The 181,324-nt window shown below is 72.2% G+C and carries 153 protein-coding genes, 1 pseudogene and 1 riboswitch; of the genes and pseudogenes, 51 read left to right on the forward strand and 103 right to left on the reverse strand.

Annotated features, from left to right (window positions below; translation table 11 throughout):
* Positions 1-445: 445 nt before the first annotated feature.
* Complete coding sequence (locus ACFV88_RS10245) at positions 446-1,801, forward strand: helix-turn-helix domain-containing protein (protein ID WP_385488687.1); 1,356 nt, start codon at positions 446-448, stop codon at positions 1,799-1,801.
* Positions 1,802-1,872: 71 nt separating this feature from the next.
* On the opposite strand, the gene ACFV88_RS10250 is transcribed toward ACFV88_RS10245, so the two are convergent.
* The 5 genes from ACFV88_RS10250 to ACFV88_RS10270 form a co-directional block, all read right to left on the reverse strand.
* Complete coding sequence (locus ACFV88_RS10250; protein ID WP_385488202.1) at positions 1,873-3,264, reverse strand: cytochrome P450; 1,392 nt, start codon at positions 3,262-3,264, stop codon at positions 1,873-1,875.
* A 70-nt stretch (positions 3,265-3,334) separates the two neighbouring features.
* Positions 3,335-3,925: an ATP/GTP-binding protein gene (locus tag ACFV88_RS10255; protein ID WP_385488205.1), complete on the reverse strand. Its 591-nt coding sequence runs from the start codon at positions 3,923-3,925 to the stop codon at positions 3,335-3,337.
* Positions 3,900-4,274, reverse strand: coding sequence for a DUF742 domain-containing protein (locus ACFV88_RS10260; protein WP_385488208.1), 375 nt, complete (start codon positions 4,272-4,274; stop codon positions 3,900-3,902). Before ACFV88_RS10260 ends, ACFV88_RS10255 begins: the two co-directional genes overlap by 26 nt.
* The gene (locus tag ACFV88_RS10265; RefSeq protein ID WP_385488211.1) at positions 4,271-4,675 is read right to left on the reverse strand and encodes a roadblock/LC7 domain-containing protein; all 405 of its coding nucleotides are present in this window, start codon (positions 4,673-4,675) and stop codon (positions 4,271-4,273) included. Before ACFV88_RS10265 ends, ACFV88_RS10260 begins: the two co-directional genes overlap by 4 nt.
* On the reverse strand, positions 4,672-5,916 hold the full coding sequence (locus ACFV88_RS10270; RefSeq protein ID WP_385488214.1) for an ATP-binding protein: 1,245 nt from the start codon (positions 5,914-5,916) through the stop codon (positions 4,672-4,674). The genes ACFV88_RS10265 and ACFV88_RS10270 overlap by 4 nt, the downstream gene beginning before the upstream one ends.
* Positions 5,917-7,122: 1,206 nt before the next feature.
* Here ACFV88_RS10270 and ACFV88_RS10275 point away from each other — a divergent pair.
* From ACFV88_RS10275 to ACFV88_RS10295, 5 genes are all read left to right on the forward strand, one after another.
* On the forward strand, positions 7,123-7,416 hold the full coding sequence (locus ACFV88_RS10275; protein ID WP_385488217.1) for a hypothetical protein: 294 nt from the start codon (positions 7,123-7,125) through the stop codon (positions 7,414-7,416).
* Positions 7,416-9,092, forward strand: coding sequence for a heavy metal translocating P-type ATPase (locus ACFV88_RS10280; protein WP_385488219.1), 1,677 nt, complete (start codon positions 7,416-7,418; stop codon positions 9,090-9,092). The genes ACFV88_RS10275 and ACFV88_RS10280 overlap by 1 nt, the downstream gene beginning before the upstream one ends.
* Positions 9,093-9,506: 414 nt before the next feature.
* Positions 9,507-10,142: a metal ABC transporter ATP-binding protein gene (locus tag ACFV88_RS10285; RefSeq protein WP_385488222.1), complete on the forward strand. Its 636-nt coding sequence runs from the start codon at positions 9,507-9,509 to the stop codon at positions 10,140-10,142.
* Positions 10,139-11,101: a metal ABC transporter permease gene (locus ACFV88_RS10290; RefSeq protein ID WP_385488225.1), complete on the forward strand. Its 963-nt coding sequence runs from the start codon at positions 10,139-10,141 to the stop codon at positions 11,099-11,101. The genes ACFV88_RS10285 and ACFV88_RS10290 overlap by 4 nt, the downstream gene beginning before the upstream one ends.
* Positions 11,098-11,874 carry an ABC transporter substrate-binding protein gene (locus ACFV88_RS10295; RefSeq protein WP_385488689.1) on the forward strand — a complete coding sequence of 259 codons (777 nt, stop codon included), beginning with the start codon at positions 11,098-11,100 and terminating at the stop codon, positions 11,872-11,874. Before ACFV88_RS10290 ends, ACFV88_RS10295 begins: the two co-directional genes overlap by 4 nt.
* Positions 11,875-11,950: 76 nt before the next feature.
* Here ACFV88_RS10295 and ACFV88_RS10300 read toward each other — a convergent pair whose 3' ends face one another.
* Together ACFV88_RS10300 and ACFV88_RS10305 are read right to left on the reverse strand one after the other, a co-directional pair.
* Complete coding sequence (locus ACFV88_RS10300; RefSeq protein ID WP_385488227.1) at positions 11,951-13,651, reverse strand: class I adenylate-forming enzyme family protein; 1,701 nt, start codon at positions 13,649-13,651, stop codon at positions 11,951-11,953.
* Complete coding sequence (locus ACFV88_RS10305; RefSeq protein ID WP_385488230.1) at positions 13,648-15,423, reverse strand: CoA transferase; 1,776 nt, start codon at positions 15,421-15,423, stop codon at positions 13,648-13,650. The genes ACFV88_RS10300 and ACFV88_RS10305 overlap by 4 nt, the downstream gene beginning before the upstream one ends.
* A gap of 194 nt (positions 15,424-15,617) precedes the next feature.
* On the opposite strand from ACFV88_RS10305, the gene ACFV88_RS10310 reads away from it, so the two are divergent.
* The 3 genes from ACFV88_RS10310 (at position 15,618) to ACFV88_RS10320 (ending at position 18,775) form a co-directional block, all read left to right on the forward strand.
* Entirely contained in the window at positions 15,618-16,850 is a 1,233-nt protein-coding gene (locus ACFV88_RS10310) for an acyl-CoA dehydrogenase family protein (protein WP_385488233.1), read from the forward strand.
* Between the two features lie 115 nt (positions 16,851-16,965).
* Positions 16,966-17,535 (forward strand): TetR/AcrR family transcriptional regulator, encoded by a 570-nt coding sequence (locus tag ACFV88_RS10315; protein WP_385488236.1) that lies wholly within the window; start codon positions 16,966-16,968, stop codon positions 17,533-17,535.
* Between the two features lie 58 nt (positions 17,536-17,593).
* Positions 17,594-18,775: an SGNH/GDSL hydrolase family protein gene (locus ACFV88_RS10320; protein ID WP_385488239.1), complete on the forward strand. Its 1,182-nt coding sequence runs from the start codon at positions 17,594-17,596 to the stop codon at positions 18,773-18,775.
* Positions 18,776-19,196: 421 nt separating this feature from the next.
* Here ACFV88_RS10320 and ACFV88_RS10325 read toward each other — a convergent pair whose 3' ends face one another.
* Together ACFV88_RS10325 and ACFV88_RS10330 are read right to left on the reverse strand one after the other, a co-directional pair.
* On the reverse strand, positions 19,197-19,994 hold the full coding sequence (locus ACFV88_RS10325; RefSeq protein WP_385488242.1) for an alpha/beta fold hydrolase: 798 nt from the start codon (positions 19,992-19,994) through the stop codon (positions 19,197-19,199).
* Between the two features lie 42 nt (positions 19,995-20,036).
* Positions 20,037-20,531 carry a hypothetical protein gene (locus ACFV88_RS10330; RefSeq protein WP_385488245.1) on the reverse strand — a complete coding sequence of 165 codons (495 nt, stop codon included), beginning with the start codon at positions 20,529-20,531 and terminating at the stop codon, positions 20,037-20,039.
* 68 nt (positions 20,532-20,599) lie between these two features.
* On the opposite strand from ACFV88_RS10330, the gene ACFV88_RS10335 reads away from it, so the two are divergent.
* On the forward strand, positions 20,600-21,217 hold the full coding sequence (locus ACFV88_RS10335) for a TetR/AcrR family transcriptional regulator (RefSeq protein WP_385488248.1): 618 nt from the start codon (positions 20,600-20,602) through the stop codon (positions 21,215-21,217).
* Positions 21,218-21,250: 33 nt separating this feature from the next.
* On the opposite strand, the gene ACFV88_RS10340 is transcribed toward ACFV88_RS10335, so the two are convergent.
* From ACFV88_RS10340 to ACFV88_RS10350, 3 genes are all read right to left on the reverse strand, one after another.
* The gene (locus ACFV88_RS10340; RefSeq protein ID WP_385488251.1) at positions 21,251-22,702 is read right to left on the reverse strand and encodes an amidase; all 1,452 of its coding nucleotides are present in this window, start codon (positions 22,700-22,702) and stop codon (positions 21,251-21,253) included.
* Positions 22,703-22,863: 161 nt separating this feature from the next.
* On the reverse strand, positions 22,864-23,937 hold the full coding sequence (locus ACFV88_RS10345; RefSeq protein ID WP_385488254.1) for a sugar ABC transporter permease: 1,074 nt from the start codon (positions 23,935-23,937) through the stop codon (positions 22,864-22,866).
* On the reverse strand, positions 23,934-25,154 hold the full coding sequence (locus ACFV88_RS10350; RefSeq protein ID WP_385488256.1) for an MFS transporter: 1,221 nt from the start codon (positions 25,152-25,154) through the stop codon (positions 23,934-23,936). Before ACFV88_RS10350 ends, ACFV88_RS10345 begins: the two co-directional genes overlap by 4 nt.
* A 304-nt stretch (positions 25,155-25,458) precedes the next feature.
* On the opposite strand from ACFV88_RS10350, the gene ACFV88_RS10355 reads away from it, so the two are divergent.
* From ACFV88_RS10355 to ACFV88_RS10365, 3 genes are read left to right on the forward strand one after another with little or no spacing between them, the layout of a single operon-like run.
* Entirely contained in the window at positions 25,459-25,848 is a 390-nt protein-coding gene (locus ACFV88_RS10355; protein ID WP_385488259.1) for a hypothetical protein, read from the forward strand.
* On the forward strand, positions 25,845-26,984 hold the full coding sequence (locus ACFV88_RS10360) for a polyprenyl synthetase family protein (RefSeq protein WP_385488262.1): 1,140 nt from the start codon (positions 25,845-25,847) through the stop codon (positions 26,982-26,984). The genes ACFV88_RS10355 and ACFV88_RS10360 overlap by 4 nt, the downstream gene beginning before the upstream one ends.
* 52 nt (positions 26,985-27,036) lie before the next feature.
* A complete protein-coding gene (locus tag ACFV88_RS10365) occupies positions 27,037-28,257 on the forward strand; it encodes an oxygenase MpaB family protein (RefSeq protein ID WP_385488265.1) in 1,221 nt (406 codons plus the stop codon).
* A 22-nt stretch (positions 28,258-28,279) separates the two neighbouring features.
* Here the strand turns inward: ACFV88_RS10365 and ACFV88_RS10370 are convergent, their stop codons facing one another.
* The 4 genes from ACFV88_RS10370 to ACFV88_RS10385 are packed head-to-tail and all read right to left on the reverse strand — an operon-like array spanning position 28,280 to position 36,526.
* Positions 28,280-29,518: a TIGR02679 family protein gene (locus ACFV88_RS10370; protein ID WP_385488268.1), complete on the reverse strand. Its 1,239-nt coding sequence runs from the start codon at positions 29,516-29,518 to the stop codon at positions 28,280-28,282.
* Positions 29,509-33,651: a TIGR02680 family protein gene (locus ACFV88_RS10375; protein ID WP_385488271.1), complete on the reverse strand. Its 4,143-nt coding sequence runs from the start codon at positions 33,649-33,651 to the stop codon at positions 29,509-29,511. The genes ACFV88_RS10370 and ACFV88_RS10375 overlap by 10 nt, the downstream gene beginning before the upstream one ends.
* The gene (locus tag ACFV88_RS10380; protein ID WP_385488274.1) at positions 33,648-34,883 is read right to left on the reverse strand and encodes a TIGR02678 family protein; all 1,236 of its coding nucleotides are present in this window, start codon (positions 34,881-34,883) and stop codon (positions 33,648-33,650) included. Before ACFV88_RS10380 ends, ACFV88_RS10375 begins: the two co-directional genes overlap by 4 nt.
* Positions 34,880-36,526 (reverse strand): TIGR02677 family protein, encoded by a 1,647-nt coding sequence (locus ACFV88_RS10385; RefSeq protein ID WP_385488276.1) that lies wholly within the window; start codon positions 36,524-36,526, stop codon positions 34,880-34,882. The genes ACFV88_RS10380 and ACFV88_RS10385 overlap by 4 nt, the downstream gene beginning before the upstream one ends.
* Before the next feature lie 138 nt (positions 36,527-36,664).
* On the opposite strand from ACFV88_RS10385, the gene ACFV88_RS10390 reads away from it, so the two are divergent.
* A complete protein-coding gene (locus tag ACFV88_RS10390; RefSeq protein WP_385488279.1) occupies positions 36,665-37,261 on the forward strand; it encodes a TetR/AcrR family transcriptional regulator in 597 nt (198 codons plus the stop codon).
* 127 nt (positions 37,262-37,388) lie between these two features.
* The gene (locus ACFV88_RS10395; protein ID WP_385488282.1) at positions 37,389-38,582 is read left to right on the forward strand and encodes an MFS transporter; all 1,194 of its coding nucleotides are present in this window, start codon (positions 37,389-37,391) and stop codon (positions 38,580-38,582) included.
* A 48-nt stretch (positions 38,583-38,630) separates the two neighbouring features.
* Here ACFV88_RS10395 and ACFV88_RS10400 read toward each other — a convergent pair whose 3' ends face one another.
* Positions 38,631-39,488: an NAD(P)H-binding protein gene (locus ACFV88_RS10400; protein WP_385488285.1), complete on the reverse strand. Its 858-nt coding sequence runs from the start codon at positions 39,486-39,488 to the stop codon at positions 38,631-38,633.
* Between the two features lie 109 nt (positions 39,489-39,597).
* On the opposite strand from ACFV88_RS10400, the gene ACFV88_RS10405 reads away from it, so the two are divergent.
* Together ACFV88_RS10405 and ACFV88_RS10410 are read left to right on the forward strand one after the other, a co-directional pair.
* On the forward strand, positions 39,598-40,377 hold the full coding sequence (locus ACFV88_RS10405) for a TetR/AcrR family transcriptional regulator C-terminal domain-containing protein (RefSeq protein ID WP_385488288.1): 780 nt from the start codon (positions 39,598-39,600) through the stop codon (positions 40,375-40,377).
* Positions 40,378-40,590: 213 nt separating this feature from the next.
* Positions 40,591-41,763 carry an RCC1 domain-containing protein gene (locus ACFV88_RS10410; protein ID WP_385488291.1) on the forward strand — a complete coding sequence of 391 codons (1,173 nt, stop codon included), beginning with the start codon at positions 40,591-40,593 and terminating at the stop codon, positions 41,761-41,763.
* 63 nt (positions 41,764-41,826) lie between these two features.
* Here the strand turns inward: ACFV88_RS10410 and ACFV88_RS10415 are convergent, their stop codons facing one another.
* The 23 genes and pseudogenes from ACFV88_RS10415 to ACFV88_RS10525 form a co-directional block, all read right to left on the reverse strand.
* Complete coding sequence (locus ACFV88_RS10415) at positions 41,827-42,462, reverse strand: DUF3710 domain-containing protein (RefSeq protein ID WP_385488294.1); 636 nt, start codon at positions 42,460-42,462, stop codon at positions 41,827-41,829.
* Positions 42,463-42,575: 113 nt separating this feature from the next.
* A complete protein-coding gene (locus ACFV88_RS10420; RefSeq protein ID WP_385488297.1) occupies positions 42,576-43,106 on the reverse strand; it encodes a hypothetical protein in 531 nt (176 codons plus the stop codon).
* Between the two features lie 19 nt (positions 43,107-43,125).
* Positions 43,126-44,058 carry an alpha/beta hydrolase gene (locus tag ACFV88_RS10425; RefSeq protein WP_385488300.1) on the reverse strand — a complete coding sequence of 311 codons (933 nt, stop codon included), beginning with the start codon at positions 44,056-44,058 and terminating at the stop codon, positions 43,126-43,128.
* A 139-nt stretch (positions 44,059-44,197) separates the two neighbouring features.
* The gene (locus ACFV88_RS10430) at positions 44,198-44,941 is read right to left on the reverse strand and encodes a 2-hydroxychromene-2-carboxylate isomerase (RefSeq protein WP_385488302.1); all 744 of its coding nucleotides are present in this window, start codon (positions 44,939-44,941) and stop codon (positions 44,198-44,200) included.
* The gene (fabG, locus tag ACFV88_RS10435; protein ID WP_385488305.1) at positions 44,938-45,678 is read right to left on the reverse strand and encodes a 3-oxoacyl-[acyl-carrier-protein] reductase; all 741 of its coding nucleotides are present in this window, start codon (positions 45,676-45,678) and stop codon (positions 44,938-44,940) included. Before fabG ends, ACFV88_RS10430 begins: the two co-directional genes overlap by 4 nt.
* A gap of 8 nt (positions 45,679-45,686) precedes the next feature.
* Positions 45,687-46,634 carry a 3-hydroxyacyl-ACP dehydratase FabZ family protein gene (locus ACFV88_RS10440; RefSeq protein ID WP_385488308.1) on the reverse strand — a complete coding sequence of 316 codons (948 nt, stop codon included), beginning with the start codon at positions 46,632-46,634 and terminating at the stop codon, positions 45,687-45,689.
* Positions 46,634-46,891 carry an acyl carrier protein gene (locus tag ACFV88_RS10445; protein WP_385488310.1) on the reverse strand — a complete coding sequence of 86 codons (258 nt, stop codon included), beginning with the start codon at positions 46,889-46,891 and terminating at the stop codon, positions 46,634-46,636. The genes ACFV88_RS10440 and ACFV88_RS10445 overlap by 1 nt, the downstream gene beginning before the upstream one ends.
* Before the next feature lie 87 nt (positions 46,892-46,978).
* Complete coding sequence (locus ACFV88_RS10450) at positions 46,979-47,917, reverse strand: ACP S-malonyltransferase (RefSeq protein WP_385488313.1); 939 nt, start codon at positions 47,915-47,917, stop codon at positions 46,979-46,981.
* Positions 47,914-49,026 carry a beta-ketoacyl synthase N-terminal-like domain-containing protein gene (locus tag ACFV88_RS10455; protein ID WP_385488316.1) on the reverse strand — a complete coding sequence of 371 codons (1,113 nt, stop codon included), beginning with the start codon at positions 49,024-49,026 and terminating at the stop codon, positions 47,914-47,916. The genes ACFV88_RS10450 and ACFV88_RS10455 overlap by 4 nt, the downstream gene beginning before the upstream one ends.
* Positions 49,027-49,058: 32 nt before the next feature.
* Positions 49,059-49,460: a hypothetical protein gene (locus ACFV88_RS10460; protein WP_385488319.1), complete on the reverse strand. Its 402-nt coding sequence runs from the start codon at positions 49,458-49,460 to the stop codon at positions 49,059-49,061.
* A 1-nt stretch (position 49,461) separates the two neighbouring features.
* Positions 49,462-49,869: a hypothetical protein gene (locus ACFV88_RS10465; protein ID WP_385488321.1), complete on the reverse strand. Its 408-nt coding sequence runs from the start codon at positions 49,867-49,869 to the stop codon at positions 49,462-49,464.
* On the reverse strand, positions 49,869-50,195 hold the full coding sequence (locus tag ACFV88_RS10470) for a hypothetical protein (RefSeq protein ID WP_385488324.1): 327 nt from the start codon (positions 50,193-50,195) through the stop codon (positions 49,869-49,871). Before ACFV88_RS10470 ends, ACFV88_RS10465 begins: the two co-directional genes overlap by 1 nt.
* Positions 50,188-51,192, reverse strand: a complete 1,005-nt coding sequence (locus tag ACFV88_RS10475) for an alpha/beta hydrolase (protein WP_385488327.1) — start codon at positions 51,190-51,192, stop codon at positions 50,188-50,190. Before ACFV88_RS10475 ends, ACFV88_RS10470 begins: the two co-directional genes overlap by 8 nt.
* Complete coding sequence (locus ACFV88_RS10480; protein ID WP_385488330.1) at positions 51,192-51,986, reverse strand: SDR family oxidoreductase; 795 nt, start codon at positions 51,984-51,986, stop codon at positions 51,192-51,194. Before ACFV88_RS10480 ends, ACFV88_RS10475 begins: the two co-directional genes overlap by 1 nt.
* A gap of 38 nt (positions 51,987-52,024) precedes the next feature.
* Positions 52,025-53,110 carry a beta-ketoacyl synthase N-terminal-like domain-containing protein gene (locus ACFV88_RS10485; RefSeq protein WP_385488333.1) on the reverse strand — a complete coding sequence of 362 codons (1,086 nt, stop codon included), beginning with the start codon at positions 53,108-53,110 and terminating at the stop codon, positions 52,025-52,027.
* Complete coding sequence (locus tag ACFV88_RS10490; RefSeq protein ID WP_385488336.1) at positions 53,107-54,312, reverse strand: beta-ketoacyl-[acyl-carrier-protein] synthase family protein; 1,206 nt, start codon at positions 54,310-54,312, stop codon at positions 53,107-53,109. The genes ACFV88_RS10485 and ACFV88_RS10490 overlap by 4 nt, the downstream gene beginning before the upstream one ends.
* Positions 54,313-54,357: 45 nt before the next feature.
* Positions 54,358-55,413, reverse strand: a complete 1,056-nt coding sequence (locus ACFV88_RS10495; protein ID WP_385488692.1) for a hypothetical protein — start codon at positions 55,411-55,413, stop codon at positions 54,358-54,360.
* 87 nt (positions 55,414-55,500) lie between these two features.
* Positions 55,501-56,340: pseudogene (locus ACFV88_RS10500) on the reverse strand (alpha/beta fold hydrolase); the annotation flags it as partial.
* On the reverse strand, positions 56,337-57,314 hold the full coding sequence (locus tag ACFV88_RS10505; protein ID WP_385488338.1) for a beta-ketoacyl synthase N-terminal-like domain-containing protein: 978 nt from the start codon (positions 57,312-57,314) through the stop codon (positions 56,337-56,339). The pseudogene ACFV88_RS10500 and the gene ACFV88_RS10505, both read right to left, overlap by 4 nt.
* A complete protein-coding gene (locus ACFV88_RS10510) occupies positions 57,311-58,468 on the reverse strand; it encodes a beta-ketoacyl synthase N-terminal-like domain-containing protein (protein WP_385488340.1) in 1,158 nt (385 codons plus the stop codon). The genes ACFV88_RS10505 and ACFV88_RS10510 overlap by 4 nt, the downstream gene beginning before the upstream one ends.
* Positions 58,469-58,502: 34 nt before the next feature.
* Positions 58,503-59,729 carry a beta-ketoacyl-[acyl-carrier-protein] synthase family protein gene (locus tag ACFV88_RS10515; RefSeq protein WP_385488343.1) on the reverse strand — a complete coding sequence of 409 codons (1,227 nt, stop codon included), beginning with the start codon at positions 59,727-59,729 and terminating at the stop codon, positions 58,503-58,505.
* Positions 59,730-59,748: 19 nt separating this feature from the next.
* Complete coding sequence (locus tag ACFV88_RS10520; protein WP_385488345.1) at positions 59,749-60,000, reverse strand: acyl carrier protein; 252 nt, start codon at positions 59,998-60,000, stop codon at positions 59,749-59,751.
* Positions 60,001-60,393: 393 nt separating this feature from the next.
* Positions 60,394-62,073 (reverse strand): MFS transporter, encoded by a 1,680-nt coding sequence (locus ACFV88_RS10525; RefSeq protein ID WP_385488348.1) that lies wholly within the window; start codon positions 62,071-62,073, stop codon positions 60,394-60,396.
* A 743-nt stretch (positions 62,074-62,816) separates the two neighbouring features.
* On the opposite strand from ACFV88_RS10525, the gene ACFV88_RS10530 reads away from it, so the two are divergent.
* A complete protein-coding gene (locus ACFV88_RS10530; protein ID WP_385488351.1) occupies positions 62,817-63,491 on the forward strand; it encodes a hypothetical protein in 675 nt (224 codons plus the stop codon).
* A gap of 135 nt (positions 63,492-63,626) precedes the next feature.
* Here ACFV88_RS10530 and ACFV88_RS10535 read toward each other — a convergent pair whose 3' ends face one another.
* The 3 genes from ACFV88_RS10535 to ACFV88_RS10545 form a co-directional block, all read right to left on the reverse strand.
* A complete protein-coding gene (locus ACFV88_RS10535) occupies positions 63,627-64,901 on the reverse strand; it encodes an NAD(P)/FAD-dependent oxidoreductase (RefSeq protein WP_385488354.1) in 1,275 nt (424 codons plus the stop codon).
* Complete coding sequence (locus tag ACFV88_RS10540; protein WP_385488357.1) at positions 64,901-65,224, reverse strand: 2Fe-2S iron-sulfur cluster-binding protein; 324 nt, start codon at positions 65,222-65,224, stop codon at positions 64,901-64,903. The genes ACFV88_RS10535 and ACFV88_RS10540 overlap by 1 nt, the downstream gene beginning before the upstream one ends.
* 215 nt (positions 65,225-65,439) lie before the next feature.
* The gene (locus ACFV88_RS10545; protein ID WP_385488359.1) at positions 65,440-66,381 is read right to left on the reverse strand and encodes a LysR family transcriptional regulator; all 942 of its coding nucleotides are present in this window, start codon (positions 66,379-66,381) and stop codon (positions 65,440-65,442) included.
* A 234-nt stretch (positions 66,382-66,615) separates the two neighbouring features.
* Between ACFV88_RS10545 and ACFV88_RS10550 the strand changes: the two genes are divergently transcribed.
* The 4 genes from ACFV88_RS10550 to cydC all read left to right on the forward strand — a co-directional run bounded on the left by ACFV88_RS10550 (position 66,616) and on the right by cydC (position 72,387).
* The gene (locus ACFV88_RS10550) at positions 66,616-67,902 is read left to right on the forward strand and encodes a cytochrome ubiquinol oxidase subunit I (RefSeq protein ID WP_385488362.1); all 1,287 of its coding nucleotides are present in this window, start codon (positions 66,616-66,618) and stop codon (positions 67,900-67,902) included.
* Between the two features lie 62 nt (positions 67,903-67,964).
* A complete protein-coding gene (gene cydB / locus ACFV88_RS10555) occupies positions 67,965-68,990 on the forward strand; it encodes a cytochrome d ubiquinol oxidase subunit II (protein ID WP_385488365.1) in 1,026 nt (341 codons plus the stop codon).
* 29 nt (positions 68,991-69,019) lie between these two features.
* Positions 69,020-70,711 (forward strand): thiol reductant ABC exporter subunit CydD, encoded by a 1,692-nt coding sequence (gene cydD / locus ACFV88_RS10560; protein WP_385488368.1) that lies wholly within the window; start codon positions 69,020-69,022, stop codon positions 70,709-70,711.
* The gene (gene cydC, locus ACFV88_RS10565; RefSeq protein ID WP_385488371.1) at positions 70,708-72,387 is read left to right on the forward strand and encodes a thiol reductant ABC exporter subunit CydC; all 1,680 of its coding nucleotides are present in this window, start codon (positions 70,708-70,710) and stop codon (positions 72,385-72,387) included. Before cydD ends, cydC begins: the two co-directional genes overlap by 4 nt.
* 16 nt (positions 72,388-72,403) lie before the next feature.
* On the opposite strand, the gene ACFV88_RS10570 is transcribed toward cydC, so the two are convergent.
* The 6 genes from ACFV88_RS10570 to aztB all read right to left on the reverse strand — a co-directional run bounded on the left by ACFV88_RS10570 (position 72,404) and on the right by aztB (position 78,904).
* Positions 72,404-72,976: a GNAT family N-acetyltransferase gene (locus tag ACFV88_RS10570; protein WP_385488374.1), complete on the reverse strand. Its 573-nt coding sequence runs from the start codon at positions 72,974-72,976 to the stop codon at positions 72,404-72,406.
* A gap of 133 nt (positions 72,977-73,109) precedes the next feature.
* Positions 73,110-73,985 carry a hypothetical protein gene (locus tag ACFV88_RS10575; RefSeq protein ID WP_385488377.1) on the reverse strand — a complete coding sequence of 292 codons (876 nt, stop codon included), beginning with the start codon at positions 73,983-73,985 and terminating at the stop codon, positions 73,110-73,112.
* A gap of 424 nt (positions 73,986-74,409) precedes the next feature.
* A complete protein-coding gene (gene aztD / locus ACFV88_RS10580) occupies positions 74,410-75,648 on the reverse strand; it encodes a zinc metallochaperone AztD (protein ID WP_385488380.1) in 1,239 nt (412 codons plus the stop codon).
* A 100-nt stretch (positions 75,649-75,748) separates the two neighbouring features.
* Complete coding sequence (aztC, locus tag ACFV88_RS10585; protein WP_385488384.1) at positions 75,749-76,708, reverse strand: zinc ABC transporter substrate-binding protein AztC; 960 nt, start codon at positions 76,706-76,708, stop codon at positions 75,749-75,751.
* On the reverse strand, positions 76,705-77,973 hold the full coding sequence (locus ACFV88_RS10590; RefSeq protein ID WP_385488694.1) for a hypothetical protein: 1,269 nt from the start codon (positions 77,971-77,973) through the stop codon (positions 76,705-76,707). Before ACFV88_RS10590 ends, aztC begins: the two co-directional genes overlap by 4 nt.
* Before the next feature lie 22 nt (positions 77,974-77,995).
* On the reverse strand, positions 77,996-78,904 hold the full coding sequence (aztB, locus tag ACFV88_RS10595; protein WP_385488387.1) for a zinc ABC transporter permease AztB: 909 nt from the start codon (positions 78,902-78,904) through the stop codon (positions 77,996-77,998).
* A 48-nt stretch (positions 78,905-78,952) separates the two neighbouring features.
* Here aztB and aztA point away from each other — a divergent pair, with 48 nt between their 5' ends.
* From aztA to ACFV88_RS10610, 3 genes are all read left to right on the forward strand, one after another.
* Positions 78,953-79,639, forward strand: a complete 687-nt coding sequence (gene aztA, locus ACFV88_RS10600) for a zinc ABC transporter ATP-binding protein AztA (protein WP_385488390.1) — start codon at positions 78,953-78,955, stop codon at positions 79,637-79,639.
* Between the two features lie 127 nt (positions 79,640-79,766).
* Positions 79,767-80,960: a serine hydrolase domain-containing protein gene (locus ACFV88_RS10605; protein ID WP_385488393.1), complete on the forward strand. Its 1,194-nt coding sequence runs from the start codon at positions 79,767-79,769 to the stop codon at positions 80,958-80,960.
* Between the two features lie 126 nt (positions 80,961-81,086).
* Complete coding sequence (locus ACFV88_RS10610) at positions 81,087-82,181, forward strand: DNA alkylation repair protein (protein WP_385488396.1); 1,095 nt, start codon at positions 81,087-81,089, stop codon at positions 82,179-82,181.
* Positions 82,182-82,257: 76 nt separating this feature from the next.
* On the opposite strand, the gene ACFV88_RS10615 is transcribed toward ACFV88_RS10610, so the two are convergent.
* Entirely contained in the window at positions 82,258-82,707 is a 450-nt protein-coding gene (locus ACFV88_RS10615; protein WP_385488398.1) for an ATP-binding protein, read from the reverse strand.
* A 198-nt stretch (positions 82,708-82,905) separates the two neighbouring features.
* Here ACFV88_RS10615 and ACFV88_RS10620 point away from each other — a divergent pair, with 198 nt between their 5' ends.
* The 3 genes from ACFV88_RS10620 (at position 82,906) to ACFV88_RS10630 (ending at position 84,347) form a co-directional block, all read left to right on the forward strand.
* Positions 82,906-83,118: a hypothetical protein gene (locus ACFV88_RS10620; protein WP_385488401.1), complete on the forward strand. Its 213-nt coding sequence runs from the start codon at positions 82,906-82,908 to the stop codon at positions 83,116-83,118.
* 138 nt (positions 83,119-83,256) lie between these two features.
* A complete protein-coding gene (locus tag ACFV88_RS10625) occupies positions 83,257-84,135 on the forward strand; it encodes a helix-turn-helix transcriptional regulator (RefSeq protein WP_385488697.1) in 879 nt (292 codons plus the stop codon).
* Positions 84,132-84,347 carry a DUF397 domain-containing protein gene (locus ACFV88_RS10630; RefSeq protein WP_385488404.1) on the forward strand — a complete coding sequence of 72 codons (216 nt, stop codon included), beginning with the start codon at positions 84,132-84,134 and terminating at the stop codon, positions 84,345-84,347. The genes ACFV88_RS10625 and ACFV88_RS10630 overlap by 4 nt, the downstream gene beginning before the upstream one ends.
* Before the next feature lie 59 nt (positions 84,348-84,406).
* Here the strand turns inward: ACFV88_RS10630 and ACFV88_RS10635 are convergent, their stop codons facing one another.
* The 5 genes from ACFV88_RS10635 to ACFV88_RS10655 all read right to left on the reverse strand — a co-directional run bounded on the left by ACFV88_RS10635 (position 84,407) and on the right by ACFV88_RS10655 (position 92,493).
* On the reverse strand, positions 84,407-84,547 hold the full coding sequence (locus tag ACFV88_RS10635) for a hypothetical protein (RefSeq protein ID WP_385488407.1): 141 nt from the start codon (positions 84,545-84,547) through the stop codon (positions 84,407-84,409).
* 123 nt (positions 84,548-84,670) lie between these two features.
* Entirely contained in the window at positions 84,671-86,938 is a 2,268-nt protein-coding gene (locus ACFV88_RS10640; protein WP_385488410.1) for a DUF2786 domain-containing protein, read from the reverse strand.
* Positions 86,939-87,142: 204 nt separating this feature from the next.
* Positions 87,143-89,719 (reverse strand): serine/threonine-protein kinase, encoded by a 2,577-nt coding sequence (locus tag ACFV88_RS10645; RefSeq protein ID WP_385488412.1) that lies wholly within the window; start codon positions 89,717-89,719, stop codon positions 87,143-87,145.
* A gap of 225 nt (positions 89,720-89,944) precedes the next feature.
* A complete protein-coding gene (locus tag ACFV88_RS10650; RefSeq protein WP_385488415.1) occupies positions 89,945-91,753 on the reverse strand; it encodes a hypothetical protein in 1,809 nt (602 codons plus the stop codon).
* The gene (locus tag ACFV88_RS10655; protein ID WP_385488418.1) at positions 91,750-92,493 is read right to left on the reverse strand and encodes a hypothetical protein; all 744 of its coding nucleotides are present in this window, start codon (positions 92,491-92,493) and stop codon (positions 91,750-91,752) included. The genes ACFV88_RS10650 and ACFV88_RS10655 overlap by 4 nt, the downstream gene beginning before the upstream one ends.
* Positions 92,494-93,127: 634 nt before the next feature.
* Between ACFV88_RS10655 and ACFV88_RS10660 the strand changes: the two genes are divergently transcribed.
* On the forward strand, positions 93,128-94,438 hold the full coding sequence (locus tag ACFV88_RS10660; protein WP_385488421.1) for a cation:proton antiporter: 1,311 nt from the start codon (positions 93,128-93,130) through the stop codon (positions 94,436-94,438).
* Between the two features lie 226 nt (positions 94,439-94,664).
* Here the strand turns inward: ACFV88_RS10660 and ACFV88_RS10665 are convergent, their stop codons facing one another.
* Positions 94,665-95,600, reverse strand: coding sequence for an AraC family transcriptional regulator (locus ACFV88_RS10665; RefSeq protein ID WP_385488424.1), 936 nt, complete (start codon positions 95,598-95,600; stop codon positions 94,665-94,667).
* A gap of 198 nt (positions 95,601-95,798) precedes the next feature.
* On the opposite strand from ACFV88_RS10665, the gene ACFV88_RS10670 reads away from it, so the two are divergent.
* Positions 95,799-97,226, forward strand: a complete 1,428-nt coding sequence (locus ACFV88_RS10670; RefSeq protein WP_385488427.1) for an MFS transporter — start codon at positions 95,799-95,801, stop codon at positions 97,224-97,226.
* A gap of 92 nt (positions 97,227-97,318) precedes the next feature.
* Positions 97,319-98,236, forward strand: a complete 918-nt coding sequence (locus ACFV88_RS10675; protein WP_385488430.1) for an SDR family oxidoreductase — start codon at positions 97,319-97,321, stop codon at positions 98,234-98,236.
* Positions 98,237-98,299: 63 nt separating this feature from the next.
* Here the strand turns inward: ACFV88_RS10675 and ACFV88_RS10680 are convergent, their stop codons facing one another.
* The gene (locus tag ACFV88_RS10680; protein ID WP_385488434.1) at positions 98,300-99,901 is read right to left on the reverse strand and encodes a cellulose binding domain-containing protein; all 1,602 of its coding nucleotides are present in this window, start codon (positions 99,899-99,901) and stop codon (positions 98,300-98,302) included.
* A 363-nt stretch (positions 99,902-100,264) separates the two neighbouring features.
* Here ACFV88_RS10680 and ACFV88_RS10685 point away from each other — a divergent pair, with 363 nt between their 5' ends.
* Positions 100,265-101,503, forward strand: a complete 1,239-nt coding sequence (locus ACFV88_RS10685; protein WP_385488437.1) for a cytochrome P450 — start codon at positions 100,265-100,267, stop codon at positions 101,501-101,503.
* A gap of 368 nt (positions 101,504-101,871) precedes the next feature.
* Here ACFV88_RS10685 and ACFV88_RS10690 read toward each other — a convergent pair whose 3' ends face one another.
* From ACFV88_RS10690 to ACFV88_RS10710, 5 genes are read right to left on the reverse strand one after another with little or no spacing between them, the layout of a single operon-like run.
* A complete protein-coding gene (locus ACFV88_RS10690; RefSeq protein ID WP_385488439.1) occupies positions 101,872-103,428 on the reverse strand; it encodes a prenyltransferase/squalene oxidase repeat-containing protein in 1,557 nt (518 codons plus the stop codon).
* Positions 103,425-104,855 carry a cytochrome P450 gene (locus tag ACFV88_RS10695; protein WP_385488441.1) on the reverse strand — a complete coding sequence of 477 codons (1,431 nt, stop codon included), beginning with the start codon at positions 104,853-104,855 and terminating at the stop codon, positions 103,425-103,427. The genes ACFV88_RS10690 and ACFV88_RS10695 overlap by 4 nt, the downstream gene beginning before the upstream one ends.
* Before the next feature lie 43 nt (positions 104,856-104,898).
* A complete protein-coding gene (locus ACFV88_RS10700; RefSeq protein WP_385488444.1) occupies positions 104,899-105,798 on the reverse strand; it encodes a hypothetical protein in 900 nt (299 codons plus the stop codon).
* On the reverse strand, positions 105,791-107,086 hold the full coding sequence (locus tag ACFV88_RS10705) for a condensation protein (protein WP_385488446.1): 1,296 nt from the start codon (positions 107,084-107,086) through the stop codon (positions 105,791-105,793). The genes ACFV88_RS10700 and ACFV88_RS10705 overlap by 8 nt, the downstream gene beginning before the upstream one ends.
* Positions 107,083-108,093, reverse strand: a complete 1,011-nt coding sequence (locus ACFV88_RS10710; protein WP_385488449.1) for a polyprenyl synthetase family protein — start codon at positions 108,091-108,093, stop codon at positions 107,083-107,085. Before ACFV88_RS10710 ends, ACFV88_RS10705 begins: the two co-directional genes overlap by 4 nt.
* A gap of 491 nt (positions 108,094-108,584) precedes the next feature.
* Here ACFV88_RS10710 and ACFV88_RS10715 point away from each other — a divergent pair, with 491 nt between their 5' ends.
* Both ACFV88_RS10715 and ACFV88_RS10720 read left to right on the forward strand, forming a co-directional pair.
* The gene (locus tag ACFV88_RS10715) at positions 108,585-109,907 is read left to right on the forward strand and encodes a hypothetical protein (RefSeq protein ID WP_385488451.1); all 1,323 of its coding nucleotides are present in this window, start codon (positions 108,585-108,587) and stop codon (positions 109,905-109,907) included.
* A 316-nt stretch (positions 109,908-110,223) separates the two neighbouring features.
* Positions 110,224-111,597, forward strand: a complete 1,374-nt coding sequence (locus ACFV88_RS10720) for a hypothetical protein (protein WP_385488454.1) — start codon at positions 110,224-110,226, stop codon at positions 111,595-111,597.
* 6 nt (positions 111,598-111,603) lie between these two features.
* On the opposite strand, the gene ACFV88_RS10725 is transcribed toward ACFV88_RS10720, so the two are convergent.
* Both ACFV88_RS10725 and ACFV88_RS10730 read right to left on the reverse strand, forming a co-directional pair.
* A complete protein-coding gene (locus ACFV88_RS10725; protein WP_385488456.1) occupies positions 111,604-112,932 on the reverse strand; it encodes a class I SAM-dependent RNA methyltransferase in 1,329 nt (442 codons plus the stop codon).
* Positions 112,933-113,047: 115 nt separating this feature from the next.
* On the reverse strand, positions 113,048-115,096 hold the full coding sequence (locus ACFV88_RS10730) for an APC family permease (protein WP_385488458.1): 2,049 nt from the start codon (positions 115,094-115,096) through the stop codon (positions 113,048-113,050).
* A 424-nt stretch (positions 115,097-115,520) separates the two neighbouring features.
* Between ACFV88_RS10730 and ACFV88_RS10735 the strand changes: the two genes are divergently transcribed.
* Together ACFV88_RS10735 and ACFV88_RS10740 are read left to right on the forward strand one after the other, a co-directional pair.
* Positions 115,521-116,192 (forward strand): potassium channel family protein, encoded by a 672-nt coding sequence (locus ACFV88_RS10735; RefSeq protein ID WP_385488460.1) that lies wholly within the window; start codon positions 115,521-115,523, stop codon positions 116,190-116,192.
* Complete coding sequence (locus ACFV88_RS10740; RefSeq protein WP_385488462.1) at positions 116,192-116,869, forward strand: potassium channel family protein; 678 nt, start codon at positions 116,192-116,194, stop codon at positions 116,867-116,869. The genes ACFV88_RS10735 and ACFV88_RS10740 overlap by 1 nt, the downstream gene beginning before the upstream one ends.
* A gap of 108 nt (positions 116,870-116,977) precedes the next feature.
* Here the strand turns inward: ACFV88_RS10740 and ACFV88_RS10745 are convergent, their stop codons facing one another.
* The 8 genes from ACFV88_RS10745 to ACFV88_RS10780 form a co-directional block, all read right to left on the reverse strand.
* The gene (locus ACFV88_RS10745; protein WP_385488464.1) at positions 116,978-117,769 is read right to left on the reverse strand and encodes a DUF3159 domain-containing protein; all 792 of its coding nucleotides are present in this window, start codon (positions 117,767-117,769) and stop codon (positions 116,978-116,980) included.
* A gap of 3 nt (positions 117,770-117,772) precedes the next feature.
* Positions 117,773-118,177 (reverse strand): OB-fold nucleic acid binding domain-containing protein, encoded by a 405-nt coding sequence (locus tag ACFV88_RS10750; RefSeq protein ID WP_385488467.1) that lies wholly within the window; start codon positions 118,175-118,177, stop codon positions 117,773-117,775.
* Between the two features lie 101 nt (positions 118,178-118,278).
* The gene (locus ACFV88_RS10755; RefSeq protein WP_385488469.1) at positions 118,279-118,962 is read right to left on the reverse strand and encodes a response regulator; all 684 of its coding nucleotides are present in this window, start codon (positions 118,960-118,962) and stop codon (positions 118,279-118,281) included.
* Between the two features lie 85 nt (positions 118,963-119,047).
* On the reverse strand, positions 119,048-121,594 hold the full coding sequence (locus tag ACFV88_RS10760) for an ATP-binding protein (protein ID WP_385488471.1): 2,547 nt from the start codon (positions 121,592-121,594) through the stop codon (positions 119,048-119,050).
* Between the two features lie 227 nt (positions 121,595-121,821).
* Complete coding sequence (locus ACFV88_RS10765; protein WP_385488699.1) at positions 121,822-122,493, reverse strand: ABC transporter ATP-binding protein; 672 nt, start codon at positions 122,491-122,493, stop codon at positions 121,822-121,824.
* 234 nt (positions 122,494-122,727) lie between these two features.
* Positions 122,728-123,501 carry a DUF3710 domain-containing protein gene (locus ACFV88_RS10770; RefSeq protein WP_385488474.1) on the reverse strand — a complete coding sequence of 258 codons (774 nt, stop codon included), beginning with the start codon at positions 123,499-123,501 and terminating at the stop codon, positions 122,728-122,730.
* Between the two features lies 1 nt (position 123,502).
* Positions 123,503-124,006, reverse strand: a complete 504-nt coding sequence (gene dut, locus ACFV88_RS10775) for a dUTP diphosphatase (protein WP_385488701.1) — start codon at positions 124,004-124,006, stop codon at positions 123,503-123,505.
* A 53-nt stretch (positions 124,007-124,059) separates the two neighbouring features.
* Positions 124,060-124,644: a PaaI family thioesterase gene (locus tag ACFV88_RS10780; protein WP_385488476.1), complete on the reverse strand. Its 585-nt coding sequence runs from the start codon at positions 124,642-124,644 to the stop codon at positions 124,060-124,062.
* A gap of 89 nt (positions 124,645-124,733) precedes the next feature.
* On the opposite strand from ACFV88_RS10780, the gene ACFV88_RS10785 reads away from it, so the two are divergent.
* Positions 124,734-125,192: a DUF3093 domain-containing protein gene (locus ACFV88_RS10785; protein WP_385488479.1), complete on the forward strand. Its 459-nt coding sequence runs from the start codon at positions 124,734-124,736 to the stop codon at positions 125,190-125,192.
* Between the two features lie 69 nt (positions 125,193-125,261).
* On the opposite strand, the gene ACFV88_RS10790 is transcribed toward ACFV88_RS10785, so the two are convergent.
* The 4 genes from ACFV88_RS10790 to ACFV88_RS10805 form a co-directional block, all read right to left on the reverse strand.
* Entirely contained in the window at positions 125,262-126,269 is a 1,008-nt protein-coding gene (locus tag ACFV88_RS10790; protein WP_385488481.1) for a hypothetical protein, read from the reverse strand.
* A 13-nt stretch (positions 126,270-126,282) separates the two neighbouring features.
* The gene (locus ACFV88_RS10795; protein ID WP_351243711.1) at positions 126,283-126,579 is read right to left on the reverse strand and encodes a DUF4193 domain-containing protein; all 297 of its coding nucleotides are present in this window, start codon (positions 126,577-126,579) and stop codon (positions 126,283-126,285) included.
* A gap of 396 nt (positions 126,580-126,975) precedes the next feature.
* Positions 126,976-128,223, reverse strand: a complete 1,248-nt coding sequence (locus tag ACFV88_RS10800) for a sensor histidine kinase (RefSeq protein ID WP_385488483.1) — start codon at positions 128,221-128,223, stop codon at positions 126,976-126,978.
* 5 nt (positions 128,224-128,228) lie between these two features.
* Positions 128,229-128,882, reverse strand: coding sequence for a response regulator transcription factor (locus tag ACFV88_RS10805; RefSeq protein ID WP_385488486.1), 654 nt, complete (start codon positions 128,880-128,882; stop codon positions 128,229-128,231).
* Positions 128,883-129,322: 440 nt separating this feature from the next.
* On the opposite strand from ACFV88_RS10805, the gene ACFV88_RS10810 reads away from it, so the two are divergent.
* Positions 129,323-129,502, forward strand: coding sequence for a hypothetical protein (locus ACFV88_RS10810; protein WP_385488488.1), 180 nt, complete (start codon positions 129,323-129,325; stop codon positions 129,500-129,502).
* A 259-nt stretch (positions 129,503-129,761) separates the two neighbouring features.
* Here the strand turns inward: ACFV88_RS10810 and ACFV88_RS10815 are convergent, their stop codons facing one another.
* Both ACFV88_RS10815 and ACFV88_RS10820 read right to left on the reverse strand, forming a co-directional pair.
* Positions 129,762-130,589, reverse strand: coding sequence for an inositol monophosphatase family protein (locus ACFV88_RS10815; RefSeq protein ID WP_385488490.1), 828 nt, complete (start codon positions 130,587-130,589; stop codon positions 129,762-129,764).
* A complete protein-coding gene (locus tag ACFV88_RS10820) occupies positions 130,586-131,776 on the reverse strand; it encodes a ferrochelatase (RefSeq protein ID WP_385488492.1) in 1,191 nt (396 codons plus the stop codon). Before ACFV88_RS10820 ends, ACFV88_RS10815 begins: the two co-directional genes overlap by 4 nt.
* A 201-nt stretch (positions 131,777-131,977) precedes the next feature.
* On the opposite strand from ACFV88_RS10820, the gene ACFV88_RS10825 reads away from it, so the two are divergent.
* Both ACFV88_RS10825 and ACFV88_RS10830 read left to right on the forward strand, forming a co-directional pair.
* Entirely contained in the window at positions 131,978-133,213 is a 1,236-nt protein-coding gene (locus tag ACFV88_RS10825) for an MFS transporter (protein ID WP_385488495.1), read from the forward strand.
* On the forward strand, positions 133,182-134,492 hold the full coding sequence (locus tag ACFV88_RS10830; protein WP_385488497.1) for a D-arabinono-1,4-lactone oxidase: 1,311 nt from the start codon (positions 133,182-133,184) through the stop codon (positions 134,490-134,492). Before ACFV88_RS10825 ends, ACFV88_RS10830 begins: the two co-directional genes overlap by 32 nt.
* A gap of 52 nt (positions 134,493-134,544) precedes the next feature.
* On the opposite strand, the gene ACFV88_RS10835 is transcribed toward ACFV88_RS10830, so the two are convergent.
* Positions 134,545-135,636 (reverse strand): hypothetical protein, encoded by a 1,092-nt coding sequence (locus tag ACFV88_RS10835; protein ID WP_385488499.1) that lies wholly within the window; start codon positions 135,634-135,636, stop codon positions 134,545-134,547.
* A gap of 453 nt (positions 135,637-136,089) precedes the next feature.
* On the opposite strand from ACFV88_RS10835, the gene sepH reads away from it, so the two are divergent.
* A complete protein-coding gene (gene sepH, locus ACFV88_RS10840) occupies positions 136,090-137,172 on the forward strand; it encodes a septation protein SepH (protein WP_385488501.1) in 1,083 nt (360 codons plus the stop codon).
* Positions 137,173-137,376: 204 nt separating this feature from the next.
* Here the strand turns inward: sepH and ACFV88_RS10845 are convergent, their stop codons facing one another.
* Positions 137,377-138,204 carry a sulfurtransferase gene (locus ACFV88_RS10845; RefSeq protein WP_385488503.1) on the reverse strand — a complete coding sequence of 276 codons (828 nt, stop codon included), beginning with the start codon at positions 138,202-138,204 and terminating at the stop codon, positions 137,377-137,379.
* Positions 138,205-138,406: 202 nt separating this feature from the next.
* Here ACFV88_RS10845 and ACFV88_RS10850 point away from each other — a divergent pair, with 202 nt between their 5' ends.
* Complete coding sequence (locus ACFV88_RS10850; RefSeq protein WP_385488505.1) at positions 138,407-139,228, forward strand: VOC family protein; 822 nt, start codon at positions 138,407-138,409, stop codon at positions 139,226-139,228.
* 57 nt (positions 139,229-139,285) lie between these two features.
* Here ACFV88_RS10850 and ACFV88_RS10855 read toward each other — a convergent pair whose 3' ends face one another.
* From ACFV88_RS10855 to ACFV88_RS10870, 4 genes are all read right to left on the reverse strand, one after another.
* Positions 139,286-139,936 (reverse strand): thymidine kinase, encoded by a 651-nt coding sequence (locus ACFV88_RS10855; RefSeq protein ID WP_385488506.1) that lies wholly within the window; start codon positions 139,934-139,936, stop codon positions 139,286-139,288.
* A gap of 88 nt (positions 139,937-140,024) precedes the next feature.
* Positions 140,025-141,212 (reverse strand): alkaline phosphatase family protein, encoded by a 1,188-nt coding sequence (locus ACFV88_RS10860; RefSeq protein WP_385488509.1) that lies wholly within the window; start codon positions 141,210-141,212, stop codon positions 140,025-140,027.
* Positions 141,212-141,799, reverse strand: coding sequence for a DUF5998 family protein (locus tag ACFV88_RS10865; RefSeq protein WP_385488510.1), 588 nt, complete (start codon positions 141,797-141,799; stop codon positions 141,212-141,214). The genes ACFV88_RS10860 and ACFV88_RS10865 overlap by 1 nt, the downstream gene beginning before the upstream one ends.
* 149 nt (positions 141,800-141,948) lie before the next feature.
* Positions 141,949-144,843, reverse strand: a complete 2,895-nt coding sequence (locus tag ACFV88_RS10870) for a GNAT family N-acetyltransferase (RefSeq protein WP_385488513.1) — start codon at positions 144,841-144,843, stop codon at positions 141,949-141,951.
* A 290-nt stretch (positions 144,844-145,133) separates the two neighbouring features.
* Here ACFV88_RS10870 and ACFV88_RS10875 point away from each other — a divergent pair, with 290 nt between their 5' ends.
* The gene (locus tag ACFV88_RS10875) at positions 145,134-145,415 is read left to right on the forward strand and encodes an HPr family phosphocarrier protein (RefSeq protein WP_385488514.1); all 282 of its coding nucleotides are present in this window, start codon (positions 145,134-145,136) and stop codon (positions 145,413-145,415) included.
* A gap of 193 nt (positions 145,416-145,608) precedes the next feature.
* Here the strand turns inward: ACFV88_RS10875 and ACFV88_RS10880 are convergent, their stop codons facing one another.
* The 4 genes from ACFV88_RS10880 to ACFV88_RS10895 form a co-directional block, all read right to left on the reverse strand.
* Positions 145,609-146,304: a GntR family transcriptional regulator gene (locus tag ACFV88_RS10880; protein WP_385488517.1), complete on the reverse strand. Its 696-nt coding sequence runs from the start codon at positions 146,302-146,304 to the stop codon at positions 145,609-145,611.
* 241 nt (positions 146,305-146,545) lie between these two features.
* Positions 146,546-147,337, reverse strand: a complete 792-nt coding sequence (locus ACFV88_RS10885) for a M23 family metallopeptidase (protein WP_385488518.1) — start codon at positions 147,335-147,337, stop codon at positions 146,546-146,548.
* 13 nt (positions 147,338-147,350) lie between these two features.
* Positions 147,351-147,512: riboswitch (cyclic di-AMP (ydaO/yuaA leader) on the reverse strand.
* Between the two features lie 246 nt (positions 147,513-147,758).
* Positions 147,759-149,126 carry a M16 family metallopeptidase gene (locus ACFV88_RS10890; RefSeq protein WP_385488704.1) on the reverse strand — a complete coding sequence of 456 codons (1,368 nt, stop codon included), beginning with the start codon at positions 149,124-149,126 and terminating at the stop codon, positions 147,759-147,761.
* Positions 149,127-149,149: 23 nt separating this feature from the next.
* A complete protein-coding gene (locus tag ACFV88_RS10895) occupies positions 149,150-150,523 on the reverse strand; it encodes a M16 family metallopeptidase (RefSeq protein WP_385488521.1) in 1,374 nt (457 codons plus the stop codon).
* 248 nt (positions 150,524-150,771) lie between these two features.
* Here ACFV88_RS10895 and ACFV88_RS10900 point away from each other — a divergent pair, with 248 nt between their 5' ends.
* Positions 150,772-153,225 carry a DNA topoisomerase (ATP-hydrolyzing) subunit A gene (locus ACFV88_RS10900; RefSeq protein ID WP_385488522.1) on the forward strand — a complete coding sequence of 818 codons (2,454 nt, stop codon included), beginning with the start codon at positions 150,772-150,774 and terminating at the stop codon, positions 153,223-153,225.
* A 24-nt stretch (positions 153,226-153,249) separates the two neighbouring features.
* On the opposite strand, the gene ACFV88_RS10905 is transcribed toward ACFV88_RS10900, so the two are convergent.
* Positions 153,250-154,377, reverse strand: coding sequence for a CobW family GTP-binding protein (locus tag ACFV88_RS10905; RefSeq protein WP_385488525.1), 1,128 nt, complete (start codon positions 154,375-154,377; stop codon positions 153,250-153,252).
* 249 nt (positions 154,378-154,626) lie between these two features.
* Here ACFV88_RS10905 and ACFV88_RS10910 point away from each other — a divergent pair, with 249 nt between their 5' ends.
* The 3 genes from ACFV88_RS10910 to ACFV88_RS10920 all read left to right on the forward strand — a co-directional run bounded on the left by ACFV88_RS10910 (position 154,627) and on the right by ACFV88_RS10920 (position 157,973).
* Positions 154,627-155,562 carry a sucrase ferredoxin gene (locus tag ACFV88_RS10910; protein ID WP_385488526.1) on the forward strand — a complete coding sequence of 312 codons (936 nt, stop codon included), beginning with the start codon at positions 154,627-154,629 and terminating at the stop codon, positions 155,560-155,562.
* A 96-nt stretch (positions 155,563-155,658) separates the two neighbouring features.
* The gene (locus ACFV88_RS10915; RefSeq protein ID WP_385488529.1) at positions 155,659-157,299 is read left to right on the forward strand and encodes an ATP-binding protein; all 1,641 of its coding nucleotides are present in this window, start codon (positions 155,659-155,661) and stop codon (positions 157,297-157,299) included.
* Positions 157,296-157,973, forward strand: coding sequence for a response regulator (locus ACFV88_RS10920; protein ID WP_385488530.1), 678 nt, complete (start codon positions 157,296-157,298; stop codon positions 157,971-157,973). The genes ACFV88_RS10915 and ACFV88_RS10920 overlap by 4 nt, the downstream gene beginning before the upstream one ends.
* An 86-nt stretch (positions 157,974-158,059) precedes the next feature.
* Here the strand turns inward: ACFV88_RS10920 and ACFV88_RS10925 are convergent, their stop codons facing one another.
* A complete protein-coding gene (locus ACFV88_RS10925; protein ID WP_385488533.1) occupies positions 158,060-158,314 on the reverse strand; it encodes a hypothetical protein in 255 nt (84 codons plus the stop codon).
* 426 nt (positions 158,315-158,740) lie between these two features.
* Here ACFV88_RS10925 and ACFV88_RS10930 point away from each other — a divergent pair, with 426 nt between their 5' ends.
* On the forward strand, positions 158,741-159,448 hold the full coding sequence (locus ACFV88_RS10930) for a response regulator (RefSeq protein ID WP_385488536.1): 708 nt from the start codon (positions 158,741-158,743) through the stop codon (positions 159,446-159,448).
* A gap of 107 nt (positions 159,449-159,555) precedes the next feature.
* Here ACFV88_RS10930 and ACFV88_RS10935 read toward each other — a convergent pair whose 3' ends face one another.
* Positions 159,556-161,679: a type IIA DNA topoisomerase subunit B gene (locus tag ACFV88_RS10935; RefSeq protein ID WP_385488538.1), complete on the reverse strand. Its 2,124-nt coding sequence runs from the start codon at positions 161,677-161,679 to the stop codon at positions 159,556-159,558.
* A 448-nt stretch (positions 161,680-162,127) separates the two neighbouring features.
* Here ACFV88_RS10935 and ACFV88_RS10940 point away from each other — a divergent pair, with 448 nt between their 5' ends.
* The gene (locus tag ACFV88_RS10940; protein WP_385488540.1) at positions 162,128-162,358 is read left to right on the forward strand and encodes a hypothetical protein; all 231 of its coding nucleotides are present in this window, start codon (positions 162,128-162,130) and stop codon (positions 162,356-162,358) included.
* A 251-nt stretch (positions 162,359-162,609) separates the two neighbouring features.
* On the opposite strand, the gene ACFV88_RS10945 is transcribed toward ACFV88_RS10940, so the two are convergent.
* From ACFV88_RS10945 to ACFV88_RS10970, 6 genes are all read right to left on the reverse strand, one after another.
* Entirely contained in the window at positions 162,610-163,458 is an 849-nt protein-coding gene (locus ACFV88_RS10945) for a serine protease (RefSeq protein WP_385488541.1), read from the reverse strand.
* Between the two features lie 170 nt (positions 163,459-163,628).
* Positions 163,629-165,185 carry an RNA polymerase sigma factor gene (locus ACFV88_RS10950; RefSeq protein WP_385488543.1) on the reverse strand — a complete coding sequence of 519 codons (1,557 nt, stop codon included), beginning with the start codon at positions 165,183-165,185 and terminating at the stop codon, positions 163,629-163,631.
* A gap of 722 nt (positions 165,186-165,907) precedes the next feature.
* The gene (locus ACFV88_RS10955) at positions 165,908-166,792 is read right to left on the reverse strand and encodes a FadR/GntR family transcriptional regulator (RefSeq protein WP_385488544.1); all 885 of its coding nucleotides are present in this window, start codon (positions 166,790-166,792) and stop codon (positions 165,908-165,910) included.
* Between the two features lie 162 nt (positions 166,793-166,954).
* Entirely contained in the window at positions 166,955-168,928 is a 1,974-nt protein-coding gene (locus ACFV88_RS10960; RefSeq protein WP_385488547.1) for an ATP-binding cassette domain-containing protein, read from the reverse strand.
* Between the two features lie 191 nt (positions 168,929-169,119).
* A complete protein-coding gene (locus tag ACFV88_RS10965) occupies positions 169,120-169,881 on the reverse strand; it encodes an NUDIX domain-containing protein (RefSeq protein ID WP_385488548.1) in 762 nt (253 codons plus the stop codon).
* A gap of 191 nt (positions 169,882-170,072) precedes the next feature.
* The gene (locus ACFV88_RS10970) at positions 170,073-171,707 is read right to left on the reverse strand and encodes a DUF4192 domain-containing protein (RefSeq protein ID WP_385488550.1); all 1,635 of its coding nucleotides are present in this window, start codon (positions 171,705-171,707) and stop codon (positions 170,073-170,075) included.
* 133 nt (positions 171,708-171,840) lie between these two features.
* Here ACFV88_RS10970 and ACFV88_RS10975 point away from each other — a divergent pair, with 133 nt between their 5' ends.
* Positions 171,841-174,021, forward strand: a complete 2,181-nt coding sequence (locus tag ACFV88_RS10975; protein WP_385488552.1) for a DEAD/DEAH box helicase — start codon at positions 171,841-171,843, stop codon at positions 174,019-174,021.
* A 317-nt stretch (positions 174,022-174,338) separates the two neighbouring features.
* Positions 174,339-174,983 carry a hypothetical protein gene (locus tag ACFV88_RS10980; RefSeq protein WP_385488554.1) on the forward strand — a complete coding sequence of 215 codons (645 nt, stop codon included), beginning with the start codon at positions 174,339-174,341 and terminating at the stop codon, positions 174,981-174,983.
* Between the two features lie 264 nt (positions 174,984-175,247).
* Here ACFV88_RS10980 and ACFV88_RS10985 read toward each other — a convergent pair whose 3' ends face one another.
* From ACFV88_RS10985 to ACFV88_RS11010, 6 genes are all read right to left on the reverse strand, one after another.
* Positions 175,248-175,901: a hypothetical protein gene (locus ACFV88_RS10985; RefSeq protein ID WP_385488556.1), complete on the reverse strand. Its 654-nt coding sequence runs from the start codon at positions 175,899-175,901 to the stop codon at positions 175,248-175,250.
* 68 nt (positions 175,902-175,969) lie between these two features.
* A complete protein-coding gene (locus ACFV88_RS10990; protein WP_385488558.1) occupies positions 175,970-176,671 on the reverse strand; it encodes a ribonuclease HII in 702 nt (233 codons plus the stop codon).
* A 105-nt stretch (positions 176,672-176,776) separates the two neighbouring features.
* Positions 176,777-178,390: a DUF4153 domain-containing protein gene (locus tag ACFV88_RS10995; protein WP_385488559.1), complete on the reverse strand. Its 1,614-nt coding sequence runs from the start codon at positions 178,388-178,390 to the stop codon at positions 176,777-176,779.
* A 405-nt stretch (positions 178,391-178,795) separates the two neighbouring features.
* Positions 178,796-179,722 carry an ADP-ribosylglycohydrolase family protein gene (locus tag ACFV88_RS11000; RefSeq protein ID WP_385488561.1) on the reverse strand — a complete coding sequence of 309 codons (927 nt, stop codon included), beginning with the start codon at positions 179,720-179,722 and terminating at the stop codon, positions 178,796-178,798.
* A 12-nt stretch (positions 179,723-179,734) separates the two neighbouring features.
* Positions 179,735-180,394, reverse strand: coding sequence for a histidine phosphatase family protein (locus ACFV88_RS11005; RefSeq protein WP_385488562.1), 660 nt, complete (start codon positions 180,392-180,394; stop codon positions 179,735-179,737).
* Positions 180,395-180,503: 109 nt separating this feature from the next.
* Positions 180,504-181,109, reverse strand: coding sequence for a YdbC family protein (locus tag ACFV88_RS11010; RefSeq protein WP_385488564.1), 606 nt, complete (start codon positions 181,107-181,109; stop codon positions 180,504-180,506).
* Between the last annotated feature and the right edge of the window lie 215 nt (positions 181,110-181,324).

The raw sequence follows: 181,324 nt of genomic DNA on the forward strand, positions 1-181,324 counted from the left end.
TCTCCGGGGGCGGGTGCGGGTGGGGCGGGGGGGGGGGGGGGGGGGGGGGGGGCGGGGGGGCGCCCCGGGGTGGGGGCCCCCCCCCACCCGCTCCGGACCAGGTGGGGCCGGGGCGGAGCCGGGTCGGGCGATGAGTGCGGCACCCGCAGGGGTCCAGGAGCCGCAAGGGTGGTTAAGTGCTTTGTTAACCGCCCTTGACTCGCGGATTAACTTAGAATTGCCGGGCGCCCGGCGCAAGATCTCCGGGGCGGCGAAATTCAGGGGCGACCCGGGGCGGCGGTGCCGGACCGGACGATCAGCGCGGCGGAGGGGGTCCCCGGTGACGGAGCGGCAGAGCAGTGGACGGCCCCGGCTCACCCGGGCCGGGCGGGACTCCGGGGTCACCGGGCCGGTCGACTCCCCCGGTGCGCCGGATGTCGAACCGGACGGCTCCTCGGCGCGGGCCATCGGCCGGCGGGTCCACCGGCTGCGGGCGGACCGCGGTCTGACCCAACGCCAGTTGGCGGAGCCGGCGTACACCGCGGCGTACGTCTCCACCCTGGAGGCCGGGCGGGTCCGTCCTTCCGAGAAGGCGTTGCGACACCTCGCGGCGCGGCTCGGCACCAGCTACGAGGAGTTGGCCACCGGGCGGCCCGCCCACCTCGCCACCGGACTGCGACTGCGGCTCACGGAGGCACAGCGCGTCCTCGCCACCGAGGACCCCTCCGATGCGAGCGCGCTCTACACCGCGCTCGCCGAGGAGGCCGCACGGCACGGCTGTGAGCCCGAGCGGGCCAACGCACTGGTGGGTCTCGGTCAGTGCGCTCTGGAGACCGGTGAACTCGACGCCGCACGCCAGCACTTCGAGGCGGCCGAGCGGCTGCTCGGCGCGCTCGGTGAGCCCCTGACCAAGCGGGTACCGGCCGTTCGGGGTCGCGCCATCGCCCATCTCCTGGCCGGGGAACTGCGCTACGCCTGCTACTTGTTGGAGAACGCCCTCGACGAACTCAACGCCTCCGGGCTGCACGACCCCGATGCGCTGGTGCTGCTGTACACCGCGGCCATCGGCCCGTACATGGACCTCGGCGCCCATGCACGGGCCGCGCAGGCGGCTGAGTTGGCGCTCGCCCTCGCGCCCCGGGTGTCCGATCCGGCCCTGATCGCCCGGATGCACCGGGGAGTGGCCCGTACCCTGATCGCCGAAGGCCGCTCGGACGAGGCGGACGCGTCCCTCGCCAAGGCCGCCGCGTACTACCAGCAGCTCCAGATCCAGGGTGAACTCGCACTGTGCCACTGGATGCGCGGATACGTGCACGCCCAGCGCGCGGACACGGACGCCCCGGACGAGGGCGACGCCGGTGACCTCGCACGGGCCGAGGCCGAACTGCGCACCGCACGGGACATGTTGGCGGCCCGGCGCGCCCGGCTGTACACCCACCAGGTGGGCGTGGAGTTGGCGGGGGTGCTGCACCGACGCGGCAAGGACGACGAAGCCGAGGCGTTGCTGCGGGAGTTGCTCGGCGGGCTCAGCCCCGGGCGGGGCTCGGTCCACGCGGCCGGTGCGCACCGGTTGCTCGGGCTCATGGCGCAGCGGCGGGGCGACACCGAGGCCGCCGAGGAGCACTACGTACGGGCACTGGCGCTGTTGGAGCACGCGGGTGCGGCGGGTGATCTCGCGGACCTGTGCCGGCTCCTCGGGGACCTGCTGCGGCGGTCCGGACGGACGGAGGCGGCGCTCGACGCGTACCGGACCGGGCTCGGGCACCGTTCCGCCCCCGGCACCACGACCCTCGGACCACCGCCGGCGACACCACCGATGTAGGTCCTCCCCTTCGGGAGCAGGCGGGTCGCCGGGCGGGCCGTTGCGCGTCGTTCTCGGCTCGGCCCTCGGCGCTACATCCGGAACACGTCGAGGAAGGAGCTCCACCACCCCTTCTGCTTGCGGGTGCCCTCCTCCTGGTGCGGGGTGTGGGTCGCGGGTGCCCCCGGGGGAGCGGGGGCGACGGGGGCCGCAGGCTGTGCCTGCGGGACGCGGCGGGCTGGGGCGGGGCTGAAGAGCACGGGCAGGGACGCCATGGCCCGGTGGAAGGGCCCCGGCCGCCACTCCAGCTTCTCCTCGGGGATGGCCAACGCCAGGTCGGGAAGGGCGTTGAGGAGCCGCTCGATCGCGGTGAGCGCGATGATCCGGGCCGGTGACTTCGCCGGGCAGGAGTGCGGTCCGGCACCCCAGGCCAAGTGAGCGCCCTTGCTGAGGGTGAGCCGCGCGTCCGTCAACGAGGGGTCGGTGTTGGCGGCGGCGAAGCTGATGACCACCGGGTCGTTGGCGGTGAGGGTGATGTCACCGAGGGCGATGTCCTGCACCGGGAAGTGCGTCGCGTAGTTGGCGATGGGCGAGTTGTTCCACAGGACGTGGTCGAGGGCGTCCTCGACCAGGAGTCCGGCGCCCCGGCCGCTCGTGGAGCGGGCCTCGGGGGACAGCAGCAGGAGCAACGCGTTCGCGATGAGGTTGCGCTCCGGCTCGACACCGCCGCCGATCAGGGTGACGAGTTGGTCCTTCAGTTCCTCGTCGGTCAGGCCCGCCGGGTGCTGGACCAACCACGAGGTGATGTCCTCACCGGGCTGACGGCGCTTGAGGGCCACCAACTCCAGCAGGCAGGCGGTCATGTCCTCGTTGGCGCGGACGGCGTCCTGTCCGTCGAAGAGGTCCGCCAGGTCCCGCATCAGCCGGTCGCCGAGGTCACCGGGGCAGCCGAACAACTGGTTGAACAGCAGCAGGGGCAAGACTTTGGCGTAGTCGTTCAGGAGGTCCGCGGTCCCGCGTTCACTGAACCGGTCGATGAGGTAGTCGGCTATCCGCTCCACGTCCCGGCCTAGCCGGGTGAGGTTCAGTTTGGCGAGGCTGTCGGTGACGGCCTTGCGCAGCCTCAGGTGCTCGGAGCCGTCCGAGAAGAGGCAGTTGGGGCGGTAGTACATCATCGGCAGGACGGGGCTGTCCATCGGGACGCGCCCCTCGTTCAGCGCCCGCCAGCGACGGGAGTCGCGGACGAACAGGGCCGGGTTCTGGAGCACGCGCAGGGCGGCCTCGTGCTGGATGACCAGGGTGGCTTCCACTCCGGGGGCCAACTCGACCGGTGCCACGGGTCCCTGGGTCCGCATGTGGTCATAGAACCGCGCGGGGTCGGCGGCGAAGTCCGCGCCGTACAGCGGGGTCGGCTGCTGCGGCTGCTGGTGCATAGGGCACCCGGGGGGAGGTGAGAGCGGGGTGGACCCCGTCTGTGCATCCATGCGTTGGTCCTCGGGGTGATCCCGGGGCCGCGGGGGCCCCGGGAGGTGGATGACTGAAGTGCGTGGGGGGTCAGTTCGCTCGCGCGAGCAGGTGTTGGACGAGCGTGATCAGTGCCTGGGCCGACGACTTCTGGTCCCGCGCGTCGCAGAAGACGACCGGCGTGTGCGGCAGCAGATCGAGCGCTTCGCGCAGCTCCTCCTCGGCATGCCGGTTGTCCTGCTCGAAGCTGTTGACCGCGATGGCGTATTCGAGGCCGTACTTCTCGATCAGGTCGATGACCGGAAACGACTCGTGCAACCGCGACGGGTCGACCAGGAGCAGCGCACCCAGCGCGCCCCGGGCCATGTCCTCCCACAGCTGCATGAAGCGTTGCTGACCGGGCGTACCGAAGAGGTACAGCACCAGTTCCTCGCTCAGGGTGAGCCGCCCGAAGTCCAGGGCGACGGTGGTGGTCTCCTTGCCGGTGACCCCCCGCAGGTCGTCGACGTGCGCCGACGCCTGCGTCATCTTCTCCTCGGTGCGCAGCGGGGTGATCTCCGACAACGTGCCGATGAACGTCGTCTTGCCCACGGCGAAGTGGCCGACGACGAGGATCTTCGCGGCCGTGACGACCGCTTCCGGCACGTAGACGCTCTCAGCCGAACCGGCGTTGAAGTCCATGCAACACCTCTTCGAGGATCTTCCGGTCGACGAGCTTGGCGGCGGGTGGCGCCGCCCGGCGGAGCAGGTGGCCCTGGTCCGCGAGGTCGGTCAACAGCAGCCGGACCACCCCGACGGGCAGCCCGAGGCGGCCGGCGACCTCGGCGACCGACAGGTAGCCGCCGGTGCACAGGCTCCAGATGGCGCTCACCTCAGGGCTGGGCCGCGTGGGTGGCGTCCGGTCCTGGGCGATGGTCACCAGGGTGACCAGGGACAGCTCGTCCGCATCGGGCAGGTCGCGCCCGCCCGTGATCACGTACGAACGGATGAACCCGCTGGTGACCGACTGTTCCTCGCCGGGCGCGGTCATATGTCGCTGCCGGCGTTCTGGCGCGGCGGCGAGGTCATCGCCTTGCCGAGCGCTCCGACCTGCTGCTGCATCCGGAACGACATGGCCTCCATGTCCACGTCCGCCGAGGTCGCGGCGGCGAGGTAGGCGCCGCTGCCCGCGGCGATCAGGAAGATCCAGCCGTCCTCGTACTCCAGCAGGGTCTGGCGCCAACGGCCGGTGGTCCCGGTACCAATGAACGGCGCGACGGCCCGGCTCAACGACTGCATCGAGCTCATTGCGGCGGCGACGGTCTCCGCGTCGTCCCGTCCGATCGCGCTGGAGTGTTCCAGCAGGAGGCCGTCGGCCGAGACGAGGATCGCGTGTCGTGCCCCGCGCACCTGGAGCACGTCATTGAGCACCCACGACAGATCGGGGTTCACTGGTGGTCAGGTCCTTCCGTGGTGGTCGTCGTGTCGCGTCCGGACTGCGTACCGCGCTGGAACGCACCCAGCAGGGAGGCCGTCTCCTCCTGGCTCCTGGGCACCTCGGCGGTCTCCGTGGGCTCCGGTACCACCGCGACGGAACGCTGGCGGCGGCGCTTGGGCAGACCACCGGCGGTGGTGCCGCGCACCGTGGGCACCGCTTCGGAGCCGGGTAGCGCGGCGAAGAGCGGGGTGGGCTGCGCGGACCGGCCCTCGGTGCCGGCCCGGCGCTGCCGGATGACGGGAACGCTGTCCCTCAGACCGTGGTCGGCGTCCACCGCGGGGGACGGCACGTCGCTGGTGAGGAGTTCGTCGGGGAGAAGGATCACCGCGCGGACACCTCCGTAGGGGGACACCGAGTCGACGGAGACCTTGAACCCGTAGCGGGAGGCGAGCATGCCGGAGACCGCGAACCCGAACTGGGGCGGGTTGCCGAGGCCGGAGATGTGGATGGGCTCCCGGGGGGAGAGGAGGGCGGACGCCCGGTCCTTCTCCTCCTGCCCCATGCCGAGGCCGGCGTCGTCGACGATGAGGCACACGCCCTTGGGCACCGCTTGGATGTTGATCTCGACGGGGGCGCCCGGGGCGGAGTAGTTGGTGGCGTTGGCGAGCAGTTCGGCGAGGACGACGGCCACCGGCTCGACGACCTTGCTGACCAGGGAGAAGTTCGCCTGGGCGTGGATCTGCACTCGGTCGAACTGGCGTATTCGCCCCTGCGCGCTGCGGGCCACGTCGTAGACGGAAGCGACCGTCTCGCGGCGTCCCAGCCAGCCTCCGCAGAGCACGGCGATGCCCTGGGCGCGGCGCCCGAACTGGCTGTTGGTGTGGTCGATCGCCATCAGGTCGGCGAGCATCCCGGGGTCGTCGCCGTACTTCTTCTGAACCTTGTCGATGACGATCTGCTGTTCGTCGGCGAGCCCCTGGAGGGTGCGCATCGCCGCCTTCAGTACCGCCTTGGTCTCCTCCTCCGCGTCCTTGCGGACCTCCGCGAGTTCGCTGATGTGCTGGTTGCGCAGGCCGCTGTGCGCCGCGCCGAGTTCGTTGCGCTGCTGGAGCAACGCCTCGTTCTCGGCAACGAGGTTCGCGTTGCGTCTGCGCAGACCGATGTTGGTTTGCCGTGCGCGTACCACCCCGCCGAAGGCGGCCAGTACCACGGCGACCAGGACCCAGAAGAACGGGTCCTGCACAAATGACGTCATGAGACTCTCTTCGAGTGGCATCCCGGGGGAAGCGGTCGCTGTCTCCTCCGCCCGGGGCACCCCCGCAGCCCATGGGGCCGCGGGCCGTGCCGTCCAGGCCGGAGAACGTTCCTCCGGGACGGGGCCCGTTCGGCTGACTTTCCCCCTGGCGCTCCAACGCGCCGTCAGCCCACTATGAAGATCACACACTGTACCAGCGGGGCACATCCCACACGCAAGTGTCCGCGGCCCCTGCAAGGCACACCCCGCACCGGGACAGTCGCGGCATTACCGGGCACTCCCCCACCTATTCATGTATATGGCATGCAGTCCGGTCCGGGGGGTGCGGGGAGGTGGACCACCCACCCCCGGGGGGCCACCCCGGAACCCGGTGACAGCAGGGCCGAACGGACCGTCAGGGAGCCCACCTCGCCTTTTCCCATGAGGACATGACACAGCGCCAGCGCGACGGGCGTGCGAACCAGTCGTGTCGACACGGTGTCGATTCCGGGAGTTCGGCGACACGTCCACCACTGGATGAACACCGTGCGAAGGGATCGTGACGGCCCCTCGCGCACACCGGCCCGTTCCGGCCACCCCGGGCCCGCTCCGTTCGCCCCCGCACACCCGCGCGGACGGGCGGGCACCCCGACCGCCGCATCCGGACGCGAGCCGACCGGAACGGAGCGGACGATTCCACCGCCCCGTCAGCTCCGCGGCCGGAAGGAGTTCCGGACGTGGACGCACGCCCCTCGGGGCAGGCCAGCGGGCATCGAAGCCGACCACCCGCGAAGGAACGGAACCGGAGCCCCGGAGTCCCCCGCCACCCCGCCACTCCCCGTCCGGACACTCCGGCACCACTCTGGTACAGACCAATCGCTTCGGGATTGCTCGCGCCAAGTCGACCTGAAAGGGACGGAGTTTCCGAGCGCCCTGCGGGCACCATCACCGGGCGCGCAGAGGGCGACGGGGACCCGCGCCCCATCTCCAGGTGGTCGCAGCGACGGGCCCGCGGGTTCCCGGGCCGGCCGGCGACAATCGTCACGCCCGGGAAAGGGCGACGCCGGGCGGCATCCGGTCCCCGGCCGTGCCAGCATGTGCGGGCGGTCCGTGCGCACGGCGCACCGGCCCCGCTCCCCTCTCCCCCGCACGCCCCTTTCTCACCCCCCACATGTCCCTGTCACCGCACCGTGCTGACCCGTGTGCGGTCCCGTCCCTGGAGTGGCGATGGCCGACCCCCGTTCCTCGGAGGGCCCCCGCAGTTGGGTGCCCCCCCGGAAGCTCCTCGCGTTCCTGATGCTGCTCGGCGCGGTGTTCACCGCCTCGTACGCCGTCGGATCCGTGGTGGGCCCCGTCGCTCCCTGGGTCCACTCCGACGACTCCGGCACGCACGGGGAAGAGCCGGCCGGCTCCGGCGGGGTCGAAACCGGTCCGGGCGGCGGTGACCCCTACGGCGAGGAGCCCACCCCGACCGGAGGCGGCTCCGACCCGTACGGCGACCCCCACTCCGGCGGGCACTGATGGCGACGGGTACCACCGCCCCGGCGCCGGGCACCACCGTCCTGATCGTCGGCGGCATGACCTGCGCCGCGTGCGTGGGCCGGGTGGAGAAGCGCCTCGCGAAGCTGGACGGGGTCAGCGCCACGGTGAACCTGGCCACCGGGCGGGCGCGGATCTCCCATCCCCCGGAGGTCACGCCCGCCGATCTGATGGCCGCCGTCGCACGCCTGGGGTACACCGCCGAGTTGCCCCGCGACCGGTCCGGCCCGGCCGGCTCGGGTCGGCCGGACCCGGCGGAGGTCGAGCAGCAACGGCTGTTGGTCACGGTGTGGTTGTCGGTGCCGGTCCTGCTCATGACGATGCTGCCCGTCCTCCAGTTCCGGAACTGGCAGTGGCTGTGCTTCGTGCTCGCCGCACCCGTGGCCGTCTGGGGAGCCGCGCCGTTCCACCTGGCCGCGGTGCGCGCGCCGCGACGGTCGGTGGCCGCGTTGGACGCCCTGGTGTCGCTGGCCGTGGTCGCCTCCTTCGGCTGGTCGGCGTACGCACTGTTCCTGGGCGGTGCCGGACGGCCGGACACCCGGGTGCCGTTCGCCCTCGCACCCCCCGAGGACGGGCGCACCGCGGCGCTGTACCTCGCGGTGACCGTGGGGGTGCCGCTGGCCGCACTGTCCGGACGGCTCCTGGAGGAGCGGGCCCGGGGCGGCGCCGCCCAGCCGCCCCGCGGGGACGCAGCGGACTCCGTACCGCGGCTGGCGGAACGGGTGGCCCGGGCCTTGGTGCCCGTGGTGCTGGCGCTGGCGACGGGCACGCTGGGCTTCTGGCTCGGGAGCGGAGCGGACGCCGAGGAGGCGATCGCCGCGGCGGTGGCGGTGTTGGCGGTGGGCTGCCCGTCCGCGCTGGCCCTGGCGGGGCCGGTGGCGCTGTTGGCGGCGACCGACCGGGCGGCGCGCCTGGAGGTCGTGTTGCGGGACCCGGTCGACCTGGAGTCACTGCGGGACGTGGACACGGTCGTCCTGGACGGGAGCGGGGTGCTCGTCGACGAGCCGGCCCCGGCCGCGGGGGGCGCCGGGACGTCGGTGCGGACGGGGAGCTTCCGGGCGGTCGACCGGTTGCGGCGCCTCGGCATGGAGCCGGTGCTGGTCACCGGGGAGGACGCGGAGGTGGCGCGCAGGACGGCCGCGGACCTCGGCGTCACGACGGTGCACTCCGGGTGTTCCGCCGCGGACAGGGCCGAACTGGTGCGAGGGCTCCGGTCCGAGGGGCGTCGGGTCGCCTTCGTCGGTGACCCGAGGCGGGACGCGGACGCGCTGCGGGCCGCGGACCTGGGCATCGCCCTGGGCGACACCGGGACCTCGAACGGGGCTCCGAACGGGACCTCGAACGGAGCTTCGCCCAGGGCTTCCACCAGGGCGGACGGCCCGGCCCACGTCACGCTGCCCGGCGGCGGGATCGAGACGGTGCCGGACGCGGTGCGGCTCGTGCGGGACGCGCACGCCGCGATCCAGACCAATCTGGTCTGGGCGTTCGGTCATACGGTCGTCACGGTGCCGGCGGCGGCGTTGGGGCTGCTCCATCCGGTGGTCGCCACGGCTGCGATGGCGGTCAGCACGCTGCTGGTGGTGGGCAACGGAATGCGGCTGCGGGCCGCTTCCCCCCTGTCGCACGGCACCCGGAGCCGGCGCCCGCTGACTCGCTGACCCACTGACCGGGCCCGGCCTGGCGCCGCGGTCCCGTTCCGCCCCGCCCGCCTCGGAATCGTCCGACGCAGGGCGCTCGTCGGTGTGCGCGGACGGCCGGGGTCTGGTGCACCGCGGCGCCGAAGGGCACGTCAAGGGGCCCGTTGACGAGGTCGCTCTCGGATCGAGGGTGATCACATTCCGTAGTGCTCCCCCGGGCGCGACGAGCATCCGGAGGTCGTGTTCAGGCCCCGGCGCACCCTCCGGACGGCCGGGCGGGGGCGACCGTGACCGGACGGCGCACGGGCCGTTGGACGATCACCGAAGACATTTTTCGCCGGTTGGCGGGAACTTCCCTCCCCGGCGATCCGACTACTGCGGGTGAGTGTGGCGAAGTCCTCCCCACCCCGGGTGGGGAACGTGAAAGGGCAGAGGATGGGCGGACTTGATGTGCGCATGCAAAAAGTGACATGCCGTCACGGCCGCGTCGAGGCGGTGACGGGCGTCGATCTGGAGATCGCGGCAGGTGAACGCGTGGCACTGACCGGCACCAACGGTTCGGGGAAGACGACCCTGTTGCGGGCCGTCCTCGGCCTGCACCGCCAGGTGAGCGGAACGGTCCTGGTCGGCGGGCGGAGCACCCAGAGCGCGGCCGACTGGAGTTGGCGTCGACGCACCTGCGCCTGGATTCCGCAGAAGCCCGCCGCCGGCCGCTTCCCCCTGCTCGGCGAGGAACTCCTCGCCAGCAGCGAAGCCCCCGACGACGCCGCGGACGGCGCCCGACGGCTCGGTGTCGGCGCACTCGTCGGGCGCCCCCTGCACACCCTGTCGGGCGGCCAGTTGCAGCGGATGTACCTGGCCCGGGCCATCGGATGCGTGGCCGCCGGTGCCCAGGTGCTGCTGGCCGACGAACCCACCGCCGCCCTCGACTTCGACGGCCAGGAAGAGGCCGCGGACGTCCTCACCTCGCTGCCCGTGACGCTGGTCGTGGTGACCCACGACCGGACCCTGGCCGCGCGCTGCGACCGGGTGTTGGAGATGGCGGCCGGACAGCTGCGGGAGGTCCGGTGAACCTCGCCGCCGACGTGGGCGCCCTGCTCCAACTGGTCCCCGTGCAACGGGCCGGGTTCGCGCTGCTGTTGGCGTCCGTCGGGCTGCCGGTGATCGGTGTGATCATCGTGGGCCTCGACATCATGCCAGTGCGGTTCGCGATGATGCACGTCGCACTGCTCGGCATCGCCGTCGGGCTGATGACCGGACTCGACCCCATGGTGTGCGCCCTGGTGGCCTGCGCCCTGTCGGGTGCGGCGGTGACCCCGCTGGCCCGCACGCCGAGCGGACTGTCCGGTGCGATGGGCCTGTTGATGAGCCTGGCGATCGCGGCGGCCCTGCTGCTGCTCGCCGTCTCCGGTGTCAACGCCTCGGGCGCCTTCAGTCTGCTCTGGGGTTCCATCCTGTCCGTGGGCACGATCGACCTGGTCGTCCTCGGCTCGCTCGCCGTGGTGGTGCCCGCACTGTTCTGGTGGCGCCGCAGGGACCTGGCGCTACTGCTCCACGACCGTGAACTCGCCCAGTGCTCGGGGGTTGCGGTGGGGTCCCTGACCCTGGTCCTGCTGGTCCTGGTGGCGGTGTCGGTCGCCGGCGCGATCACCCTCACCGGCGCCCTGCTGGTCGACGCCCTCACCCTGCTGCCCGCACTCGCCGCGCACCGGCTGGGCAAGTCCCTGAAGTCGATCGTGCTGTGGGCGATGGCGATCGGCGTCACCGTCAACGTGACGGGGTTCCTCCTGGCCCTCTGGCTGGACTGGCCTCCCGGCCCGGTCCTCGTCCTGACCGCGGGGGCCGTCGTCCTCGCCGTCCAACTCCTACCCGAACGGAGCAGCCGCTCATGGCGCTCACCCGAGTCCGTATCCCCGCAGGCCCCGCAGGCCCCGACGCCCTCGCAGCCCGAGACGTCGGTTCTGCCGCTGCCGGGCGCCCCGAACGCGTCGGCGGTTCCGTCCGTTCCGGCAGGGCCTTCCGCGTCCTGAGCCCCCTCCTCGCACTCAGCGCCGTCCTCGCCCTGGTCACCGGCTGCGGCGAGGACTCCGAGACTGACGGGAGCGGTGGAGGCGGTGGGGGCGGCGCGAAGGTGGTGGCGACCACCACCTGGGAGGGTGCCTTCGCCAAGGCGGCCGGCGCCGAAGACGTCAAGGTGCTGGTGCCCCATTCGGTGGGCCACGCGCCCGACTACGACCCCAAGCCCTCGGACCTGACGACGGTCGCATCGGCGGACTTCGTGCTGTACGCGGCCTTCGAACCGTATGCGGAGAAGATCAAGGAGGCCGCGGGGTCCAAGGCCAAGCTCATCGAGGTGGGGCTCGACAACGACGCGGCCAAGGTGCGGGCCGAGGTCGAGCGGTTGGCCGGGCTGTTCGGTACCGAGAGCGCGGGCGCCACCTGGAACGAGGAGTTCGACACCGAGTACGCGCGGCTCGGCAAGGACCTCAAGGCCGGTTGGCCGGGCGGGAAGCGGCCGACCGTGGTCAGCCAGGTGTTCACCACCTGGGCGGCGAAGATGGCCGGCGCCGACACGGTCGGCACGTACGGGCCCGAGGCGGTCTCCCCGAAGCAGCTCGCCGACCTGTCGGCGAAGAAGCCCGATCTGGTGCTCGGCAACGCCCACATGTCCAGCGGTGAGGTGCTGCCCGGCTCGGGTGCGCGTCAGGTGGACATCGCCAACTACCCGGACGGGGACCTCGACCTGTTGAAGGTGTACCGGGACGCGGCGGCCGACTGGAAGAAGGCCGTGGACGCCTCCTGAGCCGCAACGGCCGCACCCGGCCGCGCGCGTCTGCGCGGCCGGGTGCGGCGGAGTGGAAGGCGGCGAGCCGTCCGGGTCAGCCGGCGCGGACCAGGGGCGAGCTCGAACGGACCGCCGAGGCGCCGATGCTGGCGCGCTCGCGCAAGGTCGCCCGGTCGGGTTTGCCTGCCGGGGTCAGCGGCAGCTCCTCGACGACGAGCAGCCGCTCGGGGAACTTGCGCTTGTCGACGTTCAACCGGGCCAGGTGGTCGGTGAGGGAGTCGAGGGTGGGGTGCTGGCCCGGGCGGGGCACCACGCACACCGCGAGGCGCTCGCCCATCAGCGGATCGGGCACGCCCACGCACACCACGTCGCGCACCTGCGGGTGGGAGTGCAGTTCGCGTTCGACCTCGGCAGGGCTGATGTTGGCGCCGCCCCGGATGACGACGTCCTTCAGCCGTCCGACGACGTGCAGCACGCCCTGTTCGTCCAGGAAGCCGAGGTCACCGGTGCGCACCCAGCCGTCGGCGGTGCGGTAGCGGGCGTTCAGCTCCGGTGACCCCACGTAGCACAGCGGGGTCATCGGCCCACGGGCGACGATCTCCCCGGTCGAGCCGTCGGGCAGCGGCTCGTGGGTGTCGGGGTCCGTGACGTGGATGTCGGCGACCCGGGGGTCGGGGCGCCCGGCGACCACGCCGGAGGCGTTGGTGGGCGGGGTGCGCTGCGCCAGACCGGTGTGGCAGTTGACGCCGTCCGCGGAGCCGTAGAGGTTGACGACCGCGCAGCCGAACGCCTCGGCCGCCGCGGCGGCGGTCGGCTCGTCGAGCGGGGCGCCGCCGAGGATGAGCGCCGTCGGCGCGGGCAGCGGCTCGCCGTCCGTCGCGTCGGCGCCGGCCGTCTCGCCCTCCAGGCGGTCGAGCATCATCCGGACGATGGTGGGGACGCCGAGCACGTGCGTCGGCCGGTGCTCCCGGATCGCCGCGAGGGCGGCTTCGGGGGTGAAGTGGTCCATCAGCACCAGGGTGCCGCCGTGGCGGGCCAGGGTGACGGCGGTGCCGTTGGAGCCGAAGGCGGAGGCCAGTGGCACCAGGAACAGGCAACGCGGCGGGGTGTCACCGGGGATGAGCGAGGCGAGGAAGTTGCCGCGCCCGCCCGCGAGGGCGTTGGCCGAGTAGGCGATCATCTTGGGCTCGGCCTCGGAACCGGACGAGACCAGGATGCGGGCCGCGCTGTCGGGGTCGGGCCGGTACGGGACGAATCCGGTGGCGTCGAACCGGGTCAGCTGCGACAGGGGGATCGTCCCCTCGGGGGCGGTGCCCGTTCCCGCGGCGATGACGTGGCGCAGGGCGGGGAGTTCGGCGGCGAGGGCGTGCAGGTCCGCGGCGTGCTGGGCGCCCCGGTGCTCGGTGGCCGCGATGACGGCCACGGCCTGCGCGCGCCGCAACAGGGACTCCGCCTCACGGCTGCCACGGCCCACCGGGAAGGGCAGGGCCACCGCGCCGAGGGCGGCGAGCGCCAGGTCGGCGATGACCGCGGTGCGGTGGTTGGGCAGCTGGACGCCGACCACGTCGCCCGGGCCTATGCCCAGGTCTCTGAGGCCGGCGGCCAGACATCGCACCTTGCGGTCGAGTGCGGTGTAACAGAACTTTCCCTTGCCGTCGATGACGGCGGTGCGGTGCGGGTCGGCGATCATCCGGGCCCGGAAGAGGCTGTACAGATCGAGGTCGGGTGTCGTCCCGTCGGTCGCCCAGGACCGGCGGAGTTCGGCGGGCAGCAGATCGTGCATTTCGATGCTCATGCGAAGCTCCAGGGTTCGGGAACGGTGGGGGCGCCGTGCGCGTCTCGGCCGATCGAGCCGGGGAAGCGGGGGTCGTCGCGCAGGTCGGCGAGGTCAGTGGTGACCCGCGCGGCGGTCAGACCCTGCGCGCGCAGCCGGTTCAGGGCGTCGTCCGTGGTGAGCCCGGTCAGGTCGTGCCCGGCCGCGGCGGCTGCGCTGTCGTCGCTCGGGGCGACCCAGCCGTCCGCGGTGGGCAGGGGGCGGCGGAAGCCCTCCGGCTGCCGGGGGTCGCCGCCTTCGGCCGCCCGGCGCAGGGCGGGGGCGGTCAGGGTGTCGGCCGCACCGAGGAGGGAGGAGTCCACGCGCACGCCCCGACCGGTGCGCTCGCGCATCAGCAGGCCGGCGAGGACCGCTTCGGTGCCCTGGAGGCCGCCGAGCACGTCGAGCAGGGTCATCAGGCTGGGAGCTGGAGCCTCGCCCTCGGGACGTACCGCCTCGCCGACCCCGGTCCGGGCCTGGACCATGAAGTCGGTGCCCATCGGCGGGTCGTCGACACGGTCCGCCCACCCACCGGTGTACGCGTACACGAGCGCGGGGTTGGCCCGGCTCAGGTCGTCTGAGTCCAGGCCGAGTTGGGCCGCCTTGCCGGGGGCCCAGTTGTGCAGGAAGACGTCCGCCCGGGACGCCAGGTCCCGCAGCCGCAGCCGGTCGGCCGGGTCCTTGATGTCGATCTCGACGGCCTGCTTGCCCCGGTTGAGGGCGAGCCAGCGGGCGGAGATCCCGGAGCAAGCCGGGGGCATGCCGCGCAGCGGGTCGCCGCCCGGGGGTTCGATCCGGATGACCTCGGCGCCCAGGAGGCCCAACAGGTGTGCGGTGAGCGGGGCTTGTATCCTGCGGCCCGCCTCCAGCACGGTGATCCCGGCCAACGGTCGCTCGGGAGTGGGGCTCCCGGTGTCACGGGGGCCGCCCGCCGCGAGCGGGGTGAGCTTCCACGGGTCGGCTCCGTCGTGTTCCGCGGCCCGTTCCTTGAGCGTGCGCAGCCGACAGACGTCCGCTCCGGCGAGGGCGGCGGCCCTGCGTATCCCGTCGAAGCCGTGGGCCCGGGTGGTGGCGTGCAGGGCCTGCGGGAAGGGCGCGCAGGCGGTGGCGTAGCGGAACTGGAAGGGCCGCCAGCCCGCACGGATCGCGTCACCGGGGGCTTCGAGCGCCCGCCAGAAGGCGGCCCAGGCACCGGGGTCCAGGGTTTCCAGCTCGAAGAGGACACCGTCTTCGGAGGTGAACGGCGGTCCGCCCGGGGAGAGTTCGGTGGCTTCCTCCTCCTCCACGTCGGCTGCTGCGAGGTACTGGGAGACGGTGAGCAGGCCGGCCCGGTCGGCGCAGGTGGTGACCCGGTCGGCCGTGCCGCCCCGGACCTGGCCGAGCATCGTGGCGAGGAGCCCTTGGACGGTGAGGACGCCGGTCACCGTGGCCAGCCAGTCGACGGCCAGTCCGCGCGGGGTCCCATCGCGACGGCCGTGCACGGCCATCACTCCGGTGGCCGCCTGGACGGTGGCCTCGTCGACGAGTCCGCTGTCGGGCGCGGCCCACAGCGCGCGGGCGAGGACCGGGGCGAAGCCGTCACCCGACAGCACCACCCGGCCGCTCGCCGTGTCCCACGGCCCGGAGGGGTCGGCGTGGGCGCCGAGGCGACGCAGGTGGTCGGCGACGACGTCCATGATCTGCGGCGGCCCCGAGGTGTCGAAGCGGAGCGCGTCGAGTGGCTTGCCCACCCTCGTGGTGACGCGTGAGGCCATGTCTCTCCTCTCCGGGCGCGGCGACGGCCGTGCCCGAGGTCGTGTCGATCGCGGGGAACTCGGCGGGGCTCGCGCCCGACCCGTTCCACGGAGAGACAGTCGGACAGACGTTCCCCAAGGTTCCCGGCAGGTAGAGGAAAGACATGGCGAGTCAAGACCGTACAAGCGTCAATTACCCGCATTCCCCCCGTGATGTGACCCACGTGCGGGAGGAGATCGACCGGTTCGTCCGCATGCAGGTGATCCCCCAGGAACCCGTACTGGACACGGGCGGGCCCGCCGCCACGGCCGCGTTGGCGCAATTGCGCCAGGCGGCCCGGGAGTCGGGACTGTGGGCGTTGCCCCTGCCGGAGGAACTCGGCGGCGGCGGGCTGGCGTTCGGCCGGTACGCGCAGTGGGCGGAGGCGGAGGGTGCCAGCGACCACGGCCCGGCCGCTCTGGGCTCCGCCACCCTGCTGGACGTGCGCATGCTGACCCGACACGGGGCACCCGCCCTCCGGGACCGCTATCTGAAACGACTGGTGGCCGGGGAACTGCGCAGTGCGTACGCGATGACGGAGCCGGAGGTCCCGGGAACCGACCCGTTCGGCACCGGTACGCGTGCGGAGCAGCAGGGGGACGGGAGTTGGCGGGTCACCGGCCGCAAGTGGTTCGTCACCGGGGTCCAGCACGCGGACCTGGTCACCGTCCTCGCCCGCACCGACGGGGCACCGGGCGACCGCGACGGCCTCTCCCTGCTCCTGGTGCCCACCACCGCCCCGGGTTTCCGGAAGGTCCGGGAGCTGACCGTGCTCGGCGCGGCGGGGCAGGGGGAGATCGCCCTCGACGGGGTCACCGTGCCCGCCGACCATGTGATCGGGGCGCCGGGGCAGGCCCTCGCCATTGCGGGGGAACGGCTCCAACTCGGGCGCACCCTGCGATGTTTGAGGTGGCTGGGCCAAGCTCAGCGAGCCTTCGACCTGATGTGCGAGCGGGCCGTCACCCGGACCGGGTCACGGGGTCCGCATGCCGGGCACCAACTCGTCCAGCAGCACGTGTTCGACGCACTGCTCGCCCTGCGCACGACCCGTCCCCTGGTACACGAGGCGGTGGCGCTGATCGACGCCGGGCGGGACGCCCGCACCGAGGTCGGACTCGCCAAGGTGGCGGCGGCCCGGATGCTCCAGCAGGTGACGGACGCCGCCATCCAGGTGCACGGCGCCGCGGGGCTGGGGCCGGACAGTGCGCTGCCCGCACTGCTGCGCACCGGGCGGGCCGCCCGCATCCTGGACGGCCCGGACGAACTGCACATCACCTCGGTGGCCCGTCGCGTACTGCGCGACTACGCGCCCGCAACGGCCGCCGTCGAGGCCGGGGCCGCAGCCGGGGCCAGGGCCGAGACGAGGGCCGAGACCGCGGGCACCGTCGGAGTCGCGGAAGCCGTCTGAGACAAGGCCACTCGACAGGCCGTCCGCTGGCTTGACCCGCCTCTTGGCGATAGGCTCATTTGCCTACACCTTTTAGGCAAATGCATAACAGTAATCGCCAAATGGGAGGACGGTAATGGTTCGAGCAGGGGTCACCCTGGAACGACTGACGCGCGCGGGGGCGGAACTGGCCGACGAGGTCGGCTTCGACCAGGTGACGGTCTCCGCGCTCGCCCGCCAGTTCGACGTCAAGGTGGCGAGTCTGTACTCACACCTGAAGAACTCCCAGGACCTCAAGACCCGGATCGCCCTGTTCGCACTCGAAGAACTCGCCGACCGGGTCGCCGCCGCCCTGGCCGGCCGGGCCGGCAAGGACGCGCTCGCCGCGTTCGCGGACGCCTACCGCGGCTACGCCGCGGAGCACCCCGGCCGTTACGCCGCCGCCCGTCTCAGGCTCGACCCCGAGACGGCGGCGGCCAGTGCCGGTGTGCGGCACGCGCAGATGACACGGGCGATCCTGCGGGGCTACGACCTGGCGGAAGAGGACGAGACCCACGCGGTACGGATGCTGGGCAGCGTCTTCCACGGCTACATCAGCCTGGAGGCCAGTGGCAGCTTCAGCCACACCGACGTCGACCCGCAGCAGTCCTGGACCTGGATCGTGGACTCCCTCGACACCCTGCTGCGCGGCCGGGCCGCGTGCTGAGCCGCCGCTGCTCCCCGCCCCTCACCCGACCCTGCGATCGAACGGGCTGACCGAGTCAATGGACCACGAGCACGACCTGATCACCACCCCCGTCACCGCGGACCTGCTGCGCGGCGCCCTCGACGTGGAGCGCACGGTGCACGGACTGTTGCCGCACCGACTGCCCGCTGCGGCCCGCCGGCAGATCCCCGACGAACAACTGGCCGTCGCCGAGGCCCAACCGTCCGGCGTGCGGCTGGTGTTCCGCACCCGGGCCACCACCGTCGAGCTGGACGCCCTCCCCACCAAACGCGCCTACCGCGGGCTCCCGACGCCCGCGGACGGCGTGTACGACCTCCTGGTCGACGGTCGCCCCGCGGGTCGGGCCACGGTGCCCGGTGGCCGGGTCCGCACGGTCGACCCGGCCACCGGGTCCGTCGAACTGGCCGAGGGGCCACCCGGCACCGCCCGGTTCGTCGGACTGACCCCGGGCACCAAGGACATCGAGGTCTGGCTCCCCCACAACGAGGTCACCGAGCTGATCGCGCTGCGCACCGACGCCCCCGTCGAACCGGCCCCGGCCGGTGGGCGCCGGGTGTGGCTGCACCACGGCAGCTCCATCAGCCACGGATCGAGCGCCACCCGTCCGACCGCCATCTGGCCGGCCCTGGCCGCCGCCCGGGGCGGCGTGGAACTCGTCAACCTGGGTTTCAGCGGCAGTGCGCTGCTCGACCCCTTCACCGCCCGCGCGATGCGGGACGCGCCCGCGGACCTGATCAGCGTCAAGATCGGCATCAACCTCGTCAACACGGACGCGATGCGCCTGCGCGCCTTCACTCCGGCCGTCCACGGCTTCCTGGACACCCTGCGCGAAGGGCACCCGACCACGCCCCTGTTGGTCGTCTCCGCCGTCCTGTGCCCGATCCACGAGGACACGCCCGGGCCGCTGGTGTACGACTTCGGGGCCGACGGCGCGGTGCGGTTCCGGGCTTCGGGTGACCCGGCCGAACGCGCTGCGGGGCGGTTGACGCTCGGTGTCATCCGTGAGGTGCTTGCTCGGGTCGTCGCGGAGCGGGGTGCTGAGGATCCTCACCTGTACTACCTCGACGGTCGGGACCTCTACGGTGAGGCGGACCACGTCGAGTTGCCGTTGCCCGACCGGCTGCATCCGGATGCGGCGGGGCACGAGCGCATTGCCGCGAACTTTGCGCGGCTCGTCTTCGGTTCCGGCGGCGCGTTCGCTCTTCCTGCGGGTCCGTAGCGGGTTGCCCGCGGTGTCCCTGCGGGTGCGCTGTGGTTGCTCGCGCAGTTCCCCGCGCCCCTGTCGGTGCGTCCTGGGCGAGCGTGCGCTGCTCCTGTGCGGGTGCGTCGTGGTTGCTCGCGCGGTTCCCCGCGCCCCCTGGGTACGCCCGGGTGGGCGGGCGGCGTCTTGTGGGGGTACGCCCTGGCGGGCGGGCGGATGTGCGACGGCGAGGCGTGCCCCCTCAGGGGCGCGGGGAACTGCGCGAGACCACAGCGCACCCGCACAGGAGCAGCGCACGCCGACTGGGGCGCACCGACAGGGGCGCGGGGAACTGCGCGACAGCGGGACGCACCTGTGCGTGGCAGCGCACCCGGGCGCAAGCGCACCGTAGGGGCGCGGGGAACTGCGCGGGCAACCGACGCGCACCCGCACGGAGTGATCATTCGCGGTCGCGCAGGAACGTGGGGATCTGCTCGCGGGTCGGGTGGTCCGGCAGGGGCGCCGGCTCGTCCTGGAGGAACGCAGTGATGACAGCGGCGGCCCGGTCGTTGTTGTCGTCCAGGCCGTTCCAGATGCGGTGCCCGACTCGGGGCATGTACTGAGTGCGCTGGACGGCGGGAGCCTCGGCGAGGACCGCGGTCGCCCACTGACGGACCTGGGAGGAGCACTCGGCGATCATCAGCATCGCCGGGACCCGGGAGCGCCGCAGCCCCGGGGCGACCGACGGCGAGTCCCTGATCGTCTGCTGGACGCGGAGGCTGGCCGCGGGGCTGAAGGAGAAGTTCCGTGCGGTGTCCTCGGCGGGGATGCGGTGCGCGTCGCGTGCGCAGTAGGCGGACGCGGTGTCGCTGCCGAGGTCCGCGGCGGTGAAGGCGTTGTCACCTTCGGCCTGTCCGATCAGCCCGGTGTCGGGGGTGAGGAGACCGAGTCGCATGAAGCCGAACGCCACGGCGTAGCGGGGAACGCGTGTCGATCGCGGTCCGGAGACAGCGGGCGCCAGGTCACGTGCGGAGGTACGGCCCTTGTGCCCGTTGATGCGCGCGGTGGGACCGTCCATGGGACCGGGCTCGGCGATGATCGCCCGGTGCAGGCGTGCGGCCACCCGCGGGTCGGCCAGGGCCCGGGTGAGCACGGCCCCGCCCGCGGAGAATCCGAGGACGTCCACCTTGCCCTCGTCCAGCCGGTCGGCGAAGGCGGCGAGGTCGCGGACGGACCGGGAGATCGTGTACTGCCCCATGGGGAGCAACTCGCTTCGTCCGCCGCCGGCCTGCTCGTAGGCCTAGACGTCGTAGCCCTGGCGCGCCAGGAGTTGGAGGAACCGGTGGTCGATGACCGAGATGCCGCGGACCGGTCCGCCGCCCACGTACACCAGCGGGACGGGCTGCCGGGCGCCGGCGTTCGCGGGCGGGTAGTGGTACACCGCCACCCGGCTGCCGGTGGCCAGGTCCCAGTGCTGTGTGGTGACGAAGGGCAGGGCGGGCGGGTACCGCCGGGTCGTCGACACGGTCGGGACGCAGACGGATGCCGTCAACGCCGCAGCGACCAGCACCGGCAGGAACGGCACCAGCCGCGCCGGCCAAGCGCGGTGCCACCCCCGCCACACGGCGAGGGCGGACCCCGATCCGAGGGTCGTCAGCCATGCGGCGAGCCCCGAGCCCGCTCCGTCCGTGAGGGCGATCAGCGCGAGGAAGACGACGACGAGCGCCGTGACGGCGACCAGGGCCAGCAGTAAGCGTCCGGCGAAGCGGACCGGACGCATGGCGGACGTGGGCATGGTGAACCTCCGACAGTTTCAGAACGCCGTTTCAAAACGACGTTACCAAAGACGGTAGGCTGCTGGTCATGGGGAGGCCCAGAACGAACGACGAGGCTGTCGGGGAGCGACTCGTGGCGTGCGCGACCGAGTTGCTCGCCACCCGTCCGCGGGAATCGGTGACGGTCCGCGCCGTGGCCGCTGCTGCGGAGGCGTCGACGACGGCGGTGTACTCGTTGTTCGGCGGCAAGGACGGACTGATCGGCGCGGTGCGCGACCGGGCCGTCGCCGGCCTGTTCCAGGACCTGGCGACGGTGCGCCCCTCCGCGGACCCCCTCGCCGACCTCTACGCACTGGCCGTCGCCTACCGTCGTTGGGGGCGCGGGAACAGCCACCTGTACACGGTGCTGTTCGGCGGCGTGCAGTCCTTCGACCCGTCGGGAGCGGTCGGTGCCGCGGACCCGATCCGTCCGCTCCTCACGGCGATCGACCGCGCCGTGACCGCCTCCGTCCTCGCCGGCGAAACGACGTCGATCGCGGTGTCGATCTGGGGGACCCTGCACGGGCTCGTGACCCTCGAACTGGCCGGGGCCCTCGACGCCGTCACGGCCGAGACCGCCTTCCGCTCGACGGTTCACGCCACGTTGCGCGGGTGGACGACCCCGGAGGTGTTCCGCGCCCTCCGCCGAGCCGAGCCCGCTCCCTGACCGGACCAGGTCCCTGGAGGACGGGTGGAGGCCCTACTGGGGTGGCTGGAAGCCGCCCATCCGCTGTTCCAGCAGTTCGGCCAGCCGCAGCGGGGTGCGGTCCTCGAACATCGGACCGATGAGCTGCACCCCCACCGGCAGGCCCTCGGGGGACCGGCCCGCGGGCACGGCGGTGGCGGGCAGGCCGGGCATGGTGGCCACACCGGCCCAGGCGAGCTGGTCGAAGTACGGGTGCTCCACACCGTCGATGTCGATCCGGCGTTCCCTCGGATCGGGGTCGTGGTCGTGCGGGAACGCGGGCGTGGGCGTGACGGGACACACCACGGCGTCGAACTCGGCGAAGAACTGCCGCCAGCCGTGGCGGTGGAGCTCGCGACGGTAGTTCGCCTCGATCCAGTCGCGATGGCTGAAGACCATGGCGCGCAGCCGCGTCGCGTCGAGACTCCGGTCGTCCGCATCCAGTCCGGCGGCGCGGGTCTGCAACTGCTCGTACGCTTCGACGGGAAAGCGGGCGACGGAGCTGGAGAACAGCAACTGCGTGTAGATCAACGCGGCTTCGGTCAGATCGGGCAACAGCGCACTGTGCCGTTCGACGCGGGCGCCGCCGTCGGCGAGCGCGTCGGCCACCCGGTTCACACCCGCCCGCACCGCGGACCCCGTCGGAAGCAGCGGATGTTCGTCGAGGACCAGGACCCGGTAGTCGCGGAGCCGTTCGTGGCGCGCGGGCGGCAGCGTCACGTCGTACGCCACACCGAACGTCAACGGGTCCGGTCCCGCCATGACGTCGAGCAGGAGCATGAGGTCGCGGGCACTGCGCGCCATCGGACCGACGACGACCAGGTCGGGTTCGGTCGGCAAGGGCGGTGCCGGCGGCACGGTCATGCCACGGGTCGCCGCCAGTCCGAGTGTCGGCTTGTGCCCGAAGACGCCGCAGAAATGCGCGGGGGTGCGCAGCGAACCGGCGAGGTCGGAACCGATGGACAGCGCACCGAATCCGGATGCCAGGGCCGCCGCTGATCCGCCGGAGGATCCGCCCGACGTGCGTTCGTGATCCCAGGGATTGTTGGTGGTGCCGTGGATCTCGTTGAAGCTCTGGATGTCTTGCAGCCCGAAGGGCACATTGGTCTTGCCGAGCACCACCGCGCCTGCGGCCTTGAGCCTCGACACCTGTACCGCGTCCTCGGCCGGCCGGTAGTTCCGGTGCAACGGCATGCCCCAACTCGTGGGCAGTCCGGCGATGTTGTAAGCCTCCTTGACCGTCACCGGAATGCCGAGCAGCGGCCGGTCCTCACCGCGGGCGCGCGCCTGGTCAGCAGCGCGGGCGGCGGCTCGTGCGCGGTCGAAGTCCGGCACGCAGATCGCATTGATCGCCCCGTCCTCCCGCTCGATACGGGCGATCGTCTCCTCGGTCAGTTCCGCCGACGTCACTTCACCGGCGCGCAGGGCAGCGGCAAGCCTTTCGGCCGTCTGAAATCTCCAGTCCATGAAAGGGACCGTATAGACCCATCGAGCAGGCCATAAAACACCATTCCACGCAACGGGAGAGGGGCCCCGAAAGCGCACGATGAGTGCACCGAATGGGCGCGGGGAACGGCGCGGGCAACCACCGCGCACCCGCACCGCACCCCGGACCGCGAACGGGACGTTCAGACCTCGTCGAGGTCGACCAGCCCACACCGCCCCGCGAGCCCGAGCGCCAAGAAGAAGTCGCCCCAGACGAGTTCGTGCCGCACCGCCGTACCGCGCTCCGCGTCATAACACCCGTCGAGCAGCATGCCCACGGGACGCTCCCCGCCCGCCCCGCTCAGGTGATCCGCGACCAGCCGGTCCAGGATGGCCGCGGCACGCTCCCCGTGCCGCTCGGCCTCCTGCCCCGGCACCCGGGCCAACTTGAGCAGCGCGACCGCGGTGATCGCAGCGGCGGAAGTGTCGCGCGGTCCGTCGGGCAGGGCGTCGTCGGCCGGCGGCACGAGCGGCCCGCCGTCGTCGGTCAGGAGTCGGCGCAGCGCGCCGGCCAGCCCGTCCGGACGCCAGTCGGCCTCCCCGGGACGGCCCAGGGCGTCGGCGACCGCCAGCAGGAGCCAGGCGCGGCCCCGGCTCCACCCGGGCGGTGGATCGGCGCAGGGCTCCCACCCCGCCCCGGTGTGCCGCCAGGCGGGCCGCAGCGGTGCACCGGGGTCGCCCCCGTGGTCCCCCACGCAGAGGTCCAGGTGCCGGTGCAGGTGCGCGGCGGCCGCCGCCCCGCCCCCGGGCCCCGCAGCCGCCAGCAGTTGTACCGTACCGGGCACGCCGTCCGCCCGGGCCTGCTCCCGGTCGCCGCCCAGGGCCGCCCCCCAGGGCACGATGCCGAGCCGCGGGTCCACCGCGGCGAGGCATGCTTCGGCGGCGCGCCCGCGCAGCGCCGCCGCTTCCGCGTCGCCCGCGGCGAGCGCGGTTCCGTACCAGAGGATGAGCCCTCGCGTCACGGTGTCGGCCGACGCCCAAGGGGCCAGTCGACGGGTGACGGCCGACGCCGCGACACGGTCGTCCTCGGCTCCGGTCCAACGGGACCGTAGCCACAGGAGACCGGCCCAGAAACCTCCGGTCCACGATCCGCGGCCGGTGGTCGTCCACCGCCCGGTGTCCGGATCGGCGAACAGGGGGAAGCGCTCCCCGACTTCCTTCCGGGTGGCCAGGACCCGGTCCAGCACCTGGGCGAGGGCCTGCTCCGGGGCGCTCACGAGGAGGTCCCGGTGGCGATCCGCCCGTCACGCAGCGCCCAGGCGTACGCCACGCCGGCGGCGACCGTGAACTCGGCGGCCACCAGCAGCCACCCCGCTCCGTAGTGGCCGGCCTCCGCGAGCGGCCCGAACAGCGGGGGGCCGACCGCGAAGCCCGCGAAGAAGCCCGCGGCGACCAGCGCGGAGTCCTGCCCGGCGCGTCCCGGAGCGGCGCGCTGCATCACGAGCACCATGGACACCGCGTTGCCGGAGACCGCGAACACTCCGACGGCCACGGCCGCCACCCACGCCAGGGGCATCGCGTGCACCGAGGCCGCCAGGAGCAGCGCCGCGCCGACGGACCCGAGGGCGAGCCCGCCCGGCAGCCAGTGCGCGCGGTCCGGGCGGGCGGCCTTGGACCAGCCGATGCGGCCCGCGATGCCGGCGACCCCGAGGACCGCGACCAGCGCCCCGGCGGCCGTCGGCCCCAGGTCGAGCCGCTCGTCCCCGAACAGGGTCACATAGGTGTTGACCGAGGCGATGCCGCCGCCGAGGAAGAGCGAGAACACCGCGAGCCATGCGACGTGTCCGCGCGGGAGGAACCGGGCGGGTCCGGCCGACGTGGTCGGCGGCGGGGGGTCGGGCGGCAGGACGCGCGCCGCCCAGCCTGCGACGAGCACGGCCAGGCCGGCCGCCGCCCACACCGCGCCGCGCCAGCCCACCGAGGCGGCCAGCGCGGCGAGCGGCAACCCGGCGGCGAAGGCGCCCAGTTGGACGCCCGACTGCTTCAGTCCGGTGGTGGCGCCCCGTCGGGCGGGCGGCACCACCGCGAGGATGGCCTTGTTCGTCGCCGGGTTGGCCAGCGCCTGTGGCAGTCCGCCCAGGGCGACCGCCGCGAGCAGGAGCCCCGCGCCGGGGGCGGACGCGATCAGGGCGAGGGCGAGGGCGGTGATCAGGGGGAGCACCACCAACGCCCGGCGCGGGCCGATGCGGTCCACCACCCGGCCGCCGACCGGAGACAGCACGGCGGCCGTCCCGAAGCCGATCGTCGTGGTGAGGCCCAGCACCGTCGCCGAGACGCCCAGGTCGTCCATGAGGCGCGGGCCGAGGACGCCGAGCAGGAACAGTTGCAGCATGGACAGTGCCATGGCCACGGTCAGCAGGGCGGTCAGTGCCCTGCCCCCACCGCGCTCGTCCGTCCCGCCGTCCTGCGCCCGTTGCGCGCTGAGCGCCCCCATGTCCGCCTGCCTCCCCGAGGTCGACCCCGTAGCCGAATGGCCCATCGAGCAGTAGTCGTGCGCACGGGCGTCCGAGTTCCCGCAGCTCGTTGTGGTGTGCACCACGCAGGAGGGGGCGCCGAGGGTACGGCTCGGGTCGCGTGGTAGCAGAGATTCCTTGCCGTGTACGGGAGTTGCAGGGTTCCGCAGCAGATCGGATGACTTCCGGCTTAGCGGCAGGGCCCGCGGGAAGTTCGTCCCCGAACAGCCCCTGGGAGGCCCGGTGAGAACGGGCGACGGGGCCAAAGGCACGGGTGGGGAGACCATGGCACAGGAACACGGGAGCGGGCCGGGTGGCGCTGAGCGGCGCTCCGACGAGGCGGTCCTGCTGGTGGCGGGAGCGGTGGACCTGGTGCTGGAAAGCGCCGAGGACGCGTTGCGTCGGGTCCGCGCCCTGCTGGGCAGGTCCGATCTGGGCGAGCTGACGGCCGATGTGCGGCGGGACCTCCTCGCGCGGGGCCGCAACAGCGGACTGGACCCGGTGCGCACCGCGTCCGCCCCGGCACATCTGGAGCTCCTGGCGCTCCGGGCCCGGCAACGCACCGGCCCGGACGGCGCGGGTGGAGGCGACACCGGCCCGGACGGCGCCGGTGCGGCGGAGGAGCCCGCGCCGACGGGCGCCGGGTTCCGCGCACCCGGGCATCCGAGCCGGTGACGGTCACCGCGACCGGGCGGGCCACCGGTGCGGGGCAACCCGTCCCGGACGCCCCGCCCGTGCCCCTGAGCGCGCTCAAGGCCAGGGTCGACCACGAGTTGGAGACGTTCGCCCGGCGCGAGACGGCCCTCCTGGAGGCGGTGGACCCGGAGTTGAAACCGTTCGGGGAACAGCTCCGGGCGATCGTCGGCCACGGCAAACGGTTACGGGCGGCGTTCTGCTACTGGGGTTGGCGGGCGGCGGGGCGTGCGGACGGGGACGACGTCGTGCGGGCCGCGGCGGGCGTGGAACTGGTGCACGCGGCGGCCGTCGTCCACGACGACCTCATCGACCGCAGCGCCCTGCGCCACCGGGTGCCCACCGCGCACCGGGCCCTGGCCCCGCCACGGAACCACCTCACGCGCGGCACCGGACGGGGCGCCACCGGGCGGGCCCTGGCCCTGCTCGCCGGCGATCTGCTGATCTCCTGGTCGGGCCAGCTGTTCACCGATTGCGGGCTGCCGAGCGCCTATCTCAACCGGGCCCGGCCCCTGTGGGCGACGCTCGCCCGGGAGTTGGTCGCCGGGGAGTGCCTGGAGGTCCTGCGCAGTGGCCCGGGCCCCGCCGCCCCGGCCGATCCGGACGGCTCGCTGAAGATCGTCCGGTACAAGACCGCCAAGTACACCGTCGAGCACCCGCTGCACATCGGCGCCCTGCTCGGCGGTGCGCCCCCCGCGCTGCGGGAGGTGTTCAGCGCCTACGGTGTCCCGCTCGGTGAGGCGTTCCAGTTGCGGGACGACCTCCTGGGCGTGTTCGGCACGCCCGACAGCACGGGCAAGTCCAATCTGGACGACCTCAGCGGCGCCAAACCGACGGTCCTGCTGGCGCTGATGCGACGGGCGGCGACGGACGCCGAACAGCGGCAGATCCAAGCCCTGTTGTCGCGGCGCGAGGAGACCGGGCCCGAGGATCTCGACCGGTTCCGGGCGATCGCGGAACGCACCGGGGCCCGCCACGGGGTCGAGGCGCTGATCACCGCGCGGGCGGCGGCGGCCACGGACGCCCTGGCGGCCGGCGAACGGGCGGGACTGCTGCCCGCGCACGCCGCCGAGGCCCTGCACCACCTGGCCCGCCACTGTCTGACCCGCGCGTCCTGACCACGGCGCCCCTCCCGTGCACCACCCTTCCGTTCCCGAGAGGAAGCACCCCATGAACCCCAACGCTGCCGACGCACCGGCCGGGTCGGCCGCTCCCCCGTACACCGAGAGCTCGCTCGACGCCCTGCGGCAGGTCGGCGACGAGCTGGCGGACGCCACGGTCGCGGAACTCTTCGCCCGTGGGGAGACGGGCAGGTTCAACACGTTGATGCGCTGGTTCTCCACCGCGGGGCAGGACCTGCCCCCGGGGCTGCCCGACGTGGCCCGGGAGTACCTGGAGGCGACGGCGATGCCGCCGTCCTGGGTGGACTGGGGCGAGATGGAGAAGGCGCGGTTGTTCTTCATCGACAACAACGTGCACGTCTCGACCGCGCTGTCCTTCGCGTCGATGCCCGCCTGTTACGTCGTCCCGCACATCGCGAAGCTGCTCAGCGCGACCCATTCCCTGGAGTACCCCTCACGGAGGATGGCGGAGACCGGACAGTTCACGGTCTATCTGATGCAGCCCGGCGCCTTCGAAGCCGGGAGCAGGTTCATCCCGGCCGCCCAGAAGGTCCGGCTGCTGCACGCCTCGATCCGCCACCACCTGGAGCGGGAGAACCTCTGGGACGTCGAACGCCTGGGCACGCCGATCTGTCAGGAGGACATGATCGGCGGTCAGATGATGTTCTCCATCCAGGTGCTCGACGCCCTGCACCGGCTGGGCATCCACCTCTCCAACGAGGGTGCCGACGCCTACTTCTACGCCTGGCGGGTGGTCGGCGCCATGCTCGGCATCGACCTCGCCCACATGCCCGAGAACCTGGAGCAGGCCCGGCACTTCTCCGACCTCTACATGAGCCGCCACATGGGCCCCTCGCCGGAGGGCGCCCGACTGACCCGTCAACTCATCGACCTGTACGAGGAGGTCGTGCCGGGAACCGTCTTCGACCCGGTGGTGCCCGCCATGGTCCGCTACCTCGTCGGGGACACCTGCGCCGACTGGCTGGAGGTGCCCCGTTCGCCGCTGTGGGATTCCGCGATCCGTACCGCTCCCGCGCTGCTCGGGGTCCTGGAGGCCCTGGAGGACCGGTCCCCCCTCGCCGCCTGGGCGTTGGACCGACTGGGCCACCACACCAGTGTGTTCGAACTCAGCTCGCTGACGCGGGGTCGGGTGATGCAGTACGCCATCCCGGAGCGGCTCAAGGGCGAGTACGGCGTCACCTCCGCCCGGTCCCGGCTGGACCGCTGGGCCCCTCCCCCGCTCACCCCCGACCCGAGCGCCCGGCGGTGACCCGACCGCGTCGACTGCGGGCTCAGACCAGGTCGGACAACAGGTCCTCCAGTACCGTCTCCTCCTCCACCCGGACGCCCGACTCGGCCAGCGCAGCAGGTAGTTCGGGGTCCCAGGGGGCATCGGCTGGCGTGCCGGTGAGCGGTGGCCGTTCGGGGCGGGCGAGCACCGCGGCCCGGTAGTCGGCGGCGGTGTAGCGCCAGGGCCGCCACGGAACGCGTCGCCTCAGGACGGAGGCGATGCGCAGGCCGCCCCAGTCGAAGTCACCGTGGTACAGGAGGGTCGTCCCCCCGTCGACGAGGTGACCCAGCAGGGTCAGGGCCGCCGCGGACGGCTGCCCCTGGAGGCAGACCAGGGGTGCGGCGGCCGGGCCGTGGGCGTCGGCCGCGGCGGCGAGCACGGCCGGGTTCTCGCAGACCCGGACGACCGCGGTGCGTCCGGCGGGCGGGTGGCGGACGAGCTGGCGCAGGGTGAGTACGGCGGGCTCGCCCTGGTCGGCCTGCCAGTCGAGGCCGGGGGTGCCCCGGAGGTTGAGGGTGAGGACGGTCGAGGACAGCGCGTCGCGCAGCAGTCCGGCCGATGCCCAGGCCTCCCGCCGCCACTCGGCGCCGGTGCCGTCCTCGAACCCGGTGAGCGCCCGGACGCCGGAGAGGGTGAGGGTGGCCAGCGGGGTGCCGTCGTCCAGTGCGTGGGCGCTGCCGAAGGTCCGGGCCGCGAAGGCGGCCAGGGGCAGCGGTGGATCGGCGGGGAGGTGAAGCAGGGCGGCGACGGTCCGTTCCAGGAGGGTGCAGGCCGCGTCGGGCGTGCCCGCGAGACGGCGCACCAGGCCGTCGCCCCGGACCCGGGCGGCCCATGCGGCGCAGCCGGGGACCTCCGCCGCGAGCTGGTCGAGCGGGGCGTACGCCTCCTGCCAGGCCCGTTCCTCGGCGGCCCGGGCGGCTTCCCGGGGGACGACCGGCCCGGTGAGCAGGGTGACGGCGGCGGCCAGGCCGTCCGGGCTGGTGCCGGAGCGGCGCAGCAGGGCGTCCACCGCTTCCAGGCGGATCGACACCGAGTGTCCGGTGCCGGGGGTGCGGCCCAGCAGCCGTTCGGCGGCCTCGCGCTGTTCGGGGGTGGGGGTGCTCAGGGAGACGGCGCCGGTGAGCGGTTGGCCGCGTTCGAGGCGGCGGCGCGCCCGGGTGACGAACCAGGCGAGACCGGGGTCGCCGAGCAGTCGGCGCAGGCGCGGTGCGTCGCCGGCGGGTCCGGGGGTCACGTCCACAGGGGCTCCGGTCCTTCGGGTGACCCTGCCGGTTGCGCCGTGCGTTGCTCGGGCAGGGTGATCGGCGTCCGTGCGGGTTCGACGCCGGGTTGGACCCGGTGGCCGTCCCACTCCCAGCGGGTGACGAGGACCGCGGCCACCTCGTCGATCCGCGACAGTTGGGCGATGGCGATGCCGGGCACCTGCGGGTAGCAGGCCCATTCCCGTTCGCTGGTCATGACCACATCGAGGTCGAAGGCGTGCAGCAGTCCGAGGCACTTGGCGCGGGAGTCGTCGTCCACCCCGGCGAAGGCCTCGTCCAGGGTGACCAGGCGCGGGGCGTACGGGCTGCCCGCGGTCGCGTAGTGCGAGGAGGCCGCGGCGAACAGGGGGACGGAGACGGCGAGGACCCGTTCGCCGCCCGAGGCGGGGCCGGTCGCGGTGACCCACCGGCCGTGTTGGTGGCGTTCCACGGCGAACTCGTGCCAGGACCGGTAGTCGAGTGCCGCGGAGAGGTGTTCGAGCCAGCTGCCCGAGGCGTCCTCGGTGTGTTGGCGGGCGATCTGCGCCTGGAGGAACTCCCCCACCGCCACCCGGTCCTCGGTGCTCCAGGCGTCGGCCGACTGGCGCAGGCGTCGGCCGGCCTCGGCCAGACCGGCGGGGGCCGTGCGCGACGCCCGCCAGACCAGCCGCAGTCGCATGCCGGTGGAGGTGGGGCGCTCCTCCAACTCGGCATTCATGTCGCGCACTTGGCGTTCCGCGGCGCCGATCAGCTCCTGGAGGGTGCCGGCCACTTCGGTGATCAGGTGGGTTTCCAGGACCTCGCGTTCCCGCGCCGAGAGGATGCGGGTGAGTTCGGCGACCTCCAGGGCCAGCGCCCCGGCCAGTTCCGGAACGGCCCGCTCGCGTCCCTGGTAGACGATGTCGACCACCATGCCGTCCTCGACCATCCGGGCGGACGCCGAGTGGCCGTGCCGGGACAGGGTGTCCTGGAGGCTCTTGAGCTCCCTGCTCAGATGGCCCTGGACGCGTTCCCAGGCCGCGTCCGAATCGTCGGTCGCGGACAGTCCGGCTTCGACGGCCCGGGCGAACGCGACGGCGGGGGTGGCGGCCCAGGGTCCGGCGTCGGCTGCGGGCACGGGGAGGTCCGGCAGGGCGACCGCGATCAGCCCGGTGCCGGTGAACCGCTGGAGTGCGGCGATCGCCACGGTGCGGGCTTCGGTCGCCGCGGTGAGCCCTTCGTCCAGCTTCTCGATGTGGCCCTCCGCCCGGCTGGCTGCCCGGTCCGCCTCCGTGTGCTCCGTCCTCGCACGGCGCTGTTCCGCCACGCAGGCGGTACGGGCCGCGTCGTTCTCGGCCAGTTGTCGTTGCAGGTCGGCGACGGCGGCGCCCACCGTGGCCCGGAGGGTGGTGTGCCGTTCGTCCGCCGCAGCGGCGTCCCGGGCCGCGTCGTGCGCCCGGGCCGTGAGGTGGTCGACCCGCTCCTGTGCCCGGTCGCGTTCCCCGCGTTCCTCTCCCACCTGGGCGGCGACCTCGTCGCGGGCCCGCAGCGCCGGCCACAGGGCGGCCAGCACCTCGGCCAGCGCGCCCAGCGCCCTGCGCAGGGCGGCCCGGCCCGTCGGGTCGGCGGGCAGTCCGAGGTCGGCCGCGGTGCTGGTGAGTTCGGCGGCCGACACCTCGGCGAGTTCCGTCGTCCGGTGCAGGGCCGTTCCGCGTTCCGTGTGCCGCAGACGGGCCCGGCGCGCCAACTCGGCGGCGGCGGCCACGGCGGCGTGGGCCCGGGTGAGCGCGTGTTCGTCGGGTACGTCGGCCAGCTCGTCGTCCAGGGTGCGGCGGCGGGCCCTCAGTGCGGTCAGTTCGGCCTCGACGGCTTCCGATTCCGCTCGCAGGAAGGCGAGTTCGGTGTGCAGCACGTCGAGGCGGGCCCGTCGGGCCGCCTCCCGGGCGCCCGCGCCGATGTACTCGGCCGCCGTCTTGGCCCACCGACCGGTCAGGGCTCCCACCCGGAAGCGTCCGTCGACGGCGGCCCAGGTGCTGCCGCCGCTCTGCGGTCCGGCGCCGATGGTGGACAGCAGCAGGGTCACCGTGCCCTCGCCGACCGTGGCGGCCCGCGCGTCCGCCGGGTCGACGGCCACCCGCAGCAGTGCGGCGAGGGAGCCCCCGGGCAGGGGGCCGGTCGTCGGGGCGAGCAGGACGTCGTGGCCGTCGGCGGCCAGTAGGGAACCGTCCGGCAGGACCCAGGCGTCCAGCAGTCCGGACGCCTCCAACGCGGCTTCCAGGCCGGCGCGTTCCGGCTGGCCGAGCCCGTCGTGGAAGTCCACCAGCCGCCACAGGGGTGCACCCGGCATCCGGTCGCGGAGGCCGGGCGTCCTGGTGGTGGGCGCGCCGGGTGCCCGGGGTCCGCCCGCCTCCAGGGCGGCCACCTCCCGCTGCACCCGGTCCGCAGCGTCCCCGAGTTCGGTGCGGCGGCGTTCGGTGCGGGCGGTGCGGGCGGCGAGTTCGGCCGAGGCCCCGGTGTGGGCCCGGGCGGCCCCGGCGCGTACGGGGTAGGGCCCGTCCAGCCGGCGCACCCACTCCTGGAGGTCGTCCAGCACTCCGGGCAGATCGGGCAGGGCCAGTTCGGTCCAGCGGTGGGCCCGTTCCCTGACCTCGTCCAGCAGGGCCCGGCCCGCCGTCTCGACGCCCTGCTCCGCCTCCTGCTGCGTCTCGGCGGCGTGGTCGAGGTCGGCGGCGGCCTCGTCCAGCCGGACGGCGTCGCGACGACGGTCCTCGGCGGCCTCGTCGGCGACCTTCGCAAGGGCGTCGAGGTGGTCCACGGCCCGGTGTCGTCGTTCCCGGGCGGCGTCCGCGGCCCGGCGCAGCTCCGGCACCGGGAGCCGGTCGTCGGCGGGCAGTTCGGTCCTGGCCGCCGACGCCGTGTCACGGGCCTGGCGGAAGGTGTCCTCGGCGAGCCGGGCCGCACGGTCGAGTCGTTGCTCGGCGGCGCCGAGCCGCCCGACGGCCCTGGTGTGGTGGGCGACGGCCTGCTGTCGGTCCTCCAGGGCACGGCTGCGGGCTTGTGCGGTGCTGCGTACGGTGAGCGCCGCCCGGTCGAGTTCCTTGGCGCTGCGCATCTCGGGGCCTTCGCGCAGCGCTGCGTCCTGCGCCGACAGACGGGTGTGGGTGTCCTCCAGGTCGGTGATGCGGGTTTCGGCCGCGGCTCTGGCCTCCTCCGCCTGGGCGCGGCGGGTCTGGGCGTCGGCGAGGTCGCGTTGCAGGTGCTCGTAGCGGGAGTGTTCGGCGCGCGGCAGGCGGGCCCGGCGGCGGGCGGCGATCCGGGCGTACCGCCGGTAGTGCTCCAGGAACGCGGCGGCGGCCCGCTCGGCGGAGGTGGCGGCCGTCAGTTCGTCCTTCTCCTCGTCCAGGGAGCGGAACGCCTCGGCCACGTCGGCGATGACGGCCTGGTCCATGGGGGGCAGCGCCTCGGTGAGGGCCCGCGACAGCGCCTTCTCGTTGGGGCGCTTGGAGAGTTGGGGTTGGCGCAGTTGGATCAGGAGGTCGACCAGGGCCGCGTAGCGCTGGGGTCCCAGGCCGAAGAGCGTTTCGTCCACCGCCCGGCGGTAGGTCCTGGCCTGGTCGTACACCATGCCGTGGTCGGCCACCGCCTCGGCCAGCCGGTCCCGGGACAGGGCGGTGCCGGTGGCGTCGAGCAGGCTCAGGGTGCCCTCGCCGGGTCCGGCGCCGCGGTGGTCGACGCGCTGGCTGGTGAGGGCGTACCAGTGCCGGGCGATGCCGCGCCCGCTGACGGCCTTGAGCCCGCACAGAAGGGTGCGGAAGTGGTGTTCGCCGGTGGTCTCGTCGCGTCTGCCGAACTCGATCCAGGTGTAGCCGAGGCGCTCGGAGTGCGGGTGCTCCCCGCCGAGCAGCAGGTTCCACTCCATCCGTTTGCCGGGGTCGCCGTCGGGCTCGACCCGCCGGGGGCTGAGGTCGCCGTCGAGCAGGAACGGCAGGGTGAGGGCGAGCACCTTGGACTTGCCGGTGCCGTTGTTCCCGCGCAGCAGCAGGCGGCCGGCGCGGAAGTGGAACTCCTCGACGTCGTAGTGGAAGAGGTCGACGAGTCCGATGCGCAGGGGTTGCCAGCGCGTCCGGTCCGGGGTGGGCAGGGCGGTGGTCACGGCCGGCGGGCCTTTCGCTGGGCCGGCGGGCGGGGGCTGCCGGGTTCGAGTACGACGGGTGCCCCGACCGCGTAGCGGGCCAGGGCGGGACGCGGTTCCACCCCGCGGTCGGTGGAGGTGACCAGCCCGAGTGCGGTGAGGCGGGTGACGGCGTGGGCGACGAGTTCGTTCTCGGTGCCCGGTTCGCGGGCCGACTTCGCCCAGAACCCGCCGTGTTCGGCCGCCAGTTCGCGCACCCGGCGGGCGAGTTCCGCGTGGGTGACGGGGCCGGCGGCGCGGGAGAGGTGTTCGGCGAGGAGCAGGGTCACATGGCCGTGGGTGCCCTGTTCCGGCATCCGGAGGTCGGTGAGGTCGTCCTCGGGGTCGACCATGGCGATGCCCTCGGCGCGGATCTCGGGGACCAGGCCGGTGAGTTCGGTGATGCGGGTGGTGAGGAACCCGCGCTGCCGGGTGAGGTAGCCGAGCTCGGCGTCGGTCAGCTCGTCGTAGTAGAGGACGGGGTCGTCCAGGAGCCGGCGGGTGAGTGTGTGGCGCATCGCCCGGAACCGTAGTTCGTCGCTGTCGAGGAAGGTCTCCGCGGCGAGTTCGTCGATCCGTTCGTCGAGGGTGTCGGCCTGCACGGTGGAGGGGCCGCGGTGGCCGGCGAGCAGTCCGGCGAGCACCCGCCGCTCGACGTCGTACAGCACGTCTCCCGCTCCGCTGACGTAGGCGTCCTCGTCGCCGGAGACCCGGCGCAGGACGCCCAGGTGCAGCAGGAGGCGGACGACGGCTGCGAGGTCGAGCCGTTCGTCGCGGCGGTCGAGGGTGAACTCGATTCCGTGGGAGGCGAGTTCCGGGTCGGCGGCATCAAGGACGACTTGGTCGGCGAGGCGGCCGAGGGCGATCTGCGACTCGCCCCGTTCCAGGGCGGCGAGGGCGAGGCACAGCAGGACGTAACGTCGCCGGGTGAAGGGGGCGCCGGTGCGGGTGGCCTCGCGCGCCGGGTGGGTGGCGTCACTGCGGACCCCGGGTATCTTGCGCAGCCGGGCGGCCTGGGCGTCGACCTGGAGGGGCCAGCCGGTGTTGCGGTCGAACCACTGCCTGAGTTCGGCGGCGTGCCGGCGGACCAGCCGGAACTCGTCGGCGTACCGGCCGTCGGCGAGGAGGAGGGGCTGTTTCAGCAGGGCACGGGCGGCCCTGCGCAGTTCGGCGGCGCGCTGCCCGTCGAGCACTTCCGCGAGCGGCGTGGTCACCGTTCCTCCCTTCCCTCGTCCGTGTCACCGGGCGATTCCGGGGCGCCCGGGAGCAGCGGGCCTCCCGGGCCGGCGGTGCGGTCGGTGATCTCGATGCGGTGGTCGGGCCCCCGGAAGACGCCGCCCGGGGTGCGCACCTCGGCGGTGCCGCCGTCGTCGAGGAGGCTGAGGCGGATCTGTAGGGAACCGTCGTTGCTGGTGGCGACGGTGTGTCGGAGGCCGGGTCGCCAGGTGGCCAGGGCGTCGCCGAGGAGGCGCAGGAAGAGCCCGAAGGTCGCGGGGTCGAGCTCGCCGAGTTCGGACAGTCGGCCGGCGCCCCGGGCGACGAGCCGGGCCCGGGCCGCGGCCGTCTCGGCGGTCTGTCGGGCCGCGACCTCGGCCAGGTGGCGGCGCTGCTCCCGGCGGTCCTCCACCTTGCGGGGCTTGCCGCGCCGTTCGTAGCTGCCGGTGCGGCGCAGCTGCGGGCTGATCCGCAGGGGCTCGGCCGCCGCCCAGCCGGTGGCGGCGGGTACCGGTCGGTCGGCGCGGGCGGCGAGGGTGTCGGCGTCGACGGTGAGGTGGCGGGCGGGGTAGAGGCCGAAGGCGGTGCGCCAGAGCCGGTGCCGGGAGGCGTCGTCGGGGGCCTCGGCGAACCAGCGGGCCAGGGTCCGGAAGTCGGCCGAGCGGTCGGAGCGACCGGCCCGGCGCTCCCCGAGCACGCGGACCACGGCGAGCAGTTGGGGTACCGCGCCCAGCGCCCGGCCGCGCAGCAGCCGGGCCTGCGCCTCCCGGCCGTCGCGGGTGATGAACCAGGACCCGAGTCCGTTCCAGCGCGCGGCCCAACGGTCGTACGCCTCCCGGGTCGCGCGTTCCGTCTCGGCGCCTTCGCCGGGGGCGGCGCCTTCGCCGGGGGCGGCGTCGAGGGCTTCCCGGACCGCGGCGGCCCGCAGCAGCTCGTCGATCCGGCCGTCCCGCTCCAGTTCCTGGATGAGTTGGGCGATCCGGCCGCCGAGGGTGATCAGGTCCTGGATGAAGCGCTCCAGGTACTGGATGAGCCGGTCCTTGTAGGCGAGGAACGCCTCCTCCGTCACGTCGTGCAGGTCGATGGTGCGTTGCAGCGACCCCATGAACGCGCGGGCGTTGTCGGCGAGCGCGCCGAACCGGCTGGCCAGGGCGTCGAGCGCGAGGTGCACCCGGGCCGGGTCGGGCGGTTCGTCCGAGGCGAGCACCAGCAGGGCCCGGAGTTGGGTGACGATGTCGTGCAGGGCGACCGCCTGGAGCGCGCCGCGCCGGCCCAGCGCCTCGTCGTAGCCGGTCAGCGCCTCTTCGGCGGCCTCGCCCGCCCGGGTGAGCTGGTAGATGAACCGCTTCCGGTAGAAGTCCTCGACGGCGGTGACGCGTCCGGTGTCGGCGTCCGCGCGGAGGTTCCCCCAACCGACGAGGCTGTCCAGTGCTTTGACGACGGCGTCCGGATCGGCGGGCCGTTCGTCGACCGGCAGGGCGGCGTGCACGTCCTCCGGCCTCAGGTGCACCGCGTAGCGCTGCTTGGCCTCGACGAACACCCGCATCACCTGACGGTAGAGCACGGTGTTCTGCACGGTCAGGTGGGCGAAGGGGCTGTAGCCGTTCGGACGGGGTCCGGTGCCGGCGGTACTCACGGTCATTGCCGATCATTCTGTCTCATCGCGCGGCAGTCGTGGCGGAAACCGGTCAGCCCGCCCCTGCGACGGGCCGCGGGAGTGACGGGAGCCGTATCGGACCAAGTATTGTTCCGGGCGTTCCAAAACAGTAGAGTCACCGACGTGGGCAGACCGCGGACATTCGACGAGGGCCGGGCCGTGGAGGCCGCGTGCCGGGTCTTCTGGCTCAAGGGGTACGAGGGGGCGACGACGGAGGACCTGTGTCAGGCCACCGGACTCGGGCGCAGCAGCGTGTACAACACCTTCACCTCCAAGTCGCACCTGTTCCGCCGCTGCCTCAGCCACTACATGGACACCACCGGCGCCCGCCAGGTCAGCATCATGGAGAACGCCGGCCCGGACGGACTCGGCCGGGTCCAGGCACTCCTGGAGGCCATCGTCGAGGCCGAGTTGGAGAGTCGACGCGAGGGGTACGGGTCCGGCTGCTTCACCGTGAACACCATCACCGCGCTGGCGTACGACGACCCCGAGACGGCCACGATCCTGGACAAGGACAAGGAACGGCGACTCCTCGCCCTGCGGTCCGTCATCCAGGGCGGGCAGCGGGACGGCTCCATCACCTCGCCCGAGGACCCCCACGCCCTCGCCTGGTACGTGGCGTCCACCATCTACGGCATGCGGGTCGCGGCCCAGTCCGGCGCGCCGGAGGACATCCTGCGGCGGATCGTCGCCACCGGAGTGGTCGCCCTGGCCCCCTGACCCCCACCACCACCCACACCACCCGCACCACCCACTTCCTCGTCCACACCACCCCCGGACACACCGGGGGTCACTTTTCGGGTTTGTTTTGTTCTGCGCGTTACAAAAAAATGAGACGGAGAGTTCCGTGCCCGTTCCCGTGTACCTCATGGCCCTAGGCATCTTCGCCATGGTCACCAGCGAGTTCCTCGTCGGTGGACTCATGCCGCAGATCGCCGAGGACCTCGATGTCACCATCCCCCAAGTCGGCTACCTCATCACCGCGTTCGCCCTGGCCATGACGATCGGCGGGCCCCTGGCGACCATGGCCCTGCTGAAGCTGCGTCCGAAGACGGCGCTGCTCACCCTGTTCGCCGTGTTCCTCGCGGGCAACGCGCTCGCCGGCCTGTCGACCTCGTACGGGGTGATGGTGGTGGCCCGGGTGATCACCGGCGCGGCCTCCTCCGCCTTCTTCGGCGTCTCCCTGTCGGTGGTCGCGCAGATCACCAAGCCGGAGATGCGCGGACGGGCCACCGGAGTGGCCATGCAGGGGCTCATGGTGGGCACCCTGCTCGGCCTGCCGATCTCCATCCTGGTCGGCGAACAGTGGGGCTGGCGCGCCGGGTTCGGCGCGGTCGGCGTGATCGCCGTCATCGCCGCGATCGCCACGGCGGTGGCCGTCCCCGCGCTCGACCACTCCGCGGACACCGTCGACTTCGCCGAGGAGGTCAGGGTGTTCCGGTCGGCGAAGCTGTGGTTGGCCCTGGCCACGTCCATGCTCATCATCGGGGCGACCTTCGCGGCGTTCTCCTACTTCACCCCGATCCTCACCGAAGTCACCGGTTTCTCCCGCAGCATGATCCCGCTGCTGCTGCTCGCCTACGGCGCGGCCACGGTGATCGGCAATGTCGTGGTGGCCCGGCTGGCCGATGCGCACGCCGTGCGGGTACTGGTCACCGGACTCGCCCTCAACCTGGTCTTCCTGGTGGTCTTCGCCCTGGTGGTGGAGCTCAAGACGCCCACGGTGCTGGCCATGTTGGGCGTGGGCTTCGTCGGCGTGACCATGAACCCCGCCATGATCAGCCGGGTGCAGCACATCGCCAACGCCCGGCCGCTGCTCAACACCGTCCACTCCTCGTGCATCACCCTCGGCGTGGTCATCGGCTCCTGGGTCGGCGGTCTCGGGATCAACGCCTTCGGGCTCACCGCGCCCCTGTGGGTCGGTGCGGTCCTCGCCGTACTGGCCCTCGTCACCCTCCTGCCCGAGCTGCGGCAGCTGCGGAGCCCGCGCCCGGTGCAGGTGCTCGCCGTCGCGCCCGCCGCGGAGCGCGAACGGGTCTGACGGCCGGCCCCGTCGACCTCCACAGGTCGGCGGGGCCCGCAGGAAGGCTCAACTGAACGCCGGGGCGTGGTCGTCGACCCACTGACGGAACGTGCGGGCCGGTCGGCCGGTGACCTCCTGGACGGTGTTCCACACGGGCTGGTCCAGCGCGGCCATCGCGGCGTAGGCGGTGAACATGCCGTCGATGTCGGGGTCCGACCACCCCTCGGCGCGCATCCGCTCCCGGAGCACGTCCAGCGGAACCTCCTCGAACCGGACCGGGCGCCCGAGCACCTCGCCGATCACCCGCACCTGCTCCACCTGGCTGATCGGGGCGGGGCCGCTGAGCATCAGCCGCCGGCCTGCGTACCCGTCGCCGGCGAGGGCGCGCACCGCGACGGCGGCGATGTCCCGCTCGTGGATGAGCGTCCTGCTGGACCCCCCGAACGCCTCGCGCACCACGCCCTCCCGGACCTGGTCGCCCCACTCCAGGATCGACGTGGCGAAGCTGGTGCACCTAAGGAAGGTCCAGCGGGCGCCGGACCCCTCGATCAGCCGCTCCAGGCCGGCGTGGAAGTCGTTGATCGGGTCGGCCTGCTCGTCGCGGTCGTCGTCGATGCCCGCGGAGGACAGGTACACGATCCGTCGATCGCCCTCGGCGAGCGCGTCCACCACCGCGGGCGCGGCGGCGAGCGGCAGGGACGGCCAGACCAGGAAGACCGACCGGACGCCGTCCAGGGCGGGCCGCAGGGTCTCGGGCGAGGTCAGGTCGCCCCGGAACACCTCGACCGGTTCCGGGAGTCGAGCCGTCTCCGGCGTGCGCACCAGGGCCCGGACGGCACGTCCCTCGTCCAGGAGCCCCCGGACGACCTGCCGTCCGACGTTCCCGGTCGCCCCGATCACCAGTATGACGTCCTGCCGTGTCACGACACTGCCCTCCCACTCGTCCGAGCGTACAACGTACGCTTGCGTACACCATACCCATGCGTACGATGTCCTCACCAGGCGCACGGGGAACGAGGAGACGGAAGTGGTCATGTCCGGGAGCACATCGAACACCGGGGCGTCCGACGCGTCCGACGTCCTGTGGCTGCGACCGCAGCGCGCCCGGCGGCAGCCTCAAGTGGCCCTCTCCCAGGACGAGATCGCCCGGGTCGCGCTGGCGATCGCGGACGCCGAGGGCACCGATGCGCTGACCATGCGGCGCATCGCACAGGACCTGGGCTGCGGCACGATGTCGCTGTACCGCCACGTCCGCACCAAGGACGAGGTGTTCGACCTGATCGTGGACACGGCGCTGGGCGAGGTGGAGCAGCCGGCCGCGCCCTCCGGCGACTGGCTGGCGGACCTACGGCAGCTGGCGGTGGCCAAGCGCACGGTCCTGCTCGCCCACCCCTGGCTGGCACGACTCGTCGCGGGACGGCCCCTGGTGGGTCCCCGTGCGCTCGCCTCCACCGAGTTCGCCCTGCGGGTGGTGGCGGACCTGGGACTCTCCATGGACGACCGGGTGCGGGTGATCAACACCCTGCACTCCTTCGTCAACGGGTTCGTCCAGACCGAGTGGGAGGAGCGCACCTGGCGCCGCCCCGCGGACGAAGCGACCGAGGGGAGTGACGCGATCGACGGGAGCGGCGACCCGGCGGCCGACTGGCGGGCGCGCACCCTGCCGTACCTGCGTCACGTCCTCGACAGCGGCAGGTACCCGTACTTCAGCGCCATGGTGGACGAGGCGACCTCGCACCCCGACCCCGAAGCGGACTTCGCCTGGCAGCTCCAGCGGGTGCTGGACGGCCTGGCCACGGTCGTGAACGGCTGACCCGGCCCGCAGCGGACAGCGAGAGGGCCAGCGGTGCGGCCTCACCGCGCGCCGTCAGCTTCGGGGACGACACGCTCGTCGTTCCGGTGAATCCGACCCCTCGGACGGCGCTCCGACGCGTCGCAGGTGCCCGATGACGGTATCTGTGCACGGGTGGGTGACAGGGGAGGTCCGGATGGCCCCCTGCGCCACGCCATTCAGGTGAGGAACGACATGAACGCACACCCCCACGGCCGGGGACGCGGCGCCCGCGCGCTGTCGACACTGTTGGCGCTCCTCGCGGTCCTCGCCGCCTGGGCCCTGCTGCCCACGGCGACCGCCACCGCCCAGGAGGGCCGCGTCAAGGGCTGGGGCGCCAATGACAACTACCAGCTCGGCGGCACGGTCACCGGCGCCAAGTACAAGCCGGTGACCGTGCCCGGAGTGACCGGGGGCGACGTCGACAGCCTCGCCGCCGGCTACTTCCACAGCCTCGCCCTGCTCTCCAACGGCACCGTGGAGAGCTGGGGCCGCAACGCGGAGGGGCAGCTCGGCATCGGCAGCACCGCCGCCCAGGACCAGGCGTCCACCGTCACCGGGCTGCGCGGCGTGGTCGCCGTCGCCGCGGGTTACCAGCACAGCCTGGCGCTGCTCGCCGACGGCACGGTGCGCTCCTGGGGCCGCAACACGGAGGGCCAGCTCGGGGACAACAGCACGACCCAGCGCAACACTCCGGTGACCGTCTCCGGGCTCACCAACGTCGAGGCGATCGCCGCAGGCGCCTTCCACAGCCTGGCCGTCCTCTCCGACGGCACGGTCAAGACCTGGGGCTACAACAGCAACGGCCAGATCGGCGACAGCACCGTCACCAACCGCCTCACCCCGGTCACCGTGCCGGGCCTGTCCGGCGTCCGCAGCGTCGCGGGCGGTCACTACCACAGCCTGGCCCGGCTCGCGGACGGCACCGTCTGGTCCTGGGGCCGCGGTTCCGAGGGCCAGCTCGGCGACAACACCAGCACCCAGCGCACCGCCCCCGTGAAGGTCGACGGCATCACCACCGCCCGGGAGATCAGTGCGGGCGTCTACCACAGCGTCGCCCGGCTCTCCGACGGGACCGTGAAGACCTGGGGTTACAACGTCCAGGGCCAGCAGGGCGACGGCACCACCACCAACCGCCCCGCCCCCATCACCCTCGACGGCGCCGCCAACGTCCGTGCGATCTCGGCCGGTGGCTACCACACCCTGCTGCTCGATCGGGACGGCAAGGTCAGCGCCGTCGGCTACAACAACAACGGACAGATCGGTGACGGCACCACCACCAACCGGACCGCCCTGGTCACCCCGGTGAACAGCCTCAGCAGCATCTCGCTGATCGCCGGTGGCGGCGAGTTCAGCCTGGCCGGCTGACACCCGCACCACCGGGGGCCGGTGCGCACCGGTGCGGTGCGCACCGGCCCCCTCCGTGCGCACTCATGTCCGTCGTCGCCGCAGGTGGAGCCGGGGGCGTCTGGTCCTGGGTCGCCGGACCTGCCCCTGCGGGTCGGGGTCTTCGATGAGTTCCCCCGTGTCCTCGGGCAGGTACAGGGGGATCGTCTCCTCGGGCTGCATCGGATACCCGGGGGGCACCACCACGGTCCGACGGAAGGTCTCCGCCAGCGGGCCGGCCAGCCGCCCCGGACGCCGGGCGATCAAGCCGGAGAAGACCCCGCGCAGCATCCAGCCCGGGCCGTCCACCCCGACGAAGCGGACCTCCTGCCCGTACCGGGTGCCGTCGGGCTCTTCCTGGTCCACCCGCGCCCGCACTTCCGGCCCGAAGGTCCCCGGAACCACGACCGCAGTACCGCCGTCCGCGACGACGCCTCGCACGAGCCCGGCGCGGAACCCCTCCCAAGCACCGTCCTCCGCCGCGGCGAACGCCTGGAGCTGAACGGCGCTGCCCCCCAGGACGACGGTCGCGGCGACGATCACCCCCTCCGCGACCTCGACGCGCAACTCCCCCTCCTCCGGCATCGGGACGAGCAACCCGCCGAGGTCGACCAGCTCCTCGGCGGGGTCGGGGCCGGGCAGTTCGGAGATGTTCCAGGGGCCTGCGGGGCGGTGCGTCATGCGATCACTCCCGTGGGGCGGGCGACCGTTCGCCCGCGTCCGCCCGGCCGATGCGGGCGGCCGCGGTCCGTACGAGGAGTGTCCCGCCGGGCAGGACGTGACGTCCAGCCCGGTCAGCGCCCTTCGGCCAGATTGCGCAGCACGTGGAGCTGGCGTTGCATCATCAGGAGGTCGCCCCAGGCCATCAGGGGCCTGCGCAGCCGGCGCAGCACGCCGTCGTCGTCGCCCACCACGAGTTTGGCCACCAGTCGGCTCACCCCGGGGGACTCCTCGGTGACCTGGTAGGTCAGGGCGAAGCCCCCGAACAGTTTGAGTGCGCGCTCCTTGTCGAGCAGCACGGTGAGGTGTCGGTCCGGCTCGTAGTCGACCAGCCGGAAGATCGTCATGACGCGCTGGCCGACCTCCAGCCGTTCCGCGCCGGGGGTGAGCCGGCGCGGGCTGCGCCGCCCCAGGTTGTCCAGCAGGTCGTAGCTGTAGGGGGCGACCTTGAGTTGGCACAGCCAGCGGAAGACGGCTCCGGGCTCGGCCCGGACGGTCACCGCGCGGACCCAGTGCTCCCGGGGCCTGGCCAACAGGGTGTCGCAGGGGTAGGGCGCACGGACCTCGGCCTCGCGCGCGCCCCACACCTGGGGCATTCCGCTCATGCGCATCATGCGCACCACGTCACTTCAGGGCGCGCTGGAGGAACTCCAGCACCGCGTCGACGTACTGTTCCCGTGCTTCCTTCAGCCCGAGGAGGTGTCCGACCCCGGGCAGGATGTGCGCCTCGGCGTGCGAGTAGCGGCTGGCCAGCGCGTCCACCGAGGAGGCCGGCAGGATGCGGTCCTCCTCGCCGGCGATGAACAGCAGCGGGGTGGTGGTGTACCGCCCCTCGGCCGGCGGGGGCCACTGGGAGCGGAGCATGGCCTTGCCCGCGCGGCACAGGGTGCCCTCCAGTGCGTAACGGGCGGGCTTGGCGCGCAGCGGGGCGGGCACCGGAAGGACTCCGGCGTCGAGGAAGTTCGCGAAGAGCGGGCCGAGTTCCTCACCGGGGCCGCTGTCGCAGATCACCGCATTGACCTCGGTGTCGGCGTCCCGGAGCGCGTAGAACATCGGGAAGGTGGAGAAGGAGAAGCCGTACACGGCCACCTTCGCCGTCCGGTGCACCTCGCGGGACCGCAGCAGTTTCACGATCGCCAGCACATCCGTGGTGAAGCGGTCGCTGAGGCCGGTGACCGAACGGTCCTGGCTGCTGCTGCCGTGGTTGCGGTGGTCGAAGAGGCACACCGTGTACCCCGCGTCGTGCAGGAACTTGGCGTGGCCGAGGGTGGCCGACTTGCTCAGCCCCATGCCGTGCCCGATCACCACGACGCGTTCGGGGTCGCCGGGACAGAGCCAGGCGTGGACGTGTTTGCCGCCGCCGACCGGGACGCGCAGCACCTCCGGTTCGGGGAGCCCCACGTCCACCGGGCGCTTGTGGTGTCTGCGGCGCGGCGGGTGGAAGAGCGCATAGGCCAGCGCCAGTCCGCCCAGGGGCGCCAGCGGTAACGCGAGCACCGACAGGGCATGGGTCAACGGTGAGAAGCGGGTCGTGCTCTCACCTACGGCTCGTGGCATGTCTCTCTCCTTCACCCACGTGAACGTTCCTCGCTGCTACGCGGGGAGTCCGACGTCCGGACGGCGCCCTCCGGTGCCGGGTGCGCGACCCGATCGGCCCGGGCGCCCCCTCATCGGGGGGCGCGCGGCGCAGGGGCGGTCACCCGCAGCCGCCGGCGTGCCCCTGGTCCCCGCCCTGGCCCGTGGTCGGCGGCTCGTCCCCGCGCGGCCCAACGTCCTGTGATGTGGGCGCCGTTGCGGTGCGCCCGCGGACCGACGCGGCGAACGCCTCCAGTCGGTCCACCCCCCAGAACTTGTCGAAGCCGTGGACGAGGAACGGAACGCCGAAGACGCCGTCCCGGTCGACGTCGAGGAGGGCTGCCGCTCCCCTGCGCCGCATCTCGGGATCGTCGACCGCTTCGACCAGCGGTTCCTCGGCCACCCCCAACTCCTTTGCCATTGCAGAGATCGTAGCCGAGTCACAGATGTCCCGGCCTTCGATCCACCGCTTGCGGTAGGCGAGTTGGACGAAGTCCGGTCCCCGCCCGGCGTCCACGGCCGCCAGGTACGCGAGGTGCGGGACCTCCCAGCGGGGGTCGCGGTCCACCGGCCAGGTCGACTCCAGACCGCGTTCCCGCACCAGTCGACGTACGTCCTGGAGGATGTAGAGGTGCTTGGCGCGGGACATGGCCACGTAGGGGAAGTCGCCGCCGGCGTCCGTCAGCAGCTTCCGCGACCGTTCGTCCGGCTCCCAGAACGGGCGCCACTCCACCAGTGCCGCCACGTCCGGATGGTGCCGCATCAGGTCGTGGTGGGCGAGCCAGGAGTACGGGCTGCGCAGCGAGAAGTAGAACCGCGGCGGCTTCGTCCCGCGGCGCGCCCGGCCGTCCGCGGCGCCGCTCACAGGACGATGCCGCCGTCGATCTGGAACACCGAGCCGGTCACGTAGGTGGCCCGGGTGAGGTACGAGATCAGCTCGGCGACCTCCTCGGGCCGTCCCAGGCGCCGCAGCGGGATCTGTCCCACGGCCTGTTCGCGCACCTTGTCGGTGAGGCCCGCGGTCATGTCGGTCTCGATGAAGCCGGGGGCGACCACGTTGGCACGGATGCCGTAGGGGCCGACCTCCTTGGCGACGGCCTTGGTGAAGCCGATGATGCCGGCCTTGGACGCGGAGTAGTTGCTCTGCGTCGGGTTGCCGTGGACGCCGGCGACCGAGGACACGTTGACGATGCACCCCGATTTGCGCTTCATCATCTCGAAGATCGCATAACGGCACACGTAGTAGGTCCCGTTGAGGTTGACGTCGATGACGCGGTTCCAGTCGTCGTCCTTCATCATCAGCAGCGGGTTGTCCCGGACGATGCCGGCGGAGGTGACCAGCACGTCCAGTGCGCCGAACTCCTCCTGGGCGGTGGTGACCAGCGACTTGGCCGAGGCGGCGTCGGAGACGTCGGCCTGGAGGGCCAGCACCCGCACCCCGCGTTCGGTGATCTCCTTCTCCAACTGCCGGGCGGCGTCGGCGTTCGCGGTGTAGCAGAACGCCACGTCGTAGCCGTCGTCGGCGAGCCGCAGCGCGGTCGCCCGGCCCAGGCCGCGCGAGCCGCCGGTGATCAGTGCGGTGCGGGACGAGCTGTCGGACATGTGATCCCCTAGCTGCTCTCTTCGGTGCGCGCGGGCGCGTGTGCGGTCAGTTCGGAGGCCGGGCGCATCGCCATGACGACCCGGCCGATCTCCGCCACCACCTCGCCGTCCACCAGGCATTCGCCCTCGAAGACGACGGTGTCGGACAGGGCGCGGGACAGCCGCACGTGGTGCTCCATCACCTGGCCGGGCCGTACCCGTCCGGTGAACCGGATGTCGGAGATGCTGCCGAAGAGCATCACCTGGCCGCTGAGCACGTCCGGGTTGGGGCGTTCGGCGGCGATGAGGATGCCGGCCGACTGGCACCAGGACTCGACCAGCAGGACGTGCGGATAGGCGTGCTCGTCCTCGGTGGCCTGCGGGGGCAGGTCCTGGTACCAGGGTTCGTTGCAGGTCACCGCCTTGTGCGCGATGAGGTGTTCGCCGGGTACCCGTCGCAGCACCCGGTCGACCAGGAGCATCGGGTAGCGGTGCGGGAGCACCTGCTTGATGGCGGCGGCCCCCATCGCGGTGGCCTCGTCCGGTCGGGTCGGCACCTGGGCGCGGCCCGCGGCGGTCGGGGCCACGGTGCCGGGGGCGGCCTCGTAGCGCAGTCTGACCTGGGCGGCGGTGCCGCGCTGCGAGGCGGCGACCGCCTTGCAGCGCCAGGCGTCGCCGACCCTGGACCAGGTCAGCTCGATGGTCAGGGTGTCCCCGGGGAAGACCGGCGAGAGGAAGCGGGTGCTCTCCACCGCGGCCAGCTCCCAGGCTCCCCGGGCGGCGCCCTCCCGGTCCGGCAGCGTGTCCAGCGCGCTGCGGTGGACGTGCTCGACGATGCAGACGCCGGGGAAGATCGGGAACCCGGGGTAGTGACCGGCGAAGACCCGCTCCTCGGCCGCCACCGTGACGACGGTGGCGGTCTGCGAGGAGTCGAGCGGCTTCGGGGTGGCGATGACGGGGGTGCAGGCGGCGGGCATCAGCTGACCCCGAGCTTCCCGCCGAGCAGGTCGTACGCCTTCTTCAGGGTGGTGACCTCCTTGAGCTCGTCCTCGCCGAGCTTGACGTCGTACTTCTTCTCCAGCACGACCATGACCTCCAGCGCCATCAGCGAGTCGACGCCGAGCGTCTCCACGAAGTGGGCGTCGTCGGTCAGCTCCTCCTCCTCGACGTCGAGGATGTCGGCGACGGTCTGCCGCAGGTCTTCGAGGTCCAGTACCCGGGTGTTCTCGGACATCGTCGTGTCTCCTTCTGTGTCCACTGCTTCGGCTCGTGCTACTTCGGCTATGCGGTCCGGTCCGTCCGGTCGAGGGGGCGGACCGGTCTAATGGAGCGGTGTGGTGGGGGTGTTGACGGTGATGACGGTCGCGTCGGACAGCGTGCGGCGGACCATTCCCGTCAGTGCGCGCCCGGGCCCCAGCTCCAGGAAGCGCACGCAGCCCACCGTGTCGTGGAGCGTGCGCACCCCGCGCTCCCACAGGACGGGGCTGGTGAGTTGGCGCACCTCCAGTTCCGGCCAATCCACGTCCCCGCCCCGGTAGGCCCGGGCGTCGACGTTGGCGACGACCGGTTCGTGCGACGCGGCGAACGGCACCGCCAGCAGGGCCCGCGCCAGTTCCTCGCCCGCCGAGGCCATCAACGGGGTGTGGAAGGCCCCGCCCACGGCGACCCGTAGGACCTTCGCGTCGTAGTCACCGGCGCGGGACTCCACGTGGTCGATGCCCTCGTGGCTGCCGGAGACCACGACCTGCCCGGGGGCGTTCAGGTTCGCCACCCACACCCGGTGTCCGGCCGTCCGGGCCGCCTCCACCATCGTGTGGGCGGTCTCGGCGTCGGCCCGCACCAGGACGGCCATCGTGCCCGGGTCACGCTGCGCGGCCTGCCGCATGGCCCGGCCCCGGACGGCGACCAGCCGGGCGGCGTCCGGCAGGGTCAGCGCACCCGCCGCGTACAGGGCCACGTACTCGCCCAGGCTGTGCCCGGCGTACGCGACGACCCCTGACGCCCCCTCCGGGTCCTCCCGGCTGCGCACGTGGTGCAGCACGATCACGGAGAGGGAGAAGACCGCCAACTGCGCCAGATCGGTCTCGCGCAGGGTCGCGTCATCGGCCTTGAGCAGCAGTTCCTCGACGTCGGTCCCGGTGTGCGCGGAGATCTCCTCGGTGAGGCGCCACGCCTCGACGTCCCGCCACGGCTCTCCCATGGCTGCGCGTTGGGCGCCCTGCCCGGGGAACAGCAGCGCCGTCGGCGGTGCCCCGCTCACCGCTCCTCCCCGCCCAGCAGCCGGAAGACCCCGGCGGCGACCACGCCGTCCCGTTCGACCGAGGTGACCAGTGCGGTGCGACCCGCCGACGAGCCGTCCCGTTCGGCCTCGGCGAGCACGGTGGTGATCTGGAAGGCGGCCGAGGCCGCGTAGGTGTCGCCGATCAGCTCGGCGCAGGGCAGGGTACGGGGCTGGCCGTCTCCCAACACCTCGTGCAGGGCAGCCCGTTCGGCCTCGCCTTCGGGACCGGGCACCTGAGAGGTGGCCACCGCCCACAGTTCGTCGGGGCCGAGGCCGCCGCGCTCACCGAGGGCCCGCAGGCACCCTGCCAACACCGACTGGATCTCCTCGGGCCCGGTGGCGAACCCGAACTCCAGGCCCTCGACGGTCGCCAGTCCGCTGCGGCCGTGTTCCCGGGCCGTCTCCGCGGTCTCCATCAGCCACACCGCGGCGCCCTCGCCGAGCGGCGTCCCGCCCGTGACACCGCCACGGCTGTGCCAGTCCAGCCACGCCCGCGCGGTGGAGTACTCCTCCACCGCGCCGCACAGCACGGTGGAGGCCCGCTCGGCCCGCTGGAGCCGCAGCGCGTACTGGAGGGCGAGCAGCCCGGTGGCCCGACCGCCGGCGATGGTGGTGTTGGGTCCCTTCAATCCGTGCCAGATCGCGGACTGTCCGGCCGCGCAGTTCATCACGGTGTTGGGGAAGCGCGCCGGGTCCACGAAGAACGGCTTCTCCCCCACCAGGGAGTCACGGGTGAAGTCCATGATGCTCTGGGCGCTGCCCGTGCTGGTGCCCAGGGCCAGTCCGGTGTCCGGTCCGACGCCGGGCAACCGGTCCTCTCCGCCGACCAGTTGGCCGAGCGCGGTCACCGCGAGACCGGTGACCCGGTCCATCGAGCGGGTGCCCTTGCGGCCCAGCGTCTCCCGGATGTCGAAGTCCGGGACCAGGCACGCCGAGGGCTGCGGCACCGACCAGCGGTCGGTGTCGACCGCCGCTTCGGTGGCCCGGGCCCCGTGCAGTCCGGCGCGGAACCCGGTGGCGTCCCGTCCCCACGGCGAGACGGCGGCCCACGCGGAGATCAACGGTCCCCGTTCGGCAAGGGTGGTCATGGGCGGTGCTCCTTCGGTCGTGGTGGGCGGCGTCACATGAACCACACCCGGTGGTACGAGGACCAGCTGCGGGCCAGTTCGCCGGGGCCGGCGAGGCGGGCGCCCGGCAGCAGCCGGTCCGCCGCGCCCGGGCCCAGCCTCTCCAGGTCCGTCCGCTCGACCCAGACCGCCGTGCCCTCCTCCAGCAGGGTGCGCACCGAACGGCGCGGGTCGGGCAGGGTGTCCAGCTCGCGGCTGCCCAACTGCACCGAGGGTGTGTGCTCGGGGGCGGTGAGCGCGTACGTCACGGCGTCGCCGCGGAGCGCCAGGTGCAGCCCGCCGACCTGGCGGTTGAGCTCCCGGATGAAGTAGAGGACGTCGGCGAACTGGGTCTCCACCGAGCCGCGGTAGGCGCGGTCGATCATGACCAGGGCGGGGTGGGCGGCGGTCTCCACCTCAGCACACCCCCAGGGACAAGGTCTTGTCGGCGGCCACGGCGTGCTCCCAGAAGGTGAACGGGGGACGTCTGCGCACCTCGGGGATCTGCTCGGCCGCGCCCCGCTCGTCGGAACAGAAGCGGCAGACGTACCAGCGCAGTCGGTCCGGGTGCTCGGCGAGCAGTCCGCGGGCCAGGGTGGGCGTCGAGGGGTAGTCCCCGGCCCAGTCCACGACGTTGCGCGGTTTGCTGTCGCCGAGGCTGAGGCGGGTGAGGCCGGTGGCGTCCCCGCAGGTCCAGATCTGTACGGTGGCGCCGCGGCCGAGCAGGGCGTGCGTCATCCGGAACGCGGTGGTCACCAACTCCGTGCGGTGCGGGCCGCCGAACAGGGCGAGCAGCACATCGCTGCGGGCGATCCTCGGGGCCATCAGTGCCACACCACCCGGGTGCCGTGGTCAAGCAGCAGGGCGGCGACCTCGTCCATCTCCACCAGTCGCGCGCCGGGCAGCAGGTGGTCGGGGGCGAGGGCGCGCTGGTGGAAGGCGTACGCGTCGACCAGCAGTTCCCCGCCGCTGCCGGTGAAGTCGGCGACCTCGTCACAGGCTCCGGGGAGCGCGGCGAAGACGGCGTTGTCCACCAGCAGCAGTGCGGTGCTCTCGCCGGCGCGGACCAGGTGCGCGGCATCGCCCACGAACCGGGTGGCGCCGGGCCCGTAGGCGGGGCCCTCGCTCTCGATCAGGAGGTGTTCAGGCACGGTGGGCCTCCGTGGTGGGGCGGGGGGTCGGCTGCTGGTCCGGGCCGGCGAAGGACTCGGCCAGGAAGGTCAGCACCTGCGACTCGTACTCCCGTCGGTCGAAGCGGATGGCGTTCATGTGCATCGCGGTGGGCGCCACCCACAGGTGCGCCCCGGGCAGCGAGCGGGCGACGCGGCGCACCTGGTCCTCGGTGACCAGCGGGTCCGCGGCGCCGGCGACGAACATCAGCCGGGTGGGCACGCCGGTGAGGTCGGGGGGCCAGCGGCGCAGCGCCAGCATCCGCAGCGCGACCAGCCGGAACGTGTGCCGGTAGCAGGCGAACGCGGGTCCGCCCCGCACCCAGGCGGGCAGGCTGCCGCGGCGCAGCGAGGCGAAGTTGGCCAGCCCCGCGCCGATGTCGTACAGCGGTCCGCTGTCCGCGACCACCGCGCACACCGGGGGCGCGCCGGGGGTGGTGAGCACCCGGAGGGAGGGCCAGGCCGAGAAGGAGAAGCCGAGCAGGGCGAGCTTGCCGCGGCCCAGTTCGGGATCGGCGGCCACCTGGCGCAGCACGTCCCGCAGGTCGCTGGTGTAGCGCCGGGCCATCCGGCCCAGTCGGCGGTCGCCGGTGCTCTCGCCGTGGTTGCGCATGTCGTAGGCGACGACGTGGTAGCCGGCCCCGTGGAGGAGGGCGATGTGGCTGAGGGTGCTGGACTTGGACCGTTCCACGCCGTGGCAGACCACCACCGTGTGCGGGCCGGTGCCGGGCACCACCCAGGCTTCCAGGGTGACCCCGTCCATCCGGGTGGTCACCTGCATCCGGCGCATCGGCAGCTTCTTGTGCTCCGGGGTGCGCCCCACCTTGCTGTTCTCGGGGTGGTAGAGCCGGTGGGCGTGGCGGGCTCCGAGCCCGACCGCCCGCAGCAGTCGCCAGGGCAGCGCCAGCGTCCGGCGGGCGGCCCCGAGCGGGCCGCCGCTCCGGCGGCGGCCGGTCTCCTTCGTCTCGGTGTTCTCCATCAGGCGGTCAGGACTTCCCCGCCGTCGACCCCGATGACGTTGCCGGTGATCCACGAGGTTTCGGCGCGGGAGAGCAGGGCCACCGCGTCCCCGACGTCTTCGGGTCGGGTGAGGCGGCCGTGCGGGTTGGTGCGGGTGGCCCGCTCGACGAGTTCCGCGCTCTCCGGGATGCGCTCCAGCGAGGGGGTGACGGTCACCCCGGCCCGCAGGGCGTTGACGGCGACCCCGCTGGGTGCCAACTCGACGGCGAGTTGCCGGACGTGGGCTTCCAGGGCGCACTTGGCGGCGGACACGGCACCGTAGTTGGAGGTCACCTTGGCGTTGCCGGCGCTGGTCATGGCGTAGACCTTGGAGCCGTGGCGCAGCAGCCCGGCCGCGTGGAGGTCCTGGGTCCAGTACACGAGGGAGTGGGCCATCACGTCGAGGGTCATGTTCATCTGCCGTTCGGACAGGCCGGGTTGCCCGTCCTTGGCGATGAAGGGGACCAGGGTGCCGAAGGCCAGCGAGTGGACCAGGATGCGGATGCCCCGGTCTCCGGTCAGCTCCCGGAAGAGGGGGACCAGTTCGGCTCGGGTGGCGGCGCGGGCCGCGTTGGCGTTGTGGAAGTGCACCTGGACGCCCAGGGACCGCAGTTCCTCGGCGGCCGTCGCGGCCTTCTCCTGGCCGCTGGCGGTGTCGAAGTGCACGCCGAGCACGTTCACGCCCTCGTGGGCCAGTTGCCGTGCCACGGCGAGCCCCATGCCGCTGGAGACTCCGAGCACCAGCGCCCAGGATCCTTCGAGCGGTGTTGCCATTGCCCTACTCCTCAAGTGTCGTGGTGCCGGGTCGGGGGTCACGCGGCCGAGCCGGCGGGGGCCGGTTCGGCCCGCGCGGCCCGGTCCGGGGCGGTGCCCTCGTCGTGCGCCGTACGGTCGTCGTGGGCGCGCTCGTCGTGCGTACGGTCTTCGTGCGTGCGGTCGTCGTGGGCCGGGAGGACCCAGCAGACGGCGACGTTGCCCTGGGCGGAGGCGGTGACGACGGCCCCGGGGCGGTCCGGGTGCCGGTCCACCGTGCCGACGGCCTGGAGCAGCGGTTCCAGGGCGCCGGAGCCCGCGGGCACGCGTCGGACGTCCGGGCCGAGGACCTGGTGCACCGCCGTGGCGACCGTCGATCCGTCCAGGACCGCGGTCATGTCCCCGGCCTGCGTCGCAGCGGCCCCGGCGGGGCGGTCGGCGAGCAGCCGGGCCACCCGGGCGCGGGCCTCGTCCGCGGACGCGTCCGGCGGTACGTAGCAGGAGCGCACGGCCAGGTGTCCCAGGGCGGTGCCGCCCCGGGCGCGGAGCAGGTCCGTCCGTTCCAGCACCAGGGCGACCGCGCCGACCTCCGACCGGGCGGCGCCCGGGTCGCGCGGGTCCAGGGCCTCTTCGGTGGCGCCGGCCAGCAGCCAGGAGGCCCGGCCGAGCCGCAGCGAGCGCAGCCCGGTCTGGAGCGCCTCCAACCCGGCGATGCGCGGGGTGGTGAGGGTGAGGTTGAAGCCCTGGAGCCGGTGCTCCATGGCCATCCGGCTGCCGAACAGGTTGATCGAGAAGTACGGGGCGGTGGCCGGACTGAGATCCGAGGCGCCGGCCGTGATGACCGTCTCGTCCATCGCGGTGTGCAGGGCCTCGGCGGCGCTGTTCGTGCCGACCGCCGCGCCGCGGTCCTCCGTCGGCACCGTCGGCCCGCCGGCCGCCGCGAGCGCGCGGTTGGCCGCGGCGAGGTAGTACTGCGCCGCCGGGGGGAGGTACTTGTAGCCCCGGCGCCCCAGTTCGGTCCGGTAGTCGAACCAGTCGCCCGGCGCGTCGGGGCGGGGGGCACCGGCGGCGGACGCGTCGCCGCCGCGCGGGGTCACCACCCCGATGCCGGTCACGGCCACGTCGGTGGCGTCGAAGCCGGTCATGCGGCCACCTCCTGGAGGACGAGGGAGACGTTGTTGCCGCCGAAGGCGTAGGCGTTGACCAGTACCGATCCGCCCTTCAGCGGGCTGGTGCGCTCCGGGAGGAGCACTCCGCACTCGGGGTCGGGGTTCACCCGGGCGACGTTCGGGGGAACTTCGCGGTGGTGCACGATGAGGGCCGCCGACAGCGCGGCGAGCGCCCCCGCGGCACCGCCGGTGTGGCCGATCAACGACTTGAGGCTGTACAGCGGGCGCTCGTCCACCAGGGGGCCGAGCAGGCCCGCCAGGGCACGGCTCTCCACCGTGTCGTTGATCAGGGTGCCGGTGCCGTGCGGCACCACGCAGCCGAGGTCCTGCACCCCGATCCCGGCTTCCGCGACCGCGCGCCGCATGGCCCGGGTGATCTGCGTGCCCTCCGGCTCGATGGCCGTGGTGTGGTGCGCGTCGCAGCTCCACCCCGCGCCGGCCAGCCGGGCGTACACCCGCTCCGGCGAGCGGCGGCGGGCGTGCGCGGCGGATTCCAGCACCAGCGCGGCGGCGCCCTCGCCGAACACGGTTCCGGCCCGGTCGGCGTCGAAGGGGCGGCAGCGCAGCGGATCGACGGCGCCCAGCCGGTTGAAGCAGCCGAGGGCGACCCGGGAGTACGCTTCGGCGCCGCCGGCCACCACCACGTCGGCCTCGCCGGAGCGGATCAGGTCCGCGGCCAGGGACACCGCGAAGCCGCTGGCCGCGCAGGCGTTGCTGACGCTGGTGTTGGGCCCTTCGGCGCCGACGAGCCGACCCACGGCGGAGGCCACCGAGAAGGTCGGGCTCCAGGCATCGCGCTCCGGGCGGGACCCCACCCGCCACTCCTCGTGGAGACCGGCGTCGCCCATGCCCGTGCCGATGACCACGGCCACCCGCCGGGGGTCGGCGTCGACGGTGTCCGAGCCGTCGCCGGACAACCCGGCGTCGGCCAGGGCCTGTCGGGTGACGTCCAGGGCGTAGCGCGAACCGTCGCCCAACGGCTGGCCGTCCAGCGTCTCGCTGCCGGTGGGCACGCTGTCCGTGGGCACGGAGTACATCAGCGGGACGGCCATGCGGGCGGCCGGGTCCGTCGTCGGTCGCGGCGCGCTGGTGGCCTTCGCCATGCCGTCCCGGAAGGCGTCGACGCCCCTGCCCAGGCAGCTGAGGACACCGAGTCCGGTGATGAGTACGTCGTCCATTCGTCTCTCCGAGGAGTGCGTGGGGTGCGGACGTCCGGTCGGACCTCAGCCGGCCGCGGCGGGGGCGGCCTCGCCCTTCAGGGCCCGGACGACGTGGTCGTCGAAGTTGACCAGCGACCAGTCGCGTCGGTTCTCGATCACCGCGTAGCCGTGGGTGATCCGTCCGGTCGCGGTCTGTACGAGGACGCCGTCACGGACGACGTAGCAGTCCATCCGGGAGGTGTAGGTGAGGTCCTTGAACACGTCCTCCACCGTGTAGACGGTGTAGAGGTCCTCTTCCATCAGCGCCTCTTCGAGGATCTGGATGCGGGAGTGCGGCACGACCGGGATCCAGCGGCGGTCGTCCAGCAGGGTGCGGATGGAGATGCCCCGGTCGGCGAGGAAGAGGTCCACGACCTCTTCCATCTGCCGCAGGTAGCCGGACATCTGGAGGCGCTCCGTGAAGTGGCAGTAGGGGTAGGGGATGCGCCACTTCCAGCCGAAGGCGTTGGTGTCGCCGATGAGTTCGGCCAGCACCGGGTCGGTGGGCCCGTGGGTCCCGCGGCCCTCGCCGAGCGCGGTGGTGTCGGCGCTCTCCACGGCGACCCCGTGGGCGGTGGTCTCGGCGGTGGTGCCCGCGAGGTGGGCGCCGAGCCGCTGCACCACGTACGGCGCGAGTTCGGTGGGCGGCTGCTCCGCGCTCTGGAGGTAGCCGTCGGGGCGCAGCGAGACCCGGACCTTGGAGGCGACGGCCTTGACCGGGGCGCCGTCCCGCTCGATGGTGAGCGTCACCCGGAAGCCGAGGGTGTCGGCGCCGTCCTTGGTGTCGGGGGTGACCTTCGCTTCGGCGGTGTCGTCGAGGTGGAAGGCGTGCAGGATGCGGGTGTCCAGGTCGACGATGTCGAGTCCCAGTCCGAACTCCTCGTACAGCGAGCGGGAGGACAGCCCGGCGCTGCGGAAGTGGTCCAGGACGGCCTCTTCCACGAGGTAGTTGACGTGCTTGAAGCCGATCCAGGTGCAGATGTTGGAGCCCTCGTATCGGGGCCGTACGGTCACCGTGGTGGTGGTGTTCAGCAGTGCCTTCGCGCCGGTGGCCACCGTGGCGTCGAGTGTCTCGGTCATCAGGGGGTGCTCCAGGGCTTGGACGGGGCCCGGCTGGTTGCGGGCCGTGAGGTGGTGGACGAGTCCGTTGGTGAGGGACGCGAAGGTCTCGGGCTGCTCGACCATGGAGAAGTGGCCGGCGCCCGCCAGGACGTGCAGGGCGGCGTCGGGGAGACGTCCGGCCAGGGCGTGTGCGTCGCTCGTCCGGGCCGCGAAGTCCTCGCTGCCGCTGATCAGCAGGAACGGCAGGCGCATCGCCGGGGTCCTCAGGTCCGGTGTGGACAGGTAGGTGTCGAAGAACCGCATCCACCCGTGGCAGCCGACCCGGTCCCGGACCTTGACGGCCATCCGTTGTTGCACGTCGGCGGGGAGTCGACCGCCGGACCTGATCCGGACGCCGTCTTCGAGGATGTCCTCGAAGGAGTTGAGGTAGTAGGAGAGGGCGTCCCAGTCGAAGTCGGCTGCCGCCGCGCGGTAGAACGGTGCGGCGAGCGCGACCCCGCGCAGCGCGCCGTACCCGCTCGGGACGTGTCCGCTCGGGACGTGCATCCGCGGGTCGGTGCCGGGTTCGGGGCGCGCCGACGGGTCGACGGGGTCCGGCGCGCCGGAGGTCTCGGAGTCGAGCCAGCTCAGCACCGCGCCGGCGCCGAAGGAGTGGGCGACGAGGACGGTGGGGCCGCCGGGCACCGCGGCGACGGCCTCCCGGACCCACTGGGCGGGCGGGGTGCGCCACCAGTCGGGCGTGCCGGAGCCGCGCCAGGGCAGTTCCGCCGTCCACACCTCGCAGGCCGGGTCGAGCAGGGGGACCAGTCGGGCCCAGGTGTCGGAGCTGGCGGCCAGCCCGTGCAGCAGCAGGACGCGCGGTCCGTCGCCGCCGGTCCCCGCCCGGGCCCGGGTGACCAGGACGGGGGTGTCGTGCTGGGCGGCGAGTCCCCGGGCACCGCTCATCGGCCCCGCTCCCCCGTTCGGCGCAGCAGCAGTCCGGCGACCGCGTCGGCGTCGTCGTCACCGTTGGTGAGCAGGACGGCGGCGGGGCCGTCCCCGGTGAGCAGACCGACCGCCGCGGCGCACTGGGCGACGCCCAACGCGCCGGAGGCGTGGCCCAGTACGGCGTCCAGCGCGTGGCGGGGCATGCCGTCGGTACCGGGGACGGCCCGGTCGCCGTCGAAGCCCTCGGAGGTGAACCACGCTCCGGGTGTCGGTCCGGGGGCCGCCAGCAGCGCGGCGACGCAGGCGTCCACCGATCCCCGGCGGGTCTGGTCGCCCAGCTCGGCGACGAGGGGCACCGCGCGTCGCTCCGCCGCGGTGACGCCCTCCAGCACCAGGGCCACCGCACCGTCCAGTGCGGTCGCGGCGGGGTGCCCGGTGAGCGCCTCGGTGACCTCGTTGTGGGTCTCGACCCCGATGACCAGCGCGCGTTCGGCGCGTCCGGAGCGGATCAGTCGGGCGGCCCAACGGACGGTGTCCAGGCCGCTGGTGGCGCCGTTGCACACCATCAGGTTGGGGCCGCGCAATGCGAACCGGATGGCGACCGAGGAGGCCACCACATTGCTGGAGGCGTTGGGCAGGCCCATCGGGCTGATGCTCTCGACCGATTCGGTGGCGATGGCCGAGGCCGTGCGGCAGACGGTGTCGAGGTTGCCCAGGTTGGAGCTGGCGACCACGGCCGTGCTGGCGCCGAGCTCGCACCGTTCGCCGTCGGCGGGGATCAGCCACGCGTCCCGTAGCGCGTCGCGGGCGGCCACCAGGGCGAGTTGGGTGGCCCGGTCCTTGTAGCGCAAGCCCTTGCGGCCGATGCGGTCGGCGGGCACGACGGGCTCGCCGGCCGGGTCGCCGCTGGAGGCCCGCAGCAGGTCGGCGGGGTCGTCGACGCCGGGCAGGGCGAGCCCGACCCCGGTGATGCCCACGCGGAAGTCGCTCATGTCGCGGTCCTGCCCTTCTGGGTCCGCTCGACGACGGCCACCGTGTTGACTCCGCCGAAGCCGAAGGCGTCGACCTGAGCCAGCGTCAGTTCGGGTGCCTGGTGGTCCCGTTCTCGGACGAACCGGAACCTGCCGGCCTCCGCGACCGGCTCGTCCAGGCCGAGGGTCGCCGGCACGCGTCCGGTGGCCATCGCCCGCAGCGCCACGATCAGGCTGAGCAGCCCGGACCCGCCGGAGGTGTGCCCGGTCATGGACTTCAGTGCGGTCATCAGCGGGCGGGTGACGTCCTCGCCGAAGACCGTGGCGACCGCCGCGGCCTCCGCCTCGTCGTTCAGCAGGGTGCCGGTGCCGTGCAGCATCACCAGGTCGATGTCCGCGGGCTTCACGCCCGCCCGGTCGTGGGCCTCCCGGACCGCCTCGGTGATGCCGGCCGGGTCGGGGGCGGTGACGTGGTGCGCGTCGCAGTTCATGCTGACCGACCTCAGTCGGCCGAGGGACCCGGTCGCGGGGCCGTCCTCCCGGCGGAGCACCACGGCGACCGCGCCCTCGCCCATCAGCACGCCCTTGCGCGCCCGGTCGAAGGGCTGCACGCGCTGCGGCGGCTCCATGTGGACCCGGTCCAACAGGCCGTACATGCTCTCGGTCAGCGTGTCGACGCCGGCCACCACCACCGTGTCGCTCTCGCCCGCCTCGATCAGGTCCGCGCCCAGGGCGAGGGCGTGGAGCGAGGCGGAGCAGGCGTTGGAGAAGGTGTGGCTCTGCACCGCGCCGAACCGCTCGCGCAGCGCGGTCCCGAAGTGCAGTCGGTCCACGCCGAAGGCGGCGCCGTCGCGCCAGGCCAGCTCCGCGGAGCGCAGTTCGCGCAGTCCGGTGCCGACGAGCACCGGCACGTCACCGAGGTCCCCGCCGAGGCCAGCCTGCGAGGTGGCCTCGGCGACCGCCGAGAGCAGCCAGTCGGTGGCCCGGTAGGGCCGGTCCCGGCGGCCCGGGGGCCGGTCGTCGATCTCGTACGCGTGCCGGGTCCGGTACCGGGCGGCGTCGAAGCCGCGCAGTTCGGCCAGTCCGCTCCGTCCCGCGCACAGGGAATCGAAGACCTCGTCCACGTCACCGCCGATGCTGGCCTTCGCACCGGCGCCGGTCACCAACACGCTCATCTCGCCCCTCCCGGGCACGTCAGGCCGACCCGCATCACTTGCCCTCGTACCTGCCGTAGATCACGACGGAGTTGTTGCCGCCGAAGGCGAGTCCGTTGTTCTGCACCACCCGCAGGTCGGCTTCGACCGCCTGGTTGGGTACGCAGTCCACGGCGCACTCCGGGTCCGTCTCGACGTGGTTGATGGTCGGCGGGATGAACCCCTCGGTGAGGGAGAGGGCGCAGGCGATGGAGGCCAGCGCGCTGGCGGCGCCCATGCTGTGCCCGATCATCGACTTGATGGAGACCGTGCGCGGCGGCTGCTGCCCGAAGACCTGACGGATCGCGGCGGCCTCGGTCACGTCGTTGGCCCGGGTGCCGGTGCCGTGGGCGGAGATGAAGTCGACCTCGGACGGCTTCACCCCGGCGTCGTCCAGGGCGAGCTGCATGCACCGGGCGACGCTGTCCTGGTTGGGCGCCACCGGGTGGTGGGCGTCGCAGTTCAGGCCGTAGCCGAGCACCTCGGCGTAGATCCGCGCCCCGCGTGCCAGGGCGGACTCCAGGCTCTCCATCAGCAGGACGCCGGCGCCCTCACCGGTGAGGATGCCCTTGCGGTTCAGGTCGAACGGCTGGCAGCGCTCGGGCGCGATGGTTCCCAGCCGGTAGAACCCGGTGAACGTCTTGCGGCACAGCGAGTCCGCTCCGCCGCACAGCGCGTACGTGACGTCTCCGCTGCGGATCGCGTCGTAGCCGTAGCCGATCGCGTAGTTGCCGGCGGCGCACGCGGTCGGCAGGGTGACGGCCTCCACCCGGGAGAGCCCCAACTCCTGGGCCACGGCGCCGGACAGCCGACCGGCCGGTACCCGACGGGCCACCGTGGCGTCCATCGCCTCGGGCCCCCGCCTGACCTCGGACTCGACGAGCTGGTCGAGGTCGCGGGACTCCCCGTCGGTGGTGCCGATCGACGTCAGACAGCGGTGCCGCCGCAGTTCGTCCTCGTCCAGCCCCGCGTCGGCGACGGCCATCCGGGCGGCCGAGGTCGAGAACTGGCTCGCCCGACCGAGGCTCTCGGGATCGAGCCGACGTATCCACCGACTGGAGTCGAAGTCCTCGATCTCACAGCCGATGGAGTACGCGAACCCGGTCGTGTCGAAGGCCGTGATGGGTCGCGCCGCACTACGTCCGGCACGCAGGCCGGTCAGGAACTCCTGAGTTCCGATACCGATACTCGACACCGTTCCGAGCCCGGTGATGACGACCCTGCGGGCCGATTCCTGGAGCATGGTCTCCCCGATTCTCCGACTACCAGCCGGCGGCTTCGGAAACGACCTCGTAGACGCCGTTGAGGTTCACCATGCGACCCAGCTCGGACTGGTCGATGACGATGTTGAAGGACTTCTCCAAAGACGCGAGGATCTCGATCGCGCGCAGCGAGTCCGCGTCGTGGTCCTCTTTGAAGAGGCTTTCCTGGGTCACCTCTTCCGGTTCCAGTTCGAGAATGTCGCAGACAATGTCGCGGATCTTCGCCTGACGCTCGTCCACCACAGTGCTCATAGGTCTCCTACCTCCGCTTCTGGAATTCCTTTCCAGCGCGCTCCACGTTAGGACCGGGCGGGAATCCCATCAAGACGGATGGCCTCTAACTGCCGCGCCCGGTTCACGGGTGGCCGTGAGCCGCGCAATCACCGCAGAAGTTGCCAGCCTGCGACGCAACTACCAGTGCTCCAGGCCGTTTGGTGCCACGGGTCGCCGGGGCGTGAAGCAGTCCGTGGTGACGGTCCTTCAGTACTGCGCCGGCGTGCGCCCAGAGCGCTCGGGAGACGCACACGGAACACACGTACGCCCCCGCCGCGGGGCGGGGGCGCAGGTGCTGCGGTGGCGGGCCGGTCGGGGTCCGCGTCAGGCGTGCGGGGTCGGGCGGGCGGTGCTTGGCCGTGGGTCAGCGGTTCAACGGGGGGTCTGCGCGTCCGTGGGCGGCGCGGGCTTCGGGACCGTGCCGGGGCGGCCGTCGACAGCCCGGGCGTGGGCGTCGGGGTGGTCGCCGTCGTCGGGGGGTTCGCTGCCGCTGCCGGCCGCGGGGGTCCGGGAGAGGTCACCGGCGAAGGTGAACAGGATGATCAGCGCACCCGCCACCGCCATGGCGCCGCCGATCACGGTGGTGACGTGCATGGAGTGCAGGAAGCTGTCGTTCGCGGCCTGGACCAGGTGGGGCAGGCCCGCCTGCTCGGCCATGTACCGGGCGCCTTCGGGGGAGTTCTCCGCCTGCTCCACCACCCGGGGCGGCAGCCCGGCGAGGTCCGGCCCGATCCGGTCCCGGTAGACGCTGACGAGCACGGTCCCCAGGACCGCCACCCCCAGCACGCCGCCGATCTGGCGCATCGAGTTGTTGACCGCCGACCCGACCCCGGTGCGGTCCGCGGGGAGCGCCGCGATGATCACTTCGGTGGTGGGCGCGACGCTGGCGCCCAGCCCGAGCCCCTGGACCACCAGCAGCAGCCAGAACCAGGGCAACGGGGTGTCGGTGTCGAAGAAGACGTAACCGAAGAAGGTGGCCGCGGCGATCAGCATGCCCCCGGCCACCACCAGGCGGGCCCCCCAGCGTTTGACCAGGACCGCCGAGACGGGGGCGCCCAGGAGGACGCCGAGCGCCACCGGAGCGAGGGTCATGCCCGCCTCGAACGGGGTCTGACCTCGCGGTCCCTGGAGGTAGAAGGTCGCGTAGTACTGGGAGCCGGTCAGCCCGAAGAAGGTGAGCATGACCGCGACGCTCGCCCCGGTGAACCTCCGGTTGCGGAACAGCCGGATGTCGAAGCTCGGGTACGGGATGCGCAGCTCCACGAGCACGAAGACGACCAGGAGCAGCAGGCCCAGCGCGATCAGGCCGAGGACGTCCCAGGCCAGCCACTCGTTGCGGTGGCCGCCCTCGATGACGCCGTAGACGACGGCCAGCACGCCCAGCGTCGACAGCAGCACGCCCACCGGGTCGAAGCGCTGCCGGGTGAGGGAGCGCGCGACGGGCAGCAGCAGGTACCCGCCGATCACCGAGACGAGCACCAGGGGCACGTTGATCAGGAAGACGGACCCCCACCAGAAGTGCTCCAGCAGGGCGCCGCTGAGCAGGGGGCCGGCCGCGATGGCCAGTCCGCTGCACCCGGACCAGATCGCGATCGCCTTGGCACGGTGTCGCGCGTCGAACACCTCGGCGATCAGGGAGAGAGTCGCGGGCATGATCAACGCGCTGCCGACACCCATGACCGCACGGGCGAGGATCAGTTCGCCCGGCGAGTCGGCCCAGGCGGCCCAGGCGGAACACGCGCCGAAGACGCCGAGTCCGATCAGCAGGACGCGGCGTTGACCGTAGCGGTCGGCCAGCACTCCGCCGGTGAAGAGCAACACGGCGAAGACCAGGGTGTACGAGCTGATGCTCCACTGGAGTTCGTTGGGGGTGGCGCCCAGGCCCTCGTCCGGGTCCGCCAGGGTCTTGAGCGCGACGTTGAGGATGGTGTTGTCCAACCACACCGCGAGCTGGGCGAGGACCAGCACGGACAGGGCCAGCCACTGCCGTGGGGTCGGGGAGGCGGGGGCCGGGTCAGCCGGCCCTTCGATGGTCCGATCTCTTGCGCTCACGAGTTCCGTTCCTCAGAAGGGGGCGCCGTCGGCGTGATCCCGCCTGGACGTCGACGTCGTCCAGGGGGATGCCTGCTACCCGAAAGTGACAACAACGGGCCTCGTGACACCCGAACAAGCCCTTACTCGGCAGTAAGTGTGGGTGGAGACGCCGGCCACGTTCAAGATTCACAGGAATTCTGACAACTACCTGCCAGTTGACCACGCGCCGCCCCTGCTTCGACAGGAGTGGGGACCGGTGACAACAACCCGCCCGCGACCCGCGACAGGATAGCCGGATACGCACGACCGACCCCAGATCGGGAACGCCCGGGGAATGCGATCACGCACGGCAACGACCGCGCACGAGCAATCACGCAGAGTTCCTTGAAGGTGCAACCATGACCCTGACCTCCATAGACCATTCCCGCTGCGTGCTACGCTCACGGGTGGTTCACATATAACCAGCGAGCACTTCTTCCACAAGCTATCCGAAGCCAACTGACGGCATCTGAAAGCACATCCGAACCGCGCCACCGAATGCCTTCCGACAACAGGGTGAGGGCACACCTCGGGTCTTGGACCCACGGGTGACGCGGCACGAAGAGCGGGGGAATGGAAAGTTGCTAAAGGATTACAGAGATTCGGTCGACGGATTCGCAACTCGAAGCTCACCATGGAGAGACAGCGTTGTCGAAAACCTGACACGCCAGGAGCCGGTCCCCCACACCCCCGCACGCGGCACTCGACACATCACCGGGTCGGTGGACACCACCGACGCGGAAGCCTCCATTCGCTGGATGGCGCGACTCGTCCTCACCGCGGAGGAGAGCGTGATGTGGTGTTTGGGCGACATCCTGCCCTCGACCCCCGACGAAAGCGTGACCAAGCGACTGCGCATCGTCAGGCGGGCCGTCACCGAACTCGCCGACCAGGGCGTCGAGATCAAACTGGTCTGCCGTCAGGAAGCCCTCAACGAAAACAGAATCCTCCAGCAGTTGAAGGCCATGCAGCCGCAGGCCCTCATCGTCGGCGCCTCCCCCTACAACATCGCCATAGTCGACTCGGAAATGGCCGTGTTCCGGCACGGCACTACGGACGACCCCCAGTCGTCGGGGGGCATCGTCATCCACGACTCCACCGTGGCGGGCGCGTTCCACCACCTCATGGCGATCGGTGAGCAACCGGAGGAGTCGCACCCCGCCTACCTGGACACCACGGCCGACGCGGCCCGGCACCGGAACCTCGTCCGGGTCCTCGACCTGATGAGCAAGGGGTTCACGGACGACGCGGCGGCCAAGGTGACCGGGATGTCCGTGCGCACCTACCGTCGCCACGTCGCCACCCTCATGAACGAGTTAGGTGCGCGGTCCCGCTTCCAGGCGGGTGTCCTCGCCGCCCGTACCGGGCTCCTCACCCCCGCGCTCAGACCGCACTAGCCGATCCACCGCAGCAACCCTCACCCCCAGCTTGACCAGGCAACACCCTTATGTGCGAAGGGTGTTGCCGTACCCCCTTCGACGCACCCCGGCCGTCCCGCGGATCAGCGGGACGGAAGCGGGCCCGCCACTCGCTCAGCGGACCACGGGGGCCGCGGACCCTCCCGCGCGGTGGGCCAGGTGCCCCCTGAGCGAGAACCCCTCCGCGCCGACGTCCTCCGGACCGAGTCCCACCCTCCGTTGCAGGATCTGACGGGCCGCCAGATGATCCACGGGCCGGTTCACCGACTCGACCGCCAGCAGCGCATCCCCGCGGAAGAGGAGCACGGAGAACCTCTCGGGGTCATCGTCCCCCAGCACCACTTCCGTGTCGTGTCCCCCGCCGAGTCCCGCGATCTGCACGGTCGTCGTGAACTGGTCGCTCCAGAACCAGGGCACCTCGCCGTAGCGGGCCGGCGACCCGGTGAGCCGTGCGGCGACCGACCGGGCGTGCCCCACGGCGTTCTGCACCGACTCGATCCGCTGCCGGTTCCCCGAGCGCACTTGGGGGAACGCCGCGCAGTCGCCGACGGCCGAGACATGGGGATCGCCGGTCAGCAGCCGGGAGTCGACGGTGATGCCGTCGTCCACCGGAAGGCCGGCCACCGCGGCCAGTTCGGTGCACGGGCTGACACCGACCCCGATCAGCACCAGGTCGGCGGGCAGCCGGTCACCGTCCGCCGACTCCACCTCCACGACCCGGCCCCGGCGGTCACCGTGCAGGGCGGCCACCCCCCGACCGAACAGCAGCCGGGTGCCCGCCCGCTGGTGGAGCCGGGTGACGTGCGCGGCGGTCCGTCCCGATGCGACCCGGGCCAGCGGCCGATCGAGCGCTTCCAGGACGGTCACCTCACGACCCGACGCGCGGGCCACGGCGGCGCATTCGAGACCGATGAACCCGGCCCCCACCACCACGACGCGCCGCGCGGAGTCCAGCGAGGCCCGGAGCGCGGCGGCGTCCCGCGCGGTGCGCAGGGTGTGCACACCGCGCAGCCCGGCCCCCGGCACCGCGAGGGTCCGCGGCCGGGCCCCGGTGGCCAGCACCAGATGCCCGTACGGGTACCCGGAACCGTCAGCGAGGCGCACCGTGCGGCTGGCCCGGTCGATCGCCATGACCGTGCCCCTGACCAGGTCGATCGACCGGCGTACGAAGTACGTGGCGGGTCGCAGCCACAGGTGGGCCTCGGTCACCTCGCCCTTGAGGTACGCCTTGGACAGCGGCGGACGCTCGTAGGGCAGCGCGTCCTCGTCGCTGATGAGCGTGATGCGCCCCGGGTAGCCGTGTTCGCGCAGGGACGCCGCCGTCTGGTATCCGCTCTGACCGGCCCCCACGATGACCACGGACTCGGGGCCCGTCCCGTCGGCCGCCATCAGTACTGCCGCTCGGGGAGGTGGACGATCAGACCGTCCAGGGTTGCGGTGACCTTGAGTTGGCAGCTCAGCCGGCTGCCCGGCCGGCGCGGGGCGGCCGTGAAGTCGAGCATGTGCTCCTCCTTCGGCTGCACGGGCTCCAACTGGTCCAGGGAGGTTTCGTCCACGTAGACGTGGCAGGTGGCGCACTGCGCATTGCCGCCGCACTGGGCGACGATGCCGTCCAGGTCGTGGGTGACGGCACCGCGCATGACGCTGGTGCCGGACGGCACCTCGATCGTGCGCGCCGTCCCGTCGACGGCGACATAGGTGATTTCGGGCATGCCGGAACTCCTCGAAGGCATCGGCCCGCACGTGAGTACGCCGGGGCACGGATGCCGGTCAAGTGGGCGGTGGGAAGGGAGCGATCAGCGGCCGGTGGGGGACGCGACACCCCTGCCGACCCGCCTGCGACAGCCGGCCGTTCGGACACGCGACGTCCTCGGCCCGGCATGCGGCGGCAAGCGCGGTGAACCGTACCAGAGGGGTTCCGGGCGGGCTAGCCGTCCTGCCCCGGCAGCTCGTGGCCGCGTCCGCGGTGGGGATCGGGCAGGCGATGGGTCATGAACGGTCGGCTGGTGGTGAACTCACGGAACTTCAGAGCCGCTTCGGACAGGTAGGTGTCGCGGTTCCACACCAGGGTCAGCACCCGGTGGCAGTCGGGCACGTCGAGGTGGACCCAGGCGACGGGGACGTGGGCGTCCGTGCCGATCCGACGGGAGATCGCCGGGATGAGGCCGATGCCCAGACCCGCGCTGATCATGTCCTGGCTGGCACCCGGTTCGTCGCCCTCGCAGGACACCAGCGGGGCCAGCCCTTCGGACGAGAACAGCCGGTCGAGGAGGGCGCGCTGCCAGTGGCCCGGGCGGGTGGTGACGAAGGGCTGGTCGGCGATCTCGGGAATCGTCACGCTCTCCCGACCGTCGAGCCAGTGCCCGCGGGGCACCGCGAGCAGCACCTCTTCCCGGGCCAGCTCGATCGACTGGAGGTTGGCTCCGGTCAGTGGCTGCGAGGCGACGCAGAAGTCCACTTCCCTGACGCGGAGTTGGCGCTCCATCTCCTGCGCGTTCGACTGGAAGAGCCGCACGTCGGCGCGGGGATGGGCGTCCCGGAAGCTGCCGAGCAGCCGGGTGATCGTCAGCAGGGTCTCGGAGGCGACGCTGACCCGACCGAGCCCCGTGTCACGGGCCTCACGGATGGCCCTGCGGCCGTCGTCGAGTTCGCTCAGGGCACGGTCCACATGGCGCAGGAACATCGCCCCGTACTGGTTGAGCCGGATGCGGCGGCCGTGCCGGTGGAAGAGCGGGGAGCCCAACTCGGCCTCCAACCGGGCGATGCTCCGACTGAGCGAGGGTTGGGCGACGCGCAGCTCCTCCGCGGCCCGGCTCATGTGTTCGTAGCGGGCGACGGTCCGGAAGTAGCGCAACTGCAACAGGTCCACGTTCCACCTCCCCTCATGTCTTCCGGGTCATCTTCACATGGCAAAAACGGTCTTGGAAATGCATGAGGGGTTCTCCCTACGGTCGTCATCGGGGCCACCGCACAGGTGCCACGGACAACGGCGTCCGGCACCTGCACACGCGAAGCGATGACCCCGCACCACCCACGCCACCCACGCCACCCACAAGACGCGACACGACGTCCACCCCGACCCCGTGCCCAGGAAGGTCGCACCATGAGCACCGTGGAGCTGGCCCGACTCCAGTTCGCGGCCACGACCGGCATCCACTGGCTGTTCGTGATCCTCACCATGGGGCTCGTCCCCCTCGTGGCGATCATGCACACCCGGGCCGCCTACACCCGTGATCCCGTGAAGAGAGCCGTCCGGGAGCGCATGACCCGCTTCTGGGCCCAGCTCTACGTCATCAACTACGCGGTCGGCATCGTCACCGGCCTCGTCATGGAGTTCCAGTTCGGGCTGAGTTGGAGCGGCCTGAGCAAGTTCGCGGGCAATGTGTTCGGCGCCCCGCTGGCCCTCGAAACCCTCATCGCCTTCTTCGCCGAGTCCACCTTCCTCGGGATGTGGATCTTCGGCTGGGGACGGCTGCGCCGCGGCGTCCACGTCACCCTCATCTGGCTGGTGACGCTGACCGCCTACGCCTCGGGCTACTGGATCATGGTCGCCAACGGCTTCATGCAGCACCCCGTGGGTCACGAAGTGCGCGACGGCGTCGCCTACTTGACGGACTTCGGAGCGCTGCTCACCAACCCGAACGCCCTGGTCGCGCTCGCCCACATCACGCTCGCCGCGCTCACGACGGGCACCGTCCTCGTCCTGGGGATCAGCGCCTACCACCTGGCCCGGGGCACCACGGACACCGAGCTGTTCCGCGGCTCGCTGCGCCTGGCGCTCCTGGTGGGCACCCCCGCCGCCTGGTTCGTCGCCACCGTCGGCGAGATGCAGCTCCCCCTGATCCGCCGCAGCCAGCCGATGAAGGCGGCGGCCCTGGAGGGCGGCGACATCGCCCGGGTGCAAGCCGAGCTGGTCCACGAGCACGGGCCGGACGACTACGTGTTCGCGCACGACTGGCTGCGGTTCTCGATGGAGAGCATGACCCTCATCGGCTATGCCGTCTCCACCGTCACCCTGATCGCCGTACTCCTGCTGTGGAAGGGCCGCCTGTGGCGCTGGCGCCCCTTCGCCCACCTCCTGACCCTCATGATCCCGTTCCCCTTCCTCGCTTCCCTGGCCGGCTGGGCCCTGCGCGAAATGGGCCGCCAACCCTGGCTCATCTACGGCGAGTTGACGGTGGCGGACGCGCTCTCCCCGGTCAGCAGAACGTCCCTGCTGGTGTCCTGCACCCTCTTCATCGCGGTCTTCGTCGCCCTGGCGGTGACGAACTGGACGCTGATCGCCCGCTTCGCCCGCCGCGGCCCGGACGCCACCCAGCTCGGCGCCACCGAACCGCTCGACGACCCGTCCGGGGGCGCCGAAGCGAAACAACCGGTGCCGACCTTCTGAAGCCGGCCCCTCCCCCGTACCCGTACCGATCCCTCCTGCTGGAGCGAGGAAGGCTGAGCGACATGAGTCTGGAGACCCTGTGGTTGGCCCTACTGGGCCTGCTGCTCGCCGGGTACTTCGTGCTCGGCGGCTACGACTACGGCGTGCAGATGCTGTACCCCCTCCTCGGCGACCGGGCACCCCACCGGGCCGGACCCACCCACCGGAACGCCGCCCTGGCCGCCATCGCACCGTTCTTCCTGGGCAACGAGGTCTGGTTGGTCGCCTTCACCGGTGTGCTCTTCGGTGCCTTCCCCTACCTCGAAGGCACCCTGCTGTCCGCCCTGTACCCGCTGATCGTGGCGATCCTCGTCGGCCTGGTCCTCGGCAACGCCGCGATCCAGCTGCGCGGACGCACCCGCAGCGCCCGCGCCCGGCGGTACGGGGGCGCCCTGATCGTGTGCGGCGGTGCGCTCCCCGCCCTGGGCTGGGGACTCGTGCTGGGCCTCCTGCTGCACGGGGTGCCCCGCCGCGCCGACGGGACCTTCCACCTCGACACCGGCACGCTCCTCACCCCGTTCGTGCTGGTCTGCGGGGTGACCACCGCCCTGCTCTTCGCGGCCCACGGAGCGGCCTTCGTCGCCCTGCGCTCCTCCCCCGCCCTCGCCTCCAGGGCCCGGCGGACGGGCACGCGGCTCCTGGAGGCGGTCGCCGTCGCGGGCTCCCTCGCCCTGATGCTGACGCTGTTCGGCGCGGGCGCCTCGATGACGAACCGCGCCACCTCGGCGGTCATCGCCGCCCTCCTCGCCGCCGCGCTCCTCGCCGCCCACCGGTACCTGTCCCGCGGACACCTCGGCCGGGCGTTCACCGCCACCTGCTGCGCGACCCTGCTCCCCGTCCTCCTGGTGGGCGCCGGCCACTACCCGTACGTCCTGATCAGCTCCGCCGGCTCCGGCATGACGATCGGTCAAGGGGCCGCCGACGGAGCCACGCTGAAGATCCTGACCGCGTTCGGCGTCATCGTGATCCCGCTGATCCTCGGCTACCAGAGCTGGAGCTGGTGGGCCTTCCGGGGCCGCACCGGCCGCCGCCACCCCCACTACTTCTGAGCCGTCCAGGCACACGAGAGGGCTCCGGAATGAAACCGGTGGAACGCCGACTGCTGAAGGAACTACCCGCACTACGGCGCCACACGGCGTACTGCACGGCACTGGCCCTGCTGGGCGCAGCACTCGTCGTCGCCCAAGCGACCCTCCTGGCCACGGCCCTCGCCGACGCCTTCTCGGGGGCCTTCTCCGGGCATGCGCTGCCGCTCGCCCCGCTGGCCCTCCTGGGCGCCGTCCTGGGCCTGCGCGCCCTGCTGAGCTGGTCCCGGTCGGTGCTCGCGCACCGCGCCGCGGCCGACGCCAAGCGCACCCTGCGCGACCGGATCACCGGCCGACTGCGGCACACCGGCCCGCTACGGCTGGCGGCCCACCGCCACGGCGAGACGGCCACCCTGCTCACCCGCGGCCTCGACGCCCTGGACCCCTACGTCATCGGCTACCTGCCCACCCGAGTGGCCGCCGCGGTGGTGCCACTCACCATCGTCGGCTGGCTGGCGTGGACCGACTGGACCTCGGCGCTCGTCGTCCTCCTCACCCTGCCGCTGATCCCCGTGTTCGGTGCGCTGGTCGGCCTGCACACCGCGCAACGCACCGCCCGACAGTGGCAGTTGATGGCCAGGCTGGGCGGTCACTTCCTGGACGTGGTGGCCGGCCTGCCGACGCTGCGGGCGTTCGGCCGGGAGCGGCACCAGACCCGGGTGGTCGGCGAGATGGCCGACGCCCACCGCCGCACCACCCTGCGGACCCTGCGCGTGGCCTTCCTGTCGTCCCTGGTCCTGGAGACCGTCGCCACCTTCTCCGTCGCCCTGGTCGCCGTCCCGGTCGGCCTACGGCTCCTGGGCGGCAGCACGGACCTGCGGACCGCGCTCGTCGTCCTCTTCCTCGCCCCCGAGGCGTACGCCCCGTTGCGTGCGGCGGGCGCGGCCTTCCACACCAGCGCCGAGGGCATCGCCGTGGCCGAGCGGGTGTTCGCCCTCCTCGACGCCGAGGACGCGCCCACCGCCGGCCCCGCCGCACCCGCTCCGGTCCCCGACACCCGTACCGCACCCCTGCACCTGGACGGGGTCACCGTCCGGTACCCGGACCGGGCCGCGCCCGCCCTCCACCACGTCTGCCTCACCGTCCGCGCCGGTGAACGGCTCGCCCTGGTCGGCCCGAGCGGCGCCGGCAAGTCGACGCTCCTGGCGCTGCTCCTCGGGTTCGTGGCCCCGGAGTCGGGCCGGGTCACGGTGGGCGGCACCGATCTCGCCCGGCTGGACCTCGACGCCTGGCGCACCCGGGTGGCGTGGGTGCCGCAACGCCCGCACCTGTTCGCGGCGTCCCTGGCGGACAACATCCGGCTCGGCCGCCCCGACGCGTCCGACGCCGAGGTGCGGCGAGCGGCCCGCGCCGCCTCGGCGGACTCCTTCGTCCAGGCACTGCCCCGGGGGTACGACACCCCGCTCGGCGAAGACGGTGCCGGGCTCTCCGCCGGTCAGCGCCAACGCATCGCCCTGGCGCGGGCGTTCCTCGTCGACGCGCCGATCCTGCTGCTGGACGAGCCGACCGCCCACCTCGATCCGGAGAGCGAGGCCGCCGTGACCCGTGCCACGGTCCGACTGATGCGCGGCCGGACCTCCGTCGTGGTCGCCCACCGCACGAGTCTGCTGCCGCACGCCGACCGGATCGTCACCGTACGCGCGGGCCGCCTCGTCGCCTCCGCACCGACGTTGGTGACCACATGACCACGGCCGCCCGTCCCTCACCACCCACCGCTCGCCTCCTGCGCCACCTCCTCCCCTACTGGCGTCGCCTGTTGCCCGCCGCCCTGGCCGCAGCCGCCAGCGACCTCGCCGGCGCCGCACTGATGGCCACCGCCGCCTGGCTCATCACCCGCGCCGCCGAACAACCCCCGCTCGCCGCGATCAGCCTCGCGATCGTCGCCGTGCGCGCCCTGGCCCTGGGCCGCGGGGTGCTGCGCTACGCCGACCGGTTGCTCGGCCACGACGGCGCGCTGCGGGCCGTCGCCGGATTCCGCACCCTGGTGTACGAGGCCCTGGTACCGCTGGCTCCGGCGGGCACCCCGGCCTTCCGCAGCGGCGACCTCCTGACCCGCCTCGTGGACGACGTCGACGCCGCCCAGGACCTCCTGCTACGGGTCCTGGTCCCGGCGTCGGCCGCCCTCGCCGTGGCGACCGCCGCCACCGCGACGACCGCGGTACTGCTACCGGAGGCGGGCGTCCTCCTCGGTGTGCTGCTGACCCTGGCCAGCCTCGCCGTACCCGCCCTGGTCCTCACCGTGTCCCACCGCACCGGCCGCGCAGCGAAGGCCGCCCGAGCCGAACTCGCCACCCACACAATGGACTTGACCCGGGGCGCCGCAGACCTCACCGCGTACGGTGCGCTGGGCCGCGCCGAGGGACGGGCCCGCCGCGCCGCCGCCCGCATCGCCACCCTGGAGCGCCGGGCGGCCCTGACCACCACCCTGGCGTCCACCGCGGTGCTGCTACTCCAGGGCGCGGCCGTGGTCGGTGTCACCTGGCTCGCGCTGCGCTCCCACGCCACGGGTGCGCTGCCCACCGTGCACCTCACCGTCCTCGCGGTCCTCGCACTGGTCGCCTTCGACGCCCTGACCCCGCTGCCCGCCGCCGCCCAACGGTTCACCGAAGTACGGGCCTCGGCCCACCGGTTGGCCACCCTGTTCGACACCCCGCCCCCGGTCACCGAGCCGACCGCGCCGGCCCCGCTCCCCGCCACGGGTCCGCTCGACGTCGAGATCACCGACCTACGGGTACGCCACGACCCCGCCGCCCCGCCCGCCCTCGACGGACTGACCCTACGGATTCCGGCCGGCCGCCGGGTCGTGCTGCTCGGCGCCAGCGGCTCCGGCAAGTCGACGCTGATCGCGACGCTGATGCGGTTCGTCCCGTACGAGGCGGGAAGCGTCCGGGTCGGCGGGCGCGAGCTGCGGGACTGCGCGGGCGCCGAGGTCCGGCGGGTGATCACCGGGGTGACCGAGTCCGCGCACGTCTTCCACACCACGATCCGCGCGAACCTGCTGCTGGCCCGCCCCGGGGCCACGGACGCCGAGCTGCGGGCGGTGGCCGACCGGGCCCGCCTGCTGGACTGGATCGAGTCGCTGCCCGACCGCTGGGACACCCTCCTCGGCGAGGACGGCACCGCGATGTCCGGCGGCCAACGTCAACGCCTGCTGCTGGCCCGCGCGTTGTTGGCCGACCCGCCGGTCCTCGTCCTGGACGAACCCACCGAAGGGCTCGACCCCGACTCCGCCGCCGCGGTGCTCGCCGACCTCCTCGACGCCACCCACGGCCGCACCACCCTCCTGGTCACCCACGAGCGGGCCGGCCTCGCCGCCGCCGACGAGATCCTGACCCTGGACCGCGGGCGGCTCCTCCCGTAGGGCGCACGCCGATCCGTCAGCGCAGGTCGAGCCGCATCAGGACCCGGGGGTGACCGGCGAGCACGGAGGTGGTGTCGGCCGCGTGGGTGAACCCCGCGCGTTCGAAGTTCTTCCGGATTCCGGCGTACGCCATCGTCACGTCGACCCGGGCGTCACCGTTGTCGAGCGGGTACGCCTCGATCGCCGGTGCGCCGTGAGCACGGGCGAACTCGACCCCACCGGCGATCAGGGCGTGCGAGATCCCCTTCTTGCGGTGACCGGGCCGGACCCGGATGCACCACAGCGACCAGACCGGCAGGTCGTCGACGTACGGGACCTTGCGACTGCGCGCGAAGGAGGTGTTCGCGCGCGGCGCCACGGCCGCCCAGCCCACCGGCTCGTCACCGTCGTACGCGAGCACTCCCGGCGGGGGCTCAGCACGGCACAGCTCGGCAACGTACTCACCGCGGGCCGGTCCGCGCAGCTCGTTGTTGAGCTTGGACGGAATCCGGTAGCTCAGACACCAACATACGTTCGCGGTAGGCGACTTCGGGCCGATCAGGGTACGGACGTCCTCGAAGGTCGAAGCGGGGCGCACGGCGATGGTCATGACGTCACGATGTCATGACGTGCCCGTGGGCTCACCGGTCGGCGCGGGAGTCGTGCCAGTCGGCTGCTGCGGCGAGCCAGATCCATGGCGCCTTCACCGGCACCTGGTGGGAGGCCGCGAGCTCACGTCCTGGTCAGTTCATGGCAGCGTCAGGCTCTTTCCCTTGCTGAGCCTGGTCGGCACGCTCAACGGAGGTGCGGAGCAGCCTGGACAGCAGGGTTTCGGCGGACTTCCCGGATGTCACGACCCTGACGAGCACGCTGTCGGTACGGGCAAACGCCTCAAACTCCGGCTCCGAGGCCGAGGAACCGGCCCGCTCGACCGCCACTCGTTCGCTTCCGATCTGTGCGAGATCTATCTTCTTGTCATCTTTGGCCTCACGCACAATCTGCGCATAGAAGTCGGAGGCGGCGCCGTTGGACGTGAAGGCGGTGACTTCCACGCCTGCTATTCCGCCCTCCGGAAGGTCCCATTGTGACGCTGCTTTTGCAAAAACTCCCTGACACTTTTCCTCCGGCGGACATTTTGCCGTCTCTGGCTCGTGAGTCACTTTCCAGCCTTCGGGCAGACTGTCCTTAGAGGGGAGGACTTTCTGAGTCAGGGCCGCGCTGTCCAGCGGTTCCGCTTTGCCGGCGTCATCAGTCGATCGCGAAAGCAGGTAGCCGCCCACGGCCAGGACGGCCAGGAGCCCCGCGATAGCCAGCCACGCCGCGAGCGGGTTCTTGTGAATGATCGACTGATCACCGCCTACGACATTCACCCCTTTGAGGCGGTTTCGCGTCCCACGGATGTCGACACCGTGATTCGGTCCACCCGAAGACGGTGTCAGCGAGTGCAGGGCGGCGCTGAGCTCGGACAGCAGTTCAGGATCGCGCTCCAACTCCGCGAGCAGCACGGCCCGCGCGTTATCCTGCACCACCGCTGCGGTGGTCTCGTCCGGCGGGTTCGCACCCAGGGCCACCTGGGCAGCGCGTCCCTGCGGTGTCATGCCCAGCCGATCGGAGACCATGTCTCCCAGCCGTGTCCCTACTGCGGCCGCCGCTCCCGAACCTATGGGAGCCGCCACCATGCGAACCACTTCCGTAACTACCGCAAAAGGCTCCATGCTTCCCCCGGTTTGTCACCATCGATGACCCTCAAGTATGCATGTTCAAAGGTGAGTTGACCTCGGAATCCTTCCCATGTGTAGGAAGTTCGGAACCATCGGCTCGATGTCGCCCATACCGCCGGCGTCTTCCAGCTCTCCGACAGGGACGACACCGCGCGGAGGCACTACCTCGGCGGCCGGACGGGCGCCCAGCTGAAGGAGTTCATCTGCTTGCCACAAGTGCGCGACCCGCATGCGTACCTGGTGAGGATGCCGAGCTGGGCGCGCCGGGGCCGCGGGGGTGACCCCGGCGCGCGCCACGGTGTTGTCGGTCGGGCGCCGACCGTCAGTGGCCCGCGACGACGCCGGTCAGCTCGTTCGGCGCGTCCGGCAGCGTGACGGACGCCTTCTTCTCACCGGACTCGATGTCGAAGGCGTGCAGCTTCCGCTTGCCCGGTTCGCTGACGTACGCGGTGTGGTCACGGACGAAGAGCACCGGCCGGGGCTGCTGCCAGTCCAGCGGTTCCTTCCAGGCGCCGACCGCCGGAACGGTCCGGGTGACCTCGCCCTTCTCCGGGTCGATGACGTGGATGGCGCCGTCCGCGCCCAGGACGAGCGCCTCGCCGTGCGGTCCGCGGGCCAGGGAGCGGAACGAGTAGCTGGTGCCGAGGTCGACCAGGCGCAGCTTGCCGGTCCGGGTGTCGATCAGGGACACCCGCTCGGGTCGTTCGAGTTCCGCTTCGGGGTCGGTCTTGTAGTCGCCGAGCAGGATCGGCGACTCGTCGCTACCGGCCTGGTTGCCTATCCGGCCGTACGCGTCGGGGGACGTGACCTTGGTGAACTTGCCGTCCTGGTAGATCAGGACCCCGTCCTCGCAACCGACGGCGATCGCCTCGCCCTTGGCCGCGGCCTCCCCGTGGACGCCGGGGCAGTCCTCGTTGCGGGCGACCTCCTTGTCGTCCTCGTCCAGGACGACGGCGCCGACCCGCTTCTCCTCGTCGCCGAGGGTGGTGAGCAGTTCGCCGTTCGCCAGCTCGACCGCCACTCCGTGGTGCGGCTTCTCAGTGGTGTGGGTGCGCCCCTTCGGCTTCTTGCCGGTGGCGAGGTCGGCCGGGTCGAAGACGTGGACCTCGCCGGTGCCGTCGGTGAAGAGCACGGTCTTGCCCGCGTGGCGGACGACGTGACCGGGCTTGGCACCCTTGAACTCGATGTCGGTGAGGGTCTGCGCGGAGGCGTCGAGGACCCGGAAGCCGCTGTCGGTGGAGAGCATCACATGGGTGTCGTCACCGGCGGGGTTGACGCGGTTGAAGCCGGGCAGGTCGATGGTCTTGCCGAGCTTCAACGACTCGCCGTCCAGGAGGCGCAGGCCGCCGTCGAAGGTGGTGACCAGCGGCTCCCGCAGTGCGGCGGACGGGCTGCTCGGCGCCGCCTTCGCGGCGTCAGCCTGCGTTCCGGCTTTCGAGGAGTCCGCCTCCTTCTTTTCCTCCGCGCCGCCGCAGGCGGTGAGGGCTACGGACACGGCGAGGGCGAGTGCGGCGCCGATGGCGGCGCGACTGCGTACGGGACTCTTTACGGGGGTGTTCACTGGGGCGTTCCTTTCTTCGCCGCGGGTGCGGCACGGTCATCCATGGGGATGTGGGTGGGGTGTCCGGTCGGGCGGACCGCAGGGGGTGGTCCACTCGCGGTCAACTCGCGGTCAGGCCAGCGGTCATGGCCTCGGTGTTGGCGCGCATCATCGTCAGATAGGTGTCCGCGCCGCCCCCCGCTTCGGTCAGCGACTCGGAGTAGAGCTCGACGACGCTCACCTCACCCCCCGTCTCCTGGCGCAGGACCTCGGCCAGGCGCTGGGGGCGGGAGGAATCCGCGAAGATCGTCCGTACGCCTGCCGCGCGCATCGCCCGGGTGAGGGAGCGCAGGTCGGAGGAGCTGGGCGAGGCGAGGGTGGTGCCGCTGGGGATGACGGCTCCGACGACCCGGAAGTCGAAGCGGTCGGCGAGGTATCCGAAGACGTGGTGGTTGGTCACCAGCGCCCGGCGGTCCTCGGGGATGCGGTCGAAGGACCGCGTCATCCAGGACGTGAGATCCGTCAACTCCTGTGCGTAGCGCTCGGCGTTGCGGTGCACGACGGTCCGGTCGACGCCGTCCACGTGCGCGGTGATCTGGTCGGCGAGGAGGTCGACGGCCTTCCGCACCCGGTCGGGGTCGGTCCAGAAGTGCGGATCGGGCTGCCCGTCGTCGGCCTCGGGGCCGCCGTCCTCGGACCGGTAGGCGAGCGGTTCGACCGCCTTGCCGACCTCGAAGGTGGCCACGTCGGCCCGGCGTGCGTTGTCGACGTGCCTCAGGACGTTCTCCTCCAGGCCGAGCCCGTTGAACACCACCAGGTCGGCCCGTTCGAGGGTGGCCGCCTCGGCCGCCGACAGCCCGAAGGAGTGCGGATCGGCGTTCGGCTTCATCAGGACGGCGACCTCGGCTTCACCACCGGCGACCTCCCGGGTGATGTCGCCAAGGATGTTGGTCGTCACCACGATCTGCGGCCGGTCGGCGTTCCCGGCGGCACAGGCCGGCACCGCACCCCACACGATGAGGAGGCCGAGCAGGAACCGGGCCGAACGGCTCAGCGGCGAGCGGCTGTTGCTCGGGGTCATCGGCCGGTCTCCACCATCAGGCCCGGCCGGATGTCCAGGTCGAAGGAGCGGGCGACGCGCAGCGAGTCGTTGTAGTCGATCTCGTCGACCCGTTTCGCCGCCGGGTTGCTGACGTAGGCGCGGCTCTGGTCGACGGCGATGTCCGGTGCACCGGCGTCCCCGGCACGGATGCCGTCCCCGACGCCGTCCCGGATGCCGTCCCGGTAGGGGAGGGCGCGCAGAGCTGCTTGGGCGGTGCGCTCGCCCGTGTCGACGTCGAAGCCGCGCAGGGTGCCGTCGGTGCCGAGGGCGAGCAGGGGCGCACCTTCGCCGGCGGTGTTGGCGGCGAGCACGGGGCCCGTCTCCACCCGCTTCCAGGCGCGGTCCGTGACGTCCAGTACCCAGACGGAGGTGTCACCGGCGAGTGCCGTGAGCGTGTCGCTGCCGGGCCGGAGCCGGAAGTCCCGGGCCCGTTCGCCCGGGGGCACGTCCTGCGGGTACGGGATCTTGACCGCGGTGAACTCCTCGCCCCGGGCCCGGACGAGCAGGGCTCCGTCGGCGCAGCCCAGGACGACACCGCGCCGGGTCACCGCGTCCCCCCGCGGGTCGCGGCACTCCGTCTTCAGCGACGCCGTCTCCTTGCCCGCCCGGTCCAGGACCGTGACCCCGGACCCGGCGGCGCGCGGCACGGCCACCACGTGTTCGCGGAAGGGGATCACGGCGGCGTGTCGACCCGCGAGGGGCTGGCCGGCGCCGATGCGCCCCTGCTCCAGATCGCTGCGCCGGTGGAGCACGGTGCCCCGGCTCCCGGTCGTCACGGCGACGTGCGTCCCGTCGCCCCTGCTGACCCGGGCGTCACCGTGGGGGGTCAGCCGGCCGAGGGTGCGTATGTCGGCCCGGTAGTAGTGGACGTGGTCGCCGTGGTCCACCATCCAGGCCCCGGTGTCGATCACCGAGACGCCGGCGGGGGCGTGGACGTACCCGAACCGGCCGTCGGTGGTGAGGGCGGTGGCGCCCTCGACCCCTTCGACCCGGTGCACCTTCTCGGTGATCAGGTCCAGCACCCGCGCATCGCCGGTGGCGGGGTCGCTCAGTACGAGGCGTGCCTGCTGTTCGGCGGACTCCCGGGCGCCTTCCACGTAGCCGTGCGGCGGGGAGCCCGACGCTTCCGGTTCGTTCCCGGACCCACCGCCCGTCGTACATCCGACGGCGAGGGCGGCCACGAGAACGGTGGTGAGCGCGCGGGGCAGTGGGGCGCGGCGGCGGGCCGGGTCCCGGTGAATCATCACGAGCGGTGAACTCCCTTGTCTACGGCGTCGGGTGGGTCGGCTGCGATGCGGGCATGGACGGGGCCGGTGCGGGCGTGGGCGCGACGGGCGCGACCGGGGCGACCGGGGCGTTCAGTCGCCGGAGGACATCGGCGGCCGTGCGGGAGAGGAAGAACTGGGCCACGGCGACCGCGGCGATGGTCGCCCCCGCGGCGGTGTCCAGGTGCCAGGACAGCAGCAGGCCCAGGAACGTGGCACTCGCGCCCAGCGCCGCCGCCCCCGCCATCACCGCGGGCACGCTGCGCGCCCACGGCAGCACCGACGCGGGCGGCGCGATGAGCAGGCCGAGCACCAGCAGGGTCCCCACGATGTGGAACGAGGCGACGATCGCCAGCGTCAGCAGGCCCAGCAGCAGTGCGTGGGCCCAACGCGGACGCAGTCCCAGGGTGTGGGCCTTGCGCTCGTCGAAGGCCAGTGCGACGAAGGCCCGGTGGCCCAGTACGGCCACGGCCAACGCCACGCCGAGGGCGACGGCCAACGCGACCAGGTCCCCTTCCCCGACGGCCAGGACGTCCCCGAAGAGGAACCCGGTCAGGTCGACGGCGAAGGACTGCGAACGGGACACGATGATCACGCCGAGCGAGAGCATCCCCACGAAGAGCAGCCCGATGCTGGTGTCCTGGCTGAGGCGCGGGGTGCGTCCGAGGACGCTGACCCCGGCGGCCATCACCACCGCGCTCGCCGCGGCGCCGACCAGCAGATTGCCGCCGAGCAGGGCCGCGACGGCGACACCCGGCAGCAGCCCGTGGGACATCGCGTCACCGAGGAAGGCCATCCCCCGGAGCACCACCCAGGTCCCGGCCAGCGCCGTGATCGCGGACACCAGGAGTCCGCCGAACAGCGCTCTTTGCACGAAGGTCACCTCGAAGGGACCCGTCAACCATTCCATGCGGCAACACTATAATGAAAACGATTATCACTACAGATAGGTTTCGCCGTGCACCCTTCATCCCGCCCTCCCCGCATCCGCCTGACGGCGATCGACGCGGGATACGCCGACAAGCCGGTGCTCCACCAAGTCACCCTGGACGTACCGGCATTGGGCATCACCTCCCTGATCGGCCCGAACGGCAGCGGCAAGTCGACGCTGCTCGGCGTCGTCGCCGGTGTGATCCAGCCGACATCCGGAACCGTCCACTACGCGGGCAGCCCCGCCCCCGCCTTCGTCCCGCAGCGCAGCACCGTCAGCGATGCGCTGCCGCTCACCGTGCGGCAGACCGTGGAGATGGCCCGCTGGCGCAGCCGCGGCCCGTGGCGACGCCTGACGAAGAGCGACCACGCCACGGTCGACGAGGCGCTGGAGCGCATGGGCATCGCCCACCTCGCACCCCGACAGCTGGGCGAACTGTCGGGAGGGCAACGCCAACGCGCCTTCATCGCCCAGGGCATCGCCCAGCGCTCCGACCTGCTCCTGCTGGACGAACCCGGTACGGGACTCGACCCCGAGGCGCGGCACGGCATCGAACGGCTGCTGACCGATCTCGCCGCGGACGGCATCACCGTGGTCCAGGCCACGCACGACCTGCCCTCGGCGCGCGCCGGGCACCACTGCCTGCTGCTGCGCGACGGCCGCCTCGAAGCCGCCGGGGCTCCGGCGGACGTCCTGGCCGCCGCGTTCCTCTGACGCCCGGCGCGTGCGCGAGGAAACCCGAACGCTCAACCCTGCGCCACCGTGCAGGGTCCTTCCGGGTGTTGTTGCGGAATGCCGGATGCCGGTTGACGGCACGGCGGAACGGTAGGGAGTCGTAGAAATGCGAGCACGACGGAGCAGGGCGCGTACCGGTGCGGTGGGACTGGTGGCGGCGGCACTGACCGCTTCCGCCTTCACGGCACCGGCGCAGGCAGCGGCCCACCCGGACGGCGCCGAACGCGATCACCGGGCCACCCAACGGGCCCTGGAGGGAATCGTCCGGGGTGGCGTCCCCGGTGTCACGGGACAGGCCCTGACCGAAGCCGGCGTCTGGCGGGGCACCGCGGGCGTCGGCAACCTCAAGACCGGCGCCCCGCGCAAGGCCGACGACCGGTTCCGCATCGCCAGCATCACCAAGACGTTCGTCGCCACCGTCATGCTCCAGTTGGAGTCCGAGGGGCGCCTGGACCTCGACGACACGGTCGAGACCTGGCTCCCGGGCACGGTGCGCGGCCACGGGCACGACGGGCGGAAGATGACCGTACGGCAGTTGCTCAACCACACCAGCGGGGTCTTCGACTTCCTCAACGACACGGCCTACGCACGGAAGTACCTCGTACCCGGCTTCCACGTGAACCGCTTCAAGACCAGGACGCCGCAGGAAGCGGTCGACGCCGCGATGGCCAATCCCCCGACGTTCAAGCCCGGCGCGGGCTACGCGTACTCGAACACCAACTACGTGCTGGCCGCGCTGATCATGGAGAAGGCCACCGGCCGCACCTACGAACGCGAGGTCCGCGACCGCATCATCAAGCCCCTGAAGCTGCACGCCACGGTCATGCCCGGGAACAGCTCGCTGATGCCGCAGCCGAGCAGCCGGGCGTACTCGAAGGTGACGACCGACCCGGCCGCGACCAACATCTACGACGTCACCTCGCAGAACGCGTCCCAGAGCTGGGCCGAGGGCGACATGATCTCCAGCGCGGGCGACCTCAACCGCTTCTACAGCGCCCTCATGAAGGGCAAGCTCCTCTCCCCGCGGCAGCTGAAGGCCATGAAGACCACGCCGCCCGGCTCGGACTACGGCCTCGGGCTCGAACGGCACACGTGGAGCTGCGGCACGAACACCTGGGGGCACGGGGGCGGCTGGATCGGTTCGGTCTCGTTCGCGGCGACGACCGAGGACGGTCGCCACGCGTTCGCCTTCAACCTCAACGGGGACTGGAGCGAGACGGGGATGCTCGACGCCCTGGAGGCCGAGTTCTGCGGCGTCGAGCCCGGGACGGCGAGGGGACAGGCTCCCGCCCCGCGCTGAACGGGGGTCCGTCGCTCCCCGGGCGTCGATGTCAGTGGTGGGTGACATGGTGTCCTGCACCGGCACTGTCGGTGCCGGTGCAGCCCCATGCACCCGTACGCCCGTATCGCGAGGAGACCCCAGGCCGTGTCCCTGGCAGAACGACTACTGAACACCGACACCACCACCGCCCTGGCCCGGTGCCTCGTCCGGGCGGGCCGGGGCGAGGGCGTCACCGCGCAGCGCACGCGCGCCTGCGGCGACGAACTGGACGGGCTCAGCTTCACCGGCCGGGTCACCGCGATCAGGGACGCCGTACTGGCCGACCTGCCCGCCGACTACCCGGCCTTCGCCCGGGTCCTGCGCACCGCCCTCGGCGAGGAGGACTTCACCGGCTGGATGATCTACCCGGTGGCCGAAGCGGTCGCCGTGCGCGGCCTGGACGCCTTCGAACCCGCCCTCGCCCTCCAGGCGGACCTGACCCCGCGGCTCACCGCGGAGACCGGGGTGCGCCCCTTCCTCCTCGCCGATCTGGAACGGGCGCTCACGGCCATGACGCCCTGGACCGGGCACCCCGACCCGCACGTCCGACGGCTGGCGAGCGAGGGCACCCGGCCACGGCTGCCCTGGGCGCCGCAGATCCCCGCGCTCATCCAGGACCCGACCCCGACGGTGCCGCTCCTGGACGCCCTGTACCGGGACGAGTCCGAGTACGTGCGCAGATCCGTGTCCAACCACCTCAACGACATCAGCCGTGACCATCCCGCACTCGCCGTCGAGGTGGCGGCCCGCTGGCTGGACGCGCCCGAGCCCACCACCGACCGGGTGGTGCGCCACGGACTGCGCACCCTGATCAAGGCGGGCGACTCAGGAGCGCTCACCCTGCTGGGCCACTCCCCCGACCTCCCCGTCACCGTCGAGGGTCCACACGTCACGACACCCGAGATCCGGGTCGGCGACCACCTGGTGTTCGACTGCGCGGTGACCAACGCCTCCGACCGGTCCGCCGAGGTGGTCATCGACTACGTCATCCACCACCGCAAGGCCAACGGCAGCCTCACCCCGAAGGTGTTCAAGCTGACCACCCGCTCGCTCGCCCCGGGCGAGACCTGGCGGACCACCCGTCGGCACTCGTTCAAGCCGATCACCACCCGGCGCTACCACTCGGGCGGCCACCTCGTGCAGATCCAGGTCAACGGCCGCCCCCACGAACAGGCCGCCTTCCTCCTGCACACCGAGTGACCGACGCCGTACGGCGGTTGCCGATCGACCAGGCCGCGGCGGACGTCGACGGTCCGGGACGACCCGGGGCACCACGTCATCCGTGCTGACGGGCCTCCCCCGCCGGACGGCCGGACCGGTCGCCCTCCCGCAACGCGCACTCCGCCCACACCGTCTTGCCCGGGGTGTCGGGCCGCGGGTGCCAGCCCCAGCGGGTGGCAAGCCCGGCGACGAGGAGCAGCCCCCGACCGCCGGTGTCCCCGTCGCCGGGCGCGCACAGTGCTTCCGGACGGGGCGGCACCCGCCCGGAACGGTTGTCCGTGACCTCGATCCGCACGGTCCTTCCCGGGTCGACCACGCGCAGGCGCAGGTCGAAGTCCCGGCCCGGGACGTGGCCGTGCCGCACGGCGTTCGCGGTCAGCTCGGCGACCACCAGCACGATCGCCTCGTGCGCCTCGCTCCCGTACGGGACGCCCCACGCGTCCAGCCGGTGCCCGACCAGCCGCCGGGCGAGGCGGGCGCCGCGCGCCGTGGAGGTGAAGCGCATGGCGAACGCCAGACGGAGGGGGACGGACCGAGGGGCCGAGGGGCGCACGGCCCGGGTGCATCGGTCAGCACGGCGGAATTCGCCCGGTTCATGGATCATGCCGCCAACGGTTCCGCCCAGCGCCCGCCGTGACCAGCTTCACCGCTCTCACGCACCGTTCTGTACGCGCGACGGCAACACGTGTACGCGACGCGCGGCGTGACGTCGTCCCCGGACGGCCCCTGGGACGACCAGGCCGTCACCAACGCCGGCTTCGCCGCCGGCATCGGCTTGGCCGTCGCCGTCGTGACGGCACTGCTCTCGTGGGCGTGCGTGAAGCCCGAGTGGCTGCGCGGGTGGTGGTACGCGTTCCCGGTCGCGCTGGCCCTCGCCGCCCTGCTCCGTCTCACGGTCCTCGCCCCCGGGCTCTGACCCGGGGTTCAGTTCGGCGGTGAGCCCCTGCCACTCGGCGTGACGCCTCCCCCGGCAACGGAGTTGTGTAGGCAAGGGCGGTACGAGTGACGGGGGTGCGGTGTGACCGGGTACACGGACGACGAGGGCGGAACCGCGATGACGACGGACGAGAAGAGGACGCCCCTCGGGGACGGTTGGGACGGCAACGACGGAGCAGGCGGGCGCGCGGCGGACAGATCCGGCCAGGGGGTGGTCCTGGCCTTCGGGCAGAGCATGAAGACCCTGCGGCTACGGGCGGGCCTGGAACGCGAGGAGTTCGGCCGGCGCCTGGGGTACTCGGCGTCCAGCGTCGCGTCCTTCGAGCAGGGCCGACGGATTCCGTCCCCCAGGACGATCGACAAGGCGGACGAGGTCTTGGGCGCGGGCGGCTTGCTGACCCTGTGGAAGGACCAGGTGGAACGGGCCCAGTACCCGGTGTTCTTCCAGGGGATGGCGGCACTGGAGAAGGAGTGCGTCGAACTACTCGCGTACGACGCCCTGGTCGTCAAGGGACTGCTCCAGACCGAGGACTACATGCGTGCGCTGCTCGCCATGAGACGTCCACCACTGGACCAGGAGACGATCGAGCAGCGAGTGAACGCGCGGCTGGCGCGGCAGGACATTTTCGACCGACGTCCCACTCCCCTGTTGAGCTTCGTGATGGATGAGGCGGTGCTACGTCGTCGCTACGGCGGTACGGGCGTCCTGCGCGGGCAGTTGGAACACCTCCTCCTGATCGGCCAGAAGGGGAACGTCGAGATCCAGGTCATGCCACTGGTCTGCGAGGACAACCCGGGCGTGAACGGGCCGTTCACCGTGGTCACCCGCAAGGACGGAAAGAAGTTCGTGTACTCGGAGATGTACACGACCAGCGCTCTTGAGACCGACCCGGAACAGACGGTCCTCACCGCCGCCCGCTATGGGATTATCCGCTCGCAGGCTCTCACGCCACGGGAGTCGTTGGAGTTCATCGAAGGGTTGTTGGGAGAGCTATGAACATCGCTGAGTCCTCGACCGACGCACCCCGCCTCACCTGGTTCAAGAGCAGCTACAGCGGAACCGAAGGCGGCGACTGCGTAGAGGTCGCCGCCGGTACGGGAGTCGTGCACGTCCGCGACTCCAAAACCGTCACCGGACCGGTCCTCCGCGTATCACCCCACGCCTGGGTGGACTTCGTCAACATCGCTTCGTCCAAGCGCGACACCTGACGGACGTACGCACCACGGGAGCCCTGCCGTCCTCATCGGGCGGCAGGGCTCTTGCGAGCTCAGCCGCCCGGGCTCGCAGGAGGCGAGGTCAGGGACGGTTCGATGATCGAGCGGAAGTAGATGCGCGTGGTACCGGGCGCGAACTCGTGGACGAACAGGTCGACGCAGCGCTGCACGTGCCGACCTTCGGGGGTGTCCACGTCACCGCGGCCGCAACTGCGCGACCGTGAGGGGAGTTCCGTCCGTCTTCACCACGCGCCCCCTCTCGCTGCACACGACGAAGTGGGCCGCGGCCTCCACGGCACCCGACCCACCGACCGCTCTCAGTGGGCGAGTTGCGCCACGTCCTCCTCATCGGCGAGGGTCGGCCCGCCGATCTCCGCGTGCCTCCCGTCGGCCACCCCCTGCCAGTATCCCGTGCCCTTGAACTTCGTCGGACGCGCCTTGACGAGCTGCGGGTAGCGGGCCGAGACCCGGTTCTCGACGACGGCGGAGCGGTCCGCGAGGACCAGGTCCACGCTGCGCCCGCCCGGGCCCGTCCGCAGCGGGTCGGTCCGCTGCTCGGCATCGGCGGCTGCCCGCGCCACCCCCTGGGCCGCACCGATGCGCGTGGTGACCTCGCGGATGAACCCGAGCATCCAGGACCGCTTGTACGCCCGCGCGTCCTCGCCCTGCGGCCGGTGTCGGGCATCGGCCGCGTCCGCCCCGCTCAGCATCTGGAGGCGAAGACTCGTGAACAGGACCTCGGTCGCGTGGAGGTCCGCCTCGAAACCGAACAGGTGCACCCGGCGCCGATGCTCCCCGCCTCCGGGATACACGGCACGGCACCGCATCTCGTTCCCGATCCAACTGAGCAGTCGTCGGCCCTCCTTGACGTACGGAGGATGCACGTCCACGACCCTGTCCAGCGGCCGGTCCGGCTTCACCTCGTCGTCGAGCATGGCCTGTTCGATGCCGTACTTGGCCATGATCTCGGTGGCCTTGTCCAGGAACGTGTGCGCCTCCTGCTCCGTGACGCCCGGGTCCTCGGCCTGCCGCAACAGCGCCCTGACCCGGCCAAGGAGCGCGGGCGGCAGGCCACCGGAGGAGGCGGGACGCGCGGTGCGGTCCGCGGGCGTCCCGCGCACCTGGGGACCCTCGTCTTCGTCCGGCCCCTGATCCGCACCACTGTCGTCACCCTGCCGGGTGATCGCGTCGGCGAGGTCCTCGGGCTCGGGGGCGAGTGGCGCAAGGGCCGCCAGTGCCCAGCGCCGCCAGCCGAGGCGGTCCTCCTCCCGGACCCGGGCGAGGACCGTACGCAGTCGCTGGACTCCGCCGTCGGCCCCCACGGTGAGGAACTCCAGCCGGGCGTGACCGAGTCGGGCGACGGCCAACAGCGCACCGAGGTCGAAGGCGCTGCCACCGTCGTAGGGGACGTCGATGCCGGGTTCCGGGTACCACGCGGAATCGGGCGCGGGCTCGGGCTCCGGCACGGGTTCGACACCGGTCCTGACGCGCACGACGGAGGGTGACGGCGCTCCCGCGTACGCCTTCGCCGCCGCGCTCTCCTGCGGGGAGGTGACGACGTGGTACCAGACCGGCAGGGAACCCTCCATCCCGTGCCAGGTGGTCCTGCCCCGTGCCACGAACTCCGCCGCCCGGGAAGCGGACCCCTCGTCGTCCGGGGTCTCGCCCTGCCAGTCGAGGAAGTCGAGGAAGGCGCCCAGGTAGTCGGCGGCGGAACGCCGTGGACCGGGCCTGCTGTCGCTCAAGAGGGCGCGCTCGCAGTCGGACAGTGCGTCGATCACGGGTTGGAGGACGACGGACACGTACCTCTCGACGGCCTCGGACAGTTCGGCGAGGAAACCGCGCGTCGCGTCCGACCCCACCGCCTGCTGGGTGCGTCGCCAGGCTTCGAGCTGTTCGACGCACGCCTGCTGCTCGGCGATCCAGGTCAAGTGCCCGGCGCCCTGGAGGTACTCCTCACGCAGCAGGACGGCGTCCTGGACCTCCGCGGTCGTCTCCGGCGCGTCGAGCACGGCCCGCGCGAGCAGGCCGAGCGGTTCGGGCTCGTGGACGAAGAACCCGGCCAGGGTGCGGAGTTCCCGGCCGTGGCGGCGCGGCGCCCGCTCGGGGTGGTCGTGGGGACCGTCCCACCGGGCGTCCACCGACCACCGTGCACCCCACTCGGCGACGTCCCGCTCCCGGTGGGCGGTGCCGGGCTGGTTCCGCCCCCACCACCACAGCAGCAGGTCCGCCCACGATCCCGCGTTCCAGGACCACAGTGCCGGCTCGTCCCCGGGAACGAGCCGGCGGCGCAACTCCCGCACCGAAGCCGTCAGTTCGTGGGGGCGGCCCCCGGGGATCAGCCGTTCGAGCCAGCGAACCGTGTCGCCCACGGGCCTGGCCCGTGCGTGGTCCGCCGCCACGCGTGCGGTGGTGGCTGCCGCGACGCACCACTGAGCGCCGAGATCGGGGGGAAGCAGGCCGTACAGCTGGGCTCCGTCCCTCTCCAGGACCTTGGCGAGGTCCTGGACCCGGGCTTCCAGCCACTTCTGCCGGGTCTCCCTGAAGGCACCCTCCGCTGGTGGTTCCGACCCCCGAAAGCTCATCTGCTCCCCCTCTTCCCGGGCGTCCCGTCCCCACCGCAGAGGCCCCTGTCGTCCGTGCGACCGCCCAGTCTTCCGCATGACGCAGGGCCTCGGACGGGGACGCCGCAACCGTGGCCGAGGAGTGCCCACGGCGCCGGACCGCGTTCGATCCGGTGGGAGGCAACTGCCTGGGAACTCAAGACAGCGCCTCCCGACCGGAGTCGGTCACCACAACTCCGTCGTTTCCGCCGGCATCACCTCGGTCGGCCACCAGTCGTGGACGGGACCGAACAGCGCCACCAACACCACCAGGACGATCGTGGTACGGGCCCTGGTCGCCCAGGGGGAGAAGCGCCCGTAGGGACGCACCGCACGGCGGTCCGCCCAGCGCCCGATGCCGTACAGGCAGGCCAACCCGATCACGGCGGCCACGGAGGCGGTGGTTCCGGGGTGCTCCCGGATGCCCGGCCGGGTCGCCAGCTCCAGCAGGAAGTCCCGGAAGCCCGGTCCGGGCAGGTACGGGAAGCGCAGGTGGCGCAGATGGCCCTCCCACAACATCCCGGCGACCACGACGCCCGACCCCACGACGAGCCACCCGGCGGACTTGGCCGCCGGGGCGGGGGTGCGGTGGAACACGACCAGTGCGAGCAGGACCGCGGCCAGCGGAACGCTCAACTGGTACTGCACCTGCGCTGCGATCGTCGCGTACGCGTGGAAGTCGGTCGCCGGCCGGTCCCCGGACCAGGTGAGCCAGGCCACGACCGCCACGTACAGGGCGACGAGCGAGACGCAGAACAGCAGGGCTGCGGTGAGGAGGTCCGAGCACAGCCGCAGCACGTGCGCCCCCGCCCGCCGTACGGCCTCCTTGGTCCTGGCCCGTCGGCGTTCCCTGGGGCCGTCCGGCTTGCGCCGTTCCTGGAGCCCGTCGGCCTTGGCCTGGGGCAGCAGTACCTGCGCGAGCAGGAGCGGCGCGAGGGAGTCGCGGTCGCGCAGGGCCCGGTCGGACAGGTCCATCCACCAGGCGCAGGCGCGCGGTCGCGATGCCGCGCGCTGGCCCTGGACGCTCCACCGCAACCGCCGTTGGCTCGCCGGGTCGAGGACCGCGCGCAGGCACAGCACGCGCAGTTCGCGGTGGTGGGACAGTCCGCGCAGGGTGTCGGCGAGGCCGGCCGTCGCCGTGCCCTGCGTGCACGAGGTCAGGGCCGTGATCTCCCGCGCGAGCCTCGCCTCCTCTTCCGGCAGCGTCTCGGCGGCCCGCGCGAGGACCCGGCAGTTCCCGCCGCACTGCCGGTGGCCGGGCGCGCCGGGGGTGGCACAGGGGTGGGACGCGAAGACGTGCAGCAGTTCGCCGCTGACCACGGCGATCAGCCGCCGGTCCGCCGCGCTGGTGGACGCCGCCAATTCGGTCAGCCCGGCGGCGTCGGCGTGATGGCCGGCGAACCTCGGCGGGGCGCCCTTCAGGACCGCCGCGCGGAAGGCCGCGGCCCGTACGGCCGCGGCCCGCGCGTCCTGGGCCGGGTGCTCGACGAGTTCACCGGGGATGCCGCCGCCGTCGAACTCCTTCTCCAGCCAGGCGCGCACGGTGGCGAGCCAGCCGGGCGACAGGAACGGACTGCGGGCCACGGGCCAGGCCGAGTCCGCCATGGCCTCGGCCAGATCGGCCAGGTTGTCGTAGGTCTCGCCGCCGACCCGCAGGGGTTTGCCGCCCCGGGGCGTCGGCGCGCTGTGCACCCCCGGGCTGCCGCCCCGGAGCCAGGCGCACACCTGCCCGTACTGCCATCGGTGCTCGGGTGCCCGGGTCAGCAGTCCCGCGCACAGCAGCCGCCACCGGGCGTCCTCGACACCGCTCAGGTCCACGTCGTGGGTGGTCAGGTGATCGAACAGCACCTCGGGGTCGGACCAGCCGCCGACGCCGCCGTCATTGGGGTTCCGGCCGGTCAGCATCTCCACGACCACCACACCGAGCGACCACCAGTCCTGGGCGGCACGCCGATCCGCCCTGCGCCAGGTCTCCGGTGCCTGGTACTTCCAACTGCCCGCGACCATGTGCGTCTGCCGCGTCTCTCGGGTCTCCGCCACGAGACCGAAGTCGGCCAGCGCCACCTCCAAGCCGGCGGCGTTCTCGCCGCGCAGCAGGATGTTGGCGGGTTTCACGTCCCGGTGCGCGGCGCCCCGGCGATCGGCGACGCGCAGTTCGGTGTGCAGGTAGTGCAGTGCCGCGGCGGTCTGCGTCAGGACCGCGCGCACGTCGTTCTCGTGGCACGCCCCGCGCTCGCGCAGCAGCGCCCCGAGCGAACCACCGGGTACGTACTCCAGCACCTCCCAGGGCCAGTCGGTGCCGTGGGCGTCCCGCTCCGAACCGAAGTCCCGGACGTGGACGACGTTCGGGTGGTCGGCCTCCTTCAACGCCGTCATGACCGGGGCGTTGCGACGGGACGAGCCCCGGTAGAGCTTCACCACCCACTCCGAGCCGTCCCGGCGGTCCCTCACGTGCTGCACGGCGACGGTCTCACCGCCGGCGGGCAACGGCTGGACGATCTCGTAACGTTCGTTGATGACGGTCGGCACGTGGATCCAGCCCGCCCCGGCGGACGCCCCGCTGCCGGGGGCCTGCCCGGGTCGGGTCTCGACGCGCGTGGCGTCGGTGGCCCCCGGCACCGTCTCCCTCCGGGTGGCGTTCGTACGGTCGCCCGCGCCTCCCGCACCGACGACCCGGGTGACGTCCTCCGCGTTGCCGGGCGCTCCGGCCGCCCGGAAGTCCTTCGTCGGATCCCCGTCCGACGGATCTGGTACGACGGTCATGCTCCCCCTACGGACCTTCGCGTGTGCGCTCCTGTCGCGCATGTCACCGCGACGCACGCCTTGCGGTGGCCCGCACTGTAACGGCGCGCGGAACCGCGAGGTCAGCCGTTCGAGAGAACTCGCGCCGTTTGCCGAGGGGTTGGTGCGGGACCGGAGGGCAGCCGGCGACGGACGATCACCGTGGCGCGGGGGCCACGGGCCAGTCACGGGCCGGTTGGGAGCAGATCAGTCGACCTGGCCCGCCGCGAGCGTGCCCGTGTAGCCGCCCTCGCTGTTCCACGCCACCTCCCACATGCCCGTGCGGCGCAGTTCCACCAGGCGTGGGCAGGAGAAACTCCCTTCCAGGACCATGCCGGGCAACGGCGCCCGTCGATCGCTCGTACGGAAGACCAAGGTGCCGTCCGCGCGGGTCCTGTCGTGCGTGAGCGTCGCCGTGCACCCGGTGTCCCCCTTGATCCGGAGCGTGCCGGTGAGGTCCTCCACGGTGGGCTCGGCAGCACGGCCGGTCGAGAGCGTGACCAGGACGTCGTAACGGGCGGCGGGGCTCGATCCGCCGGAGATCTCCCCGCTGAGGGGGGCCGTCAGCGCGTACACGTCCTCCGGCCCCAGGGACGGGGCCGACGAGGCGGGTGGGGACGTCGGGGCCGGGGTGGAAGCCGGAGCCGGCGGAGCCGCGGAGGTGCCCGACGGAGCCGAGGCCGTTCCGGACGGGGCGGTCGCCGTTCCAGACGGGTCCGTGGCTGCTCGGGACGGCGCGGTGGCCGTTCGGGACGGGTCGGTGGCTGCCTTCTGCCCGGACGTGTAGACGCCGCCGGCCACGAGAGCCGGGACGACCACGTGCCCGTCCAGGGCTGCGCCCTCGCCCAGGGACTCGTCCGCGGCGAAGGCCCGTAGCCGGATCGCCGTCCAGCGGGAGCCGTCGGAGGAGACCCAGGCCGCCGGGTGGGCCACCTCGTTGAGGGTCACGCTGCCGACGGCCACGAAGGTGTCGCCGGACCGGAAGAGGTCGTCCACGACACCGGAGCCGGGCTTGGCGTCACCCGGTGCCGGGAGGGTGACCTTGGACCAGTGGGCGCCGCCGTCCGAGGACCGCAGGACCACGGGTCGCGCATCCGGCACCGGGCCGTCGATGCCGTCTTCCACGGCACCGTCGCCGCCGGTCGGCGGGGACGCCGTCTTCGACGGAGGCTCCTGCTGCCGGGCGCTCAACAGGAGCGTGCCCTCGCGCGCGGCAACACTCGGGACGCCGACCAGGTCACGCGGCAGCGGAGCGGACAGGTCGCGCAGCCGCGCTCCGTCGTCGGTCACCCGGTAGAGGCTGAGACGCTTCGCGTCGTTCGAGCCGCAGCCCCCGGTGATCAGGGCCTCCTCTGCGTCGGAGGCGGCGCTACGGATACCGAAGGTGCAGCCCTTCGGGGCCCGCGCCGCCACGGCCTTCCAGCGCTTTCCGGCCTCGTCCAGGCGCCACAGGGAGAGCCCGTCCGGCGAGGCGTAGGCGTGCGCGCCGTCAGCGAAGTAGCCGGGATTGCGGCCCCCGGCGCCGGGGGGCGGATCCAGGAGCCGCCAGGTGCGGCCGTCGGCGGAGAAGAAGGTCGGGACGGACGCGACGACGGGGAGGCCGCCGGAGGAGTCGATGCCCTTGCCCGTGACCAGGAAGCCGCCGTCCCAGCCCAGGAGGTCCGTGAACTCGCTGTACCAGCCGGCGCCGCGGCTCACCGACCGCAGGTCGCTCCTGGTCCAGGCGGCGGCGTCGGTGGAGTACCAGGCGTCGAGGTCGTCGCCGTCGCCGGACGGCTCCGGCGCGTCGCCCGCCGCGACCAGCAGACCGTCGCCTTCGACCACGGCCTCCGGACGGAACCCGTCGCCCGCCGCGACCGGAACGTCCCGGCCTTTGGTGAACGACCAGGTGGTCGAGACGTCGGCACGATCGTCGTCGTCACCGCGCCCGGTGAACCACCACGCTCCCGCCGCGAGCACCACGGCGAGCACCAGAACGATCCCCACGGCCGTCCGCCGCACCGGGTGGCCGATCATCGCGCGGTCCGCTTCGCGCAGGTGGCCGTGGTCGTCTCCTTGGTGTCCACGAGTACGCGTCCCGTCCCGGTGCTCTCGGGACGGATGTCGTAGACCGGCACTCCGGCCACTTGGCCGGTCGACCGGAACGAACCCAGTTCCGTCTGCTTCCTCTTGCCGCCGAGCAGGTAGGTGACGGTCAGGCTCCACTCGTACGACGCCTTGCAGGAGCTCACGCTGACGGTGACGTAAGCCGGTTCGTCCCGGGTCACCGTCTTGCCGGTGATCATCGAGTTGCCGGGTACGGGATGTGCCGCCAGCTTGCCGTCGACGACGTCGAACAGTTTCTGACGTTCGAGGTCCAGGTGGAGGTGGCTCGGCCCACCCCCACCGCCCCCGCACGACTCGGTCTTCTGGAGCACCCAGTCGTACGCGGTCGTCTGGGTGCGGCCCTTGACGTGCGGAACCACGGATTCGACGGAGATCTTGCCCTTGCCCTCGGTGCTCAGCGTCAGGTTCAGCACGCCGCGGCCCCAGGACGCGGCGCCCTTCTCCGCGGCGATGTTGCGCGGCTCCTTCTGGAAGTCGTCGAGGTCGATGGCGGTGACCGGAGGGCCGCCCTTCGGCATGGCCACGCGCGACCCCTGGTCGCACACGCTCGATGCGGGCCAACCGGTCAGGACCTTCAGCGTGTTGGGCGGCGGCGAATCCCACAGGTCCTTGATGACGCTCCGACCGACGTCCGCGATGTCCGTGACCACGGCCCCCACCAGGGCCGCGGCCAGTGCGGCCGGAATCCCGTACTTGACCCATGGCGACTGTTGCGGTGCCGGCGCAGCCCCCTGCTGTCGCGGACGCCGCCGTAATCGCCTTGGCCCGCGCTGCCGTTGCTGTCGTTGCTGCCGTCTGATCAACTGTGCCATCACGTGCCCCCCGCTCCCCTTGAGGGTGTGTATGGCCCGGCACCACAACCGGCAAACCGGCTGCATCTGGAACCTTTACCTGGTTCTCGGACCTCCACCTCCAGCCCGGGCGGCAGGGGCCTTCGACGTGATGCAGGGCCGGTCGGGACGGGGCGGGTTGGCAATGTTGAGGGCTTGCGCATCCGGGCGGCACTTGTGATATTTACTTCGAGTTTAATCGTCTGTTTGTGGGGGATTCGAGGAGATCACGACAGGGGAGTTCCAGCGTCGAGGACCGGACACGGTCACGAGAAACGGCGCAATACCACCTGCGAACATCCACGATGTTCTCCACATCCCCACCATTCCCCTGCACCACGCAGCTCCCACCGTGTCCTAGCTGGAGCCCTCAACGAGCCGCCCCGGCCCCGAATCGTGCGTGCGCTCAGCCAGAGTCCCAGGAAACTCCAGCCCCTCTTCACGGAGGCCGGTCATGACGGTGTTATCCGCTCAGAATTCAGAACTGCTCATCGCCGTCACGATGGCCGATATCGCCATCATCCTGGTCGCCGGCTCGATCCTGGGTTGGCTGGTCCGATACGTGCGCCAGCCGCCCGTCGTCGGGGAGATCATCGCCGGTATCGCCTTGGGTCCGAGCCTCCTCGGACTGCTCCCCGGCGATCTCCCTTCCCATATCTTCCCGAGCGAGGTACGGCCGTACCTGTCGGCGATAGCTCAAGTAGGGCTGCTCATTTTCATGTTCGGCGTGGGCTGGGGATTCGACAAGAGGTTGCTGCAAGGTCGACATGGCACCGCAGCCGCCGTCTCGATCGCCTCGGTCGTGGTCTCCTTCGGCCTGGCCATCGGGCTCGCGGCGTTGCTGTACGACCGGCACGACAGCGTCAACGGACATCACATCTCCTTCACCGCGTTCGCACTCTTCATGGGCGCGGCGATGTCGATCACTGCCTTTCCGGTACTGGCTCGGATGCTGACCGAACACCGGATGTTGGGAACGCGCGTCGGCGCATTGGCACTGGCCAGCGCGGCCATCGACGACGTCCTCGCCTGGTGCCTGCTCGCGCTGGTGGCAGCGATCGTGACGGCGTCCGGCGGTTCCGGGCAGTTCGCGCAAACAGTGGTCCTTTCCGTGCTCTACATCACGGTGATGCTGTTCGTCGTGCGCCCGCTCCTGTCGTTCCTCGTACGCCGCTGGGTCCGAGACCGGGTGCCACCGCAGATTTTCGTGGTCTTCGTCGCCGGCCTGTTCCTGTCTTCCTATGCGACGACATGGATCGGAATCCACGCGATATTCGGCGCGTTCGCCTTCGGCTTCGTCATGCCGAGGGAGCCGCTCGGCGTGCTCAGCGAAGGAGTGAAACGGCCGTTCGACGGGATCAGCCTGGTGCTGCTGCCGGTCTTCTTCATCGTCACCGGGCTGAACGTGAACATCGGTGCACTGTCCGGACGCGACCTGCTCGAACTGGTCGCCATCATCACCGTCGCCTGCGCCGGCAAGCTGATCGGGGCCTCGGTTCCCGGGAGACTGGCCGGAATGCCGTGGCGGGAGGCCGGCACCCTCGGCATCCTGATGAACACGCGCGGCCTCACCGAACTGATCATCCTGAATGCCGGCGTGAGCCTCGGCGTCCTGGACGGCCGCATGTTCACCATGATGGTCGTGATGGCGTTGTTCACGACCGCGCTCACCGGACCGTTCCTTCCCAGGGTTCCGGTACGCGTCCAGCAGGTCGGACCCCGGGCCCGCTCGGAGGGGCCGGCCGCAGCGCCCCCGCCGGTGTAGGCCACCGCATCGAGCCGCGCCGCGGGCCGGGTCCGATGCGATCGGTCGGCGGCGCAGGGCTCGTCGCACGAACGAACATCCTCCACGGGAAGGTGGCACCACGCAGGGCCGGGCGGCGAGCACCAGGATCGTCAGGACCTCGGCCGCGCCGACGCTCCCGCCGAGTGCGAGGGAGAACACGACGAACGTGCCGCGGGACGGGCCCAGTTCGCCCGAGGCCGAGGGTTCAGGTCGGCCTGAGCGCCTTGCGGTAGGCCCCCGGAGTGGTGTCGAACTCGCGACGGAAGGCCAGGTGGAAGCCGACGTTGCTCTGGTAGCCGATCCGGGCCGGGATGTCGCCCAGGGCCACCGATCCGTCCGAGAGCAACGCCCGGGCCTCCTGGAGTCGGCGTACCGTCAGATGGCGGGCGGGCGAATCACCGACGAGCGCCCGGAAGGTCTCGGAGAAGGCGGAGCGCGACATGCCCGCCCGGCGCGCGAGGGTCTCGACCGTCCAGGGGCGGGCGTAGTCGCGGTAGATCGCCACCAAGGACGCACTGATGCCGGGATGGCGCAGGGCCTGGAGGGCGGGGGAGAGTTCCGTGAGCCGTTCCAGGGCGGTGCGCAGCGCCAGGACGAAGACCATTTCGAAGGCGCGCAGGGCGACCAGTCCGGAGCCGGGGGACGTGCGCGCGATCTCCGATGCGAGGGAGCACAGGGTGCCGTGCAGCAACGGTTCCCCGATGAGCACGTCCCGGCGCAGGACGATCACCCGGGGCAGGGCCCGGTAGAGCGCGGGCTCGGCCGTTCTGTCGTAGTGCAGGCTCGCGCAGAGCATTTCGGTGTCGGTCGGTTCGCTGCCGACCGACACGACGTCCGAGGAACCGGGTACACGTTCCGGCAGTACCGATCGCAACGGTTGGGCGGCCACCGCGTCCGGCCGGCCGGCGAAGGTGTGTGCGGTGCCGTAGGGGAAGACCGCGAGGTCTCCCGCGCCCAGGTGGACGGGCGGCGAGTCGTCGTGGAAGCCGACGAAACACTCGTTGCTCAGCATGTAGTGGAGTACCGCGCAGGAGTCCTCCTCCCCCTGCACACCCCAGTCACCGCCGGCCTGCCACCGGCTGTAGAAGATGTCGCTGAGCCGTAGCGGTCGCAGCAGCTCACTCAGCACGTCATCAGCCACGGACGATCCTTAAACCAGAACGGCTCTTCGTTAATTGATCGTAGTCCCTGCGTGTCGGACAGTGGTACCGAGTCGTCCCGGGGACGGGACGGCTCAGAGCACCGACCGAGGGGGTACTTTCGATGAACATCCTGATCGCCGGAGGTCGAATCGGCGGGCGGACCACAGCACCGCGGCGCTCCGAGCAGGGAGCCGCAGATGGCGGCGGCTGACCGCTGGAGGGCGCTCGCGCTGCTCGCCTGCACCCAGTTCGTCCTGATCCTCGACACCTCGATCATCAACGTCGCGGCGCCGTCGATCGGCAGGGACCTCGGCATCTCACCGGCCGAACTCTCCTGGGTGGCCAACGCCTACCTGATCTCCTTCGGAGGGCTGCTGCTCCTCAGTGGGCGGGCAGCGGACCTGCTCGGCCGGCGCAGGCTCTTCATCGCGGGGCTGGGCACACTTGCCGCCGCCTCACTGCTCGGTGCGCTGGTCGGCAGTGCCCCGCTCCTGATCACGGCACGCGTCGTCCAGGGCACGGGCGCCGCGATGGCGGCGTCCGCCGCGCTCGCACTGCTGCTGTCGCTGTTCGAGGACGGACCGGAACGCCACAGGGCGCTCAGCATCTTCGCGGCGATGGCCGGGGCCGGGGGCGCAGCGGGCACGGTCCTCGGCGGCGTGCTCACCAGCTGGCTCGGCTGGGAATCCACCTTCGCCCTGAACGTCGTCGTGGGGCTCGGGCTGATCCTGCCGGCTCGTCGGCTGCTGCCCGCCGGGAACCGCACCGGGGACGAGGGCGGCTTCGACCTGCCCGGCGCCGCGTCCGTCACCGGCGGGCTCGCGCTGCTGGCGTACGCCTTGGTCAACGCGGGCGAGTCCGGGTGGCAGGATCCGGTGACACTGCTGACCGGAGCGCTGGCAGTCAGCCTGCTGACCGCGTTCGTCCTCGTCGAACGCCGGGTACGGCATCCGCTCGTCCCGCCCGCCGTCTTCCGCCGGCGCACGCTGCGGCTGGCCAATGTGCTGGCAGGGATGTGGCAGATGTCCTTGTTCCCCCTGTTCTTCCTGGTGAGTCTCTACCTCCAGTCGGTGTTGGGGCACGAGCCCGTGGTGAGTGGCCTCGGGCTGCTCCCGCTGTCGGTCGTGGTCGTCCTGGTCGCGTCCGGCACCGACCGGCTGATCGGCCGGTTCGGTCTACGGGCGGTGATGTGCACCGGGTTCGTGCTGGTCGCGATCGGACTGGTGTGGCAGTCGACGCTCTCGCCTTCGGGTTCGTTCGCCGCCGACGTGCTGCCGCCGAGTCTGCTGCTCGGTGTCGCCCTGCCGCTGGTCTCCGTCACCACGGCTGTCGCGGCGACCCTCGGCACGGAACGCGACGAGACCGGACTCGCCTCCGGTCTGGTCAACACCAGCCAGCAGTTCGGCTCCGTGATCGGCCTGGCCCTGCTGTCCGGCGTGGCCGCCGCCCGGACCGCAGCGGTCCCCGGGCCCCGTGACGTCGCAACTACCGAGGGGTTCAGCGCCGCGTTCCTGGCCGGCGCCGCCCTGGCGCTGGTGGCGGCCCTGCTCACGCTGCGGCTGGTCGTACCGACTGTGCCCGCCCCGGTGACGACCGCAGCCGACCGGGACCCGGCCGTTCCCTGAACCGGCCCCGCGGACGTACCGCCACGGCCGACCCCACCGTGCCGAGCGAGATCGCACGGACGACGCAATGAACGCAGAGAGGTAGAGGTCATATGAGTGAGGACCAGCCCAAGCGGTACCTGGTCACCGGCGCCAACGGCTTCCAGGGCGGGGCCGTGGCCCGGCTGCTCGCCAAGCGCGGGCACGAGGTGCGCGGTCTGGTGCGCGACGCCGACCGGCCGGCGGGCGACGGGGGACGCGCCTGGACCCCGGTCCGGGGCGACCTCGGCAGCACCGAGGATCTGCGCCGTGCCTTCGAGGGCGTCACGCACACGGTGGTGACCCTGCCGCTCGTCTACGACGCGGACACCGTGCTCGCCCATGCGCGCAACCTCGTCGAGGCGGCCCGCGAGGCCGGGGTGAGCCGCCTGGTCTACAACGTCAACACGCCGCTGCCGAAGGAGCGAACCGAGCATCCGGGATTCGAAACCCGGCGGCTGGCCGAGCGGGTGTTCCTCGACGGCGGGGTGCCCGCGGTGTCGGTCCGGCCGCCCGTCTACCTCGACAACCTCTTCGGCCCGTGGAACGGCCCGGCGCTCGTCAACGACGGCGTACTGGCGTACCCGTTGCCCGCAGCACAGCGGGTGGCCTGGATGTCGCACGCGGACCTGGCGCGGGTGCTCGCCTCGGCGACGGAGGCCGAGGAGCTCGTGGGTCGGGCGGTGGACGTCGGCGGCGCCGAGGTGTTGACCGGCACCGAGCTGGCGGCGGCGTTCGCCGACGCGCTGGGGCGCGAGGTGCGCTACCTCCCCCTCGACGTCGAGGACTTCGAGGCCGGCCTCGGGCAGTCGCTCGGCGCGGAGTCGGCGGCAGGGGTGGCCGGCATCTACCACCATGTGGCAGCCGGCGACCAGGAGCTGCTGGCGGCCGAACCCGCGGCGACGGAGCGCCTGTTCGGCGTACGACTGGCGTCCACGGTCGAGTGGGTCGCGACGCAGAACTGGGACGTCTGGTCGGGCAGCGCCGCCTGACGTCCGGGCTCCTGCCCGGGACCCGTGGCCCGAGCCCCGAACAGGAGGGAAGGCCGAGGTGGTTCAGCCCCGGTAGCCGCCGAAGATCCGGGAGAACTCGTACGGAGTCTGCGGGATGTTGGTGCACAGGGAGAGGTGCCCGCCGGTGCAGGCGTTGCGGTCGCGGGTGACGTCCCAGAAGGAGAGCATGCCGAGCTTCCGGGTCTGGGCGAACTCGACCAACTGGCGTGCGTCCTGCTGGTCGTAGATCCGGTGGTCGTCGTTCTCGCCGAGCATCGGCGTGACACCGATCACGCGCCACAGACCGCTGGCGGAGACTGCGGGAAAGAGTGTCCGGAGCTGATCGAAGACGCCCTGCGCGGCCTGCACCGCGGCATCGCCGTAGTCGACGTCCGTGAAGTAGTCCATGGTCATGATGTTGACGACATCGAGCGTGACGCCCGCGTCCCGGGCCGAGCGCACCACCGACAGCCCGGTCGCGGTCAGACCGTTCGGTGTGACGGGGAGGGTCAGCGAGACGCGCAGCGCGGGGTGGGCGCGCTGGAGCCGGGCGAGTGCCGCCGAGCGGCGGTCTATCGAGACGGGGTCGGTGGTCGCGGAGCCCTCGATGTCGAAGTCGGCGTAGGTGAGGTCGTACTGCCTGACCACGGCGTCGTACTCGGTGAAGAGGGCATCGACCGAATCGCAGGTCTGGGCGAGTTCGCGACCGCCCGCGCCGCCGAAGGACACCTTCACCTCACCGCCCAGGGCCCTCAGCGCGGCGATGTTGTCCAACGCCCAGCCCGAGCGCGTGTCGAACTGGTTGAACCACATCGCCCGGCAGGCGGTGGCGGTGACGAAGCCCAGGCTGAAGGTCTTCAGCCCGCTGCCCGCCGCGAGTTCGGTGAGGCTCGGGGTCGGCCAGGCGCCCATGTCGACATAGGGGGCGGTGGCCGTCGCCCCGGGGCCCGGGCGGATGTCCCCGATCAGGGCGCGGGCGGGCGGACTGTACTCGGAGACGTTCCCGGCCTGGTCCCTGGCGCGGATGCGGAACAGGTACGGCGTGGTCGGGCTGAGTCCGGTCGCCCGGTACGAGTTCGTCCCCCGTACGGTGACCGGGGCCGCGCCGTCGACGGAGATCTCGTAGTCGAGGACCGAGCTGCGGTCGTCGCTCGAATGGCGCCAGCCGACGGTCAGGGCGCTCTGGCCGACCTCGGAGAAGGTGATGCCCGTTGGCACCGTCGGAGGGGTGATGTCCGGGTCGAAGCCGCAGGCGAAACCGTTGACGGTGCAGGAGCCCGGGAAACCGGCACCGTTCGCCACCCAGCCGAAGGCGGTCGACCCGCCGGGCGCGAGGGTGGCGTTGTAGTCATGGCTGCGGAAGGTGTGGACGGCGCCCTCGCGGCTGAAGCGGGCGTCCCAGACGGTGCTGATGACGGTGTCCGCGGGCAGGCGCAGGGTGAGGGTCCAGCCGGTGACCGGCGCGGTGCCGATGTTCTTGAGGGTGAACGAGCCCTGGTGGCCGGTGTCCCAGACAGAGGTCTTCCGGAAGTCCGCCACGAGCAGCGCCGATCCGGCGGACGCCGCTTCGGGCGCCGGTGCCTGCGCGGCGGCGGTCGGAACGGGTAACAGGGCGAGCACGACGAGGGCGACCGCGGTGATCAGGGCTGTCAGGAGTCTTCGCATGACTGCCTCCCGGTGGGGGGAACGAGTGGGATGCCGTTCGGGGCGGAGCACGATGACACGCTTGGGCCCATACCCATGGCGCCCGCCCTGACTACCCGGCGGCCCCGGTCGCGTCAAGAGGAACCGCACCCATCGGTGGAGGTGCAAACACCCGAGCAATGCCGAAATCGGCTCAGAATCCAGACGCAAGAGGCTGATTTCCCTCTATACGAACCCGAGTGGGCCCAGCACAATCCCCGGTACCGATTCCCGCCGTCGCCGCGGAGTCCATCCATCCATGCACCGGCGCGACCCGGCGCCCGGGAGCGCACCATCGTGGCCGCTCCCACCGACGGGCCGTCCCCGCGTGACCGGAGGTGTCTCATGACCACCAGCCACGAGGTTTCCGTCCCGGTCCTGGACAGCGACGGAGGTGACCGGCTGTACGAGCAGATCGAGGAACTCCGCGCCGCCGGGCCCGCCGTGCGGGTCCGGCTGCCCCAGAACGTCATCGCTTGGTCCGTCACGCGTGGCGATGTCGTCAAGCGGCTGGTCACCCATCCCGATGTCACCAGGAACGCCCGTGGCGCCTGGCCCGGTTACCAGCCGGGCGCCGTCCCCTGGCTCTCCCCCTGGCTCGACGTCCACTCCATGGCCACCGCTGAGGGGGCCGAGCACACCCGGTTACGGAGGCTGATCGGCCCCGCTTTCACACCGCGGCGCATGCAGTCGCTGCGGCCCTCGATCGAGTCCGTCGTCACCGACCTCCTGAACGGCCTGGAGGCCCTGGAGGACGGCACGGCAGTGGATCTGCGGGCGCACTTCGCGCACGGTGTGCCGACCCGGGTGATCTGCGATCTCTTCGGCGTTCCCGAGGACCAGCGCCCCGACGTGCTCTCCGTCGCCGACGCGATCCTGGCCACCGATGTCCCCCAGGACGAGTCGGAGCGGGTCGCGAGCGGGCTGATCACCGTCATGAGCCGTCTCGTGGAGGCGAAGCGGCGGGAGCCCGGCGATGACATGACCAGTCTGCTGCTCACCGCCCATGAGGGGGACCGGCTCACCGAGACGGAGCTGATCTCCACCCTGCTCCTGATGATCGGCGCCGGGAGCCAGACCACGATCGCGCTGATCGGGAACGCCGTCCGGGCGCTCCTCACCCACCGTCAGCAGCTGAGCGCGACCCTGGCCGAGCCCGCCCGTTGGGCCGATGTCGTCGAGGAGACCCTGCGGCTCCATCCGTCGGTCGTCCATCTTCCGCTGCGGTTCGCGCTCCGTGACATCGATCTCGGCGAGGGCGTCACCATCACGGCCGGGGAGGCCATACTCATCGGGTTCGGGGCGCACGGCCGGGACCCGTCGTTCCATGACGCCGCGCACGACTTCAAGATCGACCGCGTGGACAGGGACCATCTGGCCTTCGGGTACGGCATCCACTACTGCCTCGGCGCCCCGCTCGCCCGGCTGGAGGCCGCCATCGCGCTGCCGGCCCTCTTCGACCGGTTCCCGGACATCGTGCTCGCGGACGAGGGGAACCCTCCGGACCCGCAGCCGTCGTTCATCGGCAATGACGTCCTCGCCCTGCCCGTTCTCCTGCGCCCGCCGGGCCGTGCGGCGCGGTGAGCCGACCGTTGCGGTGAAAGCGGCCCGTCCATCCATCGCGGGCGGGCGGTCCACCCGGTCATGCGTGCGGCCGTCGACGACGACATCATCGCGGTCAGCTCCTGCCGCAGCATCGACGTGACCACCATCTCGGTGGTTCGTCCGCGACGACGGCACCTGGCGGCCCGTGGTCGACATGCCCACGACCGCCCCTCACACATGCCGGCAAAGCCGCAGATCAGGCACCCTTCTTCACCGGCTCCAGGAGGGCCACGCACTCCACGTGGTGCTTCATCGACAAGGAGATCGACACGAGTGGTGTCTGGGGAACGTGGCAGTTCGGGTGTCATCCAGTGCCGGTTGTGCGCGGCGGATTCGAGCCATGCGCGTCAAGGCGCCTCCGCGAGGTCGCCGACCTCGGCCACGGTGGCCCTGCTCTCGGCTTCGATGATCGCCGTGGGGGTGTAGAGGGTCTTGTCGTGCCAGAGGGGTGGGTGGGGTGACTGGTTCGCACGGTGTTCGGTGATCCACCGCAGAGCTTTACGGAGAGCGGGCACGGCGTCGTCAGGGCTGGTGGTCCGGAGGATCTGGATGCCGTAGGCGGTTTCCTCCAGGGTGCTCTGCCACACTCCCCAGGATCCGTCGGGGCGTTGCCGGTCCCTGGCCCACCGGCCGGCCCGGCCCAGCGCGGAGCGGTGGTCCGGGTGGTGGGAGCGGGCGAGGGCGCGGCAGACTCGGCTGGTGGCGTACAGGGGCGAGGCGTGCCACTTGTCCGTCCAGTGGCCTTCCGGGAGTTGCTGTCGGGTGAGCCAGTTCGAGGTGGCCCGGATGGCCGGGTCCGAGCAGGGGTCGGGCACCGTGTCCCACAGGGCGGTCAGGATGTGCGCGTTGGCGGAGACGGACCCGGTGTCCTCGCCGATGTAACAGACGAAGTGGTCGTCGGAGGCGAACGGCGTGAGCGCGTGCGGGTCGGTGTCGAGTCCCAGGGCGGTGGCGACGTGGACCATGAGGGCGGTGTCGTCGGCGTCGGGGGCGAGGCCGGGCGCGCCGGGTACCCCGCCCCGTCGCCGCAGGGGCAGGACCAGCCGGCGGGCGACCGGGTCCGTCGGGGCGACCAGGCCCGCGCGGAGCAGTGCGGCCAGGACCCAGAGGCGTTCGAAGGTGGCGAGCGGGGCGGCTTCGGGGAACAGCTGCCCGTAGCGTTCGCCGGTCGCGGTGAGGGCGGCGCGGGCTCCTCCGGGGGCCGGTGAGACGGTCAGCCAGGCGGCGGTGGCGGCGGGTGAGGCACCGATGAGGACGTGGCCGCCGGCGGCGGGGGGCAGGGGTGGCGGCGGGCAGTGCGGTGCGAGTGCCTCGAAGCAGTGGTGCAGTTTCGTCGGGAGCACGGGCAGCGCGGCGAGCTTGCGGAGGAGGTGCTCGTCGGCGGGAGCCAGTGAGTGGATGACCCCGAGGCGGCGGTGTGCGGCGGTGAGGCGGACCGTCGCGGAGGACCGTGCCGCGAGCTCGTTCAGGGTCTTGTTCACATCGGTGAGCAGCAGCGGGACGAGCAGTTCGACCGCTGCGGTGTCCGGCAGGGTGCCGCGCGAGGGCAGCTTCGTCAGCGCGGTGAGAGCCGCGTCGGTGGCCTGCGTCAGCCGTGCGCTGTCGTCGTCGGTGAGTGAGGGGGCGTGGCGGGTCAGTGCGCGCAGGAAGGCGTCGACGACGCTGAGGGTCGGCAGCAGCCGGTAGGGGGTCGGGCCCTCGCCCCAAAGGCCGTCCGCCGACTGCTCCTTCAGGAGCCACTCGGTGCGGATGCGGTGGCCCGGGAGGTCAGGGGCCCAGGCGTGGACCCGGGCGGTTTCGTAGACGGAGGGGCTGAAGTCGCCCCAGTCGTCCTGGGCGATGCGGGTCAGGGTGTCGTCCGCGCGGTGTGTCTCCGTGACGGGGGCCGGCGGGCTGGTCGTCATCGGCGCTGCTCCCCCTTCCCCTCCTGCTTCCCCTCCTGCGCGGGCTCCGGGGCGGCGGCCTCCGCGGGGCCGTCGGCGGCGGGGGCGGTGTGCCGTTCGATGCGGGCGTTCATCCGTCCGGGGCTCAGGGTGAGATGGGGCAGGCGCGGCAGCCCGAGGCTGTCCGGTTGCAGGCGCAGGTCCCAGTGGGAGGTGAGACTCGCGAGCATGAGGGTGCCCTCCAGGATGGCGAACTCGTCACCGATGCACTTGCGGGCGCCGCCGCCGAAGACCACGGAAGGTACGGGAGGGGGCGCGCCGTCCTCGTGCGGAGTCCACCGGTCGGGGTCGAAGCGGTCGGGGTCGGGGTAGCGCGACGGCTCGTGGGTGGCGAGGTAGGGGCTGAAGGCGATGGTGGTGCCGGCCGGCAGGTCGTGGTTGCCGAGTCGGGTCGCGGCCGTGGTCTCCCGGGTCAGGAACCAGCCCGGCGGGTACATGCGCAGGGCCTCGGTGAGGGTCTGGCGGGTGTAGACGAGGCGGTCGAGGTCCTCCCAGGTCGCGGTGCGCCCGGCCAGGACCTCCCGGGCCTCGTGCGTCAGCCGTCGGCGCACGGCCGGGTGGAGCGCGGCGAGGTAGACCGCCCAGCAGACGGATCCGGCGGTGGTCTCCGTGCCCGCGACGTAGAAGGTGACCGCCTGGTCTGCGATCTCCTCGTCGGTGAAGGTCTGCCGCTCGCTGTCGGGGTCGTGGGCGTCGATCAGTATGGACAGGAGCCCGGCCCGCCCGGCGGTCGGGTCGGCCCGGTGGCGGCGGATCAGTTCGAGCATGATCCGCTGGGAGCGGCGGGAGGCACGCCGGTAGCGCACGTTGCCCGGAGTGGGCAGCGGCAGCACCGGCTTGGGCATCAGGCTGCGGCGCAGGATGCCGCCGGCGAGCTCCTTGAGGTCCGCCGCCAGTTGGGCGTGGACGTGCGGGCTCACCTCGGCGCCGAAGACGGTGGAGATCAGGACGTCGGCGGTGATGCGCCGTGTCTCGCGCGCGAGGTCGACGACGCTGCCGGGGCGTAGGCCGCGGATGACCGTGTCCATGCGCTGGCTCATGATGCGGGCGTATCCGGGGAAGCGTTCGGTGCGGAAGGCCGGCTGGACCAGGCGGCGTTGACGGCGGTGCTCGCGCGCGGGGCAGGTGGCGACGCCGTTGCCGCCCGCCTCGCGGAGCCGGTCGTAGAGGGGGCCGCCCTTGTCGAAGGCACGATCGTTGACGAGTAGGCGGTCCGTGAGATCGGCATCGCACACGAGCGTCATCCGCTGTCCGGCGAGGCGCAGTTCGACCAGGTCTCCGCAGCTTGTCAGGCTGCGCAGGAACGGCAACGGCGCACGCAGGAAGGGCACCAGGTGGCCGAGCAGGGGGGTGTGGCCCGGCGCGAGAGGCACGGTGGGGCGGGGCATTCGGCTCTCCAGGGATCGGGGGCGGCGCAGGCGTGGAGGATGCTCAACGGGCCGGTGTCGCATAGCGGTCGGGCATGCGCAGGGTCAGCAGGCCGGCGAGGAAGTCCCGCAGGCCGTCGAGGTGGGCGCGGCCCGCCTCGGTGGTGCTCCGGTGCAACTCCTCGTACCGCAGCTCCACCTCCGCCGACGCGTGCGCGAGCATGGCCCGGACACGCGTCCTGGCCTCCTCGGCGCCGATGCCCGGGTGCTCGGCACGCAGCAGGGCGAGCGTGTTCGCCGGTACCGCGTCAGGAGGGCCGGCGGCATGCTCCGTCTCCCATGCGGCGGACGCCAGGTCGTTGAAGAGGGCGACGACGTCGGCGAACCGGTCGCGCAGCACGCGCATCGAGGGTGCGCGCAGGAGTCCGGGGGGCACGGCGTGTCCGGTCGCGACCTCGACGAGCACCGGCAGGACCCGTCCGAAGGAGAGGTGGCGGCGCATCGCGAAGAAGGTGTCGGTGTCGGCCCCCGGAGCGCTCTGTTCCCACAGCACGGCAAGGAAGTAGCCGCGCAGTGCGTCGGCGAGCCGGTCGTCCTGTTCGGGGCCGAGTACCGCTCGGCAGCGGGCGCGGACCGCGGCGAAGGCCGCCACGGCCGATCCGACCCCCACAGGATGCGGTACGCCGTCGGGCCGCTCCAGCGAGGCCACCAGCCGGGCCACGGCCAGGGAGGTACGGACTCCGGCGCGTTCGTAGTGGTCGTCGAAGGCGGTGAGCCAGGTGAAGACATCGGTGATCACCATGAGGGCGTCGTCGTCCGCGGCGGGGAAGCAGCGCGCCACCGCGCTGCCCACCCGGGCAGCCGCCACCCGCCGGACGACCCCCTCGGGCACCATGTCCCACGCCCGCAGCACCGCCTCGGCGTGCACGTCCAGTCGGGCCCGGTCCACGGCGGCGTCACTCATCGCCGGCTCCCGACGTCCGGCGGGGCACGACTCTGGTGGTGCTCGCGGGCGTGGCCGCCGCGGCCAGGCGTTTCAGTGACCGGTCGAGGCCGGCGGTGAACGCTGCCGCCTCGTCCGCGCCGAACCAGGCGCGGGGGAAGGCGGTGTCGAGCCCGAGTCCCTGCGGTGTGCTGGTGGCCAGTACCACGGGGAACGGACCGGGCGGTTGGGAGAAGAGCCGCAGTCGGCTCGCGGTGTGACCGGGCGGTAGACCGAGCCGCAGGGGCCGGCCGGCGAGGTTGGAAACGCTCAGGGTCACCGCGGCGGGCGCCTCACCGGTGAGTTCCGCCATGACGTGCCGGGCGGCGAGGAGTTCCAGTTCGGGTACGCCGTCGCGCAGGGCGTCGCGCAGCTGCCCCAGGATCTCCGGCGCGCGGTCGCGGGCGTCGTCACCGGGCGAGTGCGAGGTGAGCGTGGCGACCGGCCCGGCGCCCATGACCAGACGGTCGCGCGGTACGGCTGGGGTGACCCGAGTCCGCAGGTCGACGGCCGAGACACAACTCATTGGCAGGTCACCCGGGACCGGGATCCGCTCGCGGATCACGCCGAGAGCGGCGGCACACAGCAGAGTGTGCGGGGTCGCTCCGCACTCACGCGCCACGTCCCGGAAGGCGGCGTAGCTCTCGCCCGCCAGCTCGACCCGGCCCAGGTGCGCTCCGCTCTCACCGCGCGCGGTCGCGCAGAGGGTGGCGGCCCGTCGCGACGGCATGCCCGCCGCGCGGGCGGCGAGGTAGGCGGCGAGCCGGTCCGGGCCGATCACGCCGGCGAACCATCTGCCAGCCGGCTCCGGCAGGCCGTCGCAGCGGCGCCCGGCGGGCCGCGGTGGTTCTCCCCGGAGCCGAGCGGTGTAGGCGTCCCACAACCGGCGGTGCAGTTCCAGCACACTGGCGCCGTCGCTGACGGCGTGGTGGACGGCGGTGACCACCTCATGGACGCCGTCCGGTCCGGGGACGACGGTGACGCGCAGCAGCGGTCCGTCCAGAGGGAAGGGGGCGGTCAGCGCTTCATCGCCACAGATGCCGCGGTGCAGACGGGGTGGGGCGGGGCGGTTCGGCAGGCTCAGGGTGAGGCCGGACGTTCCCGCTTCCAGCCGCGCGAGCAGGACCGGCTCCTCCTCGGCGAGGCGACCCACCGCCTCGTCCAGCGCCAGGAGGTCCAACGGTCCCTCGATGGTGGAGGAGACAGCCACCTGCTGATCCACGCCCGCGAGCAGCGCTTCCGCAGGCTCCAGGTCTCGTGACGTGCTCATGACACCTCCGATGCCGTCGAGGTCCGCTCGAAAGGCGAGGCGCAGGCCGACGCCGCCAGGGCACGCAGGTAGCGCGCGGGACCCGGGAGAGGACGGGCGCGCTCCAGGGCGGCCAGCGCCGCCTCGCGGTGGTGACGCATCCGGGCCTCGGTGTACGCGACCGCGCCTGCCTCGTGCAGCAGAACCCGTACGACGTCCGACGGTGGCGGCTGTCCGGCGGCCGTCCGGTACAGCCGGGCGAGCCTGCGACCGGCGGAGGTGGCCGAGTGCACTGCGGCGACGACGGGGAAGGTCTTCTTGCCGCGCACCAGGTCCACCGCGTCCGTCTTCCCCTCCAGACCCGGCTCCCCGCAGATGCCGTAGAGGTCGTTGGAGAGCTGGAACGCCAGCCCCACGTGGTACCCGAACTCCCGGTACCCCTGGACGATCTCCGGAGGGGCCCCCGCGGCCCGGGAGCCGAACAGACAGGCGGCCTCGAAGAGCGAGGCCGTCTTCCCCACCGCGAGGGCCAGGTACTCCGACTCCGTGAGGTCCGGGTTCGTCTCCGCCGCCAGGTCCGACGTCTGCCCCGCGCACAGCGCCAGCAGCGCGTCGGCCAGGACGGCCAGCAGTGCGCCGCCGCCCGTCCCGGCCGACAACACCCCGGGTGCACCAGTCCGCCCGGTCGCCTCGCGCAGCACCGTGAACGACAGGGCGAGCAGACCATCGCCGGCGAGAATCGCCTGGTCCGTTCCGAATCGCACCCACGCAGCCGGACGACCGCGGCGCGTTCGGTCGCCGTCCATGACGTCGTCGTGCAGCAGGGTGAAGTCGTGGACCATCTCCACCGCCACGGCCGCCGCCGTCGCGGCTCGCCGTTGGGCGTCATCCGGGGTCTCCCCACAGGCGTCCGCGCAGAGCAGCACCAGCGCGGGACGCAGCGCCTTCCCGCCCTTCCCCGCCGCGACCTCTCCGCCCCACCCCGCGTGATGTCCGACGACCGGGGCGACACCGGGAAGGAACCGCATGACGGCTTCTCGATAGCGGGCTTCGACGGTGGCGCGCGTGCTGTCCAGGAAGCGGCATAACTCGGCGGCCGGAACACACTCAGCGATCGGAGCCGACTCCGCGACGGCGGACGGCGCTGCTACCGGGGGCGACGGCTCGGGATCGAGCACTGCCGCGGGGTGCGGCGTGCGGGATAAGTCAGGGCGGGGAGCTGCGAGATCTGACATTTCTACTCCAGGGAGTAAAAGCGATACGCAGAAGCACGGAGAGTATGGCCAGAGGGAGTTCGGCGACGCAATGGCGCCTCCGCTTGGTGGTGACTGTCGGTCCGTGGAAGGGACGGGGCGAGGAACTGGTCGCGTTCGCCCCGCGGTCCACGGGCGGTCGCGGCCAGGTCGTGCGGAGTGGCGGATACCCGGGGCATGCGGCATCAACCCGGAGACGGCCGTGCGGCTCTCGCAACCGCTGCCATAGGGTGATCGTTTGACGACCGAGAAAGGTGCATCGCCTCGTGAATTCAGTCCGCAAGTACAGCAGTTCAGCCTTGATCGCCGCCCTCGCGATGGTCTTCGCTGTTGGCTGTACCCAGCAGCCCGAGCGTGTCGATGCCGCCCCTTCAGCCCCGACCGGCAAGCAGACGTTACCGGCCCGCGCCGTCCATGATCCCCCGGCGGAGTTCGACACCCAGGCTGGCGTCCTCATGCCCTGGGAAGCTTCATCCGGGCTGCTGAGCGTCGGCGGAACCTGGCTGGGTGACAGCAAGATCCCGGTGGCGCTCCACAAGGACAAGGCCTACGTGGCGACCCTCGACCGTCTGCTGGCCTTCGACACGACCACCGGTTCGCTCACGGCCACCATCACTCCCACGGCTGATGCGCTGAGCGTGCTCAGCCGGGACGACCGCAACAGCGCCGCTCCTCCGGTCGTCACCCCAGGTGCCGATCCGCTGGTCCTCGCACCGTTCTTCGTACGGCGGCCCGGAGTCGGAACCCAGGCAGCCACCAACTTCATCGAGCTCACGGCCACCAACGCGTCCAGCGACAAGGTCGACTGGAGACTGCCCCTGGCCCTGTCGTCCTGGACCAAGGACGGCAGCCCGCGCACCGTCTCGGTCGTAGGAGCCTCGGAGAAGGTCGCCATCGTGACGGTCAGCACCGGAGCGTCCTCACTGTTCTCCGCTGCCACCACCTACGGCATCGACCTCACCGCACGCCGTGTCCTGTGGACCAAGGACCGGTTCGAGGCGACCGCCGTAACCGGAAACATCGTGGCAGGCGAGCTGGAAACCTCCGACGGGACCTACGAATCCGCACGCGGTTACGACCTGCTCACCGGCACCGAGCGCTGGCGCGGAGAGGACCGTCTCAACCTCGACGTGCAGCCCGCCGGACCACACCTCCTCCTCGTCCGGGCACGGCACAAGGACGACTACCGCGTACATGTCCGGCAGTTCCTCGATCCCGCGACCGGCACGGTGAAGCACGAGGCCCCGGAGGACATCGCCGGCTCCCGCTGTGACCATGATGGGCAGAACACCGTTGTCTGCTCCTGGAACCAGGGAAACCTCTCCAAGGTCTGGGCCTTCAACGACCGCACCGCCTCCCTGCTGTGGCAGCTGCCAGACCAGACTGCCAACCGCATCGCTCCGCGGGTAACAGCCGTCTGGAACGGACGGGTCTACGGCAAGACGGACAACGGCCCCCTCGCTCTGGAGTCACGGACCGGAGCGGACCTGCCGACCCGCCCAGGTGTCGCCCCCTTCCTCGTCAACGGGTACACCGGACTCGCCCTGTCCTCGGAAGACGGCCTGACCGCGTACCCGGCCGCTGGGTGACCGGGGTGCTGCCCGGTCGACGACCCCGGCTGAGGATGGCCGCCGCCGCACAGAACCGGGCATCGGATGAGAGCTGCCGGCAAGGCCGCATGCCGTGCCCGCCGCTCCGCCTTTGCTGAAGTTCGCTGGCGGGCTCCCTAATCGGGGAGCCCGCAGGCCTGTCCGGTCCACGCAACCTGGGGTCGGTGAGTGCGCTAGAGCCGTCCTTCTCCGTTTCGGACTCTCGAATGCGCCCCTGCACACTTGCGTGCTCCGGTTCTCGATCCCCTACCCTCGCCGGGTTCGTGAAGCGCCCGCCCAAGCCGTAGGGGACGCATTGAAGCCTGCCAAGAAGGTACTTCTCGATCTCGACGCATCATCGAACATCTCCGTCCGGTCCAACGAGGAACTGCTCGGCAAGGTGCAGTCCGCGATCGCCGCGGACGACAAGGCACGCAGGAAGAAGGAAGCCGAGCCGCTCCGCCGCAAGCCGGTCCTGTCGGACATTGCGAGCGCCGAACTTGACCGCCGGACACGTGTCTCCATGTGGGACGTCCTTCACACGCTCGGACGGGCGATGTCCCTGTCCTGGAAGGGAGCCGGGCGCGGCCTTGCGGAGCACTGGGGAGCCCTGAAGTACAGCCAGGCGCTGACGGGCAGCCCCGACTCCTTCCTCGGGCTGACGACCGAAGGGCGGAAGATCGCCGAACGGTACAAGAACATCCAGTCGCACGAGCTCGGCATCGCCTTCGGACTCACCCTCGCCAAGCAGATGCTCGGGCGCAGGTTCCCCGAGCACTCGGTGAGCATCGTCCCCGCCGACGCTGTCCTGCGTGCCGGATGGGCCCTCACCAGCAGGGAAAAGGGCAACAAGGTCAGGTACGGGTACCGACCGCAGTACTTCGCGGAGGTCTGGCGCCCCGGAGATCCGTCCTCTGTGATTCCCATCGCCACCAAGGGAAACCACAGCAACGCGGCCATCTCAGCAGGGCAATTGGCATCCGCGTCGGCACATGCCGAGGCCGTGCACATCGGCGCGTGGAACGAGACCCCGAGCCTGCTGTTCAGCACGGAGCTGCCCGCAGACGGCACAGTGACCGTCCACGCCCTACAGGCTCCGGGCCGTGACGGCCTGCTCGCCGTCCCCTCTGGCGGGAGCAGGGCCGACCTGGACTCCGATCCGGTGCAGAAGAATCCCTTTCCGGGAATCCAGCCGCCCCGGGAAAGGGGCTTGATCCGCGAGCCCGTGCCCGGCTGCCACGTGACTCCCGAGTACTTCAGGTGGTTCCAGCAGGTCCTCGGGCATACGGCGGCGGCCGGTCTCATGGCCTTCACCGGCTCCGGCCGGGGCACCGCCCGCTATCTCACCGAGCGGCAGGGCAACGACCGTTTCGACGACATCGAGCACGCCGCTGCCGGCAGCGTCCAGGACATCGGCCACCGACTCTTCGGACTCGCCTACGCCGGCACCGACCACGTGTTCCGGCTGAACGGCCCCCGCGTCGAAGCCTTCTCCGGCATGGACGAGGAACTCTTCGACCTCCTCGCAGCAGGAAAGGTCGAGGAGTACCGCATCCGCGTGCACGCGGCCCGGCATACCCGTCCCCGGCTCGCCTGGGACAAGAAGTGGGGTGGTCCCGTCTCCGTACATGCCGACGGGTCCGTCCTCGCCATCCGCCTGCTGCCTGGTCAGCGAGTGAAGCGCAGCTAGCGCAGCTCAGGCGCCCTTCTTCACCGGCTCCAGGATCGCCACGCACTCCACGTGGTGCGTCATCGGGAAGAGGTCGAAGGCGCGCAGCGTCCGTACGCGGTAGCCGGCCTCGCCGAAGGAGGCGAGGTCCCGGGCGAGGGCCGCCGGGTCGCAGGCGACGTACGCGATGCGGCGGGCGCCCAGTGCGGCGAGTTGCTCCACCGTGCGGCGTCCGGCACCGGCCCGCGGAGGGTCGAGGACGACCAGGTCCGCCTCGGTGATGCCGGTACGGGGCAGCACCTGCTCCACCTTGCCCTGCTCCACCCGTACCCGCGGGAAGTCCCGCAGGTTGTGCCGCGCGTCCTCCACGGCCCGCTTGCCCGACTCGATGCCGAGGACGGCTCCCCGCTCACCGACCCGATCGGCGAGCGCGCCCGCGAACAGACCGACCCCGCAGTAGAGGTCGAGCGCGGTGTCGCCCTTGCGGGGCAGCAGCCCCTGCATCACGGCCTTGACGAGCGTGTCCGCCGCCTTGGGGTGCACCTGCCAGAAGCCGCCGTTGCCCACCCGGTGCGTGCGCTCGTCGGCCCGTTCGCGGACGAAGGGGCGGCCGTGGACGCGGTGCACCCCGCCGTCGTGTTCGTCGACGCGCAGCACGGACACCGGCCGGTCCAGCTCGACCAGCGGGAGCCGGGCCCCGGGGCGGGGGGTCAGGATCACCTGGCGGTCCTGGGAGCCGGTCGCGGCGATCGCCTCGACCGAGGCCATGCCCGGCCAGCTACGGGCCTCGATGCCCAGTTCGGTCACGCCCTGCGCGGCGATCATGCAGTGGTCGATCGGCTCGATGTCGTGCGAGCGGTGCCGGCGCAGCCCCGCCCGGCCCTCCTCGTCGACCGCGTACTGCACCCGGGTCCGCCACGCGGGGACCTCTCCGGCGGGCAGCTTGTCGCCCTCGGCGGGCATCACCGTGCCGTCCCAGCCGACGTCCTCGGGCGTGAGGCCCGCGAGGCGCTGGAGCTGTTCGGCGATGACCTCGCCCTTGAGCCGCCGCTGGGCGCCGGGCTTCGCGTGCTGCCAGTCGCAGCCGCCGCAGCGGCCCGGGCCGGAGAACGGGCACGGTGCGGGCACCCGGTCCTTGGAGGGGTCCCGCACCTCCACGGCGTCCGCGCGCAGGAACCGGGAGTCGTCGTCGCCGTCCGTGACGCGGGCGAGCACCCGCTCGCCGGGGAGTGCGTGGCGCACGAAGAGCACCCGGCCGTCCTCGGTGCGGGCGACGCAGTGGCCGCCGTGGGCGACCGGTCCGACCTCGACCTCGTACTCCTGGCCCACCAGCGATTTCTTCGGTTCTGCCTGCATGGCGGGGTGACTCCACAAGAGGTGAGGGAAGGCTGCGGGACAACAGCCCACCAGTCTACGTGCCCGGTGCGGGTGCAGCGGGCCGTCACCGTACGGAGCGACCCCGTCGGCCGGCTCAGTCCTTGCCCGTGGGCTCCTTGGCGCGCTTCTCGACGGGGCCCCGTCGCACCGCGCCTGGGGCGTTCCACTCCTGGCGCCTGCGGGCCCGCTTCTTCGCCGCCTCGGAGGACTCCAGCTGGTAGGGCACCGAGGTCACCATCACTCCGGGGGTGAACAGGAGCCGTCCCTTGAGCCGCAGCGCGCTCTGGTTGTGGAGCAGGTGCTCGTACCAGTGGCCCACCACGTACTCGGGGATGATCACGCTCACCGCCTCCCGCGGCGACTCCCGGCGCAGCCCCTTCACGTACTCGATGACGGGCCGGGTGACCTCGCGGTAGGGCGAGTCGAGGACCTTGAGGGGGACGTCTATGCCGCGTCGGTCCCACTCGTCCTTGAGGGCCTTGGTCTCCGTCGGGTCGACGTTGACGCTCAGCGCCTCCAAGGTGTCGGAGCGCATCAGCTTGGCGTAGGACAGGGCCCGCAGGGTGGGACGGTGGAGCTTGGAGACCAGGACGATGGAGTGCACCCGGGAGGGCCGCACCACGTCGTCGGTGGGCTCCTCGGGGGCGCTGATCTCCTCGGCGACCCGGTCGTAGTGGCGGCGGATCGCGGTCATCGTCGCGTAGAAGATGACCATGCCGAGGAGGGCGACCCAGGCGCCGTGCGTGAACTTGGTGACCAGGACGACGACGAGCACCAGGCCGGTGAAGAAGGCGCCGAAGGCGTTGATGGCCCGGGACCGCTTCATGTGGCGGCGCCGGTCCGTGTCGCGCTCGGTGCGCAGGAGCCGGTTCCAGTGCCGCACCATGCCGGTCTGGCTGAGGGTGAAGGAGACGAAGACACCGACGATGTAGAGCTGGATCAGTCGGGTGGAGTCGGCGCCGTAGACGACGACGAGGAGGGCGGCGGCACCGGCGAGGAGGACGATCCCGTTGGAGAAGGCGAGCCGGTCGCCGCGGGTGTGGAGCTGGCGCGGCAGGTAGCGGTCCTGGGCGAGGATCGAGCCGAGCAGCGGGAACCCGTTGTACGCGGTGTTCGCGGCCAGGAACAGGACCAGCGCGGTCGCGGCGGCGAGCACCACGAAGAGGAAGGTGCCGTCCCCGAAGACGGCGGCGGCGACCTGGGAGATCACCGGGTCCTGGACGTAGGAGTCGCCGACCGGGGCGCCGTTGTGGACCAGGTCCTTGGCCGGGTTCTCGGCCATCCGCACGTCGGAGGCCATGGCGAGGCCGATGATCCCGCAGAACATGGTGACGGCGAGCAGGCCCATCAGGGCCAGGGTGGTCGCCGCGTTCTTGGACTTGGGCTTGCGGAACGCGGGCACGCCGTTGCTGATCGCTTCGACGCCGGTGAGCGCGGCGCAGCCCGAGGAGAAGGCCCGCAGCAGCAGGAAGACCAGGGCGAAGCCGGCGAGCCCCTGGTGTTCGGCCTGGATCTCGAAGCCGGCGGTGGGCGCCTTGAGGTCGTCGTCGAGGACGAGGCCCCGGAACGCGCCCCAGGCGATCATGGTGAAGACCGCGGTGACGAAGACGTAGGTGGGGATGGCGAAGAGCTTCCCCGACTCCCTGACCCCGCGGAGGTTCATCAGGGTGAGCAGCACGATCATGCTGACCGCGACGAGCACCTTGTTCTCGACCACGAACGGGATCGCCGAGCCCAGGTTCTCCACGCCGGAGGAGATGGACACGGCGACGGTGAGGACGTAGTCGACGAGCAGCGCGCTGGCGACCGTGAGGCCGGCCTTGGGGCCGAGGTTGGTGGTGGCGACCTCGTAGTCGCCGCCGCCGCTGGGGTAGGCGTGCACGTTCTGCCGGTACGACGCGACCACCGTGAACATCAGGACGACGACCGCGAGGGCGATCCACGGGCTGAAGTGGTACGCCGACACGCCCGCGATGGAGAGCACCAGCAGCACCTCGCCCGGCGCGTACGCCACGGAGGAGAGCGGGTCGGACGCGAAGACGGGGAGGGCGATGCGCTTCGGTAGGAGCGTCTCCCCCAACCGGTCACTGCGCAGGGCGCGCCCGATCAGAAGCCGTTTGGGCACGTCGGTCAGTTTGGACACGCAGAGGATCGTATGCGTTCGAACGGGGGGCCGCCCACCCACCACCCCAGAACTGGTGGTGACGATTCGTCGCCGGTTCCCGGCCGTGCGGGAAGGTGCCGTGGGGCGACCGCGCGTGTGTAGCTTTGGCCCCGGTCTGAGACCCTGTTAAGCCTGAGTCGTCACGATCGGCGGGGACTTGGCAAAGCCCGGGTCAAGCCTGGGTCAAGTCCGCAGGCCCCCGGCCCGCGCCCGTTCGCCGACTACTCCACGGGGCCGTGCGCGCGTCCCGTCCGTCACCGATGCCGGACAACCGCGGCGCCGTGACCGACGTCAACAACTTCAGCGACACCATCCGAATCCAGCCAGTCAGCAAGTCATCCAGTTCACACGAGTTCACTAGTTCCACTAGTTCAGCGAGAGATCGACAGTCGGAAGGACGGTCGTGCACATCGTCATCATGGGCTGCGGCAGAGTGGGTTCCGCTCTCGCCCAGACCCTGGAGCAGCAGGGGCACACGGTCGCCGTGATCGACCGGGACCCCACCGCCTTCCGGCGCCTGGGCTCCGGGTTCGGCGGACGGCGCGTCACGGGCATCGGTTTCGACCAGGACACCCTGCGGGAGGCCGGCATCGAGGAGGCGGGCGCCTTCGCGGCCGTGTCCAGCGGCGACAACTCCAACATCATCGCGGCCCGGGTGGCGCGCGAGATGTTCGGGATCGACCACGTCGCGGCGCGCATCTACGACCCGCGCCGGGCGGAGGTGTACCAGCGCCTCGGCATCCCGACGGTCGCCACGGTCCGCTGGACCGCCGACCAGATGCTGCGGCGGCTGCTGCCCTCCGGCGCCGAGCCGCTGTGGCGGGACCCGACCGGTGGGGTGCAGCTCGCCGAGGTGCACACCCCCACCTCGTGGGTGGGCCACAAGATCAGTCGCCTCCAGGACGAGACGGGGGTGCGGGTGGCGTTCCTCACCCGGCTGGGCGAGGCGATCCTGCCGACCTCGCAGACCGTGCTCCAGGAAGGTGACCTGGTGCACGTGGTGATGCGCCCGGACGACGTCGACAAGGTGGAGGCCGCGTTCGCCGAGGGCCCCGAGGAAGAAGGCGGTCACTGATGAGGGTCGCCATTGCGGGAGCGGGGGCGGTGGGTCGTTCCATCGCCGGTGAACTGCTGGAGAACGGTCACGAGATCCTGCTGATCGACAAGGCGCCGACCGCGATCTCGGTCGAGCGCGTGCCCCGGGCGGAGTGGCTGCTCGCCGACGCCTGTGAGATCACCTCGCTGGACGAGGCGGCGCTCCAGCGCTGCAACGTGGTCATCGCCGCCACCGGTGACGACAAGGTGAACCTGGTCGTCTCGTTGCTCGCGAAGACGGAGTACGGCGTTCCGCGGGTGGTCGCCCGGGTGAACAACCCCAAGAACGAGTGGCTGTTCAACGAGTCCTGGGGCGTGGACGTCGCCGTCTCGACGCCCCGGCTGATGTCGGCGCTGGTGGAGGAGGCGGTGAGCGTCGGCGACCTGGTCCGGCTGCTGCGCTTCAGCCACGGTGACGCCAACCTGGTCGAGCTGACGCTGCCCCCGGAGTCGGCGCTGGCCGGCACCCGGGTCGGTGACGTGGCGTGGCCGCAGGACACCTCCCTGGTGACGATCATCCGCGGCACCCGGGTCCTCGCCCCCACCCAGGAGGACTCGCTGGAGGCGGGCGACGAGTTGCTGTTCGTCGCGGCCCAGGCCCGCGAGGAGCAGTTGGAGGACCTGTTGTCGGTGCGGCGGGACCCCGACGAGGACTGAGCCCGCGCCCCGGACCGGGGCTGGAGGTGCGTGAGGGGCGCCCGGAATCGTTCCGGGCGCCCCTCACGCGGTGCTCGTTCGTGCTGCGAGGCGTTCGTGCCGCGGGGGCTATCCCGCAGCGTTCTCGCCGGCGGCCTTCGCCTCGGCCTTCTCGGCCTTCGCCGCCTTCTCGGCGGCTTCCCGCTCCTCCATCTCGGCGAACACGTCGATGGGGGCGGGCGCCTTCGCGAGGAAGACCCAGGTCAACCAGACCGCCAGCAGGAACGGCGGGATCTTCAGGGCGACCAGGACCCAGCCGAGCTGGGTGGTGTCGGCCCACCAGTAGAGCGGGAAGAGGATCGCGGACTTGGCCAGCAGGATGCCGCCCCAGGCGTAGCTCGCCTTGGCGTACGCCTTCTTGCGGCCGGGGTTGCGGGTCCGCCAGGAGAGGTTCTCCTTGAAGACCGGGCCGAGGACCAGGCCCATCAGGGGGACGCCCGCCAGGGTGGTGATGATGTAGGCGAGGCCGAGGCCGAGCGTGTAGAGCATGCCCGGCAGGTAGAAGTCCTTGGCGTTGCCGGTCATCATCGCGAAGACCACGCCGAAGGCGACCCCGAAGACACCGCTGAACGCGTGCTTGACGGTGTCCTTCATCACCAGCCGGACCACGACCATCAGCACCGAGACCACGAGGGCCGCGATCGCGGAGAGGTGGAGGTCCTTGTTGATCGTGTAGATGGTGACGAAGAGCAGTCCGGGAACGACCGTCTCGACCATCCCCCGGACCCCGCCGAACGCCTCGAAGAGCGCCGCCTCGGTCACGGTCCTGGAGTCCTCGCCCGCGGCGCCGTCGGAGGCCGTGGGCCCCGCGCCGTCCGGGGTCGGCTTCCGGTGGTCGGTCGGTTTGTCGAGGGACGTCACCGGCTACTCCCGTCCAAGGGGTCTGAGTTCGTACTTCGGGTTGAAGAGCACCCGGCGGCCCCGGCTCATCGCGACCCGGCCGGACGCGATGAGCCTGCGTCCCGGTTCGATCCCGACGATGGAACGCCTCCCCAGCCAGACCACGTCGAGCGCGGCCGAACCGTCGAAGAGCTCCGCTTCCAAGGCGGGCACCCCCGCCCGGGGGCGGAGGGTGACCGTGCGCAAGGTACCAGTAACGGTAACGATCTGACGGTCCTGGCAGTCACCGATGCGGATGCAGCCGGTCGTCTCGGCGTCCTCGCGCAGTTCCTCGGACTCCAGGTCCTCCTGGGACGCCGATATGTCCGCGAGCCGGCCGAGCATGCGCCGGAACCTGCCCGTCGGCTTCTCGGAACGTGGAGCACTCATAGGGGAAGGGTACCCAGTCTCCGGTGCCGACCGCCCGGGCTCGGGCCCGCGGCCCCTTCGACGGGCTCGGCCCCCTCGGGGGGGGACCGCGGGCGCGGCGGTCACCTTTCGAACCGGTACCCCATCCCCGGTTCGGTGATGAAGTGCCGGGGGTGGGAGGGGTCGGCCTCCAGCTTCCGCCGGAGCTGGGCCATGTAGACCCGCAGGTAGTTGGTCTCGGTGCCGTAGGAAGGTCCCCAGACCTCCTGGAGCAGCTGCTTCTGGCTCACCAGACGCCCGGCGTTGCGCACCAGCACCTCCAGCAGGTGCCACTCGGTGGGGGTGAGTCGCACGTCCCGGCCGGCCCGGTTGACCTTCTTCGCGACGAGGTCGACGGTGAAGTCCTCCGTCTCGACCACCACGTCGTCGTCACCGCCCCCGGTCGGTTCCGCCCGGCGCACCGCCGCACGCAGCCGGGCCAGGAGTTCGTCCATCCCGAACGGCTTGGTCACGTAGTCGTCGGCGCCCGCGTCCAGCGCCTCCACCTTCTCGTCGGAGCTGTGCCGGGCGGACAGCACCAGGATCGGCACCCGGGTCCACCCCCGCAGCCCCCTGATCACCTCCACCCCGTCCATGTCGGGCAGCCCGAGGTCGAGGACGATGACGTCGGGGTGGCGGGCGGCGGCGAGCTGGAGTGCGGTGGCGCCGTCGGGGGCGGCGTCCACCTCGTACTTCCGGGCCTTGAGGTTGATCACGAGCGCGCGGACGATCTGGGGTTCGTCGTCGACCACGAGCACCCGGGTCATGAGCGCCTGCCTTTCTGGTGGGCCGTGGCCCGGGTGACCGGGACCGGTTCGCCCGGGGCCGGGGCGGCCGGGGCGGGGTGCCCGGTCACGAGGTGACCTGGGCGGGGAGTTCCGGCCGCGGCCGGGAGCGGCCGGCTGCGGCGGTGAGGGTGAGGACCATGGTGAGGCCGCCGCCGGGGGTGTCCTCGGTGGCGAGGGTGCCGCCCATGGCCTCGGCGAAGCCGCGGGCGACGGCGAGGCCGAGGCCGACCCCGGCGCCGCGCGGGGCGTCCCCGTAGCGTTGGAAGGGTTCGAAGATGCGGTCCTTGGCCTCGTCGGGCACGCCGGGACCGCGGTCGACCACGCGCAGTTCGACCCGTTCGCCCAGGGTGCTCGCGGCGACCAGGACGCGCTGGCCCTCGGGGCTGTACTTGACGGCGTTCTCGACGACGTTGGCGACGGCGCGCTCCAGCAGTCCGGGGTCGACGCGGACCATCGGCAGCGCCTCGGGGATGTCCAGGCAGACGCTGCCCTCGGGCACGCCGACGAGCGCCATCGGGACCACCTCGTCCAGGTCGACCTCGCGGATCAGGGGTTGGACGGTGCCGGTCTGGAGGCGGGACATGTCGAGGAGGTTCCCGACGAGGTTGTCCAGCCGGTCGGCGCCCTCCTCGATCGCGGCCAGCAGTTCGGCCTCGTCCTCCTCGGACCAGGCGACGTCGTCGGAGCGCAGCGAGGACACGGCGGCCTTGATGGCGGCGAGCGGGGTGCGCAGGTCGTGGCTGACGGCGGCGAGCAGCGCGGTGCGGATGCGGTTGCCCTCGGCCAGGGCGCGGGCCCGGTCGGCCTCCTCCTGGAGGCGTTGCCGGTCGAGGACGACGGCGGCCTGTGCGGCGAAGGCGGCGAGCACCCGTCGGTCCTCCGCGGGCAGCACCCGCCCGGACAGCGCCAGCGCCATGTCGTCCCCGACGGGTACGTCGACGTCGGCGTCCTCGGGGCGCTTCACCGGGGCGGGGCCGACGCTGCCGGCGCAGGTCCAGGGGGCGACCTCGTCCTCGCGTTCCAGCAGGGCGACGGACTCCATGGCGAAGGTCTCGCGGACCCGGTCGAGCAGCGCGTCGAGGGAGGTCTCCCCGCGCAGGACGCTACCCGCGAGGAAGGAGAGGATCTCCGACTCGGCGCGCAGCCGGGCCGCCTGGTGGGTGCGGCGGGCCGCCAGGTCCACCACCGAGGCGACCGCCACGGCCACCCCGACGAAGATCACTATGGCGACGATGTTCTTGGGGTCGGCGATGGTGACGCGGTGCAGCGGCGGGGTGAAGAACCAGTTCAGCAGGAAGGACCCGAACGCGGCGGACGCCAGCGCCGGGAGCAGTCCGCCGAGCAGGGCGGCGGCCACCGTCAGGGAGAGGAACAGGAGCATGTCGTTGGCGAGCCCGAGGTCCGCGTCGACGTTGGTCAGCGTCAGGGCCAACAGCACCGGGCCGCCCACGCCGACGAGCCAGCCCCAGATGATCCGTTGCCGGCCGAGGCGGGCGGCGCCGCGCGCCACGGGCAGCCCGCGGCCCTTGGCGACCTCTTCGTGGGTGACGATGTGGACGTCGAGGTCGGGCCCGGACTCCCGGGCGACCGTGGCGCCGACTCCGGGGCCGAAGACGTACTGCCAGGTCCGGCGGCGCGAGGAGCCGAGCACGATCTGGGTGGCGTTGACCCCGCGGGCGAACTCCAGCAGCGCGGAGGGCACGTCGTCGCCGATGACGTGGTGGAAGGTGCCGCCCAGGTCCTCCACCAGGGTGCGTTGGACGGTGAGTTCCTTGGGGGAAGCTGCGGTGAGGCCGTCGCTGCGGGAGATGTAGACCGCGAGCACCTCACCGCCCGCACCCTTCTCCGCCAACCGCGCGGCACGCCGTATCAGCGTCCGCCCCTCCGGCCCGCCGGTCAGTCCGACGACGATGCGTTCGCGGGCCTGCCAGGTGCTGCGGATGTTGTGTTCGCCGCGGTACTGCTGGAGGTACTCGTCGACGCGGTCGGCGACCCACAGCAACGCCAACTCCCGCAACGCCGTCAGGTTCCCCGGCCGGAAGTAGTTCGACAACGCCGCATCGACCTTGTCCGACTGATAAATGTTCCCGTGCGCCATCCGCCGCCGCAAAGCCTGCGGCGACATGTCCACCAGCTCTATCTGATCCGCCCGCCGCACCACCTCATCCGGCACCGTCTCCCGCTGCCGCACCCCCGTGATCGACTCCACCACATCACCCAACGACTCCAAATGCTGGATGTTCACCGTGGAAACCACATCGATCCCCGCCGCCAACAACTCCTCCACGTCCTGCCAACGCTTCGCATTCCGCGACCCCGGCACATTCGTATGCGCCAACTCATCCACCAACGCCACCGCAGGACGCCGCGCCAACACCGCCCCCACATCCATCTCCGAAAACACCGCACCCCGATACCCCAACTCCACCCGCGGCACCTGCTCCACCCCGTGCAACATCACCTCCGTACGAGGCCGCCCATGATGCTCCACAAAAGCCACCACACAATCCGTACCCCGCTCCACCCGCCGATGCGCCTCCGACAACATCGAATACGTCTTCCCCACACCCGGCGCCGCACCGAGGTAGATCCGTAGCTTGCCGCGTCCCATGGCCCCATTGTCTTCCACTCGCGCCCGCGCACCGTGTCGGCCGCGCTCCGACGGTACAACCCATAAGTCCGACAAATCGGACGCGTGATCGACTGTTGCTCCTCCTTGACGCAACCCTGATACCGGGAGTCACCTGCGTCACGCGGGTACGGAGGTGCAGGTGGGACGGGGCGCGCCGGGCGGGAGACGGGTCGCGGACGGTCCGGGGCACTGCCCCCGGACGGCGCTCACACGCTCTCGACGATCTCCCCGTCGCTGAGTTCGAGGACCCGGTCCGCGAGGTCGAGCAGCGCCGTGTCGTGGGTGGCCACCAGCGCGGTCACGCCCTCGCTGCGGACGACCGCGCGCAGCAGTTCCATCACGGCGTGTCCGGTCTCGGCGTCCAGCTGGCCGGTGGGCTCGTCGGCGATGATCAGGGCGGGCTGGTTGGCGAGCGCCCGGGCGATGGCGACCCGCTGTCGCTGTCCGCCGGACAGCTCCCCCGGCCGCTGGAGGGCGTGGTCGGCGAGCCCGACCAGGGACAGCAACAGGGCGACCCGTTCGTCGCGCTCCCTGGGGGCGGCCTTGCGCAGTCTGAGCGGTACGCCCACGTTCTCGGCGGCGCTGAGGATCGGGATCAGCCCGAAGGACTGGAAGACGAAGCCGATCCGGTCCCGTCGCAGCTCCAGCAGGCCCTCCTCGCCGAGCGCGGCGAGGTCGTGGCCGTCGACGTGGACGGAGCCCTCGTCGGGTGCGTCGAGACCGCCGACGAGGTTGAGCAGGGTGGTCTTGCCGGAGCCGGAGCGTCCCTTGAGGGCGACCAGCTCGCCGCGCGGCACGCTGAAGGACACGCCCTTGAGCGCGTGGACGGCCGCCGCTCCGGTGCCGTAGGACCGCCGCAGGTTCTGCACCCGCACCATGGGGCCCTCGTCGACACTCTCCCTGACCTCGGCCTCAGCCGGCCCAGCTGCCCCCCGTGCCATACCCACTCCCGTACGCTCGTGCGACTCGCCCGACAGTATGGTCACGCCGCGCCACCGGGGGCAACGGGCCGTGCCCCGTGGTCGCCCGGGCGGGGGCGGACACGGGGCACGGGCACCGTTCGGCTCCGGCGCGCGACCCGCACGTCACGGCACCGGAGCGGGTACGAGGGCTCAGCGGATCTCGGTGATCTCCGGGCCACGGGCCAGCTGGCCCATTCCGCCGGAGAAGCGGGAACCGGCCTGGTCCTCCTGCTGCACTCCTTCGGGCACCATCTGCGCGTCGTTGGGGAGCTGGAGGACGATCGGGTCGCGGGGCGCCATCGGGCCGTCGCCCCGCACCACCACGGTGTCCCGGAAGATCTGCTCCAACAGCCCGGCGGCCTGCGGCTGCACCGCGCCCTGACCGGAGATGACCCCGCGCAGGAACCAGCGCGGGCCGTCGATGCCGACGAACCGCACGACCTGGAACCCGCCGGTGCCGTCCGGGAGTTGCACGGGGACCTGGGCCCGCAGCTCCCAGCCGAGGGGGCCCTCGACCTCGTCGATGACACCGCCCTGCTGGGTGATCCCGGAGGCGATCTCCTCGCGGACCTCGCCCCAGATGCCCTCCCGCTTCGGGGCCGCGAAGCCCTGGAGCTGGATGGCGCTGTCCTTGAGCACGACGGTCGCGGCCACGATCGCGTCGCCGGCCACCTCGACCCGCAGTTCCATGCCCTCGACACCGGGGACGAACAGTCCGCCGAGGTCCACCCGACCCTCGCTGGGGTCGCCGACCTCGGTGCTGTCCCAGGGGCCGTCGGGCCGCGGCTCGGGCTCCAGCCGTACGCGCTCCGCCTCGTCCGCCGCGTCCGCGTCGTCGACCTGCTCGGCCTCGCCCGCCGCGTCCGCCGCCGGCGCGTCTGCCGCGTCCTCGGGGGAGCTCATCTTCTTGCGACGTCCGAACACGTCATCGTCCTTCCCGGTCGGTTCCGACCGATCCGTATTGGTTCCCGCCCGCGAGCCCACCGGGGACGCCCACCGAGGCGTGACCGCCGGTGGACCCGAAGCCCCCTTCGGCCCGCGCCGAACCGGGAAGCTCCGCGACCTCGTGGAAGCGGACCCTCTCGACCTGCTGGACCACCAGTTGGGCAATCCGGTCGAAGCGCTCGAACCGCACGCTCTCGCGCGGATCGAGATTCACCACGATCACCTTGATCTCCCCACGGTACCCGGCATCAACCGTCCCCGGGGCATTCACCAAAGCAACACCGAGACGGGCCGCGAGCCCGGAACGCGGGTGCACGAAGGCCGCGTAGCCCTCGGGCAGCGCCACCGCGACCCCCGTCGGCAGGACGGCCCGTTCACCGGGGGCGAGGACGCGGGCCTCGGTGGTCCGCAGATCGGCACCGGCGTCGCCGGGCAGCGCGTACGCGGGCAGCGGCACCTCGGGGTCGAGTCGCCGTAGCAGCACGGGTAGTTCAGGGCGGGCTTGCGGGGCCGCGGGGACCGCGGAGTGCTGGTGCGTCACGGGTTCACCTCGAAGGCCCGGGTGCGACGGCGGGCGTCCGGCTCGCTCATGGCGGCCCGGATCTCCTGCGGGCGACCGTTGTCGATGAAGTGGTCGACCTTGACCTCGATGAAGAGGGCGCGGGCCCGTACCGCCTCGGGTCCGTCGGGGCCGCCGATCCGACCCGACACCCGGGAGTAGATCTTCCGCCCGGCGACCGCGACGACCTCCGCGTCGAGGTGCAGCACGGTGTCCACGGGCACCGGCAACAGGTAGTCGGTCTCCAGCCGGCCGGTGACGGCGATGACGCGCAGCAGCCAGTTCAGGGAGCCGAGCGTCTCGTCGAGGGCGGTGGCGAGGACGCCGCCGTGAGCGAGTCCGGGCGCGCCCTGGTGGACGGGGCGCACCGTGAACTCGGCCGTGACCCGCACCCCGTCCTGCGCCCGGGCCGCGAGGTGCAGTCCGTGGGGTTGCTCCTCGCCGCAGCCGAAGCAGTGGGCGTAGTGGGAGCCGAGCGGTTCGCCGGGCGCGGGGGCATCGGGGTGCCGTACCGGCGCTATGGCGTCCGCGGGGGGTGTCAGGACCGTAGAAGTACCACTCACAGGCGCAGACCTTACCCGGCCTCCCGGCCGCTCCCGGACGCCCGGGCCCCGCTCCCGACACGCCCGCCGACCGTGCCAAGCTAAGTGTTATGGACCTTTCGGCAGCGCCCTACGAAGAACGTCTCACCGCGCCCCGCACGTGGTGGCTCGTCGCCCTGCTGGCGGGGATCTCGTTCGCGTTGATCCTGTTGCCGTTCGGCGTGCTGGCGATGCTCGGCGGCCTGGCCGGCGGTACGGCGCTGGTGGCCGTGGTGACGAGTGCGTACGGCTCGGCCCGCATCCGGGTGGTGGGCGACTCCCTGGTCGCGGGCGACGCCCGGATCCCGCTGACGGCGCTGGGCGACCCGCAGGTGCTGGACGCGGAGGAGGCCCGCGCCTGGCGGACCCACAAGGCGGACCCGCGCGCGTACATGGTGCTGCGGGGGTACATCCCGACCGCGCTCCGCGTGCCGGTCACCGATCCCGAGGACCCGACGCCCTACGTGTACCTGTCCACGCGGACCCCGCAGGCCCTCGCCGACGCGCTGACGTCGGCCCGCACCGCCTGACCTCTCGTACGGGTCGGTTCCCCGCACGGTGGTCGCCGCGCGGGTTCCGGGTCGTCGGTGCCGATCGCCTCAGTGTCCGAGCGCGGGGCGGGTGGGGGTGGGGCCCAGCTCGTCCCGCGAGCCGGGGGCCACTGCGGGCAGCTGCTCCCAGGCGACCTGTCTCTTGCGCAGGTCGTCCCGGATGCGGCGGGCCAGCTTGTGGGTGTCCCGTCGGTTCATCACGGCTCCGACGGCCGCGCCGACCATGAACGGCATCAGGTTCGGGAGGTTGCGCACCATCCGTTTCATGATCTGCTGGCGCAGTTCCCGTTTCATGTGCACGCCGAGCGCGGCGTTGACCGTCGACGGCTTGGTCACGTCGATGCCCCGCTCCTGTGACCAGGTGGTCAGGTAGACGGTGGTGCGCTCCTTGACGCCGCCGGGCGGACGCTGTCCGTAGACCTCGTACAGCTCGGCGATCAGCTTCAGCTCGATCGCTGCGACGCCGGTGATCTCGGCGGCCAGCTCCGCGGGCATGGCGGGCGCCACCGGGAGCATCGCCGCGGCCCCGACCCCGGCGCCCACGGTCGAGGTGGCGTTCGCGGCGCCGAAGACGAGTTTGTCCGCGAGCTTCTCCGGCGGGAGGCCGGGGAACTGTCGACGCAGGGTCTCCAGGTCGCGCACGGGGACGCGGGGCGCGTTCTCGATGATCCGGTCGGCGAGGAGCGCCAGGCCCGCCCTGGCCCGGCTGCCGCTCTTGCGGACGCCCTCGCGCACACCTTCCCGCACGGCGGCCACACGGCCCCTGGCGGGCCCCTGAAGGCCCGCGACGGGGCTGTCCCCGGGGACCGTGCCAGCGGCCACCAGGGCGTCGGTCCAGGCCGCCGCGTCGTTCTGCGATGTGCTGTTCACGCGTATGACCTCCGTGTGCCGGGTGGCGCCGTCAGAGCCGTCCCGCGCTTCGAGCGAGGCCGGGTGGCCCCGCTCGTCGTCACGCGTGTTCGTGGACCGCTCTGTCGGTCCTGTGTCCGCTCCCCGATGCGAGAACTTCAAGAACTTCGGGGACCGGCGCTTCCGGGGTGGGGTCGAGCCAGTCACGGCCGACCCCGCCTCAGTCGCAGTCGCGGCAGATCGGCTGGCCGTTCTTCTCCCTGGCCAGCTGACTGCGGTGGTGGACGAGGAAACAGCTCATGCACGTGAACTCGTCCGCCTGCTTGGGCATGACCCGAACGGCCAGCTCCTCGTTCGACAGGTCCGCTCCGGGAAGTTCCAATCCCTCGGCCGCCTCGAACTCGTCCACGTCGACCGTGGACGCCGACTTGTCGTTCCGCCGGGACTTCAGTTCCTCAATGCTGTCCTCGTTGAGATCGTCATCGGTCTTGCGTGGGGTGTCGTAGTCCGTTGCCATATCGCTCTCCCCCTCTGGGTGTCTGCGGGTGTCTCCAGCGCTCGTAACGCGTGAGAGGCCGGACTTGTGCCCGACCTGAGGCGGAGATTTTGCCTCACATCAAGGTCTGTTACTCAATCGACACCCAACCGGACCCCCCAGGGGTGATCCGAGTGGATGGCGATCGGGACCCTATCCGGTCCGAATACTGCTGCTCACGGGTGCCACCCCGTGTACTTCCCGTGATCAGGACCCCCGAAAACCCGGACTTTCCCGGCCTCCCGGCGACCTGCTTGATCACGCAGAGTAGAAAGATGGAGTTTCGCTCTTGTGATCGATCACACACGGATTTCTTCGGAACGGGTCCCGAAAATTCCGCTTAAAGCGAACATCCCCTGCGTGTCGGGGGGCAGTGTGTCAGATCGGGAGCGTGACGCGCATCACGAGCCCTCCACCCTCCCGAGGCTCCGCGATGATACGGCCCCCGTGCGCCCGCGCCACCGATCGCGCGATCGAGAGGCCGAGACCCACGCCCTTGTCGCTGCCCGTCCGCTCGGTCCGCAACCGACGGAAGGGCTCGAAGAGGTTGTCGATCTCGTAGGCGGGCACCACCGGCCCCGTGTTCGACACCACGAGCACCGCCTGCCCGTGCTGCTCCCCGGTGACGACCTCCACCCAGCCGTCCTCGGGGACGTTGTAGCGGACGGCGTTCTGCACCAGGTTCAGCGCGATCCGCTCCAGGAGGACGCCATTGCCCTGGACCACCACCGGCTGGCACGTCCCGCGCAGCTCCACACCCCGTTGCTCCGCCTCGGCGTGCACCTGCTCGACGGCCCGCGAGGCGACCTCCGCGAGGTCGACCGGTTTGCGCTCCACTATCTGGTTGTCGCTGCGGGCGAGCAGCAGCAAGCCCTCCACCAGCTGTTCGCTGCGCTCGTTGGTGGCCAACAGGGTCTTGCCCAGTTGGTGCAGCTCCGGCGGCGCTCCGGGGTCGGAGAGGTGGACCTCCAGCAGCGTGCGGTTGATGGCGAGCGGGGTGCGCAGCTCGTGCGAGGCGTTGCCGACGAACCGCTGCTGGGCGGTGAAGGCCCGCTCCAGCCGCTCCAGCATGTCGTCGAAGGTGTCCGCCAGCTCCTTCAGCTCGTCGTCCGGGCCGTCCAGCTCGATCCGTCGGCTGAGGTCGGAGCCGGCGACCTGGCGGGCCGTACGGGTGATGCGGCCGAGCGGCGACAGGACCCGTCCGGCCATCGCGTACCCGAAGGCGAAGGCGATGACGCTGAGGCCCAGCAGGGCCATCAGGGACCGGCTCAGCAGGTCGTCCAGGGCGTGCTGGCGCTGCCGGTTCATGCAGACGTCCAGCGCGCTCTTGAACTCCTCCGGGCTCTTCCACGTGTTCTTCAGCTCCGGACAGTTGGGGCTGATGTTCTGCACGCTGCCTTCGACCAGGTTGAACGGCAGGGCGTTGCCGACGTGGACGGCCTGCGCGGCCAGCAGGTAGATGATCGACAGCAGCAGGATGCCCGCGATCAGGAACATGCCGCCGTACAGCAGGGTGAGCCTTATCCGGATCGTCGGCCGCAACCAGGGGAAGGGCACTTCGGGGCGCCGGGGCGCCCAGGTGGGCTTCGGAGGCGCCCCGGGGGGCGGGGGCGGGATCGCGGCCACGTGGATCAGATCCGGTATCCGGAGCCGGGCACGGTGATGATCACCGCGGGCTCACCGAGCTTGCGGCGCAGGGTCATCACCGTGACGCGGACCACGTTGGTGAAGGGGTCGGTGTTCTCGTCCCAGGCCTTCTCCAGCAGCTGTTCGGCCGAGACGACGGCCCCCTCGCTGCGCAGCAGCACCTCCAGGACCGCGAACTCCTTGGGCGCCAACTGCACCTCGCGTCCGTCGCGGAAGACCTCGCGGCGGTTGGGGTCGAGCTTGATCCCGGCGCGTTCCAGCACGGGCGGCAGCGGCACGCTGGTGCGCCGGCCCAGTGCCCGGACCCGGGCGATCAGCTCGCTGAACGCGAACGGCTTGGGCAGGTAGTCGTCGGCGCCGATCTCCAGGCCCTCGACGCGGTCGCTGACGTCACCGGAGGCGGTGAGCATCAGCACCCGGGTCGGCATGCCCAGCTCGACGACCTTGCGGCAGACGTCGTCCCCGTGGACGAGCGGCAGGTCACGGTCGAGCACGATGACGTCGTAGTCGTTCACCCCGATGCGCTCCAGGGCGGCGGCGCCGTCGTACACCACGTCGACCGCCATGGCCTCCCGGCGCAGTCCGGTGGCCACCGCATCGGCGAGCAGCTGCTCGTCCTCGACGACGAGTACGCGCACGTCGTTAGTCCTTCCTCTGGCGCCCGGGCGCCAGAGGGCGCGGCCGGGCGACACGAATCGTGGGGTGAGGGCTCCATCCTGCCTCTTTCGGTCATAAACCGGCGGTAAGGCGGGAGGGACCGAGGGGAGAACGCGGGAGGGACCGCGGGGGCGTCCGGGAGGGTGATCGGGAGGGTGATCGGGAGGACGGCCCGAGAGGGCGGCGCCTTCCGCGGCGCCTCCCCGCGAATCTCGCGATTCTCGGCCCGTGGAGGTTTCCCCGCGCGGGTGCGGGGGGAGGACGACCACACACCCGCGATCACATCGTGCAGGGGCACGTCCCGACCGGCTTCCGCAGAGCCGTGTTCGAACTCCCGTAGAGCCGTGTTCGACGTGATCGCCCCTCCCCAGGGCACATCCCCGTGCCGCCGACCCACGACCCAGGACGAGGGGGCGCACCCATGGACGCATTCACCGCAGGACTTCTGCAGCGCATCAGGACGACCGAGTCCGACCTGACCCGTGCCCGCGAAACGGGCGACGACTTCCTTGTCGAGGTGGAACAGTCCGAACTGGACGACCTCCGCCGGCTGGCCGCCGAACACGGCGTCGCCGTCGAACAGGGCTCCGCACGCGTCTGAGCCGCCTTCGCGGGAGCCCGGGAGCCCTTCGTGGGAACCCCTCCCCTGGTGCCGTTCGGCTCCCCGCACCGCTCGACGGCGGCTTCCTGCCATCCTGCAATCACCCCTGAGACACCCTGAGGCACCCTTCGACGGGCCCCGGCACGCGTGCCGGGGCCCGTCGTCGTGGGCCGTCGTCGTGGCGCGGGAGGCCGGCAGGGCGCCCCGCAGGGTCCTGTGGGGCACCCTGCGGCCTCCCTGGGCCCCGTGGCGTCGGGACTCAGTCGTGCCAGGCGCCCAGCTCGTCCAGGAGCGTCTGGAGCGGCTCGAAGAGGCCCGGCGGGGCGGCCACGACCAGTTCGCCGGAGGCGGGCTCCCCCGGACGGCTCCCGGTGCGCGCACCGGCCTCGCGGGCGACGAGGTCACCCGCGGCCAGGTCCCACGGGCGCAGTCCGCGCTCGTAGTAGGCGTCCAGCCGGCCGGTCGCCACGTCACAGAGGTCGATCGCCGCCGATCCGGCCCGGCGGATGTCGCGCACCCGCGGGATGAGGTGGGCGACCACCTCGGCCTGCCGGGCGCGGCGCTCGGCGAGGTAGCCGAAGCCCGTGCCGACCAGGGCCTGCTCGAACGGAGGTGCGGGGCGCGTACGGGCGGGAGCGTCGTTGACGAAGGCCCCGCCGCCGAGGACCGCGTGGTAGGTCTCGCCGCGCAGGGGGGCGTACACCACCCCGACGACGGTCTCACCGGCCTTGCGCACGGCGATGGACACGGACCAACTGGGCAGGCCGTAGAGGTAGTTCACGGTGCCGTCCAGGGGATCGATCACCCACTCGACCCCGGAGGTGCCGGTGCGGTCGGCGCCCTCCTCGCCGAGGACGCCGTCGTCCGGCCGGCGCTCGGCGAGCAGTCCCGTGATCAGCTTCTCGGAGGCGATGTCCATCTCGGTGACCACGTCCACGGCGCTGCTCTTGGTCGCCGCCACCCCCAGGTCCGCGGGGCGGGAGTCGCGCAGCAGGTCCCCCGCGCGCCGGGCGGCCTCCCGGGCCACCTCCAGCAGTTCGGCGGTGGTGGCGTCCCCGCCCGCCGGTCGGCCCGTGGTCGCTGTCATCGCGTGCTCTCCTTGTCGACGGCGGTGGTGTCGGTGGCGGCAGTGGCCTCGCCATATGCGCTGTCCGCGCCGGCGACGGTCGGCTTCGGGGTGCGTGCCGGGCAGCAACCGACGGGGCAGAGGTCGTGGCTGGGGCCGAGGGCGCCCAGCGCGCAGCGTTCCACCGTCCGCCCGCTCTCGGTGGCGGCCCGTTCCCGCACCAGTGCGCGGACCGCCGCGGTGAACCGGGGGTCGGCTCCGACGGTGGCCGAGCGTCGGACCGGGAGCCCCAGCTCGGCGGCCTTGGCGGTGGCCTCGGTGTCGAGGTCGTACTTGACCTCCATGTGGTCCGAGACGAACCCGATGGGCACCATCACCACCGAGGGTGCCCCCGCCGCCTGCGCCGCCTCCAGGTGGTCGCAGATGTCCGGCTCCAGCCAGGGGATGTGGGGGGCGCCCGAACGCGACTGGTAGACGAGTTGCCAGGGGTGGTCCCGGCCGGTGCGCTCCCGGACGGCGGCGGCGATCAGTCCGGCCACCTCCCGGTGCTGGGCGACGTAGGCGCCGCCGTCGCCGTGGTCCTCGACGGGGCCCGAGGCGTCGGCCGCGGCGACGGGAATGGAGTGGGTGGTGAACGCCAGGTGGGCGCCGGCGCGCACCTCGGCGGGCAGGTCGGCGAGGGCGGCGAGCACCCCGTCGACCATGGGCTCCACGAACCCCGGGTGGTTGAAGTAGTGCCGCAGCTTGTCGACGCGGGGCACCGGCAGTCCCTCGGCGTCCAGCGCGGCGAGGGCGTCGGCGAGGTTCTCGCGGTACTGGCGGCACCCGGAGTACGAGGCGTAGGCGCTGGTGACCAGGGTCAGCACCCGACGGTGGCCGTCCGCGACGAGTTCGCGGAGGGTGTCGGTGAGGTAGGGGGCCCAGTTGCGGTTGCCCCAGTACACCGGCAGGTCGAGCCCGTGGTCGGCGAAGTCCTTGCGCAGGGCGTGCAGCAGGGCGCGGTTCTGGTCGTTGATCGGACTGACGCCGCCGAACAGGAAGTAGTGCTGCCCGACCTCCTTCAGCCGCTCCCGGGGGATGCCTCTGCCCCGGGTGACGTTCTCCAGGAACGGGACCACGTCCTCGGGCCCCTCGGGGCCGCCGAAGGACAACAGCAGCAGGGCGTCGTACGGGGCTGGGGACCGGGGGGCATCGAACGCGTCGGGCATGTCTGTGATCCTGCCACTTGGTACCGGTGGCGCCCACAGGAGCCCGCGCGCCCTCGGAGAACGCGCCCTCGACTTGCGCCGCACCACCCGTCGGATGATCCCTTTTCCCCGACAAGTAAGCTGAATCGACCAATAAGCTGTATTGGCCATCAATGTGACTTGCTCGACCGGCTCCGTCGTGGGCCCGCAACGGAGCGTGCCGTGCCCAGCCCCTACCGCCTGATCTTCTCCGCACCGGGCACCCGGGCGTTCTCCGCCGCGGGGTTCATCGGTCGACTGCCCCTGTCGATGATGGGCATCGGCGTGGTGACCATGGTGTCGCAGCTGACCGGCCGCTACGGCCTCGCCGGCGCGCTGTCGGCGACCATCGCCCTGTCCGCGGCGGTGATCGGCCCGCAGGTCTCCCGGCTGGTGGACCGGCACGGCCAGCGGCGGGTGTTGCGCCCGGCCGCCCTGATGTCGCTGTTCGCCGCGACCGGGCTGCTGCTCACCGCCTCGCTGTCGGCACCGGACTGGACCCTGTTCGTGTTCTCGGCGTTCATCGGCTTCACCCCGAGCGTCGGCTCGATGACCCGCGCACGGTGGGCGGTCCTCTACCGGGACACCCCGCACCTGCACACCGCGTACTCCCTCGAATCGGTGATCGACGAGGTCTGCTTCATCTTCGGCCCGATCATCTCGATCGGTCTGTCGACGGTCTGGTTCCCGGCGGCCGGCCCGCTGCTTGCGGCCGTCTTCCTCGCCGTCGGCGTCTTCTGGCTGACCGCCCTGCGGGCCACCGAACCGGTTCCGCACCCGCGGGAGCACCACACCAAGGAATCGGCGCTGCGCTCGCGGGGCCTCCAGGTGCTCGTGGCCACGTTCGTGGCGACCGGGGCGATCTTCGGTTCCGTGGACGTGGTGACCGTGGCCTTCGCCGACGAGGAGGGGCACAAGACCCTGGCGAGCGTGGTGCTGGCGCTGTACGCGGCCGGTTCCTGTCTGGCGGGTGTCCTGTTCGGACTGGTGCGGTTCACCGGCGAGCCCCCGCGCAGGTGGCTGCTGGGCGTCCTCGCGATGGGCCTGAGTATGATCCCGCTGCAACTGGTCGGGAACCTGACGCTCCTGGCCGCGGCGCTGTTCGTCGCGGGGCTGGCCATCGCACCCACGATGATCACGACGATGGCCCTCGTCGAACAGCACGTGCCACGCGCGAAACTGACCGAGGGCATGACCTGGGTGAGCACGGGTCTCGCGGTCGGGATCGCGCTCGGTTCCTCGGCGGCGGGCTGGGTCATCGACGCGGCCGGCGCCCGGGCGGGGTACGGGGTGTCGGGTGTTTCCGGTGCCGTCGCGGTGGCCGTCGGGCTCCTGGGGTACCGCCGGCTGGGCAAGCCGGTGCCGCAGCGGGGAGGGGCCCTCGAAGATGACGAACGGCAAGACCGGCACGTGGCGTAACTGGGCCGGGAACGTCCGGGCCCGCCCGGCCCGGGAGGTCACGCCCGCTTCGGTGGAGGAGGTCGCGTCCGCCGTGCGCCGGGCCGCCGAGGACGGCGTGCGGGTGAAGGCGGTCGGCTCGGGCCACTCGTTCACCTCGGTCGCCGCCACCGACGGGGTGCTGATCCGGCCGGACCTGCTCACCGGCATCCGTCGGATCGACCGGGCGGCGATGACCGTCACGGTGGAGGCGGGCACCCCGCTCAAGCGGCTCAACCTGGCCCTGGCGCGCGAGGGCCTCTCGCTCACCAACATGGGCGACATCATGGAGCAGACCGTGTCCGGGGCGATCAGCACCGGCACCCACGGCACCGGGCGGGCCTCCGCGTCGATCGCCGCGCAGGTCCGGGGCCTGGAACTGGTCACCGCCGACGGTTCGGTGCTGGCCTGCTCGGCCAAGGAGAACCCGGAGGTCTTCGCCGCCGCCCGGATCGGACTGGGCGCACTCGGTGTGATCACGGCGGTCACCTTCGCGGTGGAGCCCCTGTTCCTGCTCGCCGCGCGCGAGGAACCGATGGACTTCGACCGGGTCACCGCGGAGTTCGACGAACTGGTGACGGAGAACGAGCACTTCGAGTTCTACTGGTTCCCCCACACGGAGAACTGCAGCACCAAGCGGAACAACCGCAGCGCGGGTCCGGCCCGACCCGTGGGGCGGATACCCGGCTGGATCGAGGACGAACTGCTCGCCAACGGCCTCTTCCAGGCCGTGAACGTTCTGGGCCGGGCGGCGCCCGCCACCGTCCCGGCCCTGGCCAAGGTCACCAGCCGTGCCCTGTCGGCACGCGGCTACACGGACGTGCCGTACCGGGTCTTCACCAGCCCGCGCCGGGTGCGCTTCATGGAGATGGAGTACGCCCTCCCGCGCGAGGCCGCGATGGCCGCACTGCGCGAACTGCGGTCGACGATCGAACGGTCGGGGCTGCGCATCAGCTTCCCCGTGGAGGTGCGCACCGCACCCGCCGACGACATCACCCTCTCCACGGCGTCCGGACGGGAGAGCGTCTACCTGGCGGTGCACCTGTTCCGGGGCACCCCGTACCGGGAGTACTTCACCGCCGCCGAACGCGTCTTCACCGCCCACGCGGGACGCCCCCACTGGGGCAAGGTGCACACCCGGGACGCCGGGTACCTCGCCGGGGTCTACCCCCGTTTCGGGGAGTTCACCGCGCTGCGCGACCGGCTCGACCCGGACCGCCGCTTCGGCAACGACCACCTGCGGCGGGTGCTCGGGGACTGAGTGCGCTTCGGCACGCCCCGGCGCACGGCGGCTGACCGTCGCTCACCCTCGCTCACGGCGAGGGCGTACCGCCTCGCTTCCCGTCCCCCGGTGCCCCTGCGGTGCCCGACGGGGGCTGCGAGGGGGTCGGCGCGGGGGACGAACCGCCGCCCGGGGTTTGTCCCCCGGCATCGCCGTCCTGGTCGGTGCCCGCGCCGTCGCTCGGCTCGGGGGCGGGGTCGCTGTCCTGGCCGGTGCTCGGCTCCGGGGCGGTCGGGGACACGTCCCCCTGCTGGTCGTCGCTTCCTGAACCCGGGGCGGACGGGGCGTCACCGGTGTCCGGACCGCCGCCCTCGCGCTCGGCGTTCCCGTCGCCGCTCCCGGTCGCGTCGCCGTCGCCGGGGGGTGCGGGCGGCTGATCGTCCGGCACTCCCGGCGAGGGGTCCCTGCGGTCGGGGCCCGGTGCACCGCCGTTGCCGCCACCACCGGTCACGGCCTCGCCGATGGTGGTGCCACCGCCGCCGCCGAACGACTCGCCTACGACGAGTTCGTACGCGGTGATGCCGCCCATCGTCACGCCGAAGACCAGCGCGGCGGCGAGCAGCGGACGCTTCCACCAGCGCACCCGGACCCGGTGCACGGTGCCCTCCCCGTAAACTCCCGGCGCTTCGGCGCCCGGCGCGGGCGTCTCCGGGGAGCGGTCGGCCCGCGGGTCGACGATCCGGAGCAGGCGGGTGTGCTCCTGGTACCCGCCGGACGGGGGGCACCCGCCCGGGGCGCCCTCCCCGGCCGGTACCTGACGGGCCCTCGGCTTCGCCTGCACGGCGGCCCCGCGGAGCTGCTCGCCGGTCCGCGTGAAGAAGTGCTGGAGGACGGCACCGCCGCAGGTGACGACGACGCTCACGAGACCGGCGCCGAGGATCGTGCCGTAGACGCCCGCGTTGGAGGCGAGTTTGGCGGCCACGACCGCGGCGACCGCACTCCCCGCGACCTGCGGGACGTTCAGGTCCCACTTCCGCTTGCCGTCACCCTCCGTGTCCCCCGCACCGATCCCCGTCCGGGGTCCGGTGTCCAACCGGTCGGTCACCCACCGGTCGTCGTGTGCGCCGTCCGGCGTACCCCCGTTCGGCTGCGGTCGCCTGCCGTTGTCCGGCTTCTCGCCCATCTCCGTACCTTGCCTACCCTTCTCGACTTACTGCACGAGAAGGGGACGTACGCACGAAGCGAATAGTTCCGTTTGGGGTGATTGCGTGAAACACGACACGTCTGACGCCCACCCAGGGACCGTGATCCGCCCGGGAACCGTCGCGCGGCCATGCGTCAACTCCCGGCCGCCATGTGAACTTGGGCGGCGCGCCAGTCTTCCCGGATGGCCCGAATGGAGTACTGTTGCGAGCCCTGGGTACCGGTCTCCCTGAGGGGTGCCCGGAGCCGTCCAGATCATCCGGGAGGGGACTCGTTGCACAGGGCGACCAGGTTGGTCACTTAACGTGGCGAACAGGTAACCGTGCCATGACGGCACCCCCGGGCGATTGCCCGACACGCCGGGCAACTCGGCAAGGTTGTGGCAGGCTGCACCCGGGCAGGCCACACTCGACTAGCGGAAGCAGCGACGCACGTGACGTCGGCAGGCACCACCCGGGAGGTCCCCATGCCCGAACTGCGTGTCGTGGCCGTCTCCAATGACGGCACACGACTGGTGCTCAAGGCTGCGGACAGCACGGAGTACACGCTTGCCATCGACGAGCGTCTGCGTGCCGCAGTGCGCGGTGACCGACCCCGTCTCGGCCAGATCGAGATCGAGGTGGAGAGCCACCTCAGGCCCCGTGACATCCAGGCGCGCATAAGGGCGGGCGCCAGCGCCGAAGAGGTCGCCCAACTCGCGGGCATCCCCGTCGACCGGGTGCGCCGGTTCGAGGGCCCCGTGCTCGCGGAGCGCGCCTTCATGGCCGAGCGGGCCCGGAAGACCCCGGTGCGCCGCCCCGGTGAGAACGCGGGACCCCAACTCGGCGAGGCCGTCCAGGAACGCCTGGTGCTGCGCGGCGTCGAGAAGGAGAGCGTGCAGTGGGACTCGTGGCGCCGCGACGACGGGACCTGGGAGGTCCTGCTCGTCTACCTGGTCGCCGGTGAACCGCACTCGGCGAGCTGGACCTACGACCCGCCGCGCCGTCTGGTGCAGGCCGTGGACGAGGAAGCCCGGTCGCTGATCGGCGAGTCCGAGGACATGGCCGCGCCCGAGCCGAGCTTCCCGTTCGTGCCCCGGATCGCCCGGCTGCCCCGCGACCGGTCCATGGACCGCGCGCTGGACCGCGCCCTTCCGCCCGCCGAGGCCGACGACACCGTCACCACCGCCACGGGCGAGGGCAGGGACTCCCTGACCAGCCTGTTGGAGGCGGTGCCGAGCTTCCGCGGGGACATGGTGGTGCCCGAACGTCCGGGCGCGGCCGACGGCCCGGACGACGAACCGGAGACGGAGGCCGACCCCGCAGCGGCCGAACCACCGGCGCCCGCCGCGTCGGCCGGTGCCGGGTCGGCCTACGCCGACGTGCTGATGCCGCGCGCCGTCACCAGCCACCGCGACCGGTTGGTCGGCGCGACCGACCGCCAGGCCGAGGCCGACGGCGTACGACCGGGCCGCCGGGCCGCCGTGCCCAGCTGGGACGAGATCGTCTTCGGCACCCGCCGCAAGAAGCAGGACTGACCCGCCGCCGAGGACCAGCCGTCACGGTGGACTGACCCACCGGGGCGGCCCGCCGCGGGCCCGCGCACCCGAAACGCCCGCCAGGCCCGGCTCATCCGCCGCCCCCGGTGTGTCGACCCGTGGCTGGACACACCGCACGACGGCCGTACGGCCGTCGTGCGGCACCCACCCCCTACCGGCCGGGTACGTCAGCCGGTGGCCGGGTCACTGCGGTTCGGCGCCCTTCGCCACCGGTCGGGAGGTGTCCGCGGACCACTCCGACCAGGACCCGACGTACAGGGCCGCCGGGATGCCCGCGACCGCGAGGGCCAGCACCTCGTGCGCCCCGGAGACCCCGGAACCGCAGTACACCCCCACCGGGGACGCCCCGTCGGCGCCCAGGGAGGCGAACCGGTCGGTCAGCTCCTCGGCCGAGCGCAGGCGGCCGCCCTCGACGACGTTCTCGCTGGTCGGCGCGGAGACGGCCCCCGGGATGTGGCCGCCCACCGGGTCGATCGGCTCCACCTCGCCGCGGTACCGCTCACCCGCCCGCGCGTCGAGCAGCAGTCCCGACCGGGCGACCTTCGCGGCTCCGTCCGCGTCCAACAGGGGCACCGCGCCCGGGGCCGGAACGAAGTCGCCGGGCGCGGGGCTCGGCCGCCCCGACTCCAGCGGGCCCGTCCAGTGCGCGAGCCCGCCGTCCAACACCCGCACCGAGGGGTGTCCCGTCCAGCGCAGCAACCACCAGGCCCGGGCCGCCGCCCAACCCTGTCCCCCGTCGTAGACGACGACGTCGCGGTCGACCGAGACCCCGGCCGCGCGCATCACGGAGCCGAAGCCCTCGACGTCCGGCAGGGGGTGCCGACCGGCGGGGCCCGCGGGGCCGGCGAGTTCGGCGTCAAGATCGACGAAGACGGCCCCCGGCAGATGCGCCTCCTCATAGGCTCCCCCCAGATGGGGGCCGCCGAGCTGCCAACGGACGTCGAGCACCACCGGCGGGGTGGGCCCGGTGAGGTCACCCTCAAGTGCGGATGCGGAGATGATGGCATTCATGTCCCCATCCTGGCGCACGGACTGGCCACGACGGCCCGTCCCGGATAACGTCCAGGCCCTGGCTTGGCCGAGCACACGCTGTACTCCATCAGGTACGCGCGGTACAAAAGATCGGCATTGATTGCGCGTGGCGCGAAAATGACCGAGAAACGTCTCTCAATGATCGCTGGTTGGCCACCAGCAGACGGAGGAGAAAGCGACCATGACCGAGGCACGGCAGGCAGCCGGCCGACGGGACGGCGCGGAGCAGAACCGGCGCGTTCCGGGCACCCCTTCCTGGGTGAGCCTGATGACGCACGGGATGACCGCGACCCAGGAGTTCTACCGAAGGCTCTTCGGCTGGGAGTTCCAGCCCGGACCGCAACAACTCGGGCCCTATGCACGGGCCCTGCTCGACGGACGGGAGGTCGCCGGCGTCGGCCAGGTGCCGGACGGCCGACGGCTCCCGGTGGCGTGGACGCCCTATCTGGCGTCGGACTCCGCGGACACCACCGCCGCCACCGTGCGCCAGTGCGGCGGCACCGTGGCCGTGGGCCCGCTGGACGCGGCGGACGCCGGACGGATGGCCCTCGCCTCCGACCCGGGCGGCGCCGTGTTCGGGATCTGGCAGGGCGCCGCGATGAAGGGGTACGCCGTCACCGGTGTGCCCGGAGCACCCGTGTGGCACGAGTTGATCACCCGCGACACCGCGAGCGTGACCACCTTCTACCAGTACGTCTTCGGCTTCACGACCCGACCGGCGGACCCGGCGGGCACCGCGGCCGACGGGGGCACGGACCGGCTGACGCTGCTCCTCGACGGGCGTCCGGCGGCCGGGGTGAGGGGCGTCGGCGCCGCGTTGCCGGCCGAGCGGGGCGCCCACTGGCTGACGTACTTCGCCGTCGCCGACCCCGACGAGTCGGTGCGGCGGGCGGTCGACCTGGGCGGGCAGTTGCTCGCCCCGCCCGCTGACGGTCCGCTGGGGCGCTCGGCGACCGTCGCCGACCCCGAGGGTGCGGTGTTCGCGCTCCTCCACCGGGGCTGAACACCACCCTGCCCGCGGCCCCTCCCGACACCGTCCGGGCCGGGAGGGGCCGCGGGTTCAGGGCTGGTTGACCGGAAGCACGTCCGGGGACAGGGCACCCGCCCGGGCCGCGGCCGAGGTCATGCGGCGGCGGTGGTGCCGACGGCACAGGACCTCGTAACCGACCATCTCCGCCGGGCGGTTCACGTCGCCCACCACCACCTGGGCGCCCTCGACGACCATCTCCCCGCCGATCGTGCGGGCGTTGTGGGTGGCCCGGGCCCCGCACCAGCACAGGGCCTCGACCTGGAGCTGTTCGATCCGGTCCGCCAGCTCCATCAGTCGCTGCGAACCGGGGAAGAGCCGGGTGCGGAAGTCGGTGGTGATCCCGAAGGCGAACACGTCCAGGCCCAGGTCGTCCACGATCCGGGCCAACTGGTCGATCTGCTCCGGGGCGAGGAACTGGGCCTCGTCGACGATCACGTAGTCGGCCTTGCCGCCCTGGGAGAGCTGGTTCACCAGGTACGCGTACAGATCCATGTCCTGGGCCGCCTCGACCGCCTCCGTCACCAGGCCGAGCCGGGAGGACAGCTTGCCCTCGCCCGCCCGGTCGTCCCGGGTGAAGATCACGCCCTGGAGTCCGCGGGCCGACCGGTTGTGTCCGATCTGGAGCGCCAGGGTGCTCTTTCCGCAGTCCATGGTTCCGCTGAAGAACACCAGCTCGGGCATGGGGAGACGAGCACCTTTCGAGGGGCGGGAACCCCGGACGGGCCGAAGGCGTTGCCGGGGTGGGGAACGGTGGGTGGGGCGTGGGCCGTCAGGAGCGTACTTCGAGGAGGGGGACGAGCTGTTCGGCAGGGGTCAGGGAGCCGTGGTTGCCGATGAGGACCGACTCCTTGGGCTCCCGCTCACTGGCGATGATCAGGACGTCGTCCCGGGCGGCGGCCACCACGTCGCCGATGCGCCCGTGGACCCGGGGGTCGACGCGCGGGCCGAACCAGCCGGCGGCGATGGCCTCCTCCCGCCCGGCGACCCAGAACTGCTCCCCCAGGACCTCCCGCCACACGGCGAGGACGTCGGACTCGGCGCCGGGCACCGCGTAGACGTGCCGGGCCCGGCCCTCCCCGCCGAGGAGCGCCACCCCGGCCCGCAGCTCCCAGTCCTCGTCGACGTCGAAGCGGTGCTCCGGATCGAGGGGGATGTCCACCATGCCGTGGTCGGCGGTCACGTAGAGCGCACTGCGCGGCGGGAGCTGTTCGGCGAGCCGCTGGACCAGCCGGTCGACGTACATCAGCTGGCCCCGCCAGGCATCGGAGTCGATGCCGTACCGGTGCCCGTTGCCGTCGACCTCGGCGTAGTAGGTGTAGACCAACGAGCGGTCACCGGCGGCGAGTTGCTCGGCGGCGACGTCCATCCGGTCCTCACCGGACAGGCGCCCGTGGAAGGTGCCCCCACTGAGCGCGACCTGGGTGAGCGGGGTGTTCTGGAAGTGCGGGGCGGACACCTGCGCGGTGTGCACGCCCGCCTCGTGGGCCAGCTGGAAGACCGTCGGGTGCGGCTGCCAGGTGCGCGGCGCCGTCCAGGGGTACCACCGGAGCTGGTTCATCAGCTCGCCGGTGCCGGGGTTGCGCACCGCGTACCCCGGGAGGCCGTGCTCACCCGGTGGCAGGCCGGTGCCCACGGAGGCCAGCGAGGTGGCGGTGGTGGCCGGGTAGCCGGTGGTGAGGGGGCGCCCGGTGCCGCCGAGGGAGCTCTCGATCAGGGCGCTCATGAACGGCGCCTCGTCGGGGTGGGCCCGCAGCTGTTCCCAGCCGAGGCCGTCGATGAGGAAGACGCAGTTGCGATCGGCGGGGGTGAGCTCCGGTATCGCGCTCACCGTCCCGGGGACCGCCATGCCCGCGGCGAGCGTGGGCAGCAGATCGGCCAGCGAGCCCGAACCGTACGCGGGCACGGGCGCGGAGCCGACGGGCAGGGGTTCCACGGGGTCCCAGGCGGACTGCACCATCAGTGGGTGGTCTCCGCAGTCGCCTCGGAGAGGGCCTGGGCAAAGGCGAGGGTCTGCCGGACGGCGTCGATGCCGTCACCGGCCTCGCTCACCCGCAGGCTCAGGTCGTCGGCGGTGGTGCTGCCGGTGTAGCCGTGATCGGCCTCGCAGTTGGGGTCCCCGCAGGCGGCGGGTTCGAGGTCGATCCGGGAGACGGCGCCCCAGCCGATGGTCAGCACCACCTCGCGGGGCAGTGTTCCGGGGGTGTACGCCTCCGGGTTGGCGACGACCCGACTGACCACGACCGAGGAGATCCGGTCCAGCTTCACGGACTCCGTGGAGGTGGTCGCGAACGGCGTCGGCGAGGTGCCGTCGGCCGCCTGCTCATCGGTGTGGCTCACGATGAAGCGGGTACCCGTGAGGACGAGCACGGTGACGTGCCTGCGGACCTCGTTGGCGTCGAAGGTGGTCTCCTGGTGGACCAGGTACGAGCCGATCGGCTCGCCGCCGACCGCGGCCTCCACCGCCTCGGCCACCAGAGCCGGGTAGTAGCCGCTGCGCTCGATCGCCGTGCGCAGCCCCTGGGTCGTCGTACTGGTCTTGGCCATGGCGCCCATCCTACGGCCCCCGCGCGTGCCCGAGGTGACTCAGGAGGTTACCTGGTGGGCGGGAGTGTGCGGCGTCACGGACGGGAAAGGTTCGAGCCAGTGTCACCGGCCGTCGTCGTGGCCGGTGGGGCTCCCGTGACCGGGCCCTGTCAGTAGGCGGGCAGGGTGCGCGGGCCCAGGTCGTCCCGGGCGGGTGGCCGCGCGAGACGGACCGAGGCGCCCAGCACGGAGAGTCCGTACTCGGCCACGACGACGGGTTCCAGGGTGATGCCGACGACCTCCGGGTGCTCGTCCACGAGGAGGGACACCCGCAGCAGGAGGTCTTCGAGGGCGGCGGTGTCGGCGGGGGCGGAACCGCGCCAGCCGAAGAGCACGGGTGCGGTACGGATGGCCCGCACCACGGAACGGGCGTCGCGGTCGGTGACGGGGATCAGTCGGTGCGCGGTGTCGCCGAGCAGTTCGGAGGCGGCTCCGGCCAGCCCGAAGGAGAGGACCGCGCCGACGATCGGATCGATCACGGTCCGCACGACGGTGTCCACCCCGCGCGGGGCCATCGCCTGGACGACGGGTCGCAGTTCCCGGGGGGTGCCGAAGGACTCGGCCAGCTCGGCGTAGGCCCGGCGCAACTGGTCCTCGTCGGCGAGGTCGAGGCGGACGCCGCCCAGGTCGGCGCGGTGGCGCAGGTGCGGGGCGGTGGCCTTGAGGGCGACCGGGTAGCCGAGCAGCTGGGCGGCCGCGACGGCCTCGTCGGGGTGGTCGGCGGGGAGCGTGGCGTGGACGGCGATGCCGTAGTGGGCGAGCAGGGCGCGGGCCGGGTCGTCGGGGAGGGCGAAGCCGCGCGGGTCGTCGGCGGTGGTGGAGGCGTCGAGCTGGGTGGCGATCAGTTCGGCGGCTGCGGTGCTGCCGATGCCGTCGAACTCGGGCACCCGGCCGGGGTCGGCGGCCTCGCGGCGCCACTGGGCGTACTTGACGGCCTCGCCGAGCGCCCGCACGGCCCGCTCGGTCGCCGGGTACGCGGGGATTCCCACGGCGGTCGGGGCGGCGGCCGAAGCCGGCGGGGCGTCGGGTGCCCCGGGCGCGGGGGCCGACCCACCAGAAACCGGGGCGACCGGGACGACCGGGACGGCGGCGGGGCGGGGGGCCGGCGCGGTCCCCGGGGCAGCGGGCCGGCGCACCGTTGCGCTGGCCTCCGCGAGCGCTTGGGCCAGCCCGCCCAGTTCGACGTGGGCGACCGCCACCGGCTTGCCGGGGTGCGCCGCCGCGGCGGCGCGCAGGGCCCCGGCCAGTTCCTCGTCGCTGCCGCCGCCCTCGCCCACCCGGGGGATGGCGGTGACGATCACCGCGTCGCACGCCTGGTCGGCGAGGGCCCGGCCCAGGGCGTCCTGGAACTCCGCGGGCGTGGCGGCGGTCCCGAGGTCCAGCGGGCCCAACGGACGGAGCCCTTCGGAGAGGCAGGCGTCATAGGTGAGCAGGCCCAGCGACTCGGAGTTGCCGAGGATCGCGACCCGGGGCCCGGCGGGAAGGGGCTGGCCCGCGAGCATCAGACCGACGTCGACGAGTTCGGTGATGGTGTCGACCCTGAGCACCCCGGCCTGCCGCAGCAGGTCCGCCACGGTGGCGTGCGGCAGCCGGGTCGCCGGGACCGCGTGCCCCAGCGGGGAGACGCCCCGGTGCCGGGCGCCCTGGACGACGACCAGCGGCTTGGTGGCGGCGGTGCGCCGGGCGAGCCGGGCGAACTTGCGGGGATTGCCGATGGACTCCAGGTACATGAGGGCGACGTCGGTGTCGGGGTCGTCGTACCAGTACTGGAGGACGTCGTTGCCGGAGACGTCCGCGCGGTTGCCCGCCGAGACGAAGGTGGACACCCCGGTGGCACCGGTCACCCCGCCGCCGCGCCGGTGCAGCCGGGACAGCAGGGCGATGCCGATCGCACCGGACTGGGCGAACATGCCGACCCGGCCGGGCCTCGGCAGCCCGGGGGCGAGGGAGGCGTTGAGACGGGTCGCGGCGGAGGTGTTGACGATCCCGAAGGCGTTCGGGCCGATCAGGCGCATGCCGTACGAGCGGACCTGGCGGACCAGGTCGCGCTGGCGCTCGCGGCCCTCCTCGCCGAGGTCGGCGTACCCGGCCGAGACGACGACGAGGCCCTGCACCCCGTGCGCCCCGCACTCGTCCACCACCTCGGGCACCCGCTCGGCGGGGACGGCGACCACCACGAGGTCGACGCCCGCCCCGATGCCCGACAGGGACCGGTGCGCGGGCACCGAGTCGATTTCGGCGAGGTCCTCGGGGAACGCCTTGTTCACCGCGTACAGGTCGCCGGTGAACCCCGCCGACACCAGGTTGTCCAGCAGGGCCCGACCGGCACCGCCCGGGGCGCGCCCCACCCCGACGACCGCGACCGAACCGGGGCGCAGCAACCGCTGCACCGAGCGGGCCTCGGCGCGCTGTTCGCGGGCCCGCTGCACGGCGACGGACGCCTCGGTGGGCTCGATGGCGAACTCCAGCCGGACGACGCCGTCCTCGAAGCTGCGCTTCTGTTGGTAGCCGGCGTCCGTGAACACCTTGATCATCTTGGTGTTGGAGGGAAGCACTTCGGCGGCGAAGCGGCGGATGTCGCGCTCCCGGGCGACGGCGGCGATGTGTTCGAGCATGGCGGAGGCGACGCCCCGTCCCTGGTGGGCGTCCTGCACCAGGAAGGCGACCTCCGCCTCGTCGGCGGGTGCGGACGCGGACCTGCCGTGGGCGTCGATGCGGTCGTAACGGACGGTGGCGATGAACTCGCCGCCCACCGTCGCGGCGAGGCCGACCCGGTCCACGAAGTCGTGGTGGGTGAAGCGGTGCACGTCCTTGTCGGAGAGCTGCGGGTACGGGGCGAAGAACCGGTAGTACTTCGACTCGTCCGAGACCTGCTCGTAGAAGCTGACCAGCCGGTCGGCGTCCTCGACCGTGATGGGCCTGATGCGCGCGGTGCCCCCGTCGCGCAGCACCACGTCGGCTTCCCAGTGGGAGGGGTACTCGTGCTGGTCCGGCGGGTTCTGCATGGGGCCCAGCGTACGGGTCGCGGTCCGGGCGGGGGCGGGGCAGGCTGAGGTCACCGCGCACGGCCGGGCGGTGCGCCGACCGGGCGGTGGCGGGTCGGCGGCGGCCCGGCGTCCGAGGGGCGGCGGGAGCTGCGGTACCGGGCGGGAGGTACGGAACCGGCGGGGCGACCGACCGGGCGGTGTGGACACGCGTTCCGCCGGCCCTGGGGACGGGGGCCACTGCTGTGGGAGACTGGTCTAGACAACCGAACAGAGCCTTGCAACCTTGCGTACCCGAAGGGCAGCATCACATGGCTGAGCGCCGCGTCAACGTCGGTTGGGCCGAGGGTCTCCACGCCCGCCCCGCCTCCATCTTCGTCCGGGCGGCCTCGGCCACCGGCGTCCCCGTGACGATCGCCAAGGGCGACGCCGCCCCGGTCAACGCCGCCTCGATGCTGGCGGTCCTCGGGCTCGGTGCGCACGGCGGTGAGGAAGTCGTCCTCGCCTCCGAGGCGGAGGGCGCGGACGCGGCCCTGGACCGACTGGCCAAGCTGGTGGCCGAGGGCCTGGAGCAGCTTCCCGAAACGGTCTGACCGCGGTCCGCGCGTGGGTGTCCGTCGACATCGGGGGACACCCACGAAACCAGCGAATTACCGCGCCGCACATTCGGCGATGAATTCCCGGAAATCCCCGTGCGAATAAACGACACAAAGACACGGCGCATCCCGGTGAATTCCCTCGAAGCGCAGCGCCAGCGATTGACGGTCACATCGTTGCGGCCCTTTGTTACGGGACGACGCTTCCCGTGTTGACGGGATGTTTCGACGCCCCCGCGCGCCGGAGCGGCTCCGGGCGGCGCGCGACCTTGCGGCGGTGCGCCGCGATCCCGCGCTCCGTGTGCACGGCCATGAGCGCGCCGGCCCGCTCCGCGTCGCGCCGGGTCACCGCGTCGACGATCGCGCCGCGCTCCGTCCACTCCTCGGCGGGCCGCTGAGCGGGCTCGACCGTGTACATCCAGGCGGTCTTGTGCCGCACCTGGGTGAGCATGGCGATCAGCCCGTGGCTGGCGCACGCCTGGATCAGCGTCTCCTGGAACCAGCTGCCCAGGGCGCGCAGCTCGTCCCCGGTCCCGTTGCCCGCCCGCTCCTGGCCCAGGCGCACCAGTCCACGCAGCACCTTCAGATGGGCGTCCGTGCGCCGTTCGGCCGCGCGGGACGCCCCCAGGGGCTCCAGCAGCCGTCGCACGTCGAGCAGGTCGGCCGCCTCCCGGTCGGTCGGCTCGGCGACGCAGGCTCCCGCATGTCTGCGGGTGACCACGAACCCTTCGGCCTCCAGCGTGCGCAACGCCTCGCGCACCGGGACGCGGGAGACTCCGTAGCGGCGGGCGAGCACGTCTGCGGTGAGTCGGCTCCCACGCTCCAGTGCACCGCTGACGATGTCGTCCCGAATGGCCGTGCATACCGAATGGGCGGGAATGCGCATGGGGGGACCTCCGCTTCCGTGCCCGCGAAACGCGGTCGATCGACATTGATTCGGTGACTCTATTGCAGCTCGCCGGAAATTCCGACCGCTCTTCACCGTTCCCTGGAATTTCCGGACGGCGGATTACCCGCCGGCGACCGGGTACCGGGCGCTCGGCCGGTACCGCGCCCGCGGTCCGGGAACGGCGAAAGCCCCGGCCGGGGCCGGGGCTTTCGGTGGTGCCGTCCTGGGGGGGGGAGGCTCAGAGGGACACGCCGTGCGCGCGCAGGTAGGCGACGGGGTCGAGGTCGGAGCCGTACTCGGCGCTCGCCCGCGCCTCGAAGTGCAGGTGCGCCCCGGTCACGTTGCCGGTGGCACCGGCGAGGCCGATCTGCTGGCCCGCGGTGACCGACTGGCCCGCGGTGACGGCCACGGACGACAGGTGCGCGTACTGGGTGTAGGTGCCGTCGTGCATCTTGATGACGACGTTGTAGCCGTAGGCGCCGCCCCAGCCGGCCTCGACCACGGTGCCGTAGCCGACGGACTGGATCGGGGTGCCGGTGCCGGCGTGGAAGTCGATGCCGGTGTGGGTACCGGAGGACCAGATGCTGCCGCCCGCGCCGTAGGAGGTGGAGACGTGGCCACCGGCGACGGGGCTGACGTAGGTCGTCAGGCGCTTGCGCTCGGCCTCGCGGGCCGCCCGCTCCTCGGCCTCGCGCTCCTTGGCGGCCTCGGCCTCGGCCCGGCGCTTCTGCTCGGCGAGGCGCTGCTTGGTCTCCGCCTCGACGAGCTTCTGGGCGGCGGCCTCGTCGGCGGCGATCTGCTGCACCGCGGCCTGGGTGTCGATCTCGTCGGCGACGGCGTCCCCGATGGAGATCGTCTTGGTGAGCCCCGTGTCCTCCAGGGGGGAGGGCTCGTCGACGGCCATGGCGGGGGAGGCGAGGGTGCCGATGACACCGGTGGTGGTCAGCGTGGCGACGCCCGCGACGTTGGCGGTGGTGCGCGACATGCGCGTCGGACGACGGTGCTTCCCGGTGGCGCGGGTGAACGCCATGAAGTGGGTGGTCCTTTCCTTCCTTCTCGCCTACCGGGTTAGCTGACGGGTTCGGAGCAGGAAGGTCTCCTACGGACCCCCTCCGCGTGGCGACGGGCGTCCGATTCACCCCAGGGACGGTTGGGTCCCCGGCTCCCCTGGCTCGCGCTGTACGGGGACTCGGCGATGACTGTCCGGTGCCGCGGCTGCGGCGTACCGCACGACGGGCAGTCGACCTGACGCTAAGCCGGAGATCATTCCCACGACAAACGGATCGGCGGTTTTGTTGCGCACGCCACACCGCGGAACGCAACGTCCGACGCTTTCGGGACATCCGGCCCCGGCGCCCGGGGGCACCGCACTGACGGTGCGTGAAACGCCTGCCGGACACACGAAGGTGCCGTCCCGTCGGACGACGGAACGGCACCCAGCGCGGTCGCTGCTAGCCGGAGACGACCGTGACCTCGCCGATGCCGAGGGCCTTCACCGGCTCCTCGATCTGCGTCGCGTCGCCGACCAGCACCGTCACCAGACGCTCCACCGGGAAGGCGTTCACGACGGCCGCCGTGGCCTCCACGGTGCCGGTGGCGGCGAGCCGCTGGTACAGCAGCCCCTGGTAGTCGTCGGGGAGTTCCTGCTCGACCTGGTCGGCGAGGGTGCCCGCGACGGCCCCGGCCGTCTCGTACTTCAGCGGGGCGACGCCCACCAGGTTCTGCACCGCGACGTCCCGTTCGGCGTCCGTCAGCCCTTCGCCGGCGAGCGTGCGCAGGACCTTCCACAGGTCCTCCAGCGCGGGCCCGGTCGACGCCGTGTCCACGGAACCGGAGATGCCGAGCAGCGCCGCGCCCGTGCCGTTCGCCGTCGAGCGCAGCACCTGGGCGAAGGCCCGCACGCCGTACGTGTAGCCCTTCTCCTCGCGCAGCACGCGGTCCAGTCGCGAGGTGAGCGTGCCGCCCAGGCAGTAGGTGCCGAGGACCTGGGCCGGCCACACCCGGTCGTGCCGGTCGGCCCCGAGACGGCCGATCAGCACCTGGGTCTGGACCGCACCCGGCCGGTCCACGATGAAGACCCGGCCGCTGTCGTCGGCGGTCACCGGGGGCACCAGGCGGGGGGTCGCCGGACCGCCCGTCCAGGCCCCCAGGGTGTCCGCGAGGACCGCGTCGACGTCGACGCCGGTGAAGTCGCCCACGATGACGGCGGTCGCCGTGGCGGGCCGCACGTTCTTCTCGTAGAGGGCGCGCACGGCGGCCGAGTCGATCGCCGCGACGGTCTCCTCGGAGCCCTGGCGCGGGCGGGACATCCGGACGTCCGCGGGGAACAGCTGCTTGTACAGCTCCTTGGCCGCGCGCCGGCCAGGGTTGGCCGTCTCGTGCGGGATCTCGTCCAGGCGGTTGCGGACCAGGCGCTCGATCTCGCTGTCGGCGAAGGCCGGCGCGCGCAGGGCGTCGGCGAGCAGCCCGAGGGCCTTCGGCAGCCGGGAGGCGGGCACTTCGAGGGAGATCCGGACACAGGGGTGGTCGGCGTGCGCGTCGAGGGTGGCGCCGCAGCGCTCCAGCTCGGCGGCGAACTCCTCGGCCGTGTGCTTGTCGGTGCCCTCGGAGAACGCCCGCGCCATGATGGTGGCGACTCCGTCGAGGCCGGCCGGCTCCACGTCCAGCGGGCTGTCCAGCAGCACCTCCACGGCGACGACCTGCTGTCCGGGGCGGTCGCAGCGCAGCACGGTCAGGCCGTTGCCCAGCGTCTGGCGGGCGGGCTCGGGGAAGGCCCAGGGGCGGGCGTCACCGGGCTGCGGCTGGGGGTGGAAGTCCATGGTCACGACTGGCTGGGCCTCGGTCACTTGGCCGCCTCCTCGTCTGCGTTCTCGTCGGCCCCGGCGTCGGCGGCACCGTCCGCGTCGGGCTCCGGGTGGTCCAGCGGCTCGTAGACGAGCACCGCACGGTTGTCGGGCCGCAGCCGCGCCGCGGCGACCTCCCGGACCTCCTCCGCGGTGACGTCCAGGACCCGCTGGACGGCGGTCAGGGCGAGCTGGGGGTCACCGAACAGGACCGCGTACCGACACAGTTCGTCGGCGCGGCCGGCGACCGTGCCCAGCCGGTCCAGCCACTCGCGCTCCAGCTGTGCCTGCGCGCGCTCCATCTCCTCCGGGGTAGGCCCTTCGGCGGCGAAGCGGGCCAGCTCCTCGTCGACGGCCGCCTCGATGGTCGGGACCTCGACGCCGTGCGAGGTCTTCACGTCCAGCCAGCCCAGCGAGGGCGCGCCGGCCAGGCGCAGCAGCCCGAAGCCGGCGCCCACGGCGGTGCGGTCGCGGCGGACCAGTCGGTTGTAGATCCGGGACGACTCGCCGCCGCCCAGCACGGTGAGCGCCAGGTCGGCCGCGTCGCTGGCGCGGGTGCCGTCCTCCGGAAGCCGGTAGGCGGCCATCAGCGCACGCGAGGGGACCTCCTCCTCGACGACCTCGCGCAGTTCCTCGCCGATGACGTCGGGCAGGGCGCCGTCGCGCGGGGCGGGCTTGCCGTCGTGCCCCGGGATGGAGCCGAAGTACTTCTCGACCCAGGCGAGCGTCCGCTCCGGGTCGATGTCGCCGACCACGGACAGCACGGCGTTGTTGGGCGCGTAGTAGGTGCGGAAGAACTCCCGCGCGTCCTCCAGCGTCGCCGCGTCCAGGTCGGCCATCGAACCGATCGGGGTGTGGTGGTACGGGTGCCCGTCCGGGTACGAGAGCGCGGTCAGCTTCTCGAACGCGGTGCCGTAGGGGACGTTGTCGTAGCGCTGGCGGCGCTCGTTCTTGACGACGTCGCGCTGGTTGTCGAGCGATTCGAGGTCGAGCGCGGCGAGCAGCGAGCCCATCCGGTCGGCCTCCAGCCACAGCGCCAGCTCCAGCTGGTGCGCGGGCATGGTCTCGAAGTAGTTGGTGCGCTCGAAGCTGGTGGTGCCGTTCAGCGAGCCGCCGGCGCCCTGGACCAACTCGAAGTGACCGTTGCCCTGCACCTGCTTCGACCCCTGGAACATCAGGTGCTCGAAGAGGTGAGCCAGACCGGTGCGGCCCTTGACCTCGTGGCGCGAACCGACGTCGTACCAGAGGCAGACCGCGGCGACCGGGGTCAGGTGGTCCTCGGAGAGCACCACGCGCAGGCCGTTGGCCAGGCGGTGTTCTGTTGCTGTCAGGCCGCCGGAGCCGGCCTGCGTGGCCGTGTGACCCATGGGCATGTACGTCCCTTCGATCGCGGAAACCGCGGAGAGCACCGCGGGAAGACAAAGCCGTTCTACCGGTCCTGCCACTGTATGCAAGCGCAGCGACGGGTGGCGAAGTTCCCGGCCGGGCTACGCCGACAGCGAGATGCGTGGCGGGTCGAACGGACGGGTCGCGGTCCGCGTTGTCAGCGCGGCGGTCCACAATGGTCGGCATCCGTACCCGTTCCCTGTCCTGGCACACACGTGAAGGAGCCGCAGCAGCGATGGCCCGCCGCAGCACCAAGACCCCGCCGCCCGACGAGTTCGAGGAGAGGATCCTCGACATCGACGTCGTCGACGAGATGCAGGGCTCCTTCCTCGAGTACGCGTACTCGGTCATCTACTCGCGTGCGCTGCCCGACGCCCGTGACGGCATGAAGCCGGTGCAGCGCCGCATCGTCTACCAGATGAACGAGATGGGCCTGCGCCCCGACCGCGGCTATGTGAAGTGCGCCCGGGTCGTCGGCGAGGTGATGGGCAAGCTGCACCCGCACGGCGACTCGTCGATCTACGACGCCCTGGTGCGGATGGCGCAGCCCTTCTCCATGCGGCTGCCCCTCGTCGACGGGCACGGGAACTTCGGTTCCCTCGGCAACGACGACCCGCCGGCCGCGATGCGGTACACCGAGTGCCGGATGGCGGACGCCACTTCGCTGATGACGGAGTCGATCGACGAGGACACCGTCGACTTCGCGCCCAACTACGACGGCCAGGAGCGGGAGCCGGTGGCGCTGCCGGCCGCCTACCCGAACCTCCTGGTCAACGGCTCGTCGGGGATCGCCGTCGGCATGGCGACGAACATGCCGCCGCACAACCTGGGCGAGGTCATCGCGGCGGCCCGCCACCTCATCAGGTATCCGGGCGCCGACCTGGAGACCCTGATGAAGCACGTGCCGGGTCCCGACCTGCCCACCGGCGGGCGGGTCGTCGGCCTGTCCGGCATCCGGGACGCCTACGAGACCGGACGCGGCACCTTCAAGATCCGTGCGACCGTCTCCGTGGAGGCGGTGACGGCCCGCCGCAAGGGCCTGGTGGTCACGGAGCTGCCGTTCACGGTGGGCCCCGAGAAGGTCATCGCGAAGATCAAGGACCTGGTGGGCTCCAAGAAGCTCCAGGGCATCGCGGACGTCAAGGACCTCACCGACCGCGCGCACGGGCTGCGGCTGGTGATCGAGATCAAGAACGGCTTCGTCCCGGAGGCCGTCCTGGAGCACCTGTACAAGCTGACGCCGATGGAGGAGTCCTTCGGCATCAACAACGTCGCCCTGGTCGACGGCCAGCCCCTCACGCTGGGCCTCAAGGAACTCCTGGAGGTGTACCTGGACCACCGGTTCACCGTGGTGCGCCGCCGCAGCGAGTTCCGGCGCACCAAGCGGCGCGACCGGCTGCACCTGGTGGAGGGGCTGTTGGTGGCGCTCGTCGACATCGACGAGGTCATCCGGGTGATCCGCTCCAGCGACAACAGCGCCCAGGCCAAGGAGCGGCTGATCGACCGCTTCTCGCTGAGCGAGATCCAGACCCAGTACATCCTGGACACCCCGCTGCGCCGGCTGACCAGGTTCGACCGGATCGAGCTGGAGTCGGAGCGCGACCGGCTGACCGCCGAGATCGCCGAACTCACGCGGATCCTGGAGTCCGACGGCGAGCTGCGCAAGCTCGTGTCGGGCGAATTGGCGGCGGTCGCCAAGAAGTTCGGCACCCCGCGGCGCACCGTGTTGCTGGAGTCCTCGGGCACCGCCCCGGCCACCGCGGTGCCGCTCCAGGTCGCCGACGACCCGTGCCGGGTCCTGCTGTCCTCCACCGGTCTGCTGGCGCGCACCGCCACCGCCGAGCCGTTCACGGAGGGCGAGGGCGGTCGCACCAAGCACGACGTGATCGTGTCGGCGGTGCCCGCGACCGCGCGCGGTGAGGTGGGCGCGGTGACGTCGACCGGTCGGCTGCTGCGGATCGCGGTGGTCGACCTGCCTCAGCTCCCGGACACGGCGTCGGCTCCGGTCCTGTCGGGCGGTGCACCGATCGCCGAGTTCCTGACCCTGGAGGCGGACGAGGACCTGGTCTGCCTGACCACCCTCGACGAGTCCTCGCCGGGTCTCGCGCTCGGTACCGCGCAGGGGGTCGTCAAGCGGGTGGTGCCGGACTATCCGTCCAACAAGGACGAGTTGGAGGTCATCGCGCTGCGCGAGGGCGACCGGATCGTGGGCGCGGCGGAGCTGCGGACGGGCGACGAGGACCTGGTCTTCATCACGGACGACGCCCAGTTGCTGCGCTTCCAGGCGTCCCAGGTGCGTCCGCAGGGGCGTCCGGCGGGCGGCATGGCGGGCATCAAGCTCGCGGACGGGGCGAAGGTGATCTCGTTCTCCGCGGTCGACCCGGCGGTCGATGCGATGGTCTTCACGGTCGCGGGGTCCCGCGGCACGCTCGACGACTCGGTGCAGACGACGGCGAAGCTCACCCCCTTCGACCAGTACCCGCGCAAGGGCCGGGCCACCGGCGGGGTGCGGTGCCAGCGGTTCCTCAAGGGCGAGGACTGCCTGAGCCTCGCCTGGGCCGGTGCGGCTCCGCCGCGCGCGGCGCAGCGGGGCGGCGCCCCGGTGGACCTGCCGGAGGTCGACCCGCGGCGCGACGGCTCGGGGCTGCCGCTGGACAAGACGGTCGGGGTCGTCGCCGGCCCGGTGTGACCCGCGGGCCGGCGGGCACGGCCCTCACACCCGGTCGGGGACCTCGGGGTCCTCGGCCGGGTACGGGTGGTCGGCGGGGGCGTCGGGATCGTCCTGCCCAGGGACGTAACGCAGGACGCCCCACATGGTGTGTTCCTCGGGCGTCCCCTCGTCGGGGAGGGTGCGGCAGCGGTCGAGCCCGGCCTCCAGGGCCGTGGTGTCGATGCCCGATCCGATGAGCACGAGTCGGGTGCCGCGGGCGTCCCCCGCGGGCCACGGCTCGGGGGAGAAGCGCAGGAACCGTCCCACCGAGTGGACCGTGTAGCGGTGGTCCGGGTCGGCCGCGCCGAAGTCGACGTGGCCCTTGATCCGGTAGAGCCCCTCGGGCCTGCTGTCGAGGAAGTCCATCAGCCGGCGCGGGTGCAGCCCCCCGGCGGCCCGGAAGGACACCGTCTCGTACGCGGTGTGCAGGTGCTCCGGGGCGTGCGGGTGCGCGGTGCCATCGGCGTCCCCCGGGGAACTCCCCGACAGGGCCAGGTCGTCGAAGGAGAGCTGGCCCACCCGTTCCTCGACGGCCTTGCGGTCGAAGAGCAGCTCGGGGTCGATCCGCCCGAAGTCCGCGGTCACCACGGCGGCCCGGTCCACCAGGGAGGCGACCGTGTCCAGCACCCGCCGCAGCTCCTCCCCGGGCACCCGGTCGGCCTTGTTGACGACCACCAGGTCGGCGATGCGCAGATGCCGGTCGAGTTCCGGGTGGCGCAGCCGTGTCGCAGCGAACTCGACGGCGTCGACGACCTCCACGAGCCCCCCGTACACGATGCGCGGGTTCTCGCTCGCCAGCACCATCCGCACCAGTTCCTGGGGCTCCGCCAGGCCGCTGGCCTCGATGACGATGATGTCGATCCGGGCCGAGGGCCGGGTCAGCCGCTCCAGGTAGGTGTCGAGTTCGCTGACGTCGACGGCGCAGCACAGGCAGCCGTTGCCCAGGGAGACGGTGGAGTCGCCGAGCTGACCGGCGACCGCCATGGCGTCGATCTCGATGGACCCGAAGTCGTTGACGACGGCCCCGATGCGGCTGCCGCGGCTGCTGTGCAGCAGATGGTTGAGCAGTGTGGTCTTGCCCGCGCCCAGGAACCCCGCGAGCACGATGACCGGGATCTGCTGCTGACTCAACACGTGCCCTCTCGCCTGCGCCCGGCCGGTCCGGCGGGACGTCCGGGCGTCTGCTACCGCCCCCGCGGGGCGCCGGGCGACCAGGATACGAGGGCTGTACCGGTCCGCGACCCGGCACGCCGTCCGGTCCGGGGCGGCCCGCCGGTGGTCCGGGGTAACCCGGGCGGTGGTCCGGGGCCCAGCGGTGATCCGGGGCGGCGCGGCCGGGCGGGAAGTCCCCGCGACCGAAGCCAGGTTAGGCTCACCTCTGTGAGTACGTGCACAAGCGCTTCGCGGGACTTCGACGAGCCGCTCGCCGGAACCGCGGCCACCGCCCGGACCTGGCTGCTCGTCGAACAGCCGGGCCCCTGGGGCGCCAAGGCCCTCACGTCGAGCCGGCTGGACCCGGCGCTCGGTCGGGCCCTGGAGGCCGCGGCGACGGACACCGGGGTGCGCGTGGCCCTGATCCGCCGACCGGGGCGGCCCGCCGACCGGCAGGTGCCGGGTCGGCGACGGGTGTACGCGGCCCACACGGTGCCCGGCGCGAGCTGGCTGCGGGAGTCGGTCGAGGGCGACCCCGCCCGCCTGCTGGACCTGGACTTCCGGGCGCTCGGCGCGGGCGACCACAGCGGCTTCGACCGGGCGATGGGCGCGTCCGCGCACCGCGGCGCCCCGTTGACGCTGGTGTGCACGAACGGCAAGCGGGACCGCTGCTGTGCGCTGCTGGGGCGTCCGCTGGCGCAGGAGCTGGCCGCCTCCGGGGTGGACGGCGCCTGGGAGGTCACCCACATCGGGGGCCATCGCTTCTCCCCCACGGTGCTGGTGCTCCCCCACGGCTACGCGTACGGCAGGGTCGAGGCGCCGTTGGTGAAGGAGATCCTGTCGGCGGTCGCGGACGGCCGGATCGTCACGGAGCGCTGCCGGGGCGGCTCGGCGTGGGAACGCCCGGGCCAGGCCGCCGAACTGGCGGTGCGCACGGCCGCGCGGGAGTTCACGGCGGGCGTGCTGAGCGTCGTACGGACCGAGGGGGCGGCGCCCCGCTGGGAGGTGACCGTGGCCCATGCGGACGGCCGCGGGTGGCGCGTCACGGTCGCCCAGGGGGCCTCGTTGCCGGCGCGGCCGGAGAGCTGCGGCGCCGCCCTGGCCACCCCGGCCCGTATGGACGTGGTCGCGGTCCGTGAGGTGAGCCCGACGCCGGGCGGGTGACCCGACCACCACGGAACGTATCCGCACATCAACGCCACGAGATACCCACCACAGGGACTACGGGGAAGCGGCCCCGGCCCCGTACCGTTCGTACACATGAGCTCGTCTCCCCCCACGCGACGCCTGCGCCTCGGTCTGCCCCGGCGGATGTTCTCCCAGGTGCTCCTGATGCAGCTCGCGATCGCCGCGGGCGTCGCCGTGCTGGCCACGGGCCTGTTCCTGGCGCCGCTCAGCGACCAGCTCGACGACCAGGCGATGCGCCGCGCCCTGTCCATCGCGCAGACGACGGCCGCGCAGCCGCAGATCGCCCGGGACGTGAAGGAGTCCCTGCCGACGCCCGGCGGACCCGTCCAGGACGTTGCGGACCGCATCCGACGGGCGAGCGGCGCCGAGTACATCGTGATCATGAACACGGACGGGGTGCGCTGGTCGCACACGGACGTCCACCAGATCGGGAAGCTCGTCTCCACGGACCCCAGCGCCGCCCTGGCGGGCCACGAGGTGATGGAGATAGACAACGGCACCCTCGGGCGGTCCGCACGGGGCAAGGTGCCGTTGCAGGACGCACGGGGCGAGATCATCGGGGCGGTGTCGGTCGGCATCGAGTACGACAGCGTGCGCGCCCGGCTCATCCACACCATCCCCAGCCTGCTCGCCTACGCGGGCGGTGCGCTGGCGGTCGGTGCGATCGCGGCCTATCTGATCTCCCGGCGGGTCCAGAAGCAGACCCGGGACCTCGCCTTCTCGGACATCTCCGCGCTGCTGGCCGAGCGCGAGGCGATGCTGCACGGCATCCGCGAGGGCGTGGTGGCCCTCGACCGCCACGGCCGCATCCGGCTGCTCAACGACGAGGCCCACCGGCTGCTGAACCTCGGCACCGAAGCGGTCGGCCGCTCGTTGGACTCGGCGCTGGGCCCGGGCCGCACCACCGACGTCCTGGCCGGCCGGGTGACCGGTACCGACCTGGTGACCGTCCGCGGCACCCGGGTGCTGATCGCGAACCGGATGCCCACCGACGACGGCGGCGCCGTGGCCACCCTGCGGGACCGCACCGAACTGGAGCAGCTGGGCCGCGAGCTGGACTCGACGCGCGGTCTGATCGACGCCCTGCGGGCCCAGGACCACGAACACGCGAACCGCATGCACACCCTGCTCGGCCTGTTGGAGTTGGAGATGTACGAGGAGGCCGTCGAGTTCGTCGGCGAGGTCGCGGGGGCGCACCGGGTCACCGCCGAGCAGATCACCGAGAAGATCCACGACCCGCTGCTCGCCGCCCTGCTGGTCGGCAAGGCGACGGTCGCGGCCGAGCGCGGCGTCTCGCTCGCGGTGTCGCCCGACACCTGGCTGCCGGACCGGCTGATCGATCCGCGCGGGCTGGTCACCATCGTCGGCAACCTCGTGGACAACGCACTGGACGCCGCCTCCGGCTCCTCGGACGCCTGGGTCGAGGTGGTGCTGCGGGCGGAGGGCCGGGCGGCGGTGCTGCGGGTGCAGGACACCGGCCCCGGGGTGCCGCCCGACCAACGGGAGACCATCTTCCTGGAGGGGTGGACGACCAAGAAGGCCCCCGCGCGCGGCAAGCGGGGCATCGGTCTGGCGCTGGTGCGCAGACTGGCCGAGCGCCAGGGCGGTGACGCGGAGGTCACCGAGGCTCCGGGCGGCGGTGCGCAGTTCACCGTGCGGCTGCCGGAGGCCCTGTCCGAGGCGGAACTGACGCAGGCGGAGGAGTCGCGGTGATCGAGGTCCTGGTCGTCGACGACGACATCCGAGTGGCGGACGTGAACGCGGCCTACGTGGAGAAGATCGCCGGGTTCCGGGTGGTGGCGAAGGCGTACAACGCGGCCGAGGCGTTGGACTGCGTGGAGGGCGGCGAGGTCGACCTTGTCCTCCTCGACCACTACCTGCCCGACGAGACGGGCCTGGACGTGGTGCGCAGGCTGCGCGAGCGGGGCCACGAGACCGACGTGATCATGGTGACGGCCGCGCGGGACGTGGGCACCGTGCAGGCGGCGATGCGCCTCGGCGCCCTCCAGTACCTGGTGAAGCCGTTCGCGTTCTCCGGGTTGCGGACCAAGTTGGAGGCGTACGCGGCCCTCCAGCGCACCCTGCGCGGCGGTGGCGAGGCCGAGCAGGCGGAGGTCGACCGGATCTTCGGCGCGCTGGCCGTGACCGGGGAGCCGGACCTGCCGAAGGGGCACTCCCCCACCACCGCGGAGCTGGTGCGCAAGGTGCTGGTGTCCGCCGACGGCCCGGTCTCCGCCCAGGAGTTGGCCGACCGCACCCAGCTCAGCCGGCAGACCGCGGCGCGGTACCTGAAGCTGCTGGAGCGGGCGGGCCGGGTGCGCCTCAGCCTGAAGTACGGGGAGACGGGACGCCCGGAGCACCGCTACGCGTGGGCCACGCGCGGGTGAGCCCCCGCGCGCGGGGGAAGTAGCGCGGGGGCTCACGTGAGGGGGCTCGTCGAGCCCGTGGTCTGTGTCCTGCGTCCTGGTCGGGATCAGCGCCGGACGGTCTTCGCGGGCCGGATGGCTCCGGTGCCGCCGTACGCGTCGGGCACGGTCCTGGCCGACCGGCCCACCGGGGAGGGGCTGCCGTGCTCCGCCTCGTCGACGGTCGTCTGCTCCTGGCGCGGTGCGGGCACCCCGGAGCCGTCGCCCACGGACCCTCCGCTCACCAGGGACAGTCCCACGAGGGCGCCCAACGCCATCAGCCCAGCGCCGGCGGCCGACCTCCATCGGTTGGTGTCCGGCATGCGCATCACGTCCTCGTGAGGTGGATCAGCCTGACGGCCGCGTCAGGAGCCGGAGGTGCGGCGACCCTTCCCGGGGGAGCGGGAGGGGCCGCCGGGCCTTCAGCGGGGCGTACAGGGGCCCGGGGCGGTAGCGGAGGGCGGGGTCGACGTCTACCCCGGCCCCGACGGCCCGAGCGGGAGTCTGCGGGCGGCACCGGATCACCGGGCCGTCGCGCGGGACCGCCTCCGTTCCCGGCGACCGGAGCACCGTCCGGTCGCCCTGCTGGTATCTGTGGTCATGGCCCGGCACCGTAGGTGGCGGGCGCGTCACAGTGCGATCCTTGTGCGCGCTGGCCCATCTTCTGATTGCAAAACCCTGTTGTGCTCGTTTTGTGCGCGCTAGAACAACGAAGCCTCACCGAGGGCTTAACCAGAAAGGCCCGGTCGATGATTGACGTCCTGGTCGTGGACGACGACTTCCGCGTCGCCGAGATCAACGCCCGCTACGTGGCCAAGGTCCCCGGCTTCCGCGTGGCCGGTCGCGCCCACGACGCCGCCCAGGCCCTCGCCTCCGTGGAGCGCGAGGAGATAGACCTGGTGCTGCTCGACCACTACCTGCCCGACCGGACCGGGCTGTCCCTGGTGCAACACATGCGCCAACTGGGTCACCGCACCGATGTGATCATGATCACAGCAGCGAGTGACGTCACCACCGTGCAGGACGCCATGCGCCTCGGCGCCCTGCACTACCTGGTGAAACCGTTCACCTTCGACGCCCTGCGCAGCCGACTGGAGGCGTACGCGGCCCTACGCCGCACGGTGGACCGCGTCGGGGGCAGCGGGATGGCCGCCCAGGAACAGGTCGACCGGATCTTCGGCGCGTTGCGCACCACCACGCCGACCGCGACCCAGGGGTTGCCCAGCGGGCACTCGGTGCCCACGACGGACCTGATCTGCGGAGTCCTCCACCGGGCCGGACAGCCGCTGTCCGCGCACGAGGTGGCGGAACGGACGGGGCTGAGCCGCTCCACCGCACAGCGCTACCTGCGCCACCTGGAACAGGCCGGCCGCCTCCAACTCACCCTGCGGTACGGGGACACGGGCCGGCCGGAGCACCGGTACGCCTGGGTGTCCCCGCGCGGCTCGGACCGCTAGCGGCCCGCGCGCGCCGGTGCGGGGCGCGCATGAGGTTCGGCGCCCGGGCGGGCGCCGAACCGGACAGCGGACCGACGCCGGATCGGGCGCCGGACGCAGACGACGGATCAGGCGTCGATGCGCGACCGGTCGAGCGTCGCCGCGGAGCTGGTGATGAACTCCTTGCGCGGCGCCACCTCGTTGCCCATGAGCAGGTCGAACACCTGCTCCGCCGCTTCGAGATCGGCGATGTTGATCCTGCGCAGCGTGCGGAACCTCGGGTCCATCGTCGTCTCGGCCAACTGGTCGGCGTCCATCTCGCCGAGCCCCTTGTAACGCTGGATGCCGTCCTTGTAGCGGACGTTCTTGCGCTGGAACTCCAGCAGGGTCTCCCGCAGTTCGCGGTCCGAGTACGTGTACACGTACTTGTCCTGGCCCTTCTTGGGCTGGACCAGCTCGATCCGGTGCAGCGGCGGGACCGCCGCGAAGACCCGACCGGCCGCGACCATGGGCCGCATGTACCGCTGGAACAGCGTCAACAGCAGACAGCGGATGTGCGCGCCGTCCACATCGGCGTCGACCAGCAGGATGATCTTCCCGTAGCGGGCCGCGTCGAGGTCGAAGGTGCGGCCGGAGCCGGCTCCTATGACCTGGATGATCGCCCCGCACTCGGCGTTCTTGAGCATGTCCGAGACGGACGACTTCTGAACGTTGAGGATCTTTCCGCGGATCGGCAGCAACGCCTGGAACTCGGAGTTCCGGGCGAGCTTCGCCGTGCCGAGCGCGGAGTCCCCCTCCACGATGAACAACTCACTGCGCTCCACGTCGTCGCTGCGGCAGTCGGCGAGCTTGGCGGGCAGCGAGGAGGACTCCAGGGCCGTCTTGCGACGCTGGGCCTCCTTGTGCTGACGGGCGGCGATACGGGTGCGGGCGGCGGCGACCATCTTGTCCATCACCGCACGGGCCTGGGCCTTCGCGTCACGCTTCGTGGCCGTGAGGAAGGTCTTGAGCTCCTTGGCGACCACCGCGGCCACGATCCGGTTGGCCGCTGAGGTGCCCAGGACCTCCTTGGTCTGCCCCTCGAACTGGGGCTCGGCGAGCCGGACGGTGACGACCGCGGTCAGCCCCTCCAGGGCGTCGTCCTTGACGACGTCGTCCTCGGCGACCCGCAGCAGCTTCTGGGCGCGGAGCACCTCGTTCACCGTCTTGGTCACGGAACGTTCGAACCCGGTGACGTGCGTACCGCCCTTGGGCGTCGCGATGATGTTGACGAACGACTTGACCGTGGTGTCGTACCCGGTGCCCCAGCGCATGGCGACGTCCACGCCCAGCTCGCGGGTGACCTCGGTCGGGGTCATCTGCCCCCGGTCGTCGAGGACCGGGACGGTCTCCTTGAAGGTGCCCTGGCCGGAGAAGCGCACGACGTCGCAGACCGCCTTGTCGCTGGCGAGGTACTCGCAGAACTCGCTGATGCCCCCGTCGAAGCGGAAGGACTCCTCGCCCTTGCTGCCGCCCTCACCGAGGCCGAGCTCGTCCCGGACGACGATCGTGAGGCCGGGCACCAGGAAAGCGGTCTGTCGGGCGCGCTGGTGGAGCGTCTCCAGGTTGAGCTTGGCGTCCTTGAGGAAGATCTGCCGGTCCGCCCAGTAGCGCACCCGCGTGCCGGTGCGCGTCTTGGGGACCCGCTTGGCCTTGCGCAGACCGGGCCCCGGCTCGAAGGTCGCCTCCGCTCCCGGCTTGGCGAAGGCTCCGGGGACGCCCCGGCGGAAGCTGATCGCGTGGGTGTTGCCCCCCCGGTCCACCTCGACATCGAGGCGGGCCGACAGGGCGTTCACCACCGAGGCGCCGACGCCGTGCAGGCCGCCGGATGCGGCGTACGAGCCGCCGCCGAACTTCCCGCCGGCGTGCAGCTTGGTCAGGACGACCTCGACACCGGACAGCCCCGTCTTGGGCTCGACGTCGACCGGGATGCCACGACCGTTGTCGCGGACCTCGACCGAACCGTCGTCGTGGAGGACCACGTCGATGTGGTCGCAGTAGCCGCCCAGGGCCTCGTCGACGGAGTTGTCGATGATCTCCCAGAGGCAGTGCATCAGGCCACGGCTGTCGGTGGACCCGATGTACATCCCGGGCCGCTTGCGAACCGCTTCCAGCCCCTCCAGGACGAGCAGGTGCCGCGCGGTGTAGTTGGAACCGTCCCGGTCTGCTCCGGTCAGCAGCGCAGTGGACGGCACGGACGTATCGGCGGTCACGCGGTTCGCTCCTCGCTGAATTTCAGATGGGGCCCCGTGGGGTAGGGCCCAGGCTTCGGTCGCCGCTCAGAGGGTACCGAGCCCTGGTAGAGCCGTTGTCACGCCACCCTCAACCCGCACCAAGCCTAGTCGAGGATCGCATGTCTGTTCGATCGCTCGTTGGAGTGAAGTACACATCACGTTCCCTTCCAGGCATGAACCATTTAGGCTCCGGGCACGTCCTCATGAACAACCGGCATCCAGCCGGGAGGACCGAACCGGCAAACCGCGCGAACCCGTACGACACGAAGACACGCACTACGGCACATTCGCCGCCAACCGGCAGCAGACAGCCACCTCGGCAAGATCGGAAAGATTTTTTCGAGGAGAAGCCACGAGCGGGAACGTTTTCGGCCTGGTTGGATGTTGACCCTGGTACGACAGCTCGTCGAGCTAGAGAAGAGGCGACGTGACTACTGTTCTGACCCCCGCGAGCCCGCTGACGGCCGCTGACCGCTGCGACCGTTGCGGCGCCCAGGCTTACCTCCGCGTGGTCCTGTTGAGCGGCGGTGAACTGCTCTTCTGCGCCCACCATGGTCGCAAGTTCGAGCCGGAACTCAAGAAGATCGCCGCGGAGATACAGGACGAGACGGAGCGCCTGAACGCCGCTCCGGCCTCGACCGAGGCCGAGGAACGCTGACACTTCGCATCCACGACGAGCCAGCACCGGCGTCAGGCCGGCGAATCGGGCGGTCCCCGTGTGACGGGGCCCGCCCGCTTGCGTTGCGCACCCTGGCGGTGTGCAGGCGGACGGTAGCGGTGGGTGGTAGCGGCGAGCCGCGGGATTCCGCTGCCGCCGCCCGCCTCCCGTCGCCCACGCTGCTGTCTCCCACCCTGCCGTCGTCGGCCCTGGTGCCCGTTCCCTTGCTGCCCGCCAGGACGGAGCCGGGGTCAGGAGTCGTCGTCGGTGTCCGACTGCTGCGGCTGTTCGGGCCGCTGGACCAAGGCTGACAGCCGGGTGTAGACCCCCGGACGGTCCGGTTGGCCGCAGCCGCTCCCCCAGGACACCAGCCCGATCAACCGTCCGTTCGCCACCAGCGGACCGCCGCTGTCTCCCTGACAGGCGTCCCGGCCCCCTTCCCCCACCCCCGCGCACAACATCGAGTCGGCGAGGTAGCGCCCTTCGGGACCACCGGGGTACGCCCGGCGGCACACCTCGTCCGGCAGCACCTCGACCTGGCTGGAGCGCAGGGCGACCGCGTAGTCACCGCGCCCGGTGACGTCCCCCCAGCCGTAGACGGCCGCGGGCGTACCCGCCTCGTACGCGGGGTCACCGGGACCGGCCACCGCAATGACGTAGCGCTCCGGCAGCGGCTCGGCGAGGGTCACCACCCCCACGTCCCACGCGTTCGTCGTACGGTCGTAGGCCGGACTCACCCAGGTCTCCCGGACGGGCACCTCCACACCGGTTCCGTCCCGCAGGTCGGCGCGCCCCGCGATGACGGCGAGGTCCGCCGCCCGCACCGAGCCGAGCGCCTCGGGCCCCAGGCAGTGGGCCGCGGTCAGCACCCTCGTACGGTCCACCACGACACCGCCGCAGAACTGTCCCGCCCGGGTACCGCCGAACCGGTCACGGCTGGAGAGGGCGACGACCCAGGGGCTGTCCACGATGTCCACCGGACGGCCGCCCACGACCAGGCCGTCGGCGGACGCGGAGGACGGGCCCGCCACGGGCAGCGCGGTGGTGGCCGCCGCCAGCAGCAGCGCTCCGGTCAGGGCACGGACGAGGGGACGGGGCATGCGCTCTCCTCACACAGGGTGGCGATGACCCACCCAGCGTCGACCAACCGGGTCCCCGCCGCACCCGCACACACGCCGGAGGGCCCGGTCCCCACCGGGAACCGGGCCCTCACTGGCGTAACGCCCACGGCCGTGCCCGCCGGGATCGGCGACGGGCAGGAACGGGCGGATCAGTCCAGGTAGTCGCGGAGGACCTGCGAGCGGGACGGGTGGCGCAGCTTCGACATCGTCTTCGACTCGATCTGCCGGATGCGCTCACGGGTGACCCCGTACACCTTGCCGATCTCGTCGAGGGTCTTCGGCTGACCGTCGGTGAGGCCGAACCGCATGGAGACGACGCCCGCCTCGCGCTCGGAGAGCGTGTCGAGCACGGAGTGCAGCTGCTCCTGGAGGAGCGTGAAGCTGACCGCGTCGGCCGGGACGACGGCCTCGGAGTCCTCGATCAGGTCACCGAACTCGCTGTCGCCGTCCTCGCCGAGCGGGGTGTGCAACGAGATCGGCTCACGACCGTACTTCTGGACCTCGATGACCTTCTCGGGGGTCATGTCGAGTTCCTTGGCCAGCTCCTCCGGGGTGGGCTCGCGGCCCAGGTCCTGGAGCATCTGCCGCTGCACGCGGGCGAGCTTGTTGATGACCTCGACCATGTGCACCGGGATGCGGATGGTGCGGGCCTGGTCGGCCATCGCGCGGGTGATCGCCTGCCGGATCCACCAGGTGGCGTACGTGGAGAACTTGTAGCCCTTGGTGTAGTCGAACTTCTCGACCGCGCGGATCAGACCGAGGTTGCCCTCCTGGATCAGGTCGAGGAAGAGCATGCCGCGGCCGGTGTACCGCTTGGCCAGCGAGACGACGAGCCGGAGGTTCGCCTCCAGCAGGTGGTTCTTGGCCCGACGGCCGTCCTCGGCGATGATCTCCAGCTCGCGCTTGAGCTTGGGTGCGAGCTTGTCCGCGTTGGCCAGCTTGTCCTCGGCGAAGAGTCCGGCCTCGATGCGCTTGGCCAGCTCCACCTCCTGCTCGGCGTTGAGGAGGGGGACCTTGCCGATCTGCTTCAGGTAGTCCTTGACCGGGTCGGCGGTGGCACCGGCCGCGGCGACCTGCTGCGCGGGCGCGTCGTCCTCGTCGTCGTCGGACAGGACGAAGCCCTGCGCACCCTCCTCGGCGGGCTCGTCGCCGGGCTTGCCGGGCGTACCCGGGGTTTCCTCGGCCGACTCGTCGTCGAGGACCTCGTCGGCGCCCTTCTTGCTGGTCGCCTTCTTGGCCGTGGTCTTCTTCGCCGTGGTCTTCTTCGCCACGGTCTTCTTGGCGGTGGTCTTCTTCGCCGCCGCCTTCTTGGCGGGCGTCGTCGCGTCGTCGTCGGACGCGCCTGCGGACGCCGAACCGGCGGCCGGCGCTGCTGCGGCCTTCTTGGTGGTGACCGTCTTGGAGGCGACGGTCCTGGTCGCGGTCCGCTTGGCCGGACTCTTCGCTGCGACGCTGCTCTTTCGGGTGCGCTTGGGCTCCGCGGCACTGACCATCAGCGTCACACCCTCTTCCTCGAGGATCTGGTTGAGGCTGCGCAGTACGTTCTTCCACTGAGTGGCCGGAATCTGGTCAGCTTCGAAGGCCCGACGCACGTCATCGCCGGCGATCTGCCCCTCAGCCTTTCCCCGCTCGATGAGCGCCATGACAGAGACGGACTCGGCGATCTCCGGCGGGAGCGTACGGGATGTGCTGGCCGACACGAACAACCTCTCGGAACGTTGGAAAACGGCTTCCGACTCCGTCCACTGCGGACGGGAGCCGACGACCGCCGACTGGGGATGTGTCGACGGCGCGGGCGTGGCCTAGGAGATTCACAGCGCCGTCAACGGCTGCCGTATTCCCTCCTCGGCCTGTCACCTCTTAGGTCATCGCGCAGTGCCCGGGAGCGTTACGGTCAATCTACGTGGCCCGAGTCACACCCCGTAAGCGCACAAAAGATTCTAGACCCGATCAGAAGCGGTCAGGATTTGCGACTGTCTGCCCCAGGTCGATCCGACGTCGCCGTATTGCGTCGTCTTCTTGACCGGCTGGAACGGGGGCCACGCACTCCGCGAGGTGCTGCGGACCCTGCCGCTTCCGGGGCGGGGGAGGGCTCGACGGCCCCGGTCCGATCGGCAGCGTCGACCCGAGTGACCGGATCGACCGGATCGACCGGATCGACGGGCCCAACCGCAGGCGTAGCCGTCCGGGTCCCGCTCCTGCCGGGTCCGCCGCGGGCGGGATGCGTCACGCGTCGCGGGGATGCCGGGCGGGCGGAACAGCGACGGGGTGGGCGGCGCTCGACGGGGTGGGCGGCGGAACGCTCGCCCGCACAGGGGCCGCCGACCCGGCTCGGCGATCCGCGGGGACACCCGCGGATCGCGCCGACGCGCACGCCGGCGGCCCGCCCCGCATCAGCGGGGCGCACCGGGCCGGACGGAAGGGCCTCTCAGTGTTCCCGGGGAGCCGGAACCACGCGCTCCACCTCGGGGTGGGAGGTCAGCAGCTGACGCATCGCGGCCTCGGCGGCCGCCCCGTCACCCTGGGCGAGCGCGTCGACGATGCGGGCGTGGTGGACGAGGGCCCCCTCGTGCGGACGGTCACAACCGGTCACCGGGCCGCCGGAGACCTGGAGCGCGGCCGAAACGATTCCCGACAGGTGCTCCAGCATGCGGTTGCCCGCGGCCTGGATCAGCAGGGCGTGGAACTCGGCGTCCGCGCGGACGAAGGTGACGGCGTCGCCCTGGCCGAGCGCGTGCCCCATGATCTCGACCATGTCGGTGAGGCGCTGCTGCACGTCCTCCCGACCGTGCCCGGCGGCGAGCCGGGCCGCCAGCGGTTCGATCGTCCACTTCAGGTCGTTCAGTTCACGGCGCTGGTCGTCCCGCTGGGGGCCGAAGGCGCGCCACTCGATGATGTCGGGGTCGAGCAGGTTCCAGTCGCTGACCGGGCGCACCCGGGTCCCGACGTTGGGGCGGGCACTGACCAGGCCCTTCGCTTCGAGTACGCGCAGGGACTCCCGGACGACGGTGCGGGAGACCTCGAACCGCTGACCGATCTCCTCGGGCACGAGCGGGCGGTCGGCGCCCAGGTCACCGGAAACGATCATCTGGCCGAGTTGCTGGACGAGTTGGCCGTGCAGACCTCGGCCACGGCTGCCCGCGGCCCGCCTGCCGACGCGGCCCAACTCCTGGTCGGACGTGTCCCAGGCCGATACGCCGCGGTCCGTCGCGGGGGCCTCCGGGTAGGTGTAGCGGTCGAGTCCGCCCGGTCCGGCGAGGCCGGAGTCTGCGGTGCGGGCGGTGGTCATCATGGTGTGCGCAAGGGTACTCACGGAACCTTTGTCGGCCTTGCCCTCAGGGGCCTTGAGGTCTTTGGTGAAAAGCACACGAAAGGGTGATCGCTCACCCCTTCGCAATTGACGCCTTATCGGAAAGAAGTGAACGCCACTCGGGAAGTTGTGTCCGCAGGTCGACCAATCGGTCAGTCTCGGTCTTCAACGCACCCTGCTACGGCTCACTGTGAGCAGATACGCGCACAACAGCGCCGCGAGCGAGAGCGCCAGCGCGCTGCCGACCGGTTGCGTGATCATCCGCAGGCCGGCGACCAGGAACTTCTCCGTCCCGAACGGCCACATCGTGAACTCCTGGAGGCGTGCCGGGAGTCCCGCCGCCGTTCGAACAGATGGACCAGACAAGACCTTCTGTACGACCGGCACCACGAGGACGGGCACCGCCAGTACGGCGGCGAGGCCCGCAGCCGTCGACTTGAAGGTTCCGGCCGCGAGCACACCCGCCCAGGAGCAGCCGGTCACGAGCCCGATCCAGCTCGCGGCGAGCACCGGCCAGGACGACGGGAGCGCTCCGACCTCCCCTCCGTAGACGAGGCCGAGCAGCAGGGCGTCGCACCCGACGGTCACGACGGCGAGGAGGAGTGCCGTGGCCGCCGCGACGGTGAGTTTGGCGCCGAGAAGTCCGAGCCGGCGGGGCACCGTGCCCCGGTCCGCGGCGAGCGCCGGATGCCGGAACTCGTCGCCGAAGGCGAGAGCGCCGAGCAGTCCGGCGCCCAAGGCCGCAGGGGGCAGCGGTAGTTGCTCGGGCCAGGCGGCGAGGAGGCGGGCCGGCGGCTCATGACCCGTCCTCGCCAGGAACACGGCGAGGACGGCGGAGATCACGAGCGCCGTCGCACAGGTGACGTACCCGATGGCGATGCCGGTGGCGCGACGCAGTTCGTAGCGGACCGGGCGCAGCGGCGATCCCACGGGGCGCACCGTGATGGCGGGCGGGAGCACGCGGGGCTCCACCACCGTGGACGGCGCGGCGGTACGGGGTGGGTGCGCGGCGTCGTCGAGCCCGGCAGTGCGTACAGCGGCGGGTGCGGCGAGCGGCCCCGTACCGCCGGGCGCCGCTTCTTCGGGGTCCATGGGGCTGGTGGGGCCAGTGAGGGTGGTGGGGGCGACTTGGGTGACGGGGGCTGTCAGGTCCGTCGGTGAGGCGGGGGCGCTGAGGCGAGCGGGGCTGCGGGGGGCCGGAGGGGGTTTCCGGCCGGGCGGGTCACCCTCGGCGGCGACCCGGTCTCCGTCGCCGCCGACCAGCGGCCCCGTGTCCCCGGTCTCATCGGCGAGTTGGTGGACCAGGATGCCGTGCCGGTACGCGAGCTCACCGATCTCCGCGCAGCTGCTCCCGTACACGGACAGCCGGTTGCCGGCCTCGTTCACGACCTCGACCGACTGTCGGGCCGCGCGCGCCTCCTGGGTGATGAATCGTGCGAGCCGGACGGCGTGCGGGCTGCGCACGGCGACCCTGGGCCGCAACCGGGTGCGGGCGAAGTCGACCGCCTCCTGATCGGCGATGACCCGCCCGGCTTCGAGGGTGACGACGCGGTCAGCGGTACGGGCGGCTTCCTTCGCGTCGTCGGTGCTGAACAACACGGTGCCCCCGAGCCCGGCGTGGGACCGCAACAGGTGGTGCAGCCGGCTCCGTTCAGGGGTCGACAGGCCGTCCGTGGGGGCGTCGAGAACGAGCGTGTGCGGATCGGCGAGCAGGGCACACGCGAGCGCGAGGCGGCGGTCCATGCCGCGCGAGAGGCAGCCGAGCCGGGTGTCGCCCACCCGGTCGAGGTCGGTGACCTCCAAGACGTCGTCGGCCCGACCCCCGGGTACTCCCGCCGCGGCGCACAGCATGCGCAGATGCCCCCGGACCGTGCGGGCGGGGTGACCCGGCACCTCGCCGAGAACGACGCCCACCTCACGCGCGGGGTGCGGGATGCGGTGCAGCGGACGTCCTCGGAAGTGGGCGGTTCCCCGGCCCGGCTGGAGTTCGAGCATCAGCCGGAGGACCGTCGACTTCCCCGCTCCCCGTGGCCCGAGCAGGGCCGTGATCCGTCCGGTGGGCGCGTCGAAGGAGACGTCGGCAACGGTCGGCAAGGTCTCCTTGCGGGACGTGCTGGTCAGTCCGATGGCCTGGATCATCGCTTCTCTCGCGGGCGGTGCGACCGCTCGGCGGCCGGAGTCCCGCCCACCGAGGCGGGGGACGGGCGACGCCATGGGTACCCGAGCAAGATAGCGCGACAAACTAGACTTTTCGGTCATTGGTGGGCATGGGTGTTGCCCTGGGGAAGGAGCGGCCCGTCCCCGTCACCCGCCGTTGGGCTTGCCGTGCGTCAGACCTCCGGCCGCAGCATGGGCGGGTTGAGGAGCGTGGCGCCGCCCGCGCGGAACAGCTGCGCCGGCCGGCCGCCCTGGCGGGTGGTGGTCCCACCGGTCGGGACGAGGAACCCGGGCGTCCCGGTCACCTTGCGGTGGAAGTTGCGCGGATCCAGCGTGACCCCCCACACCGCCTCGTAGACCCTGCGCAGCTCACCGACGGTGAACTCCGGCGGACAGAAGGCCGTGGCGAGCGACGAGTACTCGATCTTCGATCTGGCACGCTCCACCCCGTCGGCGAGGATGCGCCCGTGGTCGAACGCGAGCGGCGCCGGCTGTTCGCCCCCGTTGTCGGGCCCTCCCCGTTGGAGTAGTTCCTCCACCGGTGCCCATCGGGCGTTGCTGGCGTCACCGCCCGCCCGGGGCGCGGGGAGGTCCGGTGCCAGCGCCAGGTGGGCGACGCTGACGACGCGCATGCGGGGGTCGCGCTCCGGGTCGCCGTAAGTGGCCAACTGTTCGAGGTGCGCACCGTGGGGTTGGGCCGGGGCGGCCGGGTCGTGGACGGACAACCCGGTCTCCTCCACGAGTTCACGGGCCGCTGCCACCGACAGGTCCTCGTCCTCCCGCACGAAGCCGCCGGGAAGCGCCCAGCACCCCTGGAACGGCGCCTCACCACGCCTGACCGCCAGTGCGCACAGCGCATGGCGCCGGACGGTCAGCACCACCAGGTCGACGGTGACGGCGAAGGGCGGGAAGGCTGACGGGTCGTAGGGCGGCATGCCGCGATCATAGTCGTCTCCCTGACGATAAACAGTCCATTCCGTCCTCCTCGCAGATCCTCGTTCGGGCTCCGTCACCTCACGTCCCTTCTCCCGTCCCGACGTTCGGGGCCATGGAGGCGACCCGCCGCCCTCGTACCGTCCGCGCCCGATCGCGGGACCACCTCCGGCGATCGCTCTCCTCGCCCTCGTCAGTGTTCGGTGGGGCGGCCAGGTCCGGGGCGGGTCACCGGGCGCGGGGAGGCGACGGGACGGGGCCGGGCGGCGGGGCGCGGGCGGGTCCCCGGGCGGGTCGGCGGTCCGCTCGGCAGCGGGCCGCGGGCTCCTCCGGCCGCTCGCTGTCGGGCCTTGCCGCGGCGGAGCGCGGCGGCGGTCCGCGCGGACCTCGGGGCGGGGGCGACCCGATCCGGCTGCGGGCCGCGGGGCGCATCCGCCGCCCGGGCCCGGGCGGCCTCCCGCTCCTGTCCGCCCTGCCGAATGCACTCACGCATGGTCTCGATGCTCAGACCGTCGTTGCACGCCCGGTGCAGCAACCTGGCGAACAGGTAGTCGGGGTCGGCGGCCAGGGCCATCGCCAGGGCCTCGCGCGCCTCCAGGCCGTCCCCGGTGGACCAGGCGACCCAGCCGGCGAGGGAGAGGGGTGCCGCCGCGTGGTCCGCGTACGGGCCGACACAACGGCGGGCCAGCGTGCGCCAGAGCCTGAGCGCCGCTTCCCCGTCCGGCCCCTCCATCCACTCCGCGGCAGCGTCGCGGGTGTCCCGGTCCTGGAGGCCGATGATGAGGGCCGCCGCCTCGTCGTGGGAGAACAGCGCGTCGTCCGCCCCGTCCGCCGCCGTCGGGTCGGGGTCGCGCGGCGCTGCTCCGAGCCTGTTCAGCGCGGTGCGGGCGAGGGCGAGCGTCGCAGCGAAGGCGTCCGGCAACCCCGTCCGGTCGCCCCCGTCGGGCATCAGCCGTGCGCGGGCCGTGTCGAGGGCGGATTCCTGTTCGCGCGCCGCGGGGCCCTCCCAGGGGGTGAGTCGGGCGCGGAGCTCCCGCAGCGGGCCGCGCACCCGGATTCCCGCGTAGGCGGCCGCCGCTGCGAGCACCGACGAACCCGGCAAGCCCATGGCGGTGCCCTCCGCGGGGCAGCAGCGCTCGTCGGGGCAGCAGTAGGACCAGTAGCGCCCGGCGGACAGGCACAGCGCCTCCACCACGGGCACCCCGAAGCCGCCGCAGGCGCGGCGCAGGTACTGCGCCAGGGGGCGGAGCCCTTCCATGACGGCGGGGCCCGTCCCGTCGCCCCGGGGCTCGCGGCAGACGAAGACGACCACCGCATCGGGCAGGGAGCCGCGGCGCGCCGACCCGATCACCAGGCACCGGGCCAGTTCGTCCGCCACCGCCCGCCAGTCCTCGGTGCGTTTCGGGATGCCGAGGCGCACCCGGCCGGCGAACCTGCTGTACCCCTCCTGCCGGTGCAGGGCCAGCAGGACGACGCAGTCCTCGGGGCGGTAGCCGAGGATGTACGGGAGCGCGTCCGCCATCTCGGCCGCGGACCGGAGCTTGACGGGTGCGTCGAAGTCCGGGCAGTCGATCAGCCTGGCCGGCCGGTCGGGGGCGGGGGCCGCGCCCGTGTGGGCGGAACCGTGCGCCGGGTGATTGTCCGCTGTCGCCGGGCGCTCGTCCGGCACGTGTCCGTCCGGCACGCGGTCGCCCGCCCTGTGGTCGTCCGGCCTGTGGTCGTTCGACCCCTGGCCGTCCGGGCCGTGGTCGTTCGTCCCCCGGCTGTCCGGGCCGTGACTGTCCGGGCCGTGGTCGGCGGGGTCCGTGGCGTCGTGGTGATTCGTCATGGAGTGACCATCCCCCGGAATGCAATCTTCCGGTTGTTCCTGTGGATAACCCGGATCAGGGACACGACAGGAGTTGTCCACAGGTCAGCGGGGTCGGTCGCGCAATGTCGGACCCATCGGGTTGCATGGGGGCATGAGCAACGACGAACTCCGCACGGCCGCCGACGCCGTCCTCGCCCGGCTGGTCGGTGACCCGGCCGCACGCCTCAGGGAGGACCAGTGGCGGGCGATCAGAGCACTGGTCGCACAACGGCGCCGGGCCCTGGTGGTGCAGCGCACCGGCTGGGGCAAGTCCGCGGTGTACTTCGTCGCGACCGCGCTGCTGCGGGAGAACGGCGGCGGCCCCACCGTGATCGTCTCGCCCCTCCTCGCCCTCATGCGCAACCAGGTGGACGCCGCCGCCCGTGCGGGCATCCACGCACGCACGATCAACTCGGCCAACCCCGAGGAGTGGGCGACCGTCCAGCAGGAGATCGGCGCCGGCGCCGTGGACGTCCTCCTGGTCAGCCCCGAGCGCCTCAACAACCCCGACTTCCGGGACAACGTGCTGCCCGAGCTGGCCGCCGCCACGGGACTGTTGGTGGTCGACGAGGCGCACTGCATCTCGGACTGGGGGCACGACTTCCGACCCGACTACCGACGGCTGCGCACCATGCTGGCGGACCTCCCGCCCGGCGTCCCGGTGCTGGCCACGACCGCGACGGCGAACGCGCGCGTGACGGCGGACGTCGCGGAGCAGCTCGGCACGGGAGCCGCGGCGACGGACGGCGCGGACGACACGGGAAGCACCCTGGTCCTCCGCGGCCCCCTGGACCGGTCCAGCCTCAGCCTGGGCGTCCTCGCCCTTCCCGACGCCGCGCACCGCCTCGCGTGGCTGGCCGAGCACCTGGACGCCCTGCCGGGCTCGGGCATCGTCTACACCCTCACGGTGGCCGCGGCGGAGGAGGTCACCGCCTATCTGCGCCAACGGGGGCACACGGTGGCCTCGTACACCGGCAAGACGGAGAACGCCGAGCGGCAGCAGGCGGAGGAGGACCTGCTGGCGAACCGGGTCAAGGCCCTGGTCGCCACCTCGGCCCTCGGCATGGGATTCGACAAGCCCGATCTGGGCTTCGTCGTCCACCTCGGCTCCCCCGCCTCACCGATCGCCTACTACCAGCAGGTGGGCCGGGCCGGCCGCGGGGTGGAGCACGCGGAGGTCCTGCTGCTGCCGGGCCGGGAGGACGAGGCGATCTGGCAGTACTTCGCCTCGCTGGCGTTCCCGCCGGAGGAGCACGTGCGCAGGACCCTGGAGGTGCTCGCCGGAGCGGACCGGCCCCTGTCGCTGCCCGCCCTGGAGCCCCTGGTGGAGCTGCGGCGCAACCGGCTGGAGACCATGCTGAAGGTGCTGGACGTCGACGGCGCCGTGAAGCGGGTCAAGGGCGGCTGGCTGTCCACGGGCGAGCCCTGGGCGTACGACACCGAACGCTACGCCTGGGTGAACCGGCAGCGGTCGGCCGAGCAGGAGGCCATGCGGGAGTACGTGCGGACCACCGGTTGCCGCATGGAGTTCCTGCGCCGCCAGCTCGACGACGAGGAGGCCGCCCCCTGCGGCCGGTGCGACAACTGCGCCGGGGCGCGGTTCGACACCGAGGTCTCCGGCGCCGCGCTGGACCGGGCTCGGGGCGAGTTGGAGCGCCCGGGCGTGGAGGTGGAACCCCGCCGCATGTGGCCGACCGGCTTGACGGCCGTGGGCATCTCGCTCAAGGGCCGCATTCCCGCCAGCGAACAGGCGGCCACGGGGCGCGCCCTGGGGCGGTTGTCGGACATCGGATGGGGCAACCGCCTCCGGCCGATGCTGGCTGCCCACGCTCCCGACGGACCGGTTCCGGACGATGTGGCACGGGCCGTGGTGGACGTGCTCGCCGACTGGGCCAGGGGACCGGGCGGCTGGGCGTCCGGCGCGCCCGACGCGATGGCCCGGCCGGTCGGCGTGGTGACGATGGCCTCGCTGAACAGACCCCGCTTGATCCAGTCCCTGGGCGCCCGGATCTCGGAGGTGGGCCGGCTCCCCCTCCTGGGCAGCATCGAGTACGCGCCGGGACACGAGCCGGCACGCACCCCCCGGAGCAACAGTGCCCAGCGGCTGAAGGTCCTCGACGGCGCGCTGCACCTCCCCACGGACCTGTCGCTGGCGGTCAAGGCCGCCGACGGGCCCGTCCTGTTGGTGGACGACCAGACCGACACCGGGTGGACCCTGGCGGTCGCCGCACGGCTGTTGCGGCGGGCGGGAGCAGCCGAGGTACTGCCGTTGGTGCTCGCCCTGCCCGGATGAGTCGTACGTCCGGTGCGTGCGGGCGCGCCGGACGGGCTCACCCGACCTGTGGGTGACCGCCGGGTGACCTCATGGCCGGATCGCGGAAAAACGGCGGGCAGACAGGGCGTTCCGAGATCTTCGGGCGAGGGATATAAGAGACGAATGCCAAGGAATGGGTCGACGGTCCCAATTGCTCGTTGCCGCAAGCCAATACGACGGGAAGAATTGGCATTGCTCCCCTGCGGCTCGCCCGTCTCCCGAGAGGGCTGTGCCGTGGTGCGCTCCCCCACGTCCGTTTCCGCCCCGTATGTGGGCGCGTAGCCGAAGGGAGGGCCGTGACCTTCGGATTCGCTCCGTCCAAGGCGGCATCGATGATGTCTGCGTCCCCGACGCGTGAGAACCTGCCGACCGATGCCGCCAACCAACTGGCCCGGATGCTGGAACCCGCTGAATGGGCAGCGGCCGGGATTCCGCTGCTGCGCAACCCACGTGAGGTGGTCAGCGGACTGCACGCCCGTCACCGGCCGACACCGGCCACCGCGGTCGTCGCCGTCCTCGACCCCGATGAACGTCTTCGGGCCAGTGCCTCGTTCACCCGCCGTGCCGCCTCGGCCGACGGCTGGGTGTTCCGCAACGCCCTGCTCGCCCAGCTCCGCCGGGTGATTCCGCACGACCTCCGCAGACGCACCCCGGTGCGCACCGCGGTCCTGCTCTACTGCCGGGACGGGGACGCACGCTGGACCCAGGAGGACGGGGCCTGGATGTGGGGGCTCCGCGACGCGTGCACCCTGCACGGGCTTCGCTGCGGGGCCTACATCACCTTGACCCGCGACGGCTGGCAGGTACTCGGCGAGGGACGGGGCGGTCGCCGTCCCAGCTCCCTCTCGTCCTCCCAGGACTTCGCAGCGGACCTCACTCCCCTACAGCCCCGGGCCGGGGGAGCCGCATCGGAACTACTGCGCCGGGCGGCGGCACGCTGAGCCGTACGGCACCGGCCCGACCCTCCGGCCTCCCGAGGCACGCCCGCACGGGCGTCCGCTCACGGAGGCCGGGCACCACCGGGTCCGCACGGCTGCTCCCACCACCGCGAACACCTCTCAACACCTCCGGACACGGCCGCCGGACCCGCCCGCGCGATCACGTCCGGGCGGCCCGCGGCGCACGAGGACCTGACGACGCAGTGGTGGCGGTGTCCCGGACCGAGTCCGAGCCACCGCCACCGACACCGTCAGCGTCCGGAGCCGTCAGACTCCGGCACCCAGGGCCGCATTGATGATCTGCGGATCACCGCACACGATCAGGAGCGTGCCCGCCTTGGCCAGGGCGAGCGGTAGCCCCGTGGAGACGTCCCCACCGTTGACGGCGGCGACCACGACCGGACGAACGGTCGCCCGTTCCAGGGCGGCGGCGTCAGCGTAGAAGACATCGTCCACGGCATCGTGCTGCGCCCAGTAGGCGGCCTCGCCGAACGACAGTTCGTGGGCGGCCCAGGGGTGCTGGTCCCCGGTGGTGACCACGAGGATCTCCCCGGGGGACCTACCGGAGTCGAGCAGGAGGTCGACCGCTTCCTCCGCCGCGTCCAGCGCCCCCTCGGCCGAGGCCGGGATCAGCTGGAGCTGCGGTGAGGCGGCAGCCGGGGACACGGGGGTCGACTGCACCGCGGTGGCGGCAGTCGCGGCCGGAGCGGACGGCTCCGGCTTGGCGGCCGACGACTCGCGCGGCGTGCGCTGCGCGGGCGGGGTGGGCCGCAGCGGGCCCGGTCCACCGGGGCGCGGTGGCGCCGCGGGACGCGGACCGGGTACGGGGCGAGGGGTCGGCGCGGGGTGGCCACTGGCCGGGGTGACGCGCGGACCCTGGGCACTCTCGTGAATCTGAGGCTCCTCGGGAATGAGAGGCATGAGCTGGTATCTATCAAACGCCGGCGCGAACGGGCCCGGCGGGTGGCACATCAGTGCGAATGAGAACGTCAGAAGTCGAAACCCAGCTGGCCCTCGATCTCCGGAACGTTTTCGTCCGCCCAACTGCGGGCCTTCTTGAGATGTCGCCACTGGGGCAGCGCATCAAGATACGCCCACGTCAGCCGGTGGTACGGGGTGGGGCCCCGTTCCGCCAGTGCGGCCCGGTGCACCGGCGAGGGATAGCCGGCATTGGCCGCAAAGTCGAAGTCTGCATGTTCGGACCCCAGTTCGGCCATCATTTTGTCGCGGCGGACCTTCGCGATCACGGATGCGGCGGCCACCACGACACAGGACCGGTCCCCCTTGATCACGGTGCGTACCTGCCACGGGGTGCCGAGGTAGTCGTGCTTCCCGTCGAGGATGACCGCGTCGGGACGCACCGGAAGGGCCTCCAGCGCACGCACGGCGGCGAGCCGGAGCGCGGCCGTCATGCCCAGGGCGTCGATCTCCTCGTGCGAGGCGTGCCCCAGTGCATGGGCGGTCACCCAACTCTCCAACTCCGCGGCCAGAGCGGTACGTCGCTTGGGCGTGAGGAGCTTGGAGTCCGTGAGCCCTTCCGGGGGCCGTCGCAGTCCGGTGACTGCGGCGCAGACGGTGACCGGGCCCGCCCAGGCACCACGTCCCACTTCGTCGACGCCCGCGATGATCTTCGCCCCGGTGGTGGCGCGCAACGACCGCTCAACGGTGTGGGTAGGTGCTTCGTATGGCATGGCACCTGCAAGCCTACGCCGACCGGTTCGCCGACCGACACCCGGTCCCGGTCAAGGGCACGGCTCTTCGCGCCATTCCCGGACGGACGCCCCCGTACGCCCAGGTCAGGGGTAGCCGGCCTTCCGCCCGACCTGCTGGCACTGCGCCCATGTCGCCTGCACCGGACGGTCGTTGAGGAGCGTGCGGGCCCTCGCCTCGCCGAGGCTGGTGGCGTACCAGGGCTCGTCCGCATGACGGCGCAGTTCCTCGTCGATCGACCGGAGCGCACAGGACCGCAGCGGCTCGGGGAGGGCGTCCAGGGCGGGCACCGCGTCGGCGGAGAGGTCCCGTACGTAGTCGAGGTCGAGCTGCCCGGTCTCCTCGTGGCGCTGCACGCTCCGCTCGGCGATCAACGCGTCGGGGGACACCGCCCCGAACAGCAGCACTCCCAGAGCGGCACTGGCGGCCACGGCCCGCGGTAGCCAGCGGGCGCCCCACACCCCGGCGGCCATGATCAGCACGATCACGAGACCCAGCCACGCTTCCACCGCGACGACCGAGATCCTCAGGCGCGTCCAGCCGTACGCGTCGACGTACATGTCCATGCGCCGCACGGCCGAGGCGACGACGACCAGGGTGAGCACACCGAGCGTGCCGAGCACCGCGCGCACCAGCACCCCGTCCTTCGGCCCGCCCCGCGGGGCCCAGCGCACCGCGGCGACGATCACCACGAGCACCAGGAGCGTCGCGAGCAGCAACTGCCAGAACCCCTGTCGGGCGTACTCGGCGTAGCTGAGGTCCGTCTTCTCCAGGACCGTGTCGTAGCCGCCGAAGAGGACCGTCAGCTGCACGGCGATGAACAGGGCGAACAGCCCGTTGAGCACCAGCAGCGGCAGCGCCCACTCGACGCGCCCCCGGGCGCGCCCCGGCGCGCAGGAGACCCTGTCCCAGCGCACGGGGGAACCCGCGGCGTACGCGACGCCCAGGGCTCCCAGGAGGCCCAGGGCCAACAGCAGCAGGCGCAGCGGGCCGTCGGCGCCGGACACCTCCGGAACCAGGTCGTCCAGCAGCTCGGCGAAGGCGGCGTCGGCCGCGGCGAACAGTGCCCCGAACACCAGGAGCAGGGCCGCCGTCACCCCGAGGGCGCGCAACACGGGTCCCACCCGGCTGGACGGGGCCTTGGAGCGCTCCCGCAGCCCGCGCCAGCCCCAGCTCAGGCCACGGGGCACGGCCTCGACCAGGCCGAACGGGCTGAACGCGATCCCCGCCCAGGTACGGGAGCCGTGGAGGGCGAGGGCACCGAGCCAGAACGCCGCGACGACGGCGAGGAAGGAGGGCCAGGAGGCGTCGCGCAGTGCCGGTACCGCGAGCAGTACGAGACCGCCCGCGCCCCAGAGCAGGGTCCAGGGGCGCGGCCGTCGACCGGCTCCGACCGCTGAGTGGTACGCGGCGAGGCTTGCCGGCAGCGCCACCAGGAGGAGGTTGAGGCCGATGCCGTCGCCCAGCAGCACCATGCTGAGGACTCCGGTGGCGAGCACGGACCAGAGGGTCGCCGACCGGATCGGCCGGGGGGCGCGGCTGCGCAGGGCGCTCCACGGGTCGGCGGGGGGCGCGGCACCCGGTCGCCGGGACGGGTGTCCGGGGCCGGTCGGCGGAGCGGTGGACCGGGCCAGCGCGCGGGCGGGCGGGGCGCCCGGGGGTGTCGACGGCTCGGGCTGCGCGGTCGGCTTCTCGGACATGGTCCCCCCAGACCGCGCCCGGCACGCGGGCGGGGCGCCGCGGCGCACGGGCGGCGGTGGCTCGTACGGAACGCGCGCCTTCATGGTCGGGTGGCGGCGTGGCCGCAAGCGTAGGGCTGTGCGCCCGGCGGGTGGGGGTGCGGGCGGCTCCTGTGGCGTGACCGTGACAGTTCGCTGCGCTCGCCGGTTCGTGCGTACACCTTGCGGTGCGCTGGTCAGCTTGGGTGCGCTGGGGGTTTGCGCAGTTCCCCGCGCCCCTAGCAGGTGCGTACACCTTGCGGTGCGCTGGTCAGCTCGCGTGCGCTGGGGGTTTGCGCAGTTCCCCGCGCCCCTGGCAGGTGCGTACACCTTGCGGTGCGCTGCTCGGCTCGCGTGCGTTGGGGGTTTGCGTCGTTCCCCGGGCGCCTAGGTGGTGGGGTGGTGGTGCGTGCCGGTCTCGGCGAGCCAGCCGGGGAGTCGCTCGGTCCGTTCCTGCCACGCTTCGGGCGGCGCTCCGGCCGCGGAGGCCGCCACGATGCCGCCGACGATCGCGCAGGTGGTGTCGACGTCCCCGCCGACCTGCGCGGTCTCCCAGAAGGCGCGGGGGAAGTCGCCCAGCCCGCGGGCCGCCGCCCAGAGGGCGAAGGGGACGGTGTCATGGGCGCTGGTCCGCCGCCCACAGCCCAGGACCGCGGCGACCGTGCCCGCGTCCGAGTAGTCCAGCATGTCCCGCGCCCGCCGCAGCCCCGCTTCCACGGCGCTGCGCGGCACCAGGGAGATGACCCCGTCGAGCAGGGCAGCGGCGCTCGGCGGTCCGGACGGGGCAGCCGCGAGGGCCGCCGCGGCGGCCACGGCCATCGCTCCGACCACCGCTTCGCGGTGCTGGTGGGTGGGGTAGGCGGAGATCTCGGCCTGGTGGGTGGCCTGCTCGGGGTCGTCCGCGTACCAGGCGCCGAGGGGCGCGATGCGCATCGCGGCCCCGTTGCCCCAGGAGCCCTGGCCGTTGAACAGGGCGGCGGCGAGTTCACGCCAGTCCTCGCCCTCGCGGACCAGTCTGAGCAGACGGTTCACGGCGGGGCCGTAGCCGCGGTCGAAGTCGTGGTGCGTGGCGAAGGAGGCGGCCAGCGCGTCCTGCTCGATCCGTCCGTGCTCGGCCAGCACGGCGACTACGGAGCAGGCCATTTCGGTGTCGTCGGTCCACTGCCACTCGCCTGCGGGCAGCTCACCGCGGCCGAGGAGGGGGTAGTGGGCGGGGACGAAGAACTGGGAGCCGAGGGCGTCCCCCACGGACAGGCCGCGCAAACTTGCGAGGGCCCGCCCCAGACGGGGGTCGGATGAGGTGGGAACGGTCATGTCGTCGTCACCCTATCCGGTGGTCCCGTACGGTTCCGGTTCGCACCAGCTGTCGAAGGGGCGGTCCAGGTGGTACTTGCCGTCGGCGCCGAGTTCCAGGACCCGGACCTCGCCGTTGCCCGGGTTGGACAACGACTCGAACTCGGCCACGCTCCAGTGGAACCAGCGCATGCAGAACAAGCGCATCGTCAGCCCGTGGGTGACCAGGAGGACGTTCGCCGGGTGGTCGGACTCCTCGAAGCTGCGGAACAGGCTCTCCAGGAAGGCGCCCACCCGGTCGTACACGTCGGCCCCGGACTCGCCCTGGGCGAAGCGGTAGAAGAAGTGCCCGTAGGCGTCGCGGTACGCCTTCTGGAGACGTACGTCCTCCCGCTCCTGCCAGTTGCCCCAGTCCTGTTCGCGCAGCCGGGGCTCCTCCCGGATCCGGACGAGTTGCGGGTCCAGCGTGAAGGCCCGCAACGTCTGGTGCGTGCGCCGGTACGGGGACACGTACACGCTGACGCGTTCCTGACCGAAGAGTTCACGCAGGTGCTTGCCGGTCTCCTCGGCCTGCTGCCAGCCGTTCTCGGTCAGCGGGAGTGCGTGGTCGGGCTCCCGCTCGTACACGGTGTCATCGGCGTTGCCCTTCGACTCCCCGTGCCGGACCAGGACGATGCGGCGTGGTCGTACCATACGGAAACCCTAGGTCGAGATCGGTGTTCGAGCGGTGGTCCGGTCAGCCTACGGCGGGTCGCCACCTCGCCGCGGCGCCGGTGGACGCAGCGCCCAGGCGGTCAGAGGGTCAGACGGTCCAAGCCTTCTCCATGTCGACGATGTCCCCCGACAGCGAGGCGATGTCGGCCTCGGTCTGGGCGCGGAGGGACAGGCGTTCGACGCGTTCCGCCCGGTACTTGCCGTGCTCGGCGTCCGACTGCCACATGGACAGGATCAGGAACTCGCTGCCCGGCCCCTCGCCGAACAGCCCGCGCACCATGCCGGGCGAGCCGGCCATCGCCGGGTTCCACACCTTCTCCTGCATCAGGGCGAAGTGTTCCGCGCGCTCCTCGTGCACCCGGCAGTGGGCAACCCGCAGCAGGTCGCTGTCGGTGAAGCGGGGCTCGAAACCGGTCTTCACGTCGAAGCGGTAGTCGAACAGCTTCACCTGGGCGCGGGTGAACGTCCCGGACTGGGTGGCCGCCAACCGGTCGTGGGAACGCGCCATGAACGAGTCGTAGAACGCCCGGCTCTCCCAGAACGCGAACACATGGGCGACACCGGGCCGGGTACGGCTCCAGCCGCCGCCCTGTGCCCGGAACCCCGGCTCGCCGAGGAGCCCCGCCCACTTCCGCTGCCCTCGTTCGAAACCTCGGCGGTCGACGACGGTGCAGCGAATCCACTTGACCAGCACCGCGCCATCGTAAGGCCACGGAGCGTGGCCGGGGCCATGCTCCGGCGGAGTGCGCCCCCTGCAAGCCCCCGGTGATCGGGGTGCGCGTCCCCTCACCCCGCCGTGGGGGGGGGGGGGGCGCCCCCCCCCCCCGCGCGCCCCCCCCCCCCCCCCGGGGGCGTCCCCCGCCCGGGGGGGGGGCGGGGGGCCCGCGGGGGGGCAGCCGCAGCGGGGGC

The organism is Streptomyces sp. NPDC059816, assembly GCF_042732055.1.
In the GTDB taxonomy this organism is placed as follows: Bacteria; Actinomycetota; Actinomycetes; order Streptomycetales; family Streptomycetaceae; genus Streptomyces.

Excerpts from the sequence above, each read along its gene's own strand:
- ACFV88_RS10250 (WP_385488202.1), bottom strand. The coding sequence starts at position 3,264 with ATGGATGCACAGACGGGGTCCACCCCGCTCTCACCTCCCCCCGGGTGC.
- ACFV88_RS10255 (WP_385488205.1), bottom strand. The coding sequence starts at position 3,925 with ATGGACTTCAACGCCGGTTCGGCTGAGAGCGTCTACGTGCCGGAAGCG.
- ACFV88_RS10260 (WP_385488208.1), bottom strand. The coding sequence starts at position 4,274 with ATGACCGCGCCCGGCGAGGAACAGTCGGTCACCAGCGGGTTCATCCGT.
- ACFV88_RS10270 (WP_385488214.1), bottom strand. The coding sequence starts at position 5,916 with ATGACGTCATTTGTGCAGGACCCGTTCTTCTGGGTCCTGGTCGCCGTG.
- ACFV88_RS10275 (WP_385488217.1), top strand. The coding sequence starts at position 7,123 with ATGGCCGACCCCCGTTCCTCGGAGGGCCCCCGCAGTTGGGTGCCCCCC.
- ACFV88_RS10280 (WP_385488219.1), top strand. The coding sequence starts at position 7,416 with ATGGCGACGGGTACCACCGCCCCGGCGCCGGGCACCACCGTCCTGATC.
- ACFV88_RS10285 (WP_385488222.1), top strand. The coding sequence starts at position 9,507 with ATGGGCGGACTTGATGTGCGCATGCAAAAAGTGACATGCCGTCACGGC.
- ACFV88_RS10300 (WP_385488227.1), bottom strand. The coding sequence starts at position 13,651 with ATGAGCATCGAAATGCACGATCTGCTGCCCGCCGAACTCCGCCGGTCC.
- ACFV88_RS10305 (WP_385488230.1), bottom strand. The coding sequence starts at position 15,423 with ATGGCCTCACGCGTCACCACGAGGGTGGGCAAGCCACTCGACGCGCTC.
- ACFV88_RS10315 (WP_385488236.1), top strand. The coding sequence starts at position 16,966 with ATGGTTCGAGCAGGGGTCACCCTGGAACGACTGACGCGCGCGGGGGCG.
- ACFV88_RS10320 (WP_385488239.1), top strand. The coding sequence starts at position 17,594 with ATGGACCACGAGCACGACCTGATCACCACCCCCGTCACCGCGGACCTG.
- ACFV88_RS10325 (WP_385488242.1), bottom strand. The coding sequence starts at position 19,994 with ATGGGGCAGTACACGATCTCCCGGTCCGTCCGCGACCTCGCCGCCTTC.
- ACFV88_RS10330 (WP_385488245.1), bottom strand. The coding sequence starts at position 20,531 with ATGCCCACGTCCGCCATGCGTCCGGTCCGCTTCGCCGGACGCTTACTG.
- ACFV88_RS10335 (WP_385488248.1), top strand. The coding sequence starts at position 20,600 with ATGGGGAGGCCCAGAACGAACGACGAGGCTGTCGGGGAGCGACTCGTG.
- ACFV88_RS10340 (WP_385488251.1), bottom strand. The coding sequence starts at position 22,702 with ATGGACTGGAGATTTCAGACGGCCGAAAGGCTTGCCGCTGCCCTGCGC.
- ACFV88_RS10350 (WP_385488256.1), bottom strand. The coding sequence starts at position 25,154 with ATGGGGGCGCTCAGCGCGCAACGGGCGCAGGACGGCGGGACGGACGAG.
- ACFV88_RS10355 (WP_385488259.1), top strand. The coding sequence starts at position 25,459 with ATGGCACAGGAACACGGGAGCGGGCCGGGTGGCGCTGAGCGGCGCTCC.
- ACFV88_RS10365 (WP_385488265.1), top strand. The coding sequence starts at position 27,037 with ATGAACCCCAACGCTGCCGACGCACCGGCCGGGTCGGCCGCTCCCCCG.
- ACFV88_RS10385 (WP_385488276.1), bottom strand. The coding sequence starts at position 36,526 with ATGACCGTGAGTACCGCCGGCACCGGACCCCGTCCGAACGGCTACAGC.
- ACFV88_RS10405 (WP_385488288.1), top strand. The coding sequence starts at position 39,598 with ATGTCCGGGAGCACATCGAACACCGGGGCGTCCGACGCGTCCGACGTC.
- ACFV88_RS10410 (WP_385488291.1), top strand. The coding sequence starts at position 40,591 with ATGAACGCACACCCCCACGGCCGGGGACGCGGCGCCCGCGCGCTGTCG.
- ACFV88_RS10415 (WP_385488294.1), bottom strand. The coding sequence starts at position 42,462 with ATGACGCACCGCCCCGCAGGCCCCTGGAACATCTCCGAACTGCCCGGC.
- ACFV88_RS10420 (WP_385488297.1), bottom strand. The coding sequence starts at position 43,106 with ATGAGCGGAATGCCCCAGGTGTGGGGCGCGCGCGAGGCCGAGGTCCGT.
- ACFV88_RS10425 (WP_385488300.1), bottom strand. The coding sequence starts at position 44,058 with ATGCCACGAGCCGTAGGTGAGAGCACGACCCGCTTCTCACCGTTGACC.
- fabG (WP_385488305.1), bottom strand. The coding sequence starts at position 45,678 with ATGTCCGACAGCTCGTCCCGCACCGCACTGATCACCGGCGGCTCGCGC.
- ACFV88_RS10440 (WP_385488308.1), bottom strand. The coding sequence starts at position 46,634 with ATGCCCGCCGCCTGCACCCCCGTCATCGCCACCCCGAAGCCGCTCGAC.
- ACFV88_RS10445 (WP_385488310.1), bottom strand. The coding sequence starts at position 46,891 with ATGTCCGAGAACACCCGGGTACTGGACCTCGAAGACCTGCGGCAGACC.
- ACFV88_RS10455 (WP_385488316.1), bottom strand. The coding sequence starts at position 49,026 with ATGACCACCCTTGCCGAACGGGGACCGTTGATCTCCGCGTGGGCCGCC.
- ACFV88_RS10465 (WP_385488321.1), bottom strand. The coding sequence starts at position 49,869 with ATGGCCCCGAGGATCGCCCGCAGCGATGTGCTGCTCGCCCTGTTCGGC.
- ACFV88_RS10475 (WP_385488327.1), bottom strand. The coding sequence starts at position 51,192 with ATGGAGAACACCGAGACGAAGGAGACCGGCCGCCGCCGGAGCGGCGGC.
- ACFV88_RS10480 (WP_385488330.1), bottom strand. The coding sequence starts at position 51,986 with ATGGCAACACCGCTCGAAGGATCCTGGGCGCTGGTGCTCGGAGTCTCC.
- ACFV88_RS10485 (WP_385488333.1), bottom strand. The coding sequence starts at position 53,110 with ATGACCGGCTTCGACGCCACCGACGTGGCCGTGACCGGCATCGGGGTG.
- ACFV88_RS10490 (WP_385488336.1), bottom strand. The coding sequence starts at position 54,312 with ATGGACGACGTACTCATCACCGGACTCGGTGTCCTCAGCTGCCTGGGC.
- ACFV88_RS10495 (WP_385488692.1), bottom strand. The coding sequence starts at position 55,413 with ATGACCGAGACACTCGACGCCACGGTGGCCACCGGCGCGAAGGCACTG.
- ACFV88_RS10505 (WP_385488338.1), bottom strand. The coding sequence starts at position 57,314 with ATGAGCGACTTCCGCGTGGGCATCACCGGGGTCGGGCTCGCCCTGCCC.
- ACFV88_RS10510 (WP_385488340.1), bottom strand. The coding sequence starts at position 58,468 with ATGAGCGTGTTGGTGACCGGCGCCGGTGCGAAGGCCAGCATCGGCGGT.
- ACFV88_RS10515 (WP_385488343.1), bottom strand. The coding sequence starts at position 59,729 with ATGCTCCAGGAATCGGCCCGCAGGGTCGTCATCACCGGGCTCGGAACG.
- ACFV88_RS10520 (WP_385488345.1), bottom strand. The coding sequence starts at position 60,000 with ATGAGCACTGTGGTGGACGAGCGTCAGGCGAAGATCCGCGACATTGTC.
- ACFV88_RS10535 (WP_385488354.1), bottom strand. The coding sequence starts at position 64,901 with ATGGCGGCCGACGGGACGGGCCCCGAGTCCGTGGTCATCGTGGGGGCC.
- ACFV88_RS10540 (WP_385488357.1), bottom strand. The coding sequence starts at position 65,224 with ATGCCCGAAATCACCTATGTCGCCGTCGACGGGACGGCGCGCACGATC.
- ACFV88_RS10550 (WP_385488362.1), top strand. The coding sequence starts at position 66,616 with ATGAGCACCGTGGAGCTGGCCCGACTCCAGTTCGCGGCCACGACCGGC.
- cydB (WP_385488365.1), top strand. The coding sequence starts at position 67,965 with ATGAGTCTGGAGACCCTGTGGTTGGCCCTACTGGGCCTGCTGCTCGCC.
- cydD (WP_385488368.1), top strand. The coding sequence starts at position 69,020 with ATGAAACCGGTGGAACGCCGACTGCTGAAGGAACTACCCGCACTACGG.
- cydC (WP_385488371.1), top strand. The coding sequence starts at position 70,708 with ATGACCACGGCCGCCCGTCCCTCACCACCCACCGCTCGCCTCCTGCGC.
- ACFV88_RS10570 (WP_385488374.1), bottom strand. The coding sequence starts at position 72,976 with ATGACCATCGCCGTGCGCCCCGCTTCGACCTTCGAGGACGTCCGTACC.
- ACFV88_RS10575 (WP_385488377.1), bottom strand. The coding sequence starts at position 73,985 with ATGGTCTCCGATCGGCTGGGCATGACACCGCAGGGACGCGCTGCCCAG.
- aztC (WP_385488384.1), bottom strand. The coding sequence starts at position 76,708 with ATGACCCCGAGCAACAGCCGCTCGCCGCTGAGCCGTTCGGCCCGGTTC.
- ACFV88_RS10590 (WP_385488694.1), bottom strand. The coding sequence starts at position 77,973 with ATGATTCACCGGGACCCGGCCCGCCGCCGCGCCCCACTGCCCCGCGCG.
- aztB (WP_385488387.1), bottom strand. The coding sequence starts at position 78,904 with ATGGAATGGTTGACGGGTCCCTTCGAGGTGACCTTCGTGCAAAGAGCG.
- ACFV88_RS10605 (WP_385488393.1), top strand. The coding sequence starts at position 79,767 with ATGCGAGCACGACGGAGCAGGGCGCGTACCGGTGCGGTGGGACTGGTG.
- ACFV88_RS10615 (WP_385488398.1), bottom strand. The coding sequence starts at position 82,707 with ATGCGCTTCACCTCCACGGCGCGCGGCGCCCGCCTCGCCCGGCGGCTG.
- ACFV88_RS10625 (WP_385488697.1), top strand. The coding sequence starts at position 83,257 with ATGACGACGGACGAGAAGAGGACGCCCCTCGGGGACGGTTGGGACGGC.
- ACFV88_RS10630 (WP_385488404.1), top strand. The coding sequence starts at position 84,132 with ATGAACATCGCTGAGTCCTCGACCGACGCACCCCGCCTCACCTGGTTC.
- ACFV88_RS10640 (WP_385488410.1), bottom strand. The coding sequence starts at position 86,938 with ATGAGCTTTCGGGGGTCGGAACCACCAGCGGAGGGTGCCTTCAGGGAG.
- ACFV88_RS10645 (WP_385488412.1), bottom strand. The coding sequence starts at position 89,719 with ATGACCGTCGTACCAGATCCGTCGGACGGGGATCCGACGAAGGACTTC.
- ACFV88_RS10650 (WP_385488415.1), bottom strand. The coding sequence starts at position 91,753 with ATGATCGGCCACCCGGTGCGGCGGACGGCCGTGGGGATCGTTCTGGTG.
- ACFV88_RS10660 (WP_385488421.1), top strand. The coding sequence starts at position 93,128 with ATGACGGTGTTATCCGCTCAGAATTCAGAACTGCTCATCGCCGTCACG.
- ACFV88_RS10670 (WP_385488427.1), top strand. The coding sequence starts at position 95,799 with ATGGCGGCGGCTGACCGCTGGAGGGCGCTCGCGCTGCTCGCCTGCACC.
- ACFV88_RS10675 (WP_385488430.1), top strand. The coding sequence starts at position 97,319 with ATGAGTGAGGACCAGCCCAAGCGGTACCTGGTCACCGGCGCCAACGGC.
- ACFV88_RS10680 (WP_385488434.1), bottom strand. The coding sequence starts at position 99,901 with ATGCGAAGACTCCTGACAGCCCTGATCACCGCGGTCGCCCTCGTCGTG.
- ACFV88_RS10685 (WP_385488437.1), top strand. The coding sequence starts at position 100,265 with ATGACCACCAGCCACGAGGTTTCCGTCCCGGTCCTGGACAGCGACGGA.
- ACFV88_RS10690 (WP_385488439.1), bottom strand. The coding sequence starts at position 103,428 with ATGACGACCAGCCCGCCGGCCCCCGTCACGGAGACACACCGCGCGGAC.
- ACFV88_RS10695 (WP_385488441.1), bottom strand. The coding sequence starts at position 104,855 with ATGCCCCGCCCCACCGTGCCTCTCGCGCCGGGCCACACCCCCCTGCTC.
- ACFV88_RS10700 (WP_385488444.1), bottom strand. The coding sequence starts at position 105,798 with ATGAGTGACGCCGCCGTGGACCGGGCCCGACTGGACGTGCACGCCGAG.
- ACFV88_RS10705 (WP_385488446.1), bottom strand. The coding sequence starts at position 107,086 with ATGAGCACGTCACGAGACCTGGAGCCTGCGGAAGCGCTGCTCGCGGGC.
- ACFV88_RS10710 (WP_385488449.1), bottom strand. The coding sequence starts at position 108,093 with ATGCGGTTCCTTCCCGGTGTCGCCCCGGTCGTCGGACATCACGCGGGG.
- ACFV88_RS10725 (WP_385488456.1), bottom strand. The coding sequence starts at position 112,932 with ATGCAGGCAGAACCGAAGAAATCGCTGGTGGGCCAGGAGTACGAGGTC.
- ACFV88_RS10740 (WP_385488462.1), top strand. The coding sequence starts at position 116,192 with ATGAGGGTCGCCATTGCGGGAGCGGGGGCGGTGGGTCGTTCCATCGCC.
- ACFV88_RS10750 (WP_385488467.1), bottom strand. The coding sequence starts at position 118,177 with ATGAGTGCTCCACGTTCCGAGAAGCCGACGGGCAGGTTCCGGCGCATG.
- ACFV88_RS10755 (WP_385488469.1), bottom strand. The coding sequence starts at position 118,962 with ATGACCCGGGTGCTCGTGGTCGACGACGAACCCCAGATCGTCCGCGCG.
- ACFV88_RS10760 (WP_385488471.1), bottom strand. The coding sequence starts at position 121,594 with ATGGGACGCGGCAAGCTACGGATCTACCTCGGTGCGGCGCCGGGTGTG.
- ACFV88_RS10765 (WP_385488699.1), bottom strand. The coding sequence starts at position 122,493 with ATGGTGCGGGTGCAGAACCTGCGGCGGTCCTACGGCACCGGAGCGGCG.
- ACFV88_RS10785 (WP_385488479.1), top strand. The coding sequence starts at position 124,734 with ATGGACCTTTCGGCAGCGCCCTACGAAGAACGTCTCACCGCGCCCCGC.
- ACFV88_RS10795 (WP_351243711.1), bottom strand. The coding sequence starts at position 126,579 with ATGGCAACGGACTACGACACCCCACGCAAGACCGATGACGATCTCAAC.
- ACFV88_RS10810 (WP_385488488.1), top strand. The coding sequence starts at position 129,323 with ATGGACGCATTCACCGCAGGACTTCTGCAGCGCATCAGGACGACCGAG.
- ACFV88_RS10815 (WP_385488490.1), bottom strand. The coding sequence starts at position 130,589 with ATGACAGCGACCACGGGCCGACCGGCGGGCGGGGACGCCACCACCGCC.
- ACFV88_RS10820 (WP_385488492.1), bottom strand. The coding sequence starts at position 131,776 with ATGCCCGACGCGTTCGATGCCCCCCGGTCCCCAGCCCCGTACGACGCC.
- ACFV88_RS10830 (WP_385488497.1), top strand. The coding sequence starts at position 133,182 with ATGACGAACGGCAAGACCGGCACGTGGCGTAACTGGGCCGGGAACGTC.
- ACFV88_RS10835 (WP_385488499.1), bottom strand. The coding sequence starts at position 135,636 with ATGGGCGAGAAGCCGGACAACGGCAGGCGACCGCAGCCGAACGGGGGT.
- ACFV88_RS10845 (WP_385488503.1), bottom strand. The coding sequence starts at position 138,204 with ATGAATGCCATCATCTCCGCATCCGCACTTGAGGGTGACCTCACCGGG.
- ACFV88_RS10850 (WP_385488505.1), top strand. The coding sequence starts at position 138,407 with ATGACCGAGGCACGGCAGGCAGCCGGCCGACGGGACGGCGCGGAGCAG.
- ACFV88_RS10855 (WP_385488506.1), bottom strand. The coding sequence starts at position 139,936 with ATGCCCGAGCTGGTGTTCTTCAGCGGAACCATGGACTGCGGAAAGAGC.
- ACFV88_RS10860 (WP_385488509.1), bottom strand. The coding sequence starts at position 141,212 with ATGGTGCAGTCCGCCTGGGACCCCGTGGAACCCCTGCCCGTCGGCTCC.
- ACFV88_RS10865 (WP_385488510.1), bottom strand. The coding sequence starts at position 141,799 with ATGGCCAAGACCAGTACGACGACCCAGGGGCTGCGCACGGCGATCGAG.
- ACFV88_RS10870 (WP_385488513.1), bottom strand. The coding sequence starts at position 144,843 with ATGCAGAACCCGCCGGACCAGCACGAGTACCCCTCCCACTGGGAAGCC.
- ACFV88_RS10875 (WP_385488514.1), top strand. The coding sequence starts at position 145,134 with ATGGCTGAGCGCCGCGTCAACGTCGGTTGGGCCGAGGGTCTCCACGCC.
- ACFV88_RS10880 (WP_385488517.1), bottom strand. The coding sequence starts at position 146,304 with ATGCGCATTCCCGCCCATTCGGTATGCACGGCCATTCGGGACGACATC.
- ACFV88_RS10885 (WP_385488518.1), bottom strand. The coding sequence starts at position 147,337 with ATGGCGTTCACCCGCGCCACCGGGAAGCACCGTCGTCCGACGCGCATG.
- ACFV88_RS10890 (WP_385488704.1), bottom strand. The coding sequence starts at position 149,126 with ATGGACTTCCACCCCCAGCCGCAGCCCGGTGACGCCCGCCCCTGGGCC.
- ACFV88_RS10895 (WP_385488521.1), bottom strand. The coding sequence starts at position 150,523 with ATGCCCATGGGTCACACGGCCACGCAGGCCGGCTCCGGCGGCCTGACA.
- ACFV88_RS10900 (WP_385488522.1), top strand. The coding sequence starts at position 150,772 with ATGGCCCGCCGCAGCACCAAGACCCCGCCGCCCGACGAGTTCGAGGAG.
- ACFV88_RS10915 (WP_385488529.1), top strand. The coding sequence starts at position 155,659 with ATGAGCTCGTCTCCCCCCACGCGACGCCTGCGCCTCGGTCTGCCCCGG.
- ACFV88_RS10925 (WP_385488533.1), bottom strand. The coding sequence starts at position 158,314 with ATGCCGGACACCAACCGATGGAGGTCGGCCGCCGGCGCTGGGCTGATG.
- ACFV88_RS10930 (WP_385488536.1), top strand. The coding sequence starts at position 158,741 with ATGATTGACGTCCTGGTCGTGGACGACGACTTCCGCGTCGCCGAGATC.
- ACFV88_RS10945 (WP_385488541.1), bottom strand. The coding sequence starts at position 163,458 with ATGCCCCGTCCCCTCGTCCGTGCCCTGACCGGAGCGCTGCTGCTGGCG.
- ACFV88_RS10960 (WP_385488547.1), bottom strand. The coding sequence starts at position 168,928 with ATGATCCAGGCCATCGGACTGACCAGCACGTCCCGCAAGGAGACCTTG.
- ACFV88_RS10965 (WP_385488548.1), bottom strand. The coding sequence starts at position 169,881 with ATGCCGCCCTACGACCCGTCAGCCTTCCCGCCCTTCGCCGTCACCGTC.
- ACFV88_RS10970 (WP_385488550.1), bottom strand. The coding sequence starts at position 171,707 with ATGACGAATCACCACGACGCCACGGACCCCGCCGACCACGGCCCGGAC.
- ACFV88_RS10975 (WP_385488552.1), top strand. The coding sequence starts at position 171,841 with ATGAGCAACGACGAACTCCGCACGGCCGCCGACGCCGTCCTCGCCCGG.
- ACFV88_RS10985 (WP_385488556.1), bottom strand. The coding sequence starts at position 175,901 with ATGCCTCTCATTCCCGAGGAGCCTCAGATTCACGAGAGTGCCCAGGGT.
- ACFV88_RS10990 (WP_385488558.1), bottom strand. The coding sequence starts at position 176,671 with ATGCCATACGAAGCACCTACCCACACCGTTGAGCGGTCGTTGCGCGCC.
- ACFV88_RS10995 (WP_385488559.1), bottom strand. The coding sequence starts at position 178,390 with ATGTCCGAGAAGCCGACCGCGCAGCCCGAGCCGTCGACACCCCCGGGC.
- ACFV88_RS11000 (WP_385488561.1), bottom strand. The coding sequence starts at position 179,722 with ATGACCGTTCCCACCTCATCCGACCCCCGTCTGGGGCGGGCCCTCGCA.
- ACFV88_RS11005 (WP_385488562.1), bottom strand. The coding sequence starts at position 180,394 with ATGGTACGACCACGCCGCATCGTCCTGGTCCGGCACGGGGAGTCGAAG.